Source organism: Paraburkholderia dioscoreae, from assembly GCF_902459535.1.
Taxonomy (GTDB): Bacteria; Pseudomonadota; Gammaproteobacteria; order Burkholderiales; family Burkholderiaceae; genus Paraburkholderia; species Paraburkholderia dioscoreae.
The window spans coordinates 4,169,524-4,400,209 of record NZ_LR699553.1; the positions used below are offsets into that span (position 1 = coordinate 4,169,524).

Here is a 230,686-nt window from a genome sequence, read left to right on the forward strand (position 1 = left end):
GTGAAGCGTAGGCGCACGGTTCAGCATGACCGGATGTTCACGAATGACTTCTTCGAGAATGTCCCACACCACCGGCGTCTGGTTCTCGACTTCCTTCTTCGCAGCCTTGATGGTGGTGGCGACACCCATCACTTCGAGCTTGTTGAAGATGAACGGCTTGAACAGTTCGAGCGCCATCAGCTTCGGCAGACCGCACTGATGCAGCTTGAGCGTCGGGCCGACCACGATCACCGAACGGCCCGAATAGTCGACGCGCTTACCGAGCAGGTTCTGGCGGAAACGACCGCCCTTACCCTTGATCATGTCAGCGAGCGACTTCAGCGGACGCTTGTTCGCGCCGGTCATAGCCTTACCGCGACGACCGTTGTCGAGCAGCGAATCGACGGCTTCCTGTAGCATCCGCTTTTCGTTGCGGACGATGATTTCAGGCGCCTTCAATTCGAGCAGACGCTTCAACCGGTTGTTACGGTTGATCACGCGGCGATACAGGTCGTTCAGGTCCGACGTCGCAAAGCGGCCGCCATCCAGCGGCACCAGCGGGCGCAGTTCCGGCGGCAGCACCGGCAGCACTTCGAGCACCATCCAGTCAGGCTTGATGCCCGAACGCTGGAAAGCCTCGAGCACCTTCAGGCGTTTCGCGTACTTCTTGATCTTCGCTTCCGAACCCGTGTTCTTGAGTTCGGTGCGCAGCATCTCGACCTGTTCGTCGATGTTGATCGCGCGCAGCAGTTCGCGCACGCCTTCCGCGCCCATCTCGGCACGGAATTCGTCACCGTATTCTTCGACCTTGTTGTAGTAATCCTCTTCGGTCATGATCTGCCGCGCTTTCAGCGGCGTCATGCCCGGATCGATCACGACATATGCTTCGAAGTACAGCACGCGTTCGATGTCGCGCAGCGTCATGTCGAGCACCATGCCCAGACGCGACGGCAGCGACTTCAAAAACCAGATGTGCGCAACCGGCGAGGCCAGTTCGATGTGGCCCATGCGTTCGCGACGCACTTTCGCCAGCGTCACTTCAACGCCGCACTTCTCGCAGATCACGCCACGGTGCTTCAGGCGCTTGTACTTGCCGCAAAGGCATTCGTAGTCTTTGATCGGCCCGAAGATCTTCGCGCAGAACAAACCATCGCGTTCCGGCTTGAACGTCCGGTAGTTGATGGTTTCCGGCTTCTTCACTTCACCGAACGACCACGAACGGATCTTGTCCGGCGAAGCCAGACCGATCTTGATCGCGTCAAAAACTTCAGGCTGTTGGACTTGCTTGAATAGATCGAGCAGAGCTTTCATTGCTTTCTCTCCGTAGTCCGATTAGTTGCGGTCGAGGTCGATATCGATACCGAGCGAGCGGATTTCCTTCACCAACACGTTGAAGGATTCCGGCATGCCGGCGTCGATTACGTGATCGCCCTTGACCAGGTTTTCATAAACCTTGGTCCGGCCTGTCACGTCGTCCGACTTCACCGTCAGCATTTCCTGCAGCACGTACGATGCGCCGTACGCTTCGAGCGCCCACACTTCCATTTCACCGAAACGCTGGCCACCGAATTGCGCCTTACCGCCCAACGGCTGCTGCGTCACGAGCGAGTACGGGCCCGTGGAACGCGCGTGCATCTTGTCGTCGACCAGGTGGTGCAGCTTCAGGTAGTGCATGTAGCCGACTGTCACCGTGCGTTCGAACATTTCGCCCGTGCGGCCGTCGTACAGACGCACCTGATTCTTCGACGGCGTCATGCCGAGCTGCTTCGCGATATCGTCCGGGAATGCCAGATCCAGCGCGCGCGACATTTCTTCTTCCGTCGCGCCGTCGAACACCGGCGTAGCGAACGGCACGCCTTCGCGCAGGTTCTTCGCCAGTTCGACGATCTCGTCGTCCGTGAAGCTGTCCAGCTCTTCGGCGCGGCCCGACTCGTTGTAGATCTTGGTCAGGAATTCGCGCAGTTCAGCGATCTTCGCCTGGCGCTGCAGCATTTCGCCGATACGCCAGCCGAGACCCTTCGCGGCCCAACCCAGATGCACTTCGAGAACCTGACCCACGTTCATCCGCGACGGCACGCCGAGCGGGTTCAGAACGACGTCAGCCGGACGGCCGTCGGCCATGTACGGCATGTCTTCGATCGGAACGATCTTCGACACGACACCCTTGTTACCGTGACGGCCGGCCATCTTGTCGCCAGGCTGCAGGCGGCGCTTGACTGCCAGGTACACCTTGACCATCTTCAACACGCCCGGCGGCAGTTCGTCGCCTTGCGTGAGCTTCTTGCGTTTTTCTTCGAACGCCAGATCGAACTGGTGACGCTTCTGTTCGATCGAGTCCTTGATGGCTTCGAGCTGTGCCGCTGCTTCTTCGTCCGCGAGGCGGATGTCGAACCAGTGGTAGTGATCCAGATCTTGCAGATAAGCCTGTTCGATCTTCGTGCCCTTGGCCAGCTTCTTCGGACCGCCGTTCGCGACCTTGCCGTCGAGCATACGTGCGAGACGCTGGAACGCATCGCCTTCCACGATACGCAGCTGGTCGTTCAGGTCGAGGCGATAGCGCTTCAGTTCATCGTCGATGATCTGTTGCGCGCGCTTGTCGCGCTGAATGCCTTCACGCGTGAACACCTGGACGTCGATCACGGTGCCGCTCATGCCCGACGGCACGCGCAGCGACGTGTCCTTCACGTCCGAAGCCTTTTCGCCGAAAATTGCGCGCAGCAGCTTTTCTTCCGGCGTCAGCTGGGTTTCACCCTTCGGCGTCACCTTACCGACCAGCACGTCGCCCGCTTCGACTTCCGCGCCGATGTAGACGATGCCCGACTCGTCGAGACGGCCGAGTTGCACTTCAGCCAGGTTCGAGATGTCGCGCGTGATTTCTTCCGGTCCGAGCTTCGTATCGCGAGCTACGACGTTCAGTTCTTCGATGTGGATCGACGTGTAACGGTCGTCAGCAACCACCTTCTCCGAGATCAAAATCGAGTCTTCGAAGTTGTAGCCGTTCCAGGGCATGAACGCGACCAGCATGTTCTGGCCGAGAGCCAGTTCGCCGAGGTCGGTCGATGCACCATCCGCCAGCACGTCGCCACGCGACACGATATCGCCGACCTTTACGATCGGGCGCTGGTTGATGTTCGTGTTCTGGTTCGAACGCGTGTACTTGATCAGGTTGTAGATGTCCACGCCGACGTCGCCAGCAACGGCTTCGTCGTCGTTCACGCGGATCACCATACGGCCTGCGTCGACGTAATCCACCACGCCACCGCGGAATGCCTGAACCGTCGTACCCGAGTCGACTGCCACCGTGCGTTCGATACCCGTACCGACCACGGCCTTTTCAGGACGCAGACACGGCACAGCCTGACGCTGCATGTTCGAACCCATCAATGCGCGGTTCGCGTCATCGTGCTCGAGGAACGGAATCAGCGATGCTGCCACCGACACGATCTGCGACGGCGCCACGTCCATGTACTGGATGCGGTCCGGCGTGACCATCAGCGTTTCGCCTGCTTCACGCGACGACACCAGTTCGTCGGTCAGCGAGCCGTCTTCAGCCACCGCCGCGTTCGCCTGAGCGATCACGTAACGGCCTTCTTCGATCGCCGACAGATAGTCGATCTGATCGGTCACCTTGCTGTCCACGACCTTGCGATACGGCGTTTCGAGGAAGCCGTATTCGTTCAGGTGCGCGTACAGAGCGAGCGAGTTGATCAGGCCGATGTTCGGACCTTCCGGCGTTTCAATCGGGCACACACGACCGTAGTGAGTCGGGTGCACGTCGCGGACTTCAAAACCAGCGCGCTCACGCGTCAAACCGCCCGGGCCAAGTGCCGAAACACGGCGCTTGTGGGTAATTTCCGACAACGGGTTCGTTTGGTCCATGAACTGCGACAGCTGCGACGAACCGAAGAACTCGCGAATTGCCGAGGAAATCGGCTTCGAGTTGATCAGGTCGTGCGGCATCAGGTTTTCGCTTTCGGCTTGGCCGAGGCGTTCCTTCACAGCACGTTCGACGCGCACGAGACCTGCGCGGAACTGGTTTTCCGCCAGTTCGCCGACGCAACGCACACGACGATTGCCCAAGTGGTCGATGTCGTCCACTTCGCCCTTGCCGTTACGCAACTCGACCAGGATCTTGATCGTGGCGAGGATGTCGTCGTCTTGCAGCGTCATCGGGCCGACGATTTCGTCGCGACCGACGCGGCGATTGAACTTCATACGACCCACCTTCGAGAGGTCGTATGCGTCTTCGCTGTAGAACAGACGGTTGAACAGCGCCTCGACCGCTTCTTCGGTCGGCGGCTCGCCCGGACGCATCATGCGGTAGATCGCGATGCGAGCGGCCATCTTGTCCGCGGTTTCGTCGATACGCAGCGTCGACGAGATGTACGGACCTTGATCCAGATCGTTCGTGTAGAGCGTCTGGATGTCTTTGATCTTCGACTCGCGCAGCTTCTCGAGCACGGTTTCCGTGATTTCGTCGTTCGCGTTAGCGATGACTTCACCTGTGTCGCCGTCCACGACGTTTTTCGCCAGCACGCGGCCGAGCAAATAGTCTTCCGGAACCGAGATGAACTTGGTCTTCGCGTTGTCGAGATCGCGAATGTGCTTCGCGTTGATCCGCTTGTCCTTCTGGACGATCACGTTGCCATCACGGTCCGTGATGTCGAAACGCGCGACTTCACCACGCAGACGCTCCGGAACGAATTCCATTTGCGCGCCTTCCGGCATCAGCGTGAAATTGTCGAACACGAAGAAGTTTGCGAGGATCTGTTCCGGCGTGAGGCCGATTGCCTTCAGCAGGATCGTGACCGGCATCTTACGGCGACGGTCGACGCGGAAGTACAACACGTCCTTCGGGTCGAACTCGAAATCGAGCCACGAACCGCGGTAAGGAATGATACGTGCCGAGAACAGGAGCTTGCCCGAGCTGTGCGTCTTGCCCTTGTCGTGTTCGAAGAACACACCCGGCGAACGGTGCAACTGCGAAACGATCACACGTTCCGTGCCGTTGATGACGAACGAACCCGTCGGCGTCATGAGCGGAATTTCGCCCATGTACACTTCCTGTTCTTTCACTTCCTTAACAACCGGCTTGCTCGGCGATTCCTTGTCGAGCAGCACCAGACGCACTTTCGCGCGCAGGGCCGAGCAGTACGTCAAACCGCGCTGCTGACATTCCTTGATGTTGAATGCCGGCGGCGACAGCATGTAGCTGACGAACTCTAGACGAGCGAACCCGTTATGCGAAACAATTGGGAAAACGGAGGTAAACGCAGCCTGCAGGCCTTCCGGCTTGCGTTGCGTGGACGACGTGTCTGCTTGCAGAAACGTACTGAATGATTCAAGCTGGGTAGCCAGCAGGAAAGGTACTTGGTGAACGATGGGGCGCTTCGCAAAACTCTTGCGAATACGCTTCTTCTCGGTGAAGGAATATTGCATACGATCTCCGAATCACGGCGGGCATTGTTGTCGAGGCAGGATACCTTGATGAGACAACCCGAGTGTTCACCGACTGAGACCCGATGGCCGTCCGATGGCTTGAACGAGCCTAGAAGCTTGGTGGTTGGCCGCTACCAACCGCTGGCTGACGGCAGCGGATGCCTATGTTGCCCGCTACCCGACCAAACTTGCCTTCTGCAGTCGCTTCAGAAGACAAAGAGAAGCGCCGGTCAATGTTGCCGAATGGCGATTTTCTTTGGCCTCTGGGGCATCGGTTATTGCCGAAACTAGCTGGCAAAAACATAGTCCCCACAAAGCACAAAAAGGCCGGCGGTGGAAAACCGCCAGCCTTCGCACAGCGCGCTGAAACTTACTTGATTTCAGCCTTCGCGCCGGCTTCTTCCAGCTTCTTCTTGGCTTCTTCAGCAGCAGCCTTCGGTACCGATTCCTTAACAGGCTTCGGTGCGCCGTCGACCAGGTCCTTCGCTTCCTTCAGGCCGAGACCCGTCAGTTCACGAACCGCCTTAATGACCGAAACCTTGTTCGCGCCGACTTCCGTCAGGTTGACCGTGAATTCGGTTTGCTCTTCAGCTGCAGCAGCAGCGGCGCCGCCTGCCGGGCCTGCCACTGCAACGGCAGCTGCCGACACGCCAAACTTTTCTTCGAACGCCTTGACCAGCTCGTTCAGTTCCAGAACCGACATCGAGCTGACTGCCTCGAGGATGTCTTCTTTTGCGATTGCCATTTGAAATACTCCTAAATTGAATTCGGATACAGCCAGCGATCAATCACGCTCGACTGAAGTGCGTTACGCAGCGGTTTCTTCGCCTTGTTTCTTTTCTGCCAGCGCGGCCAGAGCGCGCGCGAAGCCGGAAACAGGTGCTTGCATAACGTACAACAGCTTGGAGAGCAGTTCTTCGCGACTCGGGATGTTTGCCAGCGCTTGCACGCCAGCCTTATCCATCACCTTGCCTTCGTAGGAACCAGCCTTGATGATCAACTTGTCATTGGTTTTGCCGAAGTCGTTGACGACCTTGGCAGCAGCAATTGCATCTTCCGAGATGCCGTAGATCAGGGGACCAGTCATCTGCTCTGCCAGCGGAGCAAACGGGGTACCTTCGACAGCACGACGCGCCAACGTGTTTTTCAACACGCGAAGGTAAACCTGTTGCTCACGCGCTTTCGCGCGCAGCTTGGTCAGATCGCCAACCGCGATTCCACGATACTCAGCCAGAACCACGGTCTGGGCTTTCGCGACTTGCGCGGCAACCTCAGCGACGACGGCCTGCTTGCTTTCTTTGTTGAGTGGCACGGTTAACCTCCAGATTCGATACACGCGGCGTGCGCCTTGTGTACCGCATTCAATAACGGCGTCCGACCAGTCAGGAGTATTTCGACCGCCCGACATCCGCATTGCTCCGGACATCGACCAGTTTCATCACTACAAAACCTTTTCGGGTTCGCCATCTGCGTTGGCTTTACATTAAGGACTCGCCTATCTGCTGCGTGTCCGCCAACGGTCTTTGACAACCGGCTGCGCAATGCAAACTGCCATTTTCGCAACCGCCCAAAGCCCATAAAACCGCCTCGACTCACGCCGAGGCGATCAAATCTTTTACTGTGCGGCGATCGATGCCTGGTCGACGCGAACGCCAACACCCATCGTGCTCGACAGCGCGACCTTGCGCAGGTACACACCCTTGCTCGTTGCCGGCTTTGCTTTTTGCAGCGCGTCGACAAGAGCGTTCAGGTTGCTACGCAGAGCCGTCGGCTCGAACGAAGCACGGCCGATGGTCGCGTGGATAATACCGGCCTTATCGACACGGAATTGCACCTGACCAGCCTTGGCGTTCTTGACCGCGGTCGCGACGTCCGGCGTAACCGTACCGACTTTCGGGTTCGGCATCAGGCCGCGCGGGCCGAGGATCTGACCGAGCGTACCGACAACGCGCATCGTGTCCGGCGAAGCGATCACGATGTCGAAGTCCAGTTTGCCAGCCTTAACCTGTTCAGCCAGGTCTTCCATACCGACGACTTCTGCGCCGGCTGCACGGGCCTGTTCAGCCTTTTCGCCCTGTGCGAACACAGCGACGCGGACCGACTTACCGGTACCTGCCGGCAGAACGACCGAACCACGGACCACTTGGTCCGATTTCTTCGCGTCGATACCGAGCTGCACTGCGACGTCGATCGACTCGTCAAACTTCGCGCTTGCGCATTCCTTCACGAGCGACAGAGCTTCGTCGATTGCGTACAGTTTTTGACGATCAACCTTGGCTGCAAATGCTTGCAGACGCTTCGAAAGCTTAGCCATTTACACGCCCTCCACGGTGATGCCCATCGAGCGGGCGCTACCAGCGATCGTACGAACCGCTGCGTCCAGATCAGCTGCCGTCAGATCGGGCATCTTGGTCTTGGCGATGTCTTCAGCTTGAGCGCGGGTGATCTTGCCGACCTTATCGGTATGCGGTTTGCTCGAACCCTTGTCGATCTTCGCTGCCTTCTTGATCAGAACCGTTGCCGGCGGCGTCTTCAAAACGAACGTGAAGCTCTTGTCCGCGAACGCGGTGATCACGACCGGAATCGGCAGACCCGGTTCCAGTGCTTGGGTCTGCGCGTTAAATGCCTTGCAGAACTCCATGATATTCAGGCCGCGTTGACCCAGTGCCGGACCGACCGGCGGCGACGGATTGGCTTTACCTGCAGGAATCTGCAGTTTGATAAAGCCGATGATTTTCTTTGCCATGTTGAAAACCTCTTTGGAACACCGCATAAGTACATGCGAGTGTCAGTGAGTAGTAGCGCGCATTCGCCGAAATATCGGCTACTTACGCTCCTCAACGGCCATTGCGCGGACCGTAAGCGCGAAATACGGAACGCACCTGCTGATGCGCTCCGTGGAATTCTGGATTACAGCTTTTCGACCTGGCCGAATTCCAGCTCGACCGGCGTTGCGCGACCGAAAATTGTAACCGAAACACGGACGCGTGACTTTTCATAGTTCACTTCTTCGACGCTGCCGTTGAAGTCGGTAAACGGACCATCCTTTACCCGCACCATCTCGCCCACTTCGAACAGGGTCTTCGGACGCGGTTTCTCCACGCCTTCCTGCATTTGCGACATGATCTTCTCAACTTCACGCGGAGAAATCGGACTCGGACGATTACGCGCACCACCTACGAAACCGGTCACCTTTGCCGTATTTTTCACGAGGTGCCACGTCTCGTCCGTCATTTCCATCTCAACGAGCACGTAGCCCGGAAAGAAACGACGCTCGGTCACCGATTTGTGACCACCCTTCACCTCGACCACTTCTTCAGTCGGAACGAGGATTTGACCAAACTGGTCTTGCATGCCAGCACGTTCGATGCGCTCCTGAAGCGCACGTTGCACGCTCTTCTCCATGCCGGAGTAGGCGTGCACGACGTACCAACGCTTGCCGCTCGGGGATGCCGGAGTATCGCTCATATCATTTCCAACCCAGAATCACCGAGAAAATCGCCCATTCGATGGATTTGTCGCTAACCCAAAGAAAGATTGCCATGACGAACACGAAGCCGAACACTACTAGCGTTGTTTGAGTAGCCTCTTTGCGGGTCGGCCAAACAACCTTACGCACTTCTTTGTACGAGTCTTTGGCGAAAGCGATGAAACCCTTGCCAGGCGCGGAGAGAAGACCGACTGCAACCCCCGCGATCGCACCTACAGCCAAGGCGGCTCCGCGGACGTACCATTCCTGGCCGCTAAGCCAGAAGAACCCCACGAACCCGGCCAAGACCAACAATACGCCCGCGACGAGCATCAGCTTGTCGCCAGATGTATTTACAGTTTCGACGGAAGGATTCGCCATAACACCTTAACGAAGCGCCACATATGGCGCGAGAGTTGGCAGGGGCAGAGGGAATCGAACCCCCAACCTTCGGTTTTGGAGACCGACGCTCTGCCAGTTGAGCTATACCCCTAAACCACTTGGGGTTGACGACACCGCCAACCCCGAAACTACCGATCAACGAGAACTATCTGGCGTTACTCGAGGATCTTGGCAACCACACCAGCACCGACCGTGCGGCCGCCTTCGCGAATTGCGAAACGCAGACCTTCTTCCATCGCGATCGGGTTGATCAGCTTCACCGTGATCGACACGTTGTCGCCCGGCATCACCATTTCCTTGTCCTTCGGCAACTCGATCGAGCCCGTCACGTCCGTCGTACGGAAGTAGAACTGCGGACGATAGTTGTTGAAGAACGGCGTATGACGGCCACCTTCGTCCTTGCTCAGCACGTACACTTCAGCAGTGAAGTGCGTGTGCGGGTTGATCGAACCCGGCTTGGCCAGAACCTGGCCACGTTCCACGTCTTCACGCTTCGTGCCGCGCAGCAGGATACCGACGTTGTCGCCTGCCTGCCCCTGGTCGAGCAGCTTGCGGAACATTTCCACGCCCGTGCAGGTCGTCTTCACCGTCGGCTTGATACCGACAATTTCGATTTCCTCGCCGACCTTCACAACGCCGCGCTCAACGCGACCCGTCACCACCGTACCACGACCCGAGATCGAGAACACGTCTTCCACCGGCATCAGGAACGCACCGTCAACTGCGCGCTCCGGCGTCGGGATGTACGTGTCCAACGCGTCGGCCAGATTCATGATCGCCACTTCGCCCAACTCGCCCTTGTCGCCTTCCAGCGCCAGCTTGGCCGAACCCTTGATGATCGGCGTCTCGTCGCCCGGGAAGTCGTACTTCGACAGAAGTTCGCGAACTTCCATCTCGACCAGTTCCAGCAACTCGGCGTCGTCCACCATGTCGCACTTGTTCAGGAACACGATGATGTACGGAACGCCAACCTGACGCGCCAGCAGGATGTGCTCACGCGTTTGCGGCATCGGGCCATCAGCGGCCGAGCACACCAGGATCGCGCCGTCCATCTGCGCTGCGCCCGTGATCATGTTCTTCACATAGTCAGCGTGGCCCGGGCAGTCGACGTGCGCGTAGTGGCGGTTAGCCGTTTCGTACTCGACGTGTGCCGTGTTGATCGTGATACCGCGCGCCTTTTCTTCCGGCGCCGCGTCGATCTGGTCGTATGCCTTCGCTTCGCCGCCAAACTTCTGCGTCAGAACCGTCGTGATCGCTGCCGTCAGCGTGGTCTTGCCGTGGTCAACGTGACCGATCGTGCCGACGTTCACGTGCGGCTTGGTCCGCTCAAACTTACCCTTGGCCATTTTCGACTCCTAAGAGGATTTTCCGTACGTTGCGCCGGGCGCAAACAATCACCGAGTACTTCTGGTGCCCATGGGCAGGATCGAACTGCCGACCTCTCCCTTACCAAGGGAGTGCTCTACCACTGAGCCACATGGGCGCTACTTTCGTGTTGCTGGAGCGGGTGAAGGGAATCGAACCCTCGTCGTAAGCTTGGAAGGCTTCTGCTCTACCATTGAGCTACACCCGCAAGAATTCATGGATTCCCAACAACTACTACAACTTGCATTCTGGTGGAGGAGGTTGGATTCGAACCAACGTAGGCGTAAGCCAACAGATTTACAGTCTGCCCCCTTTAGCCACTCGGGCACCCCTCCGCAGAGAACTGATGATTATGAGGGAACAACCGACTGTTGTCAAGGCTCGCTTGACTGTCCCAAACCCTAAGCTCTCACTTATATAGTTGTTTGATCACGGCGGTGAACGCAGAAACCCCACCTTTTTGGGGTGGGGTTTCTGTCTGCTGCGGGGGAGCCTGACGATGACCTACTTTCACACGGGTAATCCGCACTATCATCGGCGTGGCGTCGTTTCACGGTCCTGTTCGGGATGGGAAGGGGTGGGACCGACTCACTATGGTCATCAGGCATGACTTGTTGCCGTACTGCCCATGGGGCAATACCGCCAATCGGGAAGAAGTAGTTTCTGGTGATGCTCACCAGAGGGAGATTCGGGGGGTTGTGTTGTTTCTGGCACAACACTGATCTCAACCGTGCGTGGTGTCCTGCCCCCTTCGGGGGTGGGGTCCTGGTAAATGCTGAAGCATCCGCCATGACCGGCACAAAACACACCTGTTATAGGATCAAGCCTTACGGGCAATTAGTATCAGTTAGCTTAACGCATTACTGCGCTTCCACACCTGACCTATCAACGTCCTGGTCTTGAACGACCCTTCAAGGGGCTCGAAGCCCCGGGGATATCTCATCTTAAGGCGAGTTTCCCGCTTAGATGCTTTCAGCGGTTATCTCTTCCGAACATAGCTACCCGGCGATGCCACTGGCGTGACAACCGGTACACCAGAGGTTCGTCCACTCCGGTCCTCTCGTACTAGGAGCAGCCCCCTTCAAATATCCAGCGCCCACGGCAGATAGGGACCAAACTGTCTCACGACGTTTTAAACCCAGCTCACGTACCTCTTTAAATGGCGAACAGCCATACCCTTGGGACCGGCTACAGCCCCAGGATGAGATGAGCCGACATCGAGGTGCCAAACACCGCCGTCGATATGAACTCTTGGGCGGTATCAGCCTGTTATCCCCAGAGTACCTTTTATCCGTTGAGCGATGGCCCTTCCATACAGAACCACCGGATCACTATGACCTGCTTTCGCACCTGCTCGACTTGTCGGTCTCGCAGTTAAGCACGCTTATGCCATTGCACTATCAGCACGATTTCCGACCGTACCTAGCGTACCTTCGTACTCCTCCGTTACACTTTGGGAGGAGACCGCCCCAGTCAAACTGCCTACCATGCACTGTCCCCAGTCCGGATAACGGACCAAGGTTAGAACCTCAAACAAACCAGGGTGGTATTTCAAGGGCGGCTCCACGCAGACTGGCGTCCACGCTTCAAAGCCTCCCACCTATCCTACACAGACCGGTTCAAAGTCCAATGCAAAGCTACAGTAAAGGTTCATGGGGTCTTTCCGTCTAGCCGCGGGGAGATTGCATCATCACAAACACTTCAACTTCGCTGAGTCTCGGGAGGAGACAGTGTGGCCATCGTTACGCCATTCGTGCAGGTCGGAACTTACCCGACAAGGAATTTCGCTACCTTAGGACCGTTATAGTTACGGCCGCCGTTTACCGGGACTTCAATCAAGAGCTTGCACCCCATCATTTAATCTTCCGGCACCGGGCAGGCGTCACACCCTATACGTCCACTTTCGTGTTTGCAGAGTGCTGTGTTTTTATTAAACAGTCGCAGCCACCAGTTTATTGCAACCCCTTCACCCTTCTGGCGCAGGCCAGTCAGGCTACAGGGGCGTACCTTATCCCGAAGTTACGGTACCAATTTGCCGAGTTCCTTCTCCCGAGTTCTCTCAAGCGCCTTAGAATACTCATCTCGCCCACCTGTGTCGGTTTGCGGTACGGTCCTGTTAAACTGAAGCTTAGAGGCTTTTCTTGGAACCACTTCCGATTGCTTCTTCACCTAAGTGAATGGCCTCGCACCCTTGAATTCCGCGCCCGGATTTGCCAAAGCGCCTTCTCCAATGCAAGGACCGGGACTTCCAACACCCGGACAACCTTCCGCGATCCGTCCCCCCATCGCATTTAACAATGGTGCAGGAATATTAACCTGCTTCCCATCAGCTACGCATTTCTGCCTCGCCTTAGGGGCCGACTCACCCTACGCCGATGAACGTTGCGTAGGAAACCTTGGGCTTACGGCGAGGGGGCCTTTCACCCCCTTTATCGCTACTCATGTCAGCATTCGCACTTCCGATACCTCCAGCACACTTTTCAATGCACCTTCGCAGGCTTACGGAACGCTCTCCTACCATGCACATAAATGTGCATCCGCAGCTTCGGTATATTGCTTAGCCCCGTTACATCTTCCGCGCAGGACGACTCGATCAGTGAGCTATTACGCTTTCTTTAAAGGATGGCTGCTTCTAAGCCAACCTCCTGACTGTTTTAGCCTTCCCACTTCGTTTCCCACTTAGCAATATTTGGGGACCTTAGCTGGCGGTCTGGGTTGTTTCCCTCTTGACACCGGACGTTAGCACCCGATGTCTGTCTCCCGTGATTGCACTCTTCGGTATTCGGAGTTTGCTATGGCGTAGTAATCCGCAATGGACCCCACAACCATGACAGTGCTCTACCCCCGAAGGTGATACACGAGGCACTACCTAAATAGTTTTCGGAGAGAACCAGCTATTTCCAGGTTTGTTTAGCCTTTCACCCCTATCCACAGCTCATCCCCTAACTTTTCAACGTTAGTGGGTTCGGACCTCCAGTACGTGTTACCGCACCTTCATCCTGGCCATGGATAGATCACCTGGTTTCGGGTCTACACCCAGCGACTGAATCGCCCTGTTCGGACTCGCTTTCGCTACGCCTGCCCTAATCGGTTAAGCTTGCCACTGAATGTAAGTCGCTGACCCATTATACAAAAGGTACGCCGTCACCCCCTTGCGAAGGCTCCGACTGTTTGTATGCATGCGGTTTCAGGATCTGTTTCACTCCCCTCCCGGGGTTCTTTTCGCCTTTCCCTCACGGTACTGGTTCACTATCGGTCGATCACGAGTATTTAGCCTTGGAGGATGGTCCCCCCATCTTCAGACAGGATTTCACGTGTCCCGCCCTACTTCTCGTACACCCAGTTCTTCCTCGCTGTTTTCGTCTACAGGGCTATCACCTGCTATGGCGGCACTTTCCAGAGCCTTCGACTAACAATGAAGATAAAGAGTACAGGCTGGTCCCATTTCGCTCGCCACTACTCTGGGAATCTCGGTTGATTTCTTTTCCTGCGGTTACTTAGATGTTTCAGTTCACCGCGTTCGCTTCACGTAGCCTATGTATTCAGCTACGGATGACCCATACGGGCCGGGTTTCCCCATTCGGATATCGGTGGATCAAAGCTCGTTTGCCAGCTCCCCACCGCTTTTCGCAGGCTACCGCGTCCTTCATCGCCTGTGATCGCCAAGGCATCCACCACATGCACTTGTTCGCTTGACCCTATAACGGGTGTGTCTCTCTCGAGTCACATGCCGCTACAGGTTGAGTATTCGTGTTGCGCCGTATTCCAAAGCAATCTTTCGATCACCTTTAAAATACATTGATACAATCACAACCCTGATTCACCTACTCAATCACCCATCTCTAAGTGACCTTTCGTGAATCTCTTTACTACTTCTTCCTGATTGTTAAAGAACGACAGCCGATATCGCGATTGCCATAACCGCGTATCACTCTGACTGGCTCAATCGCCAATGCACAACGCTCTGCTTCTCTCGCAGAACGCTACGCATTGAGGATTGGTGGAGGATGACGGGATCGAACCGACGACCCCCTGCTTGCAAAGCAGGTGCTCTCCCAGCTGAGCTAATCCCCCAGTCATGCACAGATCAGATCTGCTTTCATCCCAAGGGGTTCACCGGTCAGCCACCGCAGAATCAGTGGTGGGTCTGGATGGATTCGAACCATCGACCCCCGCCTTATCAAGACGGTGCTCTAACCGACTGAGCTACAGACCCCTGAGTCTGTCTGCGTATCTGTCTTCAATTTCACAGCCGATAAGCGTGAGCGCTCAACGTTTGACACGTCAGCTCGGGAAAGGAGGTGATCCAGCCGCACCTTCCGATACGGCTACCTTGTTACGACTTCACCCCAGTCATGAATCCTACCGTGGTGACCGTCCTCCTTGCGGTTAGACTAGCCACTTCTGGTAAAACCCACTCCCATGGTGTGACGGGCGGTGTGTACAAGACCCGGGAACGTATTCACCGCGGCATGCTGATCCGCGATTACTAGCGATTCCAGCTTCACGCACTCGAGTTGCAGAGTGCGATCCGGACTACGATCGGTTTTCTGGGATTGGCTCCCCCTCGCGGGTTGGCGACCCTCTGTTCCGACCATTGTATGACGTGTGAAGCCCTACCCATAAGGGCCATGAGGACTTGACGTCATCCCCACCTTCCTCCGGTTTGTCACCGGCAGTCTCCCTGGAGTGCTCTTGCGTAGCAACTAGGGACAAGGGTTGCGCTCGTTGCGGGACTTAACCCAACATCTCACGACACGAGCTGACGACAGCCATGCAGCACCTGTGTTATGGCTCCCTTTCGGGCACGTCCACCTCTCAGCGGACTTCCATACATGTCAAGGGTAGGTAAGGTTTTTCGCGTTGCATCGAATTAATCCACATCATCCACCGCTTGTGCGGGTCCCCGTCAATTCCTTTGAGTTTTAATCTTGCGACCGTACTCCCCAGGCGGTCAACTTCACGCGTTAGCTACGTTACCAAGTCAATGAAGACCCGACAACTAGTTGACATCGTTTAGGGCGTGGACTACCAGGGTATCTAATCCTGTTTGCTCCCCACGCTTTCGTGCATGAGCGTCAGTATTGGCCCAGGGGGCTGCCTTCGCCATCGGTATTCCTCCACATCTCTACGCATTTCACTGCTACACGTGGAATTCTACCCCCCTCTGCCATACTCTAGCCCGCCAGTCACAAATGCAGTTCCCAGGTTAAGCCCGGGGATTTCACATCTGTCTTAGCGAACCGCCTGCGCACGCTTTACGCCCAGTAATTCCGATTAACGCTTGCACCCTACGTATTACCGCGGCTGCTGGCACGTAGTTAGCCGGTGCTTATTCTTCCGGTACCGTCATCCCCCCGCCATATTAGGGCAGAGGATTTCTTTCCGGACAAAAGTGCTTTACAACCCGAAGGCCTTCTTCACACACGCGGCATTGCTGGATCAGGGTTGCCCCCATTGTCCAAAATTCCCCACTGCTGCCTCCCGTAGGAGTCTGGGCCGTGTCTCAGTCCCAGTGTGGCTGGTCGTCCTCTCAGACCAGCTACAGATCGTCGCCTTGGTAGGCCTTTACCCCACCAACTAGCTAATCTGCCATCGGCCGCCCCTGTAGCGCGAGGTCCTAAGATCCCCCGCTTTCCTCCGCAGAGCGTATGCGGTATTAATCCGGCTTTCGCCGGGCTATCCCCCACTACAGGACACGTTCCGATGTATTACTCACCCGTTCGCCACTCGCCACCAGGGTTGCCCCCGTGCTGCCGTTCGACTTGCATGTGTAAGGCATGCCGCCAGCGTTCAATCTGAGCCAGGATCAAACTCTTCAGTTCAAACCTGTTACTGTTTTTCGGTCTCTTCCGAGACCGGTCGCTCACTCAACGTACTGACGAATGATCCAACCATCTTGCGACAGTCAAACCTTCCTTTCATTACTGTGTGAGACTTGATACTTTCGCTTCTCGGCAGACCCCGAAGGATCCGCCTCGCATCGCGCATCAAGCGCCCACACTTATCGGCTGTTAATTTTTAAAGATCGGTACGCATTCACTACCGAACCGCCACCACCGCAATTGCCAACCTCACAACCACCCGGCACCGCTTCGTTCTGCGTCGCTGCATCAGCAGCAGAGAAACGAGATTATGAAGGCTCTTTTTCGTTTCGTCAACAACATTTTTTCGCTTTCGCTTAAAACCTGCTGACGCTACGGCCGCTGGTTTCTGCCGCGGCCCTCGTTCGCAAACGAGGAGGCGAATCTTAGGTGAACATCGGCCATATGACAAGGGTTTGACCGAATTCTTTTTTGGCGGCTCAATTACGGGTCGATTTCACCACTGCGTCCACCGGAACCGCGTCGGCCATTGCTGCATAGCCGGCGTCGCTGGGGTGGATGTGGTCACCACTATCAAAGCTGCGCTGCAAGCGGTCCGGCTGCGCTGGATCACGCAGTGCAGCGTCGAAATCCACGACGCCGTCGAAGGCATGGCTGGTCCGGATCCACCGGTTGACGGCGAGCCGGATGCTCTCTCGCTGCGGCGGAAGCGATGCCGGCGTCAACGTCGCGCCGAACACCTTCACGCCAGCATGCCTGGCGGTGGCGATCACCCTCTGATATCCGGCGATCAGGTCGGCAGCCGTCACTGTGGTGTGCGGAAAATCGCAGTCGAGACCGCCACGCGGCGGCATTGCCGCAAAGTTGATGTCGTTGATGCCAATCAGCAGGATCGCCGTCTTGACGCCCGGACGCCTCAGCGCGTCGTGCTCAAAGCGCGTTGCAAGCGCGTCGCCGTAACAGGGAGAGTCGCTCAGCAGGCGGTTGCCGCTGATGCCCAGATTGACGATCGCGGTCGAGCGCTCCCCCGTCGCGGCAAACCGGCGAGCCAGCGCGTCCGGCCAGCGGCGATTCTGGTTCAGGCTGGAGCGCATACCGTCCGTGATCGAGTCGCCGATGGCAGCAACGGCGGCAGACGCGGGCGTCGTGTCGACCGAAAGCCCGGTCACCCACACATATTGCGTAAACCGCCCGCGAAACGCGTCCGCAGACGCATCCGCCGCATGATTACCCGGCGCGGAAACGTAATTCACCTGGTTCGACACGCGATGCCACGCTACGGCACGCTGCTCCGGCCCCATAAACGCGCTGACGGCATAAGGCACCCCTGCGGCGACGTCGATCGCGACAGGGTCGCTCTCCGACTCCCCGCCCGGCGGAATCGAGATCACGCCTTTGCCACCGAACGCCACGCGCGTCTCACCGTTATCGGCTGCCGCCGCGCCGCCTGTCGAGCGTGCGATACGCAAATCCTCGATGACGAGCGGAGTCTTGCCGTACTGGTTGCTAAGGTGGACTCGCGCCGACCTTCCGGACAGCGTCGGATAAACAATCTGGCGAACCGTGCGCCCCGCGACTTCCGGCGCGCGATAGAGCGGCGGCAGGTCCGCCCGCTGGGGAATGGGTTGCAGCGCCGTCGCCCATGCGGTGACCCAATGTGCCGGGGCGTCGGCGGCGAAAGCGGTCGGGGAAACGGCAAACTGGATAAACAGTGCCGCGCCGCATGCGGCAGCCAAGGTGCGAATGCTCATTCGGGGAAGTCGGTTCGAGGCGAAACATGCATTGTGCCCGATCGCCGCAGCCGCCGCGGGTGGGCGCGACGGCGTTTCACCCCAGACTCAGGCCGCTTGCGCGCCGGTCATCTTCAACGCGAGCGCTTCAGCGACTTCGATCCCGTCGATCGCCGCTGAGTAGATCCCACCGGCATAGCCTGCTCCTTCGCCAGCCGGATACAGACCTTCGACATTCATGCTCTGGTAGTCGTCCCGGCGCCGCACGCGAATCGGCGAAGACGTTCTCGTTTCGACTCCCGTCAGCACCGCATCGTGCATCGCAAAACCGGCGATCTTCTTGTCCATCTGCGGCAAAGCTTCGCGAATGGCCTCGATCACGTAGTCCGGAAGCGCTGTGCTTAGATCGGTGGGATGCACACCGGGCTTGTACGATGGCGCCACGGAGCCCAGCGACGTGGACGGCCGGCCAGCAATGAAATCGCCGACCAACTGACCCGGCGCCATATAGTTGCCGCCACCGAGTTCAAAAGCCCGCTCTTCCCATTTGCGCTGGAAGGCGATGCCGGCGAGCGGGCCGCCCGGATAATCGTCCGGCGTGATGCCGACCACGATCCCGGCATTGGCATTGCGCTCCGCCCGCGAATACTGGCTCATGCCGTTGGTCACCACCCGGCCCGGCTCGGAAGTCGCCGCCACCACCGTGCCCCCAGGGCACATGCAGAAGCTGTAAACGGTACGGCCATTGCTGCAGTGATGCACCACCTTATAGTCGGCAGCGCCCAACTGCTTGTGGCCGGCAAATTTGCCGAAACGGCTGCGATCGATCAAACCCTGCGGATGTTCAATGCGGAAACCGAGTGAAAACGGCTTCGCCTCGATATAGACGCCGCGGTCGTTCAGCATCTGGAAGGTATCGCGCGCGCTATGGCCGACCGCCAGCACCACGTGATCGCAGCGCAGCGTTTCACCGGTCGACAGCTTCAACCCGCGCACCTTGCCCTGATCGATCTCGATATCGTCGACGCGGGTTTCGAAGCGCACCTCGCCACCCAGTTCGTGAATGGTCGCGCGCATTTTCTCGACCATGCTGACCAGCCGGAACGTGCCGATATGAGGCCGGCTCAGATACAGAATGTCTTCCGGCGCGCCGGCCCGCACGAATTCGTCGAGCACCTTGCGGCCGTAGTGTTTCGGATCCTTGATCTGGCTGTACAGCTTGCCGTCCGAGAAGGTGCCCGCGCCGCCTTCGCCGAACTGCACGTTCGACTCGGGATTGAGCACCGACTTGCGCCACAGGCCGAAAGTGTCTTTGGTGCGCTCGCGCACGGCCTTGCCGCGCTCGAGGATGATCGGCCGGAAGCCCATTTGCGCGAGGATCAGCCCGGCAAACAGGCCGCACGGCCCCATGCCGATCACCACCGGACGTGGCGCGGTCATCTGCGCCGGCGCCCTGGCGACAAACTTGTAGGCCATGTCGGGCGTGACGCCGCAGTGGGGCACGTCGGCGAGCCGCTTGAGTGCCGCCGCTTCATCCGCAACCTCGACATCGACGATGTACGTGAGCTTGATGTCGGCGCGCTTGCGGGCGTCGTGCGCGCGGCGAAACACGGTGTATCGGATGAGCCCGTCCGCGGCCACGCCGAGTTCCGCGAGGCGCGCACGCACGGCGGCTTCGAGGGCGCTCTCGGGGTGATCGAGCGGGAGTTTGATTTCGCTTAGACGTAACATGAGTACCGGGGGATGCAGGAAGGCCGCAAATTGCGGCCAATTCGCAATTTTATAGGTTTAGCGTCGGCACGGGGCATCGGCACTGACGAAACGCCTCGGCGACGAAACCGTCCCGGTCCTATCGGCACGACCGACCTATCTCAAAAAATTTATTAACCGACCGGTCGGTTGGTTTATACTGTGCGCACACAGACAACTTCCGCAGAGAGCGTCCCCATGTACACGCAATCCCTGGATATTCCCGGCAATGTTGCCCCGCTCGACGCGGGCGCCAACTCGCCCGAGCAGGCGAAATTCGACGCGGTTATGGCCGCCGACGGCAAGATCGAAGCTCAGGACTGGATGCCGGAGGCTTACCGCAAGACGCTGGTTCGGCAGATTTCGCAGCACGCGCATTCGGAAATCGTCGGCATGCTGCCGGAAGGTAACTGGATCACGCGCGCGCCCAGCCTGAAGCGCAAAGCGATTCTGCTCGCCAAGGTTCAGGACGAAGCCGGCCACGGTCTCTATCTATATAGCGCGGTCGAAACGCTCGGTGCGTCGCGCGACCAGTTGATCGCGGCGCTGCATTCGGGCAAAGCGAAATATTCGAGCATCTTCAATTACCCGACGCCCACATGGGCGGACGTCGGCGTGATCGGCTGGCTGGTGGACGGCGCGGCGATCATGAACCAGATTCCGCTGTGCCGTTGCACGTATGGCCCGTATGCGCGCGCCATGATCCGCATCTGCAAGGAAGAGTCGTTCCACCAGCGCCAGGGTTTCGATGCACTCATGGCGATGATGTCCGGCACCGAAGCACAGCGCGAGCTGGTCCAGCAGGCCGTGGATCGCTGGTGGTGGCCGGTGCTGATGATGTTCGGCCCGAGCGACAAGGATTCGGTCCACAGCAGCCAGTCGTCGAAATGGGGCATCAAGCGCATCTCGAACGACGATCTGCGTCAGAAATTCGTCGACGCCACCGTAGACCAGGCCAAGGTGCTCGGCGTCACGCTGCCCGACCCGGATCTGAAGTGGAACGAAGCGCGCGGGCATTACGACTACGGCGACATCGACTGGGAAGAATTCTGGCGTGTGGTGAATGGCGACGGCCCGTGCAACCGCGAGCGTCTTGCCACCCGCGTCAAAGCCCACGACGACGGCGCCTGGGTCCGCGAAGCCGCCCTCGCCCACGCCGAAAAGCAGCGCCAGCGCGCACAACAGCACGCCGCCTGACTCGCGCGGCATGTCAGACAAAGAATCAGGAGATCTGCAATGAACAAGGAATGGCCGATTTGGGAAGTCTTCGTGCGTAGCAAGCAGGGACTCGACCACAAACACTGCGGCAGCCTGCACGCGGCCGACGCGCCGATGGCGCTGCGCATGGCCCGCGACGTCTACACGCGCCGCCAGGAAGGCGTGAGCATCTGGGTGGTGCCGTCGTCGGCGATCACGGCGTCCGCGCCGGAAGACAAGGCGGAGCTGTTCGAACCGGCTGGCGACAAGATTTACCGCCACCCGACGTTCTACACGCTCCCCGACGAAGTCAACCACATGTAAGCGCGGCCATGAACATCACGCCTCAACATCTGCAATACGTGCTGCGCCTCGCGGATAACGCGCTGATCCTCGGTCAGCGCAATACCGAATGGAGCGGCCACGGCCCGATCCTCGAAGAGGACATCGCGCTGTCGAACATGAGCCTCGACCTGATCGGCCAGGCGCGCCTGCTCTACACGCACGCCGCCTCGCTCGAACAGCAGCTCACCGGCAAAAACCGCACGGAAGACGACTACGCGTATTTTCGTGCCGAGCGCGAATTCGCCAACTACACGCTCGCCGAGTTGCCGCATGTCGGCCCGCTGTCGGCCACGGCTAAAGCCGAGAAGGATTACGCGGTCACCATCGTGCGCAATTTTCTCTACTCGACGTTGATGGCTCATCTGTGGACAGCCCTCACGGCGTCCACCGACGAGCAACTGGCGGCGATCGCGTCGAAGTCGATCAAGGAAACCAGCTATCACGTGCATCACGCACGCGAGTGGCTGATCCGTTTCGGCGACGGCACCGAGGAATCGCATCGCCGCGCGCAGGCCGCGCTGGACTATCTGCTGCCCTATACCCGCGAATTCTTCAGCACGGATGCGGTGGAGGAGACGATTGCGGCAGCCGGCATCGGTCCGCTGACCTCGGAACTCGAAGCCGCCTGGCTCGACGACGTACGCGCCACGCTCGACGAAGCCACCTTGAAGCTGCCCGAACCGGTCAGGCACATCACTACCGGCAAACACGGCGAGCATTCCGAGCACATGGGTTTCGTGCTGGCCGAAATGCAGAGCCTTGCGCGCCAGCATCCCGGCGCCACCTGGTAAGCCGACCATGACGACTTCGACTGCCTTTGGCCCGACCGGCACGACCGACGCCGCGCTCGAACGCGCTTGGGCCGTGCTCGAAACGGTGCCCGATCCGGAGATTCCAGTAGTGTCGATTCGCGAGCTCGGCATTCTGCGCGACGTACGGCGCGCCGCCGACGGCACGCTCGAAGTCGTGATCACGCCGACCTATTCCGGTTGCCCTGCCATGTCGCAGATTGCCGAGGACGTCGCGCATGCGCTCGACGTGGCGGAGCTCAAGCCGTATCGGGTCGCCACCGTGCTCGCGCCCGCCTGGACCACCGACTGGATGACCGCCGACGCGCGCGAAAAACTGCGCGCCTACGGCATCGCGCCGCCCACGGGCAATTGCGGTTCCGCCACGCCGGCTCAGGAAAAAGTGATGCGCTTCGTGCCACGGGCGCTGCCCGCGCCGTCGTGCCCACGTTGCGGCTCGGCGCATACCGAGCGTCTTGCGCAATTCGGCTCGACGGCCTGCAAAGCCTTGTACCGCTGCCTCGACTGCCGCGAACCCTTCGACTACTTCAAACCATACTGATATGGCCACCCCGCAATTTCATCCGCTGCGTATCCGCGAAGTGCGGCCCGAAACCGCCGACGCGGTCTCGGTCGCCTTCGAAGTCCCCGCTGAACTGCGTGAACAGTATCGCTTTACGCAAGGCCAGTTCGTCACGTTGAAGACGCATATCGACGGCGAGGAAACACGCCGTTCGTATTCGATCTGCGTCGGCGTCACCGATTACGACCGCGACGGCGAACTGCGCATCGGCATCAAGCGCGTGCGCGGCGGACGCTTCTCGAACTTCGCCTTCGACACGCTGCAGCCTGGCCACACGATCGACGTGATGACGCCGGACGGCCGGTTCTTTACCCACCTGAACGCCGATCAGGGTCAGCAATACCTGGCGTTCTCGGGCGGCTCGGGCATTACGCCGGTGCTGGCCATCATCAAGACGACGCTCGAAGTCGAGCCGCGCAGCACCTTTACGCTCGTCTACGGCAATCGCAGCGTCGATCAGATCATGTTCGCGGAAGAGCTCGAAGACCTGAAGAACCGCTTCATGAACCGCTTCGTGCTCTATCACGTGCTGTCGGACGATCTCCAGGACGTCGAACTGTTCAATGGCGTGCTCGATCAGGAAAAGTGCGCGGCCTTCATCGAGAATCTGCTGCCGGCCGATGCGATCGACGAAGCGTTCATCTGCGGCCCCGCTCCGATGATGGACGCCGCCGAAGCCGCGCTGAAAGCCGCCGGCGTGCCGCCGGAAAAGGTGCACGTGGAGCGCTTCGGTTCGCCGCTGCCGCAAGCGGGCGTGCCGCAGATCGAAATCACCGAGGACACCCCGGCCGCGGACCTCGAAATCGTGCTCGACGGGAAACGCCGCAAGCTGCGTCTGCCTTATCAGGGCGTGAGCGTACTCGACGTCGGCCTGCGCGCCGGCCTCGCGCTGCCTTACGCTTGCAAGGGCGGCGTCTGCTGCACCTGCCGCGCGAAGGTGCTCGAAGGCGAAGTAAAGATGGACAAGAACTACACGCTCGAAGAACACGAAATCCGCGACGGTTTCGTGCTGACGTGCCAATGCCATCCGGTCAGCGACCGCGTGGTGGTGAGCTACGACGAACGTTGAGCCACGCTTTGAGCAGTTCCGCGATCCGCTTACACTAGGGGCCGCTCGCGACCGGACGCCCGTTCCGGTCGGTGAGCGGCCCCTCATGTCGTTAACCGCCCTACGCCACTGCCGATGAGCACGATCCACCTCACCAACGGCGACGTCGCCGCCGAGTCACTGCGCACCGCGCTGCGGGATGCGGGCCGCGACGATCGCGTGCACGCGCTGCGAGACGATCTCGCAGTCGGCCCGTTGCGCGGCGTCGACGACGCCCCCGACGTGCGCGCGGACTTCTGGGATCGCGTAAGCGCCGACACCCGGCGCGATTTCCTTCGGGAAATCCGCGAGCAGGACGCGGCGCTGGAGAACATCGTGCGCGCCGAAGTGAACCTCGTGGTCTGGCACGGCGACAGCGCTTCGGATCAGTTGATGCTGCGCCGCGTCTGCTATCACCTGCGCAACAGCCCGCAGCGGCTGAACGAAGTGCGTCTGTCGATCCGCGATCTCACGGATCCGGGCGCATGGGCGCACAGCCGCAAAGACCGGGCGACGTCTGTGGGCATGTTCGCGCCGACCGTGCTGCAAGCGCGGCTGGCGGACGCCGCGCCGATTTCCGTGCTGCGCATCAGCCGGCTCGCGCTCGAATGGCAGGAAGTCAAACACGCGAACGGCGAAACGCGGCGCTGGCGCGACAACACGTTCACGAGCGGCAGCTTCATGGAACTGGACGCGCTGATTCTCGAGCATGTCAGCGATGACTGGCAGCCCGCCGCGCGCGTTGCCGCCGCATTGATGGCCGCCGAATTCGGATTTCTGGTGAGCGACAGCATTGTGCTGTGGCGCTTCCGCGAACTGGCCGCAGCCCGGCGCATCAAGCTGCGCGGCGACGCGAACGCGTGGCGCACGCTGGAATTGTGCGCGGCGTTCGCCCCCTGTCCACACTAATAGAACAGACGACTATGGCCCGTACCCGAGCCCCCGACCACGAAACCCAACGCGAGCAGATTCTCGAGCTTGCCGCGGCGAAATTCGCCCAGACCAGCTATCCCAGCACCTCGATGGCCGATCTCGCCGCGGCGAGCGGCACGTCGAAAGCGCGGCTCTACCACTACTACGCGAGCAAGGAAGCGATCCTGTTCGATCTGCTCGACCGCTACACCAAGCGGCTCATGCTGATCATCGCCGAGGTGGAAGGCGCGAGCCAGCGGCGCGGCTTGTCGGAGCGGGAAACCTTTGCGGAGTTGATCCGCGCGTTTCTGTCGGAATATGAGACATCGCACAGCCGGCACGTCGCGTTGTTGAACGACGTGAAGTATCTGGTCGACGCCCAGCGCGAAGTGATCCTGAACCGCCAGCGCGATGTGGTCGCGGCATTTGCGCGGCAGTTGGCGCGTGCTTACCCAGAGCGCGCCACGCGCGAAAACCAGACCGCGCTCACCATGATGGTGTTCGGCATGATCAACTGGACATTCACCTGGCTGAAGCCGGATGGTCGCCTGGGTTACCGTGAATTCGCCGAGCAGGTAGTCGGCATGGTGGACCACGGGCTGAGTTCGAATCCGGCCTGATTGCGCACCGCAACAATATTCAGCCGACATAGTGATGCGAAGTGGTCGATATACGACATCATATCGAGAACGCTCGTTTTATTTATTTTCACAAAAAAATCAATAACATAAAAATAGGGCGCTACCTTTTTAGGCATTCCCTTCAGAATTTTGTACGGGTTTTCCCTAGTGATCGAGGCGGGTTTCCGCTAAAATTGCTTTTGCGGTGCACCACGCCGTTCGATTAAAAGGAGAACCCGACCATGAACTTGATTACACCCCGCGCCGCTGAGCCGATCGTCGCGCACGATCGTTCGACGCAGCCAGCCGGTCGTGCGCCAGCTCTGGTCCGCGAACTCACCGCCGTCGACCGCGAACGGCTGCTTACCCACTTCCTCGCGCTCGACGAAGACGACCGCCTGCTGCGCTTCGGCCAGATCGTGCCGGACCATGTGATCGAAAACTACGTCCGCGCGATCGACTTCACGCGCGACACCGTTTTCGGCGTCTTCAACAGCCAATTGCAACTGACCGGCGTCGGCCACCTGGCTTATCTGCCTGCTGAAGGCGACAAGCGCACGGCGGAGTTCGGCGTGTCCGTGCTGGAAAGCGTTCGCGGCCAGGGCATCGGCTCGAAACTCTTTGAACGCGCCGCCATTCGCAGCCGCAATACGCACGTCACCACGCTGTATATGCACTGCCTGTCGCGCAACTCGACCATGATGCACATCGCCAAGAAGGCGGGCATGAAGATCGAATACGCCTATGGCGAGGCAGACGCTTATCTGACGCTGCCGCCGGCGGACCACTCGAGCATCATCGCCGAAATGCTGCAGGAGCAGGCTGCGGTGTTCGACTACGCGCTCAAGCGCCAGGCACGTCAGGCGTCCAAGCTGTTTGAAACATTCATGCCGACGAAGGTTGCGGCCGCAGCCTGACAGCCTTGTGCGTTGGAAAAAATAAAGGGCGGTTCACTTTGTGAACTGCCCTTTTTGTTTGTCGAGCGCGCCTGCGCACACGCTGACGTCCTCACAAAATCGGCAGCGCCGTCGTCTCCTTGATCTTTTCGAGCGAGAAGCTCGTTTTCACGTCGATCACCGACGGATGGTGCAGCAACTGGTCCTGCACAAAGCGCGAAAAGTGCGCCATGTCCTCCACCTGGACACGCAGCAGATAGTCCATGTCGCCGGTCATTGCATGGCACGCCACCACTTCTGGCCACGCCTGAACAGCCGCGCGAAACAGATCGGCATGGGTCGCGTCGCCGCGCGGGCTGAGCGCCAGACCACCGCGTTTTTCCAACCGCACATTCACGTACGCGAGTAAATCGAGCCCAAGTCGCTGCGCGTCGAGCAACGCGACATAGCCGCGGATCACGCCGCTCTCTTCCAGCCGGCGGATACGCCGCAGGCACGGACTCGGCGAAAGATTGATGCGCTCGGCGATCTCCTGATTCGACAGCCGGCCATTCTCCTGCAGGATCGCCAGAATCCGCCTGTCGATGGCATCTATCTCTACATTGGCCATTTTCTGCCGTCCATTCGCTATATCGAGCTAAAAAATAGCGTCAGCGTATCGGTACGCGATTAACTTCGCAAGTTTTGGTCGCAGGCAGGCCTTTACACTTGCGCCATTCAGTCGCGCTTACCCGCATACCCCCGCTCGCGCCACGCGCCGGCCCACATGAGGAGACAGACAATGCAGGTTTCAACCTGGGAAAACCCGCTCGGCACCGACGGTTTCGAGTTCATCGAGTACACCGCACCGGATCCGAAGGCGCTCGGCAAGCTGTTCGAACAGATGGGGTTCACTGCGGTCGCGCGGCATCGTCATAAAGACGTGACGCTGTATCGCCAGGGGGAAATCAACTTTATCGTCAATGCGGAGCCGGATTCGTTCGCGCAACGCTTTGCGCGTCTGCACGGCCCGTCGATCTGCGCGATCGCTTTCCGCGTTCAGGATGCCGCCAAGGCGTACAAGCAGGCGTTGGAAAAAGGCGCCTGGGGCTTCGACAACAAAACCGGCCCGATGGAATTGAACATTCCAGCGATCAAAGGCATTGGCGACTCGCTGATCTATTTCGTCGACCGTTGGCGCGGCAAGAACGGCGCCGAGCCGAACAGCGTCGGCAACATCGACATTTACGACGTCGACTTCGAGCCGATTCCCGGCGCGAACCCGAATCTGGTGGGTCACGGCCTGACCTATATCGACCACCTGACGCACAACGTGCATCGCGGCCGCATGCAGGAGTGGGCGGAGTTCTACGAGCGCCTGTTCAATTTCCGCGAAGTGCGCTATTTCGACATTGAAGGCAAAGTGACGGGCGTGAAGTCGAAGGCGATGACTTCGCCGTGCGGCAAGATCCGCATCCCGATCAATGAAGAAGGTTCGGACACTGCCGGCCAGATTCAGGAGTATCTCGACGCGTACCGCGGCGAAGGCATTCAGCACATTGCGCTCGGCACCAACGACATCTATCGCACGGTGGACGGCTTGCGCGCGGCGAACATCTCGCTGCTCGATACCATCGACACTTACTATGAACTGGTGGATCGCCGCGTGCCGAATCACGGCGAGCCGCTGGACGAACTGCGCAAACGCAAGATTCTGATCGACGGCGCGCCCGAAGATTTGTTGCTGCAGATCTTCACCGAAAACCAGATCGGCCCGATCTTCTTCGAGATCATTCAGCGCAAGGGCAATCAGGGCTTTGGCGAGGGCAACTTCAAGGCGCTGTTCGAATCGATCGAACTGGATCAGATTCGCCGTGGCGTGGTGCAGGACAAAGCCTGACGCTCATGGTGGCGCGGGATCGGTAGATACCAAATGAAAAGGGCGAGGATCTCACGATCCTCGCCCTTTTCATTTATGCCGTTGTCTCAAGCGGACCCTGGATGGCTTGGTGGGACAACGGCCGGTTATTCAATCGACACGCTGCACAGGCGGCGTATCACGAATTCTGGTCTTGACCGTCGGCCTTGGTGGATCGCGTGACGCTGCCAAAGGCAATACGTGCGGGCGCCACCTGCGCCGTGCGAGTCACCGCGTTTGACTGCGCCCCTACGCTGCCCGAGTTCGAGCGCACCGGTGCGCTCATGGCAAAAAATGCGGCCGAAACCATCAGGAAGGTCTGGATGTTTCTCGTGTTCATGCGTACTCCTTTTCTAACTACCCTGCTGTCGTGAAGCTCCGCCGAATGCGGAGCGTTGCGCGGACATTGCTCGCAGGTGGGGTGTTAGACAGAAATTTCAACTACGGTTCCGCAGATTTATAGTTTTTACAGCTTGTTACAAGCACACGAGCAGGTGTTGCAGGTGTCGACAGCAAAACGCTGCACGAGCCGGCCAGTATCGCTGCGAAGCCGCCTTTTCTGAAGACCTGCGGCGGGTTTTCACCAGTGCTACCATCGCTTGAAACACGTCAATATGGCGGCCCCGGCCCTCCGCATTCACAAGATGCCGGGGCTCAAAAAAAGTTTTGGTGATCCCAAACTGGTTGGAGGAGTACACATAATGAATGCCCCGCTAGACGCAGGTCAGCGAGCCTCGCTCGAAGCCGCGTTATCTTCCGTCACGCTCGACGACAAATACACCCTCGAACGCGGCCGCGCGTACATGAGCGGCATTCAGGCGCTGGTGCGTCTGCCGATGCTGCAGCAGGAACGCGACCGGGCCGCCGGGCTCAACACCGCCGGCTTCATCTCCGGTTACCGTGGTTCGCCTCTGGGCGGGCTCGACCAATCCCTGTGGAAGGCGAAACAGCATCTCGCCGCGCATCAGGTCGTGTTCCAGCCAGGCGTCAACGAAGACCTCGCGGCCACCGCCGTTTGGGGTTCACAACAAGTCAATCTGTACCCGAGCGCCAAATACGACGGCGTGTTCTCGATGTGGTACGGCAAAGGCCCCGGCGTCGACCGTTCCGGCGACGTCTTCAAGCACGGCAACTCGGCCGGTTCGGCGCAACACGGCGGCGTTCTCGTCCTCGCCGGCGACGATCATGCGGCCAAGTCCTCCACGCTCGCCCATCAGTCCGAACACATTTTCAAGGCGTGCGGCCTGCCGGTGCTGTTTCCCTCGAACGTGCAGGAATATCTCGACTTCGGTCTGCACGGCTGGGCAATGAGCCGCTATTCCGGCCTGTGGGTCGCGATGAAGTGCGTGACCGACGTGGTCGAGTCGTCGGCTTCGGTCGATATCGATCCACACCGCACGAAGATCGTCCTGCCGGAAGATTTCGCGATGCCCGAGGGCGGCCTGAATATCCGCTGGCCGGATCCGCCGCTGGTGCAGGAAGCGCGTCTGCTCGACTACAAGTGGTACGCCGCTCTCGCCTATGTGCGGGCCAACAAACTCGACCGCGTCGAAATCGATTCGCCGCATGCGCGCTTCGGCATCATGACCGGCGGCAAGGCGTATCTGGACGTGCGTCAGGCGCTGACCGATCTCGGTCTCGACGACGAAACGTGCTCGCGCATCGGTATCCGTCTCTATAAGGTCGGCTGCGTCTGGCCGCTCGAAGCGCAAGGCGCGCAGGCTTTCGCGCGCGGCCTCGACGAAATTCTGGTGGTCGAGGAAAAGCGCCAGATTCTCGAGTACGCGATCAAGGAGGAGCTGTACAACTGGCCCGACGCGCAGCGCCCGCGCGTGTTCGGCAAGTTCGACGAAAAGGACGGCGCGGGCGGCGAATGGTCGGTGCCGATGGGCAACTGGTTGCTGCCGGCGCATTACGAACTCTCGCCGGCGATCATCGCGAAGGCCATCGCCACACGGCTCGACAAATTCGACCTGCCTTCCGACGTGCGCGCTCGTATCGCCACGCGCATCGCGGTGATCGAAGCGAAGGAAAAAGCGCTGGCGCGGCCGCGCGTCGAAGCCGAACGCAAGCCGTGGTTCTGCTCCGGCTGCCCGCACAATACGTCGACTAATGTGCCGGAAGGCTCGCGCGCGATGGCTGGCATCGGCTGCCATTACATGACGGTCTGGATGGACCGCGGCACCAGCACGTTCAGCCAGATGGGCGGCGAAGGCGTCGCGTGGATCGGCCAGGCGCCGTTCACGAACGACAAACACGTCTTCGCCAATCTCGGCGACGGTACCTACTTCCACTCCGGGCTGCTCGCGATTCGCGCGGCGATCGCGTCGAAGGCGAACATCACCTACAAGATTCTCTATAACGACGCCGTGGCCATGACGGGCGGCCAGCCGGTCGACGGCGTGCTGACCGTGCCGCAGATCACCCACCAGCTCGCCGCCGAAGGCGCGACGAAGATCGTGATCGTCACCGACGAGCCGGAGAAATACTCGGCGAACGTCGGCCTCGCGCCGGGCATCGACGTCCATCACCGCGACAAGCTCGACGACGTGCAGCGCCAGCTGCGCGAAGTGTCCGGCACGACGATCCTGATCTACGACCAGACCTGCGCGACGGAGAAGCGCCGTCGCAGGAAACGCGGCGCCTATCCGGATCCGGCGCGCCGCGTCGTGATCAACGAGGCAGTGTGCGAAGGCTGCGGCGATTGCTCGGTAAAGTCCAACTGCCTGTCGGTCGAGCCGCTCGATACCGAGTACGGCACGAAGCGCCAGATCAATCAGTCCACCTGCAACAAGGACTTTTCATGCGTGAACGGCTTCTGCCCGAGCTTCGTCTCCGTTGAAGGCGGTCAGTTGCGCAAGCCCAAGGCCGCCTCAGGCATTGTCGGCGACGCGATGCCGCCGGTGCCGGAGCCCGAACTACCGTCTATGGACAGGCCGTACGGCGTGCTGGTGACGGGCGTCGGCGGCACGGGTGTCGTGACGATCGGCGCGCTGCTCGGCATGGCCGCGCACCTGGAGAACAAGGGCGTCACAGTGCTCGACGTCACCGGCCTCGCGCAGAAAGGCGGCGCCGTGATGAGCCACGTGCAGATCGCGAAGAATCCGGCCGACATCCACGCAACGCGTATCGCTATGGGTGAAGCCAGTCTGGTGATCGGCTGCGATGCGATCGTGACCGCCAGCGACGAATGCGTCTCGCGCATGCAGGCAGGCCGCACACGCGTCGTGTTGAACACGGCGCATACGCCGACCGCCGAGCTCATCAAGAACCCGAACTGGCGCTTCCCGGGCAGCAGCACGGAAGCCGATGTGCGTGCCGGCGCCGGCGACGAAGGCGTCGATACGGTCGACGCGAATCACTTCGCCGTCGCATTGCTCGGTGATGCGATCTATACGAATCCGTTCGTACTCGGCTACGCATGGCAACGCGGCTGGGTGCCGCTCACGTATCAGTCGCTGATGCGCGCCATCGAGCTGAACAACGTCCAGGTCGAAAAGAACCGGGCGGCGTTCGAATGGGGCCGCCGTGCAGCGCACGACCTGGCCGCGGTACGCCAGCTCGCGCAATCACAGGGGCGCGGCGCCGCCGCGGAAGCAATGAGCAGCAAGATCATCTCGCTGCACACGCCGAAAGCGCTCGACACGCTAATCGACAAACGCGCCGCGTATCTGACGGCGTGGCAGAACAGCGCGTATGCCGACCGTTATCGCGCGCTGGTGTCGCAGGTACGTGCGGCCGAGTCGGCGCTCGATTCGATCGATGGCCAGTTGCCGCTGACCGAGGCGGTCGCGAAGAATCTGCACAAGCTGATGGCCTACAAGGACGAGTACGAAGTTGCGCGTCTGTACAGCGATCCGGCATTCATCGAAAAGCTGAAGGCGAATTTCGAAGGCGACTGGAAGCTCCACATTCACCTCGCGCCGCCGACGTTCTCGAAGAAGGATGCGAAGGGCCATCTGGTGAAGAAGAAGTACGGTCCCTGGGTCTTCAGCGCAATGCACGTACTGGCCCGGTTCAAGTTCCTGCGCGGCACCGCGTTCGATGTGTTCGGCAAGACGGAAGAGCGCCGTACCGAGCGGGCGTTGATCGTCGAGTATGAAGCGCTGGTGCGTGAGCTGATTGGCGGCCTGACTGCGCAGACGCGTGAGCTGGCCATAGAGCTCGCGAATCTGCCGGACGGCATTCGCGGTTATGGTCACGTGAAGGAGAACAACCTGAAGGGCGTGCGCGTCAAATGGAACGAGTTGCTGGCGCGGTGGCGTTCGCCGGAGACGGGAAAGACGCAACACGCAGCGTGATCGTGTTCGCCTGACCGGATGTGACGCATCGGGCACAAATGGGAAAGGCGGCTGTCCTCGCGGACAGTCGCCTTTTTTGTTTCCGGTTTCGACACGTCATGCATGTGCGCCAGACCGGCGGTACTGCTGGTACTGCTACTTCTTGCAACACAACGGACATTTACGTGGCGAAGCGCAGCGCACGACGACAACAGGGATTGACCAGCCGACTGTTCCGTTACTGTCAGCATGTGCTGCGCTTCAGGAGTCACTTTACAAACGCGTCACGGCCAATCGAATAGGAACATTCCCAAACACACGAAACGAACTAAGAATTATTAGGACGAAGACGCCGCCGACCACGAACGCGCCGCACACGCAAAAAACGCCACGGAATCAACTTCCATGGCGTTCTAGCAGGCTCGTCGCCGGCGCCTCGATGAGGCGCCGCGTCAATCCTCAAGGCATCTGCATTACTTCGCGTTTGCCGGTTTCCGCGCGTTGGCCGAAGCCACCGCCGTCATGTTGATGATCCGGCGCACGGTCGCCGCCGGCGTCAGGATGTGCACCGGCTTTTCCGCGCCCAGCAGGAACGGGCCAACCGTCACGCCTTCACCGCCGATCATCTTCAGCAGGTTGTACGTGATGTTCGCCGCTTCCACGTTCGGCATGATCAGCAGGTTGGCTTCGCCGCTCAGCGTCGTGCCGGGGAACGCGGCCTTGCGCACCGCTTCCGACAATGCCGCATCGCCGTGCATCTCACCGTCGATCTCGAGCGTTGGCGCGCGCTCGACAATCAGCTTGCGAGCCGCAGCCATACGCTGCGACGACGAAGAAGGCGCGCTGCCGAAGTTCGAGTTCGACAGCAACGCGACCTTCGGCGTGATACCGAACTTCTCGATCTCGCTAGCAGCCAGCATCGTCATGTCGGCGAGCTGCTCGGCGGTGGGCGTCTCGTTCACGTACGTGTCGCAGATGAACAGATTGCGGCCCGGCAGCATCAGCAGGTTCATTGCCGCGAAGTTCTGAACGTTCTCCGCTTTGCCCAGCACCTGTTCGATGAACTTCAGGTGCGTGTGGTACTGGCCGATCATGCCGCAGATCATGCCGTCGGCTTCGCCGAGGCGCACGAGGATCGCGCCGATCAGCGTATTGAACTTGCGCATGGCGGCCTTTGCCACGTCCGGCGTCACGCCTTCGCGCGCGCCGAGTTCGTGATAGGCCTGCCAGGATTGCTGATAGCGCGGATCGTCTTCCGGATCGACAACCTCGAAGTCATCGCCGCACTTGAGCTTCGAGCCCATCTTCTTCAGACGCATCTCGATCACCGACGGACGGCCGACCAGAATCGGCCTGGCGATCTTTTCCAGCAGCACGAACTGCGCGGCGCGCAGCACGCGCTCGTCTTCACCTTCGGCGAACACGATGCGCGCCGGTTCCGACTTCGCCGCGGCGAACACCGGGCGCATCACCATGCCCGTGCGATACACGGTCGTGCCGAGTTCTTCGCGGTACGCATCCATGTCCTTGATCGGACGGGTCGCAACGCCAGAATCCATTGCCGCTTGCGCGACAGCCGGCGCGATCTTGATGATCAGGCGCGGATCGAACGGCTTCGGAATCAGGTACTCGGGACCGAATTCCAGCGAGTGACCTTCGTACGCCTTCGCGACTTCATCGCCCTGATCGGTTTCTTCGGCCAACTCGGCGATCGCGCGCACGCAGGCGAGCTTCATTTCTTCCGTGATCGTGGTGGCGCCGACATCCAGCGCGCCGCGGAAGATGAACGGGAAGCACAGCACGTTGTTGACCTGGTTCGGGTAATCCGAACGGCCGGTCGCGATAATGCAGTCCGGACGGACCTTCTTCGCGTCTTCCGGGCGGATTTCCGGCTCCGGATTCGCCAGCGCGAGAATCAGCGGCTGGGTGCCCATTTCGGCGACCATCTCCGGCTTCAGCACGCCTGCGCTCGAACAGCCGAGGAACACGTCGGCGCCGCGGATCGCGTCAGCGAGCGTGCGCGCGCCGGTGTTCGCCGCGTAACGTTCCTTCGACGGATCGAGATTGCCGCGGCCTTCGTAGATCACGCCTTTGGAGTCCGTGACCAGAATGTTCTTCTTCGACAGGCCCAGGTTCACCAGCAGATCCAGACACGCGATCGCTGCCGCGCCCGCGCCGGAACATACGAGCTTCACTTCGTCGAGCTTCTTGCCGACCACTTTCAGCCCGTTCAGGATCGCCGCCGACGCGATGATCGCAGTGCCGTGCTGATCGTCGTGGAAGACCGGAATCTTCATGCGCTCGCGCAGCTTCTTCTCGATGTAGAAGCACTCGGGCGCCTTGATGTCTTCGAGGTTGATGCCGCCGAGCGTGGGCTCGAGCATGGCGATCGCTTCAACGAGCTTGTCCGGATCGGACTCGGAGAGCTCGATGTCGAACACGTCGATGCCGGCGAATTTCTTGAAGAGGCAACCCTTGCCTTCCATGACGGGTTTCGCGGCGAGCGGACCGATGTTGCCGAGACCGAGCACGGCCGTGCCATTGGTGATCACGCCGACCAGGTTGCCGCGCGAGGTGTACTTCTGCGCGTCGAGCGGCTCGTCGTAGATCGCCATACAGGCTGCGGCGACACCCGGCGAGTATGCGAGCGAGAGATCGAGCTGGTTCGACAGCGGCTTGGTGGGGGTGACCGAAATCTTGCCGGGTTTCGGGTTCTGGTGATAGGCGAGAGCGCTTTGCTTAAGTTGTTCGTCCATTTTCTGACCTGCGAGACGTAAGTAATTGAGCCCGGCACACCGCACAATCGGCGTCGCTTACATCTATCGAATGGATAATCGACCGAGGCGGCTTTCGCGTGCGCCGGTTGGGCGTGGCGTCGAACCTCACCGGGGGACGGGACGGTGCGGAGTGCTTAGCGGGTCGATTAGTGTACACCCCGAATGCGTCGATGGACTGAGCGGTTAACGCGGCTCACCATCGGCGAAACAGCGGCCGGCAATGCTGCAGCGCCGCATGCGGCGGGCATGCGCCGCTTGTCATTCGCAGGTCACACGCGTGCTGTTAGCGCTCATTCGAGCTCAGCGCCGCGTCGTTCGGGAATCAGGAAAAGCGTCGCGAAGATGTCGAGCAAGTAGACCGACGCGAGCACGGCGAGCGCCGCGCCGAACGAGTAGCGCGCGGCCAGAGCGCCCACGGCCACCGGTCCGAAACCGCCCACTGCGCGGCCGACATTGAACAGCACGTTCTGGGCGGTGGCGCGTGCATCGGTCGGATAAAGCTCGGAGATCAGCGCGCCGTAGCCACCGATCATTCCGTTGACGAACACGCCCATCGCCGCGCCGCCGATCAGGAGCGCCATTGGCGTGCTCAAGTGCGCGTAGACGAAGACCATCACCACCGCGCCCGCCTGGTAGAACAGAAACGCCGGCTTGCGGCCGAAGCGGTCGGCGGCGATGCCGAACAGCCAGATGCCGCACGCCATGCCGAGAACCGTCACGGCGGTCCACAGTCCGGATCTGGTCAGCGAATAGCCGAAGGTTTTCGACAGATAGCTCGGCAGCCAGATCATCAAACCGTAGTAGCCGAAGTTCTGCACCGAACAGAGAATCGCCACGCCGATGCTGGCGCGCGTGGTGCGACCATCGGCCACCAGCAATTTCAGCGGCAGCTTGCGCATGCCGCGCGCGACGCGCTCGGTAAAGAGCGCCGGCTCCTCGACATGGCGCCGGACAAAGAACGACACCACCGCCGGCAGCAGTCCGAGCGCGAACATGCCGCGCCAGCCGATCAGCGGCAACAACAGCGGTGTCAGCAAGGCCGCCGCCAGCACACCGAGCTGCCATCCCAGGCCGACGTACGACGACACGCGTGCTCGCTGCGACGCCGGCCACGCTTCGGCCACCAGCGTCATGCCAATGCCGAACTCGCCGCCGAGCCCGATCCCGGCGATCGTCCGGTAGATCAGCAGGTCCGCATAGCCTTGCGCCAGCGCGCACAAGCCGGTGAAGACGGCAAAGATCAGGATCGTCCACGTCAGCATGCGCACGCGGCCGAAATAGTCGCTCAACACGCCGAAGATCAGACCGCCCGCCACCGCGCCGATCAGCGTCCACGTGACGAGCGAACCGCCTTGCGCGGAGCTCAGATGCAGATCGGCGGTAATCACGGGGAGCATGAAGCCGAGGATCAGCAGATCGAAGCCGTCCATTGCGTAACCGAGTACCGAGGCGAGCAGCGCGCGGCCGGCGTAGCCATCTTTCGCGGATGCGCGGGTATCGGTGGCGGAAGGGGCGGCGTTCATTGAAAGCATTCCGTAGGTCGAAGGGGCGGCAACGGCAGCAAGCGCCCGAGAAATTCGCGTGAGTGTAAAGGCGCCCCCCGCTGCTCACAAGCGAACCAAAAAGCGCGAGCGCAAGTGCTCGGCCGGCGCGTCCGTTCATTGGACGCCAAGCCTGCGTGCGCAGCGCGGCCGTCATGACCATCATTCACCGCCGGCACGCGCGACGGCCTCCTCCGAAGGGCTCATTTCAGGTAAAATGTCGGCCTACGCGCGCAGCAAAACCGGTCTGCACTCCACTGACCGGCAGCGTATTTGCCTATCAAGGCGCCGCCCAACATGGTGCGGCATACCCCACTTGCTGCGCCACCGGGCCTCGCGCCCGCTTCTCCCCGCTGACACCCAAGGATCCGCCCATGACAGGCTTCGATCGCCAGACGATCTCCGACACGACCGCCAAGATGCTGCTGGAAGTACAGGCAGTGCACTTCAACGCGGAGAAACCGTACATTTTCACGTCCGGCTGGGCGAGCCCGGTTTATATCGACTGCCGCAAGCTGATCTCGTATCCTCGCGTGCGCCGCGGTCTGATGGAAATGGCCGAGACCACGATCCTGCGCGATGTCGGTTATGAACAGATCGACGCGGTCGCCGGTGGTGAAACCGCCGGTATCCCGTTCGCGGCGTGGCTCTCCGATCGCCTGATGGTGCCGATGCAATACGTGCGCAAGAAGCCGAAGGGTTTCGGCCGTAACGCGCAGATCGAAGGCCTGCTGACCGAAGGCCAACGCGTGCTGCTGGTCGAAGACCTGACCACGGATAGCCGCAGCAAGATCAACTTCATCAACGCGCTGCGCACCGCCGGCGCCACCGTGAATCACTGCTTCGTGCTGTTCCACTACAACATCTTCAAGGAAAGCGTGTCGGTGCTGAAAGACATCGACGTCGATCTGCACGCGCTCGCCACATGGTGGGACGTGTTGCGCGTTGCCAAGGAAAACAAGTACTTCGACACCAGGACGCTCGACGAAGTGGAAAAATTCCTGCACGCGCCGGCTGAATGGTCGGCTGCACATGGCGGCGCAACCTCGACGCCGCAATAAGCTTCACCGCCTGACACGGATCGGATAAAAAAGGGCGCCTGTCTTATCGACAGGCGCCCTTTTTCTATCTTCACCTTATAAAACGTGCGCGACGTTAAGACACCCCATCGGGTGCGTCCGTTGAATGCGACGACAGGTTCAGCAAGCCGTTGCTCTGCGCGTACTGGAACAACTCGGAATCCCGCTCGATGCCGAGTTTGCGCATGGCGGTGTTCTTCTGCGTGCTGATCGTTTTGATGCTGCGGTTGAGTTGCTCCGAGATTTCCTTGATCGTCATGCCGGACACGAACAGGCGCACCACTTCCAGCTCACGTTTGGACAACATGACTTCGTCGTTCTTGCCGCCGGCGTTCATGCGCAATGCATCCAGCGACGCCTTGACCGACGGGCTCATGTATTCGAGGTTGCGGCTGACGTGCTGCACCGCGAGCCCGATGTGGCTCAGATCGTCCGACTTGTTGACGACCGACGTTACGCCGAGTTCGCTCAGCCGCTTGAGCAACGCGGCGTTCTCGAGCATCGTCAATACGACGATGGGAAGGTTGGGGAAATTGCGGCGTAGATAGCCGATCAGCGGCAAGCCGTCGCCATATTGGCCGCCCGGCATTGCCAGATCCGTGACGAGCACGTCGCAGGCAATGGTTTGCAGCACCTTGATCAATTCGGTTGACTGTCGTGCACGGGCGACCACTTGCAGACCAGGAAACTTGAGCAAAGCCTGCTCGGCGCCGAACAGAATAACCGGATGGTCGTCAGCGACCACGACCCTGACTGGATCTTGCATTGCCCTCCCTTCGGCAGATAAACCACTCTCCAAAACTTCTGACATGCCTTTGTGTTCTAGTGCTCAAACGAGTGAGGACGCGGCTTGAGTTTCGCGCGGACAATTCCTCCGACTATAGCCGATTCCGGCGCGCAAATTCCACCGGAGTGCGCAACAATGGTGCGTAGCAGAGCTAATGTTAGACTTGATTCGACCTTGAGGCACAAAATAGGGACAATAACTTTCGCGAGTGCAAATGCCTCGCGCCCTCACAGGAGAACCGGCACATGCGCTCGCGTTGCCTGGTCGTTTCCAATGCTTCGCCGTTCCGCCGTTTGCCGTCCCTTCCCTGCGCCATGCTGGGCCTCGCGCTATTGGCAGCGCAAGGGCCGCACGCCTTCGCCGAGGGTGCGTTCGCGTTGACCAGCGCCAGCTTCCACGCGGGCGGCACGGTGGAGGCCGCTCAGGTTTTCAATCAGGGCGACTGCAAAGGCGGCAACCGCTCGCCGCAACTTTCCTGGCGCGACGCGCCGCCCGGCACGCGCAGCTTCGCGGTCACCATGTTCGATCAGGATGCGCCGGGCCGCGGATGGTGGCACTGGTCGGTTGCGGGTATTCCGGCTACGGTCGTCAGCTTGCCGGAGAACGCGAGTGCTTCCGGGTTCCTCAGCAAACTGGGCGCGGTCGAAGCGCGCAACGACTTCGATACCGACGGCTACGGCGGCCCGTGTCCGCCGCCGGGCAAGCCGCATCGCTACATCATCACCGTTTATGCGCTGAGCACCGCCGATCTGCGTCTCGCGCAAGGCCGCCCCGCGCTCATGTTCGACCACGAAATCAGCACGGCCACGCTCGGCAGTGCGCGGATGGTGGTCAGTTACGGACGCTAGGCTCGCGCAACCCCGGCACACGGGCGCCGGCCGGAGCGCGGCCTGGCGCACGGCTTGCATCTGCTTGCAGCCGCTTGCCTCCTATTGCTGCCCGCGCGGAAATTCTGTCATCCGTGCACGCTAATGTGCAGTCAGCCGGCGAGCGTCATGCTTGCCGAAGCAGCGCCGATACAGGTGCGCACCATCGCCGTGCCTGCCCCTCCCTCTTTTCACCTTGCTGGAGAGTGTTATGTCGAAGATCGTCATCGTTTATCACAGTGGCTACGGCCACACGAAAAAAGTCGCCGAGGCCGTGCTCGCAGGCACCGTCGAAGCCGGCGCGGACGCGAAGCTGCTGCCGGTCGGCGAGATCGACGACGCGGCCTGGGCCGAACTGGCCGCGGCCGACGCCATCATCTTCGGCGCGCCGACGTACATGGGCGGCCCTTCCGCCGACTTCAAAAAATTCGCCGACGCGAGCTCGAAGCCATGGTTCGGACAGACGTGGAAGGACAAGATCGCGGCCGGCTTCACCAATTCGGCGACCATGAACGGCGACAAGTTCTCGACGATCCAGTACTTCGTCACGCTGGCCATGCAGCACAGCATGATCTGGGCGGGCACCGGCATGATGCCGTCGAACACCAAGGCAGCGACTCGCAACGACCTGAACTACGTGGGTGGCTTTACCGGACTGCTTACGCAGTCGCCGGCCGACGCGTCGCCGGAAGAAGCACCGCCCCCCGGCGATCTGGAAACGGCGCGCATGTTCGGCGCACGCGTGGCCGCGGTCACGGCGCGCTGGATCGCCGCGGCGCGCTGAAACGCGGATCGAAGCGCAGGTTGCGGCGAACCGGCCGGCATCGGCTTGCATCTTCTGCATAACGGATCACGCCGATGTCATCTTCGGCGTGCATCGTCGTTTTTTCACCCCTTTTGTACGCCCGGCGCCATCAGGTCTTAAAATAGCGTTCCGGCGCGGCGTAGCGCCCTGTTTCCAGCAAGCCAGTGAGAGCGAGATGAGCACGAAAGTTTTTGTCGACGGACAGGAAGGCACGACCGGCCTGAAGATTTTCGAATACCTGTCGCAACGCGCCGACGTTGAGATCCTGCGTATCGAAGAAGCGAAACGCAAAGACCTCGAAGAGCGCCGTCGTCTCATCAACGCGTCGAACGTGACGTTCCTGTGTCTGCCGGACGTCGCCTCGCGCGAGTCTGCCTCGCTAGTCGAGAACGATCGCACCGTGCTGATCGACGCCAGCACCGCGTTCCGCACTTCCGCCGATTGGGCCTACGGCCTGCCCGAACTGGCGCGCTCGCAACGCGAGCGTCTGCGCACGGCGAAACGCATTGCCGTGCCGGGGTGCCATGCGTCGGCCTTCGTGCTCGCCATGCGTCCGCTGGTCGAAGCAGGCGTGGTGGCGCCCGAGTTCGCCGCGCATGCCTACTCGATTACCGGCTACAGCGGCGGCGGCAAGAAAATGATTGCCGACTACGAAGCCGGCGGCAACAACAAGCTCAAGAGCCCGCGTCCATATGCGCTCGGTCTCACGCACAAGCATTTGCCGGAAATGGCCGCGCATACGGGCCTGAAGTCGGCGCCGGTCTTCACGCCGATCGTCGGCGACTTCTACAAGGGACTCGCGGTCACCACGTTCTTCTCGCCGAACCAACTGGCGAAGAAAGCAACGCCGCAAGACGTGCAGGCGCTGTTCGCCGAGTACTACGCGGGCGAAGCCTTCGTACACGTTGCCCCGTTCGACGCGGAAGCGAACCTCGACAGCGGCTTCTTCGACGTGCAGGCGAACAACGACACCAATCGCGTCGACCTGTTCGTGTTCGGCAACGAAGAGCGCTTCGTGACCGTCACGCGGCTGGACAACCTGGGCAAGGGCGCTTCGGGCGCGGCCATCCAGTGCATGAACCTCGCGATCGGCGCCAATGAAGAAAGCGGCCTGAAACGCTGAACAAGCATGGAAAAATACAGACGGCGACCTCGCCGTCGAGCTACAGAAAAGCCGGTCCTGATGGACCGGCTTTTCTGTTTTAAAAAACCGCCAATCCCAATTCCTTTCTCCGCGCTTAATCAGTAGTAGCCCGCATTACTTAAAAAATAAAAATGGGACCACCCATAAAGCGCCGGTAATTCATTCCTGATAACGACGTCCACAGCATAGTTTTCCGCATAGGGAAACTCCGGATTTTTTTGCGAACGGTCGTTCGAAGATGATAGAGCCATTTTGCTGCAAGGCTTGCCTGTCAAGGGAGTGCGGCGAAGCAACGATGCCGCCTTCCAGCCGAAAATTCCTTTTTTGTTTAAAAGGGCCGCCTCTGTCCAGACGGTGCGCGCCCGGCAAAAAACATGTTGTTTGAATCAGTCTTTTTAGACGGCTCATTCAATTGACAGCCATTATCCGCACAGCGAAATTAGCTCGCACAATTACATGAAGGGAGACAGCAGCATGTCGCACGCCATTACTCGAGGCCTGGCGATGGCCATTGCCACGGCCCCATTCCTGATCGCCTGCGGTGGCGGCAAGGCCGACAATCCAGGCCCGGTCAACCCAGCGCAATGTTCGGGCGCGAGCTGCGGCGTGCAAGGTCCGCCACCCTCGGGAGCCGGCGCGGCTGCGTTGTGTCCCGCGACTGCCGACATCGTCAAGAGCACGTTCCTGGGCGGGGCGGGTAGCGGCGAAGTCGTGCAACTGAACATCGATGCGACAGCGATGACCTACACGCTGAAGTGGCTCAAGTCACCGATCCCGCTGACCAGCGCCGACGTCACGATCACGCGCGAAGGCACCCAGATCACCGGTGCGGTGATTCATCCGCCGACCGGCATGCTGCCGACTGCGGAGCAAACCCGTTGCGCCTTCATTCTCGGCAAAGGCACCGGCACCGCGCCCGCAGACGGCTCCACTTACACGACACCCGACTTCGTCAACAACCCGAACCCGCCGATGATTCTGGTCGGCCAGGGCGTGGCCGGCGGAGGTATTCCGGGCGCGACCGTCGAGTACGACGGATTGACCATCGTTCCCGGCATCATCGATCACGTTGGCGCAGTGCCGAACCGGCACTTCGACTTCTATCCGTTCCTCGGTTTCGCCAGCACGACGACCGACATCACCAGGCTGGCCGGCACCTACAACGGTTTGCTGTACCACCTCGTGCCGTCCGGCTCGTACGCGGCGACGGCCACCAACACGGTCGAAACCTTCGACGCGGCCGGCAACTGCACGGGCTCGAATCCGGCGAACGCGGCCTTCACGCCGAGCGCGAGCGGCTGCCTGACGACCGGCACGGCGTGGACCGCCAATGGCAGCGGTTACTTCGACAGCCAGAACGCACCGCAGATCGGCGCGCAGCTCAAGCTGCCGCCGCTGAACCAGCCGAGCGGCGTGTCCGCGCAGGCGCACATGATTCTCGGCCAGATCAATGGCGCGACGGTGCCGCTCGTCATTCGCACGGGTTCCGTGAATCTGGGTACGGCCGCCTTGCTGCACGCCGACGCCAAGGTCGACGACGAGTCCGGCATCGCGATGCTCGCGGCGGCCACGCCGCTTGCATCCGGCGGCTTCGACGGCGGCTACGTGGGTGCCGACTCCAACTTCAGGTACACCGCGGCATTGATCCAGGGCGGCGTCGGCACTTTCATCAACCCGTCGACTTCCGCAGCGGAAGACGGCTTCGGTCTCGGCTACAGCTTGCCGAGCCCGGGACTGGTTGGTGTGCAGCAGGCGAACGGTCAGACCGGCCTCGCGATCGCTTCCGGCGGGCTGTACGCCATCGAGATTCAAGGGACCGTGAATGGCGGTGTAGCGCCGACGTCGCAACTCAGCAGCACGGCTTCGAGCGCTCCTTACTTCGGCATTGGCGCGCAAATCAGCAAGTGAGCGATAACGGACCGTCAGTTCGCAGTACGAGACATAAATAAAGCAGGTGGCTGGACTGGGAGCCGGCCACATACAACGAGAAAATTCTGGAGGCGGTATGAAATGGAGAATCCTTTCGGTGCTCGCTCTTGCTGCACCGTTGCTGGGGGCATGTGGTGGCGGCGGCGGTGGTGACGGGCCGGTGACGGAAGTGCGTCTGTGCCCTGCGTCGCTGGACTACGGTACGGTATTCACGGGCGGCGGCGGTGACGGCGAACTGGTCAAGCTGCAACTCGATACGACCAAGATGACCTGGCAGATCAATTACATCGAGTCGCCGATTCCTGCCACCACCGGCACCGTCGTCCCGACGCGCGCCGGGCAATCAGCCAGCGGCACGCTGACCCAGGAAACCATGCTGCCGACCAACAAGCTCAACCAGTGCGCGTTCCGCCTGAACGGCGCGAGTCTCGACCCGAATCGTCCGGCACGGATTTTTGTGGGCGAAGGCGTGGCGGGCGGCACGATTCCGGGCGCCGAAATTTCGTTCGGCGGGATTCTCGGCGTGGGCGCCGTGCCGGACACCAAGTTCCCGTACTACCCGTTCATCGGCTTCTCGTCGATTGAAACGAATCTCGCGAACGTGGCCGGCACGTACAACCAGCTCGGCTATCACCAGGTGCCGTCGCAAAACTTCGCGCCGGTCGCGGTCGATTCAAAGATCACGATCAACGCGGACGGTACGTGGACCGAGTGCGACAACTCCGGCATCAACGCTGGCAAGTGTCAGCAGCCCGGCGGCAATTTCGCGCAATCTGCGGACGGCAGCGGCGCGTTCCAGACCAACAACTTCCTGGGCCAGGCGAAGCCCACGCTCGCAACGACTCCGGAAGCGCGCGGCTACATGATCGTCGGCAAGCTGCGTAACCAGCTGGTGCCGATCCTCGTGCGCACGGGCGCGGCGAACTCGTCGGTGACCGTGCCGCAAAACGGCGCGCTCGGACCGTACGCCGACGATGAGTCGGGCATCTCGATCCTGGCGCCGCAGAGCGCGATCGCGGTGAACTCGCAGAACGGTGAGTACATCGGCGTGGATAGCCAGTTCGACTACCGCACCACCGCGCTCGAAGGCGCCGAAGCCACGCTGCTCGATCCGTTCAACGCATCGCAGGCATCGCTTGCGACGGCGCTGAATCTGGACTTCACGCAAGCCGTGCCGGGTGTGGTGACGACGACGCAAGTGGGCGCATCGACCGGCACCACACCGACCGGAAAAATGATCTTCACGGGCGGCGTGTTCGGCTACCTCGATCTGACCAACGCGGCCTCGCCATATTTCACGATCGGTGCCTTCGTCCAGTAATGGGCGCCCACGCGCCGCCAATCCGCAACGTGGCGTTCGCGTTCCGGTTGCCGCGCAGCGTCACCGCGCGGCAACCGGCGCCCAACGAATATGCAATGCACCGGCGTGGTCATCGACCTGCCGCCGCTTGCCGCGCGCGATCAGCTTCACGCGCGCCTCAGGAGGAACAACATGAAAAGAATCTGTTTCGCGTTACTGGCCGCCTGCCTGTGCGCCAGCGCGCACGCCCAGCATGCGGGCGACAACGTCGCGGTCCTCGGCTGGTTTCACGTCATGCCGCAGGATTCGAGCACGCCGCTCACCACCAATGTCGCGCCGACGCCGATCAACACGCCGTTGCGCCTGCCGAGTTCGTTCACGTCGCCCGGTACGAGCCTGTCGACCAAAAGCGCCGATACGGTCGGTCTGGTATTCAGCCATTACCTCACCGATCACATTGCGGTGACGACGGTGGCAGGTGTGCCGCCGGTGTTCAAGATCTATGGGCACGGCGTCATCAAACCGCCGGGACCGGCCGGCGCGCTCGGCCAGCAGGATCTGGGCGATCCGCAGTCCAATCCGATCGTCAAGAGCGTGCGCCAGTGGAGCCCGGCGCTGCTGTTCCAGTACTACTTCAACGCGCCGACGGCGAAATTCCGGCCGTTCGTCGGCGTCGGCGTGTCGTATAACTGGTTCTCCGACATTCAGCTGAGCCAGAACTTCATCCAGTCGACGCAGAACAACCTCGGCGCGGTGCTGGCCGCCGGTGCGGGCAAGCCGGGGCAGACGCAGGTGTCGGCGAAGGCGTCGTCATCATGGGCGCCGGTGTTCAATGCGGGGCTCGCATACAACATCACCGATCACTGGGGCCTCGTGGCATCGGTCACTTACATTCCGCTGAAGACGACCTCGTCGGTCATCATCAAGGCGGCGGACGGCACGGAACTGGGGGTGTCGAAGGCGGAACTGAAGGCCGATCCGATCATTTCTTTCCTCGCCGTCTCGTACAAGTTCTGAGTTCAGCCTTGACGCAAAAAAGCCGGCGGCCCGGTGCAAGGGCCAGCCGGCTTTGTCTTTTCCGGGACGCTGCAAATTCAGGGCAAAAAAAAGCCCGCCTATTTGGGCGGGCTGAATCCATATCAGAGGAGACATGGAGGAGACAAGACAAACTATAGCAAATGCTTTGGTGCGTCGCAACATACAAATTAGGGTTGACCCTCAACGTTGCAAAAAAACAACATCTTGTAAAATATCCTATGGCCTCCGTTAATGAGGCGTTGCCGCTTGGGGCTCAGTGGCGCACCAGCGCCATCATCGCGCCGAATCCGACAAACACGCCGCCAGTCAGCCGATTGAACATCCGCGCGACGCTGCGGCTTTTCAACCTCGCGCCGATACGCGTGCCAAAACCCGCGTACACCAGATACCAGCTCACTTCGATCACGGCGAAGGTGGCGACGAGCACACCGAATTGCGGCAGCTTGGGTTGCGCGGCGTCGATGAATTGCGGCAACAGCGCCGCGGCGAACAGAATCGCCTTGGGATTGCTGCCTGCGACGAGAAAGCCGTTGCGGAACAGCGCCAGGCGCGAACGTGCGGGCTTCGCGGCCAGGTCGTCGGCGTCGCTGGCGGCGGCTTCGTCGGCCGGCGCGCGCCACGCCTTGATGCCGAGATACACGAGGTAGGCCGCGCCGATCATCCGCAGCGCGTTGAACATGGCCGGCCAGGCTTCGAGAAAGACGCCGAGCCCCGCGGCCGATACCGCCAGCATCAGCACCAGCGCCGACAGGCAACCCGCCATCGTCGCGCTGGAGCGGCGCAGGCCGTGCTGGGCGCCGTGCGTCATCACGAGCAGCATGTTCGGACCGGGAATCGCAGAAACGACAAAGACAGTGGCGACGAACAGCCACCAGGTATGCAGACTCATGGGAATCGAGGCGGGTAAGGGAGCGGACGGCTATTATGCCCGCCCGCGCCTGTCAGTGTGACGCCTGCCGCCATAGCAGCCCCGTCAGTGCCCGCCTCGCAGTACGCCCGCCTGTTTGTCAGTGCCTGCCTCTCAGCGCCGCCTCCCGTACCTCTCAGCGCCCGGCTCGCCGTGCGGCGACTTGCCCCAACACCGCGAAATCCTTCTCACCATCACCGTGAGCTACGGCTTCAATCAGGCTGTCGCGCACCACGCTGGCGATCGGCAGCGGTGTGGTCACGGCATCGGCCGCTGCCAGTGCAAGACGGATGTCCTTCAGGCCGAGTCGCGCCTTGAACAGCGCCGGCTCGTAGCGCTGCTCGGCGATCAGCTTGCCGTAGCCCGAATAGACCGGCCCCGGAAACAGGCCGCTTGTAATGACGTCGAGGAAATCCTGCATGGCCAGACCGTGCCCGGTCACCAGCGTGGCCGCTTCGCCGAGCGTCTCGACCGCTGCACCGAGCATGAAGTTGGCGGCCAGCTTCATGACGTTCGCCTGCTGCGGCAGCGACCCGATCCGCCAGGTCTTCTGGCCGATCGCGTCGAAAATCGGCTGAACGCGGTCGATCGACTCGGCCGGTCCGCCCGCCACAATGGTCAGCTTGCCCGCCGCCGCGACATCGGGCCGGCCCAGCACCGGCGCGGCCACGTAGTGAATACCGCGCGACGCGTGCGCGGTCGCCAGTTCCTCGGCCAGCGCCACGGAAATCGTCGCCATGTTCACGTGAGTGAGCCCGCGCGGAGCATGTTCCAGCAGGGTGGCGGTGATGACTTCGCGCAACGCGCTGTCGTCGGCGAGCATCGAGAACACGGCGTCGCCCGCAAACGCTTCGGCCGGCGTCGCGACAATCCGCGCGCCTGCGTCGACGAGCGGTTGCGCGCGTTCCGGTGAGCGGTTCCACACGCGCACCTGATGCCCGGCTTTCAAAATGTTTGCAACCATCGCGGCGCCCATCTCGCCGAGACCGATAAAACCGATGTCCATCTGTCGCTCCGTCTTCTAAAGAACTGGAAGTAAAGCACACCCATGCGACACGTGCAGGACAGCACGCAACGAAACACGGTGCGATACTGCAGCAATGGTGACCGCGACATTCCGCTTCTACGAGGAGCTGAACGATTTTCTCGCCCGCCCACTGCGCCGGCGCGCGTTCAGTTACGCCTGTGCGCCGGGCGCCACCGCCAAGCACATGATCGAAGCGCTCGGCGTGCCGCACACCGAAGTCGAACTGATTCTGGTCAATGGCGAATCGGTCGGTTTCAATCATCCCCTCGCGGACGGCGATCGCATAGCCGTCTATCCGAAGTTTGAAGCGCTCGACATCCAGCCGCTCCTGCGCGTACGCGAGCGGCCGCTGCGCGTGGTGCGTTTCATCGCCGACGCGCATCTGGGCGGCCTCGCGCCGCTCCTGCGGCTCGCCGGCTTCGATACGCTGTACGACAATCACTTTCCCGACGCCGACATCGAAGCACTTGCCGCTGCGCAACAGCGCATCGTCCTGACGCGCGACCGCGAGTTATTGAAACGCCGCAACATCACGCATGGCTGCTACGTCCGCACGCTCAGGCCGCGCGAACAATTGCGCGAAGTGTTTGAACGGCTCGATCTGGCCGGCAGCGCGCAACCGTTCCGCCTGTGTCTGATGTGCAATGTGCCGCTACGGCGTATCCCCAAGGAGGAAGTCGGCACGCGCGCTCCCGACGGCGTACTGGAAAGGCATGCCCAGTTCGTGACCTGCGACGTGTGCCGTCGCGTGTTCTGGGAGGGTACGCATTGGCAAAGAATGCGCGCGCTGATGGACAGCGTGGCTGCCGCGCCGGACCGGTCCGCGTAAACCTCGCTTGAGGTCCACCTTCGTTCCCTCTGCGCGCGGCGATACATGTGCATGAAACCCCGAACGCCACGCACTCGCGCGGCGTGCGGCACGGTGCGTACAATGCGGGATTACTTATCTGGCAGAGGCCTTCCGTATGGCGATGAAAAAAACCGACCTTGAAAAGAACAAGGCGCTCAAGCTGAACAACGCAATGAAGCTGTCGACCGCCGAGCGCTTCGGCAAAGCGGCGGCCGCCGAGCCGAAACTCGATCGCCGCGAACAGCGCAAGCTCGATCAGGCACAGGGTCTCGTCGCATTCGCGTGCAAGCTGAACGGCGATCTGGTGACCGAACTGAAAGAGCGGGCAGCGACCCATCCAGAAGGAATGACAGGGCTGCTGAACGAAGTCATCAAGCGGGGCCTTGCGGGCTGAGGGCCGCGCAAACCGCGCCCCGAATGCAAAAAGGCCAGAGCATGAACTCTGGCCTTTTTGCTTGCAACGCCTTCATCCGGTTCACACTGCGCCGGCCGGCTAGCGGCGCGATGCGGTTGACCGGCGAAGCTGGCCCGAAGAATCGGGCGACAGCTTAGTTTTGCGTGCCCTTGTCATTCGTGCCGGCTGCCGAAGCGGCTGCCGAAACCGGAGCGCGCTTGCCGTGCGTCTTCAGCTTCTTGATGTGATGCTTCTTCGGCGCGCTTGCTGCAGCAGCCGGTGCTGCGTCCGACGCTTGTGCGAAAGCTTGAACGGAAACCAGCGCGATCGAAGCGGCTGCGAGCGAGACGATAAGTTTTTTCATGTGTTGTTCCCCAAACCTGGACGACTGAGTCAATGTGAATGAATAAGCTGCACGGTGAAGCAGACAGGGCTTGAGGCGCCTTCCCGCTCCCCGCGGGAGAGTATTACCCAGTGTAGGCGGTTTGTCATGCCCAAAACTCGATATGTATTTTCCGGGAGACAGCTTGCTTTCGGCGTCCTTTCACTCGTTAAGTATCCCATACCAGGGCATTCACCTAGACCGCCTCAAACCAGGTTGCGCAGCAGGCTGGCGTTCTCCAGAAGGGTTGGCAACACGCGGTGCAGCGCGGCGTTTGCCGACTCAGCGTCAACAGATAGCGCCGCGCCGCCGTGCGCGACAGGCCTGCGCGAGCGGCCACTGCGGCTGGCGTCATGCGCGCGTGCTCTTCATCGAATGCTTCGATGATCGCCAGCGCTTTCGCGGCGCCGGCGATCCAGTCTTTCTCGTCCATTGCGTTTGCCTGAGAATCAGCCGGCTCGTCGGGCCAGTGGTGTACTGAGCTCAATGGCCGTCGCGCGATTATCGCGCGAGTCGGCATCGGCGCGCGGCCGTGGGTCAATTGGAGCATTCGACGCCAAGCGCATCTGTTCGAGGATGCCGGCACTGCGCGATGTGCGAACGCCAGAGCTGCCGTGCCCAGGTATCATGTCTGCGCCGAGCCGCGGCGTACCGCTCGAGCCGTCGCCGACCGGCCGCGAACACCTTGTGACAACCACCGAAACTGAAAGACCACCGTTGAAAGCCGAAACCCGCCAACACCTGCGTGCCAATGTGCTGATGCTGATCGCTGCGATGATCTGGGGCTCAGCGTTCGTCGCTCAGCGCCTGAGTCTCGATGCGATCGGACCGTTTCTGTTCACCGGACTGCGCTTCCTGCTCGGCGCACTCGTCGTGCTGACGCTGATCGTTTGCGTCCGGCGCTCCGCGCTGGCTGAACTGTCGAAGCGCGAACCCGGCGGCGCACGCGAACTGCTGGGCGCGGGCGTGCTGCTCGGCATGGTGCTGGCCGCCTCGATTTCGCTGCAACAGATCGGCCTGCAATACACGAAGGTCGCCAACGCAGGCTTCATCAGTTCGTTGTACGTGGTAATCGTGCCCTTGCTTGGTGTGCTCTTCAAACATCGCACGGGAATCGGCACGTGGCTCGGTGCGGCGCTCGCCGCGGTCGGCATGTATTTTCTGAGCGTGAACGAGCAGTTTTCGATACTGTACGGCGATTGGTATCAGCTTGCCGGTGCACTCGTGATTTCCATCCAGATGATGCTGGTCGGACGCTTCGCGCTGCGCCACGACGCGCTCATGCTCGCACTCGTGCAGTTCGTGACGTGTGGGCTCGCGTGCCTCGTTGTCGGTCTCGCCATCGAACCGTTCAGTCTTGCGGTAATCGCGCGCGCCGCACCGACTATCGTGTACGGCGGAGCGCTGTCGGTCGGCGTCGCCTATACGATTCAGGTGGTCGCGCAGAAGCATGCGGCGCCGTCGCACGCCGCGGTGATCTTCAGCATGGAAGGCGTATTCGCCGCGCTGGCAGCCTGGCTCGTGCTCGACGAGACAATGTCGGCGCGCGCGCTGGCTGGATGTGCGCTGGTGCTGGCGGGTTTGATCGTGTGTCAGGTGATGCCGGCCTGGCAACGCGGGCATGAACGCTTGCCTCGCGCATCGTCCTGAAGATGTAGCCAGCCGCTCCATTCCACGCCGAAGCGTGCGAAGCCGTTGCGAAGACGGTCGACGTCGGTGAGTTGCGCACCCGCGCCTTCAGGCCGCTCGCGAATGCTGGGCAAACAGTGCCGGCGTATCGGCGGTAGGCGGAAACACGCACCAGCAGCCGTCGTCGTGACGAAAGAAGAATAATCCGCGTGAACCCGCTTCGAGCGAAGTCTCGACGCGTACGTAGCGCCGGCCACCCAAGCGGGTGCGGCTGAATTCGGTGACATGAACTGGCACGGAAGGCTCTGGCGCGAGCCATTTTTCCACAAGAAACCGCAGCGACTGCTCGCTCTCCATTCTCATGATCCGCTCCGGGCTGGCTTATCCTGATGCGCATCACGCGTGGCCTCGGTATTGTCGTCGCGGTCTGCAACGTCCGCGTCGTGTTCGGCGGACGCGAGCGTGATGGCCCGGTTGGTGGCTGCCGCCCGCAGCGTGCTGCAATGGGTGGCATGTCGAATATCCGATAGAAGACGGACAAGCTGTCGTGCTGTTCTGCGTTTCATTACACACCCCCGCACTGCACCAATAACCTCAGAAAACACTTTAACTCTATGCCTGGATCGGCCATTGCCCAAATCGTTTTGACTAAATAGCAACAGTCGCGCTTGCAAAAAGACAGACGCAATCTTTGTACCGTCCGTCTTCAATGTGCGCGTCTGCCGTCCAGCGGTCTGTACGGTGCCGAGCGCTTGCCGAAGTTGAAAAACCTGCCCGGCAAGCAGTGAAGAAAGCGCCTGGAAGGCGAGTTATCCACAATTGCCTATGAATAACTTCGGGATAGCGCATGGAACAGCCTGTGAGTGGAATCTTGATAAGGCGGCCGGCCGGGCAAGCCCATCAAAGTTATCCCGGTTCTGTAGTCTTTCTACAGAGGTGTCCCGCAGGGTTATGCCGTCCGTATTACATTGATATGTCGGCACATTTGCGAGTTATCCACAGAAGGGGTTAACCCTTGTTAACTATTACTACATATATATACGTATGAAGTAAAAGACATAGGATAAGCCGCGCTTCGTGATGAGATTGAAGGCTGATCGGCGCTTGATCAGCCTTCATACGAGATCTGCTACCGGTGACTCAGGGCGCCACGCCAACCCCACTCGCCGGGGACAAGGACGCCGCCGCGCCGATCGCGTCGGGCATCTCGGGAATGGGTGCCGGAGCCGTCGCTTCGACTGGCACCGGCAGCAGGCGCGTCTCGATCCGGCTACTCGCGACCGGTTGCGTGCGCACCACCGTTTGCAGATAGTGATCAACGAGGCCGAAGAAACGGTCGTAGAACTTGCCCGACGGAATCGTCTCGCTCGAAATCTTGACCAACGCATCGCTGTTCGAACGAATCGGCAGCGACAGTGAACCCAGCACGCTCAACCCAACGCTCGCCGAGGTATCGCTTTTCTTCAACGCAAAGCCATTCTGCACGGCATTGACGTAGACGATGCTGGTGTCGCTCGCCTCTTCGCCCGGCGTACAGACCACATGAAATTCGACCACCACGTGACTATCGCCCGTCGGCTGGAAATTCTTGGTGCCGTCGACGGTGTCGTTGCGCGTCATCGTCGTCAGGTAGCCTTGGCTCAACAGGGCACGACGTGCGGCCTCGCAGGTGTCCGTAGTGCTCGAATTGAAATTGCGCGCGTACGGGCTCGCGCCGGTTTCGAACAGTTCCTGCTGGAATTTCAGCTGCGGCGTGCTGCTACAGGCGGCAACGGTCAACAGGCCGATAAGCGCGGCGGCTGTGGTTCTGGAAAACGAGGTCAACATGGTCGATCGGAAGAGGCGCCACGTAAGCGCGAATGGGAATGCATTGTAGAGCGGTTGCCAGATATGCGTAAAAAGCACGCAAACCCGTAGTCTTACAGGACGTGACAGTGCATCACCATGACCGCGGTGCCGTGGCGGGAAAAGGAGCGGAGGGAAACAGGATGTCGCCTAGCGCGACGTTGGAGGAAGTCCCATCGAAGACGCGACCGCGCCGTTTTTCCCGGCTGCGCCTATAGCCGGCACGGTGAACGCATCGGCCCAGTTATCCAGCGCCGCGCAGTGATCGGACACTGACTGCGCCGCGCACGCGGCGGCTTGCGCGTCTGTCTGCTGCGCCGTGTCTTGCGGTGCGGCGACCGCCGCGAAATCGCCGACCCGCAAGTTCACCTTCTGTGCATAAGCTTGCGACCCGCCGTAGCTCTTGAGCGCGGCGTTCATGTCGCCATTGGCAGAGCGCATATAGCCATACAGGATCGCCGAGCCTACTTCGATGTTCGCGGTCGGCTCGGTAAGATCCTTGACGTTCCTCAGCAACCCGCGATGCGCGCCCGGCACGACCTGCATCAACCCGGTTGCGCCGTTGGCGCCCTTGGCCTTTTCCTTGAAGCGGGATTCGATCGAGATGATCGCCAGCAGGAGCGCCGGCGGGAGGGAGTATTTCGACGCGGCGGATTGCACTGCGTCCGAAATCTTCTGAGCCTTTTCCTTTGCCAGGCCGAATTTGTGCGTCAGATACGCGGACATTCGCTCGGTGTTCTCGTCGGCCGCCGCGGTCTGTATGAGGCCGAGCGAAAGCACGATCAGGCAAAGTAACCGGCTCATAGCGGAAGATGGGAAAAGAAAGGGATCGGGGCATTATAGCTCTGCCCCCAAATTAGACCCAGAACGAGCATAAATTCGTCTTAAGAATCGCAGCCGGCCAAGGGCTCTTTTCGCATCGCAATGCGACGGGTTCGGCTTCGGGGCGTGATGGTCGTTCAGCGTGACCGGGAAAGCGGCGACGTGAAGACTACGAGAATCCGCATACCCCACGGCGACAGGAGAAGCGCCGTTTGGCTCGCCGATCCGCCGATCGAATCCTCCCGGATTTGAGACAATGAAGCCTACCGGTGAATGTCTTCCCGGGACAACCGGGTGTAGGCTTGGCGTTTCCTGCCGATGCCGGCCCATTGAACAAGCGATGCTCCCAGGTAATGAGCAAGACCGCATTTATTCCAAGCGTGCCCGCGACGTCGGAGGACGATTTCGACATTTCGGCCACGTCGAAACTCGCCGGCTACAAGCGTTTTTTCGGCGTGCTGAAAGTGGTTCGAACCACGGACGGACGCGTACTGTTTCCATTCGACGGCGCGCCCGAACTCGGGCCGTATGCAACCAAGCTGGAAGCGATCGCCGCAGCGCAGGTGTACGGCGAACATATTGTCACCAGCGACCTGGCACGCCCGGAGTTGTAGGCGCCCGCGCGTGGCGGGTTTTGAGTTGATTGCTTGAGTTATTGATCGTGATGATCACTTCGGGAGCAGAGAATGACCTGTTCGCGCAAAGTCCGCTCATGGACCGCTGTGATGTTTGGGGTAGTTGTGCTGGCGAGCGTGCTGGCCGCGCACTGTCAATCCACCTTCGCGCAGGACACCGATGCTCACGCCGGGCAACAGGCGCTGGCGCGCGCCGAGTTGATTCACGCTCAAGTCCGCGTCGTCGCAATCAATACCGCCACGAACAGCGTTACGCTGCGCGGTCCGCGCGGCAATCTGGCTGACGTGGACGTCAATCCTGCCCTCGCCGATGTCAGCCGGCTCAAGATCGGCGACAAGCTCAATGTTGCGTATCAGCAGGCGCTACTGCTTAACATCGACAGGTTATCCACCAAGGGTGTGCGCGAACGCGTGGAGACGACCGCAGCGATACCGGCTTCGGCGGGCTACGCGTCGTCGGCGCATAGCGTGAGGGTGATCGCCACGGTGTTGAAGATTGACCGCAAGAGCCGCATGGTGACGCTGCGTGGACCGAAGCATCGACAAGTGCTCAGGGCCGCGAAGGGAATTTCGCTCGATCAGTTGAAAGTGGGCGATAGCGTGCGCGCGGAGTTTGTTTCGGCGGCGGCGGTGAAATTGGTGCGGGAGTGAGGGTTGTTCGGCGCCAACCGTAGGGACGAAAAAAACCACCCGTGGGCGGGTGGTTTTTTCAACGGCGTGGCGTGGTGGTGACGTTAAACGAACACCATCCCCCTCACTCCACCGTCACCGACTTCGCCAGATTCCGCGGCTTATCCACATCCGTACCCCGCGCACACGCCGTGTGATACGCCAGCAACTGCAGCGGCACCACATGCAGGATCGGCGACAACAGGCCGTAATGCTCCGGCATCCGGATCACATGCAAGCCTTCATCGTTGACGATCTTCGTATCCGCGTCGGCAAACACATACAGCTGACCGCCCCGCGCGCGCACCTCCTGAATATTCGACTTCAGCTTTTCCAGCAGCGCGTCGTTCGGCGCCACCGTTACCACCGGCATGGCTTCAGTCACGAGCGCGAGCGGCCCATGCTTCAACTCGCCGGCCGGATAAGCCTCGGCGTGGATATACGAAATTTCCTTGAGCTTGAGCGCGCCCTCAAGTGCGATCGGATAATGCAAGCCGCGCCCTAGGAACAGCGCATGTTCCTTACGCGAAAACTCTTCCGACCACGCAATGATCTGCGGCTCCAGCGCCAGCACGCTATTCAATGCCGCCGGCAAGTGACGCAGTTGCTTCAGATACTCAGCTTCCTGCTCTTCGCTCACACGCCCGCGCAACTTGCCCAGCGTTGCCGCCAGCACGAACAGCGCAACCAGTTGCGTCGTGAACGCCTTGGTCGATGCAACACCGATCTCGCGGCCCGCGTGGGTCAGGAACGCCAGCTCGGTCTGGCGCACCATCGCGCTCGTTCCGACGTTGCAGATTGCCAGCGTATGTTTGTGACCGAGATCCTGTGCATGTTTGAGCGCCGCCAACGTGTCCGCCGTTTCGCCCGATTGGGATATCACGACGACCAGCGACTTCGGATTCGGCACCGACTCTCGATAGCGATACTCGCTGGCAATTTCCACCTGAGTGGGAATCTTCGCGATCGATTCGAGCCAGTACTTCGCGGTCAGCCCCGAGTAATAGCTCGTGCCGCACGCCAGAATCAGCAGGCTGTCGATCTCTGCGAACACCTTGCCCGCGCCCTCGCCGAATAGCGACGGATCGAACGAATCCGCTTGCGGAATCGTGTCCGTGATCGCGCGCGGCTGCTCGAAAATTTCCTTCTGCATGAAGTGACGATACGGGCCGAGTTCGACCGCGCCGCCATACGCAGCCACCTGGCGCACTTCGCGCTGCGCCTCATAGCCGTCGCGATCGGCAATGCGCACGCCCTCAAGCGACAGTTCGCAGACGTCGCCTTCCTCGAGGAAGATGAACCGTTCGGTGCTGCCCGCGAGCGCCAGCGCGTCCGAGGCAAGGAAGTTCTCACCCTCGCCGAGACCGACCACCAGTGGTGAACCCTGCCGCGCGCCGACCACCGTATGCGGCTGGTCTTTATGCAACACAGCGATCGCATACGCGCCGTGCAGTTGCCCGACCGTTTCCCGCACCGCCGCGAACAGATCGCCGCGATACAGGCTGTGAATCAGATGCGCGATAACCTCTGTGTCGGTCTGCGAGACAAACGTGTAACCCTTGCCGCGCAGCATTTCGCGCAGCACTTCGTAGTTCTCGATGATGCCGTTGTGTACCAACGCGAGCGTGTCTTTCGAGAAGATCGGGTGGGCGTTGTCCGTGACCGGCGCGCCATGCGTGGCCCAGCGCGTATGCGCGATACCCGTGATGCCTTCGAGATGGCTTTCACGCACCTGCTCGTCGAGATCGGCCACACGCGCGACGCTGCGCGCACGGCGCGGACCGTCGCTGCCGAGCACGGCCACGCCGCACGAATCGTAGCCGCGATACTCGAGGCGACGCAGTCCTTCGATCAGGACGGGAACGATGTTACGTTGCGCTACCGCGCCGACAATGCCACACATGGATCATTCCTTTTCAGTGCTAGTGCCGGGTTTCAAGGAGCGCGCCTCGTGCGCGCGTCATGCCCATCAGCTCTTCTTTTTGGTCGGGCGCACGTAGCCCGTTTTGCTCGTTTGCGTCTTGTCGTTCAGGACCAGCGCGTCCGCTTCGACGTCCTTCCAGACCGTGGTGCCCGCAGCGATCGTCACGCCGCGCTTCACACGCACCGGCGCAACCAGTTGCGTGTCCGAACCGACGAACACGTCGTCTTCGATAATCGTGCGGAATTTGTTCGCGCCATCGTAATTGCAGGTGATGGTGCCCGCGCCGATGTTCACCCGCGCGCCGATATCCGCGTCGCCGATATACGTGAGGTGATTCGCCTTCGAACCGTGACCGAGCACCGCGTTCTTCACCTCGACGAAGTTGCCGACATGCGACTCGTCATGCAGCGACGCGCCTGGGCGCAAGCGCGCATACGGTCCGAGCACGACATTCGCGCCGACCTCGGCGCCTTCGATATGGGTGAACGCGTCAATGCGCGTACCGGCGCCGATGTTCGCATTGCGGATCACGCAGTTCGGCCCGACGGTGACGTTGTCGGCCAGCGTGACGCGCCCTTCGAATACGCAGTTCACGTCGATCGAGACATCGCGGCCGCATTCCAGCGTGCCGCGCACGTCCAGACGCGCCGGATCGGCAAGCGTCACACCCGCGACCAGCAACGCGTCAGCCACGTTGCGCTGATGAATCCGCTCGAGCTCGGCAAGCTGCTGCTTGCTGTTCACGCCGAGCGTTTCCCATTCGTGGTCCGGTTGCGTGGTGACGACTTCGAGACCGGCCTCGATCGCCATTTCCACCGCGTCGGTCAGATAGAACTCGCCTTGCGCATTGTCGTTCTTCAGCGCGGCGAGCCAGTCGCCCAGACGTTCGGTCGGCGCGACGATGATGCCGGTGTTGATCTCGGCGATCTCGAGCTGCTCGGGCGTCGCGTCTTTCTGCTCGACGATGCGCGCCACCTTGCCATGCGCATCGCGCACGATGCGCCCGTAGCCGCTCGGGTCAGCGAGCGTGACGGTGAGCACGCCGTAGCCGCCCTGCCCCGCGCGATCGGTCAACGCCCGCAGCGTGCCGGCGCGCGTGAGCGGCACGTCGCCGTAAAGCACCAGCGTGGGCGCGGACGGGTCGAGTAGCGGCAACGCCTGCTGCACCGCGTGGCCCGTGCCGAGTTGCTGCTCCTGCACGGCGAATTGCACGTCCGGCGCCGCGACGGCTTTGCGCACGGCTTCGGCACCGTGGCCGATCACCACCACGAGACGCGTGGGCTCGAGCGTGCGAGCCGTGTCGATGACGTGAGCGAGGAGCGGCCGACCGGCCAGGGGATGCAGCACTTTGGGAAGCGCGGACCGCATGCGCTTGCCGGTGCCTGCCGCCAAAATCACAATGTTCATGGCACCGCAAATAGACGAGTTTGGAGCCGACGATTCTAACACGCACCCTCTAACGAAAAAGGCCGCTTTAGCGGCCTCGTTGCAAACTGGAATGGACGGAGACGCCCGTGCCACGGGCGTTTTGGTCAAAGATCGTCAAACTGGACGATTGCAATCGATTGCGCTCCGTCAAGCGCCATGCCATTACCGGCGTCGGTCGAACACGGCTCTTCGTCGAACGCAATATCGCCTTGCGGATCGGCCTCGCCGGTCGCGCGCAGAGCGGCGAACGGGAACAGCTTGTGATCCATCAAATGCGAGGGCACGACATTCGACAACGCATTGAACATATTTTCAATGCGGCCCGGGAAACGCTTCTCCCAGTCGCGCACCAGCGCCTTCATTTCCGCGCGCTTGAGATTCGGCTGGCTGCCGCACAGGTTGCACGGAATGATCGGGAATTCGCGCAGCTCGGCGTACTTCTCCAGATCGGTTTCCTTCACGTAGGCGAGCGGGCGGATCACGATATTCTTGCCGTCGTCCGATTGCAGCTTGGGCGGCATGCCCTTCAGCTTGCCGCCGTAGAACATGTTCAGCAGCAGCGTTTGCAGAATGTCGTCGCGATGATGGCCGAGCGCGATCTTGGTCGCGCCCAGTTCGCCCGCCACGCGGTACAGAATGCCGCGCCGCAGCCGCGAGCACAGCGAGCAGGTGGTCTTGCCTTCCGGCACCAGCCGCTTGACGATGCTGTACGTATCCTGATTCTCGATGTGAAACGGAATGTCGAGCTGCTTCAGGTATTCGGGCAGCACGTGCTCGGGAAAGCCCGGCTGCTTCTGGTCGAGATTGACGGCGACGATGTCGAAGTTGATCGGCGCGCGCTCGCGCAGCCGCATCAGGATTTCGAGCATCGCATAGCTGTCCTTGCCGCCGGACAGGCAGACCATCACCTTGTCGCCGTCCTCGATCATGTTGAAGTCGACGATCGCCTCGCCGACCTGGCGCGCGAGCCGCTTGAACAGCTTGTTGTTCTCGTACGCTTCCTTCTGTTCGCGGCGTGTGAGCGGCGACTTGGCGCGCGCGGCGGTTTGCGTCGCGCCGGCCGCGCCCACGGCCTCGGCGGCAGCGGCGGTTGCGGCGGTTGCGGCGCCGTTCAGGATTTCCGGAGCATTCATGGCTCAATCCTCCTTGATACGGAAGACTTCGACGCCCACCGCGTCGCAGTCGGGATAAACGTCCGGCTTTTCCGTCGACACGCGCGCCGCCCGCACTTGCGGATGTTCGAGCATGGTCTTCACGAGATCGTCGCAGAGCGTTTCCTGCAAGTGGATATGGCCTTGCTCGACGCGGCGCGAGATGGTGGAACGCATGAAGTCGTAGTCGACCACTTCGTTCAGCTTGTCGTGGACCGGCGTGGACAGCGCGAGCGGCACGAACAGTTCGACGTTGATCACGACGCGCTGTTCGCCGCGCTTTTCGAAGTCGTGCACGCCAATGTTGATGTGCACTTCGTAATTGCGCAGAAAAAGCCGGCGGCAATCGGCGAGCCGGGGATGCGAAAGAGCGGCAAACATGTTCGTTCCAGTCGAAAAAAGCGTGCGGAGCACGCAAAGGGGCGCGTCAAACGACGGCGGCCGCCAGAGTGGCGGCTCGCCGTGCGCTTCAGGCGCCCATCAAAAACATAACGTCACGCGGCAGCGGCACGAGGTGCTGCCCGCCGTCGACCACCAGCGTCGTTCCGGTCACGCCCGCTGCGTCCGCGAGATACAGCGCGGCGGCGACAATATCCTCGGCCCGCGACGCGCGGCCCAAAGGCGTAGTACGGTGAGCGGCTTCAAAACCCTCCGGCGTCTGATCGCCGGATTGCATCGTCAAACCGGGCGCGAGCCCGACCACGCGCACTTTCGGCGCCAACGCCTGGGCCAGCGCGACGGTGGCTGTCTGCAACGCCGCCTTGGTCAGCGTGTACGACAGGTAATCCGGGTTCATGTTGTACAGCTTCTGATCCAGCACGTTGATCACCACGCTGCGCAAGCTTTCGTCGGCGCGCGCGGCCTCCGGCGTCAACTCGTACAAACCGCGCGCCAGCACCAGCGGCGCGCCGAGGTTCATCGCGGTCAGCTTCAGCAGCAGCTCGTAACCGACGGTGTACGCCGTGTCCTCCTCGAAGCGCGAGGCGTTGTTGACGATACACGAGGGCCGGCCCAAGGCGTCGATACAAGCCGGTAAAAGCCGCTGGACTTGCGCCTCGTCGGCCAATTCCGCGTGCAGCGCGACCGCCCGGCGGCCCAGGGCGGTGATTTCTGCGACCAGTTCGTCGGCTTGCGCACCCGAGGCGCCGTAATGGACGGCCACGTCCCAGCCACGCGCGGCAAAACCGAGCGCGAGCGAGCGCCCGATACGGCGGGCGGCGCCGGTAATCAGCACGACACGCGGCGTTTCAGGTGCGCGGGCGGCGGCGGTGTCCAGAGAGGCGGTCATTTACAATGCGGGGATGAATCCGAAAGCTCACCAACCCGATAGTTTACCTGCTCCCGGCCCGAGCGCGCTGGCGCAGTCCGAAGCGCTGGTCGCGCAGCTCCGTGCGGAGCTCGAAGCCGCCGGCGGCTGGCTGCCGTTCGACCGCTACATGGAACGTGCGCTGTACGCGCCGGGACTGGGCTATTACAGCGGCGGCGCCCGCAAATTCGGTCTGCGCGGCGACGACGGCAGCGACTTCGTCACCGCGCCGGAACTGTCGCCGCTGTTCGCCGCAACGCTGGCGCGCCCGATTGCGGAAGCCTTGCAGGCGAGCGGCACGCGCAACGTGATGGAATTCGGCGCCGGCACCGGCAAACTCGCCGCCGGCCTGCTCGATGCGCTCGACGCGTTGGGTGCCGAATTCGACAGCTACTCGATCTTGGATCTGTCGGGCGAACTCCGTGAGCGTCAACGCGAGGCGATCGAGGCCGCGGTGCCGGCGCTCGCCGCCAAAGTGCGCTGGCTGGACGCGCTGCCGGAGCGGTTCGAAGGTGTGGTGATCGGCAACGAGGTGCTGGACGCAATGCCTGTGCGGCTGTTCGCCTTCACCGGCGGCGCCTGGCACGAACGCGGCGTGGTGTGGCGCGACGAAGCGTTCGCATTCGACGACCGGCCCGTGTCCGCCGCGGCGGATCTCGCGCTGCTGTCGGAAATCGACACAGCCGGCGAAGACTACGTGACGGAGACGCACGAAGCCGCCAGCGCATTCACGCGCACCATCTGCACGATGCTTGTACGCGGCGCGGCCTTTTTTATCGATTACGGTTTTCCGCGTCACGAGTATTACCACGCGCAGCGCGCGCAAGGCACGTTGATGTGCCATTACCGGCATCGTGCGCACGGCGATCCGTTCCTCTACCCCGGCTTGCAGGACATCACCGCACACGTTGAATTCACCGGCATCGCCGAGGCGGGCGTCGAGACGGGCGCGGACCTGCTGGGCTTTACGTCGCAAGCGCGGTTTCTGCTCAATGCGGGAATCACCGAGGCGCTGGCGGAGATCGATCCCGCGGACACCAAACAGTATTTGCCCGCGGCGAATGCGGTGCAGAAGTTGTTGTCGGAAGCGGAGATGGGTGAACTGTTCAAGGTGATTGCCTTCTCGCGCGGACTGGACGATACGCTGCAAGCATTCGCGAGCGGCGACCGGTCGCATACCCTGTGAATTTCCGCATCAGGAACCGACGATGATCCGCTGGCTGTTGACTACGTTTATTGCCGTGGCGGTGTTGTCGTCGTGCTGGCCGTGGCTCAGAAAAATTGGCATTGGCCGCATGCCGGGTGACGTAACCTTGCGCCTCTTTGGGCGCGAGTACCCGTTTCCGTTCATGTCGACGCTGGTGTTGTCGATGGTGTTGTCGCTTCTGGCCAGACTGCTCTAGGGTCCGCTGCCTTTAGCGGCGGCAATGGCGTGGGCCTCACGCTTGCCGCCGCTCTCGCAACCTGAAGGTCTTAGCCGAGGACCGCTTCCACGGCCCGGACCCGCTCCTGATGCACGGCGTCCTTGATGCCGGCCGGCGCGTCGGCGAGCCGTTTGGCCACGGCGCCGGCATCCACGCCCCGCGCCGCGACGAGCGCCACTCTCAACCGCTCAGCCTGCGGATAGTCCCGCATCTCAAACCCCAGCCGCCCACGGGCATCGGCTTCACAGGCCTGCAAGGCTTCAGCAAAGCGCGCGGGTTTGCGGATCGCGTCGCTGCGCTCGATCAGCCTCACCAGCGCAGCAGCACCCATTTCCATCACGCGATGAATGTTGCCGTGCTCGCGCGCAACCAGCAGCGCGAGATCGCGGCAATCGTTCGGCACGCGCAGCCGCTCGCATAAAGGCTTCAGCAGATCCACACTGCGCCCTTCGTGGCCGATATGCCGCGGCAACACGTCTTCGGGCGTGGTCGCCTTGCCGAGGTCATGCGTCAGCGCCGCAAACCGGACCGGCAATGTATAACCCTGCTGCGCTGCATGGTCGACTACCATCATCACGTGCACGCCCGTGTCCACTTCGGGATGATAGTCGGCGCGCTGCGGCACGCCGAACAGCGCGTCGATTTCCGGCAGAATCCGCGCCAGCGCACCGCACTCGCGCAGCACCTCGAACATGCGCGACGGCTTCTTTTCCATCAGACCGCGCGACACTTCCTGCCACACGCGTTCGGCCACCAGCGCGTCCACTTCGCCGTCGGCCACCATCTTGCGCATGAGCGCCAGCGTCTCCGGCGCGACGGTGAAGTCCACAAAGCGGGCCGCAAACCGGGCGATCCGCAAAATCCGCACGGGGTCTTCGAGAAACGCGTCACTGACGTGGCGGAAGAGGCGCGCCTGCAAATCACCCTGGCCATTGAACGGGTCGATCACCGGGCCGGTCAACTCGCCGTCCGGACGCACTTCGCGCGCCATTGCGTTGATGGTCAGATCGCGGCGCGCGAGGTCTTCTTCCAGCGTGACATCCGGCGCATAGAAAAACTGGAAACCGTGATAGCCGGCCGCCGTCTTGCGCTCAGTGCGGGCGAGCGCGTACTCCTCATGCGTCTGCGGATGCAGGAACACCGGAAAATCCTTGCCCACCGGACGGTAGCCTTGCGCGACCATCTGCTCCGGCGTGGCGCCGACTACCACGTAATCACGATCCTGCACCGGTACGCCCAGTAACTCGTCGCGGATCGCGCCGCCTACTGCATAGATGTTCATGGGCATACGTCTTGATAAGCGATCGCATACGTTTCGCTCAGCGCGTCATCGATCCACGCTTGCACCGCCGGCAGTTCCGTCACTCGCTGCACGTAAGCTCCAGACACGTCCGAGAGCGCCGGCTGCCAGGTCCGGAAGCGCATCACGACCGGCGCGTACATCGCATCGGCAATGCTGAATTCGCCGAACAGAAACGGGCCGCCATAAGTGTCCAGACAGTCGCGCCAGATCGCCTCGATCCGCGCGATGTCCGCCAGCGCGCCTAGCGTGGCGTTCTTGCCGGGGAACGACGCGCGAATGTTCATCCACATGTTCGAGCGCAACGCGCCGAAACCCGAGTGCATTTCCGCGCTCACACTGCGCGCGTGGCTACGCGCCGCCGCATCGCGCGGCCACAGCGCATGTTGAGGGAAACGCTCAGCCAGTGTTTCGGCAATCGCCAGCGAATCCCACGTGGGTTGACCGTCGTCGCCGATCAGACACGGGATCTTGCCCGGACCCGACGGCGCGAGCGCGAGCACTTTCGAATTGGTGTCCGGCTGATTCAGATGGATCAGCACCTCCTCGAACGGAATGTCGAAATGTTTGAACAGCAGCCACGGACGCATCGACCATGACGAGTAATTCTTGTCGCCTATAAGCAGCTTCATGCTTTGAATAAGAAATGAGGAGAAAAAATCAGCGCCCCGCGCTCGCGCGAAACGTGTCGAAACGCGAACGTGTCGACGCGCCGGTCAGATAGATCGGCGCGATCGTTTCGATGCTGGCCGGCTCGATGCCGAGTTCAGGCGCAAGCGGTCCGCTCAGCACGTTGTCGACTTTCATCGAATCGAGATTGTCGCGCGAGATCACCGGCTCGCCGGGCGCCATTTCGAAAGTCAACGCCTGCAGGCGTGCGAACGCCTCCGGCAAACGGATGATGCGCGCATGCTTGCCGATCACGTCGCCGCAATACTTGACGAGATCTTCGAGCGTATAGACCGTCGGACCGCCCAGTTCGTAGGTGCGGCCGCCGGCTGCATCGAGATCGAGCACGTTGACGATCGCCTTGGCCACATCGCCCACGTACACCGGCTGGAATTTCGCATCCGGCATGGCGAGCGGAATCACCGGAAACATCCGCTGCAGGAAGGCGAACTTGTTGAGGAATTGATCTTCAGGTCCGAACACCACCGACGGCCGGAAAATCGTCCATGCGAGATTGGCCGCGTGCACGGCCTTCTCGCCGTCGCCCTTCGAGCGCGTGTACATGCTCGGGCCGTTCGGGTCGGCGCCCAACGCGCCGACATGCAGCAGCCGGTGCACGCCCTTGCCTTCGCACGCGGCCACGATTCTGGTGGGCAACTCCACGTGCATTCGCGCGAACTCCGGACCATACGGCGTGCCGCGTTTGCCGTGCAGCGTGGCCACGAGATTGATCACGCAATCAGCGCCCTCGACAAAACGCGCGAGTTGAACCGGATCGAACACGTCCGCTTCGATCACGTCGATGGGCAGGAGGGTGAGATGGCGTGCGTTGTAGCGTCGCCGGGTGGCGATGCGCACGTCTTTGCCCGCTTCGACGAGCGCGTTGACGAGATGGCTGCCGATAAACCCGGAACCGCCGATGATCGCAATAGCTTTGTGTCGCATTTTTCGACTCCCTGGTGGAAGCCGCGGCAACGGCTGGCGTGGCGCGCCGCCGCTCGAAACGAGACGGCGGCGGCACGGCGCTTACGGTGCGATGTAACCCAGACGCGCCTTCAGCGATTGCGGACGGCCTTCGAACAATGCCGCATAGTAGACCGTGTTGGACAACACATTCTTAACGTAGTCGCGCGTTTCCTGGAACGGAATCGCCTCGGCGAAGATCGCGCCTTCCACCGGATGCTGCAACGATTGCCGCCAGCTACGCGGACGGCCGGGCCCTGCGTTATAGCCTGCGGTGGCCAGCACGGCGGACCCGTCGAACTGATTGTAGATCATCGACAGATAGTTCGTGCCCAGCAGGATATTGGTGTTGATGTCGTTCATCTGTTCGCGCGAGATCGGACCCAGGCCGATCTTCTTCGCGACCAGTTGCGCGGTGCCCGGCATCAACTGCATCAAACCGCTCGCGCCGACTTCCGAGCGCGCATTCATGATGAAGCGCGACTCCTGGCGAATCAGGCCATAGGCCCATTCCACATCCAGCCCATTCGACTGCGAATCGCGCTCGACGATATCCTTGAACGGCGACAGATAACGCAGCGAGAAATCGTGCTCGGTCTTCGTGCGGTCCGCCGTGTTGACGGTGCGGTCATACAGCTGGATACGGCGTGCGTATTCGGCGGTGGCGAGCAGTTGCCGGTCGCTCATGGTGCGCAGCGGCCAGTTCCATTCGCGATTGCCTTCGAGCCGCAGATTCAGCGCATAGAAGCGCTGCGCCAGATCGAAGCCGGGCGTGTTGCCGGCCTGTTGCACTTCGGCGTCGGTCACCGTGGTTTTCGGCGGGACCGTGATCTTCTGGCCTAATTCTTCCGCGGCCAACTGGCCGTAGAAGTTGTAGCCCTGCGAGATCGACTCGAATTCCTGGTTGGCCGTGCTCGTGTCGCCCGCCTGCTTGAGCGCGCGTGCATGCCAATACACCCACGACGGCTGATTGCGCAGCGCCGCCGGCATCTGTTCGATCGACCAGCGCACCATCGTCCAGTCGCCCGCGAGCAAGGCGGTGCGGGTGCGCCATTCATACGCCGGGTTCGACAGCGGCGCATTCACCGACAGGCGATACCAGTCCACCGCGCCCGGCATCTGCTTGGCCGCTGCCTGATAAGCAATCGTGCCCCAGCCGATGGCGCGCTCCGGCGAACTCAGCGACGGCGCCACCGACGCGAACGTGGCCGCGGCCATGGCCGGGTCGTTGCGCGCCATGCGCGTGATGGCCAGCAACGCGAGCTGATGCGACTGCGTATCCGGCCCGACACCGCGCGCCAGCAGCAACGGCGGCGTGGTGGTGGCCTGATTGAACAGCACCGGGTCGGGCGGCTGGTTGCTGAGCGCGTCGACGAGCTTCGCGCCCGTGTTGGTGTAGTTCTGTTCGTAGGCGAGGCGGATCTGTTGCCACACGTCGGTGGAACTGAACTGCTGGTTGATGGCGAGCGCGTTGATCAGATCCACGCAGCCGTCGCCGTACCATTTCGGATCGACGAGCAGCGCGCGGGCCGCGTCGGCCACGTTCTCGCCGCGCGAGGCGCGCGATTCGAGCGCGTAGCACTTCACCTGCGTGTCGTCGTTCAGCACGAAGCGGGCGTATTGCTGATCGAAATTGCGCCAGTCGTGCCGCGCACCTAGCACCGTGAGATAGTCGTTGCGCAAGCGGTCGGCGATCGCCTGGCCGTCGTACTTCTGCAGGAAGCTCAGCACCGGCGCGTCCGGCGCGTCGACCCGTGCGTGCCCGCCAGAATCGAACAGCTGCGGCTTGATCTGGAAGTACTCCAGATATGAAGGCGCCGGATAGCTCGGGATCATGCTCGCCAACTGCGCGGCGCGCGCCGCGTCGTTACTGCGGGCCGCCTCGCGCAGTTGAACGAAGATCTGGTCGTCGTTCGTGAGTTGCGAAAGAGGAAGGGGCTTGACGGCGGAGGCCGTGCTGCACGCGACGAGTGCCGCGGCGGCAAGCGCCAGACCGGCCGCGCGATATACTCGGTAAAGGCGTTTTGACATCGTTGTTTCTGGAGCGCGAATTGAACCCAAGCATAGCATGCAACCCTGCCGCGGAATCGAAAAAGGCACTGCGTAAAATGCTATTGGAAGCAAGGCTGCAAGCGGCTTCCGAGCCCGCGCGCAATAGCGCGCTCGCACGGCACCTGCTCGATGCGTTGAAGCAGTACGACGTGAACAGCGTGGGATTCTACTGGCCGCTCGCCGGCGAATTCGACGCCCGCGCCGCGATCTCGATCTGGCTTGCGGCAAGCACGCAGCGTGAAGCGAGTTTGCCGGTGGTCAAGGAGCGCGGCGTGCCGCTCGAATTTCATGCATGGACGCCCGATACGCCCATGAAGATCGGTCATCACAAAATCACCGTGCCGGCTTCCGGGCGGGTCGTGATTCCCGAGCTGCTGTTCGTGCCGTGCGTCGGTTTCGACGCTCACGGCTACCGGCTCGGTTATGGCGGCGGCTATTACGATCGTACGCTGGCTGCGTGGCCGGGCGCGAAAAAGCCCATCACCGTGGGTATCGCGTACGAAGCGTGCCGCACGCCGGCATTGCGGCGCGAAGCCCATGACATTCCACTCGACCTGATCGTCACCGAGGCGGCGCTCTATCCGCACCCGGCGGATTAAGCGTTTGGTGAGCGCTGCACGAAGCGGCTGCGCCGCCGCCGCGCAAACCGGGCTGCGTTATAAAGACGCGGCCGCCCGCGCGGCCGTGTCGTAGAGACCGGACGCGTTGCGCATCAGTTGCGCCGCTTCGCCGATCTGCTCGTTGGTCAGGCCGCTTTCCTTGAGCGTCGAAATCAGACAGCTCTCGCGCACCTCGCGATATTTCAGACAGAGTTCGCGGCCGGCCTCGGTCGCGGAGAAGAACACTTCCTTGCCGGTCTTTTCGCTTTTTACATACCCTCTAGCTACGAGCTTCTTCAACGCGTAGGTGGCGACGTGCGTGTCTTCGATGTTCAGCACGAAGCAGATGTCCGCCAGTTTCTTGCGGCGCTCGCGATGGCTGACGTGGTGCAGCAGCGAGACCTCGATGGCGGTCATGTCCTTGTCGCCGGCCGCCGACATGCAGCGCACCATCCATCGGTTGAATGCGTTGCCTGCCATGATGAGCGCGTACTCGAGTTCTGACAGCTCCGCGCTGGTCTCGGACACGAGATGTTCCGAGGAGACGATCTTGGTGGGATGGCGCGACATGGCGAAGATTCTCGAGAGGCAGTTTGGGAAGGTGTCGGGAGTGTACGACGAGCGCCCGATCCAGGGGAGCCTGGCAAAAACGCTTATTGATAAATTGTTGATATTTTATTGATAATGTACGCTTCAATCGTCGTCCATCCGATGCCGATAGCTGTTCAAAGGGTACGCTGTGCCCGAATCCTCCGACTCGATCTGGGCTGTTAATCCATGAGCCAACCAAGAATCTTTCCGCTCGGCGATACCGCGCTAGTCTGCGAAGCGCCGCCGCCGGCCACGCTGGAATGCCAGCGTCGCGTGTGGGCGGCCGCCGAAGCCGCGCGCGAATGGCCGCATGTGCTGGAAGTGGTGCCTGGCATGAACAACCTCACCCTCGTTTTCGATCCGCTCGAAGCCGACCGCGACGCCCTGGTGAGTCACCTACAGGCGGCCTGGAATGCGGTGAGCGACGCGCCTGCGCCAGGCCGCGAAGTCGAGATTCCGGTGCAGTACGGCGGCGAGTTCGGCCCCGATCTGCACGAGGTCGCCAATCACACGGGCTTGAGCGTGCGCGAGGTCGTCGAACGTCATTCGAAGGGCGACTACGTGGTGTTCTTCCTCGGCTTCCAGCCGGGCTTCGCCTATATGGGCGGACTCGAAGCCGCGCTGCACACGCCGCGCCGCGCGTCGCCGCGGCTCGAGGTGCCGGCCGGGTCCGTCGGCATCGGCGGCGAGCAGACCGGCATCTATCCGGCCACCTCGCCCGGCGGCTGGCAGTTGATCGGCCGCACCGAACTGCCGCTGTTCGACCCGACGCGCCGGCCGCCCACGCTGCTGCAGCCGGGCGACCTGGTGCGCTTCACCATCGCGGGGATACACGCATGATCGATGTGATTCGCGCGGGTCTGCTGACCACGATTCAGGATCTCGGCCGCCACGGCTATCGGCATCTGGGTGTCGCGATGGGCGGCGCGCTCGATCGTCTGTCGCTCGAAGTGGGCAACCGGCTGGTCGGCAACCGCCCCGATGCGGCGGGACTCGAAATCACCTTCGGTCCGACCGTGCTGCGCTTTCTGCGCGCCACGCGGGTGGCGATCACCGGCACCGAATTCGGCGCGACGCTCGATGGCAAACCCGTCTACTCGTGGTGGAGCCTGCCGGTACAGGCCGGCCAGGAACTGGTGCTGAACGCAGCCAAACGCGGCATGCGCGGTTATGTGTGCGTGGCGGGCGGCGTCGACGTCCTGCCGATGCTCGGCTCGCGCAGCACCGATCTCGCCGGCCATTTCGGCGGACTCGGCGGCCGTGCGTTGCGCGACGGCGACCGTCTGCCGGTTGGCGCACCGCCGCAACGCGGCCATGCCGGCTTTACGCCCGAGGCGCCGGAGTTCGGCGTGAAGGCGCCCGCCTGGTGCAAGTTCGTGCTGGTTCACGAGCCGCTGCGGCGTGGCCGTCATCCGTCGGGCGTGCCGTGGGCGGTGCCGATCCGTGTGCTGCGCGGACCGGAATACGAGAGCTTCACCGACGAAGCCCACGAATCGTTCTGGGCCGATGAATGGCTCGTCACGCCGAACAGCAACCGCATGGGCTACCGCCTTGCCGGCGCCGAGCTCAAACGCACCCGCAAAACCGATCTGCTTTCGCACGCGGTCTTGCCCGGCACGATTCAGGTGCCGCCGAACGGCCAGCCGATCGTGCTGATGAGCGACGCGCAAACCACCGGCGGTTATCCGAAGATCGGCGCCGTGATCCAGGCCGACCTCTGGAAGCTCGCGCAGGTTCGCCTGAACGCATCCGTCCGCTTTATCCCGACGACGCCCCACGAGGCGCGTCAGGCTTTACTCGAAGAACGCACGTATTTGCGGCAGATCGACGCCGCGATCGCGATGCATGAAGAACGCTGCGCGCGCCGGTCGGCCGTCGCGACGCTGTGATACTGAGGCAGAGGAACACCATGGAAATCGATTTGAACGCCGATCTGGGCGAAGGCTGCGGGTCCGACGAGGCACTGCTCGATCTGGTCAGCTCGGCGAATATCGCGTGCGGCTGGCACGCGGGCGGCGCCAATGCGATGCGCGACTGCGTGCGCTGGGCGGTGCAGAAAGGCGTGTCGATCGGCGCGCATCCAAGCTTCAATGATCCGGAAAATTTCGGCCGCAAGGAAATGGATCTGCCGGCCAACGACATCTACGCGGGCGTGCTGTATCAACTCGGCGCGCTGTCCGCGATCGCCCAGGCCGAGGGCGGGCGCGTCGCGCACGTCAAGCCGCACGGTGCGCTCTATAACCAGGCCGCGCGCGACAGCAGGATCGCCGACGCGATCGTTTCGGCGGTGCACGATTTCGACCCGTCGGTGGCAGTGTTCGCGCTCGCCAACAGCGGACTCGTGACGGCCGCGCGCAACGTGGGTCTCACCGCCGTCGAAGAAGTTTTCGCTGACCGCGGCTATCGCGCGGACGGTTCGCTGGTGCCGCGCAAAGAACCCGGCGCGTTGCTCGACGACGAAGACAAGGTGCTGGCGCGCACGCTCTCGATGATTCGCGAGCAACGCGTGCAGGCCGTGGACGGTCAATGGGTGCCGCTGAACGCGCAGACCATCTGCCTGCATGGCGACGGCCCGCATGCGCTGGCATTCGCGCGGCGCATCCGCGGCGCGCTCCAGGACGCCGGCATCGAAGTCCACGCGGCCGGCGCCGCCCGCGCCTGAACGTCGGCACGGGCACAAGCCGGACGCGTTCATCCGGGCACGAGCCGGACAGCGCGACTCAACCCCTGCGCACCTTCCAACGCCCCGCCTGACGCGGGGCGTTGACCAGGTACAGGACGCATTGCAGTACCCGCAGTCGATCAGCAGGTGCAGGTGTAGTTCGAAGCAGACGCGGCCATCAAGAGCCGCGGCAACAAGACGGCGCCCGGACCATCAGGCGCCGGCCCACGTTAGCCGCCACAAGCGGCAAGGTTGAAACCCTGTTTGGAGATCCAGATGCAGACAACAGTCAGTCTATGGCCGCTCATTGGCGTGGCCGTCATCATCGTCGGCTTTTTATTGCGGTTCAATCCGATGCTGATCGTGGCGGTCGCCGCGATTATCACGGGCCTCGCCGCGCACTTCCCGCCTGAAAAGATTCTTGCCGAGATCGGCACGGGCTTCATCAAGACGCGCAATATCCCGTTGATCATTCTCCTGCCGCTTGCCGTCATCGGTCTGCTCGAACGGCATGGACTGCGTGAACGGGCGCAAGCGTGGATCGGCGGCATCAAGGCCGCGACCGCCGGGCGTCTTCTGATCGTCTACCTGCTGGTGCGGGAGTTGACGGCGGCGGTCGGCCTGACCGGACTCGGCGGCCATCCGCAGATGGTGCGTCCGCTGATCGCGCCGATGGCCGAAGGCGCGACCGAAACGCGCTTCGGCAAGATCAGCGACGCGGTGCGTTTCAAATTGCGCGCCTTCTCCGCGGCGACCGACAACGTGGGCCTCTTCTTCGGTGAGGACATCTTCGTCGCGTTCGGCGCGATCGTGCTGATGACCACCTTCCTGAAGGAAGCAGGGATCATCGTCGAGCCGATTCACGTGGCGGTGTGGGGCATTCCGACCGCTATCTGCGCGTTCATCGTTCACGGCTTCCGGCTCTATCTGCTCGATCGCAAACTCGAACGCGAGCTGCGCGGCAACGCCGTGGCGGGCAACCCCGCTGTTTCGTCGACGCAAACCGCCGCAGGAGACAAAGCATGACGCTCACGATCACCTATCTGTTCTGGCTGCTGGGCGCGGTGCTGCTCGTCGTCGGCGGCATGATCGTCACGGACAGGGATCACCCGCGCCGTTTCACCGCCGGCGGTTTCTGGATTCTCTACGCGCTGATCTTCCTGATCGGCGACAAGCTGCCGCCTTCGGTGGTCGGCGTGCTCGTCATCGTGATGGCGCTGATTGCGGGCTTTGGCGGCGTGACCGCGGGCAAGCCGAAAGTGCTGTCGCTCGAAGCGCGCATGGCGAGCGCCGCGCGCCTTCGCAACAAGCTGTTCGTGCCCGCGCTGACGATTCCGGTCGTCACCGTGATCATCACACTCTCGGCGAGTCATCTCGTGTTCGGTGGCATGCCGTTGATCGAGAAGGCCAATGTCACGCTGATCGGATTCGGCATCGGCTGCGTGATCGCGCTCGCGATTGCCTGCGTGATGACGCGCGACACCGTGGGCCAGTCCATGAAAGAAGCGCGCCGGCTGGTCGATGCATTGTCGTGGGCCGCGGTCCTGCCGCAGATGCTCGGCATGCTCGGCCTCGTGTTCTCGGACGCCGGCGTCGGCAAAGCTGTGGCGCATGTGACCACGGCCTACATCAGTCTCGACTATCGCTTCATTGCGGTGGCCGTGTACTGCATCGGCATGGCGCTCTTCACCATGGTGATGGGCAACGGCTTCGCCGCATTCCCGGTGATGACAGGCGGTGTCGGCGTACCGATTCTGGTAGGCGTGTTTCACGGCAATCCGGCGGTGATGGTCGCGATCGGCATGTTCAGCGGCTACTGCGGCACGCTAATGACGCCGATGGCCGCGAACTTCAACATGGTGCCGGCCGCGCTGCTGGAATTGCCCGATAAGAACGCGGTGATCAAAGTGCAGATACCCACGGCGCTCACCTTGCTGGTCGTGAACATCTTCCTGCTGAATTTCCTGATGTTCCTGTAGGACTCTTACTTTCGCAATCAATAAACACTGACGTATCGCAGGATCTTTCTGCGATACGTTAGTGAAATGGACACACTGCACGACAGGGATGCCGCCGAATTAGGAAGCGTCCGATCGTCGGGAAACGGAAGGCGAGCCTACGATGCTGAATCGTCTCCCATCCACACGCGCCGGCACGCGCAGCACGCACTGCCGACGCTCTCCCGCAGGTTTCCATGGAACATCAGTCCCAGCCTGAGCGCGCGCACGCCGCACCGCCGCACACCGCCTATCTCACCGCATTGATCGACGCCGCGCTCGAAGCGCACCAGGCCGGTCGCCTCGACTCCGCCGAATCGTTTTACCGCGAGGCGCTCACGCTCGATAGCGCCCATACGGGCGCACTGCACTACTTCGGCGTGCTGCACTATCAGCGCGGCGCTCACGACATCGCCGCCAGCTTGATGAGCCGCGCGCTCAAACTCGACCGTCACGATGCCGCCTGCTGGAGCAACCGCGGACTCGTGGCGGCCGCGCTCGGCCATCTCGACGAAGCGATGATCTGCTACGACCAGGCGCTGCAACTCCAGCCCGATTTTGCCGACGCGCACAACAACTTCGGCGCCGCGTTGCAAGCGCAAGGCGCGTTGCTGGAAGCGGTCGAACATTACCGGCTGGCGCTGGCGTCGAACCCCATGTTGCTCGACGCGCATTTGAACCTCGGCACGGCGCTGAACAAACTCGCTCGTTTCGACGAAGCGCTGGCGTGCTATCGCCACGTTCTGTCGCTCGATCCTGCATCGGCTGAAGCGCACTTCAGCGCGGGTAATACGCATCAGGCGCGAGGCGACCACGGCGCGGCGATCGCCAGCTTCGAGCAAGCCGTGGCGCTGCGTGCGGATTACGCGGAGGCACACGTCAACCTGGGCAGCCTGATCGGCAAGCTCGGCGACTATGCGGGCGCCGAATCGCATTACCGGCGCGCGGTCGCGCTCAAACCGATTCCGACTCATCTCGTGTGTCTGGGCGGATCGCTCGGTGCGCAAGGGCGCCTCGACGAAGAAGAAGGCTTCTATCGCCAGGCGCTCGCGCTCGATCCGCACTACGCAGATGCCCATCAGAATCTCGCGTGGCTGTTGCTCAAGCGCGGCGACTACAAGCAGGGCTGGGCCGAATTCGCGCTGCGCTGGCGCAAGACCGACTACGACGCGATCGCGGTGCCGGGCGTGCCCGAGTGGCGTGGCGAGCCGCTCGAAGGGCGCCGCCTGCTGCTGGTCGGCGAGCAGGGTTTTGGTGACCACTTCCAGTTCGTGCGCTTTGCAAGCGTGCTTGCCCAACGTGGCGCAAGCGTCGACCTCTGCGTGCGGGAACCTCTGTTACCTTTGGTCGAACGCGTAGCGGGCGTGCATCGCGCGTATAGTGGCGAGCCCGACGGCGACTACGATTTCTGGGTGCCGATGATGAGCATTCCGTCCTGCCTCGGCATGGATCTCTCCACCCTTCCTGCGGACGTGCCCTACCTGTCCGCCGACAAGACAAAGATCAAGGCATGGCGCAAGCGGCTCGGCGCGGCCGACAAATCGAAGCGCAAGGTGGGGGTCGTCTGGGCCGGCAGCCCGACATTCGGCAACGACCGCTATCGGTCGATGACACTGACCGACCTGAGCGCGCTCAGCGAGTTGAAGAACGTGGCCTGGTACGCGCTGCAAAAAGGCCCGGCGCATGCGCAACTGGCCGGCGCGCCGTCGGCTTTCGGCGCGCACGATTTCACCGCCGAGTTGAACAACTTCGAAGACACGGCCGCGTTGATCATGAATCTCGATCTGGTGATCGCGGTGGACACCGGCGTTGCGCATCTGGCGGGGGCGTTGGGCAAACCGGTGTGGTTGCTGTTGCCCGCCAATTCCGATTGGCGCTGGCTGGAGTCGCGCAGCGAATCGCCGTGGTATCCGGGGATGAGGTTGTTCCGGCAAGCGGTGTTGGGGGATTGGGCGCCGGTGGTCACGTGCGTGGCCGAGGCACTACGCAACGGCACTCTCTGAACGCCACACGCTGCGTTCAGGCCCGACACCTCTGCGCAGCGTCGCTCACATCTCGCGTAAAGGCACCTATGGCTGCGTGTTCCGCGAGCAGTTTGCGGCACACGTCAGCATCGGACTGGCGCCTCAGATAACGGTTCCGGTCATGGCCGAACGGCCTATTCCGTTTAGGACGCTTGGGCCCTTGCGTATGTTTCGTCCTGGGTTCCGACGAATGTCACCCCGCCTCCACCACAAACCCGCGCTGCCGCAAAAGCTCCAGCACGCCTTTGCGGCCACCCAGATGCAATGCGCCGATCGCCACGAACACCGGCTTGTTAGGCGCGGCGATCAGCAGCATTCGCGAAACGAAGCGCCGGTTGCGGTCATAGACGATCTTGTTATCGATCGAATCGGAAATACGCTTATCACGCGCGAGTTTTTCGGATTTCGCAGCCTGCCAGGCAGCGATCGCATCCGCATCGCCCACGCGCCACAGACGATGCAGAGTCCGCACGTCCTCGACATTTTGCGCCGGCGTCTGCACCAGATCCTGCGCCAGCATCTCCCGCTGCTGCGCGAGCGTCAGCCCCGTGAACGCGCGCATCTGCTGCGGCAAGGTCTCGAGACCGACAATCTTGCCGCGCGTGCGGATATACACGTTCTGTAACTGCGCTTCAGAGCCGTACTCGGTCTGCAGGCCGGCACTCAGAGAATCGTAGGTTTCGACCAGCAACGAAGCGAGCCACGGCCGCATTTTCTTGATCGCGTCCAGTGCCGCCGGGTTACCGCGTAACCGTACGGCCAGCTTGTGCCACAAAGGCTCGGGCAGCAAACCCGGCAGACAGTCGCGCCGGCAAACGCCATACTTCGAGACATCGTCTTGCGAAACGAGCAGTTCGTCGGGTGAGAGTTCGAGCGCCAGCGTCGGCGAGGCAGCCAGTGCGCCGAGGATCGGTGCGCGAAAGGGCTGATTGGCGGGGTAGTCGGCGGGATCGCCGACGTGCAGCGTGCCCAGCACGTAGATGGTGGTCGTGCCGCGTGTCGCGACATAGAACGGCATGCGCGCCGGCTGCGCACGCACTGGGCCGCTTGCCGTGGTGCCCGGCGAGGCGGGCGGCGGATTGAAACCGGGCAAGCTCGCGCGCGGCGGCGCCGGCATGTTGGGCACCGGCAGCGCCGGACGTCCCGCCTGTGAGGGTGCGTTGGCAGCTGCGCCGGCGGCATGCGCGACACCGATCGCTGCCGTGCCCAGATGAAATACAGAACAAACGGCGAGGAGCGCGGCACCGGTCAGTGCACGCGCCCTCCAGCGCCGCGTGAAAGCAGCGCCAGGGTCGCCATCACGCAAGCGGCACGTAAGACGACGCGCCGCCAACCCATCAGGCATCCACGTCCCCCACCTCCTCGGCACGGTGACACGACACCTGGCGGCCATCCACTTCGCGCAGCTTCGGTTCTTCGCTGCGGCAGCGGTCGATCACGTATGGGCAGCGCTGATGAAACGTGCAACCCGACGGCGGATTCAGCGGCGACGGCATTTCACCTTGCAGCTTGATCTTGATGCTGCGATCCGCTTCGAAGATGGAAGGCGTGGCCGACATCAGCGCGCGCGTGTACGGATGACACGGCTTCGAGAAAATCCGCGTCTTGTCGCCGAGTTCCGCCACGCCGCCGAAGTACATCACCATCACATCGTCGGCGATATGCTCCACCACCGAAAGGTTGTGCGAGATGAACACGTAGCTGGTCTTGAACTGCTCCTGCAGATCCATGAACAGATTCAGAATCTGCGCCTGGATCGACACGTCGAGCGCCGACACGGGTTCATCGGCCACCACGATCTGCGGATCCAGAATCATCGCGCGCGCAATCGCCACGCGCTGCCGCTGGCCGCCGGAGAACATATGCGGATAGCGCTTCGCGTGTTCCGGACGCAGTCCGACAGTGCGCATCATCTGCGCGATCCGTTCGGCGCGTTCGGTCGCGCTCAGTTGCGTGTTGATCGCGAGCGGCTCGCCGAGCGTCTGCTCAACGGTCTTGCGCGGATTGAGCGAAGCAAACGGGTTCTGGAACACCATCTGCACGCGCCGCCGCAGCGCCGCGATCTTCGCGTGATCGGCGCCGGCCACGTCTTCACCGTCGATCAGCAGGCGGCCCGCGCTGGGCGCTTCGATCATGGTGAGTTGACGCGCGAGCGTCGATTTGCCGCAGCCGGATTCACCGACCACCGCCAAGGTCTTGCCGCGTTCGAGCGCGAACGAGACACCGTTGAGCGCCTTCACCGTGCCGGATGCGAACATGCCGCGCTTGACCGTGTAGTAACGCGCGAGCTTGTCGGCCACCAGCACGTGATCGCCCGCATGATCCGACTGGCGCCGCGTTTCGGGTACTGCGTTCATCGTGCGCCTCCATGCGTGTGAACGTTGGCGTCGCCGCTCAGGTTCAGGGGTTTGATGCAGCGCACGCGCGCCACTTCGGCGTGACCTTGCATCGGCGCGAGTGCGGGACGCGCCTTCGTGCAGTCGTCGACCACGTACTTGCAGCGCGGTGCGAAGAGACACCCCTTCGGGCGGTCGTCGCGGCCCGGCACCATGCCCGGCAGTGCCGCGAGTCGCACGGCTCCGACATTGTGCTCGGGAATCGCCGCCAGCAACGCTTCCGTGTACGGATGATGCGGCGCGGCGAAAATGTCTGGCACTTTGTTCGTTTCGATCACTTCGCCAGCGTACATGACCGCGACGCGTTGCGCGACCTCGGACACCACCGCCAGATCGTGCGAGATCAGCACGAGCGCCATGCCGCGTTCCTTCTGCAGCTTGATCAGCAGTTCCATGATCTGCGCCTGGATCGTCACGTCGAGCGCGGTAGTGGGCTCATCGGCGATCAGCAGCTTCGGATTGCAGGCAATCGCCATTGCGATCATCACGCGTTGGTTCATGCCGCCCGACATCTGATGCGGGAACGAACTGATACGGCTTTTCGCATCCGGAATGCCGACCTGATCGAGAAGTTCCAGCGCGCGTTTGTCCAACGCGCTGCCGCGCAGGCCTTCGTGCAGCTTCAGCACTTCCTTGATCTGATAGCCGACCGTGTAGCTGGGGTTCAGACTGGTGAGCGCGTCCTGGAACACCATCGCGATGTCTTTGCCGACGATCTTGCGGCGTTCCTTCGCCGATGCCTTCAGCAGGTTCTTGCCGTTGAAGGTGATTTCGTCGGCCGTCACTTTGCCGGGTGCGTCGATCAGGCCCATCAGCGCCATCATCGTCACGCTCTTGCCCGAGCCCGACTCGCCGACTACGCCGACCACTTCGCCCGGCGCGATATCGAGGCTGATCCGGTCGACGGCGGGCAGTCCGTTGAAGTCCACCGCGAGATTGCGGATGGTTAATAAGCTGGTCATTACGCCATCCTTTTCAGTTTCGGGTCGAGTGCGTCGCGCAGCCCGTCGCCGAGCAGATTGATGGCGAGCACCGAGATCAGGATGGACAGACCCGGCATGGTGACGATCCACCAGGCGCTGTCGATGTAGTCGCGCGCCGAGGCCAGCATCGCGCCCCACTCCGCCGAAGGCGGTTGCACGCCGAGGCCGAGAAAGCCGAGCGCCGCGGCGTCGAGGATCGCCGACGAAAAGCCCAACGTAGCCTGCACGATCAGCGGCGCGGTGCAGTTCGGCAGCACTTGCGAGAACATCAGACGCAAGGTGCTGGCGCCCGCCACGCGCGAAGCCGTCACGTATTCCTTCTGCAACTCGCCCTGCGCCGACGCACGCGTCAAACGCACATAGCCTGGCAAGGCGACGATCGCGATGGCGAGCATGGTATTGACGAGACCCGGGCCGATGATCGCCACCACCGCCACGGCGAGCAGCAGCGACGGCAACGCGAGCAGCACGTCCATGATGCGCATGATCGGCGTGTCGGCCCACTTCTCGAAGAATGCCGCGATCAGCCCGAGCACGATGCCCGGAATCAGCGCGAGCACCACCGAAACGAAGCCGATCCAGAACGACAGCCGCGCGCCGTACATCAGACGCGAGAGGATGTCGCGGCCCGCTTCGTCGGTGCCGAGAATGAACTTCCAGTTGCCGCCGTCGAGCCATGCGGGCGGAATCTTCACGAAGTCGCGGTATTGCTCGATCGGGCTGTGCGGCGCGATCAACGGCGCGAAGATCGCGACGAAGATCAACAGCAGCACGACGATGCCGGCGCCGACCGCGCCACGGTTACGCGAGAAATTCGCCCAGAATTCACGGGCGGCGATAGCGCGGCCGCTTGGGGGCGTGACCGACTGGGGGACTGTGTTTTGTATGTCTGCCATGGTCGTGATTACCTCGTATGGCGGATGCGTGGGTTGAGCACGCCGTACAACAGATCGACGACGAGGTTCACGACGATCACCAGCGTGGCGATCATCAGGATACCGCCCTGCACCACCGGATAGTCGCGCCGGCCGATCGCGTCGATCAGCCACTTGCCGATACCCGGCCACGAAAACAGCGTCTCGGTGAGCACCGCGCCCGCGAGCAGCGTGCCGACCTGCAGACCGATCACGGTTACCACCGGAATCAGCGCATTGCGCAACGCATGCACGACGATCACGCGTCCCGGCGACAAGCCCTTCGCGCGCGCGGTGCGGATGTAGTCCTCGCGCAGCACTTCGAGCATCGACGAACGCGTCATGCGCGCGACGACCGCCAGCGGAATCGTGCCGAGCACGATGGCCGGCAGGATCAGATGGCTCAGCGCGGATCTGAACGCGCCTTCGTCGGTGGACATCATCGCGTCGATCAGCATGAAGCCGGTCACGTGCGGAATGTCGTATTCGACCGCGATGCGGCCGGACACGGGCGTCCAGCCAAGCTTCACCGAGAACACCATGATGAGGATCAAGCCCCACCAGAAGATCGGCATCGAGTAGCCGGTGAGCGCCGTGCCCATCACGCCGTGGTCGACCACGGTGCCGCGCCTCAAGGCCGCGAACACGCCCGCCGGCAAGCCGACGATCAATGCGAACAGCATCGCGCAGATCGACAGTTCGACGGTGGCGGGAAAGCGTGCGAGGAATTCGCCCATCACGCTGGTGTTGGTGATGATCGAGGTGCCGAGGTCGCCGTGCAGCGCGCGCCCGATGTAGTGGACGTACTGCATAGGCAAGGATTCGTCGAGGCCGAGCCGGTGCATTGCCGCGGCGTGCATGGCGGGATCGACGCCGCGCTCGCCCATCATCACTTCGATGGGATCGCCCGGTATCAGGTGAATCAGCGCGAACGCGAGGATCGTGATGCCGATGAAGGTCGGAATCACCATGCCGATGCGGCGCAAAACAAAGCGGAACATGGTTTTGTCCCTATGGTCTTGATGAACAAAAAACGCAACCGGCGACGAGGGCTTGTGACCCCGGTCGCCGGACCATTTCGACCAGTTTTCTAACCGTGCGAAAAGCGTACTGCGCGAATTTTACGACTTGCCTGATGTGTTACTTGACGCTGACGCCGTCGAAGCGCGCATAGCCGAGCGGTTCGATACGCATGTCCACCACCTTCTTGCTGACAGGCTGGTACACCGTGGAGTGAGCGATCGGCGAGAACGGCAGTTGCTGCGCGAAGATCTGCTGCGCCTGCATGTAAGCCGTGGTGCGCGCGCCCTGATCGGACGTGACGCGGCCCTTCTGGATCAGGTCGTCAAACGGCTTGTAGCACCACTTCGAGAAGTTGTTGCCGTTCACCGCTTCGCAGCCGAGCAGCGTGCCGAGCCAGTTGTCCGGATCGCCGTTGTCGCCCGTCCAGCCGATCAGCATCGTGTCGTCCTCACCTGCGTGAGCGCGCTTGATGTACTCGCCCCATTCATACGTGACGATCTTCGCCTTCACGCCGATCTTGGCCCAGTCGGCCTGGATCATTTCGGCCATCAGGCGGGCGTTCGGGTTGTACGCGCGCTGCACCGGCATCGCCCACAGCGTGATGTCGAAGCCGTTCGGATAGCCCGCTTTCGCCAGCAAGGCCTTGGCCTTGTCCGCATCGTAGGACGCGCCCTTCAGGTTCTTGTCGTACGACCACTGGGTGGGCGGCATCGGGTTCGTGGCCGCCTGGCCCGCGCCCTGGTACACCGACTCGATGATCGCCTTCTTGTTGATCGCCATGTCGAGCGCCTGACGCACTTCGACCTTGTCGACCGGCTTGTGCGACACGTTGTACGCGAGGTATCCGAGGTTGAAGCCCGGTTGCGACGGCATCGCGATGTTCGCTTCAGCCTTCAGCGGCGCGATGTCGGCCGGACGCGGATAGCTCATCACCTGGCATTCGTCGCGCTTGATCTTCTGCACGCGCACGCCGGCGTCCGGCGTGATCGAGAAGATTAGCTTCGAGATTTTCACCGTGTTCGGCTTCCAGTAATCCGGATTGCCGTCGAAGCGGATCGTCGCGTCTTTCGTGTAGCTGCGGAAAATGAACGGGCCCGTGCCGACCGGGAACTGGTTGATGTCGGCGGCTTTGCCGGCCTTCAGCAACTGGTCTCCGTATTCGCCCGAGAGGATCGACGCATATTCCATCGCCAGATTCTGGATGAACGGCGCGTTGACTTCCTTCAGCGTGAACTTGACCGTGTACGGATCGACCTTTTCGACGCTGGTGATCAGCTTGTCGAGGCCCATGTCCGTGAAGTACGGGAACTGGACCGGGTAAGCCTTATGGAAGGCCGAGTTCGGGTCCAGCATGCGCTGGAACGTGAACACGACGTCATCCGCGTTGAATTCGCGCGTCGGCTTGAAGAACGACGTGGTCTGGAACTTCACGCCATGACGCAGATGGAACGTGTAGGTCTTGCCGTCCGCCGAGACTTCCCACTTTTCGGCGAGGCCGGGTTCGACCTTGGTGCCGCCGCGTTCGAATTCGACGAGACGGTTGTAGACGGTGAACGTATTAGCCGTGAAATCGGTGCCCGTGGTGTACTGGGCAGGATCGAAACCCGCGGGACTGCCTTCTGAGCAGTAGACCAGGGTTTTATTCGGAATCTCGGCGCGCGCGACACTTGCGCCCACCATCGATGCCGCTGCAGCTGCGACGAGCGTCGTAACACGCGCGGCGCGCAACAGATTGTTTTGCTTCATGTTTCCTCCAGGTTCGTGGCCGGCTCCCGCCGGCGTAGCGCGATATTACTTGAGCTTGGCTCACAGCAACAAGCGGAGGAAATTCCCTCTGTTGACGATCGGAAACCGTTCGGGCATAACGGCAGCCGCACGCCGGCGTTGCCGGGAACGTGCGGCCGTAGAGGGTGGATCCAGCAAAAAAACGGCCCGCCGGCGTTATTTCAGGCCGACATTCATGAATTGCGTCGGGCCGAACGGGTCGATCTTGAAACCCGTCACGTTCTTGCTGATCGGCTGATAGACCGTGGAGTGGGCGATCGGCGTAAATGGAACCTGGTCTTTGAATATTTCCTGAGCTTCCGTGTAAGCCTTGGTACGCTCAGCGAGGTCGGTGGTGCCGCGGCCCTTTCTGATCAAGTCGTCGTAAGGTTTGTAGCACCATTTGGAAAAGTTACTGCCATTGACCGCGTCGCAACCCAGCAATACGCCGAGCCAGTTATCCGGATCGCCATAATCGCCGGTCCAGCCGATCAGCATTGCTTCATGTTCGCCGGCATGGCCGCGGCGAATGTATTCGCCCCACTCGTAAGTGGCGATCTTCACCTTGACGCCGATCTTCGCCCAATCGGATTGCAGCATTTCCGCCATCAGCCGCGCGTTCGGGTTATACGGCCGTTGAACCGGCATGGCCCACAGCGTCAGGTCGAAGCCGTCCGGATAACCGGCCTGTTTCAACAGCGCTTTGGCTTTTTCCGTGTCGTAGGGCGCGTCCTTCAGATTCTTGTCGTAGCCCCACTGGGTCGGCGGCATGGGGTTCGTGGCGGCTTGGCCCGCGCCCTGATATACCGAGTCGATAATCGCTTTCTTATTGATCGACATATCGAGCGCACGGCGCACCCGCACATTGTCGAGCGGTTTCTTGGTGGTGTTGTAGGCGATATAGCCGAGGTTGAAACCCACCTGGTTCGGCATGGCAAGCGAAGCATCGGCTTTGACGGCCGGAATATCCGCGGGACGCGGATACGCCATCACCTGGCATTCACCGCGTTTGAGTTTTTGCAGACGCACGGCCGGATCGACGGTAATCGCGAATATCAGCTTGCTGACTTTGACGACACCCGGCTTCCAGTAATCGGGATTACCGTCGAAGCGAATCGTGTCGTCTTTCGTATAGCTGCGGAAAATGAAGGGGCCGGTGCCGACCGGATATTGATTGATATCCGACGCTTTACCCGCTTTCAACAGTTGATCGCCATATTCAGCCGAGAGGATCGATGCGAACGGCATCGCAATCTGTTGTAAAAACGGCGCATCGACTTCCTTCAGCGTGAAACGCACCGTGTACGGATCAAGCTTTTCGATCTTCGCAATGTTCTTGGCGAGCCCGAGATCGGTGAAATACGGGAACGGCACGGCGTATGCCTTGCGGAACGGCTGATCCGGATCCAGCATCCGCTGATAGGTGAAGACGACGTCGTCCGCGTTGAATTCGCGCGTCGGCTTGAAAAACGAGGTGGTCTGGAATTTCACACCGTGGCGTAAATGAAACGTGTAAGTCAACCCGTCAAGCGATACATCCCACTTTTCGGCCAGGCTCGGCTCGATATCCGTGCTGCCGTGCGCGAACTCGATCAGACGGTTGTAAACCGTGTACGAGCCCGCGCTGAATTCGACGCTGGTGGTGTACTGCGCGCTGTCGAAGCCCGCCGGACTGCCTTCGGAGCAGAACACGAGGGTCTTGTCGGGCAGCGTGGCCGCATCGGCGGCGGCGGGCACAAGGCCCGCAGTCAGCACGGCACAGGCGCTCAGCGCTGGAAGGCAGGTTTGGCGAACTGCAAACAGCAACTTGGATACCGTCATTACGTTCTCCGCACAGCAGCCACGTCAGCTGCGCTTCGATCATAGACAGCACAAAAATCGGGTTCAATGCGGGCTAACGCGCTGCAAGGTTGGAACGCACTCATGGGTTTGTTGCATGGCAGCAACTGTCCAAACCGGCGTGCGAGCGTCAGCTTCGTCACTACGGCTGCGGTCGCTTGGCAGAGCGCCGATTTCGTCATCACGGTTGCGGTCGCGTGGCAGCGCCTGGCATTCGCGTAAACGCCGGCTCGCCATTCGCCGCGCACAAAAAAAAACCGCGCGGCTGAAAACAGCCGCGCGGTTTCGTCTCAGCGACGCGATCCGACTATTACGTGTTCAAACGCTCGCAGATCGCCTTGGTCGCCGCTGCGCCGTTCAGCGTGTAGAAGTGCAGGCCCGGCACCTTCGCATCGATCAGACGCCCGCACAGGTCCGTCACCACGTCCAGCCCAAACGCGCGAATCGACTCGCGGTCGTCGCCGAAGCTTTCCAGCCGGCGCGCGATCCAGCGCGGTACTTCAGCGCCGCACATCTCCGAGAAACGCATCAGTTGCGAGAAGTTCGTGATCGGCATGATGCCCGGCACGATCGGCACGTCCACGCCGAGCTTTCTCGCGTCGTCGACGAAACGGAAGTAGGCGTCCGCGTTGAAGAAATATTGCGTGATCGCCGAATTGGCGCCGGCCTTCACCTTGCGGGCGAAGTTTTCCAGATCCTGACGCGGCGAGCGCGACTGCGGGTGGTATTCCGGGTAGCCGGCCACCTCGATCCAGAACCAGTCGCCGAATTCGGCGCGGATAAAGCTCACCAGTTCCGACGCGTAGCGCAGCTCGCCGACTTCGCCCATGCCGGACGGCAGATCGCCGCGCAGCGCGACGATATGGCGGATGCCATGCGCGCGGTACTCGTTGAGAATAGCGCGCAGGCTCTCTTTCGACGAGCCGATACACGACACGTGCGGCGCCGCTTCGAGCCCTTCCTTCGCCATATCGACGACGGTATCGAGCGTGCCCTGCTGCGTCGAGCCGCCGGCGCCGAACGTGACGGACACGAACTTGGGCTTGAGCGTGGCGAGCTGGGCGCGCGTGGCGCGCAGCTTGTCGACGCCTTCCTGCGTTTTCGGCGGGAAGAATTCGAATGAAAGTTCGATCGGGTTCATGATTCAGTGGGTCAACCGAGACTGCGGTTGCCGAAAATAAGCGCGGACAACAGCCACGAAACGATGCTGTACAGAATCGAGCCGAAGAACGCCGACCAGAATCCCGACACTTCGAAGCCCTTCAGCAGCGACGCGGCCAGCCAGAAGCACAGCGCATTGACCACCAGAATGAAGAGTCCGAGCGTGAAAATGGTCACGGGCAGCGTCAGCAGGATCAGCACCGGCCGCAGGATCGTGTTGATCAACCCGAGCACCACCGCGACGATCAATGCGGTGCCGAAACTGCGGATATGAATCGACGGAACGAGGTAGGTGATGATCAGGAGCGCAAGCGCGTTGATCAGCCAGGTCAGCAGCACGGTCATGTAGAGCTCCTTGTGGGCAGGATGTCCGATAGCGGGAAAAGCGCGTACAGAACGGGCGTGAGGCGGTCATGGCAAACAAAGCGGCGCATGATGCGCCGCCCTGTCGTCAAACTGTCATGCTGCCAAGACCTCCCGCGGCGCGCTTAATAGCGGTAGTGGTTCGGCTTGAACGGGCCGTTCTTGTCGACGCCGATGTAGCCGGCCTGCTCGTCCGACAGCACGGTCAGGTTCGCGCCGATGCGCGCCAGATGCAGGCGTGCGACCTTCTCGTCCAGATGCTTCGGCAGCACGTACACTTTGTTCTCGTACTTGTTGCCTTGCGTGAACAGTTCGATCTGCGCGAGCGTCTGGTTCGTGAACGAGTTCGACATCACGAACGACGGGTGGCCCGTCGCGCAACCCAGATTCACGAGGCGGCCTTCAGCCAGCAGGATCACGCGCTTGCCGTCCGGGAAAATGATGTGGTCGACTTGCGGCTTGATGTTGTCCCACTGGTACTGACGGGTCGAGGCAACGTCGATTTCCGAGTCGAAGTGACCGATGTTGCAGACAATCGCGTTGTGGCGCATCGCCTTCATGTGGTCGTGGCCGATCACGTGGTAGTTGCCGGTTGCCGTCACGAAGATGTCGGCCTTGTCCGCCGCGTATTCCATCGTCACGACGCGGTAGCCTTCCATCGCCGCCTGCAGTGCGCAGATCGGATCGATTTCGGTGACCCACACGGTCGCGCCCAGACCGCGCAGCGATTGCGCACAGCCCTTGCCCACGTCGCCGTAACCGGCGACCACGGCGATCTTGCCCGCGATCATCACGTCGGTTGCACGCTTGATGCCGTCGACCAGCGACTCACGGCAGCCATACAGATTGTCGAACTTCGACTTGGTAACCGAGTCGTTCACGTTGATCGCCGGGAACGGCAGACGGCCTTCTTTTTCCATCTGATACAGACGGTGCACGCCGGTCGTGGTTTCTTCGGTCACGCCCTTGATGTGCGCGAGGCGTGTGGAGTACCACGTCGGGTCGGCGTCCAGATGACGTTCGATCGACTTGTACAGCGCGACTTCTTCTTCGTTGGTCGGCTTCGCGATCACCGAACGGTCTTTCTCGGCCTTCGAGCCGAGGATCAGCAGCAACGTGGCGTCGCCGCCGTCGTCGAGGATCATGTTGGCGAATTCGCCATTCGGCCATTCGAAAATGCGGTGCGAGAACTCCCAGTATTCGTCGAGCGATTCACCCTTGAATGCGAACACCGGCGTGCCGGCCTTGGCGATCGCCGCGGCGGCGTGATCCTGGGTCGAGAAGATGTTGCACGAGGCCCAGCGCACATCGGCGCCGAGTGCCGTCAGCGTCTCGATCAGCACGCCGGTCTGGATCGTCATGTGCAGCGAACCCGCGATGCGCGCGCCCTTCAGCGGCTGCTGCACCTTGTACTCTTCACGCGTTTGCATGAGGCCGGGCATTTCCGTCTCGGCGATGTTCAGTTCCTTGCGGCCCCAGTCGGCAAGCGACATGTCGGCAACAATGAAATCCTGGGAATTTTTGGAATCGATAACTGCGGCGTTCATCACGCCCTCCTTTCTAAGAAATTGACTAGAAATTTGACGTGAGCGCGGTTCGATGCGGTGGATGGGAAAGCGCTATGCGCATCCGAGCCCTCCGATTGAAGCCTTCGAGCCTGGCGGGCGGCCGGCGAATATGCTGATTCGCGGTACCCGTCGCAACGCTCCTCGAAGACGAAGGGCGATTGTAGCAAATCGAGATGGCTTCGGGGCGCGGTTCGGCTTCGTATTTGCCGGCCTGCGTGGGAGGAGAACCGGCGCGGCGCGCTCCGATGCGGCCACCGCCCTGGCTTACGGAAGACTACCCGGCGCGACCGGGGCGTTTTGTGCGGGAGTCTGAACCATCACTTTTGCCCCCCGCAATTGCGCAATACCGGCACGCGCTACATCGAGAAACTGCCGGGAGAAACGAAATGCGTCGGCTGTATCGTCGGGGTCGGCCGCTTGCAGGCCGAGCGCGATGCGAAAGTAGCGCTCCGCGTGAATGCCTGCGTGGTAATGCATGCGCACGCGCTTTGCATCCTCCAGACGCGGATTACCAAAGAGATCGCGCAGCGCCCAGGAAAACGCGCCGTCTTCACCGCCTATGCGGCGAAACGCGTCGTCCATCGGAAAGCCACCGAGCGCGAGATAAGCCGTACGGCGAATCAGCAGGCTGCTCGGCACGGTGTTGCTAAGCGTTGCCGCATGCGCGGCGAAGTCGGGATGCGTGGTGAGCTCGCAGGGAAAATCCGTGTACTCCACGTCGAGCCGCACGGACACTTCGTTGGGATTTTGCGCGAGGAACGCGCTCGCGGCGGCGAGAGCGCCGGGCAGGTATTCGTCGTCGGCGTCGAGAAAGGCAAGCAGATCGTGCGACGCATGCATCGCAGCCCAGTTGCGCGCTCGCGCCGCGCCGCCGTTGTATGGCATTCGCAGCAGACACACGCGCGGATCGAGGCTGCCGCACTGCGCCGCGATATCCGCGGAGGCATCCGTCGAGCCATCGTCCACCACGATGATCTGTGCGGCCTCAGGCTGGATCCGGCAGCTTTGCAAAGCACGGACGAGCGTCGCCGCGCCGTTGTAGCAGGGGATGATGATCGAAATGGGCGTCATGAATGAGCAGGTGCGCGTGGCGGGGTCAACGGTGAAGAACCGTCGATGTTATTCCGCTTGCCGCCGAGCTCATCTTGAAATGGATGGGGCGCCTTCGGTCAGGCGGCAAGTCCGGCACCGGAGCAAGCAATTGCCGTCAACTCGCGTGCGGCGAAAGTCCGCAGCGACCGCACCGCAGCTTGTGCCGCGATATAAATAAGATGACTTACAATCATCCAGATCATTCCAATTTGGAATTCTGGAGTCTGAGATCGTGGAACTACGTGCGCTGCGGTATTTCGTCGAAGTGGTGCGTCAGCAGAGTTTCACCGTCGCCGCCGAGCAGATGTTCGTCACGCAGCCGACCATCAGCAAAATGGTCAAGTCGCTGGAGGACGAAATCGGCTCTCCGCTGTTGTTGCGCGACGGTCGGCAGATGGTGCTGACCGATGCCGGCCGGATCGTCTACCAGCGCGGTCAGGACGTGCTGGCGGCGCACGCGCAATTGCAGGCGGAACTGAACGACCTCGACACGCTCGGCCGCGGTCAACTCACCATCGGCATTCCGCCGATGGGCGGCTCGCTCTTCACGCCGGCGATCGCCGCGTTCCGCCAGCGTTACCCGAAAATCGAACTCAAGCTGTTCGAGCAGGGCTCGCGCGCCATCGAAGCGGCGCTGATCAACGGCGAACTGGAGTTGGGTGGCGTGCTGCAACCCGTCGACCCGGAAAATATCGACGTACTGCCCGTGACGCGCCAACTCCTTTGGCTCGTCGCGCGCACCGGCTCGAGCTGGGACGATCTGCACGAGGTACCGCTTGCCCAGCTCGCCAATGAGCCGTTCGTATTTTACGGCGAAAGTCTCGCGCTCAATGACGTGGTGCTGAACGCGTGCCGTACCGCTGGTTTCGCGCCGACCATTGTGGGACGCAGCGGGCATTGGGATTTCATGGCGGCGCTGGTGCTGGCCGGTGTCGGTATCGCCTTGCTGCCGGCGCCGTACTGCCGGCGGCTCGATCCCGCGAAGTTCACCTGCCGGCCGGTCGCGGAGCCGGAAATTCCGTGGGAAATGGCGATCGGCTGGCGCCGCAATGGCTATCTGTCGCATGCTGCGCGCGCATGGCTCGACGTGGCCCGCGAAGCATTACCCGGCCAGGCTGGCGACGACTTCATGCTGGCGCCGGGCATTGGCGTGGCCGGTATTACCACGCCGTTCCCGGCCCCGCCCGCCAAATGACGACATGCCCCCGGCAAACGCCGCGGGCATGTCTTGCATGGCTTATCGAAGCTGCAATTACTGCTGCGCGACAAACTCGATGCGGCGATTGGCAAAGCGACCGCTCGCCGTGTCGTTGCTCGCAACCGGACGCGCCCCGCCGTAGCCTTGCGCGATCAGCGAATCAGCCGGCACGCCGGTCTTGACGAGGTAGGCGCGCACCGCTTCGGCACGCTGCTTCGACAGTTGCAGATTGGCTTGCTCGCCGCCCACGTTGTCCGAATAGCCGGCCACTTCGAGCCGGGCCGTCTTGCCGTTGCCCGCGCAGGCGTTCAGCACGTGCGCCGACTGGTTCAGGTCTTCCACCGCCGAAGCCGGCACACGTGCGCTCGCGCTCGCGAAGTTGATCACCTGCAGGTTCAGCACCTTGACCACGTCCGCCACCGCGCATGAACTGTCCGCCGCGAGCAGGCCCTTGATCGCGCTGCGGAAGTTCTCGGTGGCGTCGGCGACGGCATGCGCGACGTCGAACGAACCGATCTGATACGACGCGCCGAACAGCGACTTCAGCTTGTCGAGCCAGCCGAGTTTCTTGTCCGCTGCAGTGCCGCTGAGCTCGATGTGCGTGCCGTCCACTTTCACTTCCGCGCCGGGCAGCGACATCAGCGGCAGCAGGCCGTCGAGATGCAGCAGCCAGTCGGCCGGCTTGGTGGCCGGATCGACCGTGATGTTCGGAACGAAGTTGTATTGCCCGAGGCGCCTGGTCAGCTCGTCGATCAATTGCGTCTTTTCGGCTTCACTGCCGACCGTGGCGGTGACCGTCGGCTTGCCGGCGGCGTCCACCGTAAAGCTGAGCTGGCTGTCTTTGGTCGGCGCGGGCGCGGCAGCTGCCGGCTGTACGGTGCTCGCCGCACTCGCGGAGGCCGCGGCGCTGGCTGCGGGCGCGGACGCCGCCACCTCGCTGGCGGCTACCACGGCGCTCGAAGCAACGACCGGCGCAGAGGCGGGCTGCGCAGCGACGGCTCCCGCGGAACTGCCTTGCCCGGCAACGCGATGGGCGTTTTGCTCGCTCTGACAGCTACGCAGAAACAGAAAAGCCAGTAGCGCCGCCAGAGCCGCGAGCAGCCACCACAGCCACTTGTGCGAACGGCGCTCGTCGCGCATCACGGCATCCGCCGGCACGTGGATCTTCGACAAGGCCTCGGCCACCGGCGTGGACGCGGGTGTCGGATGGTCGATATGCGCCGAAACGGCCTTCAGCTGCGACAGAATGTTGCCGGAAAACGCGCCGAGCCCGCTCAGCCCGAGCGCGGTCATCAGGCGGTCGTTCAGATAAGGAGCAATGACCGGCAGTTGATGGCCGAGCAGCGTCGGCAATTGCCCGGCGTTGCCCTGCCCTTCGAGAAAATGCCGCTTGAGCAGGCCCAGCAAGGTTGCACCGGCAATGCCGGTCATGGCATGGGTGGCGTGAGCCGGCACACCGGTCTGCACGGCGACTTCATCGCTCAACCCATCGACGCCGCGGTCCAGCGCGCGCTCGAACAGGTGCCGCCCGGCAATCTCAAGCCGGCTGACGCCACCCGTGCTGCCGAGCAGTTGCGGCAACTGCTCGGCGATATGGCTGCTGACCTCCGGCGAGAGGATCGTGCCGAATAGCGAACGCGCGCCGTCGAGCGTCGCGCCCTTTTGCATCAGGCTGGCGACGAGCGCCGGAGCCACGGTCGCCAACACCTTTCGAATCGCGTCCGGCGGGAGTCCGAAGCGCTCCGCCAGTTGGCGCACGACACCGTCCGTCAGTGCGGACTGAATCAATTGAATCGTATTGATGCTCATCGCTTCGCTTCCTTGAGTTCCCGAACGTGCCACCTGACCCGCTCTTTTTCGCGGCGCGATTATAGGTTTCGGGGAATCTCATAAACGAAGCGGCACAATTTATGACGAATTGGCAGACGTTTGGCCAAGTTGTCTCATATTTGCCGGTGAAATCTGAAATACTGGCGAAACTCAAGCGGCATTCGTCGCCGTTCGGATTCCGTCCATTGGCGCCACTTTCAACTCCGCCGACGCGCCGCGACGGGTCGCCGCGATCAGCTCGGCCGCCCGCTCGCCGATCATCACCGTCGGCGAATTGGTGTTGCCGCCGATCAGCGTCGGCATCACCGAAGCATCGACGATCCGCAGCCCCGTGACGCCCCGCACCCGCAGTTGCGGATCGACCACCGACCGCGCGTCGCCGCCCATCCGGCACGTGGCCACCGGGTGGTAGATCGTGTCGGCATGCTCGGCGATGGTCCGGCGCAATTCGGCTTCCGACTGGCCGGGATGCGTGTACAACTCGCTGCCGCCGTGCAGCGCGAGCGAAGGTGCATCGAGGATGCGCCGCGCCATCTGCGCGCCTTCCACCAGCAGGTCGAGATCGCGCGAGTCGCTGAAAAAGCGCGGATCGATCACGGGCGCGGTGCGCGCATCGGCGCTCGCCAGCGTCACGGTGCCACGGCTATGCGGCCGCAATACGCACACATGCAGCGAATAACCGTGGCCCCAATGCATATGGCGGTTGTGGTCGTCGACAATCGCCGCGCAGAAATGCAACTGCAGATCCGGTCGGTCGAGCGTCGGGCTGCTTTTCAGAAAACCGCCCGCTTCGGCGACATTGCTCGACAGCATGCCGCGCCCGTGGCGCATGAAAGTGACGAACTGCGGCAGCATCCGCGCAATGCCGCGAATCGAAAAGCCGGTCGGCTCGATCGACGAAACCCGTTTGTTGATCGTGAAATCGACGTGGTCGATCAGGTTCTGCCCGACCTCCGGCGCGTCGTGCAGCACCGGGACGCCGAGCGACTGCAAGTGCGCCGCCGGCCCGATGCCCGAGCACATCAGCAGTTGCGGCGAATTGAACGCGCCCGCGGCGAGCGCCACCTCGGCGCGCGCTTCGAGCGTTTCCCGGCGGCCGCCGCGCACGATCTCCACACCGCTCGCGCGCTTGCCTTCAAAGGCCACGCGCAGCACCGTCGCGTCGGCGATCGCGTGCAGATTGGGACGCTCGCGGTCATAGATATAGGCGCGCGCCACGCTGCAACGGCGTCCGTCGCGCTGCGTCACCTGATAGAAGCCGATCCCTTCCTGCTCCGCACCGTTGAAGTCGCTGTTCGGCTTGTAGCCGGCTTCCATCGCCGCCTGCACGAAACGCCGCGAAAACGGATTCTGATAGCGCAGATCGGAAACGGTGAGCGGGCCGCTATCGCCATGCCAGGCATCGGCGCCGCGTTCGTTGCCTTCGGCACGACGAAAGTGCGGCAGCACCTCCGCCCACGACCAGCCGTCGCAACCCAGTTCAGCCCATTCGTCGTAATCGAGCGGATGGCCGCGCGTGTAGATCATCGCGTTGATCGCGCTCGACCCGCCAAAGCCCCGCCCGCGCGGCTGATACCCTTGCCGTCCGCCGAGTCCCGGCTGCGGCGTGGTCAGATACCCGTAGTTGGTTTTGAGCTTGTGCGGCACCACGGCCGCTACGCCGACCGGCATGTTGACGAACAGATTGCGGTCCGTGTGCGGGCCGGCTTCGATCAGGGCGATCGTCGCGTCCGGGCAGCTGTCCGCGAGACGGCTCGCCAGCGAACAACCACCCGAGCCTGCACCGACGATGATGTAGTCGTATTGCATCCGCTCCTCCTTGTGGGCCGCGTTATTCGCGAACCCTGTCTCCGTATGTTTTCCGGCATTGTAGGGAGCGTTCGGATACCGCGGCGGGTTCATGCCAGAGCGATTCCTCTAAACGGAAGTGCCGCCGCGACCCTATGATGAAAGACGCGCATACGCCCGCCGGGCGGCCGCGCGCGGCATTCAAACACGGCGCCGCCAGCGGCGTCCTCTCAGCGCGCGGCGCGACATGCGGCGCTTAAACAGCGCACCGTCGATCGACGCCGGCGAGCATGCGTTGAACGGAGACAGCAGATGGAACGGCACAGCTTCGGCCAGACTCACGAGGTGACCAATCAGGTTCCGCCGCTCGCGGACTACAACCTCTTTTCCAGCGATGCCGCATTGACCGCCGCGCTCGAACGCGATGGCGCAGCGTGGCATCGCGATGCGTTGCTGCGGCACGGCGCGGCGCTCACCACGCCCGAGACACTGGCGCTCGCCGAGCTGGCCAACCGCCATACGCCGGAATTGTTCACGCACAGCCCGCGTGGCGAGCGTATCGACGCGCTGGAGTTTCATGCTTCGTGGCACACGCTGCTCTCGCTGCTGCGCCGCGAAGGACTGCACGCCCTGCCGTTTTCCGACCCGCAACGCGGCGCGATGGTGGCACGTTGCGCCGGTTACTTCCTGCATGCGCAAATCGAATCCGGTTCGCTCTGCCCGCTGACGATGACCTTCGCGAGCATCCCCGTATTGCAACGCGAGCCCGCGCTATTCGCCAGGCTGCGCGACAAACTCTACGCGCGCGAACACGATCCGCGCGACATACCGCTCACGCACAAGAACTCCGCGATGATCGGCATGGGCATGACCGAGAAGCAAGGCGGTTCGGACGTGCGCAGCAATCAGACCCGCGCCTATGCCACCGCCGGCCGCGGCCGCGGCGCCGCCTACCGGCTGGTCGGCCACAAGTGGTTCTTTTCCGCGCCGCAGTGCGACGCCCATCTCGTGCTAGGCCGCACCGACGATCACGAGGGCCTCTCGTGCTTCTTCGTGCCGCGCTTCGCGCCGGACGGCAGCAAGAACGCCGTGCAGATCCAGCGCCTGAAAGACAAGCTCGGCAATCGCTCGAATGCAAGCAGCGAAGTCGAATTTCTCGACGCGTTCGGCATCATGATCGGCGACGAAGGACGCGGCGTGCCGACCATCATCGAAATGGCGAATTACACGCGGCTCGATTGCGTGATCGGCAGCGCGGCCTTGATGCGCGCCGCGCTCGTGCAGGCCATTCACCATGCGCGTCATCGCAGCGCGTTCGGCCGCCATCTCGCCGATCAGCCGCTGATGCGCAACGTGCTCGCCGATCTCGCCCTGGAATCGGAAGCGGCGACGGTGCTGTTCATGCGTCTCGCGCGCGCTTTCGAAGAATCCGCCGACGCCGCCTCCACCTCGCTCGCCGAGCGCGCGTGGCGGCGCATCGTCACACCTGCGGCGAAGTACTGGGTCTGCAAGCGTGCGCTGGAATTCACCGGCGAGGCGATGGAAGTCTGGGGCGGCAACGGTTACGTCGAAACCGGTCCGATGGCGCGCTTCTATCGCGAAGCGCCCGTGAACTCGATCTGGGAAGGTTCCGGCAACGTGATGTGCCTCGACGTGCTGCGCGCTATGGAGCGCGAGCCGGACGCGGCGCAGGCCCTGTTCGCCGGGTGGCAGATGGAAGCCCAGGCGCACCCGGCATTGAGCGCCGCGCTCGGCAAGCTGGCCGCCGCGCTCAACGGACCGGCTGAGCATCGCGAAGCCTCGGCACGACGGATCGCGCAACAGGTCGTGCTGATCGCGCAGGCCACGCTGCTGCTCGAGCATGCGCCGGGCGAAGTCGCCGAGGCGTTCATCGCAACTCGCCTTGCCGACGGCTGCGGCGAGAGCGGCCGGGTGTACGGCACGCTGCCCGCCGCGTTCGATCACGCGGCGATCGTCGAAAGAGCTTTTCCTGCCTGACATTCAGCACGCTTTAGCCGCACCGCCAGGCAGCGTTAGTACATCCAGCAAAAGCGCGATATCACGCGCAACGATATCCATCAGGAAGTGGACACATGAAGAACGATCTGCCGGAAGTTGCCGCGCTCGAAGCGCTGCTGCGCGATCAGCGCAACGCTTATCTGCGCGCGCCGTATCCGTCATGGGAGACCCGCGCCGCGCACCTGAAAGCGCTGCGCAAAGTCATGCTCGACAATCGCGACGCGCTCGCCGACGCGATGAACATCGACTTCGGCAATCGCGCGAAACAGGAAGTGCTGCTCGCGGAATTCCTGCTGGTGAAGGAGGAGATCGACGCCGCGCTTCGACACGGCAAGCGCTGGATGAAATCGCAGCGCCGCAGCACCAACAAATGGCTGCTGCCGGCGCGCGCCAAAGTCGTGCCGCAGCCGCTCGGCGTGGTCGGCATCATCGTGCCGTGGAACTATCCGGTGCTGCTCGCCGTCGGGCCGCTGATCAGCGCGTTGAGCGCGGGCAATCGCGCGATCATCAAGATGTCCGAACTGACGCCGCTCACCTCGGCGCTGTTCGAGCAGTTGATCGGCCAGACCTTCGCGCGCGATCACGTCGCGGTGGTGAACGGCGACGCCGCGCTCGCCGCCGCGTTCAGCGCGCAGCCCTTCGACCATCTGCTGTTCACCGGCTCGACCAAGGTCGGCCACGAAGTGATGCGCGCCGCCGCCGAGCATCTGACGCCGGTCACGCTCGAACTGGGCGGCAAGTCGCCGGCCATCGTCGGCGTGCATGCGCGCTTCGACAACGCGGTGGACAACCTCGTCGCCGGCAAAACGCTCAATGCGGGGCAGACCTGCGTCGCGCCGGACTACGTGCTGGTGCCGCGCGGCAAGGAGCAGGCGTTCGTCGAGCGGGCGCGCGCGCGGATGGCGAGGATGTACCCGAACTTCGCCAACAACCCGGATTACACGACGATCATCTCGGAGCGTCACTTCGCGCGCCTCGAACGTCTCGCCGACGAAGCCCAGGCCGCCGGCGCGCAACTGCACCCGCTCACCGACAGTTCGCCCGATGCGGCGAGCCGCCGCTTTCCGCTGATCGCCGTCACGAATGCGCCGGACGCGTGCGCGCTGATGCAGGAGGAAATCTTCGGCCCGCTGCTGCCGATCGTCCCTTACGACACGCTCGACGACGCAATCGCGTGGATCAACGCCCGCCCCCGCCCGCTCGCGCTGTATCTGTATGCCGACGACGCAGCCACCATCGAGCGCGTGACGCACGAAACCATCGCGGGCGGCATGGCGGTCAACGAAACGCTGATGCATCTGGCGTGTGAAAGCCTGCCGTTCGGCGGAGTCGGGGCGAGCGGAATGGGCGCGTATCACGGCTACGAAGGCTTCGTGACGTTCTCGAAAATGAAGCCAGTGCTAACGCAGGCGCGTCTGAACGCGCGCGGGTGGATTTCGCCGCCGTACGGCAAACGGGTGAATGCGCTGCTGAAGTTGATGATGCGGTTCTGACGCCCGGTTCTGACACTCAACGCGCCGCGGTGCCGCCTTCCACCTCGGTCGCCACTACGTCGATGACATCCTGCGCGGCGGCATTCGCGCCCTGCGGCGGCTCGTTCTCCGCACCGCTTTCCAGCCGATGCAGCCACGCGAGCAACTCCGCGACCGCCTGATAAAGCTGCGGCGGAATCCGCGCGTCGAGATCCACCTGCATCAGCAGGGAGACCATTTCGGGCGCCTCGTGCACATACAGTCCGGCTTCCTTGGCCCGCTGCACGATCATTTCGGCCAGCATCCCGTAGCCTTTGGCGATCACGCGCGGCGCGGGATCGCCGCTTTGGGCGTCGTAGACGAGCGCAGCCGCGCTGCGGCGATTCTTGCGGCTCATCACATGTCCCAATCGAAATCGTCCGGCGGTGCGGCTTCGGCGCGCGGCGCGTGCGCCGTACGGCGCACGGTCGCGGTCCTGTCAGCGGCCGTCGCACCCGGACTCGCCGCCGAAGCCGACTTCGCATACGCCGATGTCGCCGCCTGAGCGGCCGCCGCCGCGCCCGCTGCGTTAGCGCCGGTGGCCGGCGCGCCGCCGCCGATCTCGCGGATCGTCAAGCCATTCAACTCGATGCCCGCCGCCGCGAGCCGCTGACGGAAGCTCTCGCCCTGCATGGCAAGGCGCGCGGCACCGCCCGGACTGGCCTGCACCCGCGCGACGAGTCGTGTGCCGGTGAGCGTCAATTCCGCGTCGACGGTGCCGAGCGTCGGCAGCGACAGCGTCAGGCGCGTGCGCCACGGCTGGTCGTCCTCGCTCGCCGTGCCGCCGCCGCTGCGGTCCCATTCGTCGCCGTCCTGTTCGATGGTCCAGTCGAGCCTGGCGCCCGGCCAGGCTTCGCCGGTCCAGCGAAACTGTCCGGTCGCGAGCAGATCGAGTTGCTGGCGCACCAGGGGCACAGTCGCGGGATGAACCGCGGCCGCCATCGACTGCGAATTCTGCGACGAGCCGCCGTCGGCCGGTTGCGCCGCCGCGCTGTGCAGGCCTGCGTGTGTGGGCTGGGCGTTCAGGTCGGACAGGGAACTGGCCAGCACCTCGCCGGCCATGAAACGGGCGGCCTGCGCGGTCTGGATCGACGGCATGGAGCGGCCGGCGGCGTCCGGCGCGCCGTTCGCTGGGCCATTGGGTGAGCCATTCGGCGCGGCGCCCGTGCCCTGCCGGCCCGGACCGCTAGCGGAGGAAGACGCCTCGCCGGCGTCGTTCGCCCAGTCGAGCGGCAATTGCGCGGCGGCGGCCACCAGCTTGTTCTGCGCCTCGGCGGCGAGCGACGCGGGCGAACGCTGGCCCGCCAGCCATTGCGCGAGATGGGCTTCGTAGAAGAGACCACTGTCGCCGACGGTCTGTTCGAGCGCGGCGGCGAGCGCCGCGACCGGCACCTGGGTCGCGGCCACATTGGCGGTGGCCGTGCTTGCGCCGGTTGCGGCGGCATTCGGATTGGCGGTTGAAGCGGCTGAAGCGGTCGAACCGGCGGAAGCCGTCGCGCCGAACAGCGGCAACGCGCCGACTTCGACATCGAGCGCCGGCGCGGCCGGCCAGATCGGCGTCTGCCCGAGCACCGCCGGCGTCGCCTCGCCGCCCGAGCGCAGAATCGCGTTGAGCGTCAGCGCGACGGCGGACAGCGCAGTTTGCGCGGAGGGCTGCGGCGCGGGCGTCTCGATGAGCGCCGGCATGGTCGGCGCGGTTTCGACGCCCGCCGTGCCGGCTTGCGACGCTGCCGCACTGCCGGGCGCGATATTGAGCAGACTGTCGATCCGGCTCGCGAGCACCGAAGCGACGGCCGTGTCGATTCCGTTCATGCCGATTCCTTGGTCACATTGGCGGCGGCGCGCTCAAATCAAGTCAGTGAGCCGGATGGATAGAGGCGCAGGCGGCGCAAGCGGCAAAACTCAGCGCGCCCCGTACAGTTCCTTGAGCACGTGAGTCGGCCGTCCGGCGAACAGCGCCGACAGACCGGCCATGCGCGGATTCGCCAGATCGCGGATCGCAGCGTCGTCGGCGAGGATCTGGCGGATCAGCGCGTATTTGCGCAGACGCTCCGCCTCGTCGAGCTTCACGCCGGTTTCGGCGTCTCGCAACGCCTCCACCAGATGTCGGTACTCCTCTTGCAGGTGGACGAGATCGTTCCACAGTGCGCGCCGGGCAGCCGTCAGCATGCGGCAGGAAATCGCTGCAATCGCCTCATAACGGGCGAAGTATTCTGCGTTCGATGTCATCTCATGCTTTCCGCGGCCGGCTGAGCTGCCATCCGCGCGATCTCCGGGGCAATCCCGATCCATGCTTCCTCGAGTGTCGCCAGAAGGCCATCCACCTCGACGAGCATCGCCTCGCTCTGTTTTATATTGGCTTCGAGCAGCCGGCGCGACATATAGCTATATAGCGCATTCAACCGCTCTGCAATCTCGCCGCCCGCCTCAAGGTTGAGCGACTGCTGCAGCCCGCTTTCGACGATCTGGATCGCCTTGCCGATCGCTTCTCCACGAGCCGGCACGTTGCCTTGCTGCAGGTGCATGCGGGCCTGCGCGATGGCCTGCCGGGCGCCCTGATACAACATCACGATCAGACGATGCGGACTCGCGCCCATCACCCCTGTCTCGACGCCGACGCGTGCGTACGCATTGGCTCCAGAGTGTCCTGGGGAAAACATCGGCGCTCCTCCTCTCTTGCACTGCGGTTGGTCGTGGCTCCCCATCCGGGCACGTTGCCGCGCCCCGATTTCTGCCTGTACCTGGTTATCGGATAGGCAGCGCGAAAGCTTTAGGCCGGTGTAAGGAGGATTAAGGGGTCAATTGATGCGGCCCGCGAGGGCCGCACGGCATGCACGCGTTCGGGCGCGCGGGTAAGCCTTGCCGCCCGAGCCGCGTTCACACCGACATCTGCATGATGTCGTTATAGGCGGACACCAGCTTGTTGCGCACCTGCAGGCCGAACTGGAAACCCACGTTGGCCTTCTGCATATCGACCATCACGTCGTTCAGCGACACGTTCGACGCGCCGAGCTCGAACGCTTTCGATTCGCCGATCGCCTTGGTCTGATCGCCGCTGATCTTGTCGAGCGATGCTTTCAGCGCGGAGGCAAAGCCGGTGGGCGTTGCCGCGCTGGACGTATCGGCCACGGCCGTGCTGCCGCCGGCCGCTTGCGCCGCCATCGACTGCATCTGTTGCAGCGCCGACGAGAGCGCGTTCACGGGGAAAGTCATGTTTTCTCCAGGGAATGACGACCGGCATGCCGGAACCGTACCGATCTGGATGAAAGCATAGCAGCGGGCTATACGGGAAAGCCCCGAAACTAGGGGGGAAACCCGGCTCTATTCAAGCAATCGGGTTGGGCCGCGCTGCGGATAATTTCGAGGGTGAAAGTCTCTGTCCGTGCGCCCGCCGACCCTCGGCGCGGTGAGCGGCAGAACGCAAAAGGCATCCCGGAGAAACCCGACGCATGGATTCGTCAGCCAACTCTTTGATCAACCCCGACGCCCGCATGGGCCTCGCCGGCGCGCAGCCTGGCGCCGGTGCGGCCGGCGCCGGCCAGGCCGGCGGCGCGGACCTGGGTGGCCTTTCGGGCAGCCTCGGCGGCAACTTCGGTCAGCGCCTGTCAGGCCTCGCGCAAATGCGCGGCAACCCGCGCGCCCCGTTGATTTTTGCAGTCGCGCTGCTGGTCGCCGTGGTGGTGGGCCTGTTCCTGTGGTCGCGGGCGCCGGACTACAAGGTGCTTTACAGCAATCTGTCGGACCGCGACGGCGGCGCGATCATCACCGCGCTCCAGGCGGCCAACATTCCCTATAAATTCTCCGACGCGGGCGGCGCGATCCTCGTGCCGGCCGAGCAGGTGCATGAAATGCGTCTGCGCCTCGCGTCGCAGGGTCTGCCCAAGAGCGGTTCGGTCGGCTTCGAACTGATGGACAACCAGAAGTTCGGCATCAGCCAGTTCGCCGAGCAGATCAACTATCAGCGTGCACTGGAAGGCGAACTGGAGCGCACGGTGGAATCGATTTCGTCGGTGAAGTCGGCCCGCGTGCATCTGGCGATTCCGAAGCCCTCCGTGTTCGTGCGCGACAAGGAAGCGCCGTCCGCCTCCGTGCTGGTCAACCTCTACCCTGGCCGAGCGCTCGACGAGGGCCAGGTGCTGGCGATTACCCATATGGTGTCCTCGGCAGTGCCGGATATGCCGGTGAAGGGCGTCACCATTCTCGACCAGGACGGCAATCTACTCACGCAGCCGTCCACCGGCAACGGCCTCGACGCCTCGCAACTGAAATACCGCCAGCAGATCGAGCGCAGCACCCAGCAGCGCATCGACGCGATCCTCGCGCCCCTGTTCGGCTCGGGCAACGCGCATTCTCAGGTGAGCGCCGACATCGACTTCTCGCACAGCGAGCAGACCTCGGAAAACTACGGCCCGAACGGCAACCCGCAACAGGCGGCGATCCGCAGCCAGCAGTCGAGCAGCGCCACCGAAATGTCGCAAGGCGCCGCCTCGGGCGTGCCGGGCGCGCTGTCGAACCAGCCGCCGCAGCCAGCCTCCGCGCCGATCAACGCGCCGACCGGCGCGAGCGGCGTGACGACCACGCCGGTCAGCGACCGCAAGGATTCGACCACCAACTACGAACTCGACAAGACCGTGCGGCACCTCGAACGGCCGATGGGCGGCATCAAGCGTCTGTCGGTGGCGGTGGTGGTGAATTACCTGCGGGTGGTCGACGCCAAGGGCCACGCCACGATGCAGCCGGTCACCGCCGACAAGCTCGCGCAGGTCAATCAGCTGGTCAAGGATGCGATGGGCTTCGACCAGGCGCGCGGCGACTCGGTCAACGTGGTCAATAGCGCGTTCAGCACCGACCTCGACCCGAACGCCGACCTGCCGTAGTGGCGCACGCCGGACATGATCGCGCTCGCCAAGCAGATCGCTACTTACCTCGGCATCGGCGCGGTCGCCCTGTTCCTCTATTTCGTGATGGTGAAGCCGGCGTTGCGCCGCGCCTTCCCGCCGCCGGAGCCGCCCGTCGCCGGGGCGCTGCCGTCGCCGGACGAGCCGATCCTGCTGGATGGCATTCCCGCCGCCGAGCGCGTGGGTGCGGGCGGAAGTTCGGTCGCTGAACTGGAATCCGACAGCGAACTGCTCGCGCTCGAAAACTCCAAGCACAAATATGAGCGGAACCTGGAATTCGCGCGCAACATCGCGCGCCAGGATCCGAAGATCGTCGCAACCGTCGTGAAAAATTGGGTGTCCGATGAGCGCTGAAGGCGTAATGAAGAGCGCGCTCCTGCTGATGTCGATCGGCGAGGAAGAAGCCGCGCAGGTGTTCAAGTTCCTCGGGCCGCGCGAAGTCCAGAAGATCGGCGTCGCGATGGCCGCATTGAAGAGCGTGACCCGCGAGCAGGTCGACGAAGTCCTGCAGGAATTCGTGCGCGAGGCCGAGCAGCACACCGGCATGTCGCTCGATTCGAACGAGTACATCCGTTCGGTGCTGACCAAGGCGCTCGGCGACGACAAGGCCGGCGCGATCATCGACCGGATTCTGCAGGGCAGCGATACCAGCGGTATCGAGGGCCTGAAGTGGATGGATTCCGCGGCGGTCGCCGAACTCATCAAGAACGAGCATCCGCAGATCATTGCCACCATCCTCGTTCACCTGGACCGCGATCAGGCTTCGGAAATCGTCGCCTGCTTCACGGAGCGGCTGCGCAACGACGTGCTGCTGCGCATCGCCACGCTCGACGGCATCCAGCCGGCCGCGCTGCGCGAACTCGACGACGTGCTGACGGGTCTGCTGTCCGGCAGCGACAACCTCAAGCGCAGCCCGATGGGCGGTATCCGCACGGCGGCTGAAATTCTCAACTTCATGTCCAGCAATCATGAGGAAGGCGTTATCGAGAACGTTCGCCAGTACGACGCGGAACTTGCGCAGAAGATCATTGATCAGATGTTTGTGTTCGAGAACCTGCTCGATCTGGAGGACCGCGCGATCCAGCTGTTGCTGAAGGAAGTCGAGTCCGAGGCGCTGATCATCTCGCTGAAGGGCGCGCCGCCCGCGCTGCGCCAGAAGTTCCTGTCGAACATGTCGCAGCGTGCTGCCGAACTGCTCGCCGAAGATCTGGACGCGCGCGGTCCGGTGCGCGTCTCCGAAGTCGAGACGCAGCAGCGCCGCATCCTGCAGATCGTGCGCAACCTGGCCGAAGGCGGCCAGATCGTTCTAGGCGGCAAGGCCGAAGATGCCTATGTCTGATTCGAACTCCACGGCGAAGGAAAGCCTCTCGGCCTACCAGTGCTGGGAGATGGCCTCGTTCGATCCGGCGCCGCCGGCACCGCCCGAACCCGAAGTCGACGACGGCGCATTCGAAGCCGAACTCGAACGTCTGCGCGAGGCTGCGCATGCACAGGGCATCGCCTCCGGCCACGTGGCCGGTCAGGCGCTCGGCTACCAGGCCGGCTACGAGCAAGGTCACGCGCAGGGTTTCGAGCAAGGCCAGAGCGAAGCGCGCGAAGAAGCGGGGCGGCTCGCCGCCTTGGCCGAAACCTTCAAGGCGGCGCTCGACGGCGCCCAGGGCGCGATCTCCGAAACGCTGGTCGCACTGGCGCTCGACATCGCGCAACAGGTGGTGCGTCAGCACGTGCAGCACGACCCGACAGCGCTGATCGCGGCCGCGCGCGAGGTGCTGGCGAGCGAACCTACGCTGGTCGGCGCGCCAGCCCTGATCGTGAGTCCCGCCGATCTGCCGGTCGTCGAAGCCTATCTGATGGAAGAACTGCAAACGCGCGGCTGGACCGTGCGTACCGATCCGGCGGTGGAGCGCGGCGGTTGCCGCGCGCAGGCCGGCACCGGCGAAGTGGACGCCGGCATCGACACGCGCTGGGAGCGCGTGGCTGCCGCACTCGGCAAGGTAAGCACATGGTGAAGCCGACGCTCGAAGAAATTCGCGCCAGCGATCTGACGCCGCTCGAACGCGAGCTGGCGCTGGCGTCGTTCGGCGCCGAAGCGCTGGCCGACGCTCCGGATGCGGTAATGCCCGCTGCAGCGGCCGTCGCGACCATCGACGCCGCGCTGCGCGATCCGGCACATGCCCATCCGGCGACGGGCGCCGCCGCGATCCGCGACGCCGCCGCTTCGAGCCCGGCTTCCGCCGCCCCCGCCCACGCCATCCGTGCTCCTTACGACCCTGCGCTCGACAGCAACCCGTACATGCAAGCCTGGCGCGGCCGGCTCGACGCATTGCGTGCCCGCAACGCGATCGCCAAGCCGATGCGCGCCTGCGGGCGTCTCACACGCGCCGCCGGTCTGGTGCTCGAAGCGGTCGGCTTGCGCCTCTCGGTGGGCGCCGAAGTGATGATCGAACTGCCGCAAGGCAGTTCGCTGCCGATGGCCGAGGCCGAAGTAGTCGGCTTCTCCGGCGACAAACTGTTTCTGATGCCGACCACCGAAGTGATCGGCCTCCTGCCCGGCGCACGCGTGTTTCCGCTCGAAAGCGCGCCGATCGCCGATCCGATGGCGGGTGCCAAGCGCCTGCCGGTCGGCTGGGAATTGCTTGGCCGCGTGCTGGATGCATCCGGCCGTCCGCTCGACGGACTCGGTCCTCTCGGCGCGCATGCCGACGCGCCGCTGTCCGCACCGGTCATCAATCCGCTGAACCGCGAACCGATTCACAAGGTGCTCGACGTCGGCGTGCGCGCGATCAACGCGTTGTTGACCGTCGGCCGCGGCCAGCGCATGGGCCTGTTCGCCGGTTCGGGCGTGGGTAAATCGGTGCTGCTCGGCACGATGGCGCGCTACACCAGCGCCGAAGTGATCGTGATCGGTCTGATCGGCGAACGCGGTCGCGAAGTGAAGGAGTTCATCGAGCAGATTCTCGGCGAGGAAGGTCTGGCGCGCTCCGTGGTGATCGCAGCGCCCGCCGACGTCTCGCCGCTTCTGCGGATGCAGGCCGCGTCCTATTCGACGTCGCTTGCCGAATATTTCCGCGACCAGGGCAAGCATGTGCTGCTGCTGATGGATTCGCTGACCCGTTACGCGATGGCGCAGCGCGAGATCGCGCTGGCCGTGGGCGAGCCGCCTGCCACCAAGGGCTATCCGCCTTCGGTGTTCGCCAAGCTGCCGGCGCTCGTCGAGCGGACCGGCAACGGCCCGGCAGGCGGCGGTTCGATCACCGCGTTCTACACCGTGCTGACCGAGGGCGACGACCAGCAGGATCCGATCGCCGACTCCGCTCGGGCGATTCTGGACGGCCACATCGTGCTGTCGCGCTCGCTGGCCGAGGCCGGCCACTATCCGGCCATCGACATTGAAGCGTCGATTAGCCGGGCAATGACCGCGCTGATCGACGATAACCATCTCGAGAAGACGCGTATGTTCAAGCAGATGCTGTCGCGCTATCAGCGTAACCGCGATCTGATCAACGTCGGTGCGTATTCGAGCGGGCGCGACGCGCTGCTCGACCGTGCCATCGCGCTGTATCCGCGGATGGAAGCATTTTTGCAGCAAGGCTTTCGCGAGTGCGCGAACTTTGAACCGAGTCTCGAAATGCTGGACGCGCTGTTTGCCCAAGGAGGCTGACGATGGCGAAACACTTCCCGATCAAGACGCTCATCGGCCTGGCTCAGGACGATGTGGACGCCGCGGCGCAACGTCTGGGCCGCGCGCAGCGCGAGCGCAACGACGTGCAATCGCAACTCGACGCCCTCGTGCAGTATCGCGACGAATATCACGCGCGCTTCACGGCATCCGCCCAGACGGGCATGCCCGCTGGCAACATGCGCAACTTCCAGGCATTCATCGACACGCTCGACGCCGCCATCGAACAGCAGCGCAACCTGCTGGCGACGGCCACCGCGCGTGTCGAGGCCGCGAAACCGGACTGGCAGCGTCAGAAGCAGAAGCTCGGCTCCTATGAAGTGCTGCAGGCGCGCGGCGAAGCCGCCGAAGCCGTGACCACGGCGCGGCGCGATCAGCGCGACGCCGACGAACACGCGGCCCGGATTCTGAGAATGCGCACCGAAGGCGCATGAATTGCACGAGGCGCATGACGCGCATGAGCGCCGCCCCGATTGACTGAACACCCCGTTTGACGGATTGACAGGATTCCCTATGTCGCTTCTCTCACAGATCGGCTCGTTGCTCGGCTCCGCTGGCAGCACGTCCACTAGCGCCGCTATGGCTGCGGCGGCGAACGCCAAACCGTTCTCGCAAACGCTGCAGCAAAGCATCGACCAGCAGAACAGCGCGGCTGCGCAGAGCGCGAGCCAGCAGCAGCCGTCGCCGTCTTCGTCGAGCGTGCACGACGCACCGCCGCCGCCCGATCCCGCCACGAAAAGCGCGGACGACGCGAACAGCAGCAAGGACACCAGCAAGCCGGCGAGTTCGGCGGCGTCCACGCCTGCGCAGGGCAACACACAGGCTTCGACCGACAAGACCAGCACCACGCCGCCGAAGACCGGCAACTCGGCAAACCAGACCGATGCCGGCACCGCGGCAGCGGCCGCTGCTGCCCAGGCACAGGCACAAGCTCAGGCCGACGCGAACGACGCCACCACGCCGGCCACCGACCCTGCCACGGCCTTGACCGACGCCGCGACCGCGTTGCCCGGCACGAGCACGGACGCCGCGACCGGCGGCGTCTCGGGCAAAAAGACCGCTGCCACCGATCCGAAGTCATTGCAGGACGCATTGCAGGCAGCGTTGGCCGCGCTGGCGAACAGCCAGGGCGCCGTCCCGGCACAAGCGATGGCGAGCGGCGCGGCAGCCAGCGCCGCGACTTCGGCAAACGGCCTGACCGGCACCCATGCGGAGCTGAACGGAACCTCGGACGGCAAGACGCTTGCGGGCGGACTATTCGGCGACGGCAAGGGATCGACCGCATCGAGGAGCACTCTGACGGCTGCCGCGACGACCTTAGCCGACCCATCCGCCGCGGCAAAAGCGGCGGCGGATGCAATGACGGCAACGGCTGCCGGCGGCGTGTCGGCAGACGATCTGGCGTCCTTCAAGAGCGCTACCGACGCGGCGACGGCGGCACTGGCTGCCGCACAAGCCGCGGCCGGCGCCGCGAGCACGACGGCCGCCATGCAGACCACTGGCAATGCCGGCGCGGCGGAGGCGGCGAACGCCTTGTCACCGCAGGTCGGCACGACCGACTGGGAGGACGCATTGAGCCAGAAGGTGGTGTTCCTCTCGAACGCGCATTCGCAGAGTGCCGAGTTGACCTTGAACCCGAAGGATCTGGGACCGTTACAGGTTGTGTTGCAGGTTGCCGATAACCATGCACATGCGCTGTTTGTTTCGCAGCATCAATCCGTGCGCGAAGCCGTCGAAGCGGCGTTACCGAAGTTGCGCGAAGCAATGGAATCGAACGGCATTGGACTGGGGAGCGCGAGCGTCAGCGACGGCTTTGCGCGCCAGGGCAGCCAACAGCAGAACGCCGACTCCGGCCGATCTGGGGGTCGTTCGAGCGGCGCGAGCGGATCGTTTGGCGGCGGCACAGACCCGATCGACACGACGGTGAGCGTCCCGACACGACGCACGATAGGCCTGGTCGACACATTCGCGTGACGGGAAGTAACGCGCACCAACATTCCCTGGACCCCGAAGGCATGACCGGCACACGATTCCGGTGATTTGTGAATGGCGGCCTCCAACGGGCGCCAATTTGCATCTGGCGGTGGAGAAAGTACCGCGACGGCGCGCGGAGCGCCGCCGGATGTATGACGGCCTTGTCACCGTGGCCGAATGTGCGAGAACCCGGATTCCAGATGGTCCACTACCGGGTCTGTGCGAGGGCTCCGCTTAAGTGCTGGCGGTGTGAAGCGGCTTTCTTTGCCTACTTTCTTTGCCGCGGCAAAGAAAGTAGGTGCCGCCCCGCACAGGGGCAACGCAAATAGACCACCGCGACCTCAAGGAAAGGCCAAAGGCCAAACCCAAAACCGCACCCCCGCACCAAAAACAAGAGATAGCCCGCAATAACCCTTCTTTTCGACCCATCGCGCCGCAGGCAAATAAACAACAATCACCCTCACCAGCACTAAAGGCAAGCAAAGCAAACCTCATGGCAACCACGACCGCAAACCAGCAAGCCGCGCCCGCTTCCCCGGGCCCCTTGAAGCGCATCATCCTGATCGTGCTCATCGCGATCATTGCCGCGGGCGCAGCCGGCGCGGGGGTGTGGTTCTTCATGTCCAAGCGCGCCCCCGCAGCCGGGTCGGCGGAAACCGCCAGCGCGCCGGCGCCGCTCGCCGCGCCGCTGTTCTTCCCGCTCGAATCGATGACCGTCAACCTGCAATCGGACGACGGCCAGCCGCACTTCCTGCGCATCGGCCTGACGCTCAAACTCACCGACGCGAAGACCCAGCAGGAACTCACCGAACACATGCCCGAAGTGCGCAGCCGCATCCTGCTCGCATTGTCGAACAAGCACCCTGAAGAACTCGCGCCGCTCGAAGGCAAGCGCGCGCTCGCCACGGAACTTCAGACGCTGATCGAACAGCCGACCGACAAGGGTGCCGCGCCGATCCATGTCCAGGACGTGCTGTTCACCGAATTCGTCGTGCAGTGACGCCGGTCGTGACGTTAATCAGCGCTGCCATCATCAACCGCCACGGGATGCACGAGGAATAAGGAATGGGCCACGAAGAGTTCATGTCCCAGGAGGAGGTCGATGCCCTCCTCAAGGGCGTAACCGGCGAAACCGACTCGGAAGCCGAGCAAAGCGACCGTGCGGGCGTACGGCCCTACAACATCGCGACGCAGGAACGCATTGTCCGCGGCCGGATGCCCGGCCTCGAAATTATCAACGACCGTTTCGCGCGTCTGTTGCGCGTCGGTATCTTCAACTTCATGCGGCGCTCGGCGGAAATCTCCGTCGGTCCGGTGAAGGTGCAGAAGTACAGCGAATTCACCCGCAACCTGCCGATCCCGACCAATCTGAACCTGGTCCACGTGAAGCCGTTACGCGGCACGTCGCTGTTCGTGTTCGATCCGAACCTGGTGTTCTTCGTGGTCGACAACCTGTTCGGCGGCGACGGGCGTTTCCATACTCGCGTCGAAGGGCGCGACTTCACGCAGACCGAGCAGCGCATCATCAACAAGCTGCTCAACCTGGTGTTCGACAACTACACGGCGTCGTGGAAAAGCGTACGTCCGTTGCAGTTCGAATACGTGCGCTCTGAAATGCACACGCAGTTCGCCAACGTGGCGACGCCGAACGAAATCGTCATCGTCACGCAGTTCTCGATCGAGTTCGGCACGACCGGCGGCACGCTGCACATCTGCATGCCGTACTCGATGATCGAGCCGATCCGCGACATTCTCTCGTCGCCGATCCAGGGCGAGGCGCTCGAAGTCGACCGCCGCTGGGTCCGCGTGCTGTCGCAGCAGGTGCAGGCAGCGGAAGTGGAGCTGACCGCCGACCTCGCGAAGGTGCCGGTCACGTTCGAACAGATCCTGAACATGCGCAAAGGCGATGTTTTGCCGATCAACATTCCCGAACACATCACGGCGAAAGTCGATGGCGTGCCGGTAATGGAGTGCGGCTACGGAATTTTCAATGGTCAGTACGCGTTGCGGGTCCAGAAGATGATCAGCGCAGCCGACACGATGAAGGAAGGTGGATATGAGTGACCTGAACGCAAAACCCGAGGCTGAACTGGCCGCCGGCGAGCCGCAACTGGCCGCCGACGCCGCCGCTGCCGAAGACGACGCGGCCATGGCGGACTGGGCCAGCGCGCTGGCCGAGCAGAACGACAATACGGAAGTCAGCGCGACCACGGCCGGCGTGTTCCAGCCGCTGTCGAAAGTCGAGCCGACCTCGACGCGCAACGACATCGACATGATCCTGGACATTCCAGTTCAGATGACCGTCGAACTCGGCCGCACCAAGATCGCGATCCGCAACCTGCTGCAACTCGCCCAGGGTTCGGTGGTGGAACTGGACGGCATGGCCGGCGAACCAATGGACGTGCTGGTCAACGGCTGCCTGATCGCGCAGGGCGAGGTGGTGGTGGTGAACGACAAGTTCGGTATCCGCCTGACCGACATCATCACGCCGTCCGAACGTATCCGGAAGCTGAATCGATGAAACGCGTTGCCGGTCGCGCCGCGTCGCGCACTGTCCCGACTTGCGCCGCACTGGCTGCGAACGTCGCGGCGATGGTATCCGCCTCAACGTCGTTGTTCTTGCTGCTCACACCCTCGGCCGCTCACGCGGCGGATATGAACGCGGTCAACAACGCCGCGAAAATCGCCTCGGGCGTCGGTGCGGGTACTGCCGTTCCGGCGCTCGGCGTCGGCGCAGTGTTGCAGACCATTGTCGGCCTGCTGGTCGTGATCGGTCTGGTGTTCGGTTGTGCATGGCTCGCTCGCCGCCTCGGCCTGCAGCCGGCGAATCGCGGCGGCCTTGTGAAAACCATCGGCGGCGCCTCGCTCGGCGGCAAGGAGCGGGTCGCGGTGGTCGAGATCGGCGATACGTGGCTCGTGCTCGGCGCGGCGCCCGGCAATGTCCGCCTGCTTCACACCATGCCGGCAGGCTCGGCCGCCGTCGATCCGCTCAGCGCCACGCAGCCCGGCACAGCCGGTGCGTCAGGCGCAAGCGCTGCTCTGCCGGGCACCTTCGGCCAGCGTTTTCGCGATGCCTTGAAGGGCGAAGTCGGTAAACGTTTCAACGGGCAAGGCGGCGGGGTTCGGTAATGCAGTTCAGTCTTCCATCGGCGCGTCACGCGCAATCCGCCCGTATGTTCAGCACCGTCCCGACGAAAGTGATCTCCATGCTCGGCCGCGCGCTGCGCCGTGTCGCGCCGGTCGCGCTGCCGGCGCTGCTGCTCGCGCTGCCGACGCTGTCGTTCGCCCAGGCAGCCGGCTTGCCGGCCTTCAACACGAGCCCCGGCCCGAACGGCGGCACGACGTACTCGCTGAGTGTGCAGACCATGCTGCTGCTCACGATGCTGTCGTTCCTGCCGGCAATGGTGCTGATGATGACGAGCTTCACGCGCATCATCATCGTGCTCTCGCTGCTGCGCCAGGCGCTCGGCACGACCACGACGCCGCCTAACCAGGTGCTGGTCGGGCTCGCGCTGTTCCTCACGCTGTTCGTCATGTCACCGGTGCTCGACAAGGCCTACACCGACGGCTACAAGCCGTTCTCCGACGGGTCGATCCCGATGGAGACCGCGGTCAATCGCGGTCTCGCGCCGTTCAAGACGTTCATGCTGCGCCAGACCCGCGAAAGCGACCTCGCCCTGTTCGCGCGCATCTCGCACGCCGCGCCCATGCAAGGTCCGGAAGACGTGCCGCTGTCGCTGCTGGTGCCCTCGTTCGTGACTAGCGAACTGAAAACCGGCTTCCAGATCGGCTTTACGATTTTCATCCCGTTCCTCATCATCGATATGGTGGTGGCGAGCGTGCTGATGTCGATGGGTATGATGATGGTGTCGCCCGCGACCATTTCGCTGCCGTTCAAGCTGATGCTGTTCGTGCTGGTCGACGGCTGGCAGTTGCTGCTCGGCTCGCTCGCGCAGAGCTTTGTTTAACCGTGCTTTTTAACGGCGTTTTTAACCACGCCTCGCACCCTTCACGCTTCCGGTCCCAACGCCATGAATCAAGAATCCGTCATGACGCTCGCGCACCAGGCCATGTACGTCGGCCTGCTGCTCGCCGCGCCGCTGCTGCTGGTCGCGCTGGTGGTCGGTCTGGTGGTGAGCCTGTTCCAGGCCGCCACGCAGATCAATGAAAGCACGCTGTCGTTCATCCCGAAGCTGCTGGCGATTGCCGTCACGATGGTGATCGCCGGCCCGTGGATGCTGACGACCATACTCGACTATCTGCGCCAGACGCTCACCAACATTCCGACGCTCGTCAACTGAGCGCGGCGCCGGTCACTTCCCCTTCCCCGCCGCGATGTTTTCCGTCACCTACGCGCAACTGAACGCCTGGCTCACCGCGTTCCTGTGGCCGTTCGTGCGCATTCTCGCGCTGGTCGCCACCGCGCCGGTGCTCGGCAACCGCTCGCTGCCGATCCGCGTGAAGATCGGCCTCGCGGCCTTCGTCACGATCATCGTCGCGCCGACGCTCGGCGCGCTGCCGCAAGTCACGGTGTTTTCCGCCGAAGGCGTGTGGATCATCGTCAACCAGTTCCTGATCGGCATTGCGCTCGGCATGACCATGCAGATCGTGTTTCAGGCGATCAGTGCGACCGGCGACTTTGTCGGCCTCGGCATGGGGCTCGGCTTTGCGACCTTCTTCGATTCGCAGGCAAGCAGTTCTAGCCAGGTGCTGTCGAGCTATATGAACACCATCGCCATGCTGGTGTTTCTGGTGATCGACGGCCATTTGCAGATGATCAGCGCACTGCTCGCCACGTTCCAGTCGGTGCCGGTCTCGGCGAACATTCTCGGCGCGCCCGGCTGGCGTACGCTGGCAAATTTCGGCAGCACCGTGTTTTCAGCGGGACTGCTGCTGTCGCTGCCGGTGGTGGTCGCGCTCCTCATCACCAACCTCGCGCTAGGCATTCTGAATCGCGCCGCGCCGCAGATCGGCGTGTTCCAGATCGGCTTTCCGCTCACCATGCTGATCGGCATGCTGCTTCTGCAACTGATGACCCCGAATATGATTCCGTTCTTCATGCGGCTGTTTGATGTTGGGATTGATCAGATGGGGCGGGTGGCGGCGGGGTTCAGGTAGTGAGGCTTGAATAAGGGCGCTACGTGGCCTTTGAATCGCTACCTTGTAGCGAGTCCGTAATCTTTATGCCCGCCCAGAGCGGGCATTTTTTCGCGCGTAATCCAAACTGAAGTGACTTGCTTTGCGCGCGGTATTGCATCCGCGTCTGCACAGGCAGTATAGGTCGCCGTCTTAGGTCGCGACTTCCATGCTTCCGACAAAAAATGCGACTGTCTGCGGCGGCGCCTCTTTGGCCCACATCAGGCATCGACAAATCGTTACAAAAATATCCGTCTTTTCGGACTTATCGGATACCTGATCTCGTTGGAATTTGCCGAAATGTACTACGGCATAGGTGTGCTCAGCTACGGCACACGATCCCGTACATGTTGGCTCATTCCATAAGGGGGCGTTGAGAATGCCGGGACAGGAAAAGAACGAAACAACGCATCTGTTTGCAACCTTCGGTGAGCCGGGATACAGGCGTACGCGCATCGACGGAGACAAGACCCATGCGTAAGGCGCTCGTGGTGCAAGGCAGCCCGACAACGACAGGCGGCCTCGTCATTGGTGGCTCGGCCACTCAGCAACTATGTGATGGCCAGCCTTAATCCCGGATGTTTTTACTGGATCGACGACATCGCGGTGGCGGCGAGCAGTGTTGCATCCACCATCGACAATTAATGGCTGGCGACAGGCATCTATGACGAACAGGTGCGCGGCATAACGACGTTGGTGAACCTCGAAGGCTATCCGTACTTCGTCGAATCGGCTGACGGCCGGACTGTTTCAGGGCGACTTGATGAAGACGGCCGCATGCCGCGCGTCCGCGCAGATGCAGCCGCCAACTACAGAGTGTATTGGGGGGACGAAGCCCTTGCGAGACAGGAAGGAGTCTGAACAATGCCGAACAAGATGACCGTGGTGAAAACCAATTCGACGCCGAATTCGATCAAGGAAGTGCAACTAAAGGCACTGACCTTTCGGGAGTTGTGGGATAACTATCCATCAGGCGACCCTTACGATAGTCCAGCCTATCGCGACCAATGCGCTATTCGGATGAGTGTGACATTTCACCGTGTCGGCGTCGAAATGAAGTCATTTTCACAGAAATTGGTTAAACCGCTCTCCGGCCAGCCATCCATTGGCCGGATCATGCTTGATGGCAAAGCCACTGCGACGCGAGCCGACGAATTAGGCGAGTGGTTGCAATTGCGTCCGTTTGCGGGACTTCCAAAGGCCGAAGATATAACAGGTGCCGATTGGGAATCAAAGGTCAAGGGCCGCACCGGTATCATTCAATTTTCCCGGTATTGGACGCGCGATGGCGAAAACGTAGGCAACGCAAGCGGTGGGCACATTGATCTTTGGAACGGTTCACGACTGACGATCAGCGGCTTTTTTGACGGCGTAGCGACTATTGTGGGCATCCAGTCATTTCGGCAGGGGGCAAGCGTGGCTTCGGATCTGAGTTACTCCGATCTGCGTGGCTCAAAATCAATCCTGTTCTGGGAGATCAAGTGAAGCGCTTTGGTGTCTCGCTGGTCGGTTCTTTTGGCGGTCTATTCCTGACATGGGCATGTTTATATGCATTCAGTCACACTCAATGGCCACGTCATTCCAATGGGTCCATAGCCAGGTGCCATGAACTCGGTAAATGCGCTGTCTCGTGGTGGGACACGGCGCTTCTTCTCGCATACTTGTTGGGGCCGGCAATGCTTCTGGGTGTTGTCAATGCAGCAGCATGGAAGCGCTGGTCTGCCTTGAAATGGGCCGGTTGGTTTTCTGGGATATCGATCTTGACGGTCGCGTTATATGCGACTGATTACATCTCAGCGGGCTTTTAGTTTTTTCGTCGGTTGGGCCAGCACCAGCATCCGCTGCACAATGCAGCGCACGCAAAAACAAGAAGGGCGGACCCGGCTCACACCGGCTCCGCCCTTCTCCGTTTCAGACTACTCGTGCTATCAGTTCAGGTACTGGAACAGCGAGATATTCTGAATCTTCGCGAACGCCTGCTGCGCCGCTTGCAATGCAGCCTGCGTCATCGTGTACTTGCCGATCGTCTTGACCATGTCGGTCTGCGTCAGATCCGCCAAATTGCTCGAGGTCTGCAGCGTGTTGGTTTGCGTGACCGTCTGCAATGCCTGCACTTCCTGCTCGCGGCCACCCACCGCCGCTTGCGCCGTCACGACGTTGTTCATCGTGTTCTCGAGCTGGGCCATGCTGGTGGTCAGCGCGCTCTGGAAGCTGGCCGTCGAGGCGCCGCCCGACACCGGCGTTTGCAGCGTGGTGATCAACTGGCTCAGATTGGCGAACACGTCCATGCTGCCTTGCGTGGCCGGCGTCACCGTGAAGCTGTCGCCGGCGTTCGGCGCACCGGTGATCGTCACCGACTGGCCGCCGAGCGTGATGGCCGAACCGGCGGTGAATGCCTGCGGCGCACTCGTGGTCACCGCGCCGGTAGCCGGATCGGTCTGGCTCACGGTGTAGGTGGTCGCCGACGAAAAATTGATCGAATATTTGTCCGCGTTGGTCGGGTCGGTCGGGTTGTTCAGGCTCACCGAGCTGATCACGCCCGTGCCGGTGTTACCTGTCGTCGCGGCCGGCACCGCACTCGTGCCGATCGGCGCCACGCTGCCGAAGATCGAAATGCCGTTGTCGCCGGTCTGCACGACGTGCGAGTCGGTGATCTGCACGACGGGCGTGCCGGTGTCGCCGGAATAGGTCACGACGCCGGCCGAATTCGTGGTGTACGGCTGCGCGCTGCTTTGATAACCGGCGAACAGGTAGTTGCCCTGCGGATCGGTCGAATTGGCGAGCGTCATCAGCTGGCTGCGCAAGCTTTGCAGCTGCGTCGCGATCGAACCGCGGTCGCCGTCGTTCAGCGAGCCGTCGCCGGCGCGCAGCACCAGCGTATGAATGGTCTGCAGCACGTTGTTGACGCTGCCGAGCGTGGTGTCTTCCTGCTGCAGCGAGGCGAGCGCAGTGCCCTGATTGGTGGTGTATTGCGACAGGGTCGTCGCCGTCGAACTCAGCTGCACCGCCTGTGCCGCGCCGAGCGGATTGTCCGACGGCGTGGAGAGGCTCACGCCGCTCGAAATCTCGGCATACAACTGCGACAGTTGAGCTTGCTGATCGCTCATTGTCGCAACGTTCATGTTGAAATACTGCGTGCTGGAGATGCGCATTGTCAACGCCTCACTGGAAGATGCCGAGTATCGTCTGGAACAGGGTCTGCGCGGTCTGGATGACCTTGCTGTTCGCCTGATACAGCTGCTGATACTGAAGCAGGTTGGCTGCTTCTTCGTTGATGTTCACGCCCGAAACCGACTGCTGCGCGGTGGTGATCTGCGTCACCAGCGAGCTCTGCGCCGTGCTCGAGGTCTGGATCTGGTTGGTCTGGTTGCCGATATTGTTGACGTAGTTCGCATACGCGCCCGTCAGCGTGACCGTGCCGCCCGACATCGCTTTGGCGGTGGACAGGTTCGACAACGCCAGCGCGTTGCGGCCGTCGTTGGTCGCGCCGGTGTTCGGGCCGATGGTGAACTTGTCGCCGGCAGCCGGTGCGTTGCTGATCGTCACCGACACATTGTTCATCTGGCCGGCGGTCGCGTTGTTGATCGTGAGCGTGGCGCCGGTAGCCGACGAATACGGCACCACGGTCGCCGCGCTGGCGATCGTGTACGTGGTGGGAGGCGTACCGGCCACCGTCACCGTCGAACCGGCCGGGAAGCCGGACAGGCCCGTGCCGTCGTACGACAGCGTGGTGGTCGAGTTCGGCATGGTGTAGCCGGCCGTCACCGTGCCCTGCGTAATCGTGGCGGTGCCGGTGTTGCTCGCGGCGGCGGCGGCCAGCACGGGTGCGGCGGCGGCGATCGCCGATGCGTCGGTGGTGGCGGTCGCGAAACTGTTCAGCGCGCCGCGCGTCGGCTCGACGGTGAACGAGTCGCCGGCGTTCATCGTGCCAGTGGTCGAGAAATTCAGGCCGTTGATCGGCTGGCTCAGGTTAGTTGCCGAACCCACCACGGTGCCCGTCGAATTGTCGGTCAGCGTGTAAGTGGTGCCGTTGTAGGCCAGCGTGTAGTCGCCGGTGGTCGGCTGAGTGGGGTCCGCGAACGACACGTTCAGCGACGCATTGCCGGTATTCTGCGTGTTCGCGTAGACCGTTGGGCCGCCCACCGAGAACAGCGCGCCACCTTTGGCGCCGGCAAGCGTGATACCCAACCCGTTTTGCGCGTTGACCTGCGCGGAAAAGCTCACCGCAATCGCGCCGAGTTGCGCCTCGCCCGGATCGAGCGTCTGGCTGCGGAACGCGAGCAGGCCGCCGAGCGTGCCGCCGTCGATCTTGCTGTCGGGCAGGTTCTGCGGCGCCGCCGCCGGGTTCGCGCCGGCCTGGCCGAGATACTGCACGGACAGTTCACTGGTGTCGCCGGTGGAAGGCGCGGTGCCCAGGTTGTAGCTGTTGGCGGACGACACGAGCGGCTGGCCATTGCTCATGAACACACTGTAGCTGCCGTTGCTGTTGACCACGTTCACGCCGATCAACTGCGACAGGTTGGACACGGCGAGATCGCGCTGGTCCAGCAACTGGTTCGGCGGCTGCCCCTGCGTGCTGGCCTGGGCGATCTGTCCGTTCAACTGCGCGATCTGCTGCGAGTAGCTGTTGATCTGCGAAACGGTATTGGTGAGCTGCGTGTTGACGCTCTGGCGCAGCGCGTCGTATTGCTGACCCGCGGCGTTGATCTGGTTCACCAGCGTCTGCGCGCCGCTCATCGCGGTCTGGCGCGTCGCCAGGCTCGACGCATTGTTCGAGACGTTCTGCAAGCCGGTGAAATAGCTGGTGATCGCGCTCGCAATCCCGGCAGTCGGACTGCCGATCAGATTGTTCAGTTGCGAAATCAGCGTGTTGTACGTCGACAGCGAACTGCCCGACGACTGCGCGTTGTTCAGCTCAGTGGTCAGATACTGGCTGTACTGGCGCGTCACGGTCGTGGTCGAGACGCCTTGCGGCAGATAGCCCGAGCCCGTGTACTGGCCACCGCTTTCCGCATACACCGGATTTTCGATGGTGTAGCCTGGCGTCGACGCGTTGCTGATGTTCTGGCCGGTCGTCGTGAGCCCCCACTGGGCTGCATTGAGTCCACTGAGGCCGAGATTGATGAGATTGGACATGCGTCATCCTGAAGGGCGACACCGTACACATGCCGCCGCGTTACCTGAACATTCTGTTTAACGGCCTCAACAGGGAAAAATTGAGGTCATCCCGATGTGTGTTCGACGTTTGTTTCAACGCTTGCGGCTAGCCCGCCTGGCTTGTCACTCATCGCGCGCAGGCTTGCGGACGGTGTGAAAACGGGGTGCTCGAGCACCTGGTGACGGACCGGCCAGGCAAACGTTGCGCGAACAGGCCCGCTCACGCAGCGCCGATCCTGCATTGCAGTCAGCGCACCAGCGAACGGCGCTTCATTTCGAGCTGCGTGATCAGACGTTGCAGCGTGTTTTCCGCACTGCCCGGCAGCGTCAGAAAGCGAAAGCCGAGTTGATAACGCTGCGTGCCGTTGGGCAGCGCGGTGGAGCGATGCGACACGAGCTGCAGATCGAGCGAAAGCCGGCCGAGCGCGCCGAGCGCCAGTTCGCAATCCATCAGGCGCGTGCCCATCGGCAATTCGGCCACGCGTTCGTCGGTGGTGCGCATGCCGACGCCGCCAAGCGAGAGGTCGTGAACCTCGAAGCGGAATTTGTCGCCTTCGGGCAGAAGGCCGGTGCACATGTACGGGTCGAGAATCGGCGCATCGACGCGGAAATACTCGCGGCGCTGCACGTAAAACAGCACCTCGGGGAAGTCGGCCTCGAACGCGGGCAGTCCTTCGAAACGGGTTTCGCGCGGCGTGTTGGTGGCGAATTCCACGCGCACGCCGTCCGGCTGCGCGTGGAACTGACTGCGCGGCGCACCAAGCAGGCCTTTGTTCTGATCGGACAGTGCGCCCCAATCGAACGTGAAGGTGCGCCCGCGCACGTCGACGTCGAGCAGACGGGTCACGAGTTGTCCGCCCGGGTACTGAACGGTTAGGAAATCGCCGCGATTGACGAGATTGCGCAACTGAACGCCGATCTCCAGCGGGTTGCGACGGCCAAAATCATTGGCGCTTTCGTCGGTCGGTTCGTGCGGCTGACCGTGCGTGTCGGTCTGGCCGTTCGACTGGTTAGTATCCATGGGCTTGCCGGTATGCTTGTTCTTGCGGGCGCGTGCCAAGGCTCCTGCCGGGGCTTTCGCGCGGTCTTCATCGAAGCCGCAGCACGCGCGTCAAACCGGACATTACAACGCTTTCCGGTCTTGGGTGTAACTGATTAGCGGCAGCGTCCGGACAAAATTTAGGGCGTGCGATGAATTATTTACGCAAACGGTGAAAACCGCATTATGCCTCTCGCGGGTAGGCCGGCCGCCCACGGCGACCGGCCCCGTCCGTCTTTTCATGCACCTGGCCCCGTCGCGTGCATGGCTTTGATCCGATGGAATGCCCGGATAGTTCGAACTGCGTGACGGCCGTTCAGCCCATTTTCTGCATGATGGACATCAGTTTTTTCGCGTAATGCGGATCCGTGGCGTAACCGGCGCGCTGCATGCCGTTGGCGAAACCGCTCACGTCATGTGCCGAATTGATCACTTGCGCGTAACGCGGATTGCCCTTGAGCAGGCTCGCGTAGTCGGTCATGGCTTCCTGATACGAGTCGTACGCACGGAATTTTTCGACGGTGCGCTGCGGCTTGCCGTTCACATATTCAGTCGTGACCGTCGACACGGTCTTGCCGGTCCAGTCCTTGGTCGCCTTGATGCCGAACACATTGTGGCTGGTCGAACCGTCCGCCTTCCTGATCTCGCTCTTGCCCCAGCCCGATTCGAGCGCAGCCTGACCGATGATGAAACGCGCCGGAATACCGGTCGCCGCGCTGGCGGCCTGGGCAGGCCCGGCGAGCTTATCGACGAAAGCGTCGACCTTCGGCGAACTGCCGTCGCCCTTGAGCGGCGGAGTGAGCGCGCTGTTGGCCGAATAGCCTTTGCCCATTGCCAGCTGCCCGTTGGACTGGGCATTGCCGTATGCTTTGGCGAGCGCGTTCAGCGCGGCGGTCTGGCCTTCGTCGCCGCCGCTGCTGCCGCCGCCCAACGCGTTGGCCATGCCGGCGAGACCCCCTGCACCTGCCGCACCGCCTCCCACCTGCATGCCCTGGTTGCGCATCAGTTGCTTGAGCATCGCGTCAGCCACGCCAATACCCTTTTGCGAAAGCTGCTGCGATAACTGCTGATCCATCATCGACGTGAAGGTGGCGCTGTCGTGCGAATCGAACGGACCGTCTTGCGGGGTCGCGTCGCGCATGCTCTTCAGCATCATCTGCGTGAACACCGCGTCGAACTGTTGCGCGGCCATCTTCATGCCGGCTTGCGGGGATGCCTTGGCCTGCGCGCTCAGCTTCGCGAAGCCCTGCACGTCGAGCGCGAAGCGCTGGGTCAGGTCGTTCGCCGAAGCGGCGGAATTGGTCGTATCCGAATTCATCCTGTGTCTTCCTTAGATGATTTCCAGGTCGGCGCGCAAAGCGCCCGCCGCTTTCATCGCCTGCAGGATCGACATCAGATCCGCGGGCGTCGCACCCAATGCATTGAGCGCCTTCACCACCTCGGCGAGATTGGCGCCGGCGGTCACCAGCTTCAGTGCGCCGTTGTCCTGCTTCATCTGGATCTGCGACTGCTTGGCCACCACCGTCTGGCCGTTGGAGAACGCACCCGGCTGGCTCACCACCGGCTGCGTATTGATCACGACCGAGAGGTTGCCGTGCGCCACCGCGCAGTTCTGCAGCGTGACCATCTGATTCATCACGATCGAGCCGGTGCGCGCGTTCAGGATCACCTTCGCGGCGGCTTGCGCCGGCTTGACGTCGAGGTTCTGCAATTGCGCCATGAAGGCGACCTGCTGTTCCGGATCGCTCGGCGCGTGCAGCTGGATCGTGCGGCCGTCGAGCGCGGTCGCCGTACCGCTGCCGAACGCATTGTTCACGGCGGCCACCACGCGCTGCGTGGTGTCGTAGTCCATGTCGTTCAGGTCGAGCTGCATCGTGCCGGCTTGCGACACCGAAGTCGGCACCGCGCGCTCGACGATCGCGCCGCCGGCAATGCGCCCAGCGGCCAGCGTGTTCACCTGCACCTTGCTGCCGTTCGCGCTGGCGCCCGCGCCGCCGACGGCGAGATTGCCCTGGCCGAGCGCATACACCTGGCCGTCGGCGCCCTTCAGCGGCGTGAGCAGCAGCGTGCCGCCGCGCAAGCTCTTGGCATTGCCGAGCGAGGACACCGTCACGTCGATCGCTTCGCCGGGACGTGCAAACGGCGGCAACACCGCCGTCACCATCACCGCCGCGACGTTCTTCAACTGGATGTTCGACAGCGACGACTGCTGGTTGGTCGAGCCCGCCGCCTGATTGTTGATCGAGATGCCGAGGTTCGCCAGCATGTTGGCGAGTGTCTGCGTGGTGAACGGCGTCTGCGTGGTCTGGTCGCCCGTGCCGTCGAGTCCGACGACGAGGCCGTAGCCGATCAGCGGATTGTCGCGCACGCCCTGAATCTGCACGAGATCCTTCAGACGCTCGGCGTGCGCCGGCGTCGCCACCGGCAACGCCGCGCAAGCGAGCGCGAGCAGCGCCGCGGCACGGCCGAGCTGAACGAATCGCATAAAGCGGTTAAGGCGGCCGGAGCGAAAGAAGACGGTACGCATGATCACCACGGCGACACGTTGAGGAAGAAGCGCTGCAACCAGCCCATGTTTTCGGCTTCGTTGAGATACCCCTTTGCGGAGTATTCGATCTTCGCGTCGGCCACCTGGGTCGAGTAGACGGCGTTCAGGTTGGAGATCGTGTTCGGATTCACCACGCCGGAAAAGCGCACGAATTCATCGCCCTGGTTGATCAGCATCTGCTTTTCGCCGCTCACCATCAGGTTGCCGTTCGGCAGCACGCCCGTCACCGTCACGGTGATCGTGCCGTTAAACGTATTCGACGCGTTCGCGCCGCCGGTGCCGCTGAACACATTGGCGCCCGTGGCGCTCAGATTGGTCTTGCCGAACAGGCCACCAAGGAAACCCGCCGTCGGCACGTTGAAGTTGGTGTTGCCCGAGCGGTTCGCGTTGGCGCCCGAGGACTTCGTTGCGTTGACGTTTTCCTGAATCACGATGGTCAGGATGTCGCCGACATTGCGCGGGCGCTGGTCTTCGAACAACGGCCGGCCTGCGTAACCGGGGTTGAAGATCGAGCCCGGCGACTGCGCTTGCGGCGGCATCGGCGGCAGCGCCGTCATCGGCTGCTGCGTGATCGGCTGCTTGGGCACGAGGCCGCAGCCACCTAGGGCCGCGAGCAGCGTGAGCTGCACGAGCGCCTGCGCGGTGCGCGAATGAACCGGATTGCGAGTGAAGTGCGACATCTTGATTACTGCCTTTCGAGAAAACGCCGGGCCGCCCCAGGTTTTCGCGCCCGCCCTCGGGGGGACGGGCGCGAAGCGGCAGGGTGGCGGGCGCTATTCATTTCCAGTCCCTTGAGCCTTAAACCTGCATCTGGCTCAGGGTCTGCAGCATCTGGTCGGAGGTCGTCACGGCCTTGCTGTTGATTTCGTAAGCGCGCTGCGTCTGGATCATGTTCACCAGTTCCTGCACCACGTTCACGTTCGATGCTTCCACGTACCCCTGATTCAGCGTGCCGGCACCGTTCAGGCCCGGCTGCGCGACGTTCGGCGCGCCCGACGAAGCGGTCTCCGCGAACAGGTTTTCACCCTTCGCGTCGAGGCCGGCCGGGTTGATGAAAGTCGCGACCTGCATGGAGCCGAGCTGCTGGCTGTTGGTCGAACCGGCAACGGTGATCGACACCACCCCGTCGCTGCCGATGGTGAGCGAGGTCGCGTTGTTCGGGATCGTGATGCCCGGAATCACCTGATAGCCGCTCGAGGTCACGAGCTGGCCTTGCGCGTTGGTCTGGAACGAGCCGTCGCGGGTATAGGCGGTCGTGCCGTCGGGCATCTGCACCTGGAAAAAGCCCTGGCCATTGATCGCGACGTCTTTCGAGTTGCCGGTCTGCTGCAGGTTGCCCTGCGTATACAGACGTTCGGTGGCGACCTGCTGCACCCCCGTGCCGAGCTGGATGCCGGACGGCAGTTCGGTGTTCTGCGTCGAATTCGCGCCCGGCTGGCGGATGGTCTGATACAGCAGATCCTCGAACACCGCGCGCGAGCCCTTGAAACCGTTGGTGCTGACGTTCGCGAGGTTGTTCGAGATCACGTCCATCTGCGCCTGCTGCGCATTCATGCCGGTTGCGGCGATGTAGAGTGAGCGATTCACTATTCTTCTCCAAGGCGCCTGAGCGCCCGTTAGCTAAAGCTGAGCAACTGGTTGGCGGACTGGTCGTTCTTGTCGGCGCTTTCCAGCAGCTTGGTCTGCATCTGGAACTGGCGTGCGTTGGTGATCATCGAGACCATCGCGCTCACCGGATTCACGTTGCTGCCCTCCAGCGACGCCGGCGCCAGCGTGACGGTCTGATCGGCATCGGCGGGGTTGCCGTCGCCGGTACGAAAGAGGCCATCGTCGCCGCGCGTCATGGTTTGCGGATCCGGATTCACCAGCTTCAGCTGATCCACCGTCACCACCGCGGTGGGCGGATCGCCCGGCGTCAGCGCGGACACTGTGCCGTCCTTGCCGATGGTGATCTCCGCGCCCGGCGGCACCGAGACCGGGCCGCCGTTGCCGAGCACCACCTGATTGGTGGCGTTCACCAACTGGCCGTTTTCGTCGATATGCAGATTGCCGGCGCGCGTGTAGGCCTCGCCGCCGTCGGTGGTTTGCACCGCCAGCCAGCCCGGCCCCTGAATCGCCACGTCGAGCGGATTGCCCGTCTGCTGGATCGGCCCCGGCGTGTAGTCCGCGCCCGGCGTCGACGACAGCACGAAGGTGCGGGTGGTGTTGTCGTTGATCGAACTGCCGTCGCCGAACGACATCGGCACGGCACGGAAAGTCGCCAGTTGCGCGCGAAAACCGGTGGTCGATGCGTTGGCCAGGTTGTTCGCGACGATAGCCTGCTGTTCGAGCGCTTGCGTGCTGCCCGACATCGCGGTGTAGATCAGCCGATCCATGATGGGTGGTCCCGGTCGCTTACAGGTTGATCAGGGTCTGGTCGACCGTCTGCTGGGTCTTGATCGTCTGCGCATTCGCCTGATAGTTGCGCTGCGCGGTGATCAGGTCCACCAGTTCGCTCGTCAGATCGACGTTCGAGTTCTCCACCGCGCCGCCTTGCAGTACGCCGTGATTGGTCGAGCCCGGAGCCGAAATCTGCGCGACGCCGGATTGCGAGGTCTGCTGGAATTCGTTGTTGCCGAGGTTCACGAGACCGTTCTGGTTCGAGAAGTTCGCCAGCACGATCTGGCCGAGCGCCGCGGTTTGCTGGTTCGAATAGTTGCCGGTCAGCGTGCCGTCGGCGCCGATCGTGAAGCTCGTCAGCGTGCCGGCTGCGTAGCCGTCGGGCTGCAGCGAGTTCACGCCGTCCTTGCCGCCGTACTGCGTCGTGCCGGCGATGTTCAGCGTCAGATTCTGCGGCGTCGACGAACCGTCGGTGGTCGGGATCTGGAAGTTGTAGGCGAACGGCGTGGTGGTCGCGGTGCCGGCTGCGTCCGTCGTGCCGAGCAGCGTGCCCGACGAATTGAAGTTCGCGTGGCCGATCAGTTGCGCCGTGCCCGTCGAAGTGCCTGCATACACGTTCCATGTGCCGGCCGAGGTCTTGGCAAAGTACATGTTGACCGTCTGCGAGCCGCCGAGCGAGTCGTAGACCGTCGTGCTGGTCGAGTAGTTGTAGGTCGACGAGCTGTTCTGGTTGAATGCCACGGGCGTCGGCGCGATCGCGACGCTGTCGCCAGTAGCCGGCGTGCCGTTGAACGTGATGGTCTGGCCGTTCCCCAGCGAGATCGCCGTGCCCGCCGTGTACGTCGCGGCAGCGGACGTCGTGCCGAGCGTGGTGTCGGTGACCGTGTAGGTTGTCGGGGTCGTAAAGTTGACGGTGTAGCTGTCGTTGTTCGTGCCCGAAGCCGTGTTCGTGATGGTCGCGCCGGGCGTCGTGAGCGTGCTGCCCGTGACGAGCGTCGGCGTCACGGCCGGCGTGCCGAGCATCAGCGGATCCTGCGCATTCAGGTTCAGGCCGGCGACGATCTTGGTGGTCGCTTGCGGCGCGATGTTCGCGGTCGGCACGGTGAGCGGCACGGTTTGCGCGGTGTTGATGATGCCCGAACTGTTCGCGGCGTAGCCCATCAGTTGCAGGCCTTGCGCGTTGGTGATGAAGCCGTTCTTGTCGAGCTGGAACACGCCGTTGCGCGAGTACACCAGCGAGCCGTTGTTCGACAGCTGGAAGAAGCCATTGCCGTTGATCGCGACGTCGAGCGCCTGGTTGGTGCTCGTGATCGTGCCTTGCGAGAACTGCTGCTGCACGTCGGCGAGCTTCGTGCCGATGCCGATCTGGTTGCCCACCGCCGTCGCCACCGAATTGGCGTACATGTCGGCGAACTGCGCAGCGCCGCTCTTGAAGCCAACCGTGTTCGCGTTGGCAATGTTGTTGCCGATCACATCGAGATCGCTCGACGATGCCGACAAACCGCTCAAACCTTGTTGGTAACCCATGACGGTCTCCGTATCTGGAAAGTCGTGACTGACTGAATCTGAATCAGAGGATGGCGGCGACGCTGGTCAAACCGACCGTCGAGCCGTTCGACAACACGAGGCCCGGCGTGCCGTTGGCCTGCATGACGACGCTTTGCACCGTTGCGCCCGTAAGCGTGGTGGCCGTGGCCTGCTGGCCGTTGATCGTGCCGACCGCGCTGATCGTGTACGTGCCGTCGGGCAGCGCGTTGCCGGCCGAGTCGGTCGGCGTCCAGCCCACCGGAATCGTGCCCGCCGACTGCTTGCCGAGGTCGAGCGTGCTGACGATCTGGCCCGACGAGTTCTTCACCACCACCTGCAGGTCGCCCACCGAGTTGGCGAGCTGCACGCCGAACGCGCCGGCCTTGCCGCTCGCGACCGACACCGAACTGCCCGGCGCGAGCACGGTCGAGCCGATCAGCAGCGCGGCTTGCGACTGCTGGCCCGCCGACATCTGCGTGGCGAGCGAGGTGAGCGTCGTGTTCAACTGGCTGATGCCCGAGACCGTGTTGATCTGCGCCAGCTGCGAGGTCATCTGCGAGCTGTCCATCGGATTGGTCGGATCCTGGTTCTTCAACTGCGCGACGAGCAGTTGCAGGAAGGTGTTCTGCAGATCGGTCGCCGACGTGCCCGAGGTGCTGCCCGTCGAGCTCGTGGAGCTCGACGCACTGTTCGTGCCGTTCATCGTATCGAGCAGCGTTTGCGACACGTTCGTGCCATTGCTGCCGATGGTGGTGTTGGTGGTCAAGGAGCTCTCCTCAGGTTCCGATCGTGAGCGTTTTCAACATCAGGGTCTTGGCGGTGTTCAGGGTCTCGACGTTGGCCTGGTACGAGCGCGAGGCCGAAATCATGTTGACCATTTCCTGCACCGGATCGACGTTCGGCAACGTGACGTAGCCGTCCGCATTCGCGGCCGGATTGCCGGGGTCGTAGGCGGTCTTCATCGGCGTGGGGTCGTCGACCACGCCGGTGACCTGCACGCCGCCGACCTGCTGGCCGGAAGCCGTGCGCGCGCCGCCCAGCGGGCTGACCGCGAACACGACCTGCTTGGCCTTGTAAGGCTGGCCGTCCGGGCCGGTCGTGCTGTCCGCGTTGGCGAGATTCGACGCCGTCACGTTGAGCCGCTGCGACTGGGCGGACATCGCGGAGCCTGCGACACCAAAAATGTTCATTAAAGATGGCATATTTTCCTGACTTCTCCTGTGTCGGCCGGAGTTAGCGCTTCAGCGCTTACTCCGGTCCCATGCAACGCAGTTGCACGGGTTGAGCCGGCTTCACGTTAATCCCGTAGCGATTGTTCCTGCGTACTGCCGAGTCTGTCGCCGTGGCTTCTTACGAGCCCGACTGGATCGCCGACAGCATCGTTTTGATCTGGCTGGACAACACCGTCATGCCCGATTCGAAGTGCAGCGTGTTGTCCGCGAACTGCACCCGCTCGGTGTCGATGTCGACTGTGTTGCCGTCGAGCGCGGGTTGCGTCGGCACGCGGTATTGCAGATTGCCGTAGTCGTCGGACGTGCCGCCGGTCGGCGTCAGCGTCGACTTGCCGGCCATATGGCCCGGCGCGGTCGATACCATCGACATGCCGCTCGTCACGCCCGCGGGCTGCGTCATGGCCAGCGGCGAGTTGTTCGACGCAGCGGTTCCGGCGCTGCCGCCGGCCTTCTTCAGCGCACCGGCGAGCGACGAAGCGAAGTCGACGTCGCGCGCCTTGTACCCGGGGGTATCGGCATTGGCGATATTCGACGACAGCAGCTCCTGCCGGTAAGCGCGCACATCGAGCGCTTCACGGCCAAAGGCGAATTCGGCATCGAGTTTGTCCAGCATAAGAATCTCCGGAGAACGTTCCCGAGGCTTCCCATGCGCGCCTCGCATGAGGACTGCGCCAGGCGGGAAGACCTTTTTGCATGAGGTGCATCTTATGGGCCGAACGCAAGCGGCAATCGGACGAATAACCGGGAAAGGGGGCTTCTATTCAACGTTTGCGCAAAGGGGGCGCTCACTAGAATGCAAGGCGTACCGATGCATTCGATGGAGAAACACCATGGACCAGCCCACCTTCGAGCCGACGCACCGCGCAAACCGCGCGGCGGTGCATCGCGTGGGCGCGGGCGCTCATGCCGCACGGCGTGCTTCGCGCGCGGCCTCGCGTCTCCTGACCCGGCTCGTCGTGAGTCTGACGGTGTGGGTCGCCGGCGGCATCGTGCTGCTGCCGGCCAGCAGCCAGGCTCAGGAAGCCGGCGGCCCGATCGTGATTCCCGGTCCCGGCGAAAAAAATCCGGCCGCGCTCGCCGATCTGGCCGAGCACATGCAAGCCGCGCCCGCGAGGCGCACCGGCTCCGCCGCCACGCTGGCGGCCGCCACCGCGCAGTCGCTGACGCCGGGCCAGACGTCCCGCGACGCCGATTCGTTCACGCGTGCCGCCAATGCGAGCGGCTCGATCGTCATTCCGGGCGCGGGCGAACCGCCGGCCGCGCCGCAAATGATCCGCACCAACTTCAAACCCGACGCCAACGGCGTCGTGACGATTCCCGCGCCGGGCAGCGCCAGTCCGACGGACGGTGTCGCCAAAGTCAATGTCGTGCCGGGTTCGCGTCAGGTCGTGCCGGTCGTGGTCACGCCCGCGCCGCAACTCAGCGGCGCACGGCAAGTCACGGGCGTGCGGCCGGTGGCCGCCAACGCGCCGCTCGCGGCTGCGGCCGGGGCGTCCGCGGCGGCGGGCTTCGACAGCCTCGCTTCACGCGGTGAGCCGCCGCAATTTGGCGCGAACGGCAAGCCGGTCGCGCCCACGGTGGTTGCCGCTCCAGTTCCTTCTACGGCCGCTGCGCCCGCTCCGGCCACGATTGCCCGTGCGTCGGCCGCGCGGCCAGTCGCACCCGCAGTCGCGCAGCAGAATCTGCGTCCCGCGACCGTTGCGCAAGCCGCGCCGCTTCCCGGCCAGCAAGATCCCGAGGCGATCCGCAGCGCTGCACTCGCGTTCCTGCAGCAGCAATCCGCCGGCTTGCCCGGCAAGGTCGACATTACCGTGGCGGCGGCTTTTCCGCGCGGTCTCAGCGCTTGCACGACGCTCGAGCCGTTCATGCCGAGCGGCGCGCGCCTGTGGGGCCGCATGACCGTCGGCGTGCGCTGCGCGGGCGAGCGGCCGTGGACGATCTATCTGCAGGCGCGCGTTTCGCTGCGCGCCACCTACTATCTGGCCGCCCGCGCAATGGCGCCGGGCGAAGTGCTCACCGCCGCCGACCTCGTCGCACGCGACGGCGACCTGACCGGCTTGCCGCAGGCCATCGTCACGGACCCCTCGCAGGCGGTCGGCTCCGTCACGCTCACGCGTGTCGCCGGCGGCATGCCGCTGCGCCGCGACATGCTGAAAAGCGCGTCGGCGGTGTCGATCGGGCAGACGGTGCGGGTCGTGGCCGCGGGCGAAGGGTTCGCGATCTCGGCGGAAGGCAGCGCGATGAACAACGCGTCGCCGGGCCAGCAGGTGCGGGTCAAGACGGCCAATGGCCAGATCATTTCCGGCATCGTGAAAGACGGCTCGACCGTGGAGATCCAGCTGTGAACCGCCGCGGCGCGCGCGCCATGACGCGGATCCACCCGACCCGCCCGACACCGGCTCGGGCCGCCGCGAAAGGCGCAGCGAATGACACCACCGGCGGGCTCGCCAAGGGGCCGGATCGGCTTGAAAGACAAGGCAAAACCTGGAGCGATTGCGCTAAAGTTTTGATCACCGATTGCCGTTATCAGGATCAAATCGTTCAGGAAGCCCATCGTGAAAGTCGATTCCACAACCAATTCGAATCTGCCGACGTTGAAAGACGCCCTGTCCCGCTCGCAACAAAGCGACGCGACGACCGCGAACAGCAACGCGCAGAGTGCGGGCACAAGCTCGCCGACCACCACCACCGGTTCGGGCGACGCCAGCGTCAGCCTGTCGGGTCTGTCGCAGCATCTGCGCAGCCTCGCGGCGTCCGGCTCGGCCGACATCGACACGGCGCACGTCGAGTCGATCAAGCAGGCCATCAAGGACGGCTCGCTGAAAATCGACTCCGGCAAGATTGCCGACGGCGTGCTGAACACCGCGCGCGAACTGTTGCAAAGCAAAACCTCGTCGACCGGCAACTGATCGACGCATCGAATTACGGTGAAGTGCCGGGCGGCGTTCGACAAACCCGGCTCGCGAATCATGCGCGAGCCGCCGTGTTCAGCGAGTTGTTGAGATGAAAGACGCCCTGCTTGCCACCCTCGTCGAAGAATATTCGGCCGTCGAGGCATTTGCCTCGATTCTGACGCTCGAGACCAAGGCGCTGACCGCCTTGTCGCCGCTGGAACTGCTGCCGCCGATCGTCGAGAAGAAAACCGCCTTGATCGGCGAACTCGCCAGGCTCGAAGCCACGCGCGACGCATTACTTGCGGAGATGGGCTTTCCCGCTGGCTGGTCCGGCATGGAACTCGCGGCCAGCGCCGATGCGCGAGTCGCCGAGCAATGGTCATTGCTGCAGAAGGCCGCCGAACGCGCGCGGCGCTGCAATACCAGCAACGGTGAACTGATCCGCGTGCGGATGGACTACAACCAGCGGGCGCTGACGGCGCTGCAGGTGGCCGTGCCGCAGAAGGCCGGTTTTTATGGTCCGGATGGCCGGATTCCGGCGCGTCCCGCCGTGTAAAGACCGTCACTGGACCTGCGCCTGCACGGCCTGCTTCACATGGTGAATTGAAAGAGGGTTCGTCTTTTGACGAGCCCTTTTTTCTTTTCAGCCGCCCACTTCAAGCAAACCTCACTCCTTCTCCCACACGTTAGCCATCCGGCCAGGTGGCGCGGATTGGCCAGCCGCGTTGAAATCACAGCTTCCCCTTACTGAGTCGCTCCGTCGTCCCGAGCGTTTTCAAAACTCTCCGGACGTGCATCGGCGGAGTGCTATCCACTAGCGAGGTTGTGTAATCGTGTGTATGATTCGAGGAGTGCAGAATGAAAAGTGCCGAGGTTATGAAACTCATTCAAGCGGCTGGTTGGCGGCTGATCCGCATATCGGGCAGCCACCATCATTTCCGTCACGCGGCAAGAGCCGGTCTCGTGACCATCCCGCATCCGAACAAAGACCTTCCGCCCGGCACGTTGAACAGCATCTTGAAACAGGCGGGACTGAAATGAAAAACCTGACTTTTCCAATCGCGATTGAACCGGGCAATGCGGATCACGCGTTCGGCGTGATCGTGCCCGACATCCCGGGTTGTTACGCAGCAGGCGATACGCTGGAAGAAGCCTACGCGAACGCGAAAGAAGCCATTGAGGCGCACCTTGATCTGCTGCTCGACGAAGGCTTGCCGATCCCCGCGCGACTCTCGCTGGAGGAGCATCGGAGCAATCCCGACTACGCGGATTTCACATGGGGACTTGTCGCCACCCGGAATATTCCCGCCTTGAAGAAAGCGGTACGTATCAATATCTCGTTGCCCGAGGTGTTGGTTCAGGAAATCGACACTTACGCCCAGGCGCGCGGCATGTCGCGCTCGGCCTTTCTGGCGCTAGCCGCGGAACATGAAATGGCCGATGCGTGAAACGGACGGGTTCAGATCCGCCGTCGGAGCGTTGATTTGCTCCAGCGTTGAAACACTGCACCCGCGCTTCAGGTCGCCTCGGCGTTCGCCCAGGCCATCTCGCGCAAGCGCGTGCGCAAACGGGCCACGGCCTGGCTGTGCAACTGGCACACCCGCGACTCGCTGACTTCCATCACCGCGCCGATTTCGCGCAGGTTCATGCCGCGTTCGTAATACAGCGACATCAGCAGCTTTTCGCGCTCCGGCAGGCGATCGATCGCCTCCACCAGCGCCGAGCGCAGGCTGTCGTCGAGCAGCGCCGACAGCGGGTCCGAATGGTCGACACAGTAGCGGTCGAGGAACGGCTCGTCGTCCGCCGAACGGTCGAAGTCTTCGTAATAGATCAGCTGGCTGCCGTGCAGATCCTGCAGCATCGACTGATACTCGTCGAGCGGCATTTGCAGATGTTCGGCAATCTCCGTTTCGCTCGCCGAACGGCCCAGATTCTGCTCCACCTTGTGCACCGCCGTCTCCACTTCGCGCGAGGTGCGCCGCAAGCTGCGCGGCAACCAGTCGTTGCTGCGCAATTCGTCGAGCATCGCGCCGCGAATCCGCTGGCTCGCATAGGTCTCGAACTGCGCGCCCTGGTCTTCCTTGTAGCGGCTTGCCGCGTCCAGTAGTCCGATCATGCCGGCCTGGATCAGATCGTCGAGATCGACGCTCGCCGGCATCTTGGCAACGAGCTGCAAGCCGAGGCGACGCACGAGCGGTGCGTACTTCGTCAGAACGTCGGCTTGGGAAATCTTTCCCTGAGCGTTATACATCGTGCTCCCCTTGTCCTTGTGCCGCCCTTCAGGCGTGCTGCGCAGACGGTTGGTCGGCGTGTTGCGCCGCTGTAACTGTCGCAGGCGCCATCCACGGCGTTTGCGACGACATCGCTGGCCGCATCGGCCAGTACTGCAATTCGGCGGCGAGATGCCGGAAATCGCGCGCAGCCGGTGTCGACGGAAACGCATCGACGACACAACGCGACAACTCCAGGGCTCGCGCCATCCGCGCATCGGCGGCAACGCAACCGGCGTCTTCCAGCGCCACCGTCAGGTAGCGCCCGGCCACGCCGGCCAGGTTGGCAAAAGCGGTATGCGCGTCGTTTACGCTCTGCACGTAGTTCACCAGCACGCGGAACTGCGCGATCGCGTGCCCGTAATGCAGGCGCTTCATGCACGCGTACGCGTCGGTGATTGCCTGCGCGGCCATGCGCGTCACGATCATCACGTCGTGCGCCTGCTGCGCGAGTGCGGACAGGTGGCCTTGCGGATCGAGTTGCGCGTCGATCAGCACGACGTCGGCCGAACCACGCAACACCACGCCGAATTCCGCGGCAGTGTGACCTTCGCGGTTCAGACGCGAGGCGGCCAGCACCGAGATACCGAGCGGGTGCCGCGCGGCGGCGTCGTCGAGCGTCATCTCACCGCGCATCACGGCGGAGAAATTGCCCGCGCCGCGCACACCGCCGAGCATCGCGCTCACCGACTTTTCGCCGAGGCACTCGTCGATCACCAGCACGTCCTTGCCCTGCTGCGCCAGCGCCGCGGCAAGGTTCACCACCGTCGTCGTACAGCCGGCGCCGGCCGAGCCGCCCGTCACCGCAATCACGCGCGAGCCGCTGCGAGCCAACATCCGCCGCAGTCCTTCTGCCTGATCGGAGATGAGCTTATCCAAAGCGAACCTCGTGCAATTCGGCCGTGGAACGCGCGGACAACGCGGACAACAATCCCGGAATGTCGTCGTCGTGCGGCACGAACGGCGAGTTGTCGCGCGGTATGCAGAAGGTGCTCTTGATCAGGAATTTGCGGGTCGCGACGTACAGGTTCTCCGGCACCTTCTGACCGGTCGACACGTAATGCACCGGCAGCTTGTAGCGGATCACCGTATCGAGCACGCCGCCGAGATTGGTGGCTTCGTCGAGCTTGGTGAGAATGCAGCCGGCGAGCGGCTGCTGGTCCGGCGCGCGCTGATAGGCCTGCACGACTTCGTTGAGCGTGTCGCCGTGGCTCGTTGCGTTGAGCAGCAACAGGCGCTGCACCGGCTGACCGGCGTGGCACAGCATCGCGATCTGGTCGGAAACGAGGCGGTCGCGCTGGCTCATGCCGATCGTGTCGATCAGCACGATGTGCTTGTTGCGCAGTTCGGAGAGCGCGAGTTGCAGGTCGGCGCCGTCTTTCACCGCATGCACCGAGACGCCGAGAATCTTGCCGAAGATGCGCAGTTGTTCGTGGCCGCCGATGCGGTAGCTGTCGGTGGTGAGCAGCGCGACCTTGCTGGCGCCGAAGCGCATCACGCAGCGCGCGGCCAGCTTGGCGGTAGTCGTCGTCTTGCCGACGCCTGTCGGGCCCATCAGCGCGAATACGCCGCCGCGCTCCATCAGCGCGTCTTCGTCCTCCATCACCGGCAGATTCGATTCGAGTACCGAGCGGACCCAATCCATACCGCCTTCCATGCTCTCGACATCGTCGGGCAGGTTGTCGACCATCATCTGCACGAGCTGCGCGGAGAAGCCGGCGGCAAACAGATGCTTGGTGAGGGCGGCGCGCGCCGGGTTGCGGCGCTGACGCTCGCCCCACAGCAAGCCGGCGAAGTGTTCTTCCATCATCCCGCGCATCGACGACAGTTCGCTCATCACGGTGTCGTTGACGACCTGCTCCATGCGCGTCTTGATCGCTTCGGCGACCGAGGCGGGCGTGCGGGCGTCCTCGCTCGATGACGACTGCGGTGTGTTTTTCTGCGCGGCGCGGCGCGCGGCAGCTTGCGCGCCTTCGCGCGCCCAGTCGGGCGCGTCGACGGCTTGCGGCGCGGCGGCGTTGCCGGGTTCGACGGCGGCGCCGAGACCCCTGGCCATCGCGGCGGCCGGTGTCATCGCGGCGGGGCGCGCGCTGTATGCGCCTTGTTGCTGTTGCTCGGCGGCAATGCGGCGCGCGTGGTCGATCAGCCAGGGGTTCGATTCGGCCATCGTGCGCGGCGTCTGCGCGTCGGCAGCCGATGCTCCAGGTGCGGCCGGCACGCCGGCGGCTTTGAGGAGATCGGCGCGAATATCTTCGGTGAGACGCGAGGCTGCGGCACGGGCGCTCGGGCGATCGAGGCTGACCGGTTGCGACGGCGCCCCCGTGGCTGCCTTGACCGGTGTGCCGGGCAACGTGGCCTTCGGCGCGCTCGCGGCCGGCTTCATGACGGCAGCCGGTGCGTCGCTCGCGTCGTCGTCGGCGTGGCTGGAATGGGCGTTCGAATGGGTGCTGGTGTTGAAAGCGCCGTTGCCCGGATTCTCCGCACCGGCTTCCGGGCTTGCGCCGAACACCGACGAGAACACATCGGGCATGCCGCTCGCATACGGGTTCGTCTGCATCGGTGTTGCGGCCGGCAAAGCGCGCGGTGCCGCAAGCGCGGGCTGTCCGCCCGTGACATTCATCGGCCCAGCCTGCGCCGCACCGGCGCTTGCGCGCGGGATCTTCGGCGTGATGGCGGCGAGGTCGCTGTCGGCCAGCGCGACGATCTCGACGCTGCCGTCGTCCATCGTGCGATTGGAGAGCACGACGGCATCCGCGCCCAACGCTTCGCGCACGAGACGCAGCGCATCACGACTGGTAGCGCCGACAAATTTACGAATGTTCAAGCTGGACCCCCGATGAGGTAAACGGACTAACGGACCGGCAACACACCGCTTCCCATTGAGATCATTATTGCGAAACCCGTCGAGTCATGATCGATGGATAAAGACCGTTAAAGGTGGGCAATTCGGGCGATGGAAACGTGTCTGGATTCACGCGCACACTGGTTTGAAACACGCTCTGCGGCTGCGTCCAATGGCGCTTTCGCGGGCACGGCATGTACTCCGCCATCCGCTTGCGGTATGAAAAATCAGGTGCCGAAATGAAAACCGGCGCTCGATGAGCGCCGGCGACAGACATGGGCCGGAAGTGAAGTCGGCCGCCATGAACCAGGTGCGCTAACCGTGCGCACCGATCAAATTCACCACCTTGATATTGCGCGTGTCGGGCACTTCCGCATACGACAGCACCTTCAACTGCGGCAGGCTGCGGCGCAGGAAGCGCGCAAGCATCGGCCGCAAAGCGTGCTGCACCAGCAGCACGGGCGCGAGCCCGAGATTCTGCTGACGCGTCATCGCCTTCTGGGTTTCGTTCAGCAAGGTATGCGCGAGACCTGGTTCGAGACCCGGATTGGAACCGGTCGAGAGCGCCTGTGAGAGCACCCGTTCGAGATTCGAATCGAGGCCCATCACCTGCATGTCGCCGGTGCCCGGGAACCACTGCTGCGTGATCGCGCGACCCAGCGCGAGGCGCACGGCGGCGGTGAGGTCGTGCGCGTCGGTGAGCTTCGGCGTGTGTTCGGAGAGCGCTTCGAGAATCGTGCGCATGTCGCGAATCGGCACGCCTTCTTCCAGCAGGTTTTGCAGCACCTTTTGCAGCGTGGTGAGCGGCAACGACTTCGGCACCAGATCGTCGACCAGCGACGGCGTGTCCTTCTGCATCCGTTCGAGCAGTGCCTGCACTTCCCGGCGGCCGAGCAGTTCCGACGCATGCGTGACCACGAGGTGATTCAGGTGCGTGGCCACCACCGTGCTCGAATCGACCACGGTGTAGCCATAAACCTGGGCCTGTTCGCGCAGATTCGTGTCGATCCAGATGGCCGGCAGGCCGAAGGCGGGATCCTGTGTCGGCGTGCCGGGCAGCGCGGCGGAAACCTGGCCCGGATTGATCGCCAGCCATTGCCCCGGATACGCTTCGCCAACGCCCACCTCCACGCCCTTTAGCGCGATGCGATAGCCGTTCGGCCGCAGTTCCAGGTTGTCGCGGATATGAATGACCGGTGGCAGAAAGCCGATTTCCTGCGCGAACTTCTTGCGGATGCTCTTGATCCGCTTGAGCAGTTCGCCGTCCGAGTTCTTGTCGACGAGCGGAATCAGCCGGTAGCCGACTTCCAGGCCGAGCGTGTCGATCATCGTCACGTCGTCCCAGCTGGCTTCGGTGTTTTCGACCGGCGCCATCGCGGCCGGCGCGACGTCGACGAGCGCCGTGGTGTTCTTGCGATCCTCGGCACGCTTTTTCATGGTGCGGCCCAGCTGGATCAGACCGCCGCCGAGAAGCAGAAACGCGAAATGCGGCATGCCCGGAATCAGGCCCATCAGCACGAGAATGCAGCCGGTGATCACCAGCACGCGCGGATTCGTGAACAACTGGCCGGTAAGCTGCGTGCCGATGTCTTCGTTGGTCGCGACCCGCGAGACGATCACGCCGGCCGCCGTCGAAATCACCAGCGAAGGAATCTGCGCAACGAGGCCGTCACCAATGGTCAACAGCGTGTAGTTCTTGCCCGCGGACGCGAAGTCCATGCCGTGCTGGACCATCCCGACGATCAGGCCACCCACGATGTTGATCACCATGATCAGCAGACCGGCGATCGCGTCGCCGCGCACAAACTTGCTCGCGCCGTCCATCGACCCGTAGAACTCGGCCTCCTGCGAAACTTCGGAGCGGCGCTTGCGGGCCTGTTCCTCGTTGATGAGGCCGGCGTTCAGGTCGGCGTCGATCGCCATCTGCTTGCCGGGCATCGCGTCGAGCGTGAAGCGCGCGGACACTTCCGCGATGCGCCCCGCGCCCTTGGTGATCACCATGAAGTTGATCACCATCAGGATGATGAAGACGACGATACCGACGGCGAAGTTGCCGCCCACGAGGAAGTGGCCGAACGACTCGATCACCTGGCCGGCCGCGTCCGGTCCGGTGTGGCCTTCGAGCAGCACGACCCGCGTGGACGCCACGTTCAGCGAGAGGCGCAGCAAGGTCGAGAACAGCAGCACGCTCGGGAACGCGGCGAAGTCGAGCGGCTTCATCGTGTACATGCTGACGAGCAGCACCATCACGGACAGCGCGATGTTGAAGGTGAACAGCAGATCCAGCAGGAACGGCGGCAACGGCAGAATCATCATGCCGAGGATCATGCAGATCAGCACCGGCCCGGCGAGGGCGCGCAAATTGGTGCCGCTCAAGGCATCCGGCCGTCGAGCGAGGAAACCGGCGCGAGCGTTCATGCGGAGGCTCCTGAAGCGTCGTTATCGGGGTTCATGGCGGGATTGAGCGTGTCGGCGGCTTCCTGATCGGCTTGGTCGTCCGATACGCCGCCCTTGTCGAGTTCGGCGGGCACGTCGAGCTCGGTCGGCGCCATCGGCACGGCGCCGCCTTCGGTTCTGAAGCGTCGCAACTGATACACCCACGCGAGCACCTCGGCGACCGCGCCATACAGCGGGCCCGGAATCTCGCGGTTCAGTTCGACGTTGTGATACAGCGCCCGCGCGAGCGGCGGCGCTTCCAGCAACGGCACGTTGTTTTCGGCGGCGATTTCGCGAATCCGCGCGGCCACCAGGTTCACGCCCTTGGCGACGACTTTCGGCGCGCGCATCTCGCCGTCGGTGTATTGCAGCGCCACCGCAAAGTGCGTCGGGTTGGTCACCACCACGTCGGCCTTGGGCACGTTGGTCATCATGCGGCGGCGGGCAATCGCACGCTGCTGCTGGCGAATCCGGCCTTTGACATGCGGATCGCCTTCGCTTTCGCGGTGTTCGCGCTTCACTTCTTCCTTCGACATGCGCAGTTTCTTGTGGAACTGCCACAGTTGATACGGCACATCCAGCGCGGCGACGACGAACATGCCCGCCACCGTCATGCCGCAGCACACGGCGATCAGATGCACGGTGTTGGCGAGCGCGAGCTGCAACGGCTGGGTCGCCAGCGCGAGAATCTCTTCACGGCGGTTCCAGATCGCCGTACCGCCGATCACGCCCACCACCAGCGTCTTGACGAGCGACAAGCCGAGCTGGATCGGTCCGTTGATCGAAAACATCTTGCCGAGGCCGGCGATCGGATTGAGGCGGTCGAACTTCGGTTCGAGGCCTTTTGACGACAACTGCCAGCCGCCCAGCGCCATCGGCGCGAACAGGGCGGCCGCGCCGGTAAAGGCGAGGATCGGCAGTAGCGCGTAAAGCCCTTCGCGGCTCGCCACGCCCGCGCCGATCAGCATGCGGCGGGTTTCGAAGGCACCGGCATGATCGAACGTGAAGGCCGCGCGCAACATGCCCTGCAAATGTTCACCAATGCTGCCCGACATCCCCCACACGCCGAAGAACCCTGCCGCCAGCAGGGCAAACGTGGACAGCTCCCGCGAACGCACGATCTGCCCTTCCTCGCGCGCCTTCTGCAGGCGCCGGGGCGTGGCTGATTCGGTTTTTTCGAGGTCGCTATCCTCTGCCACAAACGCTCTCCAGTCGGCTGAGGCACGACGCCTCTTTCCAGTGAGAGCGATTATTCCCGCTCGACGCAAGCACCGATCGGCGGATAAGGACGGAGAAAGGGGGGTATTTCGAGGGATGAAAGCGCGGGAAAACCGCCGGGTCAGTTCAGTGCCGCGCCTCGATCAGAAGGCCACGTAAGGCGCCTGACCGCCGTTCAAGGTCTGATCGAAGCCGTAGTAGACGTGCCGGCCGTAGAAGAACGGCAGACCGAGATCGAAGCTGCTGCTGCCGCCGATCTGTCCGGCGAGATCATTGAATGCATAGTTGCCGCCGTTGCCGAACAACGTCGCCGCACTCAGGATGCCGATGCTGGCGGTTGCCTGGTTATTGTTCAATCCGACCAGCGTCACCGACCGGGTTTGCGCTGACGACGGGCAGTAAAAGCCCGCGAAGTTGCTGCCGCACAGCGCGATGGAACTATCGGTAAAGAAGTAGCCGTTCGAGCCCGAATCGAGGAACGCCTGCACCGTCGTGCCGTTGAACACGCTGCTGTTCAGATCGCCGAAGGTGTCGGTGGTGAAGATCTGGACGCCGGTGAGCGCATTGTTCGACTGCGTACCGATGCCGAACACCAGTGTGCCGGTGGCGGAAGACGCGCCGGTGGTCGGCACCGGCGGCATCTGCACGATCACACCGTTGTTGTCGGCCGGGAAATAGACGACCGGATTGGCCACCTGTTGGGCCAGCGGCACCGGCGTGCGGGTACAGGAGACGCCGCCCGGACACGCGAAGTAGTTGCTGTAATTCATGGCGGTTGCCGCGCTCGCGCAAACGCCGCCGCAATCCGTGGGCGACGTGCCGATGCCGAGAATGCCGTTGGCGCCGAGATCGCCAACCGTGTTCTCGGCCGAGCCGCTGCCGCAACCGCGTGTGGGCACCGTGCTGGCGTCCTTGTCGCCGATGATCTGCAGCGGAATCGCCGCCGTCGTTCTTTCACTGCCTATCGCGATGGTCGCGGTGCGCACCGTGCCCCAGGTGAAGCCGTCCGCGAAAGTCGCGCATTCGGCGAGTTGCGCGCCGCTGCCGCTGACGGTACTGACAGGCAACGTATTGAGCAGCGAGGGGTTCAAAGCCGAGTTGACCACGCGCAACCCGAACGAGCCGGTATCGACCTGGATATTGTCGATAGTCTGGCAATTCGAGTTCGATCCGGGCGCGCAGACGGTCACGCTGACCGTCGGAATGTTGACGACCCCGCTCGTGCCCGGACCGACCGTGATCGGCACGGTGTTCGCCGCGGTCGCGGCGATCGGCTGCTGGGTCGGGCTGGCCGGCAGCGAGCCGCCGTTCAGCGTGGTCGACGAATCGTTGGAACTGCCGCCGCCACCGCCGCACGCGACGAGTGCCGACACCAGCGCCACCGCCGCGACGGCCTGCATCCAACCCTTGAACTTCACAGCAATATGCTTGGTTCGCATGTTTCGTCCTCGCTATTACTGGATGTCGGAACCGCTGACGCCGGCGGGCAGCGCGGGCGGCAACCACGCCTGGCCGCTGAACGCGCCCATATGGCCGCCGGAGCGCACCACGAGGCTGCTCTGGTCGACCGCGACGGGGCCACGGCCGCCGCCGCGCGCCGCGCGTGCGGCCTTCACGCCGGCCACATACTGCGGAAAATAGCTGCCGAGCAGATCGTTCAGATCCGGCATTTGCGGGCCGCGCCATGCAATGCCGAAGACGGAACCGTCCGCGGCGAGATATTCGCGGACCATGGTGCCGTTGCCGAGCGCCGTCTCACGCACCGTATAAGAGGAGGAAGCCGAAGCTGAGGAAGCCGCGCTGGACGCGGAACGCATCACGCCCTGGGCCGCGTTGACGGCGCCGCTACCGGGCTGGACGGTGCGGGAAGAAACGGACGCGTCAGAAGGCGGCGTCATGGGGGCGCCGCCCAGTCCCGCACGAGCGGACTGCACGATGATTAACGAACAGGGCAAGGCAAGCGCCGTAACGATGCCGGCGCGGCGTACAAGACTCCACATGACGAAGCTCCTCCCGAGCTGCCGCTCGGCTCGCAAACGTGCGAACCGGCTGCATTTATGCAGATCATACGGCACCGCTGCGGTCACACTCTGGAAACGTTCCCCATCGTGCCACCGGCCGGAGGCTGCGTCCTCCGGAGCGCCGCGCTGCTGCTTGAGCTCGTAGTATGCCTGTGGTTTGTGTCGGTAGACAGCAAGCACGCGCGGGGGCGCAGCTTGCTATGCGTACGGCTTACGGCTGGCACGCGGGCCGCCGGCCCGCGACGTGCCTGCCGTTACGCTGCTGCGCCGCCGGCAGGTCAGAAACCGAGGCTTGCCAGCAGATCGTCGACTTGCGACTGGTCCTGCACCACATCCGCCTTGCCTTCCGGATTGATCTGCGGACCGTTCAGCAGATGTTCGGGGCTGCCGGTCGGCGAGACTTCGGCCGCCAGCGCCGCCGCGTTCGCCGCGAACTGCTCGCGCCGTTCGAGCGCGATGTTCTCGACCAGCACGCCGAGCAGCTGCTGCTCGATCAGGTACACGACGTCCGTGATCTTCTTGATGACCTGGCCCGTCAGATCCTGGAAATCCTGTGCGAGCATGATCTCCATGAGCTGCGCATTGGTCGCGCTTGCCGCCTCCGGCACGCCGCGCAGGAAGGTTCGCGTGTCGTTCATCAACGCGCGCACTTCCTCGCGCTCGATCGGCGCCGCATACCACTGCTCCCAACGCGCGTCGAGTTTGCCCGCGTCGTCCTTCAACTGCTCCTGGAGCGGTTTGGCGACGTCGATCGCGGACAGCACGCGCTCGGCGGCCTGCTCGGTCATATCCGCGATATATTTCAGACGGTCGCGAGCATCGGGCACGGCTTCCGCCGCACGCTCGACATGCTTGTCGAGCCCGAGCTCGCGCATCGAGTCGCGCAGCGTGCGCGTCAGTTGTCCAATGCGGGCGAGGATACGGTCGGACGCGAAGTCGCCGCTCTCGTGGACCGCTTCGGCGCCTTGCGCGTTGGTCGGCAGATTCACATCAGCTCCCGGCTTTGGCCATCTTCTCGAGAATCTTGTTGAGCTTCTCGTCGAGCGTCGCGGCCGTGAACGGCTTGACGACATAACCGCTCGCGCCGGCCTGGGCCGCCGCGATGATGTTTTCCTTCTTCGACTCGGCTGTCACCATCAGCACCGGCAAATGCGTCAGGTTGGCGTCGGCGCGGATTTCCTTGAGCATGGCCAGACCGTCGAGGTTCGGCATGTTCCAGTCGGAAATCACGAAGTCGTACGTGCCCCCGCGCAAACGCGCGAGACCGGCCTGACCGTCTTCCGCCTCGTCGACATTCGAGTAGCCGAGCTCTTTGAGGAGGTTGCGAACGATCCGGCGCATCGTCGGAAAGTCGTCAACAACCAGAATCTTCATTCCCTTATCCATTTCATTCCCTTTGCTTTATCCACGGTGCGGCGCCTGACCGCCTCAAACCGGCGCCTCAAATCCTACTGGCGCGCATCATACCCGCTGCACGCGATCGCCCATCGACGACAAACGCGCCATCACGCGCCGGCTCATTTCCGGCAACGAGGCGATCTCGTCGGCCGCGCCGAGCGCAATCGCTTCGCGCGGCATGCCGAACACGATACAGCTCGCTTCGTCCTGCGCAAGGGTGTATGCCCCTGCTTTCTTCATGTCCAGCAGTCCGGCGGCGCCGTCGCGCCCCATCCCGGTCAGGATCACCCCGACCGCGTTCTTGCCCGCATGCTGCGCGGCCGAACGGAACAGCACATCCACTGACGGACGATGCCGGTTCACCGGCGGTTCGTCCGAAAGGTGAGCAATATAGTTCGCGCCGCTGCGGGCAAGCAACAGGTGAGCGTGGCCGGGCGCGATATACGCATGCCCCGGCAGCACGCGTTCGCCGTGCTCTGCCTCTTTAACGGTAATCCGGCACAAACCATTGAGGCGTTGTGCAAAAGATTTTGTGAAACCCGGCGGCATATGCTGCGCGATCAGCACCGCTGGCGCATCCGGCGGCAGCGGCACCAGCACTTCGCGGATCGCTTCCGTGCCGCCCGTCGACGCACCGACGATAATCAGCTTCTCGGTACTGAGCAGCGGATTATTGAAGAGCGGCGCGGCGCTGACCGGCGCATGCGCGGCATGGGCGGCCGTGTGCTGCACCGGCGCGGCCTGGCGCACGCGCGCACGGGCCGCCGCGCGAATCTTGTCGGCAAGCTTTTCCGAGTAGTCGAGCATGCCGTCGCGAATGCCGACTTTCGGCTTCGTGACGAAGTCGACCGCGCCGAGTTCCAGCGCGCGCAGCGTGATTTCGTTGCCGCGCTCGGTCAGCGACGACACCATCACCACCGGCATCGGCCGCAGGCGCATCAGCTTCTCGAGGAAGTCGAGGCCATCCATGCGCGGCATTTCGACGTCGAGCGTCAGCACGTCCGGATTGTGCTGTTTGATGAGTTCGCGCGCGACTAGCGGGTCGGGTGCGGTCGCCACCACCGTCATGTCCGGCTGGCCATTGATGATTTCCGTCATCAGGCTGCGGATCAGCGCCGAATCGTCGACGCACAGTACCTTGATCTTTTGCACAGCGCTCACGCCTCCTCTGTAGTTCTGGCGTTGTTTGAATTAATCGGGCGCGGGCCGGCACCGAACAGCTCGACCTTCGGGCGGGCGGCGGTGGGCGTCGAAAACAGTTCGACCCTGGGTTTCGACGCGGCCGGCGTCGAGAACAATTCCACCCGTTTGCGCGCCGCGGCGAGCCGCTCGGCACGCGCCTGCGCGCTTTGCCGCATCAGCGCCTGTTCGCGCTCGGCCACGCCCGCTTCCTGCTGCAGGCGCAACTTCTTCACCATCACCTGGCCGGTGCGCGGCATGAAGGCCACCTTGCGCGGGTGCGAACCTTGCAAATCCTCGGCGACGATGCGGATCTTCTCGAGCGCCAGATAGCGGCGCACGAATTCCGAATTGCGGTCGCCGATGTTCATCGTCGTCATGCCGGCGAGCACCGCGCCGCCGCCGAACACCTTGGCTTCGAAGCGCTCGCGCCGGCCACCGGCCTTGATGAGCTCGTTAATCAGCACTTCCATCGCGTACGCACCGTAGCGCATCGAATCCGACGCGGCTTGAGCGACGTCGGCGCCGTCGTCGGGCAACATGAAGTGGTTCATGCCACCGATACCGGCCGTGCGATCCTGAATGCAGGCCGCCACGCAGGAACCGAGCACGGTGACCAGCACCATGTCCTCACTGGTGGTGTAGAACTCGTTCGGCAGCAGCTTCACGCCGGGGCGCTGGAAGTGGTTGTCGTAATACAGATTGGTGGCGATCGGCAGGGCGCTGCTCATACCGTCACCCCATTCGTCGTGTTGCGCGCCGCAGTTGCCGCCGCGCGCGCCGGCGTGCGCACGCCGGCCGCGTCACGCGACAGTTCGTAGACGGTCTGGCCGCGCAGCCTGAACGCCTGCGTGACGTAGGTGAAGTTTTCCGAGTGGCCGGCGAACAGCAGGCCGCCCGACTTCATCAACGGCTCGAAGCGCGCGAGCACTTGCGCCTGTGTCGGCTTGTCGAAATAGATCATCACGTTGCGGCAGAAGATCGCGTCGAATTGCGAGCGCAACTGGTAATCGCGGTCGGTGAGGTTCAGTTGCTGAAAGCGCACCAGCGCGCGCACTTCCGGGCGCACCTTGACCATGCCGGCATGCGCGCCCGTGCCCTTCAGGAAGAAGCGTTTGAGCCGCTCGGGCGAAAGGTGCTTCACCTGGTCGAACTGGTACATGCCGGCTTCGGCCTTGGCCAGCACCTGGGTGTCGATGTCGGTGGCGAGCACCGTGGCCTGACGCGCGCCGCTCTCGCCGAGCGCTTCGATCAGCGTCATCGCGATCGAGTACGGCTCTTCACCGGTCGAAGCCGCCGAGCACCATACCGAAACCGGCTGCGCGCGGCGCGGCACGAATTCGGCAAGAATCGGAAAATGATGCGCTTCGCGGAAGAACGCCGTCAGATTGGTGGTCAGCGCATTGGTGAACGCTTCCCACTCGGCCGGATCGTTTTCCGCTTCCAGCAGATCGAGATACTGCTTGAACGTGTCGAGGCCGCGGGCACGCAGACGGCGCGCCAGACGGCTGTACGCCATATCGCGCTTGTGATCCGACAGCGAAATGCCCGCGCTGCGGTGAATCAGTTCGCGAATGCGGGCGAAATCCGCCGACGTGAATTCGAAATCCCGTCCCTGTTCGCCGGTTCTAACCATTTCCGCCCGTTCGGGTCGGTGCTGTGCGCGCGTTGCCATCATGAAGATTCCTGCCTGCGATACGAGCCATCCCGCTTTCCGCCCAGGCGATATTCCCGGGAAGAAGGGATTGTGTTCGCGGGGTCGCGCCCGCCCGCGAGTTCTGCCGGCATGCAGTCGGCCCGCGACACGCCGATAAAGCGTGCTTCGAAGATTCGCCCCTCATGGAGCGAGATGCCGAATGACTGCATGTCTTTGTGCCACTTCCTAGAATGTTTCCCAGTCCGTGTCCGGGCCCGCCGCGGCCGCGCTTGCCGCGGCTGGACGTGCTGCGGATTCGGATGCCGCGCGGGCCGTCCTCGGCTTGAGAGCCGGTTCGGCGCGTGCGGCGCCTGCATCGTGATTGCCCGACGCTTGCGCTGTGCTGATTACCGCCGTGCCTGCGGCCGGTTGCGCCGCGCCATTCGTGGAGGCCTGCGGCACGGCTTTGGCAACGGGCTTGCTCTTGCTGCTGCTCGCGCGAGGCTGCGCCGCTTGCGGACGCACCGCCGCGCTGCTGCGCACCGGGCCGCCGGCCACTTTCCAGCCGTTCACCACCGCCTGCAATTGCCGCGTCTGATCTTCGAGCGATGCCGCCGCAGCCGCCGCCTGTTCGACGAGCGCCGCGTTCTGCTGCGTGACTTCGTCCATCTGCACGACCGCGCGATTCACCTGCTCGATGCCGCCCGACTGCTCTTCGGACGCCGCGCTGATTTCGCCCATGATGTCGGTCACGCGGCGCACGGCCTGCACGATCTCGTCCATCGTGGTGCCCGCACGGCCGACCAGCGCCGAGCCGCTTTGCACCTTGTCGACCGAGTCGCCGATCAGTTCCTTGATTTCCTTCGCGGCACTGGCGCTGCGCTGCGCGAGGCTGCGCACTTCGCCGGCCACCACCGCGAAGCCGCGGCCCTGTTCGCCGGCGCGAGCCGCTTCCACCGCCGCGTTCAACGCGAGAATATTGGTCTGGAAGGCAATGCCTTCGATCACGCCGATGATATCGACGACCTTGTTCGAACTGGTCGCGATGTCCTGCATGGTCGTGACGACCTGGCTCACCACGTCGCCGCCGCGCGTGGCGATGTCGGATGCGTTGACGGCCAGCTGGCTCGCCTGACGCGCGTTCTCGGCGTTCTGCCGCACGGTGCCGGTCAACTGCTCCATGCTCGACGCGGTTTCCTGCAGCGAGGCGGCCTGCTGCTCGGTGCGCTGCGAGAGATCCGTGTTGCCCATCGCGATTTCACGCGCGCCGGTGTCGATCGATTCGGTGCTGCTGAGAACCGCCTTCACCATCGTCGACATGTTTTCCTGCATGCGCTTGATACCGGCGAAAAGACGCCCGATTTCATTGCGGCTGAATACCTGGATCGTCTCGGACAGATCGCCTGCGGCAATGCGTTCGAAGCACGCCGTCGCGTCGGCGAGCGGCTGCACGATCAGGCCGCGCAGCGCGAAGCGGATACCCACCACCAGCAGCAGCGCGAGCGCCGTGACGGCGATGATCAGCGTCGTCATCAGCGAGATGTTCGATTGCGCGCTCGCCTGCTGGTCCACGGCGCCTTGCTGCAATTCCTTGATGACCGTCGAAGCCGCGCCGTCATAGGCGATGAACATCGGGCTGATTTTCGTATCGGCGACCGCGTGGTAGGCGGCCATGTCGTTCGCGTTGAGCGCCGCGAACTCCGGGTCGACGCCTTCGCGCATCATGCTCGTACGTTTGGCAAGCACGTCGTCGAGGGCCGCCTTGTCGACACCGGGCTTCGGTGCGTCGAGATAGATCTGCCAGCTCTGGTTGCCCTTTGTCAGCAGTTCCTGCGCGCGGTCGATCGCTTTCTTCGCTTCGTCCGCGTTGCCCGTGGCGGACAGCGTGTTGAAACGGTCCACCGCGAGGCGGGAACGCAGCAGGTACGACGAGGCATCGTCGAGTGCATGAATGGCGACCAGATCGCCCCTTGCGATGCGCTCGAGCGACTGGCTCGCGCCATTCAGCGCGGTCAGTCCGAGCACGCCGACCACCACGGTCAGCGCGACCAGAATGATCCCCACCATCGTCAACGACGTGCGAATCGACCACCTGCTCAGCATTTCGATGCTCCCTGTCCCAATCGTTCGTAAAGGCTGCCGCCGTTAGACGCCGAGCGTTTCGATCAGCGCCATTTCGCGGCTGGTCATGAGCTTCTCGATGTCCATCAGGATCAGCATGCGGCCGTCGACGGTGCCCAGCCCCGTGAGGTACTCGGTCGTCAGCGTGGCGCCGAATTCGGGCGCCGGCATGATCTGGTCGGTGGCGAGCGTCAGCACGTCGGACACGCCGTCCACCACCATCCCGACCACGCGATGCGCGACGTTCAGGATGATCACCACTGTCTGGTGATCGTACTCGACACGGCCCAGGTGGAACTTGATGCGCATGTCGACGATCGGCACGATGATGCCGCGCAGATTGATCACGCCCTTGATGAACTCGGGCGCATTGGCGATCCGCGTCACGTTGTCGTAGCCGCGGATTTCCTGCACCTTGAGAATGTCGATGCCGTACTCTTCGGCGCCGAGTGTAAAGACCAGGAATTCCTGACCGCCGGCGTCGGCCTGCTGCACGTCGCGGCGGCCATTCGTACCGCTCGCGTTCGCGACGCTCGAATTGATGGATTGGACTTCTGCCACGTTAGCCCCCAAACGGTTGGGATGAAACAGGTTGAATAAGTGTTACGGCGAGTGTGACGGACATCATGCGAGGCTCATCGCGCCATGCGCGTTGCGCGTTTCGCGGTTCAGCGCCGCCACGTCGACGATCAGCGCCACGCTGCCGTCGCCGAGAATGGTCGCGGCGGAAATGCCGTGCACCTTGCGGTAATTCGTTTCCAGATTCTTCACGACCACCTGCTGCTGGCCCACCAGCTCGTCGATCAGCATCGCAAAGCGGCGCCCCTCGGTTTGCATGATGGTGACGATGCCCTGAGTGGGTTCCTGCTTCGCGTCTTCGACATTGAACACTTCGTGCAACGCCACGAGCGGCAGATATTCACCGCGCACCCGCACCACGCGCTCGCCGTTGGCCACCGTGTAGATGTCCTCGGCTTGCGGCTGCAGCGACTCCATCACGAAGTTAAGCGGCAGAATGAAGATCTCGTTGCCGACCTTGACCGACATGCCGTCCAGAATCGCCAGCGTAAGCGGCAGCACGATGCGCGTGGTGCTGCCCTTGCCGGCGTGCGAGGTGATTTCCACGTGACCACCCATCGACTGGATGTTCCGCTTCACCACGTCCATGCCGACGCCGCGGCCCGACACGTCCGTGACCTGTTCCGCCGTCGAGAAGCCCGGCAGGAAAATCAGGTTCCAGACTTCTTCGTCGGTCATGGTTTCGCTGACCTGCATGCCCTGCTTGGCCGCCTTCGCGAGAATCTTGTCGCGGCGCAGGCCCGCGCCGTCGTCGCTCACTTCAATGACGATGTTGCCGCCGTGATGCGCCGCCGACAGCACCAGCTGCCCGGTCGAATCCTTGCCCGCCGCGCGCCGCGCTTCCACGGTTTCGATGCCGTGGTCGAGACTGTTGCGCACGAGGTGAGTCAACGGATCGATGATCCGTTCAATGAGACTCTTGTCGAGTTCGGTCGCCTGACCGAAGGTGACGAGTTCCACTTCCTTGCCGAGTTTCGCCGCCAGATCGCGCACCAGACGCGGGAAGCGGCTGAACACGTAATCCATCGGCATCATGCGGATCGACATTACCGCTTCCTGCAGATCGCGCGCGTTGCGCTCGAGCTGCGCCATGCCGTTGAACAACCGGTCGTGCAACGCAGGATCGAACGTGCTGGTGGTTTCCGCAAGCATGGCTTGCGTAATCACCAGTTCGCCGACCAGGTTGATCAGCTGATCGACCTTTTCGACGCCGACGCGAATCGAGCTGCCTTCCGCGCCGCCGGCCGCCGCGGCCGGACGTGCCTTACGGTCATGCTCGGCGGGTGCGGCTGCGCCAGCCTGGGCCGGTGCACTTGCTGCGGCAGCGGCCGGCGCCGCCGGTTGAGCCGCGGCAGGCGTGTCGAACGAATCGTGCGCGGCCGTTGAAGTGGGCGCAGCGGTGCCGGCCGCCGGTGCCGACGATGCTGCGGGTCCCGCCTGACTGGCCGGTACTGCCCGCGTCGGGGACGAAGCAGCGTCGGGCGTTCCAGGTTCGCCTTGCTGCGTCTCATCCGCCGGTGCGGTGCCGCGGCCGATCGCGATCTGACTTTCGTCGATCACGAAGCAGCACACGGCGATGATGTCGTCGGAGGTCACATCGGTCGCGAGCCACAGCGTCAGATCGCCGCCGCTCTTGACCTGCCCGACGATGTTGCCCAGGTTGCCGAGCTCTTCGGTCAGCAGTTCCTGGTCCTTCTCACCAACGCCCCGTAGCGTAATTTTCAGATGGGGACCGGCGTTGTCGTCGTTGCCTCCGACGCCGCCGGCTCCCGCGGCTTGCCCGGTCTGTGCCGGTTCGCCGTCAGTCCATTCACCCGCTGCCTGCACCGCCTGTTCGACGACGTGCTCCGGCGGCGTACCGCCTTGGCCCGGCTGGGTTGCCGCCGGTGCCGCGCTTGCGGCAACCGGTGCGGCAGCGTCGCCGTTTTCCGCATGCAGCCGCTCGAGCTTCGCGCAGATCGCCTTCGCGGTGGCCGCATCCGGCTCGGCGCTCGCGCGGTAGTCGGCGAGCTGGCCGGACAACACGTCCTTGGTTTCGAGGAACGTGTCGATCATGTCCTTGCGCAGCACGAGTTCGTTATTGCGCGCGCGATCGAGCAGTGATTCGAGAATGTGGGTCGTTTCCGTCAGCGCGGTAAAGCCGAACGTCGCCGCGCCGCCCTTGATCGAATGCGCCGCGCGGAAAATGGCCGCGAGGTCTTCGGGGTCCGGGTGCGCGATATCCAGATTGAGCAGCAACTGCTCCATCTGCGCGAGCAGTTCGTCCGCTTCGTCGAAAAACGTCTGATAGAACTGAGTGATGTCGAGTGTCATGCCTGGGTCACCGCGAGAGTTCCTGTCTTGGCGTGGGCTGCCGAGCCGCCGCGTCGAGAGCTTCTACAACTTGGTCTAAGGGTGGTGCTTACGCGTGGTCCGGCTCGGCTAACGCCGCCACCAGTTCGGTCAGCATGTCGGGGTCGAGCGGCTTTTCGATCCAGCCGGTCGCGCCCGCAGCCCGCGCCGCCTCCTTGAACGGCTCACCCGATTCCGTCGTGAGGACGAGGATGGGCGTGGCCTGGTAAGCCGGGTTGTTGCGCAGCGCGGCGATCAGATCGAGCCCGGTCTTGCCCGGCATGTACTGGTCGGTCAGCACGAGGTCGAACGACATGGCGAGCGCGTTTTCGAGCCCTTCGTTGCCGTCCGCCGCGAGCGTCACCTCATAGCCGGCCGTCGTCAACGTGGCGGCGAGAATCTGCCGCATCGATGCCGAATCGTCGATTGCCAGGATGTGCCTGATCATGAAAAACCTCGCTGCACGTGCGCTATGGATCGCCCTGCCGCGCGCGCCGGCAGGGCGCGTGAACGGGCAAGGCGGTCGCTGTCTGTTACTGGGCCGCCGGCGCTGCCGCCGGCAACTTCGGTGCAACCGTTGCCGGCTGCGCAAGCTTTTGCAGCAACGGCTTGGAGCCGGCTGCGTCGTCCGACAAGGTAGTCGTGGTAGAGTCGTCGTGGTCGAGCGCCTCCTCCGACTTCTTGTTGAGCACGATGATGCTGATGCGGCGGTTCTCCGGATCCATCGGGTCCGCCTTGTTCAGGTTCTGCGTCGATGCGAGGCCGAGCACGCGCATCACCTTCGCTTCATCCATGCCGCCGGCGATCAGTTCGCGGCGCGACGCATTGGCGCGGTCCGCGGACAGTTCCCAGTTGCTGTAGCCTTTTTCGCCGCCCGCATACTGCGCGGCGTCGGTGTGGCCCTGCACGATGATGCGGTTCGGCACGTCGTTCAGCGTGTGGCCGATTTCGCGCAGGATGTCGCGCATGTACGGTTCCACCTGGTCTTTCGCGGTCGCGAACATGGGCCGCTTCTGCGAGTCGACGATTTCGATCCGCAAGCCCGTGAGCGTCGAATCGATGCGGATCTGCTGCTTGAACTGGCGCAGCACCGGATTCGCCTCGATCGCGGCCATCAGCTTGACCTGCAGATCGTGCAGGCGGACCTGCTCGCGGCGCTCCAGTTCGCCCTGCAACTGCTTCATCGAGTCTTCGTTGTTGTGCGAGACGCTGCGCTCCGAGCGGTTGTTCGAACCGTCGGTGGAGCGCGTAACGCCCTGCGCGTCGGTCGAGATATCGCGGCCGCCGCCCTTCAGAATGCTCGAGTCCTCGGCGCTGCGGTCACCGCCCCACAGCGTGACCTTCAGCGGCTGGTTGAAGTAATCGGCAATGCCCTTCAGTTGCACCGTGGACGCCGAACTCAGCAGCCACATCAGCAGGAAGAACGCCATCATCGCGGTCATGAAGTCCGCATAGGCGAGCTTCCACGCGCCGCCGTGGTGGCCGGCTTTCTTCGGCGCGGCGCGTTTGACGACAATGGCGCGGTCTTTATCCTTGCTCATCGGTTCGGTTCCCGGCGCCCTTTACTTAGCCTTGACGCGGCGCACGTGCTCTTCCAGCTCGGCGAACGACGGGCGTTCGGTCGAGAAGAGCACCTTGCGGCCGAACTCGACGGCAATCGCCGGCGCGTAACCGTTCAGGCTGGCCAGAATCGTCACCTTGATGCACTGGAACATCTTGGTCGACTCGGTCACGCGCTGTTCGGCGACGCTCGCGAGCGGCCCGATCAACCCGTACGAAAGCAGAATCCCGAGGAAAGTACCGACCAGCGCCTGGGCGATCATCTCGCCGAGCACGGCGGGCGGCTTGTCGGCGGAGGCCATGGTGTGCACCACGCCCATCACCGCAGCCACGATACCGAACGCCGGCATTGCGTCGCCGACCTTGTTCAGCGCATGCGCGGGCGCCTCGCCTTCCTGGTGATGCGTCTCGATCTCCTCGTCCATCAGGCTTTCGATCTCGAACGCGTTCATGTTGCCGCCCACCATCAGACGCAGGTAGTCGGTCAGGAACTCGATGATGTGCTTGTCGGCAAGAATCTTCGGGTACTGGGTGAAGATCGGACTCTTCGACGGATCGTCGATGTCCGCTTCCAGCGTCAGCGTGCCTTCCTTGCGCGCCTTGGCCAGCAGGACGTAGAGGAGCGCCATCAGCTCCATATACACGTCCTTGTTGTACTTCGCGCCCTTGAACAGGGTCGGAATGACGCGCAGCGTCGCCTTGATCGTCTTCATTCCGTTACCGAGAATGAACGCGCCGATGCCGGCGCCCACGATCATCAGCACTTCAACGGGCTGCAGGAGCGCGCCGAGATGGCCGCCTTCCAGCGCATAACCGCCGAAAACGGACAAAAGCGTCACGAGTGTTCCCACGAAAATCAGCACTGCCGAGCCCTCACAAAGAAGCGACGGTGACCGTCGTTAATCAGGTTTACGGCAACAAAGCAGAAAACTTTGGCGGAAATATGGCGCGTCGCGCCGGTGTAAACCAGAGGCCGAAGCAGCCGGCCCCGGCGCGGCCGGGCATCGTGCGGGCGGGCTGGAAAGCCCGCCCGCAGGGGAGATGGATGGCTGAGCGCGCCGGCGGCCGCCTTGTGGGTCAGGATTCCAGGGCGGCGAGGCTCTCGCGGGCGCGGGCGTCGGCGAATTTCTTTGTCTTACCGGCGCGCGAGGGCGGCTGGCACAGTCCGCAGACGAACGCATGCTGGGGATCGTGAGCATGCGCGACAAAATGTCCTCCGCAGCGGCAGCAGGCGGTCATTTGCAGCATCCCGGAGTCGAAAAAAACGCACCAGCGTCCAGGCGCGCGTGAGACTGAGCACGGGCTCGTCGTCGTGCAACTGGACGTGTTCCAGATAGAGCCGGTAGCTCTTCACGATCGACTGGATCGTCAGGCAACCGCCATGGCCAGCCATGAAACGGTAGATGTTATAGAACAGCGACGAGTGAAAGTTCGGTTGCCAGGTCATGAACCAGTCGGTCGAAAACGGCAACATGCCCTTGGGTGGCGACACCCCTTTCAGTTCCTTGTACAGCTTGATGAGCCGGTCGCGCGACAGACTGGTTTCAGCCTCCAGCAATTGCAAACGCGCGCCAAGTTCGATCAGTTCGATGGCCAGGGTGATCTCCCTGACTTCGAGTACAACACTTTTATAGGCCATCCGTTCGCGTTTCCCCCGTCCTGATTGCCTGGCTTTGGTTACTACGTGCCATCAGCCGAGTTGCTCGACTGGCTGGCTTGCCATCAGGATCGCGGAATGCGCCTGTGCCACGGCGCCGGATTTGCCTTTGTCCGCCAGAGCGGACAGCACGGCATGGTCGTCGAAACGGAAACGGCACAACACCTGATTGGACGCTGCCAGCTTGACGGTCTGCGCCAACGACAGATTGGCGAGCACATCGGCTAACTGGTCCGAAATCCCCATGCGAAACATGCCCATCGGCTTGTCTTCGCGTAGCAGCCGCTGCGCGAGCAGGAGATAAGACAGGTTAACTTCTCTGATCTCATTGAGCATATCGCTTGTCGCGCTCATGATTCCCCCGGGGTGTATCTGGCTGGTCAGGCCGTTGTGGAAACGTTTGCTCGGACGCGCGCGCTTAAACCGCACGAATCGGCTCGTTTCTGGTCTTGCGAGCATTGTGTCGAAAGGGGGCGCGGACGAAAATCGGATAGACACCCAGCCTTGTTGACGGATTAATCCGTCATTCGTGTAGGAATTTTTCCTACAAGTGAGGGCGCGAGCGGAGCCAAACGGAAAGGGCTGAAGCGCAATCTGGAAGTCTATGCGCGGTGAATAGCTACCGACAGCGATGCGGAATGCGGACTGGAAGAGTGAGCCTGAAGGATTCAAATTCCGCACCGGTGCAGCGGTGAGAAAGAATTATAAGACGTTTTCACTCCTGCGTAACGCAGGCTCTGTAGGCGATGCGCTCTGATGTCCGGGCCCACGGCTTGCTGATAGGATGCGCTGCGTTCGAATAAAATGGCCGTTTTTTGCTTCCGGTTGTCGGGATCGCTTCCAGACGACCTGTAACGCGGCATGTTTCGCGCTGTAACAACATTAAGCGTTTGAAAAATAACTCGAATTCGCGCGGTCGATCCCGATAATGAAGCTAAGGGATTACCCGATGCAGGTTCGGAACACCCCCGGGCGGCGGCTTACCGCGCCCAACCGTCCGTCAGGCAATCGCTCCTCGCTCCACTCGAGCGCCGCTATGCGATGCCGTTCAGTTCAGGAGAAACGCATGCGAATCGCACAAATTGCGCCGTTGTATGAAGCTGTCCCACCGAAACTCTACGGTGGCACCGAACGCGTCGTATCGTATCTGACCGAGGCGTTGGTCGAACTCGGCCATGACGTCACGCTGTTCGCGAGCGGCGACTCGGTTACCTCGGCGAACCTCGACGCCTGCTGGCCTCGTGCGCTGCGCCTCGATCCGACGATCCGCGACGCGCTGGCTCCGCACGTCCTGATGATGGAGAAGGTGCGCAAGGTCGCACATGAGTTCGACGTGCTGCACTTCCACCTCGACTACATGCCGTTCCCGCTTTTCAGCACGATGGACACGCCGTTCGTGACGACACTGCACGGCCGTCTCGACCTGCCGGAACTGCAACCGGTGTTCGATGCGTTTTCCGATGTTCCCGTAGTCTCGATTTCGGATTCGCAACGTGCGCCGCTGCCCCAAGCGAACTGGCTCAACACGATTTACCACGGCTTGCCGGAGCAGCTATTGACGCCGCAAACGCACAAGAAGCCCGAATACCTGGCGTTCCTCGGCCGTATCTGTCCGGAGAAGCGCGTCGATACAGCCATCAAGATCGCTGCACAAAGCGGTTTGCCGCTGAAGATCGCCGCCAAGGTGGACAAGGTCGACCAGGAATACTTCAAACGCGAAATCGAGCCGTTGCTGTCGCAGGCGCATGTGGAATTCGTCGGCGAGATCAATGAGGCGCAGAAGCCTGAATTTCTTTCGGGCGCCAAGGCGCTGCTATTCCCGATCGACTGGTCGGAGCCGTTTGGCCTTGTAATGATCGAATCGATGGCTTGCGGTACGCCGGTGATCGCGTTCAATCGCGGCTCAGTGCCGGAAGTGATCGACCACGGCGTGACGGGTTACATCGTCGAGGATGTGCAAGGCGCAGTCGCCGCGCTGCAACGCCTGGACGAACTGTCGCGCACCGAAATCCGTGCCCAGTTCGAACGCCGCTTCAGCTCGAAGACCATGGCGCAGAATTATGTGGACGGCTATTCGGCGCTGATCGAAGCCACGCGCCGCCCGGTGCTGCGCCAAGTCGCGGTGGGCTAAACGTTCCGTTCGAGCGGCTGTGGCGATTTTTCGCTCAGCCGCCTGAGAACCGGATCCGCAGCGCACGGCATTTCCGGCTTGCGCACCCGTAGTCAGTCATTTCTTCGTGTGAATCGTTTGCGCGAGCGGTAAATCCAGCTTATCCCGCTTCTTGTCTAAAAAAGCCGCCGCTTGAGGGCGGCTTTTTTAATACGGGTATGGATGCGCTTCCATCAAAGATTAGCACTCGGCAAATAAAAGACCGAGTGCCAATAACCTTCAGTTGGCTTTCGCGACGACCGGCAATCGCCTCAAGCCGCGCCAATCAGAAAGCGCTCGCGATTCTTGCCGACGATCCACTTGGGCGGTTTGCCGCGCCCGCTCCATGTATTTCCCGATTTGGGATCCTGGTATTTCGCCGGCAGCGGCGCCTTCTTGGGCGGGCGCCCGCGCTTGGCGGCGACGGCAAAGCCAAGATCTTGAGCGGTCAGACCGTATTCAGCGATCTTTTGGCGGATGTCAGCGACCACGTTGTCAATTTCAGTACGCCGCGCTTCTTCTGCTTGTGCCTGCAATTTAGCGATCTGCGCCTTGAGGTCTGCATATTGAGACATTCCGGTTCTCCCCTTTTTTAGAACTCATTCGCTCGCAGACTAACTGTAATTATAAAAATTCGCAATGGACAACAATACCGATTTAGCAAGATATCCTCTGATAATTATTAACACGGGTGAATTGTTAAACAGCCTCTTTATCTCGCAATAATAGGTAAGCCCGACGCCACATTGACAATTCTTGACAGCGGATTCGGCGACCTTTCCCTAGAATTGTGCGCCGAAGGCATGGCATCCGACTTAGCCGTGCGTGCTCGCGGAAGCGTCATCTTTTTAGGATTACCAATCATGCAGTTGTCAAAACGTCTCGCCGCCGAGTTGTTCGGCACCTTCTGGCTCGTGCTCGGGGGCTGCGGCAGCGCCGTCCTCGCCGCCAACTTCGCCGGGCCGGTCCACGGCCTGGGCATTGGGTTCGTGGGTGTGGCGCTCGCCTTCGGCCTGACTGTCCTGACAATGGCCTATGCGATCGGCCACATTTCCGGCTGCCATCTGAATCCCGCGGTAAGCGTCGGCCTGACCGTCGCCGGCCGCTTTCCGGCGCGCGATCTGCTGCCGTACATCGTCGCGCAGGTGATTGGCGCGGTGCTCGGTGCGTTCGTGCTGTCGCTCATCGCGACGGGCAAGCCGGGCTTCGACCTGGTTGCCAGCGGGTTCGCGAGCAACGGCTACGGCGAACGCTCGCCGGGTCATTACTCGCTCGCCGCGGCATTCATTTGCGAAGTCGTGATGACCGGTTTCTTCCTCTTCGTCATTCTCGGAGCGACCGACAAACGCGCGCCGGCTGGCTTTGCGCCGATCGCCATCGGCCTATGCCTCACGCTGATTCACCTGATCTCGATCCCGGTGACCAATACCTCGGTCAACCCGGCGCGTTCCACGGGCCCGGCACTGTTCGTCGGCGGTGCGGCGGTGGATCAGTTGTGGCTGTTCTGGCTTGCACCGATTCTCGGCGCAGTGATCGCGGGCGTGCTGTATCCGGCCCTCGCCGAAAGCCGCGACAGCAATTCGCAAAAGCTGGCGCTCGACTAGTCAAGAGCGCGGGCATTCAAATCGGGCGCTACGGCGCCCGCTCTGTTTTGCTGCGGACGGGCATGGGCATCGCGACATCGTGCCAATGGCGCGCGGGAGCACCGCTGCTAGAATCGTGCGACCTCCCAGGCTCGCACAGGTGCCCCTATGAAGCGTTTCCGCGGATTTACGCATGGTGTCGCACTCACCATCTGTGGCCTGTGCGCGGGTCTGTCGGCGCCCCCTACCGCGCATGCGGCGGACAGCGAGATTGAAACGCTCGTGTTCGTGCGGCACGGCGAGAAGCCGGCCCAAGGCTACGGCCAGCTCAACTGCCAGGGGCTGAACCGCGCCTTGGCTTTGCCGGCGGTGATCGCCGCCAAGTTCGGCAAACCGGACGCGATTTATGCACCCGATCCCGGCCAGCAAAAAAACGACAGCGGCAAGCCGTATTACTACATCCGGCCACTTGCCACCATCGAACCTACCGCCATCCAGTTCCAGATGCCGGTGCAAACACCCTACGGTTTCGCTCAGATCGACCAGCTCGGCAGCGCACTCGTCAATCCGGCCAATCGCAACAAGCTGATTGTCGTGGCTTGGGAACACAAGCTGATCGTGAAACTATTGCGCCAGATGCTGAGCGCGCACGGCGGCAATGCGGCCGATATACCGAAGTGGAAGAGCGACGATTTCGACAGTATCTATATTGTTCGCCTCAACTGGGAAAACGGCACCGCGCGCGCCAGCTTCAAACACGACCGGCAGGGACTGGATGGGCGCGCAACCGATTGCCCTTGCGCAGCGCTGCCGGATGCATCGTCGGCGGCTGCGTCGGCGTCTTCCGGGAATACAGCAGATTAATCAGCCAATACAGATGTAAGCCGCAATTACGCTCGCCGCCAGCTGATTTGACTAAAGCGTGGCGCCGGGCGAGCTCCGGAACGGCTCAAATGGTCGCGCGTCCTTGTACGGCTTGGCTTTGAGAGAGCAGCGGCTCGCACGGGCTGCACTCGAATGCCGCTGCGCCCGCCTTTCAATTCCCGCGACGATGCTTGCAGTCCGTAACATCTCGTCGCAGTACCCGCCGGCCGGAATGCGTAGATTGGTCCTGTGCGACACACATACGTCGCCTCACAGGAGAACAAACATGAAACGCATCGTCACTCACTTGCTGGTAGCCGCAGGACTCGCAGCGGGCGCATGCGGTGTCGCGCAAGCGCATACGGATCTGAACATCGGTTTGTCGCTCGGCGTACCGGTTTATGCCCGACCGGCTCCGGTCTATGCCGCGCCGCAGCCGGTGTATTACGGCAATCGTGGCTGGGGCCGCGGTTACGATCGCGGTGATTACTACCGTGGCGACCATCGGTATGACCGTGGCTGGAACCACAACGATCGTGGCTGGGGGCGCGATGACCGTGGCGACCATGGCGATCGCCGTGGCGGATGGCACGGCTGATCTTCGTGGTGCGGCTGACGGCGGCTAACGAGGTGTCTTGCCGCCGCCGCTCAACCGGCGACCTGCAACACGGTCGACAGCAACCGGACAGCCGCGAAGGTTCGCACGAGAAACGGCCCGCGTTCACGAAAACGGACGCGGGCCGGTTCCATTTTCGGTCAGGACATTAATTCGTCGTCGAGCGAGAAAAGCTTGCGCAGATGGTGCGCGACGCCCGCTTCGAAGTTGTTGCCAATGCGCAGCACGTTCGGCAGACGCGCCATGAGATCGGGATTGGCATTATTCATCATGAACGGATGTCCGGCCGTCTCCAGCAGATCGATATCGTTCATGTTGTCGCCGAACGCCACGCAATGCGAGGCATCCACGCCGACGCGCTCGAGCACGATCTGCAACGCGCGCCCCTTCGATACGTTCGCTGTCATCACTTCCAGGCAGTCCGGCAGCGAATAGGTCACGTAAAGGGCATCGCCGAATTCGCGTGCGAGATTTGCCGCGACCTGCGCGAGATCGGCCGGCTCGCCAATGTAGAGAGCTTTCGCGATGTCTACGCCGTCGTGTTTCGGCAGATCGGTCACCGCGTAAGTGAACCCCGAGTCCTGGTGAAACTTCAGCAGATCCGGCGCATCGCGATCGATCAGCCAGGCCTGATCGGCGAACAGATTGACGATCACACGGCCATGCGCACCGGCGATTTCCGGCCGCACCAGCCGTTGCACGATGGCAGGAGGCAGGTCGTCGGCATGAATCACCGTGTTGTCCGGCGCGTGAATGCGCGCGCCATTCGACGTGATCAGATACGGACTGATGCCCAGCACGTCGCGGATGCCCGCGACGTCGCAATAATGGCGGCCCGTTGCAATCACGAAGCGCAGGCCGTCGCTCTCGAGTTTACGCACGGTGGCGACCGTGAACGGATCTACCTGGTGATCGGCATTGAGCAGCGTGCCGTCGAGGTCCGTGGCGATAACTTTGTACATAGTGTGAGCAGTCGGGCAACATCGAAGCGCGTATTTTACCGGCGCCGGCCGGGTTCACCGGAAACGGGCGGGCCACGCCCGGCGATTCTCAGCCGTGAGCGCACCACGACGCGCCGTTTTCAGCTGCCGACACGAACCGCTTCGCGCTGCGCCAGTTGCAATCCACCATGCGCAGAGTCGGCCAGCGGCTCGCGCAACCGCGCCTGATAGATCTGCGGCACGTACTCGCGCAACGGCGTGCCGAGTCCGCCGCACAACGCGATCGGCAGGCTCGCCGAAGAATCCAGCGCGGCGATCATCTTGCCCACTTCGACGCCGGCCTCGCCGAGCAAACGCGCCGCGAACGGGTGCGTGCGGTGGGCGATGACGATCGGCGCAAGTCTCGCATAAGCGGTCTGATTGGCTTCGCAGAGCCAGACGACGAGGCTGTCACGGTCATGCGCGCCGGTATGGACGAGCAGCACTTGTGCGAGATCGTCGTTGGGGCCGCGGCCGTCGAGTGCATGTTGCGCATGCACGATGGCTCGCAACCCGAGCCACGCGCCGCTCGCTTCGTCACCCGACGGATAGCCGTAGCCGCTGACCATACGGCATTCGCCGTCGCCATCCAGCACGGCCGCCACGCTGCCGGTGCCAAGCGCGACGATCACGCCCGGCGCGCCGGCGTGTGCGCCCAGCAGGGTGGTATAGGCGTCGCTTTCCACGGCGAGTCCGGCTAGCGCGGGCGCCTGTGCACGAAACGCTGTCAGCCAGTCGCGATTATTAACGCCCGCCAGTCCGCAGCCAAGTATGCAGCGCGACCAGTCGAGCGCCACGCCGGCGCGTGCAAATGCTTCGCCGCAGCCGGCTGCAATGGCCTGCCACGCACGTTCGACACCGAGCCCCAAACCGGACGGCCCGCTTGCCGCCTGCGCCAGCTCGCGGCCCTGTGCGTCGCCGAGCACGACGCGCGTGCCGCTGCCGCCGCCATCGATGCCGATCAGAAAGAAGTCTTTGTTCATGGAATCGAATGAGTTCCGTGGATGAATAACGCGTAGCGTGGCAGGTCAGTTTCAATCCGGCAATCGGCCGAACGGCTAACTTGCAGTGCGCACGGCTTCGGCTATGCTGGCGGGCGACATCACAACGCAGGAGCGCGACAGTGACACAGCGATGCAACTGGGTATCGAGCGAAGCGCTCGCACACTACCACGACACCGAATGGGGAGTGCCCTCGCGCGATGACCAGCATCTGTTCGAGATGCTGGTGCTGGAGGGCGCTCAGGCAGGTTTGTCGTGGTCGACGATTCTCAACAAACGGGCCGGCTATCGGCGCGCTTTCGCCGACTTCGATATCGACAAAGTCGCGCGCTTTACGCCGAAGCATGTTGATGCGCTGGTGACGGACGAAAGTATCGTGCGCCATCGCGGCAAGATCGAAGCGGCCATTACCAACGCTCGCGCGGTCCAGCAGATTCAGGCCGAGCACGGCTCGCTTGCCAATTTCGTCTGGTCGTTCGTCGATCAGACGCCGATCCAGAACGATTGGGCTTCCTACAAGCAGGCGCCAGCGTCGACCGATATTTCGGACGCGCTCAGCAAGGGGCTGAAGCGCTACGGTTGCAAGTTCGTCGGCTCGACGATCTGCTATGCGTTCATGCAAGCGGTGGGTATGGTGAACGACCATGAGGCGAGTTGCACGTGCCGCGCACGATGCGCGGCGCTCGGCAAGAAGGGACGTAATCGTAAAGCGGGATGAAGCAGCGGCGGCGGCTTCCCGCTGTCTAGTACCGCGGTTCTAAAAAAGAAAGGTGGCTCAGGGAAACTCCCATGCGCCGCTGCGCGTGGTCCGCCCATCAGCCTGCGACGTAAGCCTGGAGGACGAAGACGCGACGCGCCGTGACGCCGGATTCGTCCCGATACGCCCAACCGGTGAAAGCGCTGCTGCGCTTCCGGGCCGCATTGGTCGTTATACCGTTACGAGCTGCGGCTGCGACAACCGGCAAACTCTGTCTGCGAGTTGCATCGACGAAAAACATCCGATTCGGGGAATCAGACGCTTTTCGCCGCGCCGCGCGAGTCCGGGCCTCGCCGCCGAATAGCGCGCGCCCGATATCGCCAGTCGCACGCTCAAACAACGAATAACCGCGGCGTAGCGCACGGGAGACCAACCATGAAAACGCTTAACTTCCTGACGCATCAGGATATTTTCGACCAGGCCGTCGACCATCTGTTAGCCCAGAAATGCGCCGCACTGCTGCCGCGCGGCGGCGGCGCCTATCGCGGCTATTGCGGCGGCTGCCCGGTGGGCAACTTCATCAGGCCTCGCGACTACATGACCGCGATGGAAGGTATTCCGGTGCGCTATGTGGGCAAAACGGCCACCGCAATGCCGGCGTATATGGATGTCGGCGTGTCCGCCCTGAAGAAGGCGCTTCTGCGCTCGCACATCAATGTGTACGACCCGGCCACCGTCGATCTGCTCAGTTGCCTGCAAAACGTGCACGATGCATTTGGCACGTGGGAGTGGCGTGACCGTCTGGGCTCGATCGCCCGCCAGTTCGGCCTTTCCGCCGGACGGCTGAAGAGCGCGGCATAACAGGGATACGGCTCGCCAAAGCACGACTGCGGCACCACCTCGGGTCGCGGCGCACACCGTCCGCCACCACAAACGCACAACCGCCTTGGTCGCCCAACGCCGGGCGATCCAACGAACGGCCAAAAAGAAACGGCCAAAAAGCAAAACGGCGATGTGGCTTCTTTCGAAGCTCACACCGCCGTTCGGCCGTGCGGAAAAAGCGTGCTTAGTGCAGCTTCTTCGGCAGCATCTGGCTGCGCAGGCGCTTGTGCAGGCGCTTCACAGCAGCAGCCTTCTTGCGCTTACGTGCCGTGGTCGGCTTTTCGTACGATTGGCGCTCACGCAGTTCAGCGATCAGGCCATTCTTTTCGATTGCGCGACGAAAGCGGCGAATCGCCACTTCGAACGGCTCGTTTTCTTTCAGAAGAATCGTCGTCATGTAATTCCTAACTCAATCACTTGATAGGGGTAAATTGCGTGGCGGCATACCGCTCACGCGCCGGCCCTCCGGTCGTTCCAATTCATGGCCAGTAACAGGCAAACGCGGGCAGAACCCGGCCAAACCACGATTGAAACGAGAGGCAAAGCGGCCACGGAGGCCGGAAAAGAGAGGTGGGGAGTTCACCGCGGAACGCGGACAGACATGATGCAAAAGCCGCGTCTGCTGCCGTTTCGCCGACCTTTCATCAACGGAAAGGCGTTGACGAAACAGGCAAAGATCTCAATTCACTCCCGATGATATCAGGAAACTCTCCATCCTACCAGGGGTTTAGCGATTGCGCCAGGTCGTTTGCGCTCAGGCGCTAGCTTCGTTCAGCTCGCGGATATCGGCGCCCGTCAGCATCAGATGAACGGCTGCCGCGAGGCTTTTGAGCTGGTCGACCGACGTTGCGCTGGCAATCGGGGCCGTAACGCCAGGCCGCGCGATCAGCCATGCCAGGGCAACCGTAGCCGGCGTGCTGCCATGCGCGTCGGCGATCCGGTCCAGCGCGGCAAGAATTCGCAAACCGCGTTCGTTCAGGTACTTTTCGACCCGGCTGCCGCGCGCCTTGTTGGCCAGATCCGCTTTCGAGCGGTATTTACCGGACAGAAAGCCGCTCGCAAGACTGTAGTACACCACCACGCCGAGCTGATTGGCGAGCGCCACCGGCTCGATGTCGCGCTCATATTCCGCGCGGTCATACAGGTTGTATTCCGGCTGCAACAGCTGATATTCGGGTAGTCCGTGCTGACGGGACACCGCAAGCGCTTCCTCCACGCGCGCGCCGCTGTAGTTCGACGCGCCGATCACCCGCACCTTGCCCGCCTCGATCAGTTTCTGATACGCGCCGAGCGTTTCGGCGAGCGGCGTTTCGGTGTCGTCGTCGTGGGAAAAGTAGACGTCGATGTAATCGGTTTGCAAGCGCCGCAGCGAATCCTCTAGAGCGGCCTGAATGTTCGCCGCCGACAACCCCTTGCGTTGCGGATGCTTCGAGACCTTGGTGGCGAGCACGATCTTGTCGCGCTTGCCGCTCTGACGGAGCCATTTGCCGATGATGGTTTCCGACTCTCCGCCCTGGTTGCCCGGCACCCACGCGGAATAGACATCGGCAGTATCGATAAAGTCGAGTCCGGCATCGACAAACGCATCCAGAATCGAAAACGAGGTGGCTTCATCGGCGGTCCAGCCGAAAACATTGCCGCCGAACATAAGCGGTGCGACCTGTAATTGCGAACGCCCAATCCTGCGCTTTTGCATGATTTCTCCAGGGTTTGTCACGAGAGAAAAAGAGAATACGCCGTCTTTTCAATACCTGCAGTGGGTCTGCGGAGCAAGGCTTCGCGGGCTGCGCAGCGCCGCCCGGCCCGGAAAACAATTGGGTCGCTATTGCACAAAGTTCCTCAAGTTTTTTTAAGAGGCGCCGTCAACCTTCACTGAGGCGGCCAGCAATGAACGAGTGCTTCCGCCGATGCCAACGTGGCGTATTGGGCTCAAGGCTTATTTAGGAGATTTTCCATGCTCGGAATCAATAGCAACATCAACTCGCTGGTTGCACAGCAAAACCTTAATGGCTCGCAAAGCGCCCTTTCGCAAGCCATCACCCGTCTGTCGTCGGGCAAGCGCATCAACAGCGCGGCTGACGATGCAGCAGGCCTGGCAATCTCGACGCGTATGCAAACGCAGATCAACGGCCTGAACCAGGGCGTGTCGAATGCGAATGACGGCGTGTCGATGATTCAAACCGCATCGAGCGCACTGTCCTCGCTGACCTCCAGCCTGCAACGTATCCGCCAGTTGGCGGTGCAAGCATCGACCGGTTCGCTGTCGTCGAGCGACCAGGCAGCGCTGCAGAAGGAAGTTTCGGCACAGATCGCTGAAGTGAACCGTATCGCATCGCAAACGACGTACAACGGCACCAACATTCTGGACGGCTCGGCAGGCAGCGTGACGTTCCAGGTCGGCGCGAACGTCGGTCAGACGATCAGCCTGGATCTGAGCCAATCGATGTCGGCAGCGAAGATCGGCGGCGGCCTGGTGCAAACGGGTCAAACGGTCGGCACGATCGCCGTCAGCCTCAGCTCGACGGGTGTCTACACGAGCACGGGCGCAACGATCACGTCGATCAACGTGCTGTCGGACGGCAAGGGCGGCTATACGTTCACCGACCAGAACAACCAGGCTATCTCGGCTGCGGCAGTGAGCTCGATTTTCAGCGCTGGTACGGCCTCGGGCACCGGCACTGCAATTACTTCGCTCGCGCTCAGCGCAGGTGCCATTCCGACGACCGGCGCGGCGTCCTCCGCCGCCATCGCATCGGTCGCACAGATCAACGCGATCAACAACCCGCCGACGGTTTCGGGCCTCGACATCAGCACGGTCACCGGCGCGAACGAGGCAATGGTCTCTATCGACAATGCGCTGCAGACCGTGAACACGCTGCAAGCTGCACTGGGCGCCGCGCAAAACCGCTTCACCGCAATCTCGACGTCGCAGCAAGCTGAATCGACCGACCTGTCGTCGGCACAGTCGCAAATCACGGACGCCAACTTCGCACAAGAAACGGCCAACCTGAGCAAGGCGCAAGTGCTGCAACAAGCTGGTATCTCGGTGTTGGCGCAAGCTAACTCGAACCCACAGCAAGTTCTGAAGCTCCTGCAGTAAGAGCTGACGCAGTAACGGCGATGCGCCGCGCGCAAACGGGGCGCATCGCCGGGTTTCAAGCGACGGGAGGCATGCCTCCCGCCGTGCATTTCCATCACGTAGTGATGTAGCATCGCGCACCAACCAACACCGATTTCCAGACGCCCGGAGCCTCTGCATGTCCTCGATCTCAACCTCGTCTTCTACAGCAAGCGCCAACGCCGCGCTGCAGTCGGCTGCCCAATCGATCATCAGCGGCTCGACGGGCAATTCGTCGATGGACGTGTCGACACTCGTCACGGCGCTCGTGAACGCCAAGACCGCCGGACAAACCGCGGCTCTGGCGGCACAGCAAACCACCGACAACACCACGCTGTCCGCGTACGGCGCACTGAGCTCGGCGCTCAGCGCGCTGCAGTCGGGCATCACGAATCTCGCCAACGGCAACACGCTGGCAACGTTCGCGGCGACCGCGAGCGGTACCGGGCTGACGGCGACAGCCGGCGTCGGCGCCGTGGCCGGCAGTTATTCGATCGCCGTGACGCAGATCGCCAGCTCGCAAGCCTTATCGTCGGCAGCCTTCGGCGCCACGACGGCGCTAGGCACTGGCACGCTGTCGATCTCGATGAACGGCAAGTCGATGGATATCAACGTCGACAGCAGCAACAACACGCTCTCGGGCATCGCGTCGGCGATCAACGCGAGCAGCAGCAACCCGGGCGTCACGGCCACCATCGTGACCGGCACGGACGGCGCCCACCTCGTGCTGCGCGCGGCGAACACGGGGGCGGCCAACGTCATCAACGTCTCGACCAGCAACGTCACGAGCGACACCGGCCTGTCGAGCCTCGGCGTGACGTCGACGGCCAGCACCACGGGCGGCCAGTCGTCGATCTCGTCGGCTAATTCGAACAGCGCGTGGACGCAAAGTGGCTACGCGCAAGACGCGGAGTACACGATCGGCGGAATCGCGGGCAGCAGTTCCAGCAACGCGGTGACCGGCGCCATTTCAGGCGTGACGATCAACCTGACGGCGGCGGCCGTGGGCACGCCCGCTGGCACCCCGCAGACGCTGACCATCGCGCAGGACACTACGTCGCAGAACACCGCGATCAACAATTTCGTGAGCCTGTACAACACCGTCGTGACGACGATGTCCACGCTCACGTCGTTCAGTTCCGGCTCGACGTCGCAAGGTCCGCTGCTGGGCGACTCCACGCTGCAGACGATCAAGAACACGCTGGCCAATATCGTCGGCGGTGCGGTTGGCTCGGGCAGCACGGGCGCCACCCTGGCGGCGATCGGCATCACGCTGAAGGACGATCCGGCGGACGGCACGCTGGTGGTCGACAACAACGCGCTGAACACGGCGCTGACGAGCAGCCCGGCCACGGTCGCATCGCTGTTCAATTCGACCAACGGCATTGCCGAGCAGTTGAACGCCAGCATCACCACCTTCACGCAGACCGGCGGCATCATCGACACGCGCAATAGCGCGCTGAACGCCGACCTGAAGAGCATCGCCACACAGCAAACCGCGCTCGCCGACTACACGACACAATTGACGAACCAGTATCAGGCGCAGTTCACCGCGCTGAACACGTTGATGGCGACCATGAACAACAATTCGCAATACCTGACCGCGCTGTTCGGCGGCACCAACAGCGCAGGCGCGCTGGCCACGAACAAGAGCTAAGCCATGAACACGCACAACATGACCCAGGCGGAACTGGTCGAACGCGTGTTGTCCATCACGCGGGCAATCGAACAGGCGGCCTCGCTCGCCGACTGGCCGGAAGCCGCCCGCCTGACCGAAACGCGCTCGCCGCTGCTGATGTCGCTCACCGCCGGCCAGAAACCGGCCGCGCTGGAGATGATCCGCCAGATCCAGGCGATCGACGCCGCGCTACTCGCCGACGCTGAAGTCACCCAGAACGAATTGCACATCGAGTTCGAAGCGGCGATCGGACGCACCAGGGCAGCCGGGGAATATCAGCGGATGGCCCGCCTGTAGAAAAATCAGCCGGGGCGGAGCCGCGCAAGGCGACGTCCGCTCCCAAACAGCCGGCTCAGCCGGCCGACCCAACAATAAGAACTACGTGCCGAAGTGAGGCGCGCTCGTTCCCTCAGCCCGCCTCGTGCGGGTTTTTTTCTTGTCTTTCGGCTTTTCACCCGTCCTCCCCATACGCCAAACAGGCGGCCTTTTCCCCATCATCTCCGAGCATCAGAACCGCTTGCCCCGTCGCACAATTTCGTTCATAGACCATTCTGCGCTGAGACCATGACTCTCCTGTACGAGCAGCCCACCGCCAACCCCTTGACGTCCGAGCAGCAACTCGAGCAGGACATTGCGCTCGTCTTGCAAACGGCTCTGGAGCACCACCACAAGGGTGAATTCGACGACGCCGAAACGCTCTATCGTGCGATTCTCGACGCGAAGCCGCAGCACGCGGACGTGCTGTACAACCTTGCCGTGCTGCTCGGCCAGACCGATCGGTCGCGGGACGCATTGCCGCTTTTCGAGCAACTCCTCGGGTACCAGCCGCAAAACGGGCAGTACTGGGCAGCCTATGTCAGCGCATTGATCGACGCAGGTGAAGCCGCCGCCGCGTGGCTCGCCCTGGAGATGGGCCAGAAGCAAGGGCTGAAAGGCCCCGCAGTGGATGGCCTCATCGTCCGGATGTCGAATCCGGACAAAGTCATCTCGACATTTCCGGTTGTGCCCAAAGAGCCACCGGGAACCGCCCTGCCGGCCGCGGAAAAAGGCGCCTCGGCAAACGCTCAGGAAAACCGCTCCACGATCGCGTCGGGACGCCGGATCAGCCAGCAGGAAACGAATCGCTACACGGCGCTGTACAACAAAGGCAATATCACCGAAGCGGTGAAAATTGCCCGCTCGTTCACCGAACGCTTCCCCGCGGACGGCAACGCGTGGCGATGGCTCGGCATCGCGCTGCACCGGCTGGGCCGTTACGACGACGCGGTCGCCCCGTTGAGCAAAGCCGCGGAACTGCTGCCCGAGGAACTCGAGAGCCGCACGGTGCTCGCGGATACGCTTCGCCTGAAGGGGCAGTATGCAGAAACGGAACAGGTTTGCCGCGCGATCCTCGAGATCAATCCGGAATACGCCGAAGCGCAGCGCATCTTTGCCATGTCGCTGGTGCATCAGGGCCGCGTAGCTGAGGGTTTTGCCGCAGCACGCCGCGCCATCGAACTGAAGCCGGACGATTCAAGCATCTACAGCACGCTGGGTGTGCTGCAACTCGACCTGGGCTTCGTGGCGGAAGCGGAGCAAAACTTCCGCGTGGCGCTTGAGAAAAACCCCAAAGACCCGATCTCGGCCGACAACTTTCTGTTTGCCCTCGCTCACAACCCTGAGATCGATCAGGGCACGCTGTTCGCCGAGCACCTCAAATTCGCGCAGCAACACGAAGCGCCAGTGCGCGCACAGTGGCCACGGCACGTCAACAAGCGCTCGCCGACGCGCAAACTCAAAATCGGCCTCGTCTCCGGCGATCTGTTCCGGCATGCCGTAGCGTCCTACCTGCTTCCGGTCATGCAGCATCTCGCCCAGGACCCGAACGTCTCCCTCCATGTGTACAACAACTACATCATGGAAGATGACTACACCCGATTGCTGCGCGATTGCGCCGATGAATGGCAGCAGATCACCGGCATGCCGGACGCGCAGCTGGCCAACAAGATCCGCGACGAACGCATCGACATTCTGTTCGACCTGTCGGGACATACGGGCCGCAACCGCCTCCTCACGTTTGCGCGCAAGCCCGCGCCGATCCAGGTGAGCTGGCTCGGCTATCCGGCCACCACAGGCCTCAGCGCGATGGATTACTACCTGGTGGACAGATTCGGCGTACCGTTCGGCGATGCCGAACGTATGTTCTCGGAGAAGATCGTCCATTTGCCGGCGAACGCTCCGTTCCTGCCCGAAAAGAGCGCGCCGCCGGTCAACATTCTGCCGGCCATGCACAACGGCTATGTAACCTTCGGCAGTTTCAACCGGATGAACAAATTGCGCCGCGACGTGATCGCGCTGTGGGCGGAATTACTGCACGCGCAGCCTTCGTCGCGCATGCTGCTCGGCGCAATCGCCAACGACGATGACGAACAGCTCCTGATCGACTGGTTCGGCAGCGTCGGTATCGGACGCGAGCGGCTGATGTTCCGTCGCCGCTCGAGCATCCCGGTCTATCTGCAGCAGCATTTTCACGTCGACATCTGTCTCGACACGTTCCCATACACGGGTTCGACCACCGTGCTGAATTCCTTGTGGATGGGCGTGCCGACTCTGACCATCTGCGGCAACACGCTACCGAGCCGCGCCGGCACCACCTGGATGTCGCACGTCGGGCTGGAGCAGTTTCTCGCTACGGACAAGGCGGATTTCGTCGCTAAGGGCGTTGCGCTGTCCTCCGATATTCCCGCGCTCGCCGCGCTGCGCATCGGTCTGCGCGAACGCTGCATGGCCTCGGCGGCATTCCGGCCCGAAGTGGTCGCCGCAGGGTTGTCGCGCGCCTTGCGAATCATGTGGCAACGCTGGTGCGATGGCCAACCGGCGATCCCGTTCGAAGTAACGGCAGAAGAAGCCATTGCCGCCACAGGCGACACCGCGCCATCCGAAACAGGGGAAAACAAGTGAACGCTGCCTTACCGCTTGGGGCCATCGAGCCGCAGATCGACGACCGCATTTACGTTACCCAGCCGCATCTCGCGCCGCTCGAAGAATTCATCCCCTATCTTCAACAGATCTGGGACAGCAAGATCCTGACCAATGCCGGCCCGTTTCACCAGCAGTTCGAAGCGGCCTTGTGCAAGTACCTCGGCGTCAAGCATCTCGCGCTGTTCACCAACGGCACACTGGCATTGCTCACCGCGCTGCAGGCGCTGCGCGTGACCGGCGAGGTGATCACCACACCCTATTCGTTCGTTGCAACCGCGCACTCGCTGGTGTGGAACGGCATCAAGCCGGTATTCGCCGATATCGATCCGCACACGCTCAATCTCGACCCCGCCAAAATCGAGGCCGCGATCACGCCGCAGACCACCGCGATCATGCCGGTGCATTGCTACGGCAAGCCGTGCGACGTCGAAGCGATCCAGAAAATCGCCGACAACTACAATCTGAAGGTGATTTACGACGCGGCCCATGCTTTCGGCGTGCAGACCGAAACCGGCAGTGTGCTCGAACACGGCGACCTCGCGGTGCTGAGCTTCCACGCGACCAAGGTTTTCAACACGTTCGAAGGTGGCGCGATCATCTGCCAGGACGCCAGGACCAAACAGCGCATTGACCATCTGAAGAACTTCGGTTTCGTCGACGAAGTGACCGTGGTGGCATCCGGCATCAACGGCAAGATGAGCGAAATCAACGCCGCGTTCGGGCTGCTGCAACTGCAGCACATTGATGAAGCGCTGGCAAAGCGCGCGCGCGTCGACGCGATCTATCGCGAACGGCTGCGCGATGTGCGCGGTATCCGCTGCCTGCCCAAAGAAGGCCAGAAAGTCGCGAACCACTCGTACTTTCCGATTCTCGTCGGACCGGAGTATCCGATCAGCCGGGATGCGCTGTATCAGAAGTTCCGCGACCGCAACATCTACGCGCGCCGCTATTTCTATCCGCTGATCTCGGACTTTCCGATCTATCGCGGCCTGCCTTCCGCGCGCCAGGACAACTTGCCAGTCGCGCGTGCCGCCGCGCAACAGGTGCTGTGTCTGCCGATCTTCCCGGCGCTGACAGACGACATGCTCGATCGCATCATCGGGATTATCGCGGATACCTGAACGTCATGAAGCTCGCGATCATGCAGCCCTACCTGCTCCCGTACATCGGGTATTTTCAGCTGGCTGCGGCAGCCGACAAGTTCGTCTTTTACGACGACGTGAACTTCATCAAGAACGGCTGGATCAACCGTAACCGCATGCTGCAGGGCGACCAGGTGCGTTATCTCACCGTGCCGCTCAGCGGTGCGAGTCCTTCGTTGAAGATTAACGAAGTGCTGGTCGAACCGCGCGAGCGGTGGCTGCGCAAACTGCTTGAATCGATTCGGCACGCCTATGCCAAAGCGCCTCACTACCCGCAGGTCAGCGCATTGATCGCACGGATTCTGGCGGAGCCTCTCGCGCCAGTTTCGCTGCTCGCTTCGCACACCGTCATGGAAATCTGCAAGTACCTCGAGATCGACACCGAATTCGTCCCGTCGTCGACGATATATGGCAACGCGCATCTCAAAGGCACGGAGCGGGTCCTCGACATCTGCGCAAAAGAGCAGGCGAGCACCTATGTGAACCTTCCGGGCGGCCGCGCGCTTTACGATAGCGCGGCGTTTTCGGCGCGCGGCGTGGAGCTTGCCTTCATCGAGCCGAACCTGTGTCCCTATGCGCAGTTCGACGACGGCGCCTTTCATCCCGCCTTATCCATTCTCGACGTCCTGATGTTCAATAGCAAAAACAGCGTGAGAGATATGCTGTGCGTCGAGGTGACAGCATGATTGCGCGCGAGCCGCGCGCAATCGGCGGCTATTTCGAACTCGAACTGCCGCGAGTCGAAGCGCCTCTTCACGGCGACGCGCTGCGTTTCCAGTCGTCGCGCGCGGCGTTCCTCGCACTGCTTCGGGCGAAGCGGCCGGCTGCCGTCTGGATGCCCTGGTACATTTGCGACGCGATGATCGAGCCTTTGCGCATGACCGGCACGCCGGTCAAACGCTATCGGCTCGATGCCGACTTGCGTGTGCAGTCCGCCGATATCGGCGACGATGAGTGGCTCCTCTACGTCAACTATTTCGACCTGTGCGCCCGCCAGGTCGACGACGTGCTCAGCCGCTTTCCTCGCGAACGCGTGTTGATCGACAACGCGCAAGCGTTCTTCGCGCAGCCCGCCGACTGTCTCGCCACGCTGTACTCGCCGCGGAAGTTTCTCGGCGTGCCGGACGGCGGCTATCTCGTCACCCGGCAGCCGATCGATATGCCGGAAGCAATCGACGATGCTTCATTGCTGCGCTGCGGACACCTGCTGACCCGGCTCGCAAAAGATGCGGAAGCCGGCTACGCCGGCTACGCCGCCGCCGAAGAAGGTCTGAAGTACCAGGAGCCGTTGCAGATGTCGAGACTGACCGAGCGGCTGCTCGCCAGTATCGACTATGCAGATGTGCGGGCGCGCCGCATCGAAAATTTCGCTTTCCTGCATGAGAAGTTGCAGCGCTACAACCGCTTTACGTTTCGCCACGACGAACATGCGGTGCCGCTCTGCTACCCGTTTTTCGACGCACCCACTGGCGCGCGGGAAACGCTTCGCGCGCAGCGCATCTATACGCCCACTTACTGGCCGGACGTGGCGGACGCTGAAGGCGCGCCGGACTTCGAGCGCAATCTCCCGGCCTCGACCCTTTGCCTGCCATGCGATCAGCGGCTTACGCGCGACGATCTCGCGCCGATGGTGCAACACTTACTGGACCGGCTCGCATGAGCGACAACACGATATTCCTGCGCGAGATCGAACGCGGCGACCTGCCGACTATCAATGCGTGGCGCTCCGACAAGGCGCTAGTCAGCCTGCTGGGCGGCGCCTTCCGGTATGTGGGCGCCGAGATCGACAACAGATGGTTCGATAGTTACCTCGGCTCCCGCGCCGCCAATGTTCGGCTCGCCGTATGCCTCGCCTCCACCCAGGAATTAGTGGGCGTGACATACCTGCTGGACATCGACTGGGTGCACCGCTGCGCGGAGTTCTCGATCCAGATCGGCACGCAGACGGCACGCGGCCGCGGCATCGGCGAGGCCGCGACGCGCCAGACGCTCGACCACGCATTCGGCGACCTCAACCTCAACCGTATTTCGTTGACCGTGCTCGCGTCCAATGCGCGCGCCATCGCCCTTTACGAGAAGGTGGGCTTTCGCGCCGAAGGTCTGTTGCGCCAGGCCGCCTTCAAAGGCGGCCGCTATCTCGACGTCGTTCCGATGGCCATCCTGGCTGATGATCGACGCTGAGCCCTTCACTTTTGCCGTTGCTTCGCCCCACTCATGAACACGATTGATGCTCAACACCACACTGCGCTTGCAACGGCAGGCTGGACGGTGCTTCCCCGGCTGATTCGCAGCGAATTGCTCGATTCGGTGGTCGAGGCGCTGGGTCCTTCGCTCGCGTTGCGCGACGAAATCCGGCACCGCAACGGCGTGCTGGAAAACAGCGCCGGCACCTTGCACCATCTGCTGATGGATGACCCGTGTTACGTCGAATTGCTGGCGCAGCTCTCGGCGCTGGAGCCGATTTTCAAGGGGTACTTTGAAGGCAACTTCGTTCTGAATTCGTACGGTGGCGTCATCAACGAGCGCGACTCGCGCGCGTACGTGCAGAACGTGCATCGCGATATCCGCTTCGGCTCCGACACGCGGCGCTTTATGGTGAACGCGTTGGTGATGCTCGATGATTTCACGCTGGAGAACGGCGCAACGCATATTCTTCCGCACTCGCAGAACATGCTGGAGCAGCCCACCGACGAGCATTTCTACGCTCACGCCTCGCGTGCGACCGGAGAGCGTGGCTCGATTCTGCTGTTCGATTCGCGCATGTGGCATGCAACCGGACGCAATACCACCAACGCGCCGCGTCGTGCGCTGACGCTGACGTTCACCAGCCCGTTCTTCAAGCCGCAGCTCGATTACGCACGCCTGTTCGGCTACGGCAATCTCGGCCGCTGCAATGCATGGATGCGCCAGGTGCTCGGCTTCAACGCCCGGGTGCCGCAGTCGCTCGATGAGTTTTACGTACCTGTGGAGCAGCGGTTCTATCAACGCGGACAGGATTGACGATATGAGCAGAGACTACAACGCAGAAGCAAAAGATCATCCCGAACATCGGTACGCTTACGACTTCGACTACCTGATGCATGAGTACATGCTTCGCACATTCGAGCCATTCCTCGCGGGCGATGACGCGCTCGAACTGGGATGCTTCGAAGGCAACTTCACGCGCCTTCTGACGCAGCGCTTCGATTCCGTGGAAGTGGTCGAAGCCTCGGCGGACTGTATCGCCGTTGCGTCGGATAAAACGAGGGGCGCCGTCAAGTTCCATCACTCGACGTTCGAGACCTTCGAACCGGCGCGGCGCTACGACAATATTTTCCTCATCCATACGCTCGAGCACCTCGATCATCCGGTCGAAGTCCTGAGCCGGATTGGCAGCTGGTTGTCCGAAGGCGGCAGGCTGTTCGTGGCTGCGCCGAACGCGCGGGCCGGATCCCGGCAGATCGCGGTCAACATGGGGTTGATCGACCATCACGCAGCCGTGACGCTGGCGGAAGCGGCGCACGGTCACCGGGTGACCTATTCGATCGATACGCTACGGGCCGACCTGCGGGCGGCGAAGCTGCGACCGGTCACTGAAGGCGGCGTCTTTTTCAAGGGCCTTGCCAACTTCCAGATCGATGCGGCGTTGGAGGCGGGCATCATATCCAGAGCGTATCTCGACGGCTGTTTCGAGTTGGGACGCGTCTATCCCGACTTGTGCTCCAGCGTGTACGCGATATGCGAGCGCGAGACGGCGCACTGATCGGGGCGAGTCGAGCCGCCCTATCTGGTTCGCAGCCGGCCTGAGCCGGCTGCCGTAAGTCCGCAGCGTGCTGCTCCCAAGGCGCCGCGTTACTGAAAAGTCGCATTGACCGACAGTTGCACCGCATTGCCCTTCGGCCGATTGCTGGTGTTGAATTCATTGACCCAGCGCAGAGAGGCCGACACGGGTGTCTTCTGGATCTTGCCCGACCACGTGACCATCGGCCCAAGACCAACGGAATGGCCCTGACTGCCGCCGACGGCATCTGCGATGCCGCCGCTGTCATTGCCGATCTGCTGGATGTAGCCGCCCACCACGCCGACACCCCAGCCGTTGCTGAAGCGCTTGAGCGCAAGCAGATCGAGCACGCTGACCGGCGCGTTGTGATAATGGGTGTCGTTATTGGGCGTGTAGAACTCGAGGCCATAGTTCAACGACAACTCGATGTTCTCTTTCGGCAGCAATTTCGTGTAAGCGATTGTGGGTGTGAAGGTCCACGTGTTCTGCCCGGCATTGGCGAGCCGGTTAGGGTTGTACGCGCCGGTCGGCGCATAGATCTGCACACTCAACGCGATATGGTCGGTCTTGGTCAGGTGATAGCCGGCAATAACCGGCGTGAAGAAGAAGTCGGCGAACTGCGTGCCGTGGTCGTTCGGCAAACGGCCATGAAATGACGAAATGTCCGTGTACTGGACCGGCACGCCAAACGAGGACGCGAAGTTCCAGCCGCCCACGGTAATGCCCCATGTCTTGATTGCCGCGAGGATGGTGTATTCGGCTGTCGCGTCGACGCCCGCCGTGACCTGACCGGCGATCGGAATCGACTTGCTTGCGCCCAGCGAGCCTTCGTAATAAATCGTGGCGGCGGTCACAATCCAGTCGTTGGTGGGCGGCACGATGCCGCCGTAGGGTGTCACCTGCATGCCGGTAATGGGCCGGCCTATGCCGCCTTCAGTCGCCCACCCTGTTTGCGAGAGGCTCACGCCGGCAGTCGCCAGAAGCGCACCCTTGCACAGTCGGGCGACAACCCGCCTCGTCGGGAAGAAACCGTTAGGTTGACTCATAATCGTCCTTATCAAATAGGAGTTCGACATTCTCACTCCGGCCGAACCGCATACGGACCGTCTGCGTCGCAAAGCCGCACGCGTGCAAGTGCGCGCGCGTCAGGTTTCTCGCACATTTGGCGGCAGTGCCCAGTTGTCGTCGAGCATTGCCTGCCTGAGACCGTGGGCGCGTAAGTGCAGGGAGAACTTTTCACTACCCGGCGCCTGCAACCAATTGGCAAACTTTTGTCTTCACTGAACCTCGTGTTTTTCACGTAGGGCGCGAGCAAGCCATCTGCATTGAACTGCGGGTCTTTGATCTTCTTACCCAGCGCATGGCGGTTCTGTGGGCTGAGTGAAAAAGTGATGTGCGTTATATACCGTTAGCGACCGAAGGCCCTTGCCATGAGATAGCCGATCTTTAGGGAAGCTCACAGTGTAGCGCCCGCTGCCATCAAGGATTTGACCAGATGCGTCGGTGTCCGAATAAAAACACTTTGCCTCGCTCGCGTTATTGACAGCGACGTTCGACTTCGCTATCGCCGTTGGAGTGTAGTGGTTATCGCTCCAGTCTCGTCCTGAGTGTTCTTATCGGCGAGCGCCTGCCTTTACCTGATGCGAATTTGTTTCAAAGTGATGGTCGCGTTCGTGTGTCCGATTTATATTCAATTCATTTGGCGCGCTTGTTCGTGCGGCTGAGCGACCACTCACGGATGGACGCCAGACCACGCGGAAGAGGCGTGCCATGTCACTTGAGCAATCGGGAAAGGTGGCGCGGCGGGATACTGGGCTTGCATGAGCGCTCCTTGAAAACGAGAAACGCCGCATCAAACGAAGCATGCGGAAAGTGGACGATTCACCACGCTGGCATCGTTGGGAATACTAGCAATGTTTCATGGCTTTATAGAGATAAATTTGTAACGCGGCCGAGGTGCCGCGTCCAACCAGGCGCCGTCCGGCCTCCTGAAATATTCAATTGGTATTTGTGCTGGCGGCACGGGTTCCTCCGCCGTCCGGAAAAAATTCTGCAAAGACTGCAATAAGCGCCTTGCGCCCATTAGACTGGCGCTCGTTCGAGGTTCGATCCACCGCTTTCGATGAGGCTTTCATGATTCGCACGTTGCACCGGTATTGCATTGCCTTCACTGTCGTACTTCTGTCCGCCTGCTCCGTTACGCCACACCAGGACGGAGGCGTGTCGCAGGCAGGCGCATCGACGGCCGCGACCCTGGCATCGTGGAACGACACCGTGACCAAACGCTCGATCGTCGATTTCGTCACGCTCGTGACGACGCCCGAATCCAGGGACTTCATTCCGCGCGCCGACCGCATCGCCGTGTTCGACAACGACGGCACACTGTGGCCGGAGCAACCCGCGCCGGTACAACTGGTGTTCGCGCTGCAACGCGTGAAGACAGTGGCCGGGCGGCATCCGGAGTGGAAGCGCCAGGAACCGTTCCGCTCGATCCTCAAGGGCAATCTCAGGAATGTGGCGGCAGGCGGCGACGCCGGCTCTTTGCGGGTGCTGGCCGCGGCGCACGCGGGCATGACGAGCGAGCAGTTCGCCGCGCTCGTGCACGAATGGTTCGACTCCGCGAGCGACCCGCGCTTTAACCGGCCTTATGCCGATCTCGCGTATCAGCCCATGCTCGAATTGCTCGCCTGCCTGCGCGCGAACGGCTTCAAAACCTATCTGGTGACGGGCGGCGACGTCGAGTTCGTTCGCGAGGTGGCGCAGCGCATGTATGGCATTCCGCCTGAGCAGGTGATCGGCAGCGCCGTCAAGTACCGTTACAGCCAGACCAATGGCGCGATTTCGCTGACACGCCTCGCGCAAGTCGACACGCTGGTCGATGGCGCGGCCAAACCGCTTGCCATCGACCACGTGATCGGCAGGCGTCCGGTGATCGCGTTCGGCAACGCGGACGGCGACGCGCCGATGCTCGAATGGACCTCGGCGGGCGACGGCCCGCGCCTTGCCGCGCTCGTGCATCATACGGACGCGGAACGCGAATATCAGTATGACCGCGCGTCGAAGAGCGGCAAGCTCGACAAAGCTCTGGACGAGGCCGCTGCAAAAGGCTGGCTCGTCGTCGACATGAAGGACGACTGGAAGACGGTGTTCAAACCGGCCAACGCGACAACGTCGGCAGCGCAGGACGCAACGGTCAAGTGAGCGTGAAGCGCAGAAGGCCTGCCGGTGCGCAACCTTCCGCGATTGTTCCACTTGCGGTCAGGTGGCTCGTTGAGCGGCGCGTCTAGCGAGTCAGCGTAATGACCAGATAGGTCGCATACAGCACGCCGCAAACCAGCAACGCCCACACCGGCACACCGCGTTCGCGCACATTGATCCGCAACCATGCTGCGGCGGCGAGCGTGATCACGATGCCGGTCACTACCTCGATGCGCGGCATCCACGGCGTCAGCAGAATGCCGATCGCGGGCAGCAAGGTGCCCTGGAACACCATCGCGCCGGTGATGTTGCCGAACGCCAGCGTGTCTTTGCCCCGGCGAATCCACAGAATGCTGTTGACCTTCTCCGGCAGCTCAGTGGCGATCGGTATGATCAGCAGCGAGAGCAGCAGCGGCGAGATACCGAGCGCCTGCGACACGCCGCGCACACCGTGGATGAAGCCCTCCGCACCCCACACCAGCAGCGCGACGGCGAGCGCTAGTTGCGCCACGATGGTCACGAGGTTGGTCGGCACGCCGAGACGCGAGATCAGCATCTTGCCCGGTGCTTCGGTGCCGTGACCGGCCTCGACCAACTCGTTTGATGCGCGGAAGGTCATCACCACATACGTGATGTACACGCCGACCAGCGCTGCGCTGAAGAGGGCGCGCACGAGCATCTGCTCGTGCGGCACGTACATTGCCGCAGCGGCCAGCACGAACGCGCACAGAAAGTAGTTGAGGTCGCGCGTAAAGCCCCTGCGTTCCGGCGCGACCCAGCCGCTCGCGCCGCGCGAACCGAGGATCGCGAGTGTCATGAGGAAGGTGGAGAGCGTGGAGAGCATCAGCGGCGCGCCGAGAATTGCGCCGACGCCGATCTCCTGGTTGACCGCGCTATCGGTCGTACCGCTGGCGATCGCCAGCAGCGGCACGAGGGTCTCGGGCAAAGCGGTGCCGACCGCTGCGAATAGCGAACCTGTCACGCCCTCCGAAATTTTGAGGCGTTCGCCCAGGTGTTCGAGCGCGTTGGTGAAGAGTTCGGCCGCCACCAGAATGACGACCAGCATGACAGCGAGTTCGAGCAGGAGACCGGTCATAGGCGGCTCCCCGCAAGCACGGAGGGGCGGCGGCGCGGCAGACGGCGAGCGGGAGAAACTGGCGGGGCACAACGATGTATCACGAGGCAACTCCGCGGTCGGACGTAGATGACAAACCAATGACGCACCGCCGCCCGTCCGACCAGAACGAGGCAGTGCGTCAATGGTCTCGCCAAACCGACACGGTCGAACGCGCCATGACCTACGAGGCCAAGTATGTTGACGCGTTCTCCTTCAAAGGATGAAGGAAGGCTACTCCCCAGTGACCGGGCGATTCTAACGGCAGGGGACGCTTTCAACAACCTTGGTAGGGGGAAAAGAGCGGCGGGGTGGCGGGGGCCTTGGTAACTCCCCGCGTAGCCGCTAATCAGGCAGATCAATTGAAGTGATACTGCAGACCGATTGTGAAACTGTTATTTGTTCTTTTGGTGCCGTCGTGATTGCTGGTGTCGGTTGTCCATTCGCCTATGGCGCTTATGTGTCTGGCAAATTTATATTCGATGCCCAGGCCCCAATGGAAACGCGTGTCTGGATCGTCGCCGGTGAATCCAATGCGGACATAAGGCAATATCTGATTGAACGGCATGCCGAATTTTGCATCGATTCCGCCGTCCTTATAGGTTGTCGAGCCGTGATGCAAATCGGCAAAGGCCTCGGCGCCCACTATGAACCGGTCGATGTCGAAATTATATCCGGCCGTGAAACCTGGGAAAACCGTAGTGTGCGATGCTTTGCTGATGACACCGGAAGCATTGGAACTATTCACACCTACCTTGAAGCCCAGGTATGGGCCGGCAAACTGGCTTGCGCTCGAGAGAGGCTGCACTGATTGCGCGTGCGCGAGGTTGGACAGCATCATGATAGATGCAGTTAAAATCAATCGGATTGTTTTGTACATGACCTGCAAATAAAACACTGGCGTGCGAATGGTTTCGCGAAAGCCCTTTTATTAAGTGGGGAAGCGATTGCTGAAATACCGCCCCGGGAATTCCACGCGTCGTGAGATTTGCATGGTGCACGCATGCTAATTAAGGGGACAGACTAGGGCAATTGGAAATTTCTGCAGATAAACGTTTACACGTCTGATTCTGAATTGATGGACGGAAATTTACAGATGTTTTTGGATAGTTCTGTTGGGCTGGGGGGTCGTGGAGTGACGGCGGGGGGCATGTCTGCGGGCTCTGGGATGGAGTACGGCGCTTGGGTGGACATCACAAGGCTGGGAAAATAAAGGGATTCGGCGCACACAGCGCAAGCCTTAGATTAAGGTCGACTCTTTTTTATGCCCGGCTGGGATCGAAAAAACCGGCTGAAGGCGTGCCAGATAAGGCATTAAAGGCGCCCACCACCAGCCAGTGGGTCCAGCCGATGATGGCGAAAGCAGGACCGCAGTTAGCCGCAATTCGGGGGGAGCTGGAACAGGTGAAGCCGCTGAAAGCCTTACGGCTATTGGTGCGCCCGGCTGGGATCGAACCAGCAACCCCTGCCTTCGGAGGGCAGTACTCTATCCATTGAGCTACGGGCGCTTCACCACGAAAGCGCGGCAACCAGAACGGATGCGACGCAAAGCGAGAGACCGAAAGGATACCCGGTTTCGGCCGTACCGTCCACCGGACGGCCTGAATGGCAGCACCCAGCGCCTTCCGGCCGCTCCTCGCGATGCGGGTAAACGCCTGCTGAACACCCCGCCGCGCCCCTCGCCGCCGTCGAAATCTTGCGTCTATAATCGTCCGTGGCTGATTAAAGAACAAGAAATTGCCGTCACGCTGTACCGCTCACATACCCACGGAGACGAGACAAGCATGAGCGAAGCACCACACGGAGCCCCGATCAAAACCCCAGCACAGCTCATCGCCGCGATCATCGCCGGGTTTGCTGTTCCGATCGTCATCATCGTGCTGCTGGCCGTCTACGTCGATAACTCGACGCGCACCGGCGCCGGCACCGACTCTCTCTCCGAAGCCGAGGTCACCGCCCGCATCAAGCCGTTCGCCCAGGTCGACATTCGCGACGCCAATGCGCCGCGCATCTACAAGACCGGCGAAGAAGTCTACAAGGCCGTTTGCTCCGCGTGTCACGCGTCGGGTGCAGCAGGCGCGCCGAAATTCACCAATACCGCCGACTGGGCGCCGCGTATCGCGCAAGGCTTCGACACGCTGCTGCACACGGCGCTCGCCGGCAAGGGGGCAATGCCGCCGCGCGGCGGCACCAGCCCAGACGATTACAGCGACTTCGAAATCGCTCGCGCGGTCGCCTACATGGCGAACAATTCCGGCGCGAGCTTCCCTGAACCGGCTGAGCCGGCTGCGGGTGCCGCAGCGGCATCCGGCGCAGCAGCAGCCGCACCGGCCGGCGGGTCGGACGCGGGCGCGGCCCAGGCCGCCGCGGCAATGGCCGCGATGGCCAGCGTGCCGCAAGCGGCAGCACCGGCAGCCGGCGGCACGCAAAGCGCGGATGCCTCGCAAGCCGGCAAGGCGCTGTATCAGCAAGTCTGCCAGGCCTGTCACGCTGCCGGCGTGCTGAACGCACCGAAGTTCGGCGACAAGGACGCCTGGGCGCCGCGTCTGAAAGACCCCATCGACACGGTCTATAACTACGCGCTGCATGGCAAGGGCGCGATGCCCCCGAAGGGCGGCTCGAATGCCTCGGACGCGGACGTAAAGGCTGCCGTCGACTACATGGTCAGCGCGGTGAAGTAAGACGAGGCGTGGCCTGCGCCACGTCGCAAAAAAATCCCTGCCCGTGGAAACGCGGTGCAGGGATTTTTTCTTATCGGCTGCAGGTGGGCGCGGGAGCCAGATCAGCGGCTTCACCGCTCACGCCGTCGAACCCATACGTTTCGCCGGAGCAGCTCAGCGGCCTCAGCACTCGCTCACGGCTTCTGCAACAGCGCCTTCAAACTCGCAAGCCGGTCTTTCGGCGACATCGGCGCTTCTTCGGGCGTCGGCGGCGGAGCGTCGTCGAGCAGCATTTCGGGAATGAAGCGCGACGGCTCGCACACCACCGTTTCGCGCGCGCGCTTGCGCTTCTTGCACCAGTTCAGATGCAAACTGCGCTGCGCACGCGTGATCGCCACATACATCAGGCGGCGCTCTTCTTCGATGCGCGCGTCGTCGATCGGCTCGTCGTCGGGACCGCCGCGATGCGGCATGATGCCTTCTTCGACGCCAACCAGAAACACGTGCGGATACTCGAGCCCCTTCGACGCGTGCACCGTCGAGAGCCGCACCGCGTCGGGATCTTCCTCGCGGCCTTCGAGCATCGACATCAGCGCGACGGTCTGGATCAGACCCAGCAGACTTTTGCCGGTGTCGCCGAGACCGTCGGCAGTGTCGTAGCCGGTGGCTTCGTCGGCCGCGGCGCCCGTCGGCTCAGCCTTGGTGCCTTTGCGCTTCAACCACTCCATGAACTCCAGCACGTTTTGCCACTTGGACTGCGCCTGACGTTCGTCGAACGCGTCGTACAGGTAGGCTTCGTAGTGGATGGCGTCCATCAGTTCGTCGAGCAGCGTGCCGGCGGCGTCTTTCTCGGCGCGATCGGTGAGGCGCTGCATGAAGTCGCAGAACACGCGCATGGGTTCGATCTGCCGCGGCGACAGACGCGCCTCGATGCCGCCCATGTAAACCGCCTCGAACAGCGACACCTTGGCCTGTCCCGCGAACGAACCGAGCGCCTCGAGCGTCGTATTGCCGACGCCGCGGCGCGGCGTGGTGATCGCGCGGATGAACGCGGGGTCGTCGTTCGCGTTGGCGATCAGGCGCAGATAGGCGCAGATGTCCTTGATCTCGGCCTTGTCGAAGAACGATTGGCCACCGGACAGCACGTACGGAATCCGCTCACGCCGCAGCACCTGTTCGAAGATGCGCGCCTGGAAATTGCCGCGATAGAGGATCGCGTAGTCGCGAAAATTGGCGCGCCGCTCGAACTTGTGCGCCGACAGACGGAACACCACGGACTCGGCCTCGTGTTCTTCGTCGTTACAGGGCGTAACGGTGATCGTGTCGCCCATGCCGTGTTCGGACCAGAGCTTCTTTTCGAACAGCTTCGGATTGTTCGCGATCACGTTATTCGCGGCGGTCAGAATGCGCACCGTCGAGCGGTAGTTCTGCTCCAGCTTGATCAGATGCAGCTTCGGAAAGTCCTTGCTGAGCTGCCCGAGGTTTTCGAGCGTCGCGCCGCGCCAGCCGTAAATGGCCTGATCGTCGTCGCCCACCGCCGTGAACGCCGCGCGCTTGCCGGCCAGCAGCTTCACCAGTTCGTACTGGCAGGCGTTGGTGTCCTGATACTCGTCGATCAGCAGATAGCGCAGCTTGTTCTGCCAGCGGTCGCGCACCTGCTCGTTCTTCTCGAAGAGTTCGGCGGGCAGACGGATCAGATCGTCGAAATCCACCGCCTGATAGGCGTGCAGCGTCGCCACGTAATTGCGGTAGACGATCGCGGCCTGATGCTCGTCCTCGTTCGCCGCAATCGCAATCGCCTGCTCGGGCATGATCATGCCGTTCTTCCACAGCGAGATGATCGACTGGATCTTGCGGATGAAGCCCTTGTCCGTCGAGCCGACCTGCTCCTGGATCATGCCGAAGCAGTCGTCGGAATCCATGATCGAGAATTGCGGCTTCAGGCCGACGTGCTCCGCTTCCTGCCGCAGAATCTGCACGCCGAGCGAGTGGAAGGTACAGACCGTCAGCTGGTTGACGGGCACTTTGCGGCCTTCCTTGCCGGGCGTGGTGAGCGTTTTGCCTTCCAGCAGCTTGCCCACGCGCTCGCGCATTTCCAACGCGGCCTTGTTCGTGAACGTGACGGCGGCGATGTGGCGCGGCTCGAAGCCTTTGGCCTCGATCAGGTGCGCGATTTTCTGCGTGATCACGCGCGTCTTGCCGCTGCCTGCGCCGGCGAGCACGAGACATGGACCGTCGAGATAACGGACCGCTTCATTTTGAGCGGGGTTCAGGCCTGCGGACATCGTCTATGGATGGGTGATGCGGTTAAAGCGGCGGTTGAGGGCGCGGCGGCGCGAAACGCCGGGGGCATGCTGCGCGGCGCCGGCTGCCGGAACAGGCGCCCCGCGCGGAGCGGAGGGCGTTCTGGCCCGCTGCGCAAACGCGCGAGCGGAGCGATGTTAACACGGATGCACGCAACCGATGCCGCGTCCCATGACGGTCACCGGCACCACGACGACCCTGACGGTCCGCCTTCCGGACATGCCACAATTGCAGTGTTGCGCGCCGCCGCCACGGTGGCAAAGCGGCGCGCCGTTTTTGCAGGAAGACAAGCATGTCCGCATCGCTGAAGATTGGATTGATGGGTTACGGTTTCGCCGGCGCGACCTTTCACGCACCGGTAATCGCGCACTGCGGCCGCGCGAGCGTCGCGGCCATCGCCACGAGCCAGCCCGAGCGCGCGCTCGCCGACTATCCGCATACGAAGGTGGTGGCCGACCTCGACGCACTGCTGGCGCTCGAAGAAATCGACTGCATCGTGATCGCCACGCCGAACGACACGCATTTCGAACTGGCGCGCCGCACGCTGGAAGCGGGCAAGCACGTGGTGGTCGACAAACCGGTCACGCTGAATGCCGCCGACGCCCGCACGCTCGCCAACATCGCGCTCGCCCGCGGCAAGCTCTTCATGCCGTTTCACAACCGTCGCTGGGACGGCGATTTTCTGACGGTGCGGGATCTGCTCGCGAGCGGGGAATTGGGACGGGTCACGCAATACGAATCGCATTTCGACCGTTTCCGGCCGGAGGTGCGGCAGCGCTGGCGCGAGGAAGCGTCGCGCGGCGGCGGCTTGCTGCTGGACCTCGGGCCGCATCTGGTCGACCAGGCGTTGGCGCTGTTCGGCACGCCGCAGAGCTTGCTGGCCACGGTGCGCACGCATCGCGACGAGGCCAGCGCGCCGGACTACGTGCATATCCAGCTCGGCTATGGCGAGTTCGAAGTCGTGTTGCACGCCAGCGCGTTGACTGCTCTGGTCGCGCCGCGATTCACGATTCACGGCACGCGCGGCAGCTACATGAAATATGGGCTCGACACGCAGGAAGACCAGTTGAAGGCCGGCCTGCGACCCGGCGACGAAGGCTTCGGCGCCGGCAATGCGGCAGGCGTGCTGCGCGTGCTGGAAGGCAATCAGGAAGTGGAGCGCGAGCTGCCGACGCGTAATGGAAATTACGCGGGCTTCTATATCGCCGTGGCCGACGCCATCCAGAACGGCGTGAAGTTCCCGGTCAGCGCGCAGGATGCCGTCGATGTAATGACAATTATCGAACTCGCCGCCCGCAGTTCGGAAGAAGGCATCCGGCTGCCGTTTGAACGCGTTCGCTGACCCGTTTGCCTGCGCGTCGGCACGGCTTGTGTACCTAAAACCGCACTCGCCGCCCACGCCGCACAGGCCACAATCCTGACAGGCCCGAAAGGAACATAACGTTACAAATAAGGCCGTGTTCCCGGTCAGCGTGCTCCGGCAGTCAGCCGTTGCTTTCCGAGTAACAACACAAAACCACAATGACTTCCGGAGAGTTCATGCCCCGTTCCATCCGCGCGCTTGCCGCGTGCGCCCTGCTCAGTTCCCTCGCCGCCTGTGTGGTGACGCCTCAACCCGCGCCCGCCCCTCGTCCCAGCCCGCAACAGATCGCGGATCAGCGCCTGCGCCAGGTCGACGGCCGCATCGAGAATCTCGGCCGCCGTATCGATAACCGCGTGAATCAGGGCTATTACCCGCCGCCCCAAGGCGGCGCGCTGCATCATCGCCTCGACGTGATCCGTCAGGAAGCGCACGACATGGCCGCGCAACATGGCGGCGGCCTGTCCAGCGACGAACAGCGCGTGCTGAATCAGGAACTGGACAACGCGGCACACGCCATCGGCGAATAATCGCCGCGCGTTCGGGCTACGGAGCACCAAGAGAGCTGGCATCACAATGCGCGCTTTTTTGACGAACGCCAAAGCGCCGCGTCAGGTGCCATGCCACTCGCGGGCCTTTATTTGACAAGCCCCCGGCCCTCGCGTACATTCGCCGCACGCGTCGGGAGAGCGTGCTGGCCGCAGAAAACCGCAGGCCGCGCCGCCGAAGGGGCACACCCGCAAACTCTCAGGCAAAAGGACCGACCGCGTCGGAAAACCCGTGTTGAGGCAGCATCAAGGCACCGGTTTTTCGCACTCTGGAGAGCGGCAGTAGCCGTCTGCATCGCGCGTTTCGTATGCGTGCGAGCAGATTTGGCAGGCTGCCCACCGAAGGGGCGCGCGTTTCACCGTGGCGGATTCACGTTCGCACGGCAACGCAATCTCTCAGGTATCGAGGACAGAGGGGCCATGCAACAACGCATCGCTCGCAGCCGTCAGGCCGCGAGGCGTAGCGCCGCATGGCCTTTTTTGTTTCGCGAGATGCCCGAGGCCCCATGACCGAACTCAAACACACCCCGCTCAACGCCACCCATCGCGCGCTCAATGCCCGCATGGTCGATTTCGGTGGCTGGGACATGCCCGTCAACTACGGCTCGCAGATCGACGAACACCGCGCCGTGCGCACCGACGCCGGCATGTTCGACGTCTCGCACATGTGCGTCGTCGATTTCACCGGCGAGCGCGTGCGCGCCTTCTTCGAATATGCGCTGGCCAATAACGTCGCCAAGCTGCAAACGCCCGGCCGCGCGCTGTACTCCTGCCTGCTGAACCCGAACGGCGGCGTGATCGACGACCTGATCGTCTATTACTTCGGCGAAGATCACTTCCGCGTGGTCGTCAACGCCGGCACCGCCGACAAGGACATCGCCTGGTTCGGCCGGCTCAACGCCGAAGGCGGCTTCGGCCTGACCATCACGCCGCGCCGCGACTACGCGATCGTCGCCGTGCAAGGCCCGAACGCTCGCGAAAAAGTCTGGCAAACCGTGCCGGCTACGCGCGCCGCCACCGAGGCGTTGAAGCCCTTCAACGCCGCCCGTATCGCAGACACGCCGTTCGGCGAATTGACGGTCGCGCGCACGGGCTACACCGGCGAAGACGGCTTCGAAATCATCGTGCCGGCGAATCGCGTCGAAGCACTGTGGAACGCGCTACGCGCGCAAGGTGTGCGCCCGGCCGGCCTCGGTGCGCGCGACACGCTGCGCCTCGAAGCCGGCATGAACCTGTACGGCCAGGACATGGACGACAATGTCTCGCCGCTCGACGCCGGCCTCGCCTGGACGGTCGACCTCACCTCGCCGCGCGACTTCGTGGGCAAGAGCAAGCTGGAAGCGGACGGTTCGCAGGCCGCGTTCGTCGGCCTGATCCTGCTGAAGGACAACGGCAAGGCAGCAGGCGTGCTGCGTGCTCATCAGAAAGTCGTCACGCCGCAGGGCGAAGGCGAAATCACCAGCGGCACTTTTTCCCCGACCATGCAGGAATCGATCGCCTTTGCGCGCGTGCCGAAAGGCGTGCAGCCGGGCGACACCGTTCACGTTCAGATTCGTGACAAAAACGTTCCCGCAAGCGTGGTAAAACTGCCGTTCGTGCGCAACGGCAAAGTGCTCGCGGTTTAAGCAGACCGGCGCGTGCGCAAACCTTCACAAGAAAACGCCGGGCCGCCCCAAGTTTTCTTGTTCCCCCTCGGGGGGACCTGGCGCGAAGCGACAGGTTTGGGGGCCCTTTTAGTTACTACCGAATCACACCGCATAGGAGCATCCGATGAGCATTCCGGCCGATCTGAAATACACCGAATCGCACGAGTGGGTCCGTACCGAAGCGGACGGCACGCTGACGGTCGGCATCACCGACCACGCGCAGGAAGCGCTCGGCGATATCGTCTTCTTCGAAGTGCAGGAACTGGGCAAGACCGTGAGCGCGGGCGACACCGTCGCCGTGATCGAATCGGTCAAGGCCGCTTCAGATATCTACGCACCGGTCTCGGGCGAAATCATCGAAGCGAACACCGCCGTGGCCGATACGCCTGATTTGGTCAACAGCACGCCGTACGATAGCTGGCTCTTCAAGATCAAGCCGGCCGCGGACGCCGCGCTGGACCGCCTGATCGACGCCGACGCATACAGCAAGTCGATCGGCGCCTGATTCACCATTCGTTAAAGTCAAACCGTCAGGTGCGGCGCGTCCCTCGCGCAGAGACAGCCGCACCGCCAGGAACACCCATGAAGCTCGAACACCCGGATCGTCTGATGAACCGCACTCCTCTCTCGCTCGCCGCGCTCGAAGTGCATGACGCCTTCGCCGAACGGCACATCGGCCCGGATTCGGCCGACCAGCAAGCGATGCTCGAAGCCCTCGGCTTCGCGTCGCGCGCCGCGCTGATCGACGCCGTCATTCCGAAGACGATCCGCCGCACCGAACCGCTGCCGCTCGGCCCCTTCGCGCAACCGAAGAGCGAAGCCGAAGCGCTCGCCGTGTTGCGCGAACTCGCGGACAAGAACCAGGTGTTCCGCTCGTACATCGGGCAGGGCTATTACAACGCGCACACGCCGACGGTGATCCTCCGTAACGTGCTGGAAAATCCGGCGTGGTACACCGCGTACACGCCGTACCAGCCGGAAATTTCGCAAGGCCGTCTGGAAGCGCTGCTGAACTTCCAGCAGATGATCGTCGACCTGACGGGTCTCGCGATCTCGAATGCGTCGCTGCTCGACGAAGCCACGGCCGCGGCCGAGGCGATGACGCTGCTGCAACGCATCGGCAAGCCGAAGTCGAACGTGTTCTATGTGGCCGACGACGTGCTGCCGCAAACCATCGAAGTGGTGAAGACGCGCGCCACGCCGGTCGGCATCGAAGTGAAAGTGGGCCCGGCTGCGGAAGCGGCGAACGCGAACGCGTTCGGCGTGTTGCTGCAATACCCGGGCGTGAATGGCGACGTGCGCGACTACCGCGCCCTGGCCGAAGCCATCCACGCAGCGGGCGGCCACGTGGTGGTCGCCGCCGACCTGCTCGCGCTGACCGTCCTCACGCCGCCGGGCGAATGGGGCGCGGACGTGGCCGTCGGCAATACGCAGCGCTTCGGCGTGCCGGTCGGCTTCGGCGGCCCGCATGCGGCTTACCTCGCCGTGCGCGACGAATTCAAGCGCCAGATGCCGGGCCGCCTCGTCGGCGTGACCGTCGACGCGCAAGGCAACCCCGCGCTGCGTCTCGCGCTGCAGACGCGCGAGCAACATATCCGCCGCGAGAAGGCCACCTCGAACGTATGTACCGCGCAAGCGCTGCTCGCGATCATGGCCAGCATGTACGCCGTCTATCACGGCCCGCACGGCCTGAAGACGATCGCGCTGCGCGTGAACCGCATCGCCGCGTTGCTGGCGGAAGGCGCGAAGCAACTCGGTTACACGCTCGCCAACGAAACCTTCTTCGACACGCTCACGTTCGAATCCGGCACGCACACGCAAGCGCTGCACGACGCCGCGCTTGCGAAGCGCATCAACCTGCGCCGCGTGAGCGACACGCAAGTCGGCCTGTCGGTCGACGAAACCACCACGCGCCGCGACCTGGCCGATCTGCTCGAAGTGTTCGCGCAAGCCGCGGGCGCCAAAGACATCCCGCACGTCGACACGCTCGACGAAAAGCTGTCCGCGTCGAACATTGCATCGGTGCCGGCCGCGCTCGAACGCACCAGCGCGTATCTCACGCACCACGTGTTCAATCGTCATCATTCGGAAACGGAAATGCTGCGTTATCTGCGCAGCCTGTCGGACAAGGATCTCGCGCTCGACCGCTCGATGATCCCGCTCGGCTCGTGCACGATGAAGCTGAACGCGACCTCGGAAATGCTGCCGGTCACGTGGCCTGAATTCGGCCAGATCCATCCGTTCGCGCCGGCCGAGCAAACCGTCGGCTATCGCGAAATGATCGATCAGCTCGAAGCGATGCTGGTCGCGGCCACCGGCTACGCAGCCGTGTCGCTGCAGCCGAACGCTGGCTCGCAAGGCGAGTACGCGGGCCTGTTGATCATTCACGCGTATCACGCGTCGCGCGGCGAAGCGCATCGCAATGTCTGCCTGATTCCCGCTTCGGCGCACGGCACGAACCCGGCGTCGGCACACATGGCCGGCATGCAGGTGGTCGTGGTGGCGTGCGACGCGCAAGGCAACGTCGATATCGAAGACCTGAAGAAAAAGGCCGAACAGCACGCCGACAAACTCGCGGCGATCATGATCACGTATCCGTCCACGCACGGTGTGTTCGAGCAGAACGTGCGCGAAATCTGCGAGATCGTGCACGCGCACGGCGGTCAGGTGTATGTGGACGGCGCGAACATGAACGCGATGGTCGGCCTGACCGCGCCGGGCCAGTTCGGCGGCGACGTGTCGCACCTGAATCTGCACAAGACGTTCTGCATTCCGCACGGCGGCGGCGGACCGGGCGTCGGTCCGGTTGCGGTCGGCGCGCATCTCGCGCAGTTCCTGCCGAATCAGGTTTCGTCGGGCTATGAACGCGCGCCGAACGGCATTGGCGCCGTGTCCGGCGCACCGTACGGTTCGGCGTCGATCCTGCCGATCTCGTGGATGTATATCGCGATGATGGGCGCGAAAAACCTCACCGCTGCGACCGAAACCGCGATCCTCAACGCGAACTACGTCGCGAAGAAACTCGCGCCGCACTATCCGGTGCTGTATTCGGGTCCGGGCGGACTGGTCGCGCACGAGTGCATTCTCGATCTGCGTCCAATCAAGGAAACCAGCGGCATTACCGTGGACGACGTCGCCAAGCGTCTTGCCGACTACGGCTTCCATGCGCCGACCATGAGCTTCCCGGTGCCGGGCACGCTGATGGTCGAGCCGACCGAATCGGAATCGAAAGAAGAGCTCGACCGTTTCATCGAAGCGATGATCGCGATCCGCGAGGAAATCCGTGCAGTCGAAGAAGGCCGCTCGGACCGCGAAGACAATCCGCTCAAGCATGCGCCGCACACTGCGGCAGTGGTCATCGCGAATGACTGGAAGCATGCGTATGCGCGTGAAACCGCGGCGTATCCGCTGCCCACGCTGATCGCGAAAAAATACTGGCCGCCGGTCGGCCGCGCGGACAATGTGTACGGCGACCGCAATCTGTTCTGCTCCTGCGTGCCGATCGCCGATTACGAGTAAGCGCGATCGCCGCCGCGCATCGCCTACTGTCTCGAAAAGAGGCGGTGAGGCGGTGCGCGGTTCTCTCCTCAGTTCTCTGTCACTCCTGGCCGCAAACGGCTAACATCACACACCGAATCAGCCTAACGAGGAGTTTCGCATGGCGCGAAAGGTGCGATTGATGCAAAGCTGGACCGAAGCAAGGCGAGCCCGGACGTGGCGACAGGCCTGCACACTGCTGTTGGCTGGCGCAGCCGTGCTGCTGCCGCTGCGACAAGCGCAGGCCGCGATGAATTTTTGTGCGGCACCCGCACTGCAAACCAGCGAACGCACGAACGCCGATCCCGGCGTGAAAGCACTGGTCAGCAACGTGCAGGCGCATCTGAACGACCAGCCGCATGCGCTGGCGAAACTGCATACCGAAGGCACGCTGCCGCACGAAGGCATTTACGACCAGAGCGTGGAAGCGGAGAAAGATCTCGACCTGTTGCGCGACGCCGCGCTCGCCTGGCGCGCCACCAGCGACGACCGGTATCTCAAGCTCGTCGACCGCTTGCTGTTCGCGTGGGTCACCACGTATCAACCGAGCTTCAATCCTATCGACGAAACCCGTTTCGAAGGACTGATTCTCGCGTACGACATGACCGCGAGCGCGTTGCCGGTGAGAACGCGCAATGCATCCATGGCGTTTCTCACGAAACTCGCGAACGGCTACATCGGCCAGATCGACGCGCAGCCGCGGCCGCTCAAAGGCACGTTCAGAAACAACTGGCAGAGCCATCGGGTCAAACTGATCGCGATGGCCGCGTTCACGCTCGATAACCGCAAAATGATCAACGCGGCGCAGCGTTTGTTCGTCGAGCATATCGGCGACAACATCGAGCCGGATGGTTCGACTATCGATTTCAGCGAACGCGACGCGCTGCATTACGTCACCTACGATCTGCAGCCGCTCGTGACAGCTGCGCTGGCCGCGCGCCGCCATAACCGCAACTGGCTGCCGGAGAAAGGCGCAGATGGCGCCTCGCTGGAAGCCGCGCTCAACTGGCTGGCGCCGTACGCGGCCGGCAACAAGACCCACGAAGAGTTCGTGCATTCGAGCGTTCCGTTCGACGCAAAACGTCGCGAGGCCGGCTTGCCCGGCTATTCGGGTCAGTGGGATCCGAAGAACGCGACGGAACTGTTTCACCTGGCGGCGCGCCTCGACGGGCGCTATACGCCGATCGCGCTACAGCTCGCACCCACGCCGCCTGCCTGGCTCGCCGTGTGTCTGCCTCTGCCGGCGCGATGAACCAACTATCTATCAGCAGGGAGCAGTAAATGGCAGTCAGCGTGTTCGACCTCTTCAAAATCGGCATTGGTCCGTCCAGCTCGCATACGGTCGGGCCGATGCGCGCGGCGCTGATGTTCGCTCAAGGGCTTGAACGCGATGGACTGCTCGCTGCGACCGCATCGGTGAAGGTGGAGCTGTATGGCTCGCTCGGCGCGACGGGCAAGGGGCACGGTACCGATCGCGGTGTGATGCTGGGCCTGATGGGCGACGCGCCCGACACAGTGAACCCGGACACGATCGCTGAGCGGCTGGAAGGCGTGCGTGTGTCCCGCAAGCTGGCACTGCTTGGCACGCACGAGGTGCCATTCGTGCAGAAAGATCAGATTGCGTTCTATCGTCAGGCGCTGCCCGAGCATCCGAACGGTCTCAAGCTGCGCGCTTACGACGCGCAGGGTGAGACGTTGCGCGAGTCGACCTATCTGTCGGTGGGCGGCGGTTTCGTGGTGACGGCGGGCGCGCCGAACACGAAGGTGCTGAGCGCCGTCGATCAATTGCCGCACTCGTTTCGCAGCGGCAACGAGTTGCTCGCGCTGTGCGAATCGACCGGCAAGAGCATCGCCCAGTTGATGTGGGAAAACGAGCGCGTCTGGCATACGGAAGAAGAAACGCGCTCCGGCCTGCTGAAAATCTGGGACGTGATGCAATCGTGTGTCGCACGCGGTTGCGGCATCAACAATCCGGACGCCGACGGCAACCTACCCGGCCCTTTCCAGGTGAAGCGCCGTGCGCCGCAGCTATATCGTGCGCTGTCGGGCAATCCTGAACTGGCGCTGCGCGATCCGCTTTCGATGGTCGACTGGATCAATCTCTATGCGATCGCCGTCAACGAAGAAAACGCCGCCGGCGGCCGCGTGGTCACGGCGCCGACCAACGGCGCGGCCGGCATCATCCCGGCAGTGCTGCATTACTACACGCGCTTCATGCCGGGCTCGAATCAGCAAGGCGTGATCGACTTCCTGATGACCGCTGCGGCGATCGGCATTCTGTACAAGTTGAACGCGTCGATTTCCGGCGCCGAAGTGGGCTGCCAGGGCGAAGTGGGCGTCGCCTGTTCGATGGCGGCGGGCGCGCTCGCCGCAGTCATGGGCGGCACGCCGCGGCAGGTCGAGAACGCCGCGGAAATCGGCATGGAACACAACCTCGGTCTCACGTGCGATCCGGTCGGCGGCATGGTGCAGATTCCGTGTATCGAGCGCAATGCGATGGCGTCGGTGAAGGCGGTCAATGCGGCACGCATGGCATTGCGAGGCGATGGCAGTCATTATGTGTCGCTCGACTCGGTGATCAAAACCATGCGCGAAACCGGCGCGGATATGAAGACCAAGTACAAGGAAACGTCGCGCGGCGGGTTGGCGGTGAATATCGTCGAGTGTTGAGTTCTGCACTTCATTGCGTATGACGACAATCACGCGGGCTCTCGGGCCCGCGTTTTTATTTGCGCGCCACACTGTGCGCGAGCGCCGCGGTTGCGCTGCGCCGTGACAGCGCAGGCGCTGCCGGCGTAAGCTGTCGAAGCGCCCCATCGGCCGGCGTCCGGTCGATGCTTGCATTCTCACATCGCACTCATGCACTGCCTGGAGGCTTCATCGCAATGTCGCAGCCGAATGCTCCCGTTTCTGTTTCCGGTTCCACCGCCGCTCAAACCACCGGCGCGCGTCTCGTCGTCGATGCTTTGCTGACGCACGGTGTCGAACGTGTTTTCTGCGTGCCCGGCGAGAGTTTTCTCGCCGTGCTCGATTCGCTGCACGATGAAACCGAACACATCCAGACCATTGTTTGTCGTCATGAAGCGGCCGCGGCGAATATGGCGGAGGCCGTCGGCAAATTGACCGGACGGCCAGGTGTCGCGATCGTCACGCGCGGCCCCGGCGCCACGCATGCGTCGATCGGCGTACACACCGCGTTTCAGGATTCCACGCCGATGATTTTGCTGATCGGCCAATGCGCACGCGAGCATCTCGATCGCGAGGCCTTCCAGGAAATCGACTACCGGCGCATGTTCGGTCAGATTGCGAAATGGGTCGCGCAAATCGACGATCCCAAACGCATTCCCGAATATCTGAGCCACGCATTTCACACGGCGACATCCGGACGGCCTGGACCCGTCGTGTTGTCGTTGCCGGAAGACGTGTTGAGCGACGTATGCGACGCCGTGGCCGGCGCGCCGGCGTATCAGCGCATTGCGGCGTCACCTTCTGCGGCACAGATCGAGAAGTTGCGTGGCTTGCTCGAAGGCGCGCAACGGCCGATGGTGATCGCGGGCGGCAGCGGCTGGACGCCTGCTGCGTGCGCGGACTTTCAACGCTTCGTCGAGAACTGGCAACTGCCGGTCGGCCTCGCGTTCCGCTTTCAGGACACGCTCGATAACGAGCATCCGAACTATGCCGGCGACGTCGGCCTTGGTATCAATCCGGCGCTGGCGCAACGTATCCGCGAAGCCGACCTGTTGCTCGCAATCGGGCCGCGCCTGGGCGAAGCGACGACCAACGGCTACACGCTGCTCGACATTCCGAAGACCAGGCAAACACTAGTGCATGTGCATCAAGGCGCGGAGGAATTGGGTCGGGTGTATGCGGCGGATCTGCCGATCGTCTCCGGCATGCCGGAGCTCGCAGTGCTGCTTGCGGCGTTGAAGCCTTCGTCCGGCAAACTCGCCTGGTCGGGCGCGGCAGACGAGGCGCATCGCGCGTATCTCGACTGGCGCAAACCGCGCCAGATTCCGGGCGACGTGCAGATGGGCGAAGTGATCCAGCAGTTGCGCGCGCATCTACCGGACGACGCGATTCTCACCAACGGCGCGGGCAATTACGCGACGTGGCTGCATCGGCACTTCTCGTATCGCCATTACCGTTCGCAGCTCGCGCCGACGAGCGGCGCGATGGGTTATGGCGTGCCGGCGGCGATCGCGGCGAAGTCGATGTATCCGCAACGCGCGGTCGTCGCGCTGGCCGGCGACGGCTGCTTCATGATGTCCGCGCAAGAACTCGCAACCGCGATGCAGTACGACCTGCACGTGCTTTTCATCGTGGTAAATAACAGCCAGTTCGGCACGATCCGTATGCATCAGGAGCGGCATTATCCGGGTCGCGTGCACGGCACCGGACTCACGAATCCGGATTTCGCGGCGTTCGCGCGTTCGTTCGGCGCGCATGGCGAGACGGTGGAGCGGACCGAAGATTTTCTGCCTGCGCTGAAGCGTTCGATGGAGGCGAAGCGCGCGGCGGTGATCGAGATTCGCATGCCGCAGGAAGCAAGCACGCCGGGCGCGACGTTGGAACAGATTCGCGAGCAGGGGAGAAAGATGCGCGGAGAGTAAACGAGTCTTCGCGTGATTGCCGCGTGTATCGAAGCGGCAAATAAAAAGCCCTGCGGTTAGATAACCACAGGGCTTTTTTGCACCGGCTGCCGCGTCATATCATCACGCGGCAGCCGGATACTCGAGCAGGAAAGCGCCTTACTTCCCACCCACGCTTTGCAGCGTCGTCCACTTGCCGTCGACAACCTTGTACAGCGTAATACCGCCGTTCTTCAGGTCGCCCTTGCTGTCGTACGCGAGATTCGCCGACGTCACTGCCGGCATCGAGGTCTTCGCGAGCATCGGCAGGTACTTGGCCGGATCGGTCGAGTTCGCCTTCTTCATTGCGTCGAACATGGCCATTGCGCCGTCGTAAGCGTACGGCGAGTATGTTTGCACGTCTTCGTTGAAACGCTTCTTGTACTTCGCGACATAGTCCTTGCCGCCCGGCATTTCTTCCAGCGGCAGGCCGGCGAGCGACGCCACCGTGCCGTTCGCAGCATCACCCGCGATCTGGATGAACGTCGGCGTGTGGACCATTTCGCCGCCCATCAGCGGCGCCTTGATGCCCAGTGCCTTCATCTGCTTGACCATCGGTGCCGCTTGCGAATCCGCGCCGCCGTAATAGATCAGGTCCGGTTGAACAGCCTTCAGCTTGGTCAGGATCGACTTGAAGTCGACAGCCTTGTCGTTCGTATATTCACGATCGACGATCTGGCCGCCCGCTGCCTTCGCTGCCTTTTCGAACTGATCGGCCAGACCCTGGCCGTAGGCCGTGCGGTCGTCGACGATCACGATCTTCTTCATGCCCAGGGTCTTCACCGCAAACGTGCCGGCAACCGAACCTTGCTGCGTGTCGGACGTCATCATGCGGAACGTCGTCTTGAAGCCTTGTTGCGTGTATTCCGGCGCCGTCGCCATTGCGATTTCGGGGATGCCCGCGTTCGCGTAAATGCGCGAAGCCGGAATCGTGGTGCCCGAGTTGAAGTGGCCGAGCATGCCCTTGATGCCGTCATCCACCAGCTTTTGCGCAACGGTCGTACCGGTGCGCGGGTCGGCCTGGTCGTCGGCCGAGTCCAGCACGAAGCGAACCTGCTTGCCGCCGATCACCGGCTTGGTCGCGTTCATGTCTTCCACTGCCAGCGTAATACCGTTCTGGAAGTCCTTGCCGTAGTGCGCCTGCGCGCCTGTCATCGGGCCGGCAAAGCCGACCTTCACATCTTCCGTCGATTGAGCGTTGGCCGTCCCCGCCAGCGACATCGCCGCAACCAGTGCAGCGCCTGCCAGCTGTTTCATCTTGTGTTGCATAGCTTCTCCTTGGTACCAGGTGTGGATGGAGCGGTTTCGGGGTCGCCGTACCGCTTCCGTTTTTTTGAGTGATCAGAGAGGTTCGCTCAACCGATCGTCATCAAATTCGCATTACCGCCTGCAGCTGCCGTATTCACACTGACCGAGCGTTCCGTCAACAGACGCTCGAGCGCGTAGTCCTCGTCGCCGCTTTCCAGCGCGCGTGCCGCGACGCCCTGCACCGACACGATCGGGCCCGGACGCTTCGCGACTTCCTTCACCAGCGCCAGCAGTTCGTCGCTATCGCCTTCGAACAGCACGGCGTCGAACGGTGTATCGGCGCTCTTCTTCACGCTTGCGTGCGACTTCAGCGAGGCGGGCAACTGCGACACCAATTGTTCACCCGCCGCGCCTTCGAACAACGCGCGATTGCCCGTAGCCAGCGCCGCGGCAAACTGCACGCGCGCACCGCTTGCCGTCGACGCGATACACAGCACCGTGCCGCGCGCGCCCAGCGTGTACGTGTTGCGCTCGCCGGTCGGTCCCGACAATACCGCCGTGGCGCCTGCCGGCACATGCGACAGATAGCCGTCGCAGCGCGCGGCCAGTTGCGGCTCGCGTTCGGTAATCAGCCAGTCGCGGTAAGCCGTCAATGCAGCGGACGGATTGTCGCCGTTTTCGGCCGCGCGCGGAACATCCACGACCAATGCCTGCGCGAGCGACTTCGGCAAACCGGCCGGACGCGTGGCGAGGAGCCGCTGGAGATACAGCGCGCCGCCCGCTTTCGGACCTGTGCCCGACAAACCTTCGCCACCGAACGGCTGCACGCCGACCACAGCGCCGATCACGTTACGGTTCACGTAGATGTTGCCCACGTGTGCGCGGCTGATCACATGCGCGATCGTTTCGTCGATACGCGTATGGATGCCGAGCGTCAGACCGTAACCGGTCGCGCGGATCTGCTCGAGCAATTTGTCCAACTGGCTGCGGCGATAACGCACCACGTGGAGCACCGGGCCGAACACTTCACGCTTCAGTTCGTCGATGCTGTCGAGTTCGATCAGCGTCGGCGCAACGAAGGTGCCTTGCGCGCAACCGTCCGGCATCGGCAGTTGCTCGACCTTGCGGCCCTTCTCGCGCATCGCCGCGACGTGCGCGTCGATACCGCGCTTCGCGTCGAGGTCGATCACCGGACCGACGTCGATCGACAGGCGGTCCGGATTGCCCACGGCCAGTTCGCGCATCGCGCCCGTCAGCATCTCCAGCGTGCGGTCCGCGACATCGTCCTGCAGACAAAGAACGCGCAGCGCGGAACACCGTTGACCGGCGGAATCGAACGACGATTGCAACACGTCCGCCACCACCTGTTCGGCAAGTGCCGACGAATCGACGATCATCGCGTTCTGGCCGCCCGTTTCGGCGATCAGCGGAATCGGCTTGCCGTCCGGATCGAGGCGGCTCGATAGCGTCTTGTTGATCAGGCGCGCGACTTCGGTCGAACCGGTGAACATCACCGCGCGGGTGCGCGGATCGGCCACCAATGCGGCGCCGACCGTTTCACCGTTGCCGGGCAGCAGTTGCACCGCGCCCGCCGGCACGCCGGCTTCGCGCAGAATACGCACGGCTTGCGCGGCGATCAGCGGCGTCTGTTCAGCCGGCTTCGCGAGCACCGTGTTGCCGGCTGCAAGCGCCGCGGCCACCTGGCCCATGAAAATCGCCAGCGGGAAATTCCACGGGCTGATACACACCACCGGGCCAAGCGGACGATGCGTGTCGTTGGAGAACTCCTCGCGAATCTGCGTGGAGTAGTAACGCAGGAAGTCGATCGCTTCGCGGATTTCCGCGACGGCGTTGGCCAGCGACTTGCCGGCTTCGCGCACCACGAGGCCCATCAGCGTATGCATCTGCGCTTCGAGCAGATCGGCGGCACGCGCGAGGCAATCGGCGCGCGCATCGACCGGCGTGGCTTGCCAGATCGGCGCGGCGGCCACCGCGTGTGCCAAAGCGGCGCCCACGTGCTCCGGCGTCGCTTCGACGACCGTGCCGACGAGGTCGCGATGGTCGGCCGGATTGCGCACGTCGCGCGCGAGGCCTACGGCGATTTCGTTGTCTTCGAGCATCGGCGCGGCGCGCCACGGATGGTGCGCGCTCGCCAGCAGCGCCGACGACAGCGACGCCAGACGGTGCTCGTTCGACAGGTCGAGACCCATCGAATTGAGGCGCTCCGAACCGTACAGATGGCGCGGCAGCGGAATCTTCGCGTGCGGCGCGCCGAGCGGGACGATCTTCGAGGCTTCGTCGACCGGGTCGGCTATCAGATCCTTGATCGCGACGGTTTCATCGGCAATACGATTCACGAATGACGTGTTCGCGCCGTTTTCCAGCAGACGACGCACGAGGTACGCGAGCAGCGTTTCGTGCGTGCCGACCGGCGCGTACACGCGGCACGGACGGTTCAGCTTGTCGCGGCCGGTGACTTCTTCGTACAGCGGTTCGCCCATGCCGTGCAGGCACTGGAACTCGTACTGGCCGGGATAGTAGTTGTTGCCCGCGAGGTGATAGATCGCCGACAGCGTGTGCGCGTTGTGCGTGGCGAATTGCGGATAGACCGCGTCGGGCGCGCTGAGCAGCTTCTTCGCGCAGGCGAGGTACGACACGTCCGTATAGATCTTGCGCGTGTAGACCGGATAGCCTTCCAGTCCGTCCACTTGCGCGCGCTTGATTTCCGTGTCCCAGTACGCGCCCTTCACGAGGCGCACCATGATGCGGTGACGGCTGCGGCGCGCCAGATCGATCAGGTATTCAATCACGAACGGGCAGCGCTTCTGATACGCCTGCACCACGAAGCCGATACCGTTCCAGCCGGCCAGCTCCGGATCGAAGCACAGCGCTTCGAGCAGATCGAGCGAGATTTCGAGGCGATCGGCTTCTTCGGCGTCGATGTTCAGGCCGATATCGTAGCGGCGCGCCAGGATCGCGAGCGAGCGCACGCGCGGCAGCAGTTCGCTCATCGTGCGTTCCTGCTGCGAACGCGAGTAGCGTGCGTGCAGCGCGGAGAGCTTGATCGAGATGCCCGGGCCTTCGTAGATGCCACGGCCGCCGGCGGCCTTGCCGATCGCATGAATCGCCTGTTCGTACGACGCGTAGTAGCGCTGTGCGTCGGCTTCGGTTGTGGCTGCTTCGCCGAGCATGTCGTACGAGTAGCGGAAGCCACGTGCTTCGTATTTGCGGCTGTTGGCGAGCGCCTCGGAGATGTTCTCACCCGTGACGAACTGCTCGCCCATCAGGCGCATCGCCATGTCCACGCCCTTGCGGATCAGCGGCTCGCCGCCTTTGCCGATCAAACGTGTGAGCGCCGACGAGAGGCTCGTTTCACTATTGGTCGTCACCAGCTTGCCGGTGATCATCAATCCCCAGGTCGCGGCGTTGACAAACATCGACGGCGCCTGACCGACGTGCGATTTCCAGTCGCCCTTGCTGATCTTGTCGCGGATCAGCGCGTCGCGCGTGGCGCGGTCGGGAATGCGCAGCAGCGCTTCGGCGAGACACATCAGCGCCACGCCTTCCTGGCTCGACAGCGAGAATTCGTGGATCAGCCCTTCGACGCCACCGCCCCTGCTCTTGGTGCGCAGCGTTTCGACCAGCTTGCCGGCCATCGTCTGCACGTCGCCCGCGAGGTTGGCCGGCAAACGCGCCTGACCGAGCAGGAACGGCAAACATTCCGGCTCCGGACGACGGTAAGCGGCCGTGATCGCGGCACGCAGCACCGATTGCGGTTGCACGTTTTGTGCGAAATCGAGGAATGGGTGCGACGCACCGTCTTCCTCGTGTTCGACCGCGGCGCCCTCGGTCAGATCGGCCGAGCCCGCCACACCCGACAGCTCGGGCGGCAATTGGCCGTGCTCGATCTTTTCGAGGTACGCGAAGATGGCCTGCTTGATGAGCCAGTGCGGAGTGCGTTCGAGACGAGTGGCGGCATCTTTCAGCCGGGTACGCAGGAGGTCGTCGACCTTGACGCCAAGGGTGGTGCTAGCCATGTTTCCTTCTTCGGATACCAGACGAATGCGCTGGCAAAAGACTAAAAGTTGGGCGAATCGTACGCTTCCCAATAAAAAGGTGCAACCACGTCAGATGCATGGTTGCACCCTACCTGGAGCCCTGTGCGACGGGGGTTTGCGCGCTGTCGCGGTGCGCGTTGGGACGGCGGTTACGATTAGTACTTTCCCTGGCGTGATTCTTTTTGCTTTTACCCTTATCAGAACGGGTTGGCGCGCCGTTATACGGAACATAGCGCGCGCGGCCTCCCTGGCACGCACAAAAAGAACGGTACGGGGTTTTGAGGACAGGCGAAATGGAAAAATGGCTGGTGGTATTGGGCATCTGGGCAATGTGCGCGACTTGCGCGGTGCTGTTCATCCGCGGCGCGACGAGCGGCCCCGGCCGGCGCGAGCCCGTCAAGGAACGCACACCTGCAGCGTCGCGCGCATCGGCGGGCGACGCGCGGACTGCTTTGAACGATTGAATAATGGTGTCCGGCGTGTCGTGCCGGAGTTAGCGAGGCCAGTCTCTGGCTGACACGCTCCGGTTGACCCAGCAGCGGGAAAACACGCGCGACGCCCGGCCCGAAGCCGCGGCGACGCACGGGTAGACGTCAGTGCCGAAGGATCGGCTCGAACTGCGGGCAGGCGTCGCCCGGCGAAACGAGCTGGTCGTGCACCCGGCAAAGCCGGCTGTCCGCCACGCTCGCGCCAAATGCCGAACCGAATACCGCGAGGCCAGGAATGCTCTGCTCCAACGAATCCCGACTCTCAGCGCGATACCGGCAGCCTGCGCAGCACGGCGCGCACGCTGCGTCGCGTGCGTCCGCCGTGTTGGCGATGCGGAATGCGCCGCTCGTCACGAACCCTGCCCCAAGCTATTCCAGTACGGTGCGAACACGTGCGCGGACAGCGCGTAGCCGATGGCGATATTGACCACCACGCCCACCGTAAATGCAAGGAACGGCTTCAGGCCGGTGGCGGTCAGCGAGCGCAGGCGCGTGGTCAGCCCAATGCTGAGGAAACAGAACGTGAACGCCCACGTGCGCAACGCGGTGATCGGGGCGACGAATTCGGGCGTCACGACCTTGCGGTAATCGGCCAGCGAATAGTGGCTGGCGATCCACGTCACCAGCGCCGACGCGATCACGAAGCCGATCACGAACTTCGGAAAGCGCGCCCAGATCTCGCCGGCGTTGGGTTTTGCCGTGACGCCGCTGTCTTGCGATTCCCAGCGGGTCGTCGCGACGATCGCCAGCACGAACGCCCAGATGCCGATCCAGATATCGCGGCCGACCACTTTCATCAGCGTGAACGCCTGCAGCGACGCCTCCGGCGCCCCCGCAATCGCGCTGCCGGCGTGTTTCGCGAAGTCGCCATAAGCTTGCGCGGCCGCGATCCCGGCGGCGTCGGCGAATTCCGAGGTGCCGATCCATGCGCCGGCGACTGCGGTCGACAGTCCGAGCGAGCGGGACGCGAACGGCAGCACGAAGATCATCACGATCGCCCACAGCACGACCAGCGTAATCGCCACCGAAGCCTGTTCGCGCCTCGCCCGTACCGCGCCGGCAATCGCGATCGCCGCCGAGACGCCGCACACCGCGCCGCCGACACCGAGCACAGCGGCAAAGCGCCGGTCGAGGCCGAACGCCTTGGCGGCAAAAAAGATCACGAAGAATGTGACAAGCGAAACGATGGTCGCCTGCCCGACCGCTACGGGGCCAGCCCACACCAGCAGCGTGAACGGTAACGTCGCGCCGAGCAGCACGATACCGACCTTGATGTAGAACTCGACGCGCAAGCCCGCCGAAAACCATTCGGGCAACGTGAACACGTTCGAGATCAGCAGACCGAGCGCCAGCGCGACGAGCGGCGGTTCGAGGTTGTACTTCGACGCATTGACCCACGCGCCCAGCGTGAAAATCAGCGCCGAAGCGATGAACAGGATCAGGAACGACCCGAGGAAAGCACCGACCCGTTGCTTGAGCGCAGCGAGGCTCACGCCGAACAGCAACGCGAACACGATGAACAGCGCGGCATAGTTCGGCAGATGCTTGCCGGCGTCCTGCGCAGCCTGCCCTACACCCGACCATCTGGCCGGCGCCACCGCCAGCCACTTGATGCTGCTGCCCGACGCGAACAGCGCCCACGCTATCACGATCACCAGCAGGCCGACCCACACCGCCCACCAGTCTTCAGTCGAAAAAAGTCCGCCGCCGTGCGTGCTTTGCCGTTTGGCCGGTGCGGCGCCCGTCGGCAGCGTTTGATTGGTATCGCTCATCGCCATGCCCCGAAAGAGTTGAGGTACATCGGCGTCGGAATGTTGGAGTTTTGCCCGAATGTGCGCCGGTTCGGCGAAATATAGGCGAGCGGCGTCGCAAAACGAAACGACCATTCGCTCTATGAATATGACTCAAAGAAGTAACGGCTTCGCCGCTCTGGCGACGTGCCTCAGATGTCGAGCGGATCGACTTCCAGATTCCAGCGCAGCACGCCCTTCATGCCGCGCAGCAGCGGCTGCCAGGCACGCAAAGTTGCGTGCAACGCGCCGCGCGATGCGCTCTCGATCAGCAACTGGGCGCGGTGCACGTGCATCACCTTGACGATGGTGAGCGGCACTGCGTCGTAGACGGTCACGCGTTCGGCGGCGGGAATGCCGGTCAGGCTGGCCGCCGCCTGCTGCAGAAACGCGAGCGCGGCCTCGAGCGTGCGGCCTTCGGCCCGCAACAAGGCCTGATAGACGAACGGCGGCAAGTGCGCATCGCGCCGCTCGGCCAGCGTGGAGTTGGCGAAGCCGACATAGTCGTGGCGTGCCAGCGCGTGGTAGAGCGCGTGGCGCGGATAGCGCGTTTGCACCAGCACTTCGCCGGGCAAGCCCGCGCGGCCTGCCCGGCCGCTTACTTGCATCAACTGGGCGAAAAGCCGTTCGCTGGCGCGGAAGTCGTGGGAAAAGAGCGCGGTGTCGGCGTTCAGCACGCCGACCAGCGACACGCGCTGGAAGTCGTGGCCCTTGGCGATCATCTGCGTGCCGACGAGGATGTCGACCTCGCCCGCGTGGACGTCGGAAAACAGCGCCTGTGCGCTGCCCTTGCGGCGCGTGCTGTCGGCGTCGATACGCAATACCCGCGCGCCGGGCACCGCGCTCGCCAGCGTTTCTTCGACGCGTTGCGTGCCGCGCCCCATCGGCGCGATGTCGACGTTGCCGCACTCCGGGCACGAGCGCGGAATGCGTGCTTCCCACCCGCAGTGGTGGCAGCGGAGCGCGCGCTCGGGCTTATGCAGCACCACGTAGGCGCTGCAACGCGGACAACCGGCGACCCAGCCGCAGGCGTCGCAGGCAAGCTGCGGCGCGTAACCGCGGCGGTTCAGGAACACGAGGCTTTGCTCGCCGCGGTCGAGCCGCGCCTTCAGCGCGGCGATCAACGGCCCCGACAACCCCTCCACCGACGCCCGGCCGCGGCGCCGCTCTTCTTCCAGATCGATCAGTCTGACGGTGGGCAATACGGCGTCGGCGACCGCCCGGCGCGACAGGGTGAGCCGCTTGTAGCGCCCCTGATCGGCTTGCCACCAGCTTTCCAGCGACGGCGTGGCCGAGCCGAGCACAACCGGCAATCCGAGCTGCTTGGCGCGGTAGATCGCCAGATCGCGCGCCGAATAGCGCAAGCCTTCCTGCTGCTTGTAGGCGGGATCGTGCTCCTCGTCGACGACGATGATCGCGAGCTTGGGCAGCGAGGCGAGCACCGCCAGCCGGGTGCCGAGTACGATGCGAGCCTGCCCTGTGTGAGCGGCGAACCAGCTGCGGGCGCGCTCGCCTTCCGCGAGACCGCTGTGCAGCGTGACGATCGACGTGCCTTCGAGCGCGGCGAAGCGCGCGCGAAAAGCCGCTTCGAACTGCGGCGTCAGATTGATTTCAGGCACGAGGACAAGCGCCTGAGCGTCGGGCCTGGCGGCCAGGATCTCCGCGAGTGCCCGCAGATAGACCTCTGTCTTGCCGCTGCCCGTCACGCCGTGCAGCAGAAATGGCGCAAAACCGTCGGCGTCGCGAATGGCTTCGACAGCCGTCGCCTGCTCGTCGGTGAGCATGGGCAGCGTGGGCGAGGGCGCGCTGGGTGGCACCGGAGCGGTAAGCTCGGCGGCAGCTTCGATGAGGTCCAGCGCTACCCAGCCTTCCGCCTGCCATGCATCGAGCGTCGTGATCGCTTTGGGGTGCAGCGCGCGAACCTCGGCGGCCAGCAGAAACTCGGTCTCGGCCAATGCCTGCGCCAGCTTGCGCAACGCGCTCGCCCGAGCCGGCAGTGCGTCGGGGAGGGCCGTTTTGCCTGTAGGCGTCAGACTGTAGCGCTCTTGCGGCGCAAACAGCCGTGACCAGCGCGAGGCGTCGCGCAGCGCTTGCGGCAAAGCCGGCAACGCCACTTCGCCGAGGCCGCGTTGATAGTAATCCGCTGCGAAAGCGGCCAACCTCAACCATTCCGACGATAGCGGCGGACACGCAGTGCACACGCTATCAATAGCGCGAAGGCGGTCAGGCGGCACGTCGCTGTGAGCGGTCACTTCGCAGATAAGTCCAACCACATGGCGCTTACCAAACGGCACGCTGACCAGCATGCCCGGCACCACCCGCTCAGGTGTGTCGCACCGATAGTCGAACAAGGTCGGAAGCGGATGATCCAGCGCGACGCGGACGAAGACGTCACTCACGCGTCAGCGGAAATCAGAACGACGCGCGCGACGCGACGCCGCTTCATGGTGTCCGCCGAGCAGACGGCAGGCCACTCGAAGTTAAAGTAAAACTTCAATTTCGGCGCTAAGTTTTGGATTCCGCTGAACAATTGCAATCGGCCCGCGTGCCTGTGGATAACTTTGTTGAGAACTTTGCCCGGAAGGCCGGGGAACCGCGTCGCAGCGGCCTTCTGTGGGATTCCGCACATTCTGCACCGCCTCCCTCAAACCCTTGCCAGACAAGGCTTAGATCAAATGCGCCTGCAATGTGCAAGGGCCGGGATGCGACTAAAGCTTCTACCGCGCCGCAGCGTGATGAATGTGCATAAGTCAAGTCTTGACTTTCTCAGGACCGCCATCTGACGGCCCGTTGACTGCATATTTTCCCTTAGACCGAGAGCCCAGTTCGCTGCGTCGCAACAAAAATGGTAACGATTACGGCCTCATGCCGGTGCATGTGCGCCACTGCGAATTGCCCGGCTATGACGATGCACTTCGTCCACGAGTTCGGCGACGTGTTCCGGCGGCGTGAACTGCGAAATGCCGTGGCCGAGGTTGAACACATGGCCGGGATGGTTGCCGAAACTGTCCAGTACGGCGCGCGCTTCCATCCGGATCGCAGCCGGCGGGGCAAACAGGACCGATGGATCGATATTGCCTTGCAGCGCCACCTTGCCGCCCACGCGTTCCCGAGCCTTGCTCAGGTTCACGGTCCAGTCGAGACCGACCGCATCCACGCCGGTTTCGGCGATCTCGTCGAGCCACAGGCCGCCGCCCTTGGTGAAGGTGACCACCGGCACTTTTTCGCCGTCATGATCGCGCTTCAGCTGACTCACCACCTGCTGGATGTAGTGCAACGAAAAGCGTTGATAGACGCCGTCCGCCAGCGCCCCGCCCCACGTGTCGAAAATCATCACGGCTTGCGCGCCGGCTTCGATCTGCGCGTTCAGGTAAGCGGCAACCGCGCGCGCGTTGACGTCGAGAATGCGATGCATGAGGTCCGGACGCGCATACAACATTGACTTGACCGTGCGGAAGTCCGCCGAACCGCCGCCTTCAACCATGTAGCACGCGAGCGTCCACGGACTGCCCGAAAAACCGATCAGCGGCACGCGCTGGCGGCCCTGCGCATCGGTGAGCGCGGTGCGAATTTCGCGCACGGCGTCAGTCACGTAGCGCAGCGTGGCGTCGATGTCCGGCACCGCGAGGCGCGCGACGTCGTCTTCCGTACGCACCGGCCGCGCGAATTTTGGGCCCTCCCCGGTCACGAACTCCAGGCCCAGACCCATTGCGTCGGGCACGGTCAGGATGTCGGAGAACAGGATCGCGGCGTCGAGCGGATAGCGCTCTAGCGGTTGCAGCGTGACCTCCGTTGCGAACGCCGGGCTTTTTGCCAGACCCAGGAAACTGCCCGCGCGACCGCGCGTGGCGTTGTATTCCGGCAGGTAGCGGCCAGCTTGCCGCATCAGCCAGATCGGCGTGTAGTCGGTCGGCTGGCGCAGCAGCGCGCGCAGGAAAGTATCGTTCAGGAGTTTATGGGCCACGTTGCGTACGACTGAGGGCAAAGGGGCATTTTACCGGACCGGACTCGCTGCATCGTGCCAGATGCGACCAATAACTGCTGCGCGCCTCGCTCAAGGCGGCTTTTTCGTGGATTGGCAGCCGTCTCCCACCTGGCTGAACGGCCAATGTTCAAGCCCGGATTGCCGAGCTATCATCCAGCAGACTTACCACACAATTACATACAACCAAGGAGACTCGATGAACAAGGCGACACTCGCGCTGCTCGGCGCGCTGACCGGTGTTTTGATGCATATAGGCGCGGCTTGGGCCCAGAGCACCGCTGCGGCGGCGCCCTCGCGGCTCGATGAAATCATCGCGCGCGGCACGTTGCGCGCCTGCACGACCGGCGACTACAAACCGTACTCGTTCTACAAGGCGGACGGCCAGTTCGAAGGCATTGATATCGACATGACGGAGTCGCTCGCCAAGTCGCTCGGCGTCAAGACAGAGTACGTCAAGACGACGTGGTCGAACCTGATGAATGACTTCGTCGCCAGATGCGACGTCGGCGTAGGCGGCGTATCGCCGACCCTCGAACGGCAGAAACGCGCGTTTTTCACGCAGGCGTATATGGTCGACGGCAAAACGCCGATCGTTCGATGCGACGACGTCAGCAAATACCAGACGGTGGCGCAGATCGACCAGCCCGCAACACGGGTAATCGTCAATCCGGGCGGCACCAACGAGCGGTTCGCGAAGCAATACTTTCCGCACGCCAACCTGACCGTGTATCCCGACAACGTGACCGTTTTCAAGCAGATTCTTGCCGGCAAGGCCGACGTCATGGTGACGGACGCGTCGGAAACGTTGCTACAACAAAAGCTGAATCCGGGTCTTTGCTCGGTGCATCCGGACAAGCCTTTCCAGTACGGAGAAAAGGCCTGGCTGCTGCCGCGTGGCGACGTGGCGCTCCAGGAGTACGTCGACCAATGGCTGCACCTCGCGCGTGCGACCGGCGAGTATCAAGCCATTTCGGACAAATGGCTGAAATAGCATGGTGGTTTTTTTTTGGCCGCCCCAGTTTCCGTTCTCTCTGGCAGACGGGGCGGTCGGCAAAACGCCAAGAAATTTCGCTCACGCGCCGAATCATGTAACGGCACGAGGTGCGTCCAGGTAAGAACAGATCAATGATGCCGCGCTGAGCGTCGGGGAACGCGCCCTTTTTCTTGGCCGTTGCCCATACGGCGAATATTGCTGCGCAACCCGGCGGCCACGTTTGAACCGTTGAAATTTATTGAGCGCGGCCGAATACGTGTAACGCGGGCGATTCGTCACCCAAACGATGACCATGCAACCATTTCATGCGGAATCGACTTAATGGATGACGTCGCAATATGCGTCGCGAATAGCATCAATCATGCGTATGAAATTGCGGGGCAGTCATCGGTAAATATTACGTTTCAAACGATCCTTTTTGGCAATATATCCTGCAGCGCCTTATCTGGCGGGCGTTACAACCTGAAACACTTTGTTACCGCGCCCATGGGTTAATTCGCCCACAATGCCCTCAACGGTTTCAACACGGATGTGGCTGGGTGCGTGGTGTGAGCGGATACGATGCACTTGCCGGTCGGCGTATGCCGAAGCCCTGTGAAGGGGCATCCCTGCTGGGGCCGTAGTCGGCGCAGGGTCGCCGTCTCAGTCGGTTCCTTCTTTGGTCTCCTCGCGCTAACCCCGTAGCGTGTGGTTTTTAGCGGGCTCCAGGCCCGCTTTTTTTTCGTCCAGCCAAACGTTTGCGCGATGCGGTAACGCGCCTTTTGTAGTAAGTTAGCCGCTTTTCACAACTTACGCGCAGCAAACGGCTTGGTTCCTGTTCTTCAATGGCAGGTCCGCCGCGCAATAAACCCGCGTGTGGACCTGCTATCGAACATCATCACGCCGTCTTATCTTCCCGCAGCTTCAATTCGCTGATCATCCGCTCGCGCATAATGAACTTCTGCACCTTGCCGGTCACCGTCATGGGCAGTTCGTCGACAAAACGGATGTACTTCGGCACCTTGTAGTGCGCAATCTGGCCTTGGCAGAACTGCTGGATCTCTTCAGCGCTCGCCTGCTCGCCCGAGCGCAATACGACCCACGCGCAAACCTCTTCACCGTATTTCGAGTCGGGCACGCCGAATACCTGCACGCTCTGGATTTTCGGGTGACGGAATAGAAACTCCTCGATTTCGCGCGGATAGATGTTCTCGCCGCCGCGAATCAGCATGTCTTTCAGACGTCCGACGATATTGCAATAGCCTTCGGCATCGAACGTCGCCAGATCGCCGGTGTGCATCCAACCGTCGACAATGCTTTCGCGTGTCTTCGCCTCATCGTCCCAATAGCCCTGCATCACCGAATAGCCGCGTGTACACAGTTCACCGGTTTCGCCCACTGGCACAATGTTGCCAAGGGGATCGACGATTTTCACCTCCAGATGCGGCTGGATGCGCCCGACCGTGGTTGTGCGCTTGTCGAGCGGATCGGTAGTCGAGCTCTGGAACGAGACCGGGCTGGTTTCCGTCATGCCGTAGGCGATGGTGATCTCGCCCAGATGCATCCTGGAGACGACCTTCTTCATGGTCTCGATCGGACATGGCGAGCCCGCCATGATGCCGGTGCGCAAGCGCGATAAGTCGTAGGTGGCGAAGTCCGGGTGATCGAGTTCGGCAATGAACATGGTCGGCACGCCGTGCAGCGCGGTGCACTGCTCTTCCGCGACTGCGGCCAAGGTTGCGGCCGGGTCGAATCCCTCACCTGGAAACACCATATTGGCGCCGACAGATACGCACGCTAGCACCGATAACACCATTCCAAAGCAGTGATACAACGGCACGGGAATGCACAAGCCGTCCTGCTCGGTTAGGCGCATCGCCATCGCGATGTAGCGCGCGTTGTTGACCACGTTGCGATGGGTCAGCGTCGCGCCCTTCGGGTTGCCTGTCGTGCCGCTTGTGAACTGGATGTTGATCGGATCGCGGCACGAGAGCGTGGCGCCGATGGCGTCGAGTTTCGGCACGTCCAGCGACGCGCGACCTTGCTCGATCACGTCGGAAAAGCTCAACATGCCTGGCGTTTCCGTATCGCACATGCGAATCACATAGCGCAATTCGGGCAGCCTCGACGCATGCAGTTCACCCGGCGCTTGCGCGGCCAGTTCAGGTGCAAGTTCCTGCAACATCTCAAGGTACATGGACGTCTTGAAACGCTCGGCGGCGATGATTGCCTTGCAACCGACCTTGTTCAGCGCGTATTCGAGTTCCGCAAGCCGATATGCCGGGTTGATATTGACCAGCACAGCGCCGATGCGCGCGGTCGCAAACTGGGTGAGCAACCATTCCACGCGATTCGGCGACCAGATGCCGACCCGGTCACCCTTCACGATGCCGAGCGCGAGCAGGCCGGCCGCCAACACGTCGACTTCTTCCGCAAACTCCTGCCATGTCCAGCGAATGCGTTGCTCGCGAAACACCACCGCTGGACGATCCGGAAAACGCTCGGCCGTATCGCGCAGAAACTGACCGACCGTCGCTTCGCTCAACGGGATGTCGGTCGGCCCACGGACGTACGACAGCCCGTCTTTGGGTTCGATGAGTGCACCTTCGCCTGACACGTGCGTTGCCATGGTGTTGTCTCCGTGAACTGAGCGGAAGCTCTTATTGAAATGAATTTGAAACCGATTGTGCCACCGGCATGTGTCGGCCAGGCATCAAGTCTTACCCGCAGCGCATTTCCAGACGTCGAGGTGTGGCGCCGATCGGCTTGAGAACACGATTCTGCTCACCTTTCCGTAAACGTCAAGTAAAGGTCAAAAAAAAGCAGCCGGAAAGGCTGCTTTCTCTCTGATACGTATTGCTTAGTGCTGGCCGCGCAGCTTACGCAGACGCTGGATCGCAGCGAGCTGAGCCGTCGCGTACGCCAGTTCCGCTTGCGCGGTTGCGTATTCGAGGTTCGAACCCGTGTTCTGCAGCGCTTCTTCCGCACGCTTGCGTGCATCCTCAGCCTTGGCTTCGTCGAGATCCTTACCGCGGATCGCGGTGTCGGCGAGTACCGTCACGGCGCCCGGCTGGATTTCGAGGATGCCGCCGGCGACGAAGACAAACTCTTCTTCACCGTTTTCAGCTTCGATGCGCACCGCACCCGGACGAATCCGCGTGATGAGCGGCGTGTGGCCCGGCAGAATGCCGAGTTCACCTGCTTCGCCCGGCAGCGCGACGAACTTCGCCTGGCCCGAGAAGATCTGCTCTTCCGCGCTGACGACGTCTACTTTAATGGTTGCCATATCGACTCCTGTGGCGAGCAGAGTTAGCGCTGTGACGCTGACTCTTGTCCCATGCAAGGCTGGATTGAGCGTAGTAAGAGGCGCCGGTTTTGCCCAATACCACCCCTTCCCGGGTAGTATTTCGGCGCGAGCGGCGCCCGCCTCGTTACACCCGACCTTTACTGGATCTTCTTGGCCTTTTCGAAGGCTTCGTCGATCGTGCCGACCATGTAGAACGCCTGTTCCGGCAGATGGTCGCACTCGCCTTCAACAATCATCTTGAAGCCACGAATCGTTTCCTTCAGCGGCACGTACTTGCCCGGCGAGCCCGTGAACACTTCAGCGACGTGGAACGGCTGCGACAGGAAACGCTGGATCTTACGAGCGCGCGCCACGGCGAGCTTGTCTTCCGGCGCCAGTTCGTCCATGCCCAGAATCGCGATAATGTCGCGCAGTTCCTTGTAGCGCTGCAGCGTTTGCTGCACGCCGCGCGTGATCGCGTAGTGCTCTTCACCGATCACGTTCGGATCGATCTGACGCGAGGTCGAATCGAGCGGGTCGACTGCCGGGTAGATACCCAGCGAAGCGATGTCACGCGACAACACGACGGTCGCGTCCAGGTGGCCGAAAGTCGTAGCCGGCGACGGGTCGGTCAAGTCATCCGCAGGGACGTACACGGCCTGAACCGACGTGATCGAACCGGTCTTGGTCGACGTAATACGCTCTTGCAGCTTACCCATTTCTTCAGCCAGCGTCGGCTGATAGCCCACTGCCGACGGCATACGGCCGAGCAGTGCCGACACTTCCGTGCCTGCCAGCGTGAAACGGTAGATGTTGTCCACGAAGAACAACACGTCGAGACCTTCGTCACGGAAGTGCTCAGCCATCGTCAGACCGGTCAGCGCGACGCGCAGACGGTTGCCCGGCGGCTCGTTCATCTGGCCGTATACCAGCGCGACCTTGTCGAGAACGTTCGAGTCCTTCATTTCGTGATAGAAGTCGTTCCCTTCACGGGTACGCTCGCCAACACCGGCGAACACGGAGTAACCACCGTGTTCCTTCGCGATGTTGTTGATCAGTTCCATCATGTTCACGGTCTTGCCCACGCCGGCGCCACCGAACAGGCCAACCTTACCGCCCTTCGCGAACGGGCAGATCAGGTCGATAACCTTGATGCCGGTTTCGAGCAGTTCCGTCGATGGCGACAGTTCGTCGAACGCCGGAGCCTTCTGGTGAATACCGCGAACCACGTCCGAGTTGATCGGGCCGGCTTCGTCGATCGGGCGACCTAGCACGTCCATGATCCGGCCGAGGGTCGGCTTGCCGACCGGCACGCTGATCGGCTTGCCGGTGTTCTTCACCGTCGTACCGCGGCGCAGACCGTCGGATGCACCCAGACAGATGGTGCGGACAACGCCGTCGCCCAGCTGCTGCTGGACTTCGAGCGTCAATTCCGAACCTTCGAGAATGAGCGCGTCGTAAATCTTCGGCATGTGGTCACGCGGGAATTCCACGTCGATCACCGCGCCGATGCACTGTACGATCTTGCCTTCTACCAAAGCAGTAGTACTCATCGCTTTTCCTTTAGATACTCAATTCTTCACTCGCGCAAAGGCGCAGTTTCGATGGGTGCGCCGCGAAGGCGCACACGAAGCGGCGTGCTGACCGTTAAGGTCAGACTGCCGCCGCGCCACCGACGATTTCCGACAGTTCTTTCGTGATCGCGGCCTGACGGCTCTTGTTGTACACGAGCTGCAGTTCGTTGATGACCGTCTTCGCGTTGTCCGAAGCGGCCTTCATTGCGACCATCCGTGCCGACTGCTCCGACGCCATGTTTTCCGCGACGGCCTGATAGACCAGCGCTTCGACATAACGCACCAGCAGTTCGTCCACCACTGCCTGCGCATCCGGCTCGTAGATATAGTCCCACTGCGTGCTCGGCGTCGCGCCGTCTTCTTCCTTGCGCTCGAACTGGTCTGCCGACAGCGGCAGCAGTTGCTCGATCACCGGCTCCTGCTTCATCGTATTGACGAAGCGCGTGTACGCCAGGTACACCGCCGAAACCTTGCCTTCCGAGTACAGGTCGAGCTGCACCTTCACCGCGCCGATCAGCTTTTCCAGATGCGGCGTATCGCCCAGATGCACGACATTCGACACCACCTTTGCGCGCAGACGGCTCAGGAAACCCAGGCCCTTGGTGCCGATCGCGGTTGCTTCGATCGTCTTGCCCTGGCCTTCCAGTTCCTTGAATTTCTGCAGCGACGCACGCAACACATTGGTGTTCATGCCGCCGCACAGACCTTTATCAGTCGTGACGAGGATGATGCCGGCCGTCTTCGCACCTTCGTTCGCCACCATGAACGGGTGACGATACTCCGGGTTCGCGCGGCTCATGTGTGCAGCGATATCGCGGACCTTGTCAGCATACGGGCGAGCAGCGCGCATGCGCTCCTGAGCGCGGCGCATCTTCGATGCGGCCACCATCTCCATCGCTTTCGTGATCTTGCGCGTGTTTTGCACGCTCTTGATCTTGCCGCGAATTTCCTTCATTCCAGCCATTGCTTGCTCCTTTGTCGGCCCGAGTTAGCGCTTTAGCGATTACTCGGGCCCCATGCAAAGCTTCGGCCCGAGTTAGCGCTTCCACCCTGACTCGGGTCCCATGCAAAGCGATCGAAGCAGCGCGGGTTCAGTTGCCTGCGGCCCGCGCCGCTTCAAGGTCCGTTTATGCCTTGCGGGTCACTCGCGGATCAATAAGCGCCGGACTTCTTGAAGTCTTTGAGAGCCGTATGCAGCAAGGCTTCGTCGTCCTTCGAGAGTTCCTTGGTGTCTTCGACGCGCTTGATCAGGTCAGCGTGCTTCGACTTCAGGTAATCGCGCAGGCCCTTTTCGAACGGCAGCACTTGCGCAACTTCCAGATCATCGAGGTAACCGTTGTTCGCTGCGAACAGCGCGACAGCCAGTTCCCACACTTGCAACGGCTGATATTGCGGCTGCTTCAGCAGTTCCGTCACGCGGCGGCCGCGTTCCAGCTGTTTGCGGGTTGCTTCGTCGAGGTCCGAGGCGAACTGCGCGAACGCAGCCAGCTCACGGTATTGCGCGAGGTCGGTACGGATACCGCCTGACAGCTTCTTCACAACCTTCGTCTGAGCGGCACCACCGACGCGCGACACCGACACGCCGGCGTTAATTGCCGGCCGGATACCTGCGTTGAAGAGGTCGGTTTCCAGGAAGATCTGGCCGTCGGTAATCGAGATCACGTTCGTCGGAACGAATGCGGTCACGTCGCCTGCTTGCGTTTCAATGACCGGCAGAGCCGTCAGCGAACCGCTCTTGCCCTTCACTTCACCGTTCGTGAACTTCTCGACGTACTCTTCCGAGACGCGAGCAGCACGTTCCAGGAGACGCGAGTGCAGATAGAACACGTCGCCCGGGTAAGCTTCGCGGCCCGGCGGACGGCGCAGCAGCAACGAGATCTGACGGTATGCCCAAGCTTGCTTGGTCAAGTCGTCATAAACGATCAGCGCGTCTTGACCGCGGTCGCGGAAGTACTCGCCCATCGTGCAACCAGCATACGGGGCCAGGTATTGCATGGCAGCCGATTCCGAAGCCGACGCGGCCACGACGATCGTGTATTCCAACGCGCCGGTTTCTTCCAGCTTGCGCACCACGTTCATGATCGACGAAGCCTTCTGGCCGATCGCGACGTAGATACAGAAGAGGTTCTTGCCCTTCTGGTTGATGATCGCGTCGACTGCGACTGCGGTCTTGCCGCACTGGCGGTCGCCAATGATCAGCTCACGCTGGCCACGGCCAACCGGCACCATCGCGTCGATCGACTTCAGACCGGTTTGGACCGGTTCCGAAACCGACTTACGCCAGATCACGCCCGGAGCAATCTTTTCGATTGCGTCGGTCTTCTTCGCGTTGATCGGGCCCTTGCCGTCGATCGGGTTGCCGAGTGCGTCGACCACGCGGCCGAGCAATTCCGGACCCACCGGCACTTCAAGAATGCGGCCCGTCGTCTTGACGATGTCGCCTTCCGAAATGTGTTCGTACTCACCCAGAATCACGGCGCCGACCGAGTCGCGCTCGAGGTTCAGTGCGAGACCGAAGGTGTTGCCCGGGAATTCGAGCATTTCGCCCTGCATCACTTCCGACAGGCCGTGAATACGCACGATACCGTCGGTCACGGAGATCACGGTGCCCTGGTTGCGAACGTCTGCGCTCGCTTCAAGGCCCTGGATCCGGCTCTTGATCAGCTCGCTGATCTCAGAGGGATTGAGTTGCATTATTCGCTCCTGATAGTCAATTCTGTTGCGTGCCAGCCGCTTCAGCGCGTTAGGCGCTTCAGGCCGTCAGAGCCGTCTGCATGCTGGCAAGCCGCGCGCGGACCGAGGTATCGAGCACTTCGTCGCCAACCGTCACGCGCACGCCGCCGATCAACGACGAGTCGACTTCGACCGTCGGCTTCAGCTTGCGTTTGAACTTGCGTTCGAGACTTGCGACGAGGTCGTTCAACTGCGCGCCTTCGAGCGGGAATGCGCTGACGATCAGCACATCGGCCGCCCCTTCGCGGGCGTTCTTCAACTCTTCGAACTGCACAGCGATTTCCGGCAGCAAGGGCAGGCGATGGTTGTCCACCAGCATTTGCACCAAATTCTTCGCTTGCGCGTTGTCCTTGAGCGGCGACTTGACCGCGGTGAGCAGCAGTTCGCTGACCTGGGCGCGGCTTACTTTCGGGCTCGAGGCGATCGACAGCACTTCGGGCAGACGCGCAACCTGTGCCAGCTCCTGCACGAGCGTGGACCAGGCGGCGATGTCACCAGCTTCGGCCACGCCAAACAGCGCTTCTGCGTACGGACGGGCGATGGTTGCAAGTTCGGCCATGATCAGAGCTCGGCTTTCAGTTGATTCAGCAGGTCAGCGTGAGCTGCCTGGTCGACTTCGCGCTTCAGGATCTGTTCAGCGCCCTTCACAGCGAGTGCGGCGACTTCGCCGCGCAGCGTTTCGCGCGCTTTCACGACTTGCTGTTCCGCGTCTGCCTTCGCTTGCGCGATGATGCGAGCGGCTTCAGCCTGTGCTTGAGCCTTGATTTCGTCAGCGACTGCCACAGCGCGCTTTTCTGCGTCAGCAACACGTTGCTGACCGTCGTTGCGTGCCTGAGCGAGTTCCTGGTCGACGCGCTTGTGAGCGGCTTCGAGTTCTGCCTTGCCCTTTTCAGCAGCCGACAAACCGTCAGCAATCTTCTTCGAGCGCTCGTCGAGGGCGTTGATCAGCGGCGGCCACACGAACTTCATCGTGAACCACGCGAGGATCAGGAACACGACCATTTGCGCAAACAGGGTTGCGTTGAGATTCACGGTGTTTCCTTAAACGTTGCTAGTTCGGAAAGTGAAACGGCAAGGCGCTCATCGATTCTGTATTCGATCAGCGCCCGAGTGCCCGTTCCGCCCTGCGCCCTCACTAGTTATAGCTCAGGCGCAAACTTCCGAGGAACCTCAGCCTGCCAGCTTCGACAGCAGCGGGTTCGCGAACGCAAACAGCATTGCCACACCAACGCCAATCAGGAACGCCGCATCGATCAGACCAGCCAGCAGGAACATCTTGGTTTGCAGCGGGTTCATCAGTTCAGGCTGACGTGCACATGCTTCGATGTACTTGCCGCCCATCAGGCCGATACCGATACAGGCGCCGATTGCACCCAGGCCGATGATGATGCCGATACCGATGGCGGTCAGACCCTGGATGTTGGCGATGAAAGCTTGCATGATCACTCCTTTGTGAAAAGTCTTTTAGAACTGGTTGGAACTGGGATTTAAAAAACTACTATTCTTTTTGCCGACGGCGCAGTTTAGTGCGTGTCGTGTGCCTGGCCGATGTACACCAGCGTCAGCATCATGAAAATGAACGCCTGCAGCAGAACGATCAGGATGTGGAAGATTGCCCACACGCTGCCGGCGATCACGTGGCCGATGAAGCCAAGCACCGTCGTGTCCGCGCCGAAGCTCCAGATGCTGCCGAGCAGGGCAATCAGCAGGAACAACAGTTCGCCCGCGTACATGTTGCCGAACAGCCGCATGCCGAGCGAGACCGTCTTCGCAACGAACTCGATGATGTTCAGTGCAAGGTTCGGGATCCACAGGAGCGGATGCGCGCCGAACGGAGCAGACAGCAGTTCATGCACGAAGCCGCCGGCGCCCTTGATCTTGAAGTTGTAGTAAATCATCAGCGCGAACACACCGAGGGCGATGCCGAGCGTGCCGTTCAGGTCGGCGGTCGGCACGATGCGGTGGTGCGGGATGACTTCGGACAAACCCAGCCAGCCAATCACGTGGCCCGGCAGGTCGACAGGGATAAAGTCGAGCGAGTTCATCAGCGCGACCCAGACGAACACGGTCAGCGCCAGCGGTGCGATAAAGGTACGCGAGCCGTGAATCATCGACTTCGATTGATCCTCGACCATTTCGACCAGCATTTCGATCGCGCATTGGAAACGACCCGGCACACCGGACGTTGCCTTGCGAGCAGCAAGATGCAGGATGAAGATCGTGGCCAGACCGCAAACGATCGACCAGAAAAGGGTGTCCAGATTCCACACGTGAATGTCGAAAATCGACGTCTGGTGCGCGGTGGAAAAGTTCTGCAAGTGGTGCGCGATGTACTCGGACGGATCCATTGCGCGCGTGCCTTCGCTAGCTGCCATATCGTTAAAGCCACCCAAATTGTCGAAAATCGTCTTTAGGCCGTTCCCGCTGCAATTCTGTATTACGGGAACACGCCGGGTGCGGACCGTGTCATATCCGCACACCTGTGCCGGCGCTGTGCGCCAGCCTGAATTCTTTGCTGCTACTTTTTTGCTGCCACTTTTGTTGCTGCTACCTTAGCGCCATGCCAAGGCAATCCAGTACGTCTTGAGCGCGATGAGGTAAGTCACGAGTAGCGGAACCCAGCGTACGTCGTGATACCAGAAGGCGATGGCCACAAACATCGCGATCGTTGTCCCCATTTTGAGCGCTTCGCCGATCATCCAGCTCATGACTGTTTCAGCGCCGCTCAGCGTTCTAAGTCGTGCCGCGAACAACGCGCCCGGCACCCAGCAGATCGCTCCCCCCAGGAACGCGGACAGCGCAGCAGCGCCCGGCGGCTTGTAAAACAGCCACCACACCAGCGTAGCACCCAGGGACAAGGCCATTTGCGCCGCCACGACCTTGAAAGGCGTAACGCGCGATGGACGACTCACATCAGGACCAAACAGCTTTTCAGCTTCAGTCCGCGTGAGCGGAACGATATTGTTATCTTGCTGCTCGACATCCCACGCTTCGTCAGGTGCCGCTTGCTGACCGGTGGACGCAACGGAAGCTTTGCGTTCAGCGCGGTGTTCGTCGTGCCCATTCTTCGGCGCTTGATTCGACGTTTTGACCGCCATCGCAGTGTTCCGAAAGTCTTGTTCCAGCCCGCGAGCTTACGCTGCGCTTACGGGGTTCCCGTGCAATTAAATCCGGGCGATTGTAAGCGATAGTTGCAGGCAATTCAAGACTTTAGGCCGTTCAATAACCAGCGTGAAAAGCCTCTTCACGATGCGGGAGCAACTGTCTGGCGAGGCGAAACACGTCAAATGTAAGGCTGTCGGGGTAAGCCAAAACATGCGATTTGAATCGCGTGAGTTCGCGTTCGTCGACAGGCTGTTTGAACGCCGCAGCAGACGTCTCGAAAATGCAACAAACGTCTATTTTTGCCTGCGCGAGTGGACATAACCGCCGGTGCCGGGTAAGCGGCGATCGGTACAGTCTGACCGGCAATCTCGCGCATGACGTCGACAAGGGGAGATAGCCGCAAAGGACATCGGTCGCGCCGAACGAGTTTGCTTGCGGGGGACGACCTTCGCCTTCACATTGCGCGTCAAGCCGCGTCCTGCTTTGTGAACTTATCGCTCAGACGCTGCGATCTGACTGCCTCGCAAGCTTGACGCGATTCAGACGGAAACGCATCCGTATCGCGACTTCGGTGTCGGAAAATGGATATATCAGCGATCCTGACTATGTGCGGCGAAATTTATTTAGGAATCCATCAAATGCCGATAACTGGTCAATTTCTGGATTCTCTAACGCCTGCGCTACATGCGTTTGCAGGCTCCTACTACGAAAGCAACGCCACAACACCTACCGCCCAATAGACCCACAGCGCGCCAGACAACTTGCGACCCGCATAAAGCCTCATCGCAAGCCTTGCACGCCGCTCGCATTCAACGCGCCAGTCAGGCAGTGGCGTTGCCGCGCAACCGCACCAAAATGCCTTCCAGTGCGTCCAGATCGCCGAAGTCGACCAGCACCTGCCCGCGCCCGCGTCGGCCGAGTTTGATCTTGACGGTTGCCGCCAACAAATCCGACAACTCTTCTTCGAGCCGTCGCGTATCGCGGCCACCGTCCGGATTCGCACGCGCCTTCACCGCTGGCACGGTCCTGGTTGTCGTCGTCACCAGTTTTTCGGTTTCGCGTACCGACATGCGTTTGTTGACGACCTGGTTGGCCAGCGTGATCTGCGTCGCGGCGTCGACTGCCAGCAGCGCGCGCGCATGCCCCATGTCGAGATCGCCGGCCAGCAGCATGGTCTGTACGGGCGACGCCAGATTGAGCAGGCGCAACAGATTCGATACCGCGCTGCGCGAACGGCCGACCGATTCCGCCGCCTGCTCGTGCGTGAAATTGAACTCGTCGAGCAAGCGCTGGATGCCTTGCGCTTCTTCCAGCGGATTCAGATCTTCGCGCTGAATGTTCTCGATCAGCGCCATCGCGGCGGCGGCCTGGTCCGGCACGTTCTTCACCAGCACCGGTACTTCGTCGAGGCCGGCAAGACGTGCCGCGCGAAAACGCCGCTCGCCGGCAATGATCTCGTACCTGTCCGCGGACACGGGACGCACGAGAATCGGCTGCATCAATCCCTGCGCACGAATGCTTGCCGCCAGTTCCTGCAACGCGCCCTCGTCCATACGCGTACGCGGCTGGTATTTGCCCGCCTGCAACTTGCTGAGCGGCAGCACATTCGGCGCACCCTCGATCGCCACCGCCTCGGTGATGTCGGCACTGCCGCCCAGCAATGCTTCCAGGCCGCGCCCCAACCCCTTCTTTCTCGCTACTGCGTTCATCGTGCTTCCTCGATCCGCTTAGGATGCCTGGGGCGCATCATTCAATGCGCGCACCCGCTCAATCATTTCCGCGCCGAACTGCACGTATGCCTGCGCGCCGCGCGATGCCCTGTCGAATACCACGCCCGGCAAACCATAGCTGGGCGCCTCGGCAAGACGCACGTTGCGCGGGATCACAACGTCGAACACCTTGTCGCCAAAATGCTCTTTCAGCTGATCCGACACTTGCTGTTGCAACGTGATGCGCGGATCGAACATCACACGCAGCAGGCCGATCACTTTCAGATCCCGGTTCAGGTTGGCATGCACCTGTTTGATCGTATTGACCAGGTCCGACAAGCCTTCGAGCGCAAAGTACTCGCATTGCATCGGAATCACGACACCGTGTGCAGCGCACAGGCCATTGAGCGTCAGCAGCGACAAAGCCGGCGGACAGTCGATCAGCACAAAATCGTATTCGTTTTCGACTGCCGCGAGCGCGACCTTCAATTGACGCTCGCGATTCTGCACGCTCACCAGTTCGACCTCGGCACCCGCGAGTTCGCGGTTCGCCGGCAGCACGTCATAACCGACGGCTTCTGGACGCACTCGTGCATCGGCCACCGCGACGCCGTCCACCAGCACTTCGTAGACGGTATTGGCGCACGCGGCCTTATCGATGCCACTGCCCATCGTGGCGTTGCCCTGCGGGTCCAGATCAATGAGAAGGACTCGCTGTCCCTGCGCTGCCAGGCTCGCGGCCAGATTGACTGCGGTCGTCGTCTTGCCGACGCCGCCCTTCTGGTTCGCAACGCAGAAGATTTTTGCCATCGTTGGTGTGTCCCTTTTGCTGCCTGGATGAAATAAAAATCGTGTGTGATGCCGGGTGTGGCTGGGTGAGCAATCTGAGCCAGGCGCTAGCTGCCGGCGTCCACCACAACCTTGATCAGGTGCCGCTCGGCGTCGAGCGACGGCACGTTCAGTCGGATGACCTGTTCCACGTGGGCGCCGGCCGGCAAACGTTCGATCTCGCCGTCCGGCCGTACGCCTTTCATGGCCCAGATCGCACCCTGCTCCGCAACCAGATGACGGGCCAGTGTAACGAAATCCGCGAGTTCTGCGAATGCGCGCGAGACAATTACGTCGAACTTTGCCGGTACTTCGGCGCCCGGCTGCAAGCTCTCGACCCGGCCGGTCACCACCGAGAGATTTGCAAGTCCTAGCTCGGCCTTTGCCTGAGCCTGGAAGGCCGTCTTTTTATGAACGATGTCGTTCACGGTAACGGTCCAGTCGGGCAAAACTATAGCCAGCACGATGCCCGGCAGACCACCGCCGGAACCGACGTCGAGCACCGAGGACGGCCCAAGCGGCGCAAGGTGCGGCACGATCGCAAGCGAATCCAGAATGTGTTGGATCAGCATCTGCCGTGGATCGCGAATCGCCGTCAGGTTGTAGACGGCATTCCACTTCGACAGCAACGCAACGTAGTCGAGCAGCTTGCCGAGTTGCGCGTCGCTCAGGTCGAGGCCGAGTTCGCGGACACCGTCCGCCAGCAGTGGCCCCAACGCCTCCCTACCGCTTCCCTTCTGGCTTCCCGTCATTGCGTCACCGGCGCGCTGTCGGTGCCCGGCTCGGCGGGCTTCGTCGAGCGACGACCCAAGCCGCGCTTCAGATGGACCATCAGCAAAGAAATGGCCGCTGGCGTGATGCCCGAAATACGCGACGCCTGGCCGATAGTTTCGGGACGGAACTGCGTCAGCTTCTGCCGCGCTTCGAACGAGAGCCCTCTGACTTCCGCGTAGTCCAGCCCTTCGGGCAGACGCGTACTTTCGTGCGCCTCATTTCGCTCGATTTCACCCGCCTGGCGGTCGATGTAGCCCTGATATTTGATGCCGATCTCGATCTGTTCCTTGATCTGCCCGAGCAGCACGTCGTCTTCCGCCAAGGTTTCAGGCGCGGCGCACGCGCCGGCCCGCAATGCGCAAACGCCGTCGTACGACACACCGGGGCGGCGCAGCAGATCCGCGAGACTGTACTCGTGATCGATTGGCTTGCCGAGCAGCGCTGTAGCCTCGTCGGTGGATAACGTCTTAGGATTGACCCATGTCGTGCGAAGACGCTCTGTTTCACGTGAAACAGCGTCGCGCTTGCGGCTGAAAGCATCCCAGCGAACGTCGTCGACCACGCCCAACTCGCGGCCGATCTCGGTGAGACGCATATCCGCATTGTCTTCGCGCAGACTCAGACGATATTCGGCACGGCTCGTGAACATCCGATAAGGCTCGGACACGCCGCGCGTCACCAGATCATCGACCAACACGCCAAGGTAGGCCTGATCGCGGCGAGGGCACCATGCTTCCTTGCCCTGCACGTACAGACCCGCATTGATCCCGGCCAACAAACCCTGCGCGGCCGCTTCTTCGTAGCCGGTCGTGCCGTTGATCTGGCCGGCAAAGAACAGCCCGTTGATAACCTTGGTTTCGAGCGAAGCCTTTAATCCACGCGGATCGAAGTAGTCGTATTCGATCGCGTAGCCCGGTCGCAGGATGTGCGCGTGCTCCAAACCGCGCATCGAGCGCACCAGTTCCAGTTGAACGTCGAACGGTAAGCTCGTGGAGATTCCGTTGGGATAGAACTCGTTCGTGGTCAGCCCTTCCGGCTCGAGGAAGATCTGATGCGACTCCTTTGAAGCGAACCGGTGAATCTTGTCCTCGATCGATGGGCAATAGCGCGGCCCCACCCCTTCGATCACCCCCGTGTACATGGGCGAGCGGTCGAGTCCGCCGCGGATGATGTCGTGCGTCCGCTCGTTCGTGTGTGTGACCCAACACGGCACCTGCCGCGGATGCTGCTCGACGCGCCCGAGAAACGAGAACACCGGCACTGGATCCAGATCACCCGGCTGCTCTTCGAGTTGCGAAAAATCGATCGTGCGGCCGTCAATACGCGGCGGCGTCCCCGTCTTGAGACGACCTTGCGGCAACTTCAATTCCTTCAGGCGCGCCGACAACGACACCGCCGCCGGATCGCCGGCGCGGCCGCCGGTGTAGTTGTTCAACCCCACGTGAATCTTGCCGTCGAGGAACGTCCCCGCCGTCAAAACTACCGCCCGCCCGCGGAAACGAATCCCCACCTGCGTCACAGCGCCGACGACGCGGTCGCCTTCCACCATCAGATCGTCAACCGCCTGCTGGAACAGCCACAGGTTCGGCTGATTTTCCAGCCGGTGCCGGATAGCCTGTTTGTACAGCAGACGGTCAGCCTGAGCGCGCGTCGCACGTACAGCCGGGCCCTTCGACGAATTCAGGATGCGGAACTGGATACCGCCCTCGTCCGTCGCGGCCGCCATTGCGCCGCCGAGCGCGTCGACTTCCTTGACCAGATGGCCCTTGCCAATGCCGCCAATGGACGGATTGCAGCTCATCTGGCCGAGGGTTTCGATGTTATGGGTCAGCAGGAGCGTCGTATTGCCCATGCGAGCTGAAGCCAATGCGGCTTCCGTGCCGGCATGACCGCCGCCGACGACGATTACGTCAAATTCTGTGGGAAAGAGCATCGCGGATCTCACGCCAGATCATCGCGTGAGCCTTTCAAAGGAAATGATGGGCGAATTATAACGGGTTCGGTTTAGGCCCGAATTTCGTCCGAATGGCCATCCATAAAAAACGGTGTGTTTCACGTGAAACACACCGCCTTGAACAACGGAAGTTAGGGACACGCGCGAACGTTATGCCACTTTTTTGGCCAGCCCGAGATACGTCTCGATCACGCGTGGATTCTGCGCCAAATCTGCCGCCGGCCCTTCCAGCGCTAGTTCGCCGGTTTCCAACACATAGCCGTAATCCGAAATCTGGAGCGCGGCCCGCGCGTTCTGCTCGATCAGCAACGTGGCCACGCCGGTCTGCCGCAGCGCGCTAATGATGTGGAAGATCTCTTTCACGATCAACGGCGCAAGACCGAGACTCGGCTCATCCAGCATCAGCAAATCCGGCTTGCCCATCAATGCCCGGCCCACCGCGAGCATCTGGCGCTCACCACCGGATAACGTTCCGGCAGCCTGCTTGCGACGCTCCTTGAGTCGCGGAAACAGCGTAAAGACCGGCTCGAGCTGGTCGAGAAAGTTCCGCTCCCCTGCCCGCTTGCGCCGATACGCGCCGAGGACGAGGTTGTCCTCGACCGTCATCGACGCAAACAGCTCCCGCTTCTCCGGCACGAGACACATGCCGCGCGCGACACGCTTTTCGACCGGCACAGCGCTGACATCTTCGCCCTGATACAGAACGGTGCCCTTCGCATGGCCCGTGGTCGGCAACGCGCCCATGATCGCGTTCAACAGCGTGGACTTGCCTGCGCCGTTTGGGCCGATCACCGAGACGATCTGCCCTGCCCGTACCTTGATCGCCGCGCCGTGCAGCGCCTCTACCTTGCCATAACGGACCGACAACCCGCCCACGTCGAGAATCGGACCAGCAGCATTCATCGTGTTCTCCATCACTCCACCCCGCCAAGATAGGCTTCCAGCACAGCCGGATCCTGCTGTACGTCTTGCGGCAGGCCTTCCGCAATCCTGGTCCCGAACTCCATGACTACTAGCCGATCGGTCAGATTCATCACGAAATCCATATCGTGCTCCACAAGCAGCACGCTCATGCCTTCCGCCTTCAGGCGCCGCAGCAGATCGGCCAATTGAAGCTTTTCCTGGTAGCGCAGACCGGCGGCCGGCTCATCCAGCAACAAAAGCGTTGGATCGCAGCACAGCGCGCGAGCAATTTCCAGAATCCGCTGCTGCCCCAAGGCGAGACTGCCGGCTTCGTCGTACATATGCTGCTCCAGGCCGACGCGGCGAATCTGACGAGCCGCTTCGGCCATCAAGCGCGCTTCTTCCGCGCTGTTCAGGCGGACCACGCTGCGCCAAACGCCAGCCTGCCCTCGCAGATGCGCGCCGATCGCGACGTTCTCAAGCACCGTCATGCCCGGCAGCAACTTGACGTGCTGGAAAGTACGGCCGATTCCGCGCTTGACGATTTCACGTGAAGTCAGCGAATCGATGCGCTCGCCACGGAACGTGATCTCGCCGCTAGTCGCTTGCAACACGCCGGTGACCAGATTGAAGGTCGTCGACTTACCCGCGCCGTTCGGCCCGATCAGACCGATGATCTGCCCGGCTTTTACCTCGAAGCTGACGTCGTTCACCGCAACCAGACCGCCGAATTGCTTGCGCGCCTTGTTCACGGTCAGCAGGTTTTCACCGGCCGTCGGCTTGCTGCGCTGCGGCAACGGTTCGGCATGATCGGCCAGATGAGCGCGCGGACCCTTCGGGAAAAACCGCGCCACGAACGGCCATACGCCCTGTCGAGCGTACTGCAGCAACAGCACCATCAAAATGCCGAACACGATCACTTCGAAATTGCCGTTCTCACCGAGCAGCTTGGGCAGCAACGTTTGCAGATAGTCCTGCAGAACCGTCAGAATCGCCGCGCCAAGCACAGCGCCCCAGACGTGCGACACGCCACCCACCACGGCCATGAACAGAAACTCAATGCCGTGGTTCAGCCCAAACGGCGTCGGGTTCACCGCGCGTTGCAGGTGGGCGTATAGAAAGCCCGAGATCGAAGCCAGCACGGCCGCGTAGACAAAAATAACCACCCGCATCCACGCGGTATTCACGCCCATCGCTTCGGCCATCATGCCGCCGCCGCGCAGCGCGCGGATCGCCCGCCCCGGCCGGCTATTAAGCAGATTCTGAACAGAAATCACCGCGCCGAGCACCACCACCCAGATCAGGTAATAGATATGGCGGCCGGACTCCAGGTTAATACCAAAAACATTCAGCACCGGAATTCCATTGATGCCGTCGTACTTGCCGAGCATTTCCAGATTGCCGAACAGGTAGAACAGCGCGAGCCCCCAGGCAATCGTACCGAGCGGCAGAAAGTGCCCGGACAGACGCATCGTCACCAGCCCGAGCATCAACGCGATCAACGCAGTCACCACCACGCCCACGATCAGCGCGAACCACGGCGAGATGCCGTATTGCGTCGTCAGATACGCGGTTGCATAAGCGCCGATGCCGACAAACGCGGCCTGGCCGAAACTCGTCATCCCACCGATGCCGGTCAGGAGCACCAGGCCGATCGCCACGATCGAATACAGGCCGATGTAGTTGAGCAGCGTCACCCAGTACTCAGGCACGTGAATCGGTTGCGGCAGCACCGGCAGCGCGAACAGCACCACGAGGAACAACCAGAAGAATTTGTTTTGCATGATCCTTTTCATCGCATCACTCCTCGTCCTCTTCGGTGTGCGGGCTGGCAAGACTGCGCCAGAGCAGCACCGGGATGATCAGCGTGAACACGATCACTTCCTTGTAAGCGCTCGCCCAGAACGACGAATACGACTCCAGCAGACCGACCAGGATCGAGCCCGCGGCCGCCAGCGGATAGCTGACAAGGCCGCCGATAATGGCCCCCACGAAGCCCTTCAAACCGATCAGGAAGCCCGAGTCGTAGTAGATGGTGGTCAAGGGTGCGACGAGGATGCCACACAGCGCACCGAGGCCCGCCGCCAGCGTGAACGCGAGGCGCCCCGCCTGCGTCGTGCCGATGCCGACGAGCCGCGCGCCGAGCCGGTTCACCGATGTCGCGCGCAACGCCTTGCCGGAGATCGAGCGGTCGAAGTACAGATAAAGCGCGCCGATCAACACGACCGCTGTGCCGACGACCCACAAGCTCTGCCCGGAGATCGACAGGCTGCCGAGGTTGAAGGTCGCGTCGGAAAACGCGGTGGTGCGCGAACCCTCGGCTCCGAACATCACGAGACCGAGGCCGACCATCGCGAAATGGACCGCCACCGCCACAATCAGCAGCAGCAGCGTGGACGCCTCCGCGATCGGCTCATACGCAAGCCGGTAGACATACGGCCCCATCGGAATCACGATCAGCAGCGTCAACGCGATCTGCGCGACCATCGGCAGCGGCTGCATGAAAACGCCCTGCGTCAGCGCATAGACCGCGATCGGAAACAGCAGGTATTTGCCGACCAGCATGACCAGCGTGCGAGCTGCATGCCGGCGCCGTTCGGCATGCCGCACCAGCCCCGCTATTTCGACGACGAAGCAGGCCGCGCCCATCGCCATCAGCAGCCAGCAGGTAGCCGGAAATTTCTGTGTCTGCAGTGCGGCGAGCGTCAACGCGCCGTACGAAACAAACTCCCCCTGCGGGATGAAGATCACCCGCGTCACGGAAAACACCAGCACCAGCGCAAGCGCGAGCAGCGCGTAGATCGCGCCGGTAGTGATGCCGTCCTGCGCGAGGATCGCCGCAATTGATAGATCCATACTTCCTCGTCCTGAAGCGTCGAAATCGAAACCGGGAAACAGTCGGGGCGGCAAAACCAGCGGCCGTCCATCGACCCGCAATGTCAGAAAAGGCAACCGCCGCGCCGGAACACGGCGCGGCGGTCGGTGCCATTGTCATCGAACAGAATGGCAATGCGGCGTCACATGCCGCACGTTGCGCGAGAGGCGCGTACCGTTTTTGTTTTTAGTCGTTCTGCAGCTTCCACTTGCCATCGACGATCTGCACGATCACGCGTGCACGCTTGTCGAGGCCGTTGTGGTCGGTCGTCGTGGTGTTCATGATGCCGTGCGAGACCGGCAGCTCCTTGATGTTCTCAAGTGCGCCGCGCAGCGCCACGCGGAACGCTTCGGTGCCCGGCTGCGCAGTCTTCAGCGCGACAGGGATCGCCGCCTGCAGCATCTGGCCGGCGTCCCATGCGTGGCCGCCGAACGTCGCCACCGAGCCTGCGCCATAGGCTTTCTCGTACGCCGCCTTGTAGGCTTCCGACGACTTCTTCACCGGGTTCGATGCCGGCAACTGATCGGCCACGAGGATCGGACCGGCCGGCAGGAATTCGCCTTCGCAATCCTTGCCGCACACACGCAGGAAGTCGTTATTCGCGACGCCGTGCGTCTGGTAGACCTTGCCCTTGTAGCCGCGCTCCTTGAGCGTCTTGGCCGGCAACGCCGACGGCGTGCCCGCGCCCGCGATCAGCACCGCGTCGGGGTTGGCGCCCATCGTCTTCAACACCTGGCCCGTCACCGATGCGTCGGTGCGATTAAAGCGCTCGTTGGAGACGATCTTCAGGTTGTGCGCGGCGGCAGCGGCGGTGAAGACGTTGTTCCAGCCGTCGCCGTACGCATCCGCGAAGCCGATGAAGCCCACCGTTTTCACGCCGTGATGCTCCATATAGTCGGCGATAGCGTCAGCCATCAGGCTGTCGTTTTGCGGCGGTTTGAAGGCCCATGCGCGCTTTGCGTCCATCGGCGAAATGATCGCCGCCGATGCCGCCAGCGAGATCACCGGCGTCTTGCCTTCGGCAGCCGCGTCGAGCATGGCGAGCGAATTCGGCGTAACGGTCGAACCGATGATCGCGTCGACGTGATCTTCGTCGATCAGCTTGCGCGTGTTCTGCACGGCTTTGCCGGTGTCCGATGCGTCGTCGAGAATGATGTACTGCACGGTCTTGCCGCCGATCTCTTTCGGCAGCAGCGCAATCGTGTTCTTTTCAGGAATCCCGAGCGAAGCAGCCGGCCCCGTCGTGGAAAGCGTGACGCCGATTTTCACCTGGGCGAATGCCGCGCCCGCGCCGCACATCAACGCCACGGCAATGCCGGTGCGTACCCATTGCTTTGTCTTTTTCATTGCAAGTCTCCGAACGCTTTGAAGCGCGTATCTGTAATCGGCTCAGGGCCGGGTGTCTGAATCTAGTTATAGGGTTCCGGCGTGCCAAGCATGGTTTTCCCTGCTCGGCGCGAATGCTTTTACCGCCTGGGGGTCACCTTCCTGCTGCGTACTACGACTGCAAACTGCTGCGATATCCTGCGAAACAAAACACTAACATGTTAGTAGTATTGCGTTCTGCGCGATCGACGGTCAATAGACCGTCACCCAAATGCGGGTTTGTCCTGAAGCCGCGGAACCACACTTTTTCACGCGATGCGGACAATAAAAAAGACGCGTCAACCGCACGCGTCTTTTTTAATGGGGATCCGTATCGCTTCGCCTTCGCTCAGTCGCCGGACAACTTCCACTTGCCGCCGACAATCTCCACCATGACGCGCGCCCGCTGGTCGAGACCGGAGTGGTCGTTCGCGCTCATGTTGAAGATGCCGTGCGACGCGGGCATGTCTCTGGTGTTTTCCAGCGCTGCACGCAGCGCCTCGCGGAACGCAGGCGTGCCCGGCTGGCCCTTCTTCAGCGCCAGCGGAATCGCGCGTCGCAGCAGCAGGCCCGCGTCCCATGCGTGGCCGCCGAAGGTGGACACCGAGCCGGCGCCGTAAGCGGTTTCATACGCATGCTTATAGGCGAGCGCGCTCTTTTTCACCGGATTCGAATCGGGCAGTTGATCGGCAACGAGCAACGGGCCGGCCGGCAAATATGTACCTTCGCAATCCTTGCCGCACACGCGCAGAAAGTCGTTATTGGCGACGCCGTGCGTCTGATAGTACTTGCCCTTGTAGCCGCGCTCCTTGAGCGTTTTCTGCGGCAGCGCGGCCGGCGTGCCCGCGCCCGCGATCAGCACCGCATCCGGGTTCTGCGACATGACTTTCAGCACCTGGCCGGTCACCGACGCGTCATTACGCGCGAAACGTTCGTTCGCGACGATCCTGATCTTCGCGAGATCCGCAGCCTTGCCGAATTCCTTGAACCAGCTCTCGCCGTAAGCGTCCGAGAAACCGATGAACGCGACCGTCTTCACGCCGTGATTCGACATATGCTGCGCGATCGCGGTGGCCATGAGAATGTCGTTCTGCGGCGTCTTGAAGACCCACGCGCGCTTCGCATCCATCGGCTCGACGATGCTCGCCGCAGCGGCCATCGAAATCATGGGCGTGGTAGTTTCGGCGGCGACGTCGATCATGGCCAGCGAGTTCGGCACCACGGTCGAGCCGATCAACGCATCCACGTGATCTTCGCTGGTGAGCTTGCGCGTGTTCTTGACGGCCTGAGTCGAATCGGTGGCGTCGTCGAGCACGATGTACTCGATTTTCTGGCCCGCTACTTCTTTAGGCAGCAGCGCAATCGTGTTCTTTTCCGGAATACCGAGCGACGCGGCAGGCCCCGTTGCCGAGACGGTCACGCCGATTTTCACGTCCGCGAATGCATGGCCGCTCCATGCCGCAGTCATTCCGGTGGCGACCAATGCCGCGCTGATCCAACGCAATGCCGACTTCATTCCGCTCCTCTGTCTACCCCGTTATTCATTCGAATCCAAATCTTTGGATTTAAATCCCGACCAAGCGGTCGGTGAATAGCGAGTTTAGCGGACGAAAGCCCCGCGCTGCAAGCGTTTTGCAGGGTTGTGCCGTGCGAAATAGAGACACGTTCGACGAATAAAAAAGGCGCACCGAATTAGCGCGGAATTCGAGTCGCCAATAACCGGAAGCACAAATAAAAAGCGCTGTTGGATATCAATCCAACAGCGCTTTCGTCTGGGCACTGAGTGCCTCATTGTCTCCTCGTTCTCCACCTGCAAAATTCGTGGTGCATCAGAACTGCATGAAGATTAAATGAGCACCCGCTCTACTACAACTAGCAATTACCCTAGTGGTGCACTGCGGCACTGAATTGGGGCACGTTTGCGCATCCTGGCCCGCCCCACCGGACGCCTCGACAAAGACACGCCCCGGCTTCACCGTATCAAGGACGCCACGCTATATCGGATACCGAAGCAATTGCGCATTTCACCGTGCGTCAGGCCCGCAGCGGCCGCACTCGCGCGATGATTTCGCCGACAATGCCGCGCCTGAACGCCAGCACGCACGCAATGAAAATGACGCCGGTCACGATGGTCACCGATTCCCCCAGCGAGCGGAACCACTCCACGCCCGTCGACGACGCGAGCGCCGCGCCGAAATCGCCGAGCCGGTCCTCCAGTGCGACGATCAACGCCGCGCCGAGCAACGGTCCGAACAGCGTGCCCATGCCACCGACGAGCGTCATCAGGATCACCAGACCCGACATGGTCCAGTACGCGTCGCTCAACGTTTCGAACCCTTGCACCAGCACCTTGAGCGAACCCGCGAGACCGG

At 62.5% G+C, this 230,686-nt stretch carries 197 protein-coding genes, 7 tRNA genes, 3 rRNA genes, 3 pseudogenes and 4 riboswitches (2 of these 214 running past the window's edge); of the genes and pseudogenes, 81 read left to right on the forward strand and 129 right to left on the reverse strand.

Annotated elements, in window-relative coordinates; all coding sequences use genetic code 11:
- From rpoC to PDMSB3_RS18985, 20 genes are all read right to left on the reverse strand, one after another.
- A protein-coding gene (rpoC, locus tag PDMSB3_RS18890; protein ID WP_007180141.1) for a DNA-directed RNA polymerase subunit beta' crosses the window boundary here: on the reverse strand, window positions 1-1,290 show its 5' portion. The gene continues 2,949 nt to the left of window position 1, outside the view; 1,290 of the gene's 4,239 nt are visible here — the first part of the coding sequence; the start codon lies at window positions 1,288-1,290; the stop codon falls past the left edge of the window.
- Between the two features lie 21 nt (window positions 1,291-1,311).
- The gene (rpoB, locus tag PDMSB3_RS18895; RefSeq protein WP_165187159.1) at window positions 1,312-5,418 is read right to left on the reverse strand and encodes a DNA-directed RNA polymerase subunit beta; all 4,107 of its coding nucleotides are present in this window, start codon (window positions 5,416-5,418) and stop codon (window positions 1,312-1,314) included.
- A 370-nt stretch (window positions 5,419-5,788) separates the two neighbouring features.
- On the reverse strand, window positions 5,789-6,163 hold the full coding sequence (gene rplL, locus PDMSB3_RS18900; RefSeq protein ID WP_007180143.1) for a 50S ribosomal protein L7/L12: 375 nt from the start codon (window positions 6,161-6,163) through the stop codon (window positions 5,789-5,791).
- 63 nt (window positions 6,164-6,226) lie between these two features.
- Window positions 6,227-6,730: a 50S ribosomal protein L10 gene (rplJ, locus tag PDMSB3_RS18905; protein ID WP_007180144.1), complete on the reverse strand. Its 504-nt coding sequence runs from the start codon at window positions 6,728-6,730 to the stop codon at window positions 6,227-6,229.
- A gap of 303 nt (window positions 6,731-7,033) precedes the next feature.
- Window positions 7,034-7,732 carry a 50S ribosomal protein L1 gene (rplA, locus tag PDMSB3_RS18910; protein ID WP_007180145.1) on the reverse strand — a complete coding sequence of 233 codons (699 nt, stop codon included), beginning with the start codon at window positions 7,730-7,732 and terminating at the stop codon, window positions 7,034-7,036.
- On the reverse strand, window positions 7,733-8,164 hold the full coding sequence (gene rplK, locus PDMSB3_RS18915) for a 50S ribosomal protein L11 (RefSeq protein WP_007180146.1): 432 nt from the start codon (window positions 8,162-8,164) through the stop codon (window positions 7,733-7,735). It lies immediately after the preceding gene.
- Window positions 8,165-8,328: 164 nt separating this feature from the next.
- Entirely contained in the window at window positions 8,329-8,886 is a 558-nt protein-coding gene (gene nusG / locus PDMSB3_RS18920; RefSeq protein ID WP_007180147.1) for a transcription termination/antitermination protein NusG, read from the reverse strand.
- Between the two features lies 1 nt (window position 8,887).
- Window positions 8,888-9,268, reverse strand: coding sequence for a preprotein translocase subunit SecE (secE, locus tag PDMSB3_RS18925; RefSeq protein ID WP_011490062.1), 381 nt, complete (start codon window positions 9,266-9,268; stop codon window positions 8,888-8,890).
- 36 nt (window positions 9,269-9,304) lie between these two features.
- Window positions 9,305-9,380: transfer RNA gene (locus tag PDMSB3_RS18930), tRNA-Trp, on the reverse strand.
- 64 nt (window positions 9,381-9,444) lie between these two features.
- A complete protein-coding gene (gene tuf / locus PDMSB3_RS18935; protein ID WP_007180138.1) occupies window positions 9,445-10,635 on the reverse strand; it encodes an elongation factor Tu in 1,191 nt (396 codons plus the stop codon).
- A 62-nt stretch (window positions 10,636-10,697) separates the two neighbouring features.
- Window positions 10,698-10,772 (reverse strand) — tRNA-Thr (locus PDMSB3_RS18940).
- Between the two features lie 16 nt (window positions 10,773-10,788).
- Window positions 10,789-10,862, reverse strand: a tRNA-Gly gene (locus PDMSB3_RS18945).
- A 41-nt stretch (window positions 10,863-10,903) separates the two neighbouring features.
- Window positions 10,904-10,989, reverse strand: a tRNA-Tyr gene (locus tag PDMSB3_RS18950).
- Window positions 10,990-11,145: 156 nt separating this feature from the next.
- Window positions 11,146-11,259, reverse strand: a 5S ribosomal RNA gene (gene rrf / locus PDMSB3_RS18955).
- A 211-nt stretch (window positions 11,260-11,470) separates the two neighbouring features.
- Window positions 11,471-14,352 (reverse strand): 23S ribosomal RNA (locus PDMSB3_RS18960).
- A gap of 300 nt (window positions 14,353-14,652) precedes the next feature.
- Window positions 14,653-14,728, reverse strand: a tRNA-Ala gene (locus PDMSB3_RS18965).
- 65 nt (window positions 14,729-14,793) lie between these two features.
- Window positions 14,794-14,870, reverse strand: a tRNA-Ile gene (locus PDMSB3_RS18970).
- A gap of 78 nt (window positions 14,871-14,948) precedes the next feature.
- Window positions 14,949-16,479: ribosomal RNA gene (locus tag PDMSB3_RS18975) — 16S ribosomal RNA — on the reverse strand.
- Together the 16S, 23S and 5S rRNA genes with 5 tRNA genes alongside form the textbook arrangement of a ribosomal RNA operon.
- Window positions 16,480-16,958: 479 nt before the next feature.
- A complete protein-coding gene (locus PDMSB3_RS18980; protein ID WP_007179851.1) occupies window positions 16,959-18,230 on the reverse strand; it encodes an SGNH/GDSL hydrolase family protein in 1,272 nt (423 codons plus the stop codon).
- An 87-nt stretch (window positions 18,231-18,317) separates the two neighbouring features.
- Window positions 18,318-19,940, reverse strand: a complete 1,623-nt coding sequence (locus PDMSB3_RS18985; RefSeq protein ID WP_165187161.1) for an NAD(P)/FAD-dependent oxidoreductase — start codon at window positions 19,938-19,940, stop codon at window positions 18,318-18,320.
- Between the two features lie 216 nt (window positions 19,941-20,156).
- On the opposite strand from PDMSB3_RS18985, the gene paaA reads away from it, so the two are divergent.
- The 8 genes from paaA to PDMSB3_RS19025 all read left to right on the forward strand — a co-directional run bounded on the left by paaA (window position 20,157) and on the right by PDMSB3_RS19025 (window position 26,407).
- The gene (gene paaA / locus PDMSB3_RS18990) at window positions 20,157-21,155 is read left to right on the forward strand and encodes a 1,2-phenylacetyl-CoA epoxidase subunit PaaA (RefSeq protein ID WP_007179853.1); all 999 of its coding nucleotides are present in this window, start codon (window positions 20,157-20,159) and stop codon (window positions 21,153-21,155) included.
- A 39-nt stretch (window positions 21,156-21,194) separates the two neighbouring features.
- Window positions 21,195-21,479: a 1,2-phenylacetyl-CoA epoxidase subunit PaaB gene (paaB, locus tag PDMSB3_RS18995; RefSeq protein WP_007179854.1), complete on the forward strand. Its 285-nt coding sequence runs from the start codon at window positions 21,195-21,197 to the stop codon at window positions 21,477-21,479.
- Window positions 21,480-21,487: 8 nt separating this feature from the next.
- On the forward strand, window positions 21,488-22,291 hold the full coding sequence (paaC, locus tag PDMSB3_RS19000) for a 1,2-phenylacetyl-CoA epoxidase subunit PaaC (RefSeq protein ID WP_007179855.1): 804 nt from the start codon (window positions 21,488-21,490) through the stop codon (window positions 22,289-22,291).
- Between the two features lie 7 nt (window positions 22,292-22,298).
- Complete coding sequence (gene paaD / locus PDMSB3_RS19005; protein WP_007179856.1) at window positions 22,299-22,850, forward strand: 1,2-phenylacetyl-CoA epoxidase subunit PaaD; 552 nt, start codon at window positions 22,299-22,301, stop codon at window positions 22,848-22,850.
- A gap of 1 nt (window position 22,851) precedes the next feature.
- A complete protein-coding gene (paaE, locus tag PDMSB3_RS19010) occupies window positions 22,852-23,940 on the forward strand; it encodes a 1,2-phenylacetyl-CoA epoxidase subunit PaaE (RefSeq protein ID WP_007179857.1) in 1,089 nt (362 codons plus the stop codon).
- A gap of 114 nt (window positions 23,941-24,054) precedes the next feature.
- Window positions 24,055-24,867, forward strand: coding sequence for a DUF1835 domain-containing protein (locus PDMSB3_RS19015; protein WP_165187163.1), 813 nt, complete (start codon window positions 24,055-24,057; stop codon window positions 24,865-24,867).
- Between the two features lie 14 nt (window positions 24,868-24,881).
- A complete protein-coding gene (locus tag PDMSB3_RS19020) occupies window positions 24,882-25,490 on the forward strand; it encodes a TetR/AcrR family transcriptional regulator (protein WP_007179859.1) in 609 nt (202 codons plus the stop codon).
- Between the two features lie 242 nt (window positions 25,491-25,732).
- Window positions 25,733-26,407 (forward strand): GNAT family N-acetyltransferase, encoded by a 675-nt coding sequence (locus PDMSB3_RS19025; RefSeq protein WP_007179860.1) that lies wholly within the window; start codon window positions 25,733-25,735, stop codon window positions 26,405-26,407.
- Window positions 26,408-26,498: 91 nt separating this feature from the next.
- Here the strand turns inward: PDMSB3_RS19025 and PDMSB3_RS19030 are convergent, their stop codons facing one another.
- Window positions 26,499-26,996: an Lrp/AsnC family transcriptional regulator gene (locus PDMSB3_RS19030; protein WP_007179861.1), complete on the reverse strand. Its 498-nt coding sequence runs from the start codon at window positions 26,994-26,996 to the stop codon at window positions 26,499-26,501.
- A 171-nt stretch (window positions 26,997-27,167) separates the two neighbouring features.
- On the opposite strand from PDMSB3_RS19030, the gene hppD reads away from it, so the two are divergent.
- Entirely contained in the window at window positions 27,168-28,265 is a 1,098-nt protein-coding gene (hppD, locus tag PDMSB3_RS19035) for a 4-hydroxyphenylpyruvate dioxygenase (RefSeq protein WP_165187166.1), read from the forward strand.
- Between the two features lie 157 nt (window positions 28,266-28,422).
- Here the strand turns inward: hppD and PDMSB3_RS19040 are convergent, their stop codons facing one another.
- Window positions 28,423-28,623 carry a hypothetical protein gene (locus tag PDMSB3_RS19040; protein ID WP_007179863.1) on the reverse strand — a complete coding sequence of 67 codons (201 nt, stop codon included), beginning with the start codon at window positions 28,621-28,623 and terminating at the stop codon, window positions 28,423-28,425.
- A gap of 361 nt (window positions 28,624-28,984) precedes the next feature.
- Between PDMSB3_RS19040 and PDMSB3_RS19045 the strand changes: the two genes are divergently transcribed.
- The gene (locus PDMSB3_RS19045) at window positions 28,985-32,584 is read left to right on the forward strand and encodes an indolepyruvate ferredoxin oxidoreductase family protein (protein ID WP_007179864.1); all 3,600 of its coding nucleotides are present in this window, start codon (window positions 28,985-28,987) and stop codon (window positions 32,582-32,584) included.
- Window positions 32,585-33,036: 452 nt separating this feature from the next.
- Here the strand turns inward: PDMSB3_RS19045 and PDMSB3_RS19050 are convergent, their stop codons facing one another.
- Together PDMSB3_RS19050 and PDMSB3_RS19055 are read right to left on the reverse strand one after the other, a co-directional pair.
- Entirely contained in the window at window positions 33,037-35,319 is a 2,283-nt protein-coding gene (locus PDMSB3_RS19050; RefSeq protein ID WP_165187168.1) for an NADP-dependent malic enzyme, read from the reverse strand.
- 311 nt (window positions 35,320-35,630) lie between these two features.
- Window positions 35,631-36,863, reverse strand: coding sequence for an MFS transporter (locus PDMSB3_RS19055; RefSeq protein WP_165187170.1), 1,233 nt, complete (start codon window positions 36,861-36,863; stop codon window positions 35,631-35,633).
- Between the two features lie 392 nt (window positions 36,864-37,255).
- On the opposite strand from PDMSB3_RS19055, the gene PDMSB3_RS19060 reads away from it, so the two are divergent.
- A complete protein-coding gene (locus PDMSB3_RS19060; RefSeq protein WP_011490079.1) occupies window positions 37,256-37,942 on the forward strand; it encodes an orotate phosphoribosyltransferase in 687 nt (228 codons plus the stop codon).
- A 94-nt stretch (window positions 37,943-38,036) separates the two neighbouring features.
- Here PDMSB3_RS19060 and PDMSB3_RS19065 read toward each other — a convergent pair whose 3' ends face one another.
- Window positions 38,037-38,726: a response regulator gene (locus PDMSB3_RS19065; protein ID WP_007179869.1), complete on the reverse strand. Its 690-nt coding sequence runs from the start codon at window positions 38,724-38,726 to the stop codon at window positions 38,037-38,039.
- A gap of 266 nt (window positions 38,727-38,992) precedes the next feature.
- On the opposite strand from PDMSB3_RS19065, the gene PDMSB3_RS19070 reads away from it, so the two are divergent.
- From PDMSB3_RS19070 to PDMSB3_RS19095, 6 genes are all read left to right on the forward strand, one after another.
- Window positions 38,993-39,595, forward strand: coding sequence for a YbhB/YbcL family Raf kinase inhibitor-like protein (locus PDMSB3_RS19070; RefSeq protein WP_007179870.1), 603 nt, complete (start codon window positions 38,993-38,995; stop codon window positions 39,593-39,595).
- A gap of 229 nt (window positions 39,596-39,824) precedes the next feature.
- On the forward strand, window positions 39,825-40,397 hold the full coding sequence (locus tag PDMSB3_RS19075) for a flavodoxin family protein (protein ID WP_007179871.1): 573 nt from the start codon (window positions 39,825-39,827) through the stop codon (window positions 40,395-40,397).
- A 196-nt stretch (window positions 40,398-40,593) separates the two neighbouring features.
- Complete coding sequence (gene argC, locus PDMSB3_RS19080) at window positions 40,594-41,541, forward strand: N-acetyl-gamma-glutamyl-phosphate reductase (RefSeq protein WP_007179872.1); 948 nt, start codon at window positions 40,594-40,596, stop codon at window positions 41,539-41,541.
- 495 nt (window positions 41,542-42,036) lie between these two features.
- Window positions 42,037-43,470 carry a DUF2957 domain-containing protein gene (locus PDMSB3_RS19085; protein ID WP_007179873.1) on the forward strand — a complete coding sequence of 478 codons (1,434 nt, stop codon included), beginning with the start codon at window positions 42,037-42,039 and terminating at the stop codon, window positions 43,468-43,470.
- A 97-nt stretch (window positions 43,471-43,567) separates the two neighbouring features.
- Window positions 43,568-44,812, forward strand: a complete 1,245-nt coding sequence (locus PDMSB3_RS19090; RefSeq protein WP_165187173.1) for a DUF2957 domain-containing protein — start codon at window positions 43,568-43,570, stop codon at window positions 44,810-44,812.
- 171 nt (window positions 44,813-44,983) lie between these two features.
- The gene (locus PDMSB3_RS19095; RefSeq protein WP_007179875.1) at window positions 44,984-45,808 is read left to right on the forward strand and encodes an OmpW/AlkL family protein; all 825 of its coding nucleotides are present in this window, start codon (window positions 44,984-44,986) and stop codon (window positions 45,806-45,808) included.
- 274 nt (window positions 45,809-46,082) lie between these two features.
- Here PDMSB3_RS19095 and PDMSB3_RS19100 read toward each other — a convergent pair whose 3' ends face one another.
- Together PDMSB3_RS19100 and PDMSB3_RS19105 are read right to left on the reverse strand one after the other, a co-directional pair.
- Window positions 46,083-46,718 (reverse strand): LysE family translocator, encoded by a 636-nt coding sequence (locus tag PDMSB3_RS19100; protein WP_007179876.1) that lies wholly within the window; start codon window positions 46,716-46,718, stop codon window positions 46,083-46,085.
- A gap of 154 nt (window positions 46,719-46,872) precedes the next feature.
- Window positions 46,873-47,742, reverse strand: a complete 870-nt coding sequence (locus tag PDMSB3_RS19105) for an NAD(P)-dependent oxidoreductase (protein ID WP_007179877.1) — start codon at window positions 47,740-47,742, stop codon at window positions 46,873-46,875.
- 94 nt (window positions 47,743-47,836) lie between these two features.
- On the opposite strand from PDMSB3_RS19105, the gene PDMSB3_RS19110 reads away from it, so the two are divergent.
- Complete coding sequence (locus PDMSB3_RS19110; protein ID WP_007179878.1) at window positions 47,837-48,592, forward strand: Mut7-C RNAse domain-containing protein; 756 nt, start codon at window positions 47,837-47,839, stop codon at window positions 48,590-48,592.
- Window positions 48,593-48,728: 136 nt separating this feature from the next.
- The gene (locus PDMSB3_RS19115; protein ID WP_007179879.1) at window positions 48,729-49,007 is read left to right on the forward strand and encodes a hypothetical protein; all 279 of its coding nucleotides are present in this window, start codon (window positions 48,729-48,731) and stop codon (window positions 49,005-49,007) included.
- Window positions 49,008-49,161: 154 nt separating this feature from the next.
- Here PDMSB3_RS19115 and PDMSB3_RS19120 read toward each other — a convergent pair whose 3' ends face one another.
- A complete protein-coding gene (locus PDMSB3_RS19120) occupies window positions 49,162-49,371 on the reverse strand; it encodes a hypothetical protein (RefSeq protein ID WP_007179880.1) in 210 nt (69 codons plus the stop codon).
- Window positions 49,372-49,672: 301 nt separating this feature from the next.
- Window positions 49,673-49,822, reverse strand: a pseudogene (locus PDMSB3_RS19125) (helix-turn-helix domain-containing protein); the annotation flags it as partial.
- A 284-nt stretch (window positions 49,823-50,106) separates the two neighbouring features.
- Here PDMSB3_RS19125 and PDMSB3_RS19130 point away from each other — a divergent pair.
- A complete protein-coding gene (locus PDMSB3_RS19130) occupies window positions 50,107-51,039 on the forward strand; it encodes a DMT family transporter (RefSeq protein WP_035518464.1) in 933 nt (310 codons plus the stop codon).
- Window positions 51,040-51,126: 87 nt separating this feature from the next.
- On the opposite strand, the gene PDMSB3_RS19135 is transcribed toward PDMSB3_RS19130, so the two are convergent.
- The 3 genes from PDMSB3_RS19135 to PDMSB3_RS19145 form a co-directional block, all read right to left on the reverse strand.
- Window positions 51,127-51,381 carry a hypothetical protein gene (locus tag PDMSB3_RS19135; protein WP_007179882.1) on the reverse strand — a complete coding sequence of 85 codons (255 nt, stop codon included), beginning with the start codon at window positions 51,379-51,381 and terminating at the stop codon, window positions 51,127-51,129.
- Window positions 51,382-52,158: 777 nt separating this feature from the next.
- Window positions 52,159-52,845: a DUF2242 domain-containing protein gene (locus PDMSB3_RS19140; protein ID WP_007179883.1), complete on the reverse strand. Its 687-nt coding sequence runs from the start codon at window positions 52,843-52,845 to the stop codon at window positions 52,159-52,161.
- A gap of 168 nt (window positions 52,846-53,013) precedes the next feature.
- Window positions 53,014-53,667 (reverse strand): lytic transglycosylase domain-containing protein, encoded by a 654-nt coding sequence (locus tag PDMSB3_RS19145; protein WP_007179884.1) that lies wholly within the window; start codon window positions 53,665-53,667, stop codon window positions 53,014-53,016.
- 371 nt (window positions 53,668-54,038) lie between these two features.
- Here PDMSB3_RS19145 and PDMSB3_RS19150 point away from each other — a divergent pair, with 371 nt between their 5' ends.
- Window positions 54,039-54,299, forward strand: coding sequence for a DUF6723 family protein (locus PDMSB3_RS19150; protein ID WP_007179885.1), 261 nt, complete (start codon window positions 54,039-54,041; stop codon window positions 54,297-54,299).
- 111 nt (window positions 54,300-54,410) lie between these two features.
- Window positions 54,411-54,971 (forward strand): copper-binding protein, encoded by a 561-nt coding sequence (locus PDMSB3_RS19155; protein WP_232064227.1) that lies wholly within the window; start codon window positions 54,411-54,413, stop codon window positions 54,969-54,971.
- 103 nt (window positions 54,972-55,074) lie between these two features.
- Here the strand turns inward: PDMSB3_RS19155 and glmS are convergent, their stop codons facing one another.
- From glmS to PDMSB3_RS19180, 5 genes are all read right to left on the reverse strand, one after another.
- Window positions 55,075-56,892 carry a glutamine--fructose-6-phosphate transaminase (isomerizing) gene (glmS, locus tag PDMSB3_RS19160; protein ID WP_007179887.1) on the reverse strand — a complete coding sequence of 606 codons (1,818 nt, stop codon included), beginning with the start codon at window positions 56,890-56,892 and terminating at the stop codon, window positions 55,075-55,077.
- A 66-nt stretch (window positions 56,893-56,958) separates the two neighbouring features.
- Window positions 56,959-58,320 (reverse strand): bifunctional UDP-N-acetylglucosamine diphosphorylase/glucosamine-1-phosphate N-acetyltransferase GlmU, encoded by a 1,362-nt coding sequence (glmU, locus tag PDMSB3_RS19165; RefSeq protein ID WP_007179888.1) that lies wholly within the window; start codon window positions 58,318-58,320, stop codon window positions 56,959-56,961.
- A gap of 125 nt (window positions 58,321-58,445) precedes the next feature.
- On the reverse strand, window positions 58,446-59,474 hold the full coding sequence (ttcA, locus tag PDMSB3_RS19170; RefSeq protein ID WP_165187175.1) for a tRNA 2-thiocytidine(32) synthetase TtcA: 1,029 nt from the start codon (window positions 59,472-59,474) through the stop codon (window positions 58,446-58,448).
- A gap of 3 nt (window positions 59,475-59,477) precedes the next feature.
- A complete protein-coding gene (locus tag PDMSB3_RS19175; RefSeq protein ID WP_007179890.1) occupies window positions 59,478-59,873 on the reverse strand; it encodes a dihydroneopterin aldolase in 396 nt (131 codons plus the stop codon).
- An 88-nt stretch (window positions 59,874-59,961) separates the two neighbouring features.
- The gene (locus tag PDMSB3_RS19180) at window positions 59,962-60,780 is read right to left on the reverse strand and encodes an SDR family oxidoreductase (RefSeq protein ID WP_007179891.1); all 819 of its coding nucleotides are present in this window, start codon (window positions 60,778-60,780) and stop codon (window positions 59,962-59,964) included.
- A gap of 13 nt (window positions 60,781-60,793) precedes the next feature.
- Between PDMSB3_RS19180 and PDMSB3_RS19185 the strand changes: the two genes are divergently transcribed.
- Both PDMSB3_RS19185 and PDMSB3_RS19190 read left to right on the forward strand, forming a co-directional pair.
- Window positions 60,794-61,984, forward strand: a complete 1,191-nt coding sequence (locus PDMSB3_RS19185; RefSeq protein ID WP_165187177.1) for a class I SAM-dependent methyltransferase — start codon at window positions 60,794-60,796, stop codon at window positions 61,982-61,984.
- A gap of 22 nt (window positions 61,985-62,006) precedes the next feature.
- Window positions 62,007-62,201, forward strand: coding sequence for a DUF2905 domain-containing protein (locus PDMSB3_RS19190; protein ID WP_007179893.1), 195 nt, complete (start codon window positions 62,007-62,009; stop codon window positions 62,199-62,201).
- A 70-nt stretch (window positions 62,202-62,271) separates the two neighbouring features.
- Here PDMSB3_RS19190 and PDMSB3_RS19195 read toward each other — a convergent pair whose 3' ends face one another.
- From PDMSB3_RS19195 to PDMSB3_RS19210, 4 genes are all read right to left on the reverse strand, one after another.
- A complete protein-coding gene (locus PDMSB3_RS19195; RefSeq protein ID WP_007179894.1) occupies window positions 62,272-63,504 on the reverse strand; it encodes a multifunctional CCA addition/repair protein in 1,233 nt (410 codons plus the stop codon).
- Window positions 63,501-64,154 (reverse strand): glutathione S-transferase family protein, encoded by a 654-nt coding sequence (locus tag PDMSB3_RS19200; protein ID WP_165187180.1) that lies wholly within the window; start codon window positions 64,152-64,154, stop codon window positions 63,501-63,503. Before PDMSB3_RS19200 ends, PDMSB3_RS19195 begins: the two co-directional genes overlap by 4 nt.
- Window positions 64,155-64,182: 28 nt before the next feature.
- Window positions 64,183-65,136 (reverse strand): complex I NDUFA9 subunit family protein, encoded by a 954-nt coding sequence (locus tag PDMSB3_RS19205; protein ID WP_007179896.1) that lies wholly within the window; start codon window positions 65,134-65,136, stop codon window positions 64,183-64,185.
- Between the two features lie 81 nt (window positions 65,137-65,217).
- A complete protein-coding gene (locus PDMSB3_RS19210) occupies window positions 65,218-67,185 on the reverse strand; it encodes a lytic transglycosylase domain-containing protein (RefSeq protein ID WP_165187182.1) in 1,968 nt (655 codons plus the stop codon).
- Window positions 67,186-67,262: 77 nt separating this feature from the next.
- On the opposite strand from PDMSB3_RS19210, the gene PDMSB3_RS19215 reads away from it, so the two are divergent.
- On the forward strand, window positions 67,263-67,805 hold the full coding sequence (locus PDMSB3_RS19215) for a 5-formyltetrahydrofolate cyclo-ligase (RefSeq protein ID WP_007179898.1): 543 nt from the start codon (window positions 67,263-67,265) through the stop codon (window positions 67,803-67,805).
- A 57-nt stretch (window positions 67,806-67,862) separates the two neighbouring features.
- Here the strand turns inward: PDMSB3_RS19215 and PDMSB3_RS19220 are convergent, their stop codons facing one another.
- Window positions 67,863-68,375, reverse strand: a complete 513-nt coding sequence (locus tag PDMSB3_RS19220) for a winged helix DNA-binding protein (protein ID WP_007179899.1) — start codon at window positions 68,373-68,375, stop codon at window positions 67,863-67,865.
- A 207-nt stretch (window positions 68,376-68,582) separates the two neighbouring features.
- Here PDMSB3_RS19220 and pxpB point away from each other — a divergent pair, with 207 nt between their 5' ends.
- The 6 genes from pxpB to PDMSB3_RS19250 all read left to right on the forward strand — a co-directional run bounded on the left by pxpB (window position 68,583) and on the right by PDMSB3_RS19250 (window position 75,058).
- Window positions 68,583-69,236: a 5-oxoprolinase subunit PxpB gene (gene pxpB, locus PDMSB3_RS19225; RefSeq protein WP_165187184.1), complete on the forward strand. Its 654-nt coding sequence runs from the start codon at window positions 68,583-68,585 to the stop codon at window positions 69,234-69,236.
- Window positions 69,233-70,285, forward strand: a complete 1,053-nt coding sequence (locus tag PDMSB3_RS19230) for a 5-oxoprolinase subunit C family protein (protein WP_007179901.1) — start codon at window positions 69,233-69,235, stop codon at window positions 70,283-70,285. Before pxpB ends, PDMSB3_RS19230 begins: the two co-directional genes overlap by 4 nt.
- Before the next feature lie 20 nt (window positions 70,286-70,305).
- Window positions 70,306-71,058, forward strand: coding sequence for a 5-oxoprolinase subunit PxpA (gene pxpA, locus PDMSB3_RS19235; RefSeq protein WP_007179902.1), 753 nt, complete (start codon window positions 70,306-70,308; stop codon window positions 71,056-71,058).
- A gap of 276 nt (window positions 71,059-71,334) precedes the next feature.
- Entirely contained in the window at window positions 71,335-72,084 is a 750-nt protein-coding gene (locus PDMSB3_RS19240) for a DUF969 domain-containing protein (protein WP_007179903.1), read from the forward strand.
- Window positions 72,081-73,037, forward strand: coding sequence for a DUF979 domain-containing protein (locus PDMSB3_RS19245; RefSeq protein WP_007179904.1), 957 nt, complete (start codon window positions 72,081-72,083; stop codon window positions 73,035-73,037). The genes PDMSB3_RS19240 and PDMSB3_RS19245 overlap by 4 nt, the downstream gene beginning before the upstream one ends.
- A 215-nt stretch (window positions 73,038-73,252) precedes the next feature.
- Window positions 73,253-75,058 (forward strand): tetratricopeptide repeat protein, encoded by a 1,806-nt coding sequence (locus PDMSB3_RS19250; protein WP_165187186.1) that lies wholly within the window; start codon window positions 73,253-73,255, stop codon window positions 75,056-75,058.
- A gap of 214 nt (window positions 75,059-75,272) precedes the next feature.
- Here the strand turns inward: PDMSB3_RS19250 and PDMSB3_RS19255 are convergent, their stop codons facing one another.
- From PDMSB3_RS19255 to PDMSB3_RS19305, 11 genes are all read right to left on the reverse strand, one after another.
- Entirely contained in the window at window positions 75,273-76,424 is a 1,152-nt protein-coding gene (locus PDMSB3_RS19255) for a TraB/GumN family protein (protein ID WP_007179906.1), read from the reverse strand.
- On the reverse strand, window positions 76,417-77,436 hold the full coding sequence (locus PDMSB3_RS19260) for a peptide ABC transporter ATP-binding protein (RefSeq protein ID WP_007179907.1): 1,020 nt from the start codon (window positions 77,434-77,436) through the stop codon (window positions 76,417-76,419). The genes PDMSB3_RS19255 and PDMSB3_RS19260 overlap by 8 nt, the downstream gene beginning before the upstream one ends.
- Window positions 77,433-78,437, reverse strand: a complete 1,005-nt coding sequence (locus PDMSB3_RS19265; protein ID WP_007179908.1) for an ABC transporter ATP-binding protein — start codon at window positions 78,435-78,437, stop codon at window positions 77,433-77,435. Before PDMSB3_RS19265 ends, PDMSB3_RS19260 begins: the two co-directional genes overlap by 4 nt.
- Window positions 78,437-79,354: an ABC transporter permease subunit gene (locus tag PDMSB3_RS19270; protein WP_007179909.1), complete on the reverse strand. Its 918-nt coding sequence runs from the start codon at window positions 79,352-79,354 to the stop codon at window positions 78,437-78,439. The genes PDMSB3_RS19265 and PDMSB3_RS19270 overlap by 1 nt, the downstream gene beginning before the upstream one ends.
- An 8-nt stretch (window positions 79,355-79,362) precedes the next feature.
- On the reverse strand, window positions 79,363-80,373 hold the full coding sequence (locus tag PDMSB3_RS19275; RefSeq protein ID WP_007179910.1) for an ABC transporter permease subunit: 1,011 nt from the start codon (window positions 80,371-80,373) through the stop codon (window positions 79,363-79,365).
- Window positions 80,374-80,512: 139 nt separating this feature from the next.
- On the reverse strand, window positions 80,513-82,141 hold the full coding sequence (locus PDMSB3_RS19280; protein WP_165187189.1) for an ABC transporter substrate-binding protein: 1,629 nt from the start codon (window positions 82,139-82,141) through the stop codon (window positions 80,513-80,515).
- 195 nt (window positions 82,142-82,336) lie between these two features.
- On the reverse strand, window positions 82,337-83,980 hold the full coding sequence (locus PDMSB3_RS19285; protein WP_007179912.1) for an ABC transporter substrate-binding protein: 1,644 nt from the start codon (window positions 83,978-83,980) through the stop codon (window positions 82,337-82,339).
- Window positions 83,981-84,308: 328 nt separating this feature from the next.
- Window positions 84,309-85,139, reverse strand: coding sequence for a methylenetetrahydrofolate reductase [NAD(P)H] (metF, locus tag PDMSB3_RS19290; protein WP_007179913.1), 831 nt, complete (start codon window positions 85,137-85,139; stop codon window positions 84,309-84,311).
- 11 nt (window positions 85,140-85,150) lie between these two features.
- Window positions 85,151-85,504, reverse strand: a complete 354-nt coding sequence (locus PDMSB3_RS19295) for a phage holin family protein (protein ID WP_007179914.1) — start codon at window positions 85,502-85,504, stop codon at window positions 85,151-85,153.
- Between the two features lie 143 nt (window positions 85,505-85,647).
- Window positions 85,648-87,069: an adenosylhomocysteinase gene (gene ahcY / locus PDMSB3_RS19300; protein ID WP_007179915.1), complete on the reverse strand. Its 1,422-nt coding sequence runs from the start codon at window positions 87,067-87,069 to the stop codon at window positions 85,648-85,650.
- Between the two features lie 33 nt (window positions 87,070-87,102).
- Window positions 87,103-87,239, reverse strand: a riboswitch (S-adenosyl-L-homocysteine riboswitch).
- 115 nt (window positions 87,240-87,354) lie between these two features.
- Window positions 87,355-88,161: a glycosyltransferase family 2 protein gene (locus PDMSB3_RS19305; protein WP_007179916.1), complete on the reverse strand. Its 807-nt coding sequence runs from the start codon at window positions 88,159-88,161 to the stop codon at window positions 87,355-87,357.
- 253 nt (window positions 88,162-88,414) lie between these two features.
- On the opposite strand from PDMSB3_RS19305, the gene PDMSB3_RS19310 reads away from it, so the two are divergent.
- Window positions 88,415-89,377, forward strand: a complete 963-nt coding sequence (locus PDMSB3_RS19310; RefSeq protein ID WP_007179917.1) for a LysR family transcriptional regulator — start codon at window positions 88,415-88,417, stop codon at window positions 89,375-89,377.
- 57 nt (window positions 89,378-89,434) lie between these two features.
- Here PDMSB3_RS19310 and PDMSB3_RS19315 read toward each other — a convergent pair whose 3' ends face one another.
- Both PDMSB3_RS19315 and PDMSB3_RS19320 read right to left on the reverse strand, forming a co-directional pair.
- Complete coding sequence (locus PDMSB3_RS19315) at window positions 89,435-91,189, reverse strand: OmpA family protein (RefSeq protein ID WP_007179918.1); 1,755 nt, start codon at window positions 91,187-91,189, stop codon at window positions 89,435-89,437.
- A 171-nt stretch (window positions 91,190-91,360) separates the two neighbouring features.
- Window positions 91,361-93,019 carry a GMC family oxidoreductase gene (locus PDMSB3_RS19320; protein ID WP_035517822.1) on the reverse strand — a complete coding sequence of 553 codons (1,659 nt, stop codon included), beginning with the start codon at window positions 93,017-93,019 and terminating at the stop codon, window positions 91,361-91,363.
- A 291-nt stretch (window positions 93,020-93,310) separates the two neighbouring features.
- Here PDMSB3_RS19320 and PDMSB3_RS19325 point away from each other — a divergent pair, with 291 nt between their 5' ends.
- Window positions 93,311-94,996 carry an isovaleryl-CoA dehydrogenase gene (locus PDMSB3_RS19325; RefSeq protein ID WP_007179920.1) on the forward strand — a complete coding sequence of 562 codons (1,686 nt, stop codon included), beginning with the start codon at window positions 93,311-93,313 and terminating at the stop codon, window positions 94,994-94,996.
- Between the two features lie 95 nt (window positions 94,997-95,091).
- Window positions 95,092-96,510 (forward strand): coniferyl aldehyde dehydrogenase, encoded by a 1,419-nt coding sequence (locus PDMSB3_RS19330; RefSeq protein WP_007179921.1) that lies wholly within the window; start codon window positions 95,092-95,094, stop codon window positions 96,508-96,510.
- A gap of 16 nt (window positions 96,511-96,526) precedes the next feature.
- On the opposite strand, the gene PDMSB3_RS19335 is transcribed toward PDMSB3_RS19330, so the two are convergent.
- The 5 genes from PDMSB3_RS19335 to fliE form a co-directional block, all read right to left on the reverse strand.
- Window positions 96,527-96,886 (reverse strand): EscU/YscU/HrcU family type III secretion system export apparatus switch protein, encoded by a 360-nt coding sequence (locus PDMSB3_RS19335; RefSeq protein ID WP_007179922.1) that lies wholly within the window; start codon window positions 96,884-96,886, stop codon window positions 96,527-96,529.
- A complete protein-coding gene (fliK, locus tag PDMSB3_RS19340) occupies window positions 96,886-98,340 on the reverse strand; it encodes a flagellar hook-length control protein FliK (RefSeq protein WP_007179923.1) in 1,455 nt (484 codons plus the stop codon). The genes PDMSB3_RS19335 and fliK overlap by 1 nt, the downstream gene beginning before the upstream one ends.
- 90 nt (window positions 98,341-98,430) lie before the next feature.
- Window positions 98,431-98,757: a flagellar protein FliT gene (locus PDMSB3_RS19345; protein WP_007179924.1), complete on the reverse strand. Its 327-nt coding sequence runs from the start codon at window positions 98,755-98,757 to the stop codon at window positions 98,431-98,433.
- Window positions 98,754-99,188: a flagellar export chaperone FliS gene (gene fliS / locus PDMSB3_RS19350; RefSeq protein ID WP_007179925.1), complete on the reverse strand. Its 435-nt coding sequence runs from the start codon at window positions 99,186-99,188 to the stop codon at window positions 98,754-98,756. The genes PDMSB3_RS19345 and fliS overlap by 4 nt, the downstream gene beginning before the upstream one ends.
- 217 nt (window positions 99,189-99,405) lie before the next feature.
- Window positions 99,406-99,741, reverse strand: a complete 336-nt coding sequence (fliE, locus tag PDMSB3_RS19355) for a flagellar hook-basal body complex protein FliE (RefSeq protein WP_007179926.1) — start codon at window positions 99,739-99,741, stop codon at window positions 99,406-99,408.
- 236 nt (window positions 99,742-99,977) lie between these two features.
- Between fliE and fliF the strand changes: the two are divergent.
- The 14 genes and pseudogenes from fliF (at window position 99,978) to PDMSB3_RS19425 (ending at window position 113,700) form a co-directional block, all read left to right on the forward strand.
- Window positions 99,978-101,780, forward strand: a pseudogene (fliF, locus tag PDMSB3_RS19360) (flagellar basal-body MS-ring/collar protein FliF).
- Window positions 101,770-102,765 (forward strand): flagellar motor switch protein FliG, encoded by a 996-nt coding sequence (fliG, locus tag PDMSB3_RS19365; RefSeq protein WP_007179928.1) that lies wholly within the window; start codon window positions 101,770-101,772, stop codon window positions 102,763-102,765. The pseudogene fliF and the gene fliG overlap by 11 nt, the downstream one beginning before the upstream one ends.
- Window positions 102,752-103,435, forward strand: a complete 684-nt coding sequence (gene fliH, locus PDMSB3_RS19370) for a flagellar assembly protein FliH (protein ID WP_197740239.1) — start codon at window positions 102,752-102,754, stop codon at window positions 103,433-103,435. Before fliG ends, fliH begins: the two co-directional genes overlap by 14 nt.
- A complete protein-coding gene (gene fliI, locus PDMSB3_RS19375; protein ID WP_165187194.1) occupies window positions 103,429-105,087 on the forward strand; it encodes a flagellar protein export ATPase FliI in 1,659 nt (552 codons plus the stop codon). The genes fliH and fliI overlap by 7 nt, the downstream gene beginning before the upstream one ends.
- A 2-nt stretch (window positions 105,088-105,089) precedes the next feature.
- A complete protein-coding gene (gene fliJ, locus PDMSB3_RS19380; RefSeq protein WP_007179931.1) occupies window positions 105,090-105,539 on the forward strand; it encodes a flagellar export protein FliJ in 450 nt (149 codons plus the stop codon).
- 79 nt (window positions 105,540-105,618) lie between these two features.
- The gene (locus tag PDMSB3_RS19385) at window positions 105,619-107,079 is read left to right on the forward strand and encodes a flagellar hook-length control protein FliK (RefSeq protein ID WP_165187196.1); all 1,461 of its coding nucleotides are present in this window, start codon (window positions 105,619-105,621) and stop codon (window positions 107,077-107,079) included.
- 493 nt (window positions 107,080-107,572) lie between these two features.
- Entirely contained in the window at window positions 107,573-108,079 is a 507-nt protein-coding gene (fliL, locus tag PDMSB3_RS19390) for a flagellar basal body-associated protein FliL (protein WP_007179933.1), read from the forward strand.
- A gap of 65 nt (window positions 108,080-108,144) precedes the next feature.
- Window positions 108,145-109,143: a flagellar motor switch protein FliM gene (gene fliM / locus PDMSB3_RS19395; protein WP_007179934.1), complete on the forward strand. Its 999-nt coding sequence runs from the start codon at window positions 108,145-108,147 to the stop codon at window positions 109,141-109,143.
- The gene (gene fliN / locus PDMSB3_RS19400) at window positions 109,136-109,600 is read left to right on the forward strand and encodes a flagellar motor switch protein FliN (protein ID WP_007179935.1); all 465 of its coding nucleotides are present in this window, start codon (window positions 109,136-109,138) and stop codon (window positions 109,598-109,600) included. Before fliM ends, fliN begins: the two co-directional genes overlap by 8 nt.
- Complete coding sequence (gene fliO, locus PDMSB3_RS19405; protein WP_007179936.1) at window positions 109,597-110,208, forward strand: flagellar biosynthetic protein FliO; 612 nt, start codon at window positions 109,597-109,599, stop codon at window positions 110,206-110,208. Before fliN ends, fliO begins: the two co-directional genes overlap by 4 nt.
- Before the next feature lie 44 nt (window positions 110,209-110,252).
- Window positions 110,253-111,047: a flagellar type III secretion system pore protein FliP gene (fliP, locus tag PDMSB3_RS19410; protein ID WP_157187866.1), complete on the forward strand. Its 795-nt coding sequence runs from the start codon at window positions 110,253-110,255 to the stop codon at window positions 111,045-111,047.
- A 63-nt stretch (window positions 111,048-111,110) separates the two neighbouring features.
- Window positions 111,111-111,380 (forward strand): flagellar biosynthesis protein FliQ, encoded by a 270-nt coding sequence (fliQ, locus tag PDMSB3_RS19415; protein WP_007179938.1) that lies wholly within the window; start codon window positions 111,111-111,113, stop codon window positions 111,378-111,380.
- Between the two features lie 34 nt (window positions 111,381-111,414).
- The gene (fliR, locus tag PDMSB3_RS19420; protein WP_007179939.1) at window positions 111,415-112,197 is read left to right on the forward strand and encodes a flagellar biosynthetic protein FliR; all 783 of its coding nucleotides are present in this window, start codon (window positions 111,415-111,417) and stop codon (window positions 112,195-112,197) included.
- 882 nt (window positions 112,198-113,079) lie between these two features.
- Complete coding sequence (locus tag PDMSB3_RS19425; protein ID WP_007179942.1) at window positions 113,080-113,700, forward strand: type VI secretion system amidase effector protein Tae4; 621 nt, start codon at window positions 113,080-113,082, stop codon at window positions 113,698-113,700.
- 443 nt (window positions 113,701-114,143) lie between these two features.
- Here the strand turns inward: PDMSB3_RS19425 and flgL are convergent, their stop codons facing one another.
- From flgL to flgB, 12 genes are all read right to left on the reverse strand, one after another.
- Window positions 114,144-115,367, reverse strand: a complete 1,224-nt coding sequence (flgL, locus tag PDMSB3_RS19430; protein WP_165187198.1) for a flagellar hook-associated protein FlgL — start codon at window positions 115,365-115,367, stop codon at window positions 114,144-114,146.
- Between the two features lie 10 nt (window positions 115,368-115,377).
- Complete coding sequence (gene flgK, locus PDMSB3_RS19435) at window positions 115,378-117,351, reverse strand: flagellar hook-associated protein FlgK (RefSeq protein ID WP_007179944.1); 1,974 nt, start codon at window positions 117,349-117,351, stop codon at window positions 115,378-115,380.
- A gap of 268 nt (window positions 117,352-117,619) precedes the next feature.
- Window positions 117,620-118,393, reverse strand: a complete 774-nt coding sequence (locus PDMSB3_RS19440; RefSeq protein ID WP_007179945.1) for a flagellar brake protein — start codon at window positions 118,391-118,393, stop codon at window positions 117,620-117,622.
- A gap of 334 nt (window positions 118,394-118,727) precedes the next feature.
- Complete coding sequence (flgJ, locus tag PDMSB3_RS19445; protein ID WP_165187201.1) at window positions 118,728-119,729, reverse strand: flagellar assembly peptidoglycan hydrolase FlgJ; 1,002 nt, start codon at window positions 119,727-119,729, stop codon at window positions 118,728-118,730.
- 12 nt (window positions 119,730-119,741) lie between these two features.
- Window positions 119,742-120,896 (reverse strand): flagellar basal body P-ring protein FlgI, encoded by a 1,155-nt coding sequence (locus PDMSB3_RS19450; protein ID WP_085954216.1) that lies wholly within the window; start codon window positions 120,894-120,896, stop codon window positions 119,742-119,744.
- 44 nt (window positions 120,897-120,940) lie between these two features.
- Window positions 120,941-121,639 carry a flagellar basal body L-ring protein FlgH gene (flgH, locus tag PDMSB3_RS19455; RefSeq protein WP_007179948.1) on the reverse strand — a complete coding sequence of 233 codons (699 nt, stop codon included), beginning with the start codon at window positions 121,637-121,639 and terminating at the stop codon, window positions 120,941-120,943.
- 118 nt (window positions 121,640-121,757) lie between these two features.
- Window positions 121,758-122,546: a flagellar basal-body rod protein FlgG gene (gene flgG, locus PDMSB3_RS19460; protein ID WP_007179949.1), complete on the reverse strand. Its 789-nt coding sequence runs from the start codon at window positions 122,544-122,546 to the stop codon at window positions 121,758-121,760.
- A gap of 29 nt (window positions 122,547-122,575) precedes the next feature.
- Window positions 122,576-123,334: a flagellar basal-body rod protein FlgF gene (gene flgF / locus PDMSB3_RS19465; RefSeq protein ID WP_007179950.1), complete on the reverse strand. Its 759-nt coding sequence runs from the start codon at window positions 123,332-123,334 to the stop codon at window positions 122,576-122,578.
- A 19-nt stretch (window positions 123,335-123,353) separates the two neighbouring features.
- Window positions 123,354-124,865 carry a flagellar hook protein FlgE gene (locus tag PDMSB3_RS19470; protein WP_007179951.1) on the reverse strand — a complete coding sequence of 504 codons (1,512 nt, stop codon included), beginning with the start codon at window positions 124,863-124,865 and terminating at the stop codon, window positions 123,354-123,356.
- Window positions 124,866-124,908: 43 nt separating this feature from the next.
- Window positions 124,909-125,631: a flagellar hook assembly protein FlgD gene (locus tag PDMSB3_RS19475; RefSeq protein ID WP_007179952.1), complete on the reverse strand. Its 723-nt coding sequence runs from the start codon at window positions 125,629-125,631 to the stop codon at window positions 124,909-124,911.
- A 10-nt stretch (window positions 125,632-125,641) separates the two neighbouring features.
- The gene (gene flgC / locus PDMSB3_RS19480) at window positions 125,642-126,067 is read right to left on the reverse strand and encodes a flagellar basal body rod protein FlgC (protein ID WP_007179953.1); all 426 of its coding nucleotides are present in this window, start codon (window positions 126,065-126,067) and stop codon (window positions 125,642-125,644) included.
- A 148-nt stretch (window positions 126,068-126,215) separates the two neighbouring features.
- On the reverse strand, window positions 126,216-126,710 hold the full coding sequence (gene flgB / locus PDMSB3_RS19485; protein WP_165187203.1) for a flagellar basal body rod protein FlgB: 495 nt from the start codon (window positions 126,708-126,710) through the stop codon (window positions 126,216-126,218).
- A 217-nt stretch (window positions 126,711-126,927) separates the two neighbouring features.
- On the opposite strand from flgB, the gene flgA reads away from it, so the two are divergent.
- The 5 genes from flgA to PDMSB3_RS19510 all read left to right on the forward strand — a co-directional run bounded on the left by flgA (window position 126,928) and on the right by PDMSB3_RS19510 (window position 130,439).
- Window positions 126,928-128,442: a flagellar basal body P-ring formation chaperone FlgA gene (flgA, locus tag PDMSB3_RS19490; protein ID WP_165187205.1), complete on the forward strand. Its 1,515-nt coding sequence runs from the start codon at window positions 126,928-126,930 to the stop codon at window positions 128,440-128,442.
- A gap of 210 nt (window positions 128,443-128,652) precedes the next feature.
- Complete coding sequence (flgM, locus tag PDMSB3_RS19495) at window positions 128,653-129,006, forward strand: flagellar biosynthesis anti-sigma factor FlgM (RefSeq protein ID WP_007179956.1); 354 nt, start codon at window positions 128,653-128,655, stop codon at window positions 129,004-129,006.
- Between the two features lie 94 nt (window positions 129,007-129,100).
- Window positions 129,101-129,547, forward strand: a complete 447-nt coding sequence (locus PDMSB3_RS19500) for a flagella synthesis protein FlgN (protein ID WP_007179957.1) — start codon at window positions 129,101-129,103, stop codon at window positions 129,545-129,547.
- Between the two features lie 302 nt (window positions 129,548-129,849).
- Window positions 129,850-130,032, forward strand: coding sequence for a type II toxin-antitoxin system HicA family toxin (locus PDMSB3_RS19505; protein ID WP_007179958.1), 183 nt, complete (start codon window positions 129,850-129,852; stop codon window positions 130,030-130,032).
- Window positions 130,029-130,439: a type II toxin-antitoxin system HicB family antitoxin gene (locus PDMSB3_RS19510; protein WP_007179959.1), complete on the forward strand. Its 411-nt coding sequence runs from the start codon at window positions 130,029-130,031 to the stop codon at window positions 130,437-130,439. Before PDMSB3_RS19505 ends, PDMSB3_RS19510 begins: the two co-directional genes overlap by 4 nt.
- A 68-nt stretch (window positions 130,440-130,507) precedes the next feature.
- Here PDMSB3_RS19510 and PDMSB3_RS19515 read toward each other — a convergent pair whose 3' ends face one another.
- The 20 genes and pseudogenes from PDMSB3_RS19515 to flhD all read right to left on the reverse strand — a co-directional run bounded on the left by PDMSB3_RS19515 (window position 130,508) and on the right by flhD (window position 152,593).
- Complete coding sequence (locus PDMSB3_RS19515; protein WP_007179960.1) at window positions 130,508-131,242, reverse strand: RNA polymerase sigma factor FliA; 735 nt, start codon at window positions 131,240-131,242, stop codon at window positions 130,508-130,510.
- 28 nt (window positions 131,243-131,270) lie between these two features.
- Window positions 131,271-132,140, reverse strand: a complete 870-nt coding sequence (locus PDMSB3_RS19520) for a nucleotide-binding protein (RefSeq protein ID WP_007179961.1) — start codon at window positions 132,138-132,140, stop codon at window positions 131,271-131,273.
- Window positions 132,133-134,085, reverse strand: coding sequence for a flagellar biosynthesis protein FlhF (gene flhF, locus PDMSB3_RS19525; RefSeq protein WP_007179962.1), 1,953 nt, complete (start codon window positions 134,083-134,085; stop codon window positions 132,133-132,135). The genes PDMSB3_RS19520 and flhF overlap by 8 nt, the downstream gene beginning before the upstream one ends.
- A 333-nt stretch (window positions 134,086-134,418) precedes the next feature.
- Window positions 134,419-136,521, reverse strand: coding sequence for a flagellar biosynthesis protein FlhA (gene flhA, locus PDMSB3_RS19530; RefSeq protein ID WP_007179963.1), 2,103 nt, complete (start codon window positions 136,519-136,521; stop codon window positions 134,419-134,421).
- The gene (flhB, locus tag PDMSB3_RS19535; protein ID WP_007179964.1) at window positions 136,518-137,738 is read right to left on the reverse strand and encodes a flagellar biosynthesis protein FlhB; all 1,221 of its coding nucleotides are present in this window, start codon (window positions 137,736-137,738) and stop codon (window positions 136,518-136,520) included. Before flhB ends, flhA begins: the two co-directional genes overlap by 4 nt.
- Before the next feature lie 162 nt (window positions 137,739-137,900).
- Window positions 137,901-139,196, reverse strand: coding sequence for a DUF3443 domain-containing protein (locus tag PDMSB3_RS19540; RefSeq protein ID WP_007179965.1), 1,296 nt, complete (start codon window positions 139,194-139,196; stop codon window positions 137,901-137,903).
- A gap of 15 nt (window positions 139,197-139,211) precedes the next feature.
- Window positions 139,212-139,757, reverse strand: coding sequence for a DUF2844 domain-containing protein (locus PDMSB3_RS19545; RefSeq protein ID WP_007179966.1), 546 nt, complete (start codon window positions 139,755-139,757; stop codon window positions 139,212-139,214).
- Window positions 139,758-140,056: 299 nt separating this feature from the next.
- Window positions 140,057-140,767: a protein phosphatase CheZ gene (gene cheZ, locus PDMSB3_RS19550; RefSeq protein ID WP_007179967.1), complete on the reverse strand. Its 711-nt coding sequence runs from the start codon at window positions 140,765-140,767 to the stop codon at window positions 140,057-140,059.
- A 1-nt stretch (window position 140,768) separates the two neighbouring features.
- Entirely contained in the window at window positions 140,769-141,164 is a 396-nt protein-coding gene (gene cheY / locus PDMSB3_RS19555; protein WP_007179968.1) for a chemotaxis response regulator CheY, read from the reverse strand.
- A gap of 75 nt (window positions 141,165-141,239) precedes the next feature.
- Complete coding sequence (locus PDMSB3_RS19560; protein ID WP_007179969.1) at window positions 141,240-142,328, reverse strand: protein-glutamate methylesterase/protein-glutamine glutaminase; 1,089 nt, start codon at window positions 142,326-142,328, stop codon at window positions 141,240-141,242.
- Window positions 142,329-142,333: 5 nt separating this feature from the next.
- Complete coding sequence (gene cheD, locus PDMSB3_RS19565) at window positions 142,334-143,086, reverse strand: chemoreceptor glutamine deamidase CheD (protein WP_007179970.1); 753 nt, start codon at window positions 143,084-143,086, stop codon at window positions 142,334-142,336.
- A complete protein-coding gene (locus PDMSB3_RS19570) occupies window positions 143,083-144,033 on the reverse strand; it encodes a CheR family methyltransferase (RefSeq protein WP_165187208.1) in 951 nt (316 codons plus the stop codon). The genes cheD and PDMSB3_RS19570 overlap by 4 nt, the downstream gene beginning before the upstream one ends.
- A 204-nt stretch (window positions 144,034-144,237) precedes the next feature.
- Window positions 144,238-146,094: a methyl-accepting chemotaxis protein gene (locus PDMSB3_RS19575; protein WP_007179972.1), complete on the reverse strand. Its 1,857-nt coding sequence runs from the start codon at window positions 146,092-146,094 to the stop codon at window positions 144,238-144,240.
- A 42-nt stretch (window positions 146,095-146,136) separates the two neighbouring features.
- On the reverse strand, window positions 146,137-146,673 hold the full coding sequence (locus PDMSB3_RS19580; RefSeq protein WP_007179973.1) for a chemotaxis protein CheW: 537 nt from the start codon (window positions 146,671-146,673) through the stop codon (window positions 146,137-146,139).
- A gap of 63 nt (window positions 146,674-146,736) precedes the next feature.
- On the reverse strand, window positions 146,737-149,004 hold the full coding sequence (gene cheA, locus PDMSB3_RS19585) for a chemotaxis protein CheA (protein WP_007179974.1): 2,268 nt from the start codon (window positions 149,002-149,004) through the stop codon (window positions 146,737-146,739).
- Window positions 149,005-149,092: 88 nt separating this feature from the next.
- Window positions 149,093-149,470 (reverse strand): response regulator, encoded by a 378-nt coding sequence (locus PDMSB3_RS19590; RefSeq protein ID WP_007179975.1) that lies wholly within the window; start codon window positions 149,468-149,470, stop codon window positions 149,093-149,095.
- Window positions 149,471-149,555: 85 nt separating this feature from the next.
- Window positions 149,556-150,563: a flagellar motor protein MotB gene (gene motB / locus PDMSB3_RS19595; RefSeq protein ID WP_007179976.1), complete on the reverse strand. Its 1,008-nt coding sequence runs from the start codon at window positions 150,561-150,563 to the stop codon at window positions 149,556-149,558.
- 21 nt (window positions 150,564-150,584) lie between these two features.
- Window positions 150,585-151,445, reverse strand: coding sequence for a flagellar motor stator protein MotA (gene motA, locus PDMSB3_RS19600; protein WP_007179977.1), 861 nt, complete (start codon window positions 151,443-151,445; stop codon window positions 150,585-150,587).
- Window positions 151,446-151,659: 214 nt separating this feature from the next.
- Window positions 151,660-152,221 (reverse strand): annotated as a pseudogene (gene flhC, locus PDMSB3_RS19605) (flagellar transcriptional regulator FlhC).
- Window positions 152,222-152,272: 51 nt separating this feature from the next.
- Entirely contained in the window at window positions 152,273-152,593 is a 321-nt protein-coding gene (flhD, locus tag PDMSB3_RS19610; RefSeq protein ID WP_007179979.1) for a flagellar transcriptional regulator FlhD, read from the reverse strand.
- A gap of 712 nt (window positions 152,594-153,305) precedes the next feature.
- Between flhD and PDMSB3_RS19615 the strand changes: the two genes are divergently transcribed.
- Entirely contained in the window at window positions 153,306-154,370 is a 1,065-nt protein-coding gene (locus tag PDMSB3_RS19615) for a glycosyltransferase family 4 protein (RefSeq protein ID WP_165187210.1), read from the forward strand.
- 290 nt (window positions 154,371-154,660) lie between these two features.
- Here the strand turns inward: PDMSB3_RS19615 and PDMSB3_RS19620 are convergent, their stop codons facing one another.
- On the reverse strand, window positions 154,661-154,963 hold the full coding sequence (locus PDMSB3_RS19620) for an H-NS histone family protein (protein WP_007179981.1): 303 nt from the start codon (window positions 154,961-154,963) through the stop codon (window positions 154,661-154,663).
- A 288-nt stretch (window positions 154,964-155,251) separates the two neighbouring features.
- Here PDMSB3_RS19620 and aqpZ point away from each other — a divergent pair, with 288 nt between their 5' ends.
- The 3 genes from aqpZ (at window position 155,252) to PDMSB3_RS19635 (ending at window position 157,433) form a co-directional block, all read left to right on the forward strand.
- Entirely contained in the window at window positions 155,252-155,992 is a 741-nt protein-coding gene (aqpZ, locus tag PDMSB3_RS19625; protein ID WP_007179982.1) for an aquaporin Z, read from the forward strand.
- Between the two features lie 147 nt (window positions 155,993-156,139).
- Window positions 156,140-156,835 (forward strand): hypothetical protein, encoded by a 696-nt coding sequence (locus tag PDMSB3_RS19630; RefSeq protein ID WP_007179983.1) that lies wholly within the window; start codon window positions 156,140-156,142, stop codon window positions 156,833-156,835.
- Between the two features lie 286 nt (window positions 156,836-157,121).
- A complete protein-coding gene (locus tag PDMSB3_RS19635) occupies window positions 157,122-157,433 on the forward strand; it encodes a PXPV repeat protein (protein WP_007179984.1) in 312 nt (103 codons plus the stop codon).
- Window positions 157,434-157,591: 158 nt separating this feature from the next.
- Here the strand turns inward: PDMSB3_RS19635 and PDMSB3_RS19640 are convergent, their stop codons facing one another.
- Both PDMSB3_RS19640 and PDMSB3_RS19645 read right to left on the reverse strand, forming a co-directional pair.
- Window positions 157,592-158,413: a Cof-type HAD-IIB family hydrolase gene (locus PDMSB3_RS19640; protein ID WP_007179985.1), complete on the reverse strand. Its 822-nt coding sequence runs from the start codon at window positions 158,411-158,413 to the stop codon at window positions 157,592-157,594.
- Between the two features lie 119 nt (window positions 158,414-158,532).
- Entirely contained in the window at window positions 158,533-159,414 is an 882-nt protein-coding gene (locus PDMSB3_RS19645) for a BadF/BadG/BcrA/BcrD ATPase family protein (protein WP_007179986.1), read from the reverse strand.
- 140 nt (window positions 159,415-159,554) lie between these two features.
- Between PDMSB3_RS19645 and PDMSB3_RS19650 the strand changes: the two genes are divergently transcribed.
- Both PDMSB3_RS19650 and PDMSB3_RS19655 read left to right on the forward strand, forming a co-directional pair.
- Window positions 159,555-160,151 (forward strand): DNA-3-methyladenine glycosylase I, encoded by a 597-nt coding sequence (locus PDMSB3_RS19650; protein ID WP_007179987.1) that lies wholly within the window; start codon window positions 159,555-159,557, stop codon window positions 160,149-160,151.
- A gap of 414 nt (window positions 160,152-160,565) precedes the next feature.
- Window positions 160,566-160,991, forward strand: a complete 426-nt coding sequence (locus tag PDMSB3_RS19655; protein ID WP_007179988.1) for a hypothetical protein — start codon at window positions 160,566-160,568, stop codon at window positions 160,989-160,991.
- A 205-nt stretch (window positions 160,992-161,196) separates the two neighbouring features.
- Here PDMSB3_RS19655 and rpsU read toward each other — a convergent pair whose 3' ends face one another.
- Together rpsU and PDMSB3_RS19665 are read right to left on the reverse strand one after the other, a co-directional pair.
- Complete coding sequence (rpsU, locus tag PDMSB3_RS19660; RefSeq protein ID WP_006050883.1) at window positions 161,197-161,409, reverse strand: 30S ribosomal protein S21; 213 nt, start codon at window positions 161,407-161,409, stop codon at window positions 161,197-161,199.
- A 357-nt stretch (window positions 161,410-161,766) separates the two neighbouring features.
- Window positions 161,767-162,708, reverse strand: coding sequence for an aldo/keto reductase (locus PDMSB3_RS19665; protein ID WP_007179989.1), 942 nt, complete (start codon window positions 162,706-162,708; stop codon window positions 161,767-161,769).
- Between the two features lie 258 nt (window positions 162,709-162,966).
- Here PDMSB3_RS19665 and PDMSB3_RS19670 point away from each other — a divergent pair, with 258 nt between their 5' ends.
- The 10 genes from PDMSB3_RS19670 (at window position 162,967) to PDMSB3_RS19715 (ending at window position 173,653) form a co-directional block, all read left to right on the forward strand.
- Entirely contained in the window at window positions 162,967-164,112 is a 1,146-nt protein-coding gene (locus PDMSB3_RS19670; RefSeq protein ID WP_165187213.1) for a flagellin, read from the forward strand.
- 157 nt (window positions 164,113-164,269) lie between these two features.
- On the forward strand, window positions 164,270-165,787 hold the full coding sequence (fliD, locus tag PDMSB3_RS19675; protein WP_165187215.1) for a flagellar filament capping protein FliD: 1,518 nt from the start codon (window positions 164,270-164,272) through the stop codon (window positions 165,785-165,787).
- A gap of 3 nt (window positions 165,788-165,790) precedes the next feature.
- Window positions 165,791-166,105 (forward strand): flagellar protein FliT, encoded by a 315-nt coding sequence (locus tag PDMSB3_RS19680; protein WP_165187217.1) that lies wholly within the window; start codon window positions 165,791-165,793, stop codon window positions 166,103-166,105.
- 267 nt (window positions 166,106-166,372) lie between these two features.
- Window positions 166,373-168,748 (forward strand): tetratricopeptide repeat protein, encoded by a 2,376-nt coding sequence (locus PDMSB3_RS19685; RefSeq protein ID WP_165187220.1) that lies wholly within the window; start codon window positions 166,373-166,375, stop codon window positions 168,746-168,748.
- Window positions 168,745-169,890, forward strand: a complete 1,146-nt coding sequence (gene vioA, locus PDMSB3_RS19690) for a dTDP-4-amino-4,6-dideoxy-D-glucose aminotransferase VioA (RefSeq protein WP_165187222.1) — start codon at window positions 168,745-168,747, stop codon at window positions 169,888-169,890. The genes PDMSB3_RS19685 and vioA overlap by 4 nt, the downstream gene beginning before the upstream one ends.
- Before the next feature lie 5 nt (window positions 169,891-169,895).
- Window positions 169,896-170,597, forward strand: coding sequence for a WbqC family protein (locus PDMSB3_RS19695; protein ID WP_165187224.1), 702 nt, complete (start codon window positions 169,896-169,898; stop codon window positions 170,595-170,597).
- Window positions 170,594-171,571, forward strand: coding sequence for a hypothetical protein (locus tag PDMSB3_RS19700; protein ID WP_165187226.1), 978 nt, complete (start codon window positions 170,594-170,596; stop codon window positions 171,569-171,571). The genes PDMSB3_RS19695 and PDMSB3_RS19700 overlap by 4 nt, the downstream gene beginning before the upstream one ends.
- The gene (locus PDMSB3_RS19705; RefSeq protein ID WP_165187228.1) at window positions 171,568-172,092 is read left to right on the forward strand and encodes a GNAT family N-acetyltransferase; all 525 of its coding nucleotides are present in this window, start codon (window positions 171,568-171,570) and stop codon (window positions 172,090-172,092) included. Before PDMSB3_RS19700 ends, PDMSB3_RS19705 begins: the two co-directional genes overlap by 4 nt.
- A gap of 33 nt (window positions 172,093-172,125) precedes the next feature.
- Window positions 172,126-172,911 (forward strand): phytanoyl-CoA dioxygenase family protein, encoded by a 786-nt coding sequence (locus PDMSB3_RS19710; protein ID WP_165187231.1) that lies wholly within the window; start codon window positions 172,126-172,128, stop codon window positions 172,909-172,911.
- Window positions 172,912-172,915: 4 nt separating this feature from the next.
- Complete coding sequence (locus tag PDMSB3_RS19715) at window positions 172,916-173,653, forward strand: class I SAM-dependent methyltransferase (RefSeq protein ID WP_165187233.1); 738 nt, start codon at window positions 172,916-172,918, stop codon at window positions 173,651-173,653.
- An 89-nt stretch (window positions 173,654-173,742) separates the two neighbouring features.
- Here PDMSB3_RS19715 and PDMSB3_RS19720 read toward each other — a convergent pair whose 3' ends face one another.
- The 3 genes from PDMSB3_RS19720 to PDMSB3_RS19730 form a co-directional block, all read right to left on the reverse strand.
- Complete coding sequence (locus PDMSB3_RS19720) at window positions 173,743-174,717, reverse strand: SphA family protein (protein ID WP_232064230.1); 975 nt, start codon at window positions 174,715-174,717, stop codon at window positions 173,743-173,745.
- Window positions 174,718-175,020: 303 nt separating this feature from the next.
- Window positions 175,021-175,236: a DUF1214 domain-containing protein gene (locus PDMSB3_RS38435; protein WP_165187501.1), complete on the reverse strand. Its 216-nt coding sequence runs from the start codon at window positions 175,234-175,236 to the stop codon at window positions 175,021-175,023.
- 432 nt (window positions 175,237-175,668) lie between these two features.
- A complete protein-coding gene (locus PDMSB3_RS19730; protein WP_157187810.1) occupies window positions 175,669-175,806 on the reverse strand; it encodes a hypothetical protein in 138 nt (45 codons plus the stop codon).
- On the opposite strand from PDMSB3_RS19730, the gene PDMSB3_RS19735 reads away from it, so the two are divergent.
- Window positions 175,805-176,872 carry an HAD family hydrolase gene (locus PDMSB3_RS19735; RefSeq protein WP_165187238.1) on the forward strand — a complete coding sequence of 356 codons (1,068 nt, stop codon included), beginning with the start codon at window positions 175,805-175,807 and terminating at the stop codon, window positions 176,870-176,872. The genes PDMSB3_RS19730 and PDMSB3_RS19735 overlap by 2 nt on opposite strands.
- Window positions 176,873-176,954: 82 nt before the next feature.
- On the opposite strand, the gene PDMSB3_RS19740 is transcribed toward PDMSB3_RS19735, so the two are convergent.
- From PDMSB3_RS19740 to PDMSB3_RS19750, 3 genes are all read right to left on the reverse strand, one after another.
- A complete protein-coding gene (locus PDMSB3_RS19740; RefSeq protein ID WP_007180005.1) occupies window positions 176,955-177,965 on the reverse strand; it encodes a sodium:calcium antiporter in 1,011 nt (336 codons plus the stop codon).
- Between the two features lie 91 nt (window positions 177,966-178,056).
- A riboswitch (yybP-ykoY riboswitch) is annotated at window positions 178,057-178,238 on the reverse strand.
- A 103-nt stretch (window positions 178,239-178,341) separates the two neighbouring features.
- Window positions 178,342-178,824 carry an outer membrane protein gene (locus PDMSB3_RS19745; protein ID WP_007180006.1) on the reverse strand — a complete coding sequence of 161 codons (483 nt, stop codon included), beginning with the start codon at window positions 178,822-178,824 and terminating at the stop codon, window positions 178,342-178,344.
- A gap of 591 nt (window positions 178,825-179,415) precedes the next feature.
- Window positions 179,416-179,491: transfer RNA gene (locus PDMSB3_RS19750), tRNA-Arg, on the reverse strand.
- A gap of 276 nt (window positions 179,492-179,767) precedes the next feature.
- Between PDMSB3_RS19750 and PDMSB3_RS19755 the strand changes: the two genes are divergently transcribed.
- Window positions 179,768-180,664, forward strand: a complete 897-nt coding sequence (locus tag PDMSB3_RS19755) for a c-type cytochrome (RefSeq protein WP_165187240.1) — start codon at window positions 179,768-179,770, stop codon at window positions 180,662-180,664.
- 173 nt (window positions 180,665-180,837) lie between these two features.
- Here PDMSB3_RS19755 and PDMSB3_RS19760 read toward each other — a convergent pair whose 3' ends face one another.
- The gene (locus tag PDMSB3_RS19760; RefSeq protein ID WP_007180008.1) at window positions 180,838-182,928 is read right to left on the reverse strand and encodes a UvrD-helicase domain-containing protein; all 2,091 of its coding nucleotides are present in this window, start codon (window positions 182,926-182,928) and stop codon (window positions 180,838-180,840) included.
- Between the two features lie 311 nt (window positions 182,929-183,239).
- Here PDMSB3_RS19760 and PDMSB3_RS19765 point away from each other — a divergent pair, with 311 nt between their 5' ends.
- The 8 genes from PDMSB3_RS19765 (at window position 183,240) to PDMSB3_RS19800 (ending at window position 194,648) form a co-directional block, all read left to right on the forward strand.
- The gene (locus tag PDMSB3_RS19765; RefSeq protein WP_165187243.1) at window positions 183,240-184,289 is read left to right on the forward strand and encodes an oxidoreductase; all 1,050 of its coding nucleotides are present in this window, start codon (window positions 183,240-183,242) and stop codon (window positions 184,287-184,289) included.
- Between the two features lie 197 nt (window positions 184,290-184,486).
- Window positions 184,487-184,837 carry a hypothetical protein gene (locus PDMSB3_RS19770; protein ID WP_007180010.1) on the forward strand — a complete coding sequence of 117 codons (351 nt, stop codon included), beginning with the start codon at window positions 184,487-184,489 and terminating at the stop codon, window positions 184,835-184,837.
- Between the two features lie 150 nt (window positions 184,838-184,987).
- Window positions 184,988-185,072: riboswitch (glycine riboswitch) on the forward strand.
- A gap of 42 nt (window positions 185,073-185,114) precedes the next feature.
- Window positions 185,115-185,278: riboswitch (glycine riboswitch) on the forward strand.
- Window positions 185,279-185,361: 83 nt separating this feature from the next.
- A complete protein-coding gene (gene gcvT, locus PDMSB3_RS19775; protein ID WP_007180011.1) occupies window positions 185,362-186,480 on the forward strand; it encodes a glycine cleavage system aminomethyltransferase GcvT in 1,119 nt (372 codons plus the stop codon).
- A 145-nt stretch (window positions 186,481-186,625) separates the two neighbouring features.
- Window positions 186,626-187,006 carry a glycine cleavage system protein GcvH gene (gene gcvH, locus PDMSB3_RS19780; RefSeq protein ID WP_007180012.1) on the forward strand — a complete coding sequence of 127 codons (381 nt, stop codon included), beginning with the start codon at window positions 186,626-186,628 and terminating at the stop codon, window positions 187,004-187,006.
- A gap of 77 nt (window positions 187,007-187,083) precedes the next feature.
- Window positions 187,084-190,020 (forward strand): aminomethyl-transferring glycine dehydrogenase, encoded by a 2,937-nt coding sequence (gcvP, locus tag PDMSB3_RS19785; protein ID WP_165187245.1) that lies wholly within the window; start codon window positions 187,084-187,086, stop codon window positions 190,018-190,020.
- Window positions 190,021-190,159: 139 nt separating this feature from the next.
- Entirely contained in the window at window positions 190,160-191,290 is a 1,131-nt protein-coding gene (locus PDMSB3_RS19790; RefSeq protein WP_165187247.1) for an alginate lyase family protein, read from the forward strand.
- Between the two features lie 29 nt (window positions 191,291-191,319).
- On the forward strand, window positions 191,320-192,708 hold the full coding sequence (locus PDMSB3_RS19795) for an L-serine ammonia-lyase (protein ID WP_007180015.1): 1,389 nt from the start codon (window positions 191,320-191,322) through the stop codon (window positions 192,706-192,708).
- A gap of 215 nt (window positions 192,709-192,923) precedes the next feature.
- Window positions 192,924-194,648, forward strand: a complete 1,725-nt coding sequence (locus PDMSB3_RS19800) for a thiamine pyrophosphate-binding protein (RefSeq protein WP_007180016.1) — start codon at window positions 192,924-192,926, stop codon at window positions 194,646-194,648.
- A 138-nt stretch (window positions 194,649-194,786) separates the two neighbouring features.
- Here PDMSB3_RS19800 and PDMSB3_RS19805 read toward each other — a convergent pair whose 3' ends face one another.
- Window positions 194,787-195,935, reverse strand: a complete 1,149-nt coding sequence (locus PDMSB3_RS19805) for a branched-chain amino acid ABC transporter substrate-binding protein (RefSeq protein ID WP_007180017.1) — start codon at window positions 195,933-195,935, stop codon at window positions 194,787-194,789.
- Window positions 195,936-196,021: 86 nt separating this feature from the next.
- A complete protein-coding gene (putA, locus tag PDMSB3_RS19810; protein WP_007180018.1) occupies window positions 196,022-199,951 on the reverse strand; it encodes a trifunctional transcriptional regulator/proline dehydrogenase/L-glutamate gamma-semialdehyde dehydrogenase in 3,930 nt (1,309 codons plus the stop codon).
- Window positions 199,952-200,265: 314 nt separating this feature from the next.
- Here putA and PDMSB3_RS19815 point away from each other — a divergent pair, with 314 nt between their 5' ends.
- Window positions 200,266-200,436, forward strand: a complete 171-nt coding sequence (locus PDMSB3_RS19815; RefSeq protein ID WP_165187250.1) for a hypothetical protein — start codon at window positions 200,266-200,268, stop codon at window positions 200,434-200,436.
- Between the two features lie 374 nt (window positions 200,437-200,810).
- On the opposite strand, the gene PDMSB3_RS19820 is transcribed toward PDMSB3_RS19815, so the two are convergent.
- The 3 genes from PDMSB3_RS19820 to hemE all read right to left on the reverse strand — a co-directional run bounded on the left by PDMSB3_RS19820 (window position 200,811) and on the right by hemE (window position 206,214).
- Window positions 200,811-202,232, reverse strand: a complete 1,422-nt coding sequence (locus PDMSB3_RS19820; RefSeq protein ID WP_035518468.1) for a YeiH family protein — start codon at window positions 202,230-202,232, stop codon at window positions 200,811-200,813.
- Between the two features lie 170 nt (window positions 202,233-202,402).
- Complete coding sequence (locus PDMSB3_RS19825; protein ID WP_165187252.1) at window positions 202,403-204,649, reverse strand: primosomal protein N'; 2,247 nt, start codon at window positions 204,647-204,649, stop codon at window positions 202,403-202,405.
- A 464-nt stretch (window positions 204,650-205,113) separates the two neighbouring features.
- Entirely contained in the window at window positions 205,114-206,214 is a 1,101-nt protein-coding gene (gene hemE / locus PDMSB3_RS19830) for a uroporphyrinogen decarboxylase (RefSeq protein ID WP_007180023.1), read from the reverse strand.
- 217 nt (window positions 206,215-206,431) lie between these two features.
- Between hemE and PDMSB3_RS19835 the strand changes: the two genes are divergently transcribed.
- Window positions 206,432-207,226, forward strand: a complete 795-nt coding sequence (locus tag PDMSB3_RS19835; RefSeq protein WP_007180024.1) for a transporter substrate-binding domain-containing protein — start codon at window positions 206,432-206,434, stop codon at window positions 207,224-207,226.
- An 880-nt stretch (window positions 207,227-208,106) separates the two neighbouring features.
- Here PDMSB3_RS19835 and PDMSB3_RS19840 read toward each other — a convergent pair.
- The 20 genes from PDMSB3_RS19840 to PDMSB3_RS19935 all read right to left on the reverse strand — a co-directional run.
- Window positions 208,107-209,837 (reverse strand): AMP-binding protein, encoded by a 1,731-nt coding sequence (locus PDMSB3_RS19840; protein WP_007180026.1) that lies wholly within the window; start codon window positions 209,835-209,837, stop codon window positions 208,107-208,109.
- A 231-nt stretch (window positions 209,838-210,068) separates the two neighbouring features.
- Entirely contained in the window at window positions 210,069-210,494 is a 426-nt protein-coding gene (locus tag PDMSB3_RS19845) for a F0F1 ATP synthase subunit epsilon (protein ID WP_007180027.1), read from the reverse strand.
- A gap of 158 nt (window positions 210,495-210,652) precedes the next feature.
- Window positions 210,653-212,047 carry a F0F1 ATP synthase subunit beta gene (gene atpD / locus PDMSB3_RS19850; protein ID WP_007180028.1) on the reverse strand — a complete coding sequence of 465 codons (1,395 nt, stop codon included), beginning with the start codon at window positions 212,045-212,047 and terminating at the stop codon, window positions 210,653-210,655.
- A gap of 100 nt (window positions 212,048-212,147) precedes the next feature.
- Complete coding sequence (atpG, locus tag PDMSB3_RS19855) at window positions 212,148-213,032, reverse strand: F0F1 ATP synthase subunit gamma (RefSeq protein WP_007180029.1); 885 nt, start codon at window positions 213,030-213,032, stop codon at window positions 212,148-212,150.
- 188 nt (window positions 213,033-213,220) lie between these two features.
- On the reverse strand, window positions 213,221-214,762 hold the full coding sequence (atpA, locus tag PDMSB3_RS19860; protein WP_007180030.1) for a F0F1 ATP synthase subunit alpha: 1,542 nt from the start codon (window positions 214,760-214,762) through the stop codon (window positions 213,221-213,223).
- A 58-nt stretch (window positions 214,763-214,820) separates the two neighbouring features.
- Window positions 214,821-215,360, reverse strand: a complete 540-nt coding sequence (locus tag PDMSB3_RS19865) for a F0F1 ATP synthase subunit delta (RefSeq protein WP_007180031.1) — start codon at window positions 215,358-215,360, stop codon at window positions 214,821-214,823.
- Window positions 215,361-215,362: 2 nt separating this feature from the next.
- A complete protein-coding gene (locus tag PDMSB3_RS19870) occupies window positions 215,363-215,833 on the reverse strand; it encodes a F0F1 ATP synthase subunit B (protein ID WP_007180032.1) in 471 nt (156 codons plus the stop codon).
- Window positions 215,834-215,971: 138 nt separating this feature from the next.
- Window positions 215,972-216,241: a F0F1 ATP synthase subunit C gene (atpE, locus tag PDMSB3_RS19875; protein WP_007180033.1), complete on the reverse strand. Its 270-nt coding sequence runs from the start codon at window positions 216,239-216,241 to the stop codon at window positions 215,972-215,974.
- A gap of 83 nt (window positions 216,242-216,324) precedes the next feature.
- Window positions 216,325-217,176: a F0F1 ATP synthase subunit A gene (gene atpB, locus PDMSB3_RS19880; protein ID WP_011490292.1), complete on the reverse strand. Its 852-nt coding sequence runs from the start codon at window positions 217,174-217,176 to the stop codon at window positions 216,325-216,327.
- A gap of 177 nt (window positions 217,177-217,353) precedes the next feature.
- Window positions 217,354-217,899, reverse strand: coding sequence for an ATP synthase subunit I (locus PDMSB3_RS19885; protein ID WP_165187255.1), 546 nt, complete (start codon window positions 217,897-217,899; stop codon window positions 217,354-217,356).
- An 828-nt stretch (window positions 217,900-218,727) separates the two neighbouring features.
- Window positions 218,728-219,615, reverse strand: coding sequence for a ParB/RepB/Spo0J family partition protein (locus PDMSB3_RS19890; RefSeq protein WP_007180036.1), 888 nt, complete (start codon window positions 219,613-219,615; stop codon window positions 218,728-218,730).
- 18 nt (window positions 219,616-219,633) lie between these two features.
- Window positions 219,634-220,425 (reverse strand): ParA family protein, encoded by a 792-nt coding sequence (locus tag PDMSB3_RS19895; RefSeq protein ID WP_007180037.1) that lies wholly within the window; start codon window positions 220,423-220,425, stop codon window positions 219,634-219,636.
- An 86-nt stretch (window positions 220,426-220,511) separates the two neighbouring features.
- Window positions 220,512-221,195 (reverse strand): 16S rRNA (guanine(527)-N(7))-methyltransferase RsmG, encoded by a 684-nt coding sequence (gene rsmG, locus PDMSB3_RS19900; RefSeq protein ID WP_007180038.1) that lies wholly within the window; start codon window positions 221,193-221,195, stop codon window positions 220,512-220,514.
- A complete protein-coding gene (mnmG, locus tag PDMSB3_RS19905; protein WP_007180039.1) occupies window positions 221,192-223,150 on the reverse strand; it encodes a tRNA uridine-5-carboxymethylaminomethyl(34) synthesis enzyme MnmG in 1,959 nt (652 codons plus the stop codon). The genes rsmG and mnmG overlap by 4 nt, the downstream gene beginning before the upstream one ends.
- 171 nt (window positions 223,151-223,321) lie before the next feature.
- Window positions 223,322-224,074: an ABC transporter ATP-binding protein gene (locus PDMSB3_RS19910; protein ID WP_007180040.1), complete on the reverse strand. Its 753-nt coding sequence runs from the start codon at window positions 224,072-224,074 to the stop codon at window positions 223,322-223,324.
- Window positions 224,075-224,085: 11 nt separating this feature from the next.
- Window positions 224,086-225,870: a branched-chain amino acid ABC transporter ATP-binding protein/permease gene (locus PDMSB3_RS19915; RefSeq protein WP_007180041.1), complete on the reverse strand. Its 1,785-nt coding sequence runs from the start codon at window positions 225,868-225,870 to the stop codon at window positions 224,086-224,088.
- A gap of 4 nt (window positions 225,871-225,874) precedes the next feature.
- Window positions 225,875-226,930 (reverse strand): branched-chain amino acid ABC transporter permease, encoded by a 1,056-nt coding sequence (locus PDMSB3_RS19920; RefSeq protein ID WP_165187257.1) that lies wholly within the window; start codon window positions 226,928-226,930, stop codon window positions 225,875-225,877.
- Between the two features lie 205 nt (window positions 226,931-227,135).
- Window positions 227,136-228,296, reverse strand: a complete 1,161-nt coding sequence (locus PDMSB3_RS19925; protein WP_007180043.1) for an ABC transporter substrate-binding protein — start codon at window positions 228,294-228,296, stop codon at window positions 227,136-227,138.
- A gap of 367 nt (window positions 228,297-228,663) precedes the next feature.
- Window positions 228,664-229,830, reverse strand: coding sequence for an ABC transporter substrate-binding protein (locus tag PDMSB3_RS19930; RefSeq protein ID WP_007180044.1), 1,167 nt, complete (start codon window positions 229,828-229,830; stop codon window positions 228,664-228,666).
- 518 nt (window positions 229,831-230,348) lie between these two features.
- Window positions 230,349-230,686: the 3' end of a branched-chain amino acid ABC transporter permease gene (locus PDMSB3_RS19935; protein WP_007180045.1), read on the reverse strand. Its footprint extends 634 nt past the window's final position; only the last 338 of its 972 coding nucleotides appear in the window; the start codon falls outside the window, past its right edge; its stop codon occupies window positions 230,349-230,351.

Excerpts from the sequence above, each read along its gene's own strand:
- rpoB (WP_165187159.1), bottom strand. The coding sequence starts at position 5,418 with ATGCAATATTCCTTCACCGAGAAGAAGCGTATTCGCAAGAGTTTTGCG.
- rplL (WP_007180143.1), bottom strand. The coding sequence starts at position 6,163 with ATGGCAATCGCAAAAGAAGACATCCTCGAGGCAGTCAGCTCGATGTCG.
- rplA (WP_007180145.1), bottom strand. The coding sequence starts at position 7,732 with ATGGCTAAGCTTTCGAAGCGTCTGCAAGCATTTGCAGCCAAGGTTGAT.
- rplK (WP_007180146.1), bottom strand. The coding sequence starts at position 8,164 with ATGGCAAAGAAAATCATCGGCTTTATCAAACTGCAGATTCCTGCAGGT.
- nusG (WP_007180147.1), bottom strand. The coding sequence starts at position 8,886 with ATGAGCGATACTCCGGCATCCCCGAGCGGCAAGCGTTGGTACGTCGTG.
- secE (WP_011490062.1), bottom strand. The coding sequence starts at position 9,268 with ATGGCGAATCCTTCCGTCGAAACTGTAAATACATCTGGCGACAAGCTG.
- tuf (WP_007180138.1), bottom strand. The coding sequence starts at position 10,635 with ATGGCCAAGGGTAAGTTTGAGCGGACCAAGCCGCACGTGAACGTCGGC.
- PDMSB3_RS18980 (WP_007179851.1), bottom strand. The coding sequence starts at position 18,230 with ATGAGCATTCGCACCTTGGCTGCCGCATGCGGCGCGGCACTGTTTATC.
- PDMSB3_RS18985 (WP_165187161.1), bottom strand. The coding sequence starts at position 19,940 with ATGTTACGTCTAAGCGAAATCAAACTCCCGCTCGATCACCCCGAGAGC.
- paaA (WP_007179853.1), top strand. The coding sequence starts at position 20,157 with ATGTACACGCAATCCCTGGATATTCCCGGCAATGTTGCCCCGCTCGAC.
- paaB (WP_007179854.1), top strand. The coding sequence starts at position 21,195 with ATGAACAAGGAATGGCCGATTTGGGAAGTCTTCGTGCGTAGCAAGCAG.
- paaC (WP_007179855.1), top strand. The coding sequence starts at position 21,488 with ATGAACATCACGCCTCAACATCTGCAATACGTGCTGCGCCTCGCGGAT.
- paaD (WP_007179856.1), top strand. The coding sequence starts at position 22,299 with ATGACGACTTCGACTGCCTTTGGCCCGACCGGCACGACCGACGCCGCG.
- paaE (WP_007179857.1), top strand. The coding sequence starts at position 22,852 with ATGGCCACCCCGCAATTTCATCCGCTGCGTATCCGCGAAGTGCGGCCC.
- PDMSB3_RS19015 (WP_165187163.1), top strand. The coding sequence starts at position 24,055 with ATGAGCACGATCCACCTCACCAACGGCGACGTCGCCGCCGAGTCACTG.
- PDMSB3_RS19020 (WP_007179859.1), top strand. The coding sequence starts at position 24,882 with ATGGCCCGTACCCGAGCCCCCGACCACGAAACCCAACGCGAGCAGATT.
- PDMSB3_RS19025 (WP_007179860.1), top strand. The coding sequence starts at position 25,733 with ATGAACTTGATTACACCCCGCGCCGCTGAGCCGATCGTCGCGCACGAT.
- PDMSB3_RS19030 (WP_007179861.1), bottom strand. The coding sequence starts at position 26,996 with ATGGCCAATGTAGAGATAGATGCCATCGACAGGCGGATTCTGGCGATC.
- hppD (WP_165187166.1), top strand. The coding sequence starts at position 27,168 with ATGCAGGTTTCAACCTGGGAAAACCCGCTCGGCACCGACGGTTTCGAG.
- PDMSB3_RS19040 (WP_007179863.1), bottom strand. The coding sequence starts at position 28,623 with ATGAACACGAGAAACATCCAGACCTTCCTGATGGTTTCGGCCGCATTT.
- PDMSB3_RS19045 (WP_007179864.1), top strand. The coding sequence starts at position 28,985 with ATGAATGCCCCGCTAGACGCAGGTCAGCGAGCCTCGCTCGAAGCCGCG.
- PDMSB3_RS19050 (WP_165187168.1), bottom strand. The coding sequence starts at position 35,319 with ATGGACGAACAACTTAAGCAAAGCGCTCTCGCCTATCACCAGAACCCG.
- PDMSB3_RS19055 (WP_165187170.1), bottom strand. The coding sequence starts at position 36,863 with ATGAACGCCGCCCCTTCCGCCACCGATACCCGCGCATCCGCGAAAGAT.
- PDMSB3_RS19060 (WP_011490079.1), top strand. The coding sequence starts at position 37,256 with ATGACAGGCTTCGATCGCCAGACGATCTCCGACACGACCGCCAAGATG.
- PDMSB3_RS19065 (WP_007179869.1), bottom strand. The coding sequence starts at position 38,726 with ATGCAAGATCCAGTCAGGGTCGTGGTCGCTGACGACCATCCGGTTATT.
- PDMSB3_RS19070 (WP_007179870.1), top strand. The coding sequence starts at position 38,993 with ATGCGCTCGCGTTGCCTGGTCGTTTCCAATGCTTCGCCGTTCCGCCGT.
- PDMSB3_RS19075 (WP_007179871.1), top strand. The coding sequence starts at position 39,825 with ATGTCGAAGATCGTCATCGTTTATCACAGTGGCTACGGCCACACGAAA.
- argC (WP_007179872.1), top strand. The coding sequence starts at position 40,594 with ATGAGCACGAAAGTTTTTGTCGACGGACAGGAAGGCACGACCGGCCTG.
- PDMSB3_RS19085 (WP_007179873.1), top strand. The coding sequence starts at position 42,037 with ATGTCGCACGCCATTACTCGAGGCCTGGCGATGGCCATTGCCACGGCC.
- PDMSB3_RS19090 (WP_165187173.1), top strand. The coding sequence starts at position 43,568 with ATGAAATGGAGAATCCTTTCGGTGCTCGCTCTTGCTGCACCGTTGCTG.
- PDMSB3_RS19095 (WP_007179875.1), top strand. The coding sequence starts at position 44,984 with ATGAAAAGAATCTGTTTCGCGTTACTGGCCGCCTGCCTGTGCGCCAGC.
- PDMSB3_RS19100 (WP_007179876.1), bottom strand. The coding sequence starts at position 46,718 with ATGAGTCTGCATACCTGGTGGCTGTTCGTCGCCACTGTCTTTGTCGTT.
- PDMSB3_RS19105 (WP_007179877.1), bottom strand. The coding sequence starts at position 47,742 with ATGGACATCGGTTTTATCGGTCTCGGCGAGATGGGCGCCGCGATGGTT.
- PDMSB3_RS19110 (WP_007179878.1), top strand. The coding sequence starts at position 47,837 with ATGGTGACCGCGACATTCCGCTTCTACGAGGAGCTGAACGATTTTCTC.
- PDMSB3_RS19115 (WP_007179879.1), top strand. The coding sequence starts at position 48,729 with ATGGCGATGAAAAAAACCGACCTTGAAAAGAACAAGGCGCTCAAGCTG.
- PDMSB3_RS19120 (WP_007179880.1), bottom strand. The coding sequence starts at position 49,371 with ATGAAAAAACTTATCGTCTCGCTCGCAGCCGCTTCGATCGCGCTGGTT.
- PDMSB3_RS19135 (WP_007179882.1), bottom strand. The coding sequence starts at position 51,381 with ATGAGAATGGAGAGCGAGCAGTCGCTGCGGTTTCTTGTGGAAAAATGG.
- PDMSB3_RS19140 (WP_007179883.1), bottom strand. The coding sequence starts at position 52,845 with ATGTTGACCTCGTTTTCCAGAACCACAGCCGCCGCGCTTATCGGCCTG.
- PDMSB3_RS19145 (WP_007179884.1), bottom strand. The coding sequence starts at position 53,667 with ATGAGCCGGTTACTTTGCCTGATCGTGCTTTCGCTCGGCCTCATACAG.
- PDMSB3_RS19150 (WP_007179885.1), top strand. The coding sequence starts at position 54,039 with ATGAGCAAGACCGCATTTATTCCAAGCGTGCCCGCGACGTCGGAGGAC.
- PDMSB3_RS19155 (WP_232064227.1), top strand. The coding sequence starts at position 54,411 with ATGTTTGGGGTAGTTGTGCTGGCGAGCGTGCTGGCCGCGCACTGTCAA.
- glmS (WP_007179887.1), bottom strand. The coding sequence starts at position 56,892 with ATGTGTGGCATTGTCGGCGCGGTAGCGCAACGTAACATCGTTCCCGTC.
- glmU (WP_007179888.1), bottom strand. The coding sequence starts at position 58,320 with ATGAACATTGTGATTTTGGCGGCAGGCACCGGCAAGCGCATGCGGTCC.
- ttcA (WP_165187175.1), bottom strand. The coding sequence starts at position 59,474 with ATGAATGCTCCGGAAATCCTGAACGGCGCCGCAACCGCCGCAACCGCC.
- PDMSB3_RS19175 (WP_007179890.1), bottom strand. The coding sequence starts at position 59,873 with ATGTTTGCCGCTCTTTCGCATCCCCGGCTCGCCGATTGCCGCCGGCTT.
- PDMSB3_RS19180 (WP_007179891.1), bottom strand. The coding sequence starts at position 60,780 with ATGACCGCCTCTCTGGACACCGCCGCCGCCCGCGCACCTGAAACGCCG.
- PDMSB3_RS19185 (WP_165187177.1), top strand. The coding sequence starts at position 60,794 with ATGAATCCGAAAGCTCACCAACCCGATAGTTTACCTGCTCCCGGCCCG.
- PDMSB3_RS19190 (WP_007179893.1), top strand. The coding sequence starts at position 62,007 with ATGATCCGCTGGCTGTTGACTACGTTTATTGCCGTGGCGGTGTTGTCG.
- PDMSB3_RS19195 (WP_007179894.1), bottom strand. The coding sequence starts at position 63,504 with ATGAACATCTATGCAGTAGGCGGCGCGATCCGCGACGAGTTACTGGGC.
- PDMSB3_RS19200 (WP_165187180.1), bottom strand. The coding sequence starts at position 64,154 with ATGAAGCTGCTTATAGGCGACAAGAATTACTCGTCATGGTCGATGCGT.
- PDMSB3_RS19205 (WP_007179896.1), bottom strand. The coding sequence starts at position 65,136 with ATGCGACACAAAGCTATTGCGATCATCGGCGGTTCCGGGTTTATCGGC.
- PDMSB3_RS19210 (WP_165187182.1), bottom strand. The coding sequence starts at position 67,185 with ATGTCAAAACGCCTTTACCGAGTATATCGCGCGGCCGGTCTGGCGCTT.
- PDMSB3_RS19215 (WP_007179898.1), top strand. The coding sequence starts at position 67,263 with ATGCTATTGGAAGCAAGGCTGCAAGCGGCTTCCGAGCCCGCGCGCAAT.
- PDMSB3_RS19220 (WP_007179899.1), bottom strand. The coding sequence starts at position 68,375 with ATGTCGCGCCATCCCACCAAGATCGTCTCCTCGGAACATCTCGTGTCC.
- pxpB (WP_165187184.1), top strand. The coding sequence starts at position 68,583 with ATGAGCCAACCAAGAATCTTTCCGCTCGGCGATACCGCGCTAGTCTGC.
- PDMSB3_RS19230 (WP_007179901.1), top strand. The coding sequence starts at position 69,233 with ATGATCGATGTGATTCGCGCGGGTCTGCTGACCACGATTCAGGATCTC.
- pxpA (WP_007179902.1), top strand. The coding sequence starts at position 70,306 with ATGGAAATCGATTTGAACGCCGATCTGGGCGAAGGCTGCGGGTCCGAC.
- PDMSB3_RS19240 (WP_007179903.1), top strand. The coding sequence starts at position 71,335 with ATGCAGACAACAGTCAGTCTATGGCCGCTCATTGGCGTGGCCGTCATC.
- PDMSB3_RS19245 (WP_007179904.1), top strand. The coding sequence starts at position 72,081 with ATGACGCTCACGATCACCTATCTGTTCTGGCTGCTGGGCGCGGTGCTG.
- PDMSB3_RS19250 (WP_165187186.1), top strand. The coding sequence starts at position 73,253 with ATGGAACATCAGTCCCAGCCTGAGCGCGCGCACGCCGCACCGCCGCAC.
- PDMSB3_RS19255 (WP_007179906.1), bottom strand. The coding sequence starts at position 76,424 with ATGCCTGATGGGTTGGCGGCGCGTCGTCTTACGTGCCGCTTGCGTGAT.
- PDMSB3_RS19260 (WP_007179907.1), bottom strand. The coding sequence starts at position 77,436 with ATGAACGCAGTACCCGAAACGCGGCGCCAGTCGGATCATGCGGGCGAT.
- PDMSB3_RS19265 (WP_007179908.1), bottom strand. The coding sequence starts at position 78,437 with ATGACCAGCTTATTAACCATCCGCAATCTCGCGGTGGACTTCAACGGA.
- PDMSB3_RS19270 (WP_007179909.1), bottom strand. The coding sequence starts at position 79,354 with ATGGCAGACATACAAAACACAGTCCCCCAGTCGGTCACGCCCCCAAGC.
- PDMSB3_RS19275 (WP_007179910.1), bottom strand. The coding sequence starts at position 80,373 with ATGTTCCGCTTTGTTTTGCGCCGCATCGGCATGGTGATTCCGACCTTC.
- PDMSB3_RS19280 (WP_165187189.1), bottom strand. The coding sequence starts at position 82,141 with ATGAAGCAAAACAATCTGTTGCGCGCCGCGCGTGTTACGACGCTCGTC.
- PDMSB3_RS19285 (WP_007179912.1), bottom strand. The coding sequence starts at position 83,980 with ATGACGGTATCCAAGTTGCTGTTTGCAGTTCGCCAAACCTGCCTTCCA.
- metF (WP_007179913.1), bottom strand. The coding sequence starts at position 85,139 with ATGAACCCGATCGAACTTTCATTCGAATTCTTCCCGCCGAAAACGCAG.
- PDMSB3_RS19295 (WP_007179914.1), bottom strand. The coding sequence starts at position 85,504 with ATGACCGTGCTGCTGACCTGGCTGATCAACGCGCTTGCGCTCCTGATC.
- ahcY (WP_007179915.1), bottom strand. The coding sequence starts at position 87,069 with ATGAACGCCGCAGTTATCGATTCCAAAAATTCCCAGGATTTCATTGTT.
- PDMSB3_RS19305 (WP_007179916.1), bottom strand. The coding sequence starts at position 88,161 with ATGACGCCCATTTCGATCATCATCCCCTGCTACAACGGCGCGGCGACG.
- PDMSB3_RS19315 (WP_007179918.1), bottom strand. The coding sequence starts at position 91,189 with ATGAGCATCAATACGATTCAATTGATTCAGTCCGCACTGACGGACGGT.
- PDMSB3_RS19320 (WP_035517822.1), bottom strand. The coding sequence starts at position 93,019 with ATGCAATACGACTACATCATCGTCGGTGCAGGCTCGGGTGGTTGTTCG.
- PDMSB3_RS19325 (WP_007179920.1), top strand. The coding sequence starts at position 93,311 with ATGGAACGGCACAGCTTCGGCCAGACTCACGAGGTGACCAATCAGGTT.
- PDMSB3_RS19330 (WP_007179921.1), top strand. The coding sequence starts at position 95,092 with ATGAAGAACGATCTGCCGGAAGTTGCCGCGCTCGAAGCGCTGCTGCGC.
- PDMSB3_RS19335 (WP_007179922.1), bottom strand. The coding sequence starts at position 96,886 with ATGAGCCGCAAGAATCGCCGCAGCGCGGCTGCGCTCGTCTACGACGCC.
- fliK (WP_007179923.1), bottom strand. The coding sequence starts at position 98,340 with ATGAACGGAATCGACACGGCCGTCGCTTCGGTGCTCGCGAGCCGGATC.
- PDMSB3_RS19345 (WP_007179924.1), bottom strand. The coding sequence starts at position 98,757 with ATGACATCGAACGCAGAATACTTCGCCCGTTATGAGGCGATTGCAGCG.
- fliS (WP_007179925.1), bottom strand. The coding sequence starts at position 99,188 with ATGTTTTCCCCAGGACACTCTGGAGCCAATGCGTACGCACGCGTCGGC.
- fliE (WP_007179926.1), bottom strand. The coding sequence starts at position 99,741 with ATGACTTTCCCCGTGAACGCGCTCTCGTCGGCGCTGCAACAGATGCAG.
- fliG (WP_007179928.1), top strand. The coding sequence starts at position 101,770 with ATGAGCGCTGAAGGCGTAATGAAGAGCGCGCTCCTGCTGATGTCGATC.
- fliH (WP_197740239.1), top strand. The coding sequence starts at position 102,752 with ATGCCTATGTCTGATTCGAACTCCACGGCGAAGGAAAGCCTCTCGGCC.
- fliI (WP_165187194.1), top strand. The coding sequence starts at position 103,429 with ATGGTGAAGCCGACGCTCGAAGAAATTCGCGCCAGCGATCTGACGCCG.
- fliJ (WP_007179931.1), top strand. The coding sequence starts at position 105,090 with ATGGCGAAACACTTCCCGATCAAGACGCTCATCGGCCTGGCTCAGGAC.
- PDMSB3_RS19385 (WP_165187196.1), top strand. The coding sequence starts at position 105,619 with ATGTCGCTTCTCTCACAGATCGGCTCGTTGCTCGGCTCCGCTGGCAGC.
- fliL (WP_007179933.1), top strand. The coding sequence starts at position 107,573 with ATGGCAACCACGACCGCAAACCAGCAAGCCGCGCCCGCTTCCCCGGGC.
- fliM (WP_007179934.1), top strand. The coding sequence starts at position 108,145 with ATGGGCCACGAAGAGTTCATGTCCCAGGAGGAGGTCGATGCCCTCCTC.
- fliN (WP_007179935.1), top strand. The coding sequence starts at position 109,136 with ATGAGTGACCTGAACGCAAAACCCGAGGCTGAACTGGCCGCCGGCGAG.
- fliO (WP_007179936.1), top strand. The coding sequence starts at position 109,597 with ATGAAACGCGTTGCCGGTCGCGCCGCGTCGCGCACTGTCCCGACTTGC.
- fliP (WP_157187866.1), top strand. The coding sequence starts at position 110,253 with ATGTTCAGCACCGTCCCGACGAAAGTGATCTCCATGCTCGGCCGCGCG.
- fliQ (WP_007179938.1), top strand. The coding sequence starts at position 111,111 with ATGAATCAAGAATCCGTCATGACGCTCGCGCACCAGGCCATGTACGTC.
- fliR (WP_007179939.1), top strand. The coding sequence starts at position 111,415 with ATGTTTTCCGTCACCTACGCGCAACTGAACGCCTGGCTCACCGCGTTC.
- PDMSB3_RS19425 (WP_007179942.1), top strand. The coding sequence starts at position 113,080 with ATGCCGAACAAGATGACCGTGGTGAAAACCAATTCGACGCCGAATTCG.
- flgL (WP_165187198.1), bottom strand. The coding sequence starts at position 115,367 with ATGCGCATCTCCAGCACGCAGTATTTCAACATGAACGTTGCGACAATG.
- flgK (WP_007179944.1), bottom strand. The coding sequence starts at position 117,351 with ATGTCCAATCTCATCAATCTCGGCCTCAGTGGACTCAATGCAGCCCAG.
- PDMSB3_RS19440 (WP_007179945.1), bottom strand. The coding sequence starts at position 118,393 with ATGGATACTAACCAGTCGAACGGCCAGACCGACACGCACGGTCAGCCG.
- flgJ (WP_165187201.1), bottom strand. The coding sequence starts at position 119,729 with ATGAATTCGGATACGACCAATTCCGCCGCTTCGGCGAACGACCTGACC.
- PDMSB3_RS19450 (WP_085954216.1), bottom strand. The coding sequence starts at position 120,896 with ATGCGATTCGTTCAGCTCGGCCGTGCCGCGGCGCTGCTCGCGCTCGCT.
- flgH (WP_007179948.1), bottom strand. The coding sequence starts at position 121,639 with ATGTCGCACTTCACTCGCAATCCGGTTCATTCGCGCACCGCGCAGGCG.
- flgF (WP_007179950.1), bottom strand. The coding sequence starts at position 123,334 with ATGGATCGGCTGATCTACACCGCGATGTCGGGCAGCACGCAAGCGCTC.
- PDMSB3_RS19470 (WP_007179951.1), bottom strand. The coding sequence starts at position 124,865 with ATGGGTTACCAACAAGGTTTGAGCGGTTTGTCGGCATCGTCGAGCGAT.
- flgC (WP_007179953.1), bottom strand. The coding sequence starts at position 126,067 with ATGCCATCTTTAATGAACATTTTTGGTGTCGCAGGCTCCGCGATGTCC.
- flgB (WP_165187203.1), bottom strand. The coding sequence starts at position 126,710 with ATGCTGGACAAACTCGATGCCGAATTCGCCTTTGGCCGTGAAGCGCTC.
- flgA (WP_165187205.1), top strand. The coding sequence starts at position 126,928 with ATGGACCAGCCCACCTTCGAGCCGACGCACCGCGCAAACCGCGCGGCG.
- PDMSB3_RS19500 (WP_007179957.1), top strand. The coding sequence starts at position 129,101 with ATGAAAGACGCCCTGCTTGCCACCCTCGTCGAAGAATATTCGGCCGTC.
- PDMSB3_RS19505 (WP_007179958.1), top strand. The coding sequence starts at position 129,850 with ATGAAAAGTGCCGAGGTTATGAAACTCATTCAAGCGGCTGGTTGGCGG.
- PDMSB3_RS19510 (WP_007179959.1), top strand. The coding sequence starts at position 130,029 with ATGAAAAACCTGACTTTTCCAATCGCGATTGAACCGGGCAATGCGGAT.
- PDMSB3_RS19515 (WP_007179960.1), bottom strand. The coding sequence starts at position 131,242 with ATGTATAACGCTCAGGGAAAGATTTCCCAAGCCGACGTTCTGACGAAG.
- flhA (WP_007179963.1), bottom strand. The coding sequence starts at position 136,521 with ATGAACGCTCGCGCCGGTTTCCTCGCTCGACGGCCGGATGCCTTGAGC.
- PDMSB3_RS19540 (WP_007179965.1), bottom strand. The coding sequence starts at position 139,196 with ATGCGAACCAAGCATATTGCTGTGAAGTTCAAGGGTTGGATGCAGGCC.
- PDMSB3_RS19545 (WP_007179966.1), bottom strand. The coding sequence starts at position 139,757 with ATGTGGAGTCTTGTACGCCGCGCCGGCATCGTTACGGCGCTTGCCTTG.
- cheY (WP_007179968.1), bottom strand. The coding sequence starts at position 141,164 with ATGGATAAGGGAATGAAGATTCTGGTTGTTGACGACTTTCCGACGATG.
- cheD (WP_007179970.1), bottom strand. The coding sequence starts at position 143,086 with ATGAGCAGCGCCCTGCCGATCGCCACCAATCTGTATTACGACAACCAC.
- PDMSB3_RS19570 (WP_165187208.1), bottom strand. The coding sequence starts at position 144,033 with ATGATGGCAACGCGCGCACAGCACCGACCCGAACGGGCGGAAATGGTT.
- PDMSB3_RS19575 (WP_007179972.1), bottom strand. The coding sequence starts at position 146,094 with ATGCTGAGCAGGTGGTCGATTCGCACGTCGTTGACGATGGTGGGGATC.
- cheA (WP_007179974.1), bottom strand. The coding sequence starts at position 149,004 with ATGACACTCGACATCACTCAGTTCTATCAGACGTTTTTCGACGAAGCG.
- PDMSB3_RS19590 (WP_007179975.1), bottom strand. The coding sequence starts at position 149,470 with ATGATCAGGCACATCCTGGCAATCGACGATTCGGCATCGATGCGGCAG.
- motB (WP_007179976.1), bottom strand. The coding sequence starts at position 150,563 with ATGAGCAAGGATAAAGACCGCGCCATTGTCGTCAAACGCGCCGCGCCG.
- flhD (WP_007179979.1), bottom strand. The coding sequence starts at position 152,593 with ATGAGCGCGACAAGCGATATGCTCAATGAGATCAGAGAAGTTAACCTG.
- PDMSB3_RS19615 (WP_165187210.1), top strand. The coding sequence starts at position 153,306 with ATGCGAATCGCACAAATTGCGCCGTTGTATGAAGCTGTCCCACCGAAA.
- PDMSB3_RS19620 (WP_007179981.1), bottom strand. The coding sequence starts at position 154,963 with ATGTCTCAATATGCAGACCTCAAGGCGCAGATCGCTAAATTGCAGGCA.
- aqpZ (WP_007179982.1), top strand. The coding sequence starts at position 155,252 with ATGCAGTTGTCAAAACGTCTCGCCGCCGAGTTGTTCGGCACCTTCTGG.
- PDMSB3_RS19630 (WP_007179983.1), top strand. The coding sequence starts at position 156,140 with ATGAAGCGTTTCCGCGGATTTACGCATGGTGTCGCACTCACCATCTGT.
- PDMSB3_RS19635 (WP_007179984.1), top strand. The coding sequence starts at position 157,122 with ATGAAACGCATCGTCACTCACTTGCTGGTAGCCGCAGGACTCGCAGCG.
- PDMSB3_RS19640 (WP_007179985.1), bottom strand. The coding sequence starts at position 158,413 with ATGTACAAAGTTATCGCCACGGACCTCGACGGCACGCTGCTCAATGCC.
- PDMSB3_RS19645 (WP_007179986.1), bottom strand. The coding sequence starts at position 159,414 with ATGAACAAAGACTTCTTTCTGATCGGCATCGATGGCGGCGGCAGCGGC.
- PDMSB3_RS19655 (WP_007179988.1), top strand. The coding sequence starts at position 160,566 with ATGAAAACGCTTAACTTCCTGACGCATCAGGATATTTTCGACCAGGCC.
- rpsU (WP_006050883.1), bottom strand. The coding sequence starts at position 161,409 with ATGACGACGATTCTTCTGAAAGAAAACGAGCCGTTCGAAGTGGCGATT.
- PDMSB3_RS19665 (WP_007179989.1), bottom strand. The coding sequence starts at position 162,708 with ATGCAAAAGCGCAGGATTGGGCGTTCGCAATTACAGGTCGCACCGCTT.
- PDMSB3_RS19670 (WP_165187213.1), top strand. The coding sequence starts at position 162,967 with ATGCTCGGAATCAATAGCAACATCAACTCGCTGGTTGCACAGCAAAAC.
- fliD (WP_165187215.1), top strand. The coding sequence starts at position 164,270 with ATGTCCTCGATCTCAACCTCGTCTTCTACAGCAAGCGCCAACGCCGCG.
- PDMSB3_RS19680 (WP_165187217.1), top strand. The coding sequence starts at position 165,791 with ATGAACACGCACAACATGACCCAGGCGGAACTGGTCGAACGCGTGTTG.
- PDMSB3_RS19685 (WP_165187220.1), top strand. The coding sequence starts at position 166,373 with ATGACTCTCCTGTACGAGCAGCCCACCGCCAACCCCTTGACGTCCGAG.
- PDMSB3_RS19695 (WP_165187224.1), top strand. The coding sequence starts at position 169,896 with ATGAAGCTCGCGATCATGCAGCCCTACCTGCTCCCGTACATCGGGTAT.
- PDMSB3_RS19700 (WP_165187226.1), top strand. The coding sequence starts at position 170,594 with ATGATTGCGCGCGAGCCGCGCGCAATCGGCGGCTATTTCGAACTCGAA.
- PDMSB3_RS19705 (WP_165187228.1), top strand. The coding sequence starts at position 171,568 with ATGAGCGACAACACGATATTCCTGCGCGAGATCGAACGCGGCGACCTG.
- PDMSB3_RS19710 (WP_165187231.1), top strand. The coding sequence starts at position 172,126 with ATGAACACGATTGATGCTCAACACCACACTGCGCTTGCAACGGCAGGC.
- PDMSB3_RS19715 (WP_165187233.1), top strand. The coding sequence starts at position 172,916 with ATGAGCAGAGACTACAACGCAGAAGCAAAAGATCATCCCGAACATCGG.
- PDMSB3_RS19720 (WP_232064230.1), bottom strand. The coding sequence starts at position 174,717 with ATGAGTCAACCTAACGGTTTCTTCCCGACGAGGCGGGTTGTCGCCCGA.
- PDMSB3_RS19735 (WP_165187238.1), top strand. The coding sequence starts at position 175,805 with ATGATTCGCACGTTGCACCGGTATTGCATTGCCTTCACTGTCGTACTT.
- PDMSB3_RS19730 (WP_157187810.1), bottom strand. The coding sequence starts at position 175,806 with ATGAAAGCCTCATCGAAAGCGGTGGATCGAACCTCGAACGAGCGCCAG.
- PDMSB3_RS19740 (WP_007180005.1), bottom strand. The coding sequence starts at position 177,965 with ATGACCGGTCTCCTGCTCGAACTCGCTGTCATGCTGGTCGTCATTCTG.
- PDMSB3_RS19745 (WP_007180006.1), bottom strand. The coding sequence starts at position 178,824 with ATGATGCTGTCCAACCTCGCGCACGCGCAATCAGTGCAGCCTCTCTCG.
- PDMSB3_RS19755 (WP_165187240.1), top strand. The coding sequence starts at position 179,768 with ATGAGCGAAGCACCACACGGAGCCCCGATCAAAACCCCAGCACAGCTC.
- PDMSB3_RS19760 (WP_007180008.1), bottom strand. The coding sequence starts at position 182,928 with ATGTCCGCAGGCCTGAACCCCGCTCAAAATGAAGCGGTCCGTTATCTC.
- PDMSB3_RS19765 (WP_165187243.1), top strand. The coding sequence starts at position 183,240 with ATGTCCGCATCGCTGAAGATTGGATTGATGGGTTACGGTTTCGCCGGC.
- PDMSB3_RS19770 (WP_007180010.1), top strand. The coding sequence starts at position 184,487 with ATGCCCCGTTCCATCCGCGCGCTTGCCGCGTGCGCCCTGCTCAGTTCC.
- gcvT (WP_007180011.1), top strand. The coding sequence starts at position 185,362 with ATGACCGAACTCAAACACACCCCGCTCAACGCCACCCATCGCGCGCTC.
- gcvH (WP_007180012.1), top strand. The coding sequence starts at position 186,626 with ATGAGCATTCCGGCCGATCTGAAATACACCGAATCGCACGAGTGGGTC.
- gcvP (WP_165187245.1), top strand. The coding sequence starts at position 187,084 with ATGAAGCTCGAACACCCGGATCGTCTGATGAACCGCACTCCTCTCTCG.
- PDMSB3_RS19790 (WP_165187247.1), top strand. The coding sequence starts at position 190,160 with ATGGCGCGAAAGGTGCGATTGATGCAAAGCTGGACCGAAGCAAGGCGA.
- PDMSB3_RS19795 (WP_007180015.1), top strand. The coding sequence starts at position 191,320 with ATGGCAGTCAGCGTGTTCGACCTCTTCAAAATCGGCATTGGTCCGTCC.
- PDMSB3_RS19800 (WP_007180016.1), top strand. The coding sequence starts at position 192,924 with ATGTCGCAGCCGAATGCTCCCGTTTCTGTTTCCGGTTCCACCGCCGCT.
- PDMSB3_RS19805 (WP_007180017.1), bottom strand. The coding sequence starts at position 195,935 with ATGCAACACAAGATGAAACAGCTGGCAGGCGCTGCACTGGTTGCGGCG.
- putA (WP_007180018.1), bottom strand. The coding sequence starts at position 199,951 with ATGGCTAGCACCACCCTTGGCGTCAAGGTCGACGACCTCCTGCGTACC.
- PDMSB3_RS19815 (WP_165187250.1), top strand. The coding sequence starts at position 200,266 with ATGGAAAAATGGCTGGTGGTATTGGGCATCTGGGCAATGTGCGCGACT.
- PDMSB3_RS19820 (WP_035518468.1), bottom strand. The coding sequence starts at position 202,232 with ATGAGCGATACCAATCAAACGCTGCCGACGGGCGCCGCACCGGCCAAA.
- PDMSB3_RS19835 (WP_007180024.1), top strand. The coding sequence starts at position 206,432 with ATGAACAAGGCGACACTCGCGCTGCTCGGCGCGCTGACCGGTGTTTTG.
- PDMSB3_RS19840 (WP_007180026.1), bottom strand. The coding sequence starts at position 209,837 with ATGGCAACGCACGTGTCAGGCGAAGGTGCACTCATCGAACCCAAAGAC.
- PDMSB3_RS19845 (WP_007180027.1), bottom strand. The coding sequence starts at position 210,494 with ATGGCAACCATTAAAGTAGACGTCGTCAGCGCGGAAGAGCAGATCTTC.
- atpD (WP_007180028.1), bottom strand. The coding sequence starts at position 212,047 with ATGAGTACTACTGCTTTGGTAGAAGGCAAGATCGTACAGTGCATCGGC.
- atpG (WP_007180029.1), bottom strand. The coding sequence starts at position 213,032 with ATGGCTGGAATGAAGGAAATTCGCGGCAAGATCAAGAGCGTGCAAAAC.
- atpA (WP_007180030.1), bottom strand. The coding sequence starts at position 214,762 with ATGCAACTCAATCCCTCTGAGATCAGCGAGCTGATCAAGAGCCGGATC.
- PDMSB3_RS19865 (WP_007180031.1), bottom strand. The coding sequence starts at position 215,360 with ATGGCCGAACTTGCAACCATCGCCCGTCCGTACGCAGAAGCGCTGTTT.
- atpE (WP_007180033.1), bottom strand. The coding sequence starts at position 216,241 with ATGCAAGCTTTCATCGCCAACATCCAGGGTCTGACCGCCATCGGTATC.
- atpB (WP_011490292.1), bottom strand. The coding sequence starts at position 217,176 with ATGGCAGCTAGCGAAGGCACGCGCGCAATGGATCCGTCCGAGTACATC.
- PDMSB3_RS19885 (WP_165187255.1), bottom strand. The coding sequence starts at position 217,899 with ATGGCGGTCAAAACGTCGAATCAAGCGCCGAAGAATGGGCACGACGAA.
- PDMSB3_RS19890 (WP_007180036.1), bottom strand. The coding sequence starts at position 219,615 with ATGAACGCAGTAGCGAGAAAGAAGGGGTTGGGGCGCGGCCTGGAAGCA.
- PDMSB3_RS19895 (WP_007180037.1), bottom strand. The coding sequence starts at position 220,425 with ATGGCAAAAATCTTCTGCGTTGCGAACCAGAAGGGCGGCGTCGGCAAG.
- rsmG (WP_007180038.1), bottom strand. The coding sequence starts at position 221,195 with ATGACGGGAAGCCAGAAGGGAAGCGGTAGGGAGGCGTTGGGGCCACTG.
- mnmG (WP_007180039.1), bottom strand. The coding sequence starts at position 223,150 with ATGCTCTTTCCCACAGAATTTGACGTAATCGTCGTCGGCGGCGGTCAT.
- PDMSB3_RS19910 (WP_007180040.1), bottom strand. The coding sequence starts at position 224,074 with ATGAATGCTGCTGGTCCGATTCTCGACGTGGGCGGGTTGTCGGTCCGT.
- PDMSB3_RS19915 (WP_007180041.1), bottom strand. The coding sequence starts at position 225,870 with ATGAAAAGGATCATGCAAAACAAATTCTTCTGGTTGTTCCTCGTGGTG.
- PDMSB3_RS19920 (WP_165187257.1), bottom strand. The coding sequence starts at position 226,930 with ATGGATCTATCAATTGCGGCGATCCTCGCGCAGGACGGCATCACTACC.
- PDMSB3_RS19925 (WP_007180043.1), bottom strand. The coding sequence starts at position 228,296 with ATGAAAAAGACAAAGCAATGGGTACGCACCGGCATTGCCGTGGCGTTG.
- PDMSB3_RS19930 (WP_007180044.1), bottom strand. The coding sequence starts at position 229,830 with ATGAAGTCGGCATTGCGTTGGATCAGCGCGGCATTGGTCGCCACCGGA.